At 72.1% G+C, this 230686-nt stretch carries 203 protein-coding genes, 1 pseudogene and 2 riboswitches (2 of these 206 running past the window's edge); of the genes and pseudogenes, 89 read left to right on the forward strand and 115 right to left on the reverse strand.

The window, feature by feature from the left end:
• On the forward strand, window positions 1-437 hold the 3' portion of the coding sequence (locus FEF34_RS13865) for an IS1182 family transposase (protein WP_138057288.1). Its footprint begins 1270 nt before the window's first position; only the last 437 of its 1707 coding nucleotides appear in the window; the start codon falls outside the window, past its left edge; its stop codon occupies window positions 435-437.
• Here FEF34_RS13865 and FEF34_RS13870 read toward each other — a convergent pair.
• Together FEF34_RS13870 and FEF34_RS13875 are read right to left on the reverse strand one after the other, a co-directional pair.
• Window positions 419-790: a hypothetical protein gene (locus FEF34_RS13870; protein WP_138053473.1), complete on the reverse strand. Its 372-nt coding sequence runs from the start codon at window positions 788-790 to the stop codon at window positions 419-421. The genes FEF34_RS13865 and FEF34_RS13870 overlap by 19 nt on opposite strands.
• A gap of 97 nt (window positions 791-887) precedes the next feature.
• Window positions 888-1703 (reverse strand): annotated as a pseudogene (locus FEF34_RS13875) (thioredoxin domain-containing protein); the annotation flags it as partial.
• Window positions 1704-1924: 221 nt separating this feature from the next.
• On the opposite strand from FEF34_RS13875, the gene FEF34_RS13880 reads away from it, so the two are divergent.
• Entirely contained in the window at window positions 1925-2491 is a 567-nt protein-coding gene (locus tag FEF34_RS13880; RefSeq protein ID WP_138053474.1) for a Uma2 family endonuclease, read from the forward strand.
• Between the two features lie 795 nt (window positions 2492-3286).
• Window positions 3287-6562 (forward strand): tetratricopeptide repeat protein, encoded by a 3276-nt coding sequence (locus FEF34_RS13885; protein WP_138053475.1) that lies wholly within the window; start codon window positions 3287-3289, stop codon window positions 6560-6562.
• Window positions 6563-6849: 287 nt separating this feature from the next.
• Here FEF34_RS13885 and FEF34_RS13890 read toward each other — a convergent pair whose 3' ends face one another.
• Together FEF34_RS13890 and mca are read right to left on the reverse strand one after the other, a co-directional pair.
• Entirely contained in the window at window positions 6850-7092 is a 243-nt protein-coding gene (locus FEF34_RS13890) for a hypothetical protein (RefSeq protein ID WP_138053476.1), read from the reverse strand.
• A gap of 108 nt (window positions 7093-7200) precedes the next feature.
• Entirely contained in the window at window positions 7201-8082 is an 882-nt protein-coding gene (gene mca / locus FEF34_RS13895; RefSeq protein WP_138053477.1) for a mycothiol conjugate amidase Mca, read from the reverse strand.
• Between the two features lie 98 nt (window positions 8083-8180).
• On the opposite strand from mca, the gene FEF34_RS13900 reads away from it, so the two are divergent.
• Window positions 8181-8597, forward strand: coding sequence for a DUF4307 domain-containing protein (locus FEF34_RS13900; protein WP_138053478.1), 417 nt, complete (start codon window positions 8181-8183; stop codon window positions 8595-8597).
• Window positions 8598-8766: 169 nt separating this feature from the next.
• Complete coding sequence (gene greA / locus FEF34_RS13905) at window positions 8767-9264, forward strand: transcription elongation factor GreA (protein ID WP_138053479.1); 498 nt, start codon at window positions 8767-8769, stop codon at window positions 9262-9264.
• Between the two features lie 129 nt (window positions 9265-9393).
• Here greA and FEF34_RS13910 read toward each other — a convergent pair whose 3' ends face one another.
• The 3 genes from FEF34_RS13910 to ilvA form a co-directional block, all read right to left on the reverse strand.
• The gene (locus FEF34_RS13910) at window positions 9394-10251 is read right to left on the reverse strand and encodes an ABC transporter permease (protein WP_138053480.1); all 858 of its coding nucleotides are present in this window, start codon (window positions 10249-10251) and stop codon (window positions 9394-9396) included.
• Complete coding sequence (locus FEF34_RS13915) at window positions 10248-11282, reverse strand: ATP-binding cassette domain-containing protein (RefSeq protein WP_138053481.1); 1035 nt, start codon at window positions 11280-11282, stop codon at window positions 10248-10250. Before FEF34_RS13915 ends, FEF34_RS13910 begins: the two co-directional genes overlap by 4 nt.
• Window positions 11283-11571: 289 nt before the next feature.
• Window positions 11572-12801: a threonine ammonia-lyase gene (gene ilvA / locus FEF34_RS13920; RefSeq protein WP_138053482.1), complete on the reverse strand. Its 1230-nt coding sequence runs from the start codon at window positions 12799-12801 to the stop codon at window positions 11572-11574.
• Window positions 12802-12949: 148 nt separating this feature from the next.
• Between ilvA and FEF34_RS13925 the strand changes: the two genes are divergently transcribed.
• From FEF34_RS13925 to FEF34_RS13935, 4 genes are all read left to right on the forward strand, one after another.
• Window positions 12950-13462, forward strand: a complete 513-nt coding sequence (locus FEF34_RS13925) for a MarR family winged helix-turn-helix transcriptional regulator (RefSeq protein WP_171052948.1) — start codon at window positions 12950-12952, stop codon at window positions 13460-13462.
• Between the two features lie 31 nt (window positions 13463-13493).
• The gene (locus FEF34_RS13930) at window positions 13494-14009 is read left to right on the forward strand and encodes a sigma factor-like helix-turn-helix DNA-binding protein (RefSeq protein WP_171052949.1); all 516 of its coding nucleotides are present in this window, start codon (window positions 13494-13496) and stop codon (window positions 14007-14009) included.
• Complete coding sequence (locus FEF34_RS41235) at window positions 14006-14254, forward strand: hypothetical protein (protein ID WP_171052950.1); 249 nt, start codon at window positions 14006-14008, stop codon at window positions 14252-14254. The genes FEF34_RS13930 and FEF34_RS41235 overlap by 4 nt, the downstream gene beginning before the upstream one ends.
• A gap of 64 nt (window positions 14255-14318) precedes the next feature.
• Complete coding sequence (locus FEF34_RS13935) at window positions 14319-14510, forward strand: DUF1059 domain-containing protein (protein ID WP_138053484.1); 192 nt, start codon at window positions 14319-14321, stop codon at window positions 14508-14510.
• Window positions 14511-14690: 180 nt separating this feature from the next.
• Here FEF34_RS13935 and FEF34_RS13940 read toward each other — a convergent pair whose 3' ends face one another.
• Window positions 14691-15839 carry a cystathionine gamma-synthase gene (locus FEF34_RS13940; RefSeq protein ID WP_138053485.1) on the reverse strand — a complete coding sequence of 383 codons (1149 nt, stop codon included), beginning with the start codon at window positions 15837-15839 and terminating at the stop codon, window positions 14691-14693.
• An 83-nt stretch (window positions 15840-15922) separates the two neighbouring features.
• On the opposite strand from FEF34_RS13940, the gene FEF34_RS13945 reads away from it, so the two are divergent.
• From FEF34_RS13945 to FEF34_RS13970, 6 genes are all read left to right on the forward strand, one after another.
• Complete coding sequence (locus FEF34_RS13945) at window positions 15923-17029, forward strand: hypothetical protein (RefSeq protein WP_138053486.1); 1107 nt, start codon at window positions 15923-15925, stop codon at window positions 17027-17029.
• A gap of 141 nt (window positions 17030-17170) precedes the next feature.
• Window positions 17171-17839 (forward strand): peptide-methionine (S)-S-oxide reductase MsrA, encoded by a 669-nt coding sequence (msrA, locus tag FEF34_RS13950; protein ID WP_138053487.1) that lies wholly within the window; start codon window positions 17171-17173, stop codon window positions 17837-17839.
• Window positions 17836-18357 carry a DUF3885 domain-containing protein gene (locus tag FEF34_RS44210; protein ID WP_407698279.1) on the forward strand — a complete coding sequence of 174 codons (522 nt, stop codon included), beginning with the start codon at window positions 17836-17838 and terminating at the stop codon, window positions 18355-18357. Before msrA ends, FEF34_RS44210 begins: the two co-directional genes overlap by 4 nt.
• Complete coding sequence (locus tag FEF34_RS13960; protein ID WP_138053488.1) at window positions 18354-18563, forward strand: hypothetical protein; 210 nt, start codon at window positions 18354-18356, stop codon at window positions 18561-18563. The genes FEF34_RS44210 and FEF34_RS13960 overlap by 4 nt, the downstream gene beginning before the upstream one ends.
• 39 nt (window positions 18564-18602) lie before the next feature.
• Complete coding sequence (locus FEF34_RS13965) at window positions 18603-19001, forward strand: DUF6247 family protein (protein ID WP_138053489.1); 399 nt, start codon at window positions 18603-18605, stop codon at window positions 18999-19001.
• Between the two features lie 32 nt (window positions 19002-19033).
• Complete coding sequence (locus FEF34_RS13970) at window positions 19034-19225, forward strand: hypothetical protein (protein WP_325063631.1); 192 nt, start codon at window positions 19034-19036, stop codon at window positions 19223-19225.
• A gap of 81 nt (window positions 19226-19306) precedes the next feature.
• On the opposite strand, the gene FEF34_RS13975 is transcribed toward FEF34_RS13970, so the two are convergent.
• The 4 genes from FEF34_RS13975 to FEF34_RS13990 all read right to left on the reverse strand — a co-directional run bounded on the left by FEF34_RS13975 (window position 19307) and on the right by FEF34_RS13990 (window position 23487).
• Window positions 19307-20428: a sensor histidine kinase gene (locus FEF34_RS13975; RefSeq protein ID WP_138053491.1), complete on the reverse strand. Its 1122-nt coding sequence runs from the start codon at window positions 20426-20428 to the stop codon at window positions 19307-19309.
• The gene (locus FEF34_RS13980) at window positions 20425-21090 is read right to left on the reverse strand and encodes a response regulator (protein ID WP_171052951.1); all 666 of its coding nucleotides are present in this window, start codon (window positions 21088-21090) and stop codon (window positions 20425-20427) included. Before FEF34_RS13980 ends, FEF34_RS13975 begins: the two co-directional genes overlap by 4 nt.
• Before the next feature lie 506 nt (window positions 21091-21596).
• A complete protein-coding gene (locus tag FEF34_RS13985; protein ID WP_138053492.1) occupies window positions 21597-22856 on the reverse strand; it encodes a L,D-transpeptidase in 1260 nt (419 codons plus the stop codon).
• A 265-nt stretch (window positions 22857-23121) separates the two neighbouring features.
• Window positions 23122-23487 (reverse strand): hypothetical protein, encoded by a 366-nt coding sequence (locus FEF34_RS13990; RefSeq protein WP_234042392.1) that lies wholly within the window; start codon window positions 23485-23487, stop codon window positions 23122-23124.
• A gap of 120 nt (window positions 23488-23607) precedes the next feature.
• Here FEF34_RS13990 and FEF34_RS13995 point away from each other — a divergent pair, with 120 nt between their 5' ends.
• Window positions 23608-24015: a hypothetical protein gene (locus FEF34_RS13995; RefSeq protein ID WP_138053493.1), complete on the forward strand. Its 408-nt coding sequence runs from the start codon at window positions 23608-23610 to the stop codon at window positions 24013-24015.
• 500 nt (window positions 24016-24515) lie between these two features.
• Here FEF34_RS13995 and hutH read toward each other — a convergent pair whose 3' ends face one another.
• The 6 genes from hutH to FEF34_RS14025 form a co-directional block, all read right to left on the reverse strand.
• Entirely contained in the window at window positions 24516-26072 is a 1557-nt protein-coding gene (gene hutH / locus FEF34_RS14000) for a histidine ammonia-lyase (RefSeq protein WP_138057473.1), read from the reverse strand.
• A 38-nt stretch (window positions 26073-26110) separates the two neighbouring features.
• Window positions 26111-26560, reverse strand: a complete 450-nt coding sequence (locus FEF34_RS42830; RefSeq protein ID WP_234043297.1) for a hypothetical protein — start codon at window positions 26558-26560, stop codon at window positions 26111-26113.
• Window positions 26561-26612: 52 nt separating this feature from the next.
• A complete protein-coding gene (locus tag FEF34_RS14010; RefSeq protein ID WP_138053494.1) occupies window positions 26613-27746 on the reverse strand; it encodes a GGDEF domain-containing protein in 1134 nt (377 codons plus the stop codon).
• Between the two features lie 30 nt (window positions 27747-27776).
• Window positions 27777-28607: an enoyl-CoA hydratase/isomerase family protein gene (locus FEF34_RS14015; protein ID WP_138053495.1), complete on the reverse strand. Its 831-nt coding sequence runs from the start codon at window positions 28605-28607 to the stop codon at window positions 27777-27779.
• Between the two features lie 44 nt (window positions 28608-28651).
• Complete coding sequence (locus FEF34_RS14020) at window positions 28652-29896, reverse strand: adenylate/guanylate cyclase domain-containing protein (RefSeq protein WP_138053496.1); 1245 nt, start codon at window positions 29894-29896, stop codon at window positions 28652-28654.
• Between the two features lie 183 nt (window positions 29897-30079).
• On the reverse strand, window positions 30080-30970 hold the full coding sequence (locus FEF34_RS14025) for a biotin--[acetyl-CoA-carboxylase] ligase (protein WP_138053497.1): 891 nt from the start codon (window positions 30968-30970) through the stop codon (window positions 30080-30082).
• 198 nt (window positions 30971-31168) lie between these two features.
• Here FEF34_RS14025 and FEF34_RS14030 point away from each other — a divergent pair, with 198 nt between their 5' ends.
• The 4 genes from FEF34_RS14030 to FEF34_RS14040 all read left to right on the forward strand — a co-directional run bounded on the left by FEF34_RS14030 (window position 31169) and on the right by FEF34_RS14040 (window position 34291).
• Entirely contained in the window at window positions 31169-32770 is a 1602-nt protein-coding gene (locus tag FEF34_RS14030; protein WP_138053498.1) for an acyl-CoA carboxylase subunit beta, read from the forward strand.
• A gap of 26 nt (window positions 32771-32796) precedes the next feature.
• Window positions 32797-33003 (forward strand): acyl-CoA carboxylase epsilon subunit, encoded by a 207-nt coding sequence (locus FEF34_RS14035; RefSeq protein WP_138053499.1) that lies wholly within the window; start codon window positions 32797-32799, stop codon window positions 33001-33003.
• Between the two features lie 116 nt (window positions 33004-33119).
• Window positions 33120-33248, forward strand: coding sequence for a morphogenic membrane protein MmpB (mmpB, locus tag FEF34_RS43660; protein ID WP_267905219.1), 129 nt, complete (start codon window positions 33120-33122; stop codon window positions 33246-33248).
• 428 nt (window positions 33249-33676) lie between these two features.
• Complete coding sequence (locus FEF34_RS14040; protein WP_171052952.1) at window positions 33677-34291, forward strand: nucleoside triphosphate pyrophosphatase; 615 nt, start codon at window positions 33677-33679, stop codon at window positions 34289-34291.
• 109 nt (window positions 34292-34400) lie between these two features.
• On the opposite strand, the gene FEF34_RS14045 is transcribed toward FEF34_RS14040, so the two are convergent.
• Entirely contained in the window at window positions 34401-34901 is a 501-nt protein-coding gene (locus tag FEF34_RS14045; RefSeq protein WP_138053501.1) for a hypothetical protein, read from the reverse strand.
• A 457-nt stretch (window positions 34902-35358) separates the two neighbouring features.
• Here FEF34_RS14045 and FEF34_RS14050 point away from each other — a divergent pair, with 457 nt between their 5' ends.
• On the forward strand, window positions 35359-37122 hold the full coding sequence (locus tag FEF34_RS14050; RefSeq protein ID WP_138053502.1) for an acetyl/propionyl/methylcrotonyl-CoA carboxylase subunit alpha: 1764 nt from the start codon (window positions 35359-35361) through the stop codon (window positions 37120-37122).
• A gap of 121 nt (window positions 37123-37243) precedes the next feature.
• Window positions 37244-37837, forward strand: a complete 594-nt coding sequence (locus FEF34_RS14055; RefSeq protein WP_407698280.1) for a TetR/AcrR family transcriptional regulator — start codon at window positions 37244-37246, stop codon at window positions 37835-37837.
• 239 nt (window positions 37838-38076) lie between these two features.
• Here FEF34_RS14055 and FEF34_RS14060 read toward each other — a convergent pair whose 3' ends face one another.
• A complete protein-coding gene (locus FEF34_RS14060) occupies window positions 38077-39000 on the reverse strand; it encodes a DeoR/GlpR family DNA-binding transcription regulator (protein WP_138053504.1) in 924 nt (307 codons plus the stop codon).
• Between the two features lie 145 nt (window positions 39001-39145).
• Entirely contained in the window at window positions 39146-40906 is a 1761-nt protein-coding gene (locus FEF34_RS14065) for an NAD(P)H-quinone dehydrogenase (RefSeq protein WP_267905220.1), read from the reverse strand.
• On the opposite strand from FEF34_RS14065, the gene FEF34_RS14070 reads away from it, so the two are divergent.
• The 4 genes from FEF34_RS14070 (at window position 40846) to FEF34_RS14085 (ending at window position 45543) form a co-directional block, all read left to right on the forward strand.
• Window positions 40846-41283 (forward strand): gamma-glutamylcyclotransferase, encoded by a 438-nt coding sequence (locus tag FEF34_RS14070; protein WP_018889198.1) that lies wholly within the window; start codon window positions 40846-40848, stop codon window positions 41281-41283. The two genes, FEF34_RS14065 and FEF34_RS14070, sit on opposite strands and share 61 nt — an antisense overlap.
• Before the next feature lie 169 nt (window positions 41284-41452).
• Window positions 41453-42262: a purine-nucleoside phosphorylase gene (locus FEF34_RS14075; RefSeq protein ID WP_138053506.1), complete on the forward strand. Its 810-nt coding sequence runs from the start codon at window positions 41453-41455 to the stop codon at window positions 42260-42262.
• 178 nt (window positions 42263-42440) lie between these two features.
• Window positions 42441-44102 carry a phospho-sugar mutase gene (locus FEF34_RS14080; protein WP_138053507.1) on the forward strand — a complete coding sequence of 554 codons (1662 nt, stop codon included), beginning with the start codon at window positions 42441-42443 and terminating at the stop codon, window positions 44100-44102.
• A 244-nt stretch (window positions 44103-44346) separates the two neighbouring features.
• On the forward strand, window positions 44347-45543 hold the full coding sequence (locus FEF34_RS14085; protein WP_138053508.1) for a hypothetical protein: 1197 nt from the start codon (window positions 44347-44349) through the stop codon (window positions 45541-45543).
• Between the two features lie 70 nt (window positions 45544-45613).
• Here FEF34_RS14085 and FEF34_RS14090 read toward each other — a convergent pair whose 3' ends face one another.
• A complete protein-coding gene (locus tag FEF34_RS14090) occupies window positions 45614-46255 on the reverse strand; it encodes a PH domain-containing protein (RefSeq protein WP_138053509.1) in 642 nt (213 codons plus the stop codon).
• Between the two features lie 99 nt (window positions 46256-46354).
• Here FEF34_RS14090 and deoC point away from each other — a divergent pair, with 99 nt between their 5' ends.
• Genes deoC through FEF34_RS14105 form a run of 3 tightly spaced genes read left to right on the forward strand, consistent with a single transcriptional unit; the run spans window position 46355 to window position 49664 of the window.
• Window positions 46355-47302 carry a deoxyribose-phosphate aldolase gene (gene deoC, locus FEF34_RS14095; protein ID WP_171053293.1) on the forward strand — a complete coding sequence of 316 codons (948 nt, stop codon included), beginning with the start codon at window positions 46355-46357 and terminating at the stop codon, window positions 47300-47302.
• Between the two features lie 12 nt (window positions 47303-47314).
• The gene (locus tag FEF34_RS14100; RefSeq protein WP_407698281.1) at window positions 47315-48757 is read left to right on the forward strand and encodes an aldehyde dehydrogenase family protein; all 1443 of its coding nucleotides are present in this window, start codon (window positions 47315-47317) and stop codon (window positions 48755-48757) included.
• Window positions 48750-49664, forward strand: a complete 915-nt coding sequence (locus tag FEF34_RS14105; RefSeq protein WP_138053512.1) for an aldehyde dehydrogenase family protein — start codon at window positions 48750-48752, stop codon at window positions 49662-49664. Before FEF34_RS14100 ends, FEF34_RS14105 begins: the two co-directional genes overlap by 8 nt.
• Window positions 49665-49758: 94 nt before the next feature.
• Here the strand turns inward: FEF34_RS14105 and FEF34_RS14110 are convergent, their stop codons facing one another.
• Window positions 49759-50100, reverse strand: a complete 342-nt coding sequence (locus tag FEF34_RS14110; RefSeq protein ID WP_138053513.1) for a hypothetical protein — start codon at window positions 50098-50100, stop codon at window positions 49759-49761.
• A 50-nt stretch (window positions 50101-50150) separates the two neighbouring features.
• Here FEF34_RS14110 and FEF34_RS14115 point away from each other — a divergent pair, with 50 nt between their 5' ends.
• Complete coding sequence (locus FEF34_RS14115; RefSeq protein ID WP_138053514.1) at window positions 50151-50858, forward strand: uridine kinase; 708 nt, start codon at window positions 50151-50153, stop codon at window positions 50856-50858.
• Between the two features lie 189 nt (window positions 50859-51047).
• On the opposite strand, the gene FEF34_RS14120 is transcribed toward FEF34_RS14115, so the two are convergent.
• Window positions 51048-51827: a SigE family RNA polymerase sigma factor gene (locus tag FEF34_RS14120; RefSeq protein ID WP_138053515.1), complete on the reverse strand. Its 780-nt coding sequence runs from the start codon at window positions 51825-51827 to the stop codon at window positions 51048-51050.
• 181 nt (window positions 51828-52008) lie between these two features.
• Here FEF34_RS14120 and afsQ1 point away from each other — a divergent pair, with 181 nt between their 5' ends.
• From afsQ1 to FEF34_RS14145, 5 genes are all read left to right on the forward strand, one after another.
• Window positions 52009-52686 carry a two-component system response regulator AfsQ1 gene (afsQ1, locus tag FEF34_RS14125; RefSeq protein ID WP_026165053.1) on the forward strand — a complete coding sequence of 226 codons (678 nt, stop codon included), beginning with the start codon at window positions 52009-52011 and terminating at the stop codon, window positions 52684-52686.
• Window positions 52683-54206 carry a sensor histidine kinase gene (locus FEF34_RS14130; protein ID WP_138053516.1) on the forward strand — a complete coding sequence of 508 codons (1524 nt, stop codon included), beginning with the start codon at window positions 52683-52685 and terminating at the stop codon, window positions 54204-54206. The genes afsQ1 and FEF34_RS14130 overlap by 4 nt, the downstream gene beginning before the upstream one ends.
• Entirely contained in the window at window positions 54203-54904 is a 702-nt protein-coding gene (locus FEF34_RS14135; RefSeq protein ID WP_138053517.1) for a hypothetical protein, read from the forward strand. Before FEF34_RS14130 ends, FEF34_RS14135 begins: the two co-directional genes overlap by 4 nt.
• A gap of 122 nt (window positions 54905-55026) precedes the next feature.
• Window positions 55027-55581, forward strand: a complete 555-nt coding sequence (locus FEF34_RS14140; RefSeq protein ID WP_234042394.1) for a VanZ family protein — start codon at window positions 55027-55029, stop codon at window positions 55579-55581.
• Window positions 55582-55643: 62 nt separating this feature from the next.
• The gene (locus FEF34_RS14145) at window positions 55644-55844 is read left to right on the forward strand and encodes a PspC domain-containing protein (RefSeq protein WP_138053519.1); all 201 of its coding nucleotides are present in this window, start codon (window positions 55644-55646) and stop codon (window positions 55842-55844) included.
• A gap of 117 nt (window positions 55845-55961) precedes the next feature.
• Here FEF34_RS14145 and FEF34_RS14150 read toward each other — a convergent pair whose 3' ends face one another.
• Together FEF34_RS14150 and FEF34_RS14155 are read right to left on the reverse strand one after the other, a co-directional pair.
• Entirely contained in the window at window positions 55962-56276 is a 315-nt protein-coding gene (locus tag FEF34_RS14150) for a hypothetical protein (protein ID WP_138053520.1), read from the reverse strand.
• 134 nt (window positions 56277-56410) lie between these two features.
• Window positions 56411-57598 carry an adenosine deaminase gene (locus FEF34_RS14155; RefSeq protein WP_138053521.1) on the reverse strand — a complete coding sequence of 396 codons (1188 nt, stop codon included), beginning with the start codon at window positions 57596-57598 and terminating at the stop codon, window positions 56411-56413.
• Between the two features lie 591 nt (window positions 57599-58189).
• On the opposite strand from FEF34_RS14155, the gene FEF34_RS14160 reads away from it, so the two are divergent.
• The gene (locus FEF34_RS14160; RefSeq protein ID WP_171053295.1) at window positions 58190-58870 is read left to right on the forward strand and encodes an alpha/beta hydrolase; all 681 of its coding nucleotides are present in this window, start codon (window positions 58190-58192) and stop codon (window positions 58868-58870) included.
• Window positions 58871-59096: 226 nt separating this feature from the next.
• Here the strand turns inward: FEF34_RS14160 and FEF34_RS14165 are convergent, their stop codons facing one another.
• Complete coding sequence (locus FEF34_RS14165) at window positions 59097-60050, reverse strand: LysR family transcriptional regulator (RefSeq protein ID WP_138053523.1); 954 nt, start codon at window positions 60048-60050, stop codon at window positions 59097-59099.
• 62 nt (window positions 60051-60112) lie between these two features.
• Between FEF34_RS14165 and FEF34_RS14170 the strand changes: the two genes are divergently transcribed.
• The 3 genes from FEF34_RS14170 to FEF34_RS14180 all read left to right on the forward strand — a co-directional run bounded on the left by FEF34_RS14170 (window position 60113) and on the right by FEF34_RS14180 (window position 63299).
• Window positions 60113-61408 carry an MFS transporter gene (locus FEF34_RS14170; protein WP_138053524.1) on the forward strand — a complete coding sequence of 432 codons (1296 nt, stop codon included), beginning with the start codon at window positions 60113-60115 and terminating at the stop codon, window positions 61406-61408.
• 193 nt (window positions 61409-61601) lie between these two features.
• On the forward strand, window positions 61602-62246 hold the full coding sequence (locus tag FEF34_RS14175) for a L,D-transpeptidase family protein (RefSeq protein WP_138057474.1): 645 nt from the start codon (window positions 61602-61604) through the stop codon (window positions 62244-62246).
• A gap of 66 nt (window positions 62247-62312) precedes the next feature.
• Window positions 62313-63299: a sigma-70 family RNA polymerase sigma factor gene (locus FEF34_RS14180; protein WP_138053525.1), complete on the forward strand. Its 987-nt coding sequence runs from the start codon at window positions 62313-62315 to the stop codon at window positions 63297-63299.
• On the opposite strand, the gene FEF34_RS14185 is transcribed toward FEF34_RS14180, so the two are convergent.
• The 12 genes from FEF34_RS14185 to FEF34_RS14250 all read right to left on the reverse strand — a co-directional run bounded on the left by FEF34_RS14185 (window position 63283) and on the right by FEF34_RS14250 (window position 77752).
• Entirely contained in the window at window positions 63283-63603 is a 321-nt protein-coding gene (locus FEF34_RS14185; RefSeq protein ID WP_138053526.1) for an STAS domain-containing protein, read from the reverse strand. The two genes, FEF34_RS14180 and FEF34_RS14185, sit on opposite strands and share 17 nt — an antisense overlap.
• Window positions 63604-63933: 330 nt before the next feature.
• Window positions 63934-65211 carry a thymidine phosphorylase gene (locus FEF34_RS14200; protein ID WP_138053528.1) on the reverse strand — a complete coding sequence of 426 codons (1278 nt, stop codon included), beginning with the start codon at window positions 65209-65211 and terminating at the stop codon, window positions 63934-63936.
• 394 nt (window positions 65212-65605) lie between these two features.
• Window positions 65606-66085 (reverse strand): cytidine deaminase, encoded by a 480-nt coding sequence (locus FEF34_RS14205; protein ID WP_138053529.1) that lies wholly within the window; start codon window positions 66083-66085, stop codon window positions 65606-65608.
• On the reverse strand, window positions 66082-67344 hold the full coding sequence (locus FEF34_RS14210; RefSeq protein WP_138053530.1) for an ABC transporter permease: 1263 nt from the start codon (window positions 67342-67344) through the stop codon (window positions 66082-66084). The genes FEF34_RS14205 and FEF34_RS14210 overlap by 4 nt, the downstream gene beginning before the upstream one ends.
• Complete coding sequence (locus FEF34_RS14215; RefSeq protein ID WP_138053531.1) at window positions 67341-68450, reverse strand: ABC transporter permease; 1110 nt, start codon at window positions 68448-68450, stop codon at window positions 67341-67343. Before FEF34_RS14215 ends, FEF34_RS14210 begins: the two co-directional genes overlap by 4 nt.
• On the reverse strand, window positions 68447-69988 hold the full coding sequence (locus tag FEF34_RS14220; RefSeq protein WP_138053532.1) for an ABC transporter ATP-binding protein: 1542 nt from the start codon (window positions 69986-69988) through the stop codon (window positions 68447-68449). The genes FEF34_RS14215 and FEF34_RS14220 overlap by 4 nt, the downstream gene beginning before the upstream one ends.
• 267 nt (window positions 69989-70255) lie before the next feature.
• Complete coding sequence (locus FEF34_RS14225; RefSeq protein ID WP_138053533.1) at window positions 70256-71302, reverse strand: BMP family lipoprotein; 1047 nt, start codon at window positions 71300-71302, stop codon at window positions 70256-70258.
• 146 nt (window positions 71303-71448) lie between these two features.
• Window positions 71449-72687: an amidohydrolase gene (locus FEF34_RS14230; RefSeq protein ID WP_138057475.1), complete on the reverse strand. Its 1239-nt coding sequence runs from the start codon at window positions 72685-72687 to the stop codon at window positions 71449-71451.
• Window positions 72688-73113: 426 nt separating this feature from the next.
• Complete coding sequence (locus FEF34_RS14235) at window positions 73114-74193, reverse strand: hypothetical protein (protein ID WP_138053534.1); 1080 nt, start codon at window positions 74191-74193, stop codon at window positions 73114-73116.
• Between the two features lie 5 nt (window positions 74194-74198).
• Window positions 74199-75128, reverse strand: coding sequence for an N-acetylneuraminate synthase family protein (locus tag FEF34_RS14240; protein WP_138053535.1), 930 nt, complete (start codon window positions 75126-75128; stop codon window positions 74199-74201).
• A 22-nt stretch (window positions 75129-75150) separates the two neighbouring features.
• The gene (locus tag FEF34_RS14245) at window positions 75151-76392 is read right to left on the reverse strand and encodes an acylneuraminate cytidylyltransferase (protein ID WP_138053536.1); all 1242 of its coding nucleotides are present in this window, start codon (window positions 76390-76392) and stop codon (window positions 75151-75153) included.
• 31 nt (window positions 76393-76423) lie between these two features.
• Entirely contained in the window at window positions 76424-77752 is a 1329-nt protein-coding gene (locus tag FEF34_RS14250) for a DUF6716 putative glycosyltransferase (protein ID WP_171052953.1), read from the reverse strand.
• Between the two features lie 188 nt (window positions 77753-77940).
• On the opposite strand from FEF34_RS14250, the gene FEF34_RS14255 reads away from it, so the two are divergent.
• Both FEF34_RS14255 and FEF34_RS14260 read left to right on the forward strand, forming a co-directional pair.
• On the forward strand, window positions 77941-78936 hold the full coding sequence (locus FEF34_RS14255) for a glycosyltransferase family 2 protein (RefSeq protein ID WP_138053537.1): 996 nt from the start codon (window positions 77941-77943) through the stop codon (window positions 78934-78936).
• Window positions 78936-80321, forward strand: a complete 1386-nt coding sequence (locus tag FEF34_RS14260) for an alpha-2,8-polysialyltransferase family protein (protein WP_138053538.1) — start codon at window positions 78936-78938, stop codon at window positions 80319-80321. Before FEF34_RS14255 ends, FEF34_RS14260 begins: the two co-directional genes overlap by 1 nt.
• A gap of 411 nt (window positions 80322-80732) precedes the next feature.
• On the opposite strand, the gene FEF34_RS14265 is transcribed toward FEF34_RS14260, so the two are convergent.
• Window positions 80733-81275 carry a hypothetical protein gene (locus FEF34_RS14265; RefSeq protein ID WP_234042395.1) on the reverse strand — a complete coding sequence of 181 codons (543 nt, stop codon included), beginning with the start codon at window positions 81273-81275 and terminating at the stop codon, window positions 80733-80735.
• Window positions 81276-82538: 1263 nt separating this feature from the next.
• On the opposite strand from FEF34_RS14265, the gene FEF34_RS14270 reads away from it, so the two are divergent.
• The 6 genes from FEF34_RS14270 to FEF34_RS14295 all read left to right on the forward strand — a co-directional run bounded on the left by FEF34_RS14270 (window position 82539) and on the right by FEF34_RS14295 (window position 94559).
• Window positions 82539-90134: a golvesin C-terminal-like domain-containing protein gene (locus FEF34_RS14270; protein WP_325063670.1), complete on the forward strand. Its 7596-nt coding sequence runs from the start codon at window positions 82539-82541 to the stop codon at window positions 90132-90134.
• A gap of 99 nt (window positions 90135-90233) precedes the next feature.
• Entirely contained in the window at window positions 90234-90500 is a 267-nt protein-coding gene (locus FEF34_RS14275; RefSeq protein WP_138053539.1) for a hypothetical protein, read from the forward strand.
• A gap of 442 nt (window positions 90501-90942) precedes the next feature.
• Complete coding sequence (locus tag FEF34_RS14280) at window positions 90943-91608, forward strand: hypothetical protein (protein ID WP_138053540.1); 666 nt, start codon at window positions 90943-90945, stop codon at window positions 91606-91608.
• A gap of 867 nt (window positions 91609-92475) precedes the next feature.
• Window positions 92476-92958: a hypothetical protein gene (locus FEF34_RS14285; RefSeq protein WP_138053541.1), complete on the forward strand. Its 483-nt coding sequence runs from the start codon at window positions 92476-92478 to the stop codon at window positions 92956-92958.
• 222 nt (window positions 92959-93180) lie between these two features.
• On the forward strand, window positions 93181-93759 hold the full coding sequence (locus tag FEF34_RS14290) for an RNA polymerase sigma factor (protein WP_138053542.1): 579 nt from the start codon (window positions 93181-93183) through the stop codon (window positions 93757-93759).
• Complete coding sequence (locus tag FEF34_RS14295; RefSeq protein WP_138053543.1) at window positions 93756-94559, forward strand: hypothetical protein; 804 nt, start codon at window positions 93756-93758, stop codon at window positions 94557-94559. The genes FEF34_RS14290 and FEF34_RS14295 overlap by 4 nt, the downstream gene beginning before the upstream one ends.
• Window positions 94560-94682: 123 nt before the next feature.
• Here the strand turns inward: FEF34_RS14295 and FEF34_RS14300 are convergent, their stop codons facing one another.
• On the reverse strand, window positions 94683-95207 hold the full coding sequence (locus FEF34_RS14300; RefSeq protein ID WP_138053544.1) for a hypothetical protein: 525 nt from the start codon (window positions 95205-95207) through the stop codon (window positions 94683-94685).
• Window positions 95208-95800: 593 nt separating this feature from the next.
• On the opposite strand from FEF34_RS14300, the gene FEF34_RS14305 reads away from it, so the two are divergent.
• Entirely contained in the window at window positions 95801-96496 is a 696-nt protein-coding gene (locus tag FEF34_RS14305) for an RNA polymerase sigma factor (RefSeq protein ID WP_138057478.1), read from the forward strand.
• A complete protein-coding gene (locus FEF34_RS14310) occupies window positions 96496-97569 on the forward strand; it encodes a hypothetical protein (protein WP_234042397.1) in 1074 nt (357 codons plus the stop codon). The genes FEF34_RS14305 and FEF34_RS14310 overlap by 1 nt, the downstream gene beginning before the upstream one ends.
• 247 nt (window positions 97570-97816) lie before the next feature.
• On the opposite strand, the gene FEF34_RS14315 is transcribed toward FEF34_RS14310, so the two are convergent.
• Window positions 97817-98656 carry a L,D-transpeptidase family protein gene (locus FEF34_RS14315; protein ID WP_138053545.1) on the reverse strand — a complete coding sequence of 280 codons (840 nt, stop codon included), beginning with the start codon at window positions 98654-98656 and terminating at the stop codon, window positions 97817-97819.
• A gap of 210 nt (window positions 98657-98866) precedes the next feature.
• Between FEF34_RS14315 and FEF34_RS14320 the strand changes: the two genes are divergently transcribed.
• Window positions 98867-100447: an acyl-CoA mutase large subunit family protein gene (locus tag FEF34_RS14320; protein WP_138053546.1), complete on the forward strand. Its 1581-nt coding sequence runs from the start codon at window positions 98867-98869 to the stop codon at window positions 100445-100447.
• 236 nt (window positions 100448-100683) lie between these two features.
• Here FEF34_RS14320 and FEF34_RS14325 read toward each other — a convergent pair whose 3' ends face one another.
• The 4 genes from FEF34_RS14325 to FEF34_RS14340 form a co-directional block, all read right to left on the reverse strand.
• Window positions 100684-101604: a DUF3152 domain-containing protein gene (locus FEF34_RS14325; RefSeq protein WP_234042398.1), complete on the reverse strand. Its 921-nt coding sequence runs from the start codon at window positions 101602-101604 to the stop codon at window positions 100684-100686.
• 96 nt (window positions 101605-101700) lie between these two features.
• Window positions 101701-102165: a hypothetical protein gene (locus FEF34_RS14330; RefSeq protein WP_138053547.1), complete on the reverse strand. Its 465-nt coding sequence runs from the start codon at window positions 102163-102165 to the stop codon at window positions 101701-101703.
• 122 nt (window positions 102166-102287) lie between these two features.
• The gene (locus FEF34_RS14335; RefSeq protein WP_407698350.1) at window positions 102288-103223 is read right to left on the reverse strand and encodes a L,D-transpeptidase family protein; all 936 of its coding nucleotides are present in this window, start codon (window positions 103221-103223) and stop codon (window positions 102288-102290) included.
• A 772-nt stretch (window positions 103224-103995) separates the two neighbouring features.
• Window positions 103996-104673 carry a maleylpyruvate isomerase N-terminal domain-containing protein gene (locus FEF34_RS14340; protein ID WP_138053548.1) on the reverse strand — a complete coding sequence of 226 codons (678 nt, stop codon included), beginning with the start codon at window positions 104671-104673 and terminating at the stop codon, window positions 103996-103998.
• 149 nt (window positions 104674-104822) lie between these two features.
• On the opposite strand from FEF34_RS14340, the gene FEF34_RS14345 reads away from it, so the two are divergent.
• Complete coding sequence (locus FEF34_RS14345; protein ID WP_234042400.1) at window positions 104823-106490, forward strand: FG-GAP-like repeat-containing protein; 1668 nt, start codon at window positions 104823-104825, stop codon at window positions 106488-106490.
• Window positions 106491-106505: 15 nt separating this feature from the next.
• Here FEF34_RS14345 and FEF34_RS14350 read toward each other — a convergent pair whose 3' ends face one another.
• The 3 genes from FEF34_RS14350 to FEF34_RS14360 form a co-directional block, all read right to left on the reverse strand.
• Window positions 106506-107021, reverse strand: a complete 516-nt coding sequence (locus FEF34_RS14350; RefSeq protein WP_138053549.1) for a hypothetical protein — start codon at window positions 107019-107021, stop codon at window positions 106506-106508.
• A 112-nt stretch (window positions 107022-107133) separates the two neighbouring features.
• On the reverse strand, window positions 107134-107859 hold the full coding sequence (locus tag FEF34_RS14355; protein ID WP_234042401.1) for a DUF4328 domain-containing protein: 726 nt from the start codon (window positions 107857-107859) through the stop codon (window positions 107134-107136).
• 102 nt (window positions 107860-107961) lie between these two features.
• Window positions 107962-109554 carry a beta-N-acetylhexosaminidase gene (locus tag FEF34_RS14360; RefSeq protein WP_138057483.1) on the reverse strand — a complete coding sequence of 531 codons (1593 nt, stop codon included), beginning with the start codon at window positions 109552-109554 and terminating at the stop codon, window positions 107962-107964.
• Window positions 109555-109809: 255 nt separating this feature from the next.
• On the opposite strand from FEF34_RS14360, the gene FEF34_RS14365 reads away from it, so the two are divergent.
• From FEF34_RS14365 to FEF34_RS14390, 6 genes are all read left to right on the forward strand, one after another.
• On the forward strand, window positions 109810-110406 hold the full coding sequence (locus FEF34_RS14365) for a 2-oxo-4-hydroxy-4-carboxy-5-ureidoimidazoline decarboxylase (protein ID WP_138053550.1): 597 nt from the start codon (window positions 109810-109812) through the stop codon (window positions 110404-110406).
• A 154-nt stretch (window positions 110407-110560) separates the two neighbouring features.
• On the forward strand, window positions 110561-110941 hold the full coding sequence (gene sdhC, locus FEF34_RS14370) for a succinate dehydrogenase, cytochrome b556 subunit (RefSeq protein WP_026165064.1): 381 nt from the start codon (window positions 110561-110563) through the stop codon (window positions 110939-110941).
• An 8-nt stretch (window positions 110942-110949) separates the two neighbouring features.
• The gene (locus FEF34_RS14375; protein WP_138053551.1) at window positions 110950-111423 is read left to right on the forward strand and encodes a succinate dehydrogenase hydrophobic membrane anchor subunit; all 474 of its coding nucleotides are present in this window, start codon (window positions 110950-110952) and stop codon (window positions 111421-111423) included.
• Between the two features lie 22 nt (window positions 111424-111445).
• Window positions 111446-113200, forward strand: coding sequence for a succinate dehydrogenase flavoprotein subunit (gene sdhA / locus FEF34_RS14380; protein WP_138053552.1), 1755 nt, complete (start codon window positions 111446-111448; stop codon window positions 113198-113200).
• The gene (locus FEF34_RS14385; protein WP_138053553.1) at window positions 113200-113961 is read left to right on the forward strand and encodes a succinate dehydrogenase iron-sulfur subunit; all 762 of its coding nucleotides are present in this window, start codon (window positions 113200-113202) and stop codon (window positions 113959-113961) included. The genes sdhA and FEF34_RS14385 overlap by 1 nt, the downstream gene beginning before the upstream one ends.
• Before the next feature lie 131 nt (window positions 113962-114092).
• On the forward strand, window positions 114093-114560 hold the full coding sequence (locus FEF34_RS14390; protein ID WP_138053554.1) for a hypothetical protein: 468 nt from the start codon (window positions 114093-114095) through the stop codon (window positions 114558-114560).
• Between the two features lie 61 nt (window positions 114561-114621).
• Here FEF34_RS14390 and FEF34_RS14395 read toward each other — a convergent pair whose 3' ends face one another.
• Complete coding sequence (locus tag FEF34_RS14395) at window positions 114622-115446, reverse strand: alpha/beta fold hydrolase (protein ID WP_138053555.1); 825 nt, start codon at window positions 115444-115446, stop codon at window positions 114622-114624.
• Window positions 115447-115579: 133 nt separating this feature from the next.
• On the opposite strand from FEF34_RS14395, the gene FEF34_RS14400 reads away from it, so the two are divergent.
• The 3 genes from FEF34_RS14400 to FEF34_RS14410 are packed head-to-tail and all read left to right on the forward strand — an operon-like array spanning window position 115580 to window position 117276.
• Entirely contained in the window at window positions 115580-116014 is a 435-nt protein-coding gene (locus FEF34_RS14400) for a hypothetical protein (RefSeq protein WP_138053556.1), read from the forward strand.
• A gap of 18 nt (window positions 116015-116032) precedes the next feature.
• Window positions 116033-116419 (forward strand): thiol-disulfide oxidoreductase DCC family protein, encoded by a 387-nt coding sequence (locus tag FEF34_RS14405; RefSeq protein WP_138053557.1) that lies wholly within the window; start codon window positions 116033-116035, stop codon window positions 116417-116419.
• A gap of 11 nt (window positions 116420-116430) precedes the next feature.
• Window positions 116431-117276, forward strand: a complete 846-nt coding sequence (locus FEF34_RS14410) for a TetR family transcriptional regulator (RefSeq protein WP_138053558.1) — start codon at window positions 116431-116433, stop codon at window positions 117274-117276.
• 85 nt (window positions 117277-117361) lie between these two features.
• Here the strand turns inward: FEF34_RS14410 and FEF34_RS14415 are convergent, their stop codons facing one another.
• Both FEF34_RS14415 and FEF34_RS14420 read right to left on the reverse strand, forming a co-directional pair.
• Entirely contained in the window at window positions 117362-118891 is a 1530-nt protein-coding gene (locus tag FEF34_RS14415) for a metallophosphoesterase (protein WP_138053559.1), read from the reverse strand.
• A gap of 12 nt (window positions 118892-118903) precedes the next feature.
• On the reverse strand, window positions 118904-119149 hold the full coding sequence (locus FEF34_RS14420; RefSeq protein WP_138053560.1) for an SCO4848 family membrane protein: 246 nt from the start codon (window positions 119147-119149) through the stop codon (window positions 118904-118906).
• Window positions 119150-119339: 190 nt separating this feature from the next.
• On the opposite strand from FEF34_RS14420, the gene FEF34_RS14425 reads away from it, so the two are divergent.
• Window positions 119340-120599, forward strand: coding sequence for a D-alanyl-D-alanine carboxypeptidase family protein (locus tag FEF34_RS14425; protein ID WP_325063632.1), 1260 nt, complete (start codon window positions 119340-119342; stop codon window positions 120597-120599).
• Here the strand turns inward: FEF34_RS14425 and FEF34_RS14430 are convergent.
• The 4 genes from FEF34_RS14430 to FEF34_RS14445 all read right to left on the reverse strand — a co-directional run bounded on the left by FEF34_RS14430 (window position 120547) and on the right by FEF34_RS14445 (window position 123572).
• Complete coding sequence (locus FEF34_RS14430; RefSeq protein WP_138053562.1) at window positions 120547-121467, reverse strand: YihY/virulence factor BrkB family protein; 921 nt, start codon at window positions 121465-121467, stop codon at window positions 120547-120549. The two genes, FEF34_RS14425 and FEF34_RS14430, sit on opposite strands and share 53 nt — an antisense overlap.
• Window positions 121455-121868: a GtrA family protein gene (locus FEF34_RS14435; protein ID WP_234043085.1), complete on the reverse strand. Its 414-nt coding sequence runs from the start codon at window positions 121866-121868 to the stop codon at window positions 121455-121457. The genes FEF34_RS14430 and FEF34_RS14435 overlap by 13 nt, the downstream gene beginning before the upstream one ends.
• Before the next feature lie 92 nt (window positions 121869-121960).
• The gene (locus FEF34_RS14440) at window positions 121961-122938 is read right to left on the reverse strand and encodes a decaprenyl-phosphate phosphoribosyltransferase (RefSeq protein ID WP_138053563.1); all 978 of its coding nucleotides are present in this window, start codon (window positions 122936-122938) and stop codon (window positions 121961-121963) included.
• Entirely contained in the window at window positions 122931-123572 is a 642-nt protein-coding gene (locus FEF34_RS14445; RefSeq protein ID WP_138053564.1) for a phosphatase PAP2 family protein, read from the reverse strand. Before FEF34_RS14445 ends, FEF34_RS14440 begins: the two co-directional genes overlap by 8 nt.
• Window positions 123573-123723: 151 nt before the next feature.
• Between FEF34_RS14445 and FEF34_RS14450 the strand changes: the two genes are divergently transcribed.
• Window positions 123724-125148, forward strand: a complete 1425-nt coding sequence (locus FEF34_RS14450) for an FAD-binding oxidoreductase (RefSeq protein WP_234042402.1) — start codon at window positions 123724-123726, stop codon at window positions 125146-125148.
• Between the two features lie 43 nt (window positions 125149-125191).
• Entirely contained in the window at window positions 125192-125947 is a 756-nt protein-coding gene (locus FEF34_RS14455; RefSeq protein WP_138053565.1) for a decaprenylphospho-beta-D-erythro-pentofuranosid-2-ulose 2-reductase, read from the forward strand.
• Window positions 125948-126103: 156 nt separating this feature from the next.
• Here the strand turns inward: FEF34_RS14455 and FEF34_RS14460 are convergent, their stop codons facing one another.
• From FEF34_RS14460 to FEF34_RS14470, 3 genes are all read right to left on the reverse strand, one after another.
• Window positions 126104-126691 carry a 2'-5' RNA ligase family protein gene (locus FEF34_RS14460; protein ID WP_138053566.1) on the reverse strand — a complete coding sequence of 196 codons (588 nt, stop codon included), beginning with the start codon at window positions 126689-126691 and terminating at the stop codon, window positions 126104-126106.
• A 108-nt stretch (window positions 126692-126799) separates the two neighbouring features.
• Complete coding sequence (trpS, locus tag FEF34_RS14465; protein ID WP_138053567.1) at window positions 126800-127813, reverse strand: tryptophan--tRNA ligase; 1014 nt, start codon at window positions 127811-127813, stop codon at window positions 126800-126802.
• A gap of 949 nt (window positions 127814-128762) precedes the next feature.
• A complete protein-coding gene (locus tag FEF34_RS14470; protein ID WP_138057486.1) occupies window positions 128763-130040 on the reverse strand; it encodes a serine hydroxymethyltransferase in 1278 nt (425 codons plus the stop codon).
• A gap of 29 nt (window positions 130041-130069) precedes the next feature.
• Window positions 130070-130160: riboswitch (ZMP/ZTP riboswitch) on the reverse strand.
• 210 nt (window positions 130161-130370) lie between these two features.
• On the opposite strand from FEF34_RS14470, the gene rocD reads away from it, so the two are divergent.
• Window positions 130371-131579, forward strand: coding sequence for an ornithine--oxo-acid transaminase (gene rocD / locus FEF34_RS14475; protein ID WP_138053568.1), 1209 nt, complete (start codon window positions 130371-130373; stop codon window positions 131577-131579).
• A 243-nt stretch (window positions 131580-131822) separates the two neighbouring features.
• Here the strand turns inward: rocD and FEF34_RS14480 are convergent, their stop codons facing one another.
• Together FEF34_RS14480 and FEF34_RS14485 are read right to left on the reverse strand one after the other, a co-directional pair.
• Window positions 131823-133031 carry a glutathionylspermidine synthase family protein gene (locus FEF34_RS14480; RefSeq protein WP_138053569.1) on the reverse strand — a complete coding sequence of 403 codons (1209 nt, stop codon included), beginning with the start codon at window positions 133029-133031 and terminating at the stop codon, window positions 131823-131825.
• Between the two features lie 13 nt (window positions 133032-133044).
• Complete coding sequence (locus FEF34_RS14485; RefSeq protein ID WP_138053570.1) at window positions 133045-133323, reverse strand: hypothetical protein; 279 nt, start codon at window positions 133321-133323, stop codon at window positions 133045-133047.
• Window positions 133324-133459: 136 nt separating this feature from the next.
• Here FEF34_RS14485 and FEF34_RS14490 point away from each other — a divergent pair, with 136 nt between their 5' ends.
• Window positions 133460-134332: a DMT family protein gene (locus FEF34_RS14490; RefSeq protein ID WP_138057487.1), complete on the forward strand. Its 873-nt coding sequence runs from the start codon at window positions 133460-133462 to the stop codon at window positions 134330-134332.
• A 271-nt stretch (window positions 134333-134603) separates the two neighbouring features.
• Here FEF34_RS14490 and pdxR read toward each other — a convergent pair whose 3' ends face one another.
• Window positions 134604-136040, reverse strand: a complete 1437-nt coding sequence (gene pdxR, locus FEF34_RS14495) for a MocR-like pyridoxine biosynthesis transcription factor PdxR (RefSeq protein ID WP_138053571.1) — start codon at window positions 136038-136040, stop codon at window positions 134604-134606.
• A 47-nt stretch (window positions 136041-136087) separates the two neighbouring features.
• Here pdxR and FEF34_RS14500 point away from each other — a divergent pair, with 47 nt between their 5' ends.
• Window positions 136088-136585 (forward strand): carboxymuconolactone decarboxylase family protein, encoded by a 498-nt coding sequence (locus FEF34_RS14500; protein ID WP_171052954.1) that lies wholly within the window; start codon window positions 136088-136090, stop codon window positions 136583-136585.
• 215 nt (window positions 136586-136800) lie between these two features.
• Here FEF34_RS14500 and FEF34_RS14505 read toward each other — a convergent pair whose 3' ends face one another.
• The 6 genes from FEF34_RS14505 to FEF34_RS14530 all read right to left on the reverse strand — a co-directional run bounded on the left by FEF34_RS14505 (window position 136801) and on the right by FEF34_RS14530 (window position 145632).
• Window positions 136801-137763 (reverse strand): ABC transporter substrate-binding protein, encoded by a 963-nt coding sequence (locus tag FEF34_RS14505; RefSeq protein WP_138053573.1) that lies wholly within the window; start codon window positions 137761-137763, stop codon window positions 136801-136803.
• Between the two features lie 34 nt (window positions 137764-137797).
• The gene (locus FEF34_RS14510) at window positions 137798-139765 is read right to left on the reverse strand and encodes an ABC transporter permease (RefSeq protein WP_138053574.1); all 1968 of its coding nucleotides are present in this window, start codon (window positions 139763-139765) and stop codon (window positions 137798-137800) included.
• A 67-nt stretch (window positions 139766-139832) separates the two neighbouring features.
• Window positions 139833-140957 carry a quaternary amine ABC transporter ATP-binding protein gene (locus tag FEF34_RS14515; RefSeq protein ID WP_234042403.1) on the reverse strand — a complete coding sequence of 375 codons (1125 nt, stop codon included), beginning with the start codon at window positions 140955-140957 and terminating at the stop codon, window positions 139833-139835.
• Window positions 140954-142495: a GMC family oxidoreductase gene (locus FEF34_RS14520; RefSeq protein WP_138053575.1), complete on the reverse strand. Its 1542-nt coding sequence runs from the start codon at window positions 142493-142495 to the stop codon at window positions 140954-140956. The genes FEF34_RS14515 and FEF34_RS14520 overlap by 4 nt, the downstream gene beginning before the upstream one ends.
• A gap of 27 nt (window positions 142496-142522) precedes the next feature.
• Window positions 142523-144004 (reverse strand): aldehyde dehydrogenase family protein, encoded by a 1482-nt coding sequence (locus FEF34_RS14525; RefSeq protein WP_138053576.1) that lies wholly within the window; start codon window positions 144002-144004, stop codon window positions 142523-142525.
• Between the two features lie 638 nt (window positions 144005-144642).
• A complete protein-coding gene (locus FEF34_RS14530; RefSeq protein ID WP_138053577.1) occupies window positions 144643-145632 on the reverse strand; it encodes a malate dehydrogenase in 990 nt (329 codons plus the stop codon).
• Between the two features lie 65 nt (window positions 145633-145697).
• Between FEF34_RS14530 and FEF34_RS14535 the strand changes: the two genes are divergently transcribed.
• Complete coding sequence (locus FEF34_RS14535; RefSeq protein ID WP_171052955.1) at window positions 145698-145889, forward strand: hypothetical protein; 192 nt, start codon at window positions 145698-145700, stop codon at window positions 145887-145889.
• Between the two features lie 97 nt (window positions 145890-145986).
• Here FEF34_RS14535 and FEF34_RS14540 read toward each other — a convergent pair whose 3' ends face one another.
• The 3 genes from FEF34_RS14540 to FEF34_RS14550 form a co-directional block, all read right to left on the reverse strand.
• The gene (locus tag FEF34_RS14540; protein WP_138053578.1) at window positions 145987-147018 is read right to left on the reverse strand and encodes an XRE family transcriptional regulator; all 1032 of its coding nucleotides are present in this window, start codon (window positions 147016-147018) and stop codon (window positions 145987-145989) included.
• A gap of 381 nt (window positions 147019-147399) precedes the next feature.
• Entirely contained in the window at window positions 147400-148233 is an 834-nt protein-coding gene (locus FEF34_RS14545) for a DUF3017 domain-containing protein (protein WP_138053579.1), read from the reverse strand.
• Window positions 148234-148238: 5 nt separating this feature from the next.
• A complete protein-coding gene (locus FEF34_RS14550; RefSeq protein WP_138053580.1) occupies window positions 148239-149096 on the reverse strand; it encodes a bifunctional methylenetetrahydrofolate dehydrogenase/methenyltetrahydrofolate cyclohydrolase in 858 nt (285 codons plus the stop codon).
• 353 nt (window positions 149097-149449) lie between these two features.
• On the opposite strand from FEF34_RS14550, the gene FEF34_RS14555 reads away from it, so the two are divergent.
• On the forward strand, window positions 149450-150031 hold the full coding sequence (locus FEF34_RS14555) for a hypothetical protein (RefSeq protein WP_138053581.1): 582 nt from the start codon (window positions 149450-149452) through the stop codon (window positions 150029-150031).
• A 147-nt stretch (window positions 150032-150178) separates the two neighbouring features.
• Here FEF34_RS14555 and purH read toward each other — a convergent pair whose 3' ends face one another.
• Both purH and purN read right to left on the reverse strand, forming a co-directional pair.
• Entirely contained in the window at window positions 150179-151759 is a 1581-nt protein-coding gene (purH, locus tag FEF34_RS14560; protein WP_138053582.1) for a bifunctional phosphoribosylaminoimidazolecarboxamide formyltransferase/IMP cyclohydrolase, read from the reverse strand.
• The gene (gene purN / locus FEF34_RS14565; protein WP_138053583.1) at window positions 151746-152363 is read right to left on the reverse strand and encodes a phosphoribosylglycinamide formyltransferase; all 618 of its coding nucleotides are present in this window, start codon (window positions 152361-152363) and stop codon (window positions 151746-151748) included. The genes purH and purN overlap by 14 nt, the downstream gene beginning before the upstream one ends.
• 226 nt (window positions 152364-152589) lie before the next feature.
• Between purN and FEF34_RS14570 the strand changes: the two genes are divergently transcribed.
• Window positions 152590-153438 (forward strand): hypothetical protein, encoded by an 849-nt coding sequence (locus FEF34_RS14570; RefSeq protein ID WP_138053584.1) that lies wholly within the window; start codon window positions 152590-152592, stop codon window positions 153436-153438.
• Between the two features lie 468 nt (window positions 153439-153906).
• On the opposite strand, the gene FEF34_RS14575 is transcribed toward FEF34_RS14570, so the two are convergent.
• Window positions 153907-155985, reverse strand: a complete 2079-nt coding sequence (locus FEF34_RS14575; protein WP_234042404.1) for a cell division protein PerM — start codon at window positions 155983-155985, stop codon at window positions 153907-153909.
• Between the two features lie 116 nt (window positions 155986-156101).
• Between FEF34_RS14575 and FEF34_RS14580 the strand changes: the two genes are divergently transcribed.
• Complete coding sequence (locus tag FEF34_RS14580) at window positions 156102-157688, forward strand: helix-turn-helix domain-containing protein (protein ID WP_138053585.1); 1587 nt, start codon at window positions 156102-156104, stop codon at window positions 157686-157688.
• Between the two features lie 113 nt (window positions 157689-157801).
• Here the strand turns inward: FEF34_RS14580 and sucD are convergent, their stop codons facing one another.
• From sucD to FEF34_RS14620, 8 genes are all read right to left on the reverse strand, one after another.
• The gene (gene sucD / locus FEF34_RS14585; protein WP_138053586.1) at window positions 157802-158686 is read right to left on the reverse strand and encodes a succinate--CoA ligase subunit alpha; all 885 of its coding nucleotides are present in this window, start codon (window positions 158684-158686) and stop codon (window positions 157802-157804) included.
• Window positions 158687-158706: 20 nt separating this feature from the next.
• Entirely contained in the window at window positions 158707-159882 is a 1176-nt protein-coding gene (gene sucC, locus FEF34_RS14590) for an ADP-forming succinate--CoA ligase subunit beta (protein ID WP_138053587.1), read from the reverse strand.
• 470 nt (window positions 159883-160352) lie between these two features.
• The gene (locus FEF34_RS14595; protein ID WP_138053588.1) at window positions 160353-161318 is read right to left on the reverse strand and encodes a hypothetical protein; all 966 of its coding nucleotides are present in this window, start codon (window positions 161316-161318) and stop codon (window positions 160353-160355) included.
• 88 nt (window positions 161319-161406) lie between these two features.
• A complete protein-coding gene (locus FEF34_RS14600; protein ID WP_138053589.1) occupies window positions 161407-162273 on the reverse strand; it encodes a hypothetical protein in 867 nt (288 codons plus the stop codon).
• Between the two features lie 212 nt (window positions 162274-162485).
• Complete coding sequence (locus tag FEF34_RS14605; RefSeq protein WP_138053590.1) at window positions 162486-163676, reverse strand: VWA domain-containing protein; 1191 nt, start codon at window positions 163674-163676, stop codon at window positions 162486-162488.
• Entirely contained in the window at window positions 163673-166060 is a 2388-nt protein-coding gene (locus FEF34_RS14610) for a DUF5682 family protein (protein ID WP_138053591.1), read from the reverse strand. The genes FEF34_RS14605 and FEF34_RS14610 overlap by 4 nt, the downstream gene beginning before the upstream one ends.
• Window positions 166057-167169 (reverse strand): ATP-binding protein, encoded by a 1113-nt coding sequence (locus tag FEF34_RS14615; protein ID WP_138053592.1) that lies wholly within the window; start codon window positions 167167-167169, stop codon window positions 166057-166059. Before FEF34_RS14615 ends, FEF34_RS14610 begins: the two co-directional genes overlap by 4 nt.
• A 110-nt stretch (window positions 167170-167279) precedes the next feature.
• Complete coding sequence (locus FEF34_RS14620) at window positions 167280-167702, reverse strand: MmpS family transport accessory protein (protein ID WP_138053593.1); 423 nt, start codon at window positions 167700-167702, stop codon at window positions 167280-167282.
• 130 nt (window positions 167703-167832) lie between these two features.
• Here FEF34_RS14620 and FEF34_RS14625 point away from each other — a divergent pair, with 130 nt between their 5' ends.
• Both FEF34_RS14625 and FEF34_RS14630 read left to right on the forward strand, forming a co-directional pair.
• The gene (locus FEF34_RS14625; protein WP_171052956.1) at window positions 167833-169182 is read left to right on the forward strand and encodes an SWIM zinc finger family protein; all 1350 of its coding nucleotides are present in this window, start codon (window positions 167833-167835) and stop codon (window positions 169180-169182) included.
• Window positions 169183-169201: 19 nt separating this feature from the next.
• Complete coding sequence (locus FEF34_RS14630; protein WP_138053594.1) at window positions 169202-170815, forward strand: DUF5691 domain-containing protein; 1614 nt, start codon at window positions 169202-169204, stop codon at window positions 170813-170815.
• A 381-nt stretch (window positions 170816-171196) separates the two neighbouring features.
• Here FEF34_RS14630 and FEF34_RS14635 read toward each other — a convergent pair whose 3' ends face one another.
• Entirely contained in the window at window positions 171197-171604 is a 408-nt protein-coding gene (locus FEF34_RS14635) for a cobalamin B12-binding domain-containing protein (RefSeq protein ID WP_138057490.1), read from the reverse strand.
• Between the two features lie 409 nt (window positions 171605-172013).
• Here FEF34_RS14635 and FEF34_RS14640 point away from each other — a divergent pair, with 409 nt between their 5' ends.
• Together FEF34_RS14640 and FEF34_RS14645 are read left to right on the forward strand one after the other, a co-directional pair.
• Entirely contained in the window at window positions 172014-172946 is a 933-nt protein-coding gene (locus tag FEF34_RS14640) for an esterase/lipase family protein (RefSeq protein WP_138053595.1), read from the forward strand.
• A 214-nt stretch (window positions 172947-173160) separates the two neighbouring features.
• Window positions 173161-174807 carry a M23 family metallopeptidase gene (locus tag FEF34_RS14645; protein ID WP_138053596.1) on the forward strand — a complete coding sequence of 549 codons (1647 nt, stop codon included), beginning with the start codon at window positions 173161-173163 and terminating at the stop codon, window positions 174805-174807.
• A 371-nt stretch (window positions 174808-175178) separates the two neighbouring features.
• Here the strand turns inward: FEF34_RS14645 and pcrA are convergent, their stop codons facing one another.
• Window positions 175179-177644 (reverse strand): DNA helicase PcrA, encoded by a 2466-nt coding sequence (gene pcrA / locus FEF34_RS14650; RefSeq protein ID WP_138053597.1) that lies wholly within the window; start codon window positions 177642-177644, stop codon window positions 175179-175181.
• A 210-nt stretch (window positions 177645-177854) separates the two neighbouring features.
• A riboswitch (cyclic di-AMP (ydaO/yuaA leader) is annotated at window positions 177855-178020 on the forward strand.
• On the opposite strand from pcrA, the gene FEF34_RS14655 reads away from it, so the two are divergent.
• Entirely contained in the window at window positions 178019-179191 is a 1173-nt protein-coding gene (locus FEF34_RS14655; RefSeq protein WP_171052957.1) for a C40 family peptidase, read from the forward strand. It overlaps the preceding riboswitch by 2 nt.
• A 229-nt stretch (window positions 179192-179420) precedes the next feature.
• On the opposite strand, the gene FEF34_RS14660 is transcribed toward FEF34_RS14655, so the two are convergent.
• Window positions 179421-179774 (reverse strand): hypothetical protein, encoded by a 354-nt coding sequence (locus tag FEF34_RS14660; RefSeq protein ID WP_138053599.1) that lies wholly within the window; start codon window positions 179772-179774, stop codon window positions 179421-179423.
• 250 nt (window positions 179775-180024) lie between these two features.
• Between FEF34_RS14660 and FEF34_RS14665 the strand changes: the two genes are divergently transcribed.
• Together FEF34_RS14665 and FEF34_RS14670 are read left to right on the forward strand one after the other, a co-directional pair.
• Window positions 180025-181074: a C40 family peptidase gene (locus tag FEF34_RS14665; RefSeq protein ID WP_138053600.1), complete on the forward strand. Its 1050-nt coding sequence runs from the start codon at window positions 180025-180027 to the stop codon at window positions 181072-181074.
• A gap of 397 nt (window positions 181075-181471) precedes the next feature.
• A complete protein-coding gene (locus FEF34_RS14670; RefSeq protein ID WP_138053601.1) occupies window positions 181472-182203 on the forward strand; it encodes a hypothetical protein in 732 nt (243 codons plus the stop codon).
• A gap of 243 nt (window positions 182204-182446) precedes the next feature.
• Here the strand turns inward: FEF34_RS14670 and FEF34_RS14675 are convergent, their stop codons facing one another.
• Together FEF34_RS14675 and FEF34_RS14680 are read right to left on the reverse strand one after the other, a co-directional pair.
• Window positions 182447-183142: a LuxR C-terminal-related transcriptional regulator gene (locus tag FEF34_RS14675; RefSeq protein WP_138053602.1), complete on the reverse strand. Its 696-nt coding sequence runs from the start codon at window positions 183140-183142 to the stop codon at window positions 182447-182449.
• Window positions 183139-184413, reverse strand: a complete 1275-nt coding sequence (locus tag FEF34_RS14680) for an ATP-binding protein (protein ID WP_138053603.1) — start codon at window positions 184411-184413, stop codon at window positions 183139-183141. Before FEF34_RS14680 ends, FEF34_RS14675 begins: the two co-directional genes overlap by 4 nt.
• 160 nt (window positions 184414-184573) lie before the next feature.
• On the opposite strand from FEF34_RS14680, the gene FEF34_RS14685 reads away from it, so the two are divergent.
• Window positions 184574-185869: a PspC domain-containing protein gene (locus FEF34_RS14685; protein WP_138053604.1), complete on the forward strand. Its 1296-nt coding sequence runs from the start codon at window positions 184574-184576 to the stop codon at window positions 185867-185869.
• A 156-nt stretch (window positions 185870-186025) separates the two neighbouring features.
• Here FEF34_RS14685 and FEF34_RS14695 read toward each other — a convergent pair whose 3' ends face one another.
• From FEF34_RS14695 to guaA, 4 genes are all read right to left on the reverse strand, one after another.
• Window positions 186026-186544, reverse strand: coding sequence for a DoxX family protein (locus FEF34_RS14695; protein WP_138053606.1), 519 nt, complete (start codon window positions 186542-186544; stop codon window positions 186026-186028).
• 90 nt (window positions 186545-186634) lie between these two features.
• Window positions 186635-187876 carry a hypothetical protein gene (locus tag FEF34_RS14700; protein ID WP_407698282.1) on the reverse strand — a complete coding sequence of 414 codons (1242 nt, stop codon included), beginning with the start codon at window positions 187874-187876 and terminating at the stop codon, window positions 186635-186637.
• Window positions 187877-188010: 134 nt separating this feature from the next.
• Window positions 188011-188799, reverse strand: a complete 789-nt coding sequence (locus FEF34_RS14705; protein WP_138053607.1) for a class II aldolase/adducin family protein — start codon at window positions 188797-188799, stop codon at window positions 188011-188013.
• 160 nt (window positions 188800-188959) lie between these two features.
• Entirely contained in the window at window positions 188960-190567 is a 1608-nt protein-coding gene (gene guaA, locus FEF34_RS14710; RefSeq protein ID WP_171052958.1) for a glutamine-hydrolyzing GMP synthase, read from the reverse strand.
• A 309-nt stretch (window positions 190568-190876) separates the two neighbouring features.
• On the opposite strand from guaA, the gene FEF34_RS14715 reads away from it, so the two are divergent.
• Window positions 190877-191173 carry a chorismate mutase gene (locus tag FEF34_RS14715; protein ID WP_138053608.1) on the forward strand — a complete coding sequence of 99 codons (297 nt, stop codon included), beginning with the start codon at window positions 190877-190879 and terminating at the stop codon, window positions 191171-191173.
• Between the two features lie 451 nt (window positions 191174-191624).
• Here FEF34_RS14715 and FEF34_RS14720 read toward each other — a convergent pair whose 3' ends face one another.
• Window positions 191625-191903, reverse strand: coding sequence for a hypothetical protein (locus FEF34_RS14720; protein WP_138053609.1), 279 nt, complete (start codon window positions 191901-191903; stop codon window positions 191625-191627).
• A gap of 231 nt (window positions 191904-192134) precedes the next feature.
• On the opposite strand from FEF34_RS14720, the gene FEF34_RS14725 reads away from it, so the two are divergent.
• Window positions 192135-193256, forward strand: a complete 1122-nt coding sequence (locus tag FEF34_RS14725; protein ID WP_171052959.1) for an LPXTG cell wall anchor domain-containing protein — start codon at window positions 192135-192137, stop codon at window positions 193254-193256.
• A gap of 71 nt (window positions 193257-193327) precedes the next feature.
• On the opposite strand, the gene FEF34_RS14730 is transcribed toward FEF34_RS14725, so the two are convergent.
• From FEF34_RS14730 to FEF34_RS14760, 7 genes are all read right to left on the reverse strand, one after another.
• Window positions 193328-195166: a GMC family oxidoreductase gene (locus tag FEF34_RS14730; protein WP_138053610.1), complete on the reverse strand. Its 1839-nt coding sequence runs from the start codon at window positions 195164-195166 to the stop codon at window positions 193328-193330.
• A gap of 99 nt (window positions 195167-195265) precedes the next feature.
• Entirely contained in the window at window positions 195266-196894 is a 1629-nt protein-coding gene (locus FEF34_RS14735) for a succinic semialdehyde dehydrogenase (RefSeq protein ID WP_138053611.1), read from the reverse strand.
• Window positions 196895-197161: 267 nt separating this feature from the next.
• Window positions 197162-198838 (reverse strand): serine/threonine-protein kinase, encoded by a 1677-nt coding sequence (locus FEF34_RS14740; RefSeq protein ID WP_138053612.1) that lies wholly within the window; start codon window positions 198836-198838, stop codon window positions 197162-197164.
• A 70-nt stretch (window positions 198839-198908) separates the two neighbouring features.
• Entirely contained in the window at window positions 198909-200492 is a 1584-nt protein-coding gene (locus FEF34_RS14745) for a serine/threonine-protein kinase (protein WP_138053613.1), read from the reverse strand.
• A gap of 145 nt (window positions 200493-200637) precedes the next feature.
• A complete protein-coding gene (locus tag FEF34_RS14750; RefSeq protein WP_138053614.1) occupies window positions 200638-203757 on the reverse strand; it encodes a protein kinase in 3120 nt (1039 codons plus the stop codon).
• Between the two features lie 252 nt (window positions 203758-204009).
• A complete protein-coding gene (locus FEF34_RS14755) occupies window positions 204010-206589 on the reverse strand; it encodes a protein kinase domain-containing protein (RefSeq protein WP_171052960.1) in 2580 nt (859 codons plus the stop codon).
• Between the two features lie 163 nt (window positions 206590-206752).
• Window positions 206753-208459 (reverse strand): glycerol-3-phosphate dehydrogenase/oxidase, encoded by a 1707-nt coding sequence (locus FEF34_RS14760; protein WP_138053615.1) that lies wholly within the window; start codon window positions 208457-208459, stop codon window positions 206753-206755.
• Between the two features lie 220 nt (window positions 208460-208679).
• On the opposite strand from FEF34_RS14760, the gene FEF34_RS14765 reads away from it, so the two are divergent.
• Both FEF34_RS14765 and FEF34_RS14770 read left to right on the forward strand, forming a co-directional pair.
• Window positions 208680-209921 carry a nucleotide sugar dehydrogenase gene (locus tag FEF34_RS14765; RefSeq protein ID WP_138053616.1) on the forward strand — a complete coding sequence of 414 codons (1242 nt, stop codon included), beginning with the start codon at window positions 208680-208682 and terminating at the stop codon, window positions 209919-209921.
• A gap of 112 nt (window positions 209922-210033) precedes the next feature.
• Window positions 210034-210558, forward strand: a complete 525-nt coding sequence (locus tag FEF34_RS14770; protein WP_234042405.1) for a hypothetical protein — start codon at window positions 210034-210036, stop codon at window positions 210556-210558.
• A 110-nt stretch (window positions 210559-210668) separates the two neighbouring features.
• Here the strand turns inward: FEF34_RS14770 and FEF34_RS14775 are convergent, their stop codons facing one another.
• From FEF34_RS14775 to FEF34_RS14790, 4 genes are all read right to left on the reverse strand, one after another.
• On the reverse strand, window positions 210669-211793 hold the full coding sequence (locus FEF34_RS14775) for a GuaB3 family IMP dehydrogenase-related protein (RefSeq protein ID WP_138053617.1): 1125 nt from the start codon (window positions 211791-211793) through the stop codon (window positions 210669-210671).
• 127 nt (window positions 211794-211920) lie between these two features.
• Window positions 211921-213423, reverse strand: a complete 1503-nt coding sequence (gene guaB / locus FEF34_RS14780) for an IMP dehydrogenase (RefSeq protein WP_138053618.1) — start codon at window positions 213421-213423, stop codon at window positions 211921-211923.
• 150 nt (window positions 213424-213573) lie between these two features.
• Window positions 213574-214161 (reverse strand): sigma-70 family RNA polymerase sigma factor, encoded by a 588-nt coding sequence (locus FEF34_RS14785; RefSeq protein WP_017949598.1) that lies wholly within the window; start codon window positions 214159-214161, stop codon window positions 213574-213576.
• Window positions 214162-214496: 335 nt separating this feature from the next.
• Window positions 214497-215108, reverse strand: a complete 612-nt coding sequence (locus FEF34_RS14790; RefSeq protein ID WP_003948568.1) for a response regulator transcription factor — start codon at window positions 215106-215108, stop codon at window positions 214497-214499.
• Window positions 215109-215488: 380 nt separating this feature from the next.
• On the opposite strand from FEF34_RS14790, the gene FEF34_RS14795 reads away from it, so the two are divergent.
• Complete coding sequence (locus FEF34_RS14795; protein WP_138053619.1) at window positions 215489-215812, forward strand: WhiB family transcriptional regulator; 324 nt, start codon at window positions 215489-215491, stop codon at window positions 215810-215812.
• Between the two features lie 101 nt (window positions 215813-215913).
• Here FEF34_RS14795 and FEF34_RS14800 read toward each other — a convergent pair whose 3' ends face one another.
• On the reverse strand, window positions 215914-216804 hold the full coding sequence (locus FEF34_RS14800; protein ID WP_138053620.1) for a LysR family transcriptional regulator: 891 nt from the start codon (window positions 216802-216804) through the stop codon (window positions 215914-215916).
• 79 nt (window positions 216805-216883) lie between these two features.
• Here FEF34_RS14800 and FEF34_RS14805 point away from each other — a divergent pair, with 79 nt between their 5' ends.
• The 4 genes from FEF34_RS14805 to FEF34_RS14830 all read left to right on the forward strand — a co-directional run bounded on the left by FEF34_RS14805 (window position 216884) and on the right by FEF34_RS14830 (window position 220701).
• Complete coding sequence (locus FEF34_RS14805) at window positions 216884-217552, forward strand: MOSC domain-containing protein (protein ID WP_138053621.1); 669 nt, start codon at window positions 216884-216886, stop codon at window positions 217550-217552.
• A 509-nt stretch (window positions 217553-218061) separates the two neighbouring features.
• Window positions 218062-218835 carry an SDR family NAD(P)-dependent oxidoreductase gene (locus tag FEF34_RS14815; RefSeq protein ID WP_138053622.1) on the forward strand — a complete coding sequence of 258 codons (774 nt, stop codon included), beginning with the start codon at window positions 218062-218064 and terminating at the stop codon, window positions 218833-218835.
• Window positions 218836-219395: 560 nt separating this feature from the next.
• Window positions 219396-219965, forward strand: a complete 570-nt coding sequence (locus FEF34_RS14825; RefSeq protein WP_171052961.1) for a Rossmann-fold NAD(P)-binding domain-containing protein — start codon at window positions 219396-219398, stop codon at window positions 219963-219965.
• Between the two features lie 43 nt (window positions 219966-220008).
• Entirely contained in the window at window positions 220009-220701 is a 693-nt protein-coding gene (locus FEF34_RS14830) for an ester cyclase (RefSeq protein WP_138053625.1), read from the forward strand.
• Between the two features lie 132 nt (window positions 220702-220833).
• On the opposite strand, the gene groL is transcribed toward FEF34_RS14830, so the two are convergent.
• From groL to FEF34_RS14845, 3 genes are all read right to left on the reverse strand, one after another.
• Window positions 220834-222456 (reverse strand): chaperonin GroEL, encoded by a 1623-nt coding sequence (groL, locus tag FEF34_RS14835; RefSeq protein ID WP_138053626.1) that lies wholly within the window; start codon window positions 222454-222456, stop codon window positions 220834-220836.
• 99 nt (window positions 222457-222555) lie between these two features.
• Entirely contained in the window at window positions 222556-222864 is a 309-nt protein-coding gene (gene groES / locus FEF34_RS14840) for a co-chaperone GroES (RefSeq protein WP_017949608.1), read from the reverse strand.
• Window positions 222865-223127: 263 nt separating this feature from the next.
• The gene (locus FEF34_RS14845) at window positions 223128-224207 is read right to left on the reverse strand and encodes a polysaccharide deacetylase family protein (RefSeq protein WP_138053627.1); all 1080 of its coding nucleotides are present in this window, start codon (window positions 224205-224207) and stop codon (window positions 223128-223130) included.
• Between the two features lie 55 nt (window positions 224208-224262).
• Between FEF34_RS14845 and FEF34_RS14850 the strand changes: the two genes are divergently transcribed.
• Window positions 224263-225573, forward strand: a complete 1311-nt coding sequence (locus FEF34_RS14850) for a THUMP-like domain-containing protein (protein ID WP_138053628.1) — start codon at window positions 224263-224265, stop codon at window positions 225571-225573.
• Between the two features lie 80 nt (window positions 225574-225653).
• Here the strand turns inward: FEF34_RS14850 and FEF34_RS41245 are convergent, their stop codons facing one another.
• The 5 genes from FEF34_RS41245 to tsaB all read right to left on the reverse strand — a co-directional run bounded on the left by FEF34_RS41245 (window position 225654) and on the right by tsaB (window position 228536).
• Window positions 225654-225809 (reverse strand): hypothetical protein, encoded by a 156-nt coding sequence (locus FEF34_RS41245; RefSeq protein WP_171052739.1) that lies wholly within the window; start codon window positions 225807-225809, stop codon window positions 225654-225656.
• Between the two features lie 193 nt (window positions 225810-226002).
• Window positions 226003-226287 (reverse strand): hypothetical protein, encoded by a 285-nt coding sequence (locus FEF34_RS14855; protein WP_138053629.1) that lies wholly within the window; start codon window positions 226285-226287, stop codon window positions 226003-226005.
• The gene (tsaD, locus tag FEF34_RS14860) at window positions 226284-227396 is read right to left on the reverse strand and encodes a tRNA (adenosine(37)-N6)-threonylcarbamoyltransferase complex transferase subunit TsaD (RefSeq protein WP_138053630.1); all 1113 of its coding nucleotides are present in this window, start codon (window positions 227394-227396) and stop codon (window positions 226284-226286) included. The genes FEF34_RS14855 and tsaD overlap by 4 nt, the downstream gene beginning before the upstream one ends.
• Window positions 227389-227886 (reverse strand): ribosomal protein S18-alanine N-acetyltransferase, encoded by a 498-nt coding sequence (gene rimI, locus FEF34_RS14865; RefSeq protein ID WP_138053631.1) that lies wholly within the window; start codon window positions 227884-227886, stop codon window positions 227389-227391. Before rimI ends, tsaD begins: the two co-directional genes overlap by 8 nt.
• Window positions 227883-228536 (reverse strand): tRNA (adenosine(37)-N6)-threonylcarbamoyltransferase complex dimerization subunit type 1 TsaB, encoded by a 654-nt coding sequence (gene tsaB / locus FEF34_RS14870; protein WP_138053632.1) that lies wholly within the window; start codon window positions 228534-228536, stop codon window positions 227883-227885. The genes rimI and tsaB overlap by 4 nt, the downstream gene beginning before the upstream one ends.
• 126 nt (window positions 228537-228662) lie before the next feature.
• Between tsaB and FEF34_RS14875 the strand changes: the two genes are divergently transcribed.
• Window positions 228663-229190 carry a L,D-transpeptidase gene (locus FEF34_RS14875; protein ID WP_138057496.1) on the forward strand — a complete coding sequence of 176 codons (528 nt, stop codon included), beginning with the start codon at window positions 228663-228665 and terminating at the stop codon, window positions 229188-229190.
• Between the two features lie 73 nt (window positions 229191-229263).
• Here the strand turns inward: FEF34_RS14875 and FEF34_RS14880 are convergent, their stop codons facing one another.
• The 3 genes from FEF34_RS14880 to FEF34_RS14890 form a co-directional block, all read right to left on the reverse strand.
• Window positions 229264-229461: a hypothetical protein gene (locus FEF34_RS14880; protein ID WP_138053633.1), complete on the reverse strand. Its 198-nt coding sequence runs from the start codon at window positions 229459-229461 to the stop codon at window positions 229264-229266.
• Window positions 229462-229641: 180 nt separating this feature from the next.
• Window positions 229642-230166 carry a tRNA (adenosine(37)-N6)-threonylcarbamoyltransferase complex ATPase subunit type 1 TsaE gene (gene tsaE / locus FEF34_RS14885; RefSeq protein WP_138053634.1) on the reverse strand — a complete coding sequence of 175 codons (525 nt, stop codon included), beginning with the start codon at window positions 230164-230166 and terminating at the stop codon, window positions 229642-229644.
• A protein-coding gene (locus FEF34_RS14890; protein ID WP_138053635.1) for an alpha/beta fold hydrolase crosses the window boundary here: on the reverse strand, window positions 230138-230686 show its 3' portion. Its footprint extends 681 nt past the window's final position; the window shows 549 of its 1230 coding nt (coding positions 682-1230); the start codon falls outside the window, past its right edge — the gene reads right to left on this strand; the stop codon is at window positions 230138-230140. The genes tsaE and FEF34_RS14890 overlap by 29 nt, the downstream gene beginning before the upstream one ends.

Below are 230686 nucleotides of genomic sequence, written 5' to 3' on the forward strand. Positions count from 1 at the left end.
GGAAGACCAGCTCCCACTGGAACCCCGTCAAACAGCACGGCAAGGACGCCATCGTCATCACCTTCAGCGTCCTGACCTGCCGCGACTGCCCCTTCCAACAGCAGTGCACCACCTCGAAACCCGGGCGCCGCATGCTCACCCTCAGACCCCAGGAACTTCACGAGAACCTCGCCCGGGCCCGCGCCGAGCAGCAGACCAACACCTGGAAGAACAAATACGCCCTGCGGGCAGGCGTCGAGGGCACCATCAACCAGGCCCTCGACATCACCGACATCCGCCAGGCCCGCTACCGCGGCCTGCCGAAAGTCCGCCTCCAGCACGCCTTCTCCGCCACCGCGATCAACGTGATCCGACTCGACGCGTACTGGACCGACAGCCCTCTCCGGCGCACCCGCTCCAGCCGACTCGAACGCCTCGCCTACCAGCTCACCGCATGACCCGCCACGAATTGCGCAACAGAGTCGCCCTGGTCTTCGAGCTTCTTCACACGCCGCTGGGCGGCCTCAAGGGCCTTCTGCGCCTCTTCCTTCTTCGCCTGAGTTTCGGGGTCCGCGAAGGCGAGCCACCGGCGGGCTATCTCGATGACCACCGGGTCACCCGGCTCAAGGGCGGTGATGTGGTGGATCCAAGCCTGTCCAACCGCATGGTCGATGCGGTCGGCGAGTGTCACCACTCCCTCGCAGATCGACTTGCCCCGCGTCTGCCGGACCTCGCACCGGTAGCGTCCGCCACGGTGGCTCATCGAGCCGCCACACCGTTCAAGCTCGCCCGTGTCCTTCTTGTCCCGCATCCGCCCGCATCGGTAGCTCCCCGTCCCCAGGTACTTCGCTTCCGACTTCCCCTTCGCCCACCGTTCATCGGTACGAAGGTGATGGACCCTAGTCCGGCACTTTCTCGAAGTGGGGTACCACCCACTCGCGGTCCACCGAGTACCGGGCGAAGCCCCCTCCGAGCCGGTCGTAGATCCCGCCGCGGGCCATCGCCTCGCAGGTGTCGGCGGCCATCTGCAGCGCGCCCTCTGCGCCCTCTGCGCCCGTGCGAGCGTAGTGCCGCAGCAGGAACTCCAGGACCATCGACGGCGGGAACTTGGGCGCCCCGCCGAAGCCGCCGTGCGCCGGGTCGTACTCCCGGGTGAGGCCGAGCAGCGCCTGGGCGAGCTCCTCCTCCCCCGGGGTTCCCTGGCCCCCGTACGCCAGGGTCCGTCCCGCCAGATCGCGGACGATCTTCCCAGCCACCTCGTCGACCTCACCGCGCCGGTCCGCCCAGGCGGCGATGACGCCCTCCAGGACCTGGCGGAACGACGGCATCCCGTGCCGCGGGGCGGGCGGGAAGTAGGTGCCGAAGCAGAAGGGCTGCGCCCCGGGCGTGAGGAACACCGTCATGGGCCAGCCGCCCTGGCCCGTGGCCGCCTGCACCGCCTCCATGTAGACGGCGTCGACGTCGGGACGCTCCTCGCGGTCGACCTTGACGGACACGAAGTGCTCGTTCAGATACGCCGCGGTGTCGTCGTCCTCGAAGGACTCGTGGGCCATGACGTGGCACCAATGACACGCAGAGTAACTCACCGATAGCAGAACGGGTACATCGCGTCGTTTCGCTTCCTCGAATGCCTCCGGTCCCCATGGCCACCAGTCGACCGGATTGCCGGCGTGCTGAAGCAGATAAGGCGAGGTCACACCAGCCAACCGGTTCGTGCGGTCCAGCCTCTCACAGTGTCCGGCCGGGTCGGCGAAGCCCTCGCGAGCCCGCCTCGCTTGGCCGAGTTGCACTTGCGAGCCATCACGTGGCGGGCGGCTCCCTCCCCCTCGGAGTCGGCGCCGAACGTCTGCCGGCGCCCCTCCGAGTCGGGCGGCCCGACACCTCGGAACAGTAGGCTGGGCGCGGCAGTGCCGGATCTGCCGAGGCTCCTCGAAGGAGGTACACCATGACCGCCGAGATGGTGGCACCGGCGTGGATGCATACGCAGATCAGCGCGGAGCAGTACGACTCCTGGTCCGAGGAGCAGTGCGCCGGCATCGAGATCGTGGACGGGATGGTCGTCGTGAGCCCGAGCGCCTCCAAGCGGCACAACCGGCTGGCTCGGGTCCTGGCCAATGCTCTGGACGCCGCCGCAGGCCCGGACTGGAACGCAGACACGGACTTCGACGTCCGCCTGCAGGACGTTCCGCTCACCAACCGCCATCCGGACGTCATCGTCTACCGGGCGGAGACCATCGACCTCACGCCCACCCGCCCCGAGCACGTACTCCTGGTCGTCGAGGTCGTGTCGCCCGGCTCGGAGACCACCGACCGGATCGTGAAGGTGGACCAGTACGCCAAGGCCGGCATCCCCTTCTACTGGCGGGTCGAGCAGGCCGCCACCGGTGTCCCGATCGTCTATACGTACGTCCTCGACCCCGCCACCAGGGCTTACAGGGACGGCGAGATGTTCACCGGCACGGTGAAGGCCACCGCGCCCTTCTCCATCGCGGTCGATCTTGGGGTCATGTAAGGGCGGAGAAGTCTCCCCGCTTTCGGCATCTGACCGATAGCGCTCGGATGGTCGTTGTTCGCGGACCGATCGGAGCATTCCCCACCTCCGGACCGGATGCTCCACCTGCGGATGCGCTGCCGGCTCGCAAGCGATCGTCATAGCGCCCATGCGCCACGGGGCGGCGCACAACGGAACGGAGGGGTGCCGGCTCAGTGCCCGCGCGGCCCGTACGGCACCTGATTCGCAACGGCCTGATTCGGGACTCGGAGCCGAAGGGTGAGGTTGTCCGCTCGTGGCCTCCGGGTTCGGGGCTCACGAATGCCGCGGGATCTTCCGGCTCTCGCATTCACGGCGGGAGCGGGGAGAGACCCGCATCTCTCCCCGCTCCCGCCGGGCCGGGCGCCGGCCCGGCGCGCCGGAGGATCGGCTGCCGTCCGGCGGCCGGCGGCGGCTCCCGGGTGGCGGTCGGCAGGAAGCAGCGCAGCGAGACTTCGTGATGACCACCCGGGGCCGCCACTCATCCGGCGGTCTTTCTCCTCGTGGTGTCCTCCTTCTCGCAGCCGGGGCCGGGGACTTGGATGTCTGCCAGAGGGACCTCCCTTCGTGGCCGATGGGTCCGGTACCGTCCGGCTGCCCTGGTCAATCAGGAACAAACGTCGTCTGATCGGGCGAATCGGTCTCGGCAGACGTCACCGGAGCGTGCGGTGGAACCCCGAGAAGGGGGCTTGATCACCGGACTCCCTCGCGTCGGCGTGCGTCTCGCAGGACACTTGGCACCGGAACGGAAGCGGAGGCTCTCGGAGGGGGACCCACATGCGGGACAGCCATCGGGCGGAAGCCGAGCGGCTGTTGGTACGGGCCGTCGAGGAGGAGGTGCGCCGCTCCGGCGGCAGAACGGACTCCGCGGCGCTGCTCTCACGCGGTCGCGAGGCACTGGAGACCATGGCGGCGAGCGCGGACGAGGAGTACGCCGCGTACCTCCGCGCCGTGGAGGAGGCCGAGGCGGGGCACTCGTCCCTGGCCGAGCGGTTCAGTCGGCAGGACATGTCGACTCCCGTACTCGTCACGGCGGTTGCCGCGGCCGCCGCGATCGGGGCGGACATGGCCCTCGGCACGGCGACGGGTACGGCGCTGGGCGCCGGTGCCGTCGTCATGGTGGCCGGGGCGGCGGCCACCGTCGCCAAGGTGACCGTCTCCCACTGGCCCGCGGCGCACCGCAGAGCCGGTGCGCTCGGACAGCCCGGCGGGCCCGAGCAGTTGCGTCTGCAGTGGCTGACCGCGCTGGAGGTCCGGGGCATCCGCCCGTTCCTGGACCAGCAGCGCTTGCTGACGGCCGCCGCCGCCCGCCCGGTGAAGAAGACGGCGGGCCCGCCGCTGCGCGGGGCGGACCGCAGCCAGGCCGCCCGCCGGCGCAATGTGCTGGAGCAGTCCTTCGCCCATCTCCCGGAGCCGGGCGAGCCGTTCACCGGACGCCGGGAGGCGATGGCGCAGATCGCGCAGTGGGTGCACGCGGCGCGCGCGTCGACGGACACGAAACCGACGGTCATGGTGCTGTACGGCGAGCCGGGGTCGGGCCGCACCACGCTCGCGGTGCGGGCCGCCCGCCGGCTGAAGGACCAGTTCCGGGGCGCGTGCCTGGTGGACCTGCGCGGTGGCTCCGCGGACAGGCAGCCGCTGTCGACCCGGGACGCGCTGCTTCACCTGCTGAACCGGCTCGGTGCCCCGCGCGAGCAGCTGCTGTTCCGGGAGCGGTCGTCGGCGGAACAGCAGGTGCGCCGCCTCGGCGAGCTCTACCACCAGTACCTGACCGGTCTGCCCGTCACCGTCGTCCTGGACGATGCGAGTGACCCCGAGCAGGTGCGGATGCTCGTCCCGGAGCGCTCGGACAGCCTGGTGCTGGTGACCGCGCGGGAGCCACTGGAGCTCCCGGAGGACGTACCGGCGTGGGTGCACCGGCTGCCGGTCGAGGCGCTGGACGCGGCGGAAGCCGAGGAACTGCTCGCGGCGTCCGCCGAGGAGCCGCTGGAAGGTCCGTACGACTCCCGCTCGATGGAAACGATCCGGGACCTGTCCGGCGGACTGCCCCTGGCGCTGCGGGTCGCGGGCTCGTCCCTCGGCTCCCGCACCCCGCACGCGCTGGCCGCCGACCTCGGCGCGTACGGGCCGGTGGGACCGGTCGAGCGGGCCCTCTGGCTGCGCTACACGGATCTCCCGGACCAGGGCCGCAGGCTGCTGCGCAGGCTGGCTCTCGTGGGCCGGGCGTCCCTGGGGGCGGCCGCGGCGACGGCCCTGCTGGGCACCGACGAGAACGAGGCACAGCGGCTGCTGTCGGAGCTGGCGCGCGCGGGGCTGCTGGACCGTGTGCGCGGGGGGCCCTTCGCACCGCCGGGGGCACCGCCGCGCCCGCAGGGCGCCGGGGGTGCGGGGGGAGAGCGCTACCGGCTGCACGACGCCGTGCGGGCCTTCGCCCAGGAGCGGCTGCTGGACGAGGAGGAGCAGGCGGAGCGCACGGCCGCGCAGGAGCGGTTGGTCATCGGGTACGCGGAACTCGCCGACACGGTGATCCGGCTCGTCGACGGGAAGACCTCGACCCGTGCCGACATGTTCGCCCGGACGTCGGCCGGTCACGGCTTCTCCTCGCTGGAGGCGGCGCTGCGCTGGCTGGACGACGAGTCGAGCTTCATCACCGCGGCGCTCCGGCACGCCGAGGGCGTGGACCAGCAGGCCGTGCTGAACCTCCTGGGCGCCCTGTGCGACTACTGCCTGCTGCGTGGCGACCTCTACCGGCTCGGGGAGATCAACGAGCTGACGCAGGCCGTCGACCAGGGCCTGCTGGTCCGCTCGGTGCAGTGGCGCACCGGTATCGCCGCCCGGCAGCTCGGTGAGCTGGACAAGGCGCGCACCACCCTGTCGTCGGTGGTGAACCTGTACCGCGAGGCGCAGCACGAGGCGGGTGCGGCCCGGGCGCTGTGCTCGCTCGGCATCACGCTCCACCACCAGGGCAATCTGACCGAGGCGTCGGCGAAGCTGCGCGAGGCGATCGAGCTGCAGTCGTCCGAGGAACTGGACGCGGACCGGGCGTGGACCCTGCACGCGCTGGCGGCGGTGGAGCGGGACCGGGCGAACCTCGCCGAGGCCCGGGAGCTGCTCACGACGGCCGTCCGGCTGCACCGCGAGAGCGAGTCGCTGCACGGCGAGGCCTGGTCCCACTTCCAGTTCGGCCAGGTGCATCTGCGCCTGGGCGACGTGCCGGACGCGGAGTCGTCGTTGAGGCTGGCGCTCGACCTCTACGGGCGGACCCAGGACGAGCGGGGCGCGGCGTGGGCGCTGACCCAGCTGGCCCGTGCCCGGCTGGTTGACGGCGATCCGTCACCGGCGGTCGAGCAGCTGAACCAGGCCCTCGCCCGGCACCGCGAGAACGAGGACGCGCGCGGTGAGGCGTGGACCCTCTACTACCTGGGCCAGGCACTGGAGGAGCGGGGCGAACGCGACCAGGCGGTGCGTGAACTGGAGCGCGCCCGGACGATGTTCTCCCGGATGCGGGACGTGTACGGTCTGGCCTGCGCCCGCCACCATTCGGGCCGCGCCACCCGAGACCAGCGCGCGGCGCAGACGGGCACTCTGCGCAACTCCGGTTTCGCCCGCCAACTCCTGGTCGACGCCCGAGCGGACTTCCAGCGCATCCGGGTGGCCCACGGGGAGGCGTGGACCTGTCTGGAACTGGCCGTGATCGACGCCGGCAACAGCCGCGCGGCCCAGGCGCTGGCGCTGTGCGACGAGGCGGTAGCGCTGTTCGCCTCGTACGGCGACCGCCGGGGCGCGGACTGGGCCGGTTTCCTGCGCTGCACGCTGCTCCCGTACGCCTCGGCGGGCGGAGTGGAGGTGGGCACGGTCGTCGCCCAGGAGGAGCTGGCCGCGCTCCGCGAGGCGTCCCACCCGGCCCGCGACGGGCGGCTGGAGGACTGCATGGGGGCGTTCGCCCTGGTCCTGGAGCGCGGGGTGCGGCTGGAGGACGACTGGCAGGCATGGGAGCTGGGCATGGTGCCGGGCCGGCACGCCCGGGAGGTGATGGGGGTGCCCGTGGACTGAGTCGGCGCACTCACGCCGGCCGGCCAGCACGACCGGAAGGCCGCGGGCGGACGCGTGAGCAGCGTCAGCGAGGACACCTCGCCGGTCCGGCACGACCGGAAGGCGGGTGACGGCCCCTCGACGCCGATGACGGCGGTGCGCCGACGGCGCCCGTACCGCGCGGTGCCCGCGGCCGTACGTCGTGGCACGGCGGGGCCGCGGTGGTCGCAGTACGGCCGGGCGCACATACGCCCGGCCGATGTCCACGGCCGGGCCGCACGGTCCGGGGCGGGCCCGGACGAGAGGTCCTACTCGCCCTTCGCCGGTTCGGCCGGGGCCCGGGACGCGGTGCCCGCCGTCGCGGCCGGCGCCGGGGCCTCCTCGAAGTCCACCCGGTTCATATGGCGGTTCATCGACTTCATCAGCAGCCAGACGCCGGCCGCCATCACCGCGAAGACGATGAATCCGAGGACGCCGGGCGTCACCTTGTTCTCGTCGAGCTCCTTGGCGAGGGGGACGAGGTGCGTCATCGCCAGGCCTGTGCTGCTCATCGGTCGCTCCTTGTGTGGATGTACCGACCATACCCGGGCGTCCGCGACGCCCTCTCCCGGCCCACCCGGGGCCGGGAGAGGGAGTGGTGGGGGCCGGGAACGGCCGGGTCAGGCCTGCTCGCGGACTCCGGCGAACAGGTCGTCCTCGGGCAGGGAGGTGTCGACGAGAGACTTGGCGAGCTCGTACTCCTCGGTCGGCCACACCTCCTTCTGGATCTCCATCGGAACGTGGAACCAGCCGCCGTCGGGGTCGATCTGGGTGGCGTGCGCGATCAGCGCCCGGTCGCGGGTCTCGAAGAAGTCGGCGCACGGCACGAACGTGGTGAGGGTCCGCTCGGCGCGCTGGAACGTCTTCCAGCGCTCCAGCCACTCGCCGTACGGGGACTCCAGGCCGCGCTCGAGCAGGGCCTCGTGGAGGGCGACGGTGCGAGGGCGGTTGAAGCCCTGGTTGTAGTACACCTTCCGCGCCTGCCAGGCCTGGCCGTACTCGGACTCGGGGTACTTCTCGGTGTCGGCCGCGCCCTCGAAGGCCACCATCGTGATCTTGTGGGTCATGATGTGGTCCGGGTGCGGGTAACCGCCGTTCTCGTCGTACGTGGTGATGACCTGCGGACGGAAGGAGCGGATCTTCCGCACCAGTTCGCCCGCCGCCTTGTCGACGTCCTCCAGCGCGAAGCAGCCCTCGGGCAGCGGGGGCAGCGGGTCGCCCTCCGGCAGGCCGGAGTCGACGAAGCCGAGCCACTCCTGCTTCACGCCCAGGATCCCGCGCGCTTCGTCCATTTCCTTGCGCCGTACCTCGTGGATGTTCTCCTCGATGTACCGGTTGCCCTGGAGCTTGGGGTTGAGGATGGAGCCGCGCTCGCCTCCCGTGCAGGTCACGACCAGCACGTCCACCCCCTCGGACACGTACTTGGCCATCGTGGCAGCGCCCTTGCTCGACTCGTCGTCGGGGTGGGCGTGGACGGCCATCAGTCGCAGCTGCTCAGTCAAGACTCGATCCTCGGTGATGTGTCGCATCGGACGGCTTCTATAGTGACGGAAACCGGGGGGCGAAAATTCCGGCGTCTTTCGGGAATGAGAGGACGATCATGGGCGCGGTGCGCGAAGGGCTTCCCGAGGGCCGTTACGGGCGCTCGGCTGACGAGCGCGCCGACCGCAAGCTCAAGATCATCGGCGCGGTGCTCGGCACCGGCTTCCTCGCCATGATCGCCTGGTTCGGCTACGACTACGTGAGCGGTCAGCGGATCAGCGCCGAGGTCATCAAGTTCGACGTCACCGCGGAGGACCGGGTCCAGGTTCATCTGGAGGTCCGCAAGGACGGCGACGCCCAGGGCTACTGCACCCTGCGCTCGCGGGCCGAGGACGGTTCCGAGGTCGGCCGTCGGGACGTCCGCTTCGACATGCGCGAGACGCGGGTGGACCGGGTCGTCACCGTGCGTACGACGGCGCGGGCGACGAGTGCCGAGCTCGCGGGCTGCACCGCGGACGACGGGCCGAAGGGCTGACGTTTTCCCGGTCGCCTCTGCACTGACCTGCGCGGACGCATTTTTGATGGCTTTCGGTCCTCCCCCTTTTCGTCGCCAATTGTTAGGCTCGTGGTTTCGCCCACTCGTGGAGGTACATCCTTCTGGGTAGGGCGATGCTTTGTATCCCCAGTACCTACGAGGAGCACCTGTGACCCAGACCAGCGAAGACGTCACCTGGCTCACCCAGGAGGCGTACAACCAGCTCAAGGCCGAGCTGGAGCACCTGTCTGGTCCCGCGCGCGTCGAGATCGCGAAGAAGATCGAAGCGGCCCGCGAGGAGGGCGACCTGCGGGAGAACGGCGGGTACCACGCGGCCAAGGAGGAGCAGGGCAAGCAGGAGCTCCGTGTGCGCCAGCTGACCCAGCTCCTGGAGAAGGCCAAGGTCGGCGAGGCCCCGGCGGACAACGGCACGGTGGCTCCCGGCATGGTCGTGACGGTCGCCTTCGACGGCGACGAGAGCGACACCGAGACCTTCCTGCTCGCCTCCCGCGAGTACGCGTCGGGCGACATCTCGACCTACTCGCCGCAGTCCCCGCTCGGCTCGGGCGTGAACGGCAAGAAGGTCGGCCAGGACGCGGAGTACGAGCTTCCCAACGGCAGGACGGCCATGGTGAGGATCCTCGAGGCCAAGCCGTACCAGGGCTGAGCCGCGCCGCGCCGGCAGGCCCCCGCGCGCCAGAAGGCCCCGGCAGCGATCCGACGCTGCCGGGGCCTTCCGCCGTCCGCAGGGACGGTACGGGGCGGGTTCGTGCGGTACGAGGCGGGGCCGCGGGGGTCAGACCGCCGAGCGGTACTTGCGCACCGCGAGGGTGCGGAAGACCGCCAGGATCAGCACCGACCAGATCACCGACGCCAGCACCGGGTGCTGCATGGGCCAGGCGTCCGGCGCCTCGAAGCCGGGCGGCAGATTGCCGAACAGCTCGCGGCACGCCTGCACCGTCGCGCTGAACGGGTTCCACTCGGCGATCGTCCGCAGGAAGCCCGGCATGTTGTTGGCGTCCACGAAGGCGTTCGAGATGAACGTCAGCGGGAACAGCCAGATCAGTCCGCCGGAAGTGGCGGCCTCGGGCGTGCGGACCGACAGGCCGATCAGCGCGCCGATCCACGAGAAGGCGTAGCCGAGCAGGAGCAGCAGCAGGAAGCCGAGCAGCACCTTGCCGAGGTTCTCGTGGGTCCGCCAGCCGACGAGCAGCGCCACGACGGCGAGGACGACGAGCGTCAGCGCCGTCTGAACCAGGTCGGCGAGGGTGCGACCGGTGAGGACCGCGCCCCGGGCCATCGGCAGCGAGCGGAAGCGGTCGATGAGGCCCTTGTGCATGTCGTCGGCGATGCCCGCACCGGCACCCGCGGTCGCGAACGTGACGGTCTGCGCGAAGATGCCCGCCATCAGGAACTCGCGGTAGGCCTGGGTCGAGGTGGACGCACCGACCTGGATGGAACCGCCGAACACGTACGTGAAGAGCACCACGAACATGATCGGCTGGACCATTCCGAAGATGATCATCTCCGGGATCCGGGTCATGCGGATGAGATTGCGCTTGGCGACGACGAGCGAGTCGTTCACCGACTGCACGATGCCGCCGCGCGGGCGGGGTGCCGCGACGCGGTCCGCCGCTTCCTGGACGGTGGTCACTTCACGGCCTCCTTCCCGGCCTTGCGGTCCTTGCCCTGCCGGGCGGCCGGCACCGCGCCGCCGTCCTCGGCGCCCTGCTCGGCGTGGCGGCCGGTCAGGGAGATGAAGACATCGTCGAGGGTCGGGCGGCGCAGACCGATGTCGTCGATCTCGATGCCGGCGGCGTCCAGTTCGCGGATCACCTCGGCGAGCAGCTTGGCCCCGCCGGTCACCGGGACCGTGAGCCTGCGGGTGTGCTCCTCGACCGCGATGTCGCCTGCGGCCGCTCCTTCCGCGCCGAAGCGGCGGAGGATGCCGCGGGCCGGGGCGATCTCGTCGGGCCGGTGGACGACGACCTCGACGCGCTCGCCACCGGTACGGGCCTTGAGCTGGTCCGCGGTGCCCCGGGCGATGACCTTGCCGTGGTCGACGACGCAGATGTCGTCGGCCAGATGGTCGGCCTCCTCCAGGTACTGCGTGGTCAGCAGCAGGGTCGTACCGCCGCCGACGAGCTCCTTGATGACCTCCCACAGGGCCTGCCGGTTGCGGGGGTCGAGACCGGTCGTGGGCTCGTCCATGAACATCACGGGCGGTGAGACGACGAGCGCGGCGGCGAGGTCGAGGCGCCGGCGCATGCCGCCGGAGTAGGTCTTGGCGGGGCGGTCGGCGGCGTCGGCGAGGTTGAAGCGCTCCAGCAGCTCGTCCGCCCTGGCCTTCGCGGCCCTGGCTTTCATCTGGTAGAGCCGGCCGACCATCTGCAGGTTCTCGCGGCCGGTCAGGTACTCGTCGACCGCGGCGAACTGCCCGGAGAGCCCGATCGACCGCCGGACTTCGTTGGGGTTCTGGAGGACGTCGACGCCCGCCACGACGGCCCTGCCGCTGTCGGGGCGGAGCAGGGTGGTCAGGACGCGCACGGCGGTGGTCTTGCCCGCGCCGTTCGGGCCGAGGAGCCCGAGGACGGTGCCCTCGGGAACATCGAGATCAACTCCGTCCAGAGCCCTTACCTCGCCGAAGGTCTTGACCAGACCCTCGGCGTAAATGGCGCCTGGCATGTAGGTACTCCCAGTCAGGTGGTGGCGGTGGTGCTTACCGTTCGCTCACTTCAGGCGATTGCTGCGCAAGCTTAGATTTCGCCAACCGCCGGCGCAGGCGAATTTACGGCCCGGGCCGAACCGTAACGCGATACATCGCGACCCACAACCCTCGCGGCACCCGGCCCCGTCGCGGGAACCCGTCGCGCCTGCGCCCGCGCGTCGCCGGACGGCCGCCGGGCGGGCGCGCAACGGCACGGCCGCGTACACGGCCGCCGGTCAGCCGGGCCGCGTGGTAGCCCGCCGCCGGTCAGCCGGCCGCGTGGTAGCCCGCATCCCGGAGTGCCGCAGCGACCTCCGCACAGTGCTCCGGCCCCTTCGTCTCCAGATGGAGCTCCACCTCGACCTCCGTCAGACCGAGCCGGGGATCCGTCCGCACGTGTCCCACGTCCAGAACGTTCGCATCCGCCACCGACAACACCCCCAGCAGCGTCGCCAGCGCCCCCGGCCGGTCCGGCAGGGGGAGCCGCAGCGACAGGTAGCGGCCCGCGGCGGCCATTCCGTGGCGCAGGACGCGCTGCATCAGCAGCGGGTCCACGTTGCCGCCCGACAGCACCGCCACCACCGGCCCCTCGAACACCTCCGGGTCGGTCAGCAGCGCGGCGACGGGACTCGCACCCGCCGGCTCGACCACCAGCTTCGCCCGCTCCAGACACAGCAGGAGCGCCGAGGCGAGCGCGTCCTCGGAGACCGTGCGCACGTCGTCGACCAGCTCCTCGACGAGCGCGAACGGGACGTCCCCCGGCCGCCCCACCTTGATGCCGTCCGCCATCGTCACCGGGGACTCGACCGACACCGGACGCCCCGCGGCGAGCGACGGCGGGTACGCCGCCGACCCCTCCGCCTGGACCCCGATCAGCTTCACATCGGGCCGCAGCGCCTTCACCGCCACCGCGATACCCGCGACGAGACCGCCGCCGCCGACCCCGACGACGATCGTCCGCACCTCCGGGCACTGCTCGAGGATCTCCAGCCCCACCGTGCCCTGCCCGGCGATGATGTCCGGGTGGTCGAAGGGATGGATGAAGACGGCACCGGTTTCGTGCGCGTACTCCTGCGCCGCGGCCAGTGTCTCGTCGACGACATGGCCATGCAGCCTCACATCGGCGCCGTAGTCACGGGTCGCGGCGACCTTCGGCAGCGGAGCCCCCTTCGGCATGAAGACCGTGGAGTGCACACCGAGCAGCGAGGAGGCGAGCGCGACGCCCTGCGCATGGTTGCCCGCCGACGCCGCGACGACGCCGGCCGCCCGCTCCTCGGGGCGCAGCCCCGAGATCCGCACATAAGCGCCGCGCAGCTTGAACGACCCCGTCCGCTGGAGGTTCTCGCACTTCAGGTGCACCGGAGCCCCGACCAGGCCCGACAGGTGGCGGCTGCCTTCCATCGGCGTCAGCCGCGCGACGCCGGAGAGCATCTTCTGGGCACCCCGCACGTCGTCGAGGATGACCGGGTGAAAGGGGCCAGTGGTACGGAAGCTCATGACAGCAAGTCTCGCAGCTCAGCGGCGCGACGGCCGCCCCGGGAATCCGGGCGTCCACAGGTTTCCCCAGGGCCGGTACGCACCCGCCCGGCTGCGCGTACTCTGTCCCCCACCAACCGACCACCGCACGAGAGAGCCCCCCGTAGCCATGCCCACATCTCAGGACATGACGACTGATCTTGACGCCGGTCTCCTCGACGCCCTCCAGCACCAGGTGGCCGTCTTCGCGCGCAGAGCCGAGCAGACGCGGCTGGGCGGCGTCGGCCAGGTCCGCAACTCGATGGACCGCGCCGCCTATCTCCTGCTCAACCGGCTCGACCAGGAAGGCCCGATGGGCGTCAAGGCCCTCGCGGCGGGCATGGGCATCGACTCCTCGACCGTCACCCGCCAGGTCGCGCCGCTCGTCGACACCGGCCTGGTGAAGCGCACGTCCCACCCGGAGGACGGCCGCGCCGTCGTGCTGCAGCTGTCTCCCCGCGGCCTGGCCCGCCTGGAGGAGGTCCGCTCCTCGCGCCGCGAACTCATGGCCAAGGTGACCGGCGGCTGGACTCCGGAGGAGCGGGAATCGTTCTGCACCCTGCTCACCCGTTTCAACTCGGCGCTCTCCGCCCGGCAGGCCGGGCTGCCCGCCGAGGCGACGGAGGCGTCCCCGACCTCTTGACCGGGACCGCCGCCTGCCCTGATATGAGGACGTGCGCGAGAGTCGGCAGTCCACACTCGCCGGCCGCGGCGCCCGCGAGTTCGAGGCATTCGTCGCGGGCGCCGGCGGCCGGCTGCTGCACGTCGCGGCCCTGCTGACCGCCGAGCCCTCCGGCCGGTGCCTCCGGGCACAGCGGCTGCTGCTCGACGCTCTGGCCCACATGTACGCGGAGTGGGACCGGCTGCGGGACGAGGATCCGTACGACCGCACCCGCCAGGAACTCGTCACCCGCTTCGCACGCAGCGCCTGGCGCCTGCACCGGCGCTCCCGCGTCCGGGACACCGGGGCGGAGCGCGGGGTGCTCGCCCGGCTCGGTCCGCAGGAGCGGCTCGTCGTGGTGCTGCGGCTGTACGAAGGCGTGCCCGAGGAACAGACGGCCGCGCTGCTGGGACTGCCGGTGGAGCGGGTCAGGACGATCGGCGCCCGCGCGGTGTCCCTGCTGCACAGCACCCGCCCGCCGCGGCTGCGCGCACCGAGCCGGACCGGCGACCGGGCGGACGCCCGATGAGCGGCCCGGAACGCAGGGAGGAGGAGGTGCGGCGGATGCTGGACGCGCCGCACCCGCTCGTACCGGCCGATCTGCACGTCCGGGCGGCGCACCGCGGCGCCCGGCTGCGCCGCCGACGCCGCACGCTCCACCACGTGGGGTGCGTACTGCTGCTGGTGGCGATCGCCTTCGCAATGTGGGCGGTGGCCGTCGAGCCGTGGGTTGTACCGCCCTCGGCGACGACCCCGGAGATCGAGGGGTGGTGAGGGCCTCGCCGTCCGGATCTATCCTGGAACCAGCGGCGCAACGCCTCAGCACCAGGAGGTCGCCATGACCAGGAAAGTTGCCGACTGCCGCAAGTTCCCCAGCGAGACGCAGTGCACCCTCACCATCTCGGGCGAGGAGGACGAGGTCCTGCGAGCCGCCACGGACCACGCCGTCTCCGTCCACGGTCACACCGAGTCGCCCGAACTCCGCGAGCAGATACGCGGAATGCTCGAGGACGAGAAGGTCAGCGCCTGACCCGTAGTCAGATCACTCGCGCAGCGGGACGGATCACGCGCACAAAAGGCCGACCGGGCACACGGGCCCCGGGCGCACGAGCCGGGACGTTCACCGCCGGCCGGGCAGGGGGCCGCGCGCCCGGCAGCGCGGGGGAGCACATGTCTCCAGGACTCCCCGGCCGGACCCGCGGCACGTCCGTCACCGGCCCAGTGCCTGCTGGAGGTCAGCCAGCAGATCGTCCGCCGACTCGATGCCCACCGACAGCCGCACCAGGTCCGCCGGGACCTCCAGCGCGGAGCCGGCGACGCTGGCGTGCGTCATCCTGCCCGGGTGCTCGATCAGCGACTCGACACCGCCCAGGGACTCACCGAGGGTGAACAGCCGGGCACGGTCGCAGACCTCGACGGCCGCCTCCTCGCCGCCCCGGACCTGGAACGAGACCATCCCGCCGAAGTTCTTCATCTGCTTCGCCGCGATCTCGTGCCCCGGGTGCTCCTCCAGACCCGGGTACAGCACCCGCGTCACCCTCGGGTGGCCGCTGAGCATCTCCGCGACCCGCGCCGCGTTCTCGCTGTGGCGGTCCATGCGCACCGCGAGCGTCTTGATGCCCCGCAGCACGATCCACGAGTCGAAGGGCCCGGCCACCGCGCCCATCGCGTTCTGGTGGTACGCCAGTTCCTCGGCGAGACCGGCGTCGGCCGTGACCAGCGCCCCGCCGACCACGTCCGAGTGACCGCCCATGTACTTGGTGAGCGAGTGCACGACCACGTCCGCACCGAGTGCGAGGGGCTGTTGCAGGTACGGGCTGGCGAAGGTGTTGTCCACGACGAGCTTCGCCCCGGCCGTGCGGGCGATGTCCGCGACGGCGGCGATGTCGGTGATGCCGAGCAGCGGGTTGGACGGGGTCTCGACCCAGATCACCTTCGTACGGTCGGTGAGGGCGGCCCGCACCGACGCGGGGTCGGAGGTGTCCGCCACCGAGTACTCCACGCCCCAGCGCTGCACCACCTTGGCGAACAGCCGGAACGTTCCGCCGTAGGCGTCGTTCGGGATCACCACGTGGTCGCCGGGCACCAGCAGCGCGCGCAGCAGGCAGTCCTCCGCGGCGAGCCCGGAGGCGAACGCCAGGCCACGGCTGCCGCCCTCCAGCGCCGCGAGGTTCTCCTCCAGCGCCGTACGGGTCGGGTTGGCGCTGCGGCTGTACTCGTAACCGCCCCGCAGCCCGCCCACACCGTCCTGCTTGTAGGTGGACACCTGGTAGATCGGCGGGACGACCGCCCCGGTCAGCGGGTCGGCGGTGTTGCCCGCGTGGATGGCGAGGGTCTCGAAACTGTGGTGGTCACTCATGCGACCCGAGGGTAGTCCCCCCGTCGGGCACCGGGGGCTCCCCGGCCGGTTCCCATCGCTCGGCCGTCCGGGACAATGGCCCCATGGAGATTCTCTGGTTCCTGATCGCGCTGGGTCTGCTGGCCGCCGCGATCGGCCCGTTCGTGATGCGCCGCCGCCACGCCGTACGACAGGTCGCCCCCGGTTCACCGGACGCCGCCGACCCCGCCACCTACGGATTCGTGCGCCAGGAGGAACTCGACCTGCGGCTGCCCGGGCCCGACCAGGACCTCCTCGACGTACTCGACCTGGTGCAGCGCACCCAGGACTGGCGGGCCGCGTCCCAGCTGCTCGCGGGCACCGATAAGGAGGGCGAGCAGCGCTGGCAGCGGGTGCAGGCGTTCGCGGGCGCCGCTTCGCTTGAGCTCCAGCACCAGCCCGGGACCGGCGGATCGTGGCTGCGCGCCTGGCGCGCGGAGTCGCCGAAGGACGCGGGCGGCGCCGCCGTCCACGCGGAGTTCCTGGTGCAGCAGGCCTGGCGGTCCTCCGGCGGAGCCGGCAGCGACGACTTCCGAATCATCCTGGAGGAGGCCCGCTCGGTGTGCGGGGAGGCCGCCCTGCTCGCGCCGGGCGACCCCGTCCCGTACATCACCGAGTTGGCCGTGGCCCGAGGGCTCGGCTACTCCCACGAGCAGTTCGACCAGGTGTGGGCCAAGGTGATCGACCGCGCGCCCGCGCACATGGGCGCCCACCTCGCGGCCCTGCACTACTGGTGCGAGAAGTGGCACGGCTCGCGGGAGGAGGCCGACCACTTCGCGACCACCTCGGCCGCCCGCGCGCCCCAGGGCTCGCTGCTGTCAGCCCTGCCGCTGTTCGCCGTGTACGAGCACCTGCCCGAGGTCAACCTGGTCTCCGGCTTCTACCAGAGCGCGGTCGTCACCAAGGCCGTGGAGGGTGCTCTGCACGCCGCGCACCACGCGCCGGCGAACGACCCGGTCCTCCCGCACGTCCGCCATCTGCTGATCTTCTTCCTGGTCAGGTCCGAGCGCTGGACCGAGGCCATGCACCAGCTGGTCTGCGTCGACGGCCACGTCGGCGCGCTGCCCTGGACCCACGGCAGCGACCCGGCCGGTGAGTACACGGTCTACCGGGCGCTCGCGGTCGCGGGCTACGAGGCGAACGGCGGCAGCCCCGCGACGCTGCCGCACTGACGGCACGGAACTGCCACTCGGCCGGCCGCTCCGGGCCCGGGGGCCAGGGGCCCCATTGCGGGGCCACGCAAAAGGCAACGGGGAATCCCGCGGGCCCGGAATGCGTTCTGGGGGGTGCAACCACTCCCGGAGGAGATGCGCATGTTCCTGAACCGCCGCGTCCCTGAGCTGCCCAACCCCGCCCAGGCCCTGCGCGGTCGCGAAACCCCCGAGTTCGACGTCCCCGCCCGCCACACCGTCCTCGGCAACCCGCTCCTCGGCCCCTACCCCGAGGGCCTGGCGGTCGCCGACTTCGGTCTGGGCTGCTTCTGGGGCGCCGAGCGCACGTTCTGGCGGATCGGGGGCGTGTGGACCACGCTCGTCGGCTACCAGGGCGGCTACACCCCGAACCCGACGTACGAAGAGGTCTGCTCGGGCCTCACCGGCCACACCGAGGCCGTCCGCGTCGTGTACGACCCGTCGGTCGTCTCCTACGAGCAGCTGCTGAAGGTCTTCTGGGAGGCCCACGACCCGACCCAGGGCTTCCGCCAGGGCAACGACGTGGGCACCCAGTACCGCTCGGCGATCCACACCCACACACCGGCCCAGGCCGAGACCGCGGAGGCATCCCGCGTCGCGTACCAGAAGGTGCTGACGGGCGCGGGCCACGGCACGATCACGACGGAGATCCTGCCCGCGGAGGGCCGGGCCTTCTACCCGGCCGAGGGATACCACCAGCAGTACCTCGACAAGAACCCGGCGGGCTACTGCGGTATCGGAGGGACGGGCGTGTCCTGCCCGATCGGTGTGGCTCCGGCACACGACAAGTGAGTCATGACCTCGCTCCCGAGCTGTGGCGGGACCGGCGGCCTTCGGGTCCGCCGGTCGCCGACACGTTCCGCAGCACATACCCGGACTGCCGGGTGCGTTTCCACAGCCTGCCCGGCTCGAAGCGCCACCCCGAGTCCGAGGACGAGTACGCGATCGCCCTGGACCGGTACAACACGATCCTCGACGAGTCGTTCACGGGCCTGGACGTGTTCGTGGTGACCATGGACTGGTCGACCACGCCGACCGGGCCCGCCGGCCTCCCCAGCCCTCGGGAGTCCTTGCACCGCGGCGGCGTTCACTGGTGGACCGAGGTGGACCGGGAGGACCCCGACCCGGACCGGCAGTACCTCGACAAGAACCCGGCGGGCTGCTGCGGTATCCGAGGGACGGGTGTCGAGTTGAGTGCCCCCTCTGCGACCGACTGGGGGCGGTCGTGCCCGACCGGCCTCGCCTCGGCGCCTCCAGCCGACGACCCTGACCAGCAAGGAGCCACGGCCACCGTACGATCACGGCCATGATCCGACCAATCTCCGGGCCACCCTCGGCACGGCACCTCATCTGCTCCCTGGCAGCCGTGGTCCTGATAACCGTCGGCTGGTACGCCGCACAGCCTGTATACACGGACTGCGTGTTCTTCGGAGGGCCGGACTACTCCTACGACGACGCGGTTGCCGACGGGCAGTGCCCGCCTTCCCAAATGCGTTGGGAGACCTGGATCAGCTAGGCGGTCTCCGGCATCAGAATCGCGCCCATGGGAGTAGCCATGACCACCTCCGCCGCTGGGCAACCGCTCATCCCCCGGCCGCCTGCCACGGTTGCCGCGCTGCGGCAGGCCGTGAGACAGATCGCGCCCGCCGCGCTCCCGGCCTTCACCCGCGAGCTGGACCAGGCCGCCGACCAGTCCAGGCAGGGTTCGGATCTGGCCCCGCTCCAGCGGTTCATCACCCAGTGGGCCGTCTACGTCCACATCCAACGTCAGCCCGGCCTCGCCGCCGACCTCCGGCGATGGGAGGACATGGCCGAGACGGGCGACGCGGCTCAGGCGCGACGGGCGGCATCCGAAATCGGCGTCATCCTGGACGAAGCACACGCGGTCATCGGTCTCCCGGCCCGGCGAGCGGGGGCCGGCGCTGGGAGTACGACCCCGATCACGACCATGTGACGGGCGGCATTCCTGATCATGTGGTGGCGGAAGTGGAACGTCTGGTCGGCCAGCTTGTCGAACTCGCCGATACGGGCATCGACGTCAGCGGCCTCGGCAATGGACCGAGGCCGGGCGGACTGCGCCGAATGGACGCGGCCGGCGGCTGGTTCTACTCCCTGGTGGCGCCGCGTGACCCGCTGATCATCGTGGTCCGTATCGTGCCGCCGTTCGCCGCGCTGTAGGCGGACGCGCGGCCGGGCACTCCACTCACCGGCAGATCCCGCTCGCCCTGCTCGTCCAGGATGCCGTATGCATCGTGACCGTCAGACGTGGCCCTGCACCGGTAGCTCCAGGCGGAGTTCGTAGCCGCCGTCCGCCGTCGAGCCGCAGTCGACCGTGCCGCCCAGGAGCTCGGCGCGCTGGCGCAGGCTGACGAGGCCGTAGTGGGCGCTGGGGAGGGGCAGGGCGGGACGGGTCGGGGCCGTGTTGGTGACCGTGACGCGGACCGCGCCGCCGTCGCTCCCCACCCGGACGGTTGCGGTGGCGCCGGGCGCGTGCTTGCGGACGTTGGTCAGGGCCTCCTGGACGGTGCGGTAGACGGCGCGCTGGACGGTCGGCGGCAGCCCGTCGGGTCCGCTCCCGGAGGCCCAGGGGCCGGTGTGCAGTTCGGCCCGGATGCCGCTGCCGTCCACGAGCCGCTGGAGGTCCGCCATGGACGGCTGGGGGGTGAGTTCGGCGGGTCGCCCGCCGGAGGCCCGCAGGACGCCGACCATGTGGCGCAGTTCGTCCAGGGTCTGCACGCTCAGCCGCCTGATCGTCGCCGCCGCGTCCCTGACCTCGGGGTCGCGGGTGCCGACCTGGAGTGCTCCGGCCCGTACGGCGATCAGGCTGACCTGGTGGGAGACCACGTCGTGCATCTCGCGGGCGAGCTGGGCGCGCTCCTTGGCCAGGACGGTCTGGGTGGTCAGCAGCCGCTCGTGGTCCCGCGCCTCGGAGATCTCCGCCAGCCGCAGCGAGAGATCGCGCCGGGTCTGGACGAGCTGGCCGAGGAAGACGGGCGCGGCAGCCGTGGCGGCGGTGTAGCCGAGGGTGATGAGGGTGGCGGCGTTTGTGGGATCGAAGTGGGGATACGGCCACGAGGTCATGTCGCTGACCGTGAAGGCCAGCGCACAGACGGCGAGCAGGATCCGGCGGCGGGACAGCGAGGCGAGGGTGTAGAGGGCGGCCAGCCCGGCGAAGATCGCGTCGTTCAGGGCGACGGCGGGCAGCGTGATCAGGAAGACGAGCAGCGGCACCCGGCGGCGCAGCGCGAGGGCGAACGCGGCGACCAGGGCGAAGCCCAGGCGCAGCGGCTCGGCGGCGGTGACGTTGACCCAGACGTCGAGCAGTGCCACTCCGACCAGCGCGGCGTCCATCACGGGGGGAGGCACGCGGCGGGAGGTCATGGCGCCTCCCGGTCCCGGGGCGGCCTGAGCAGGCCGGCCCGCTCCGCGAGCAGGGCGGCCTGGACCCGGCCGGCCACTTCGAGTTTGGTGAGGATGGCGCTGACGTGGTCCTTCACCGTGCCGGTGCCCAGGTGCATCCGGGCGGCGATGTCGGCGTTGGAGAGTCCCTCGGCGATCAGCACGAGTACGGCGCGCTCCCGGTCGCTCAGCCGGGCGATGCCGCGTGCGGCGGTCTCCTCGGGGCCCGCGTCGAGATAGCCGTCCACGACGGTCCTGGTGACCTTGGACGACAGGACGGTTCCGCCGTCTGCGAGGGTCCGCACCAGGAACGGCAGTCCCTCGGGGTCGGTGTCCTTGAGCAGGAAGCCGGCGGCACCCGCACGCAGTGCCGTCGCCACGTACTCGTCCATGTCGAACGTCGTGAGCATGGCGACGACCGGAGGGTGCGGCAGGCGGCGCAGGCCGCCGAGGACGGTGAGTCCGTCCACGTCCGGCATCCGGATGTCCAGCAGTACGACGTCGGGGCGGGACTCCTCGGCGGTCCGGACCGCCTCGGCACCGGGGACCGCGGCCACGACCTCGATGTCGTCGGCCGCGTCGAGGATGTGCTGGAAGCCCGTGCGGATCAGGGCTTCGTCGTCGACCACCATTACCCGGATCACGCGTGCTCCGCTCGCCGTGCCCCGTGGGACCACTGTCCGATTCGTACCATGGCGGGCGGTGAGCCGCGCGGGTGAGAGGGGTGGGACAGACCCGTCCGGGGCCGGTGGCGGGCCGCCGTTCTCCGGCCCCCGGCCCGCTGACGAGGGCGGCCTCCCGTGCCCCGCGACGGGAACTCGGGGCGGGCCGCCCGTGCCGACGCCCGGCTGAGCAGTTCCGTCACGCCGGACGGTGCTGTCCCGCCGCCTCCCGCGCTTGGCTGCGGTACGGCCGCCCGCAGTGGCGGGGCGCCGTCGGACGCGCGCCGGCCGGGACACGCTCATACGCGTAGGGGCGGTGAGGCGTCCGACGTCGTGACACGTACGACCGACAGGTAGCGCCCAACGCCTACGAGCACCAACGACGAAGACGGCGGCCCCGGTGCGACCCGGGTGCCACCGCCTTCGTGCGGCAGGTTCGGTGGACGAGCGGCTGGTCCTCCGGGCGGGCCGACGGGCCCGTCGCGGGATCAGACCGCCGAGCCGGCCTTCCAGTCCGCCCAGCTCATGTTCCAGCCGTTGAGGCCGTTGTCGGGCTGGATCGTCTTGTCCTTGGAGTTCTTGACGACCACGACGTCACCGACGATCGAGTTGTCGTAGAACCAGGCCGCGGGCTGCTTCGGGTCGCCGGCACCCTTGACGTCGTTCAGGCCCACGCAGCCGTGGCTGGTGTTGGCGCTGCCGAAGATCGAGTCGGCGCCCCAGTAGTTGCCGTGGATGAACGTGCCGGAGGTGGACAGCCGCATGGCGTGCGGGACGTCCTTGATGTCGTACTCGCCCTTGCCGTCGTCGTCCGTGAAGCCGACCGTGGCCCCGTTCATCCGGGTCTCCTTGAACTTCTCCGAGATGACCATCCGACCGTTGTAGGTCGGGTTCTCGGGCGAGCCGGCGGAGATCGGGATGGTCTTGATGGTCTTGCCGTCCTGGGTGACCGTCATGGTCTTGGCGGAAGCGTCCACGGTGGAGACCTGGTTGCGCCCGATGGTGAAGGTCACCGTCTTCTGCTGGACGCCGAAGACGCCGTCGGCGCCCTCCACACCGTCCAGGTTCAGCTTCAGCGTGACCGTGGAACCCTCCTGCCAGTAGTCGTCCGGGCGGAAGTCCAGCCGCTGGGAGTTGAACCAGTGGCCGACGACCTCCTGGCCGCTGCTGGAGGAGACGGTGATGCCGGACTGCACGGCCTTGCGGTCCGTGATCGCCTTGTTGAAGTTGATCGAGACCGGCATGCCGACGCCCACGGTGGAGCCGTCCTCGGGCGTGAAGTTGCCGATGAAGCTGTTGTCGGGCGAGACCGTGGTGAACGAGGAGTTCTCGTGCGCCTCGCGGCCCTTCCCGTCCTTGGCGGACGCCGTGATCTTGTAGACGGTGGCGCGCTCCAGCTGCCCGTTGGGCTTCCAGCTCTTGCCGTCGTCGCTGAGCGTGCCCTCAACGGCCTTGCCGTCGCCCGTGGTCATGGTGACCTCGGTGAGCGTGCCCTCGCTGACGCTGACCTTGGCGTCGTTGTTGATGCTCGCGTTGGTCGCGCCGTTCTTGGGCGAGATGACTATTCGGGCGTCCGAGGCGTCCTTGGCGGCCGCCTCGTCCACCTGCTCCTGCGACTTCTTCGCCTCGGCACCGGGGCCGTCGGCATCGGCGCTGCTGCAGCCCGTGAGTACCAGTACGCCGCCGAGCAGGGCGGACACGGTCAGACGTCCGCGCCGCTTGCTGTCCGTCATCACACGCTTCTCCATCGTCACCGATTTACCTGCGATCTCTATCAAGAAGACCCAAAACGTCCCGCCTGGTTCCAGTCCTGGCGGATTTTGTGGGCAACACCACTCATCGACGCACCCGAGGGCGCGCCGGTTGCGGTTGCGCGCCCTCCCGTTTCGGGTTCCGGCGATCCTTCACGACTTTCCTGTGGACCCGTTTCCTGTGGACCCGCAGGGCGGGGACGGGCCCCGAGCGCCGCCCGCGGCGCCCGGGGCCCGGTCGGTCCGCCCGGCTCCCGCCACGTCACGGGCGCCCAGCGCGGTCCGCCCCGTCGTCCTGCCCGTCCTCGTCCGTCTCCCCATCTTCCTCGTCGATATCCCAGTCGTCGGCGTCGGGGTCGTAGTCGATCTGCTCACAGCTCCACGACGCCTGGGCGAGTTCCACGCCGGGAACGTCGCCGATCAGGCCGAACGGGTCGACGAGGTAGGCCAGGGCCTCCGCGGAGTCGTCGCTCACGGACGAGGAGGCGTGCGCGCGCTCCTCGTCCGGCATGAGTTCGTCCGTCTCGATACGGTCGAGGGCCGCCCCGGCGAGCTCTTCCGGTTCGGCCACCTCCAGCACCAATTCGACGTGTAGCCGCACATAGCGTGATGTCTCAGAAGTGGTCATACGACGGAGACTAGAGCGCGGGGCCTCCCGACTTTCCTGCGACCCGCTGCTTTCATTAGCATCGCCGGAGCATCGCCTCACACGGTCAATTCGCCGCTGTCACAAGGGGGATCGTTTCCCGTGCCCGTCGCTCGTCGTCCGCTGCTGACCGCCGCCGCGGCCGGTTCCCTGCTCTGCGCGCTGTGGTTCGTGCCCTCGGCCAACGCCACGGCCAACGGTGAGCAGGGGCAGCCGGACCGGTCCCCGTCCGGGGATTCCGCTTCTGCCGTCGCCTACGGCAGCCGGGACACGGACCCGGCGGGCGGCGCGGCGGCCGTGCCCGACACCGGGGGCGCCGGGGACACCCGGGCCGCGGACGGCGTCACGGCGGGCGCCGAGGCCCCGCAGGGCGGCTCGCAGGGGCTGTCGCTGGCGGACACCGGAAGCGTGGACACGACGCCGTATCTCGTCGGGGGCACGCTCTTCCTCGGGGTCGGTGCAGGGTTCGTGAGCTATGCCGCACGCAGGAGCGGCGGCCGGCTGGTCTGACCCGCCAAGGCCGGGGCGGGGCCGTCCGCCCCGGCCGCCCGAAGCAACGTCGAAGGGCCTCCCCGGCTGAGGAGGCCCTTCGGTGCGGGGCACCTGGGACGGCGGGGCGACGGGCAGCGGGACGGCGCACGCCGCGACGGCCACGGGTCGCCGGGGAGGGCGACAAGCCTTCTAGTGCCGCGCAGGCGAGGTTTGCCCGTCAAGGAGCGGCGTCCGGTGCACGGGGCCTCCCCAGGCCCTCCGGCCGAGGGAGTGGGGCCTCCCCAGGCCCTCCGGCCGAGCGAGTGGGGCCTCCCCAGGCCCTCCGGCCGAGCGAGTGGGGCCTCCCCAGGCCCTCCGGCCGAGGGAGTGGGGCCTCCCCAGGCCCTCCCGGGCCGAGGGGAAGAACGCAAGGCGCCGGATCGACCCCGTAGGGGGCCTACTCGGTTGATCCGGCAACGCCGCGAGTCGCCGTGCCGGGCGCCGCGACGGGGCGAACGTCGCCTGACGCGGCACTACACCTAGGCCAGTGGACCGGTCACCGACTCCACGGCCCCGACCAGCCGCCCGTCCCGGACGAACGCCTCGGCGGCTGCCAGTTCCGGTGCGAGGAAACGATCCGGCCCGGGTCCGTCCACGCCCGCCGCACGCAGGGCCGCGATGGCAGCCTGGCTCGCGGGCGCGGGAGTGAGACCGCGGCGGAGTTCGATCGCGCGGGTCGCCGCGTACAGCTCGACGGCGATGATCCGGGCCAGGTTGTCGACGGCCGTGCGCAGCTTGCGCGCGGCCGACCAGCCCATGGAGACGTGGTCCTCCTGCATCGCTGAGGAGGGGATCGAGTCGGCGGAGGCCGGGACTGCGAGCCGCTTCATCTCGCTGACGAGCGCCGCCTGTGTGTACTGGGCGATCATCAGGCCCGAGTCCACGCCCGCGTCGTCGGCGAGGAAGGGCGGCAGGCCGTGCGAGCGGTTCTTGTCCAGCAGCCGGTCGGTGCGGCGCTCGGCGATGGAGCCGAGATCGGCGGCGGCGACGGCGAGGAAGTCGAGCACGTACGCGACGGGCGCGCCGTGGAAGTTGCCGTTGGACTCGACCCTGCCCGCCCCGGGGCCTCCACCGGGCAGCACCACCGGATTGTCGATGGCGGCGGCGAGTTCGCGGTCGGCGACCAGGGCGGCGTGGGCGATGGTGTCCCGCCCGGCACCGGCGACCTGAGGTGCGCAGCGCACCGAGTAGGCGTCCTGGACGCGAGGGGCCTCTTCCTCCTGGAAGTGGCCGGTCAGCTCGGAGCCCTTGAGCACGGCGCTCATGTTGGCGGCCGCGGCGGCCTGGCCCGGATGGGGGCGAATGGCGTGCAGTTCGGGCGCGAGGACCTTGTCCGTACCGAGCAGGCCCTCCAGCGTGAGAGCGGCGGTGATGTCGGCGGAGGTGTAGAGCCTGCGCAGATCGGCGAGAGCCATGATCAGCATGCCGAGCATGCCGTCGGTGCCGTTGAGGAGGGCGAGGCCCTCCTTCTCGTGCAGTTCGACGGGCTCGATGCCGTGGGCGGCGAGGAGTTCGCCGGCGGGGCGGACGGTGCCGTCGGGGCCTTCCGCGTCTCCCTCCCCCATCAGCGTCAGCGCACAGTGCGACAGCGGCGCGAGGTCTCCGGAGCAGCCGAGGGAGCCGTACTCGTGCACGACCGGCGTGATCCCCGCGTTCAGGACGTCCACCATGGTCTGTGCGACCTCGGGGCGTACGCCGGTGTGCCCGGAGGCCACGGTCTTCAGCCGCAGGAACATCAGGGCGCGGACGACCTCGCGCTCGACGCGCGGACCCATACCGGCGGCGTGCGAGCGGACGATGTTGCGCTGCAGCTGGGTGCGCAGGTCGTGACCGATGTGCCGGGTGGCCAGGGCGCCGAACCCGGTCGAGACCCCGTACACCGGCTCGGGCTTCGCGGCCAGGGCGTCCACGATCGCGCGCGCGGCGGAGAGCGCGGAGAGCGCGTCGTCGGAGAGCTCGATCCTGGCGTTGCCGCGGGCCACGGCGATGACGTCTTCGGCGGTGGTCCCGGACGTCCCCACCACGACAGTGTGCATATCCATATTCAGCACCCTACGGATTGAATCCCTCTCTGTCACGGGGTGGGCGGCCGGGACCGGTGACGGCCTGCGAACGACTGCCCGGACGCGGCCTCGCACATGCCCGGAGGAGCCGGCGGCCGACCCGGGACGCGGCGCGGACACGACAGCCCGGGGGCCTGCCGCTGCGGAAGCGCACCCGGAACGAGCCCCGGCAGCACCGCGAGCACCGCGAGCACCGCGAGCACCGCGAGCACCGCGAGCACCGCGAGCACCGCGAGCACCGCGAGCACCGCGAGCACCGCGAGCACCGCGAGCACCGCGAGCACCGCGAGCACCGCGAGCACCGCGACCACCGCGACCACCGCGACCACCGCGACCACCGCGACCACCGCGACCACCGCGACCACCGCGACCACCGCGACCACCGCGACCACCGCGACCACCGCGACCACCGGCGGGAACGACCGCCCCGGCAGGCGCGGCAGGCGCGGCAGGCGCGGCACGGACGGGCGCACCGCGGAAGCGCCCCGCGACGGCTCGCACCGCGGCCGCGACTCAGTGGCGGGCGTCCCGGAAACGGCGGCGGTCCTGCGGCGACGGCGGCGGGGTGTCCGCCAGCGGGAGCACCGAGTCGTCCCGGCCCGCGACCACCGGCCCCGTCGCCCGGGCGGCCTTCGCGCGGTACTGCGCGGCGTCCGCGAGGCGGAACAGCCGGCGGGCGGAGCGGACCGCGCCGATCGGGTCGCCGGTGGACGCGACGCCGCACGCGACCCCCTCCCCCAGTTTCAACTCACCGGCCCGCTCACAGAGTTCCTCGGCGACCTTCACGACGTCGTCGGCGGACGGGCCCGCCGTGAGCAGACAGAACTCGTCTCCGCCGAGCCGGGCGGCCAGCGCCCCCGGCAGCATCGCACCGCACAGCGACAGCACCGATCCGAAGCGTTCCAGCAGCCGGTCGCCCGCCGCGTGGCCGTGGGTGTCGTTGACCCGCTTGAGTCCGTTGAGGTCGCACACCACCAGCGAGACCACGGAGCCGTCCACCCGGTGCCGCTCCAGCACCTCGTCCAGCCGGACGTCGACGGCCCGCCGGTTCGCGAGCCCGGTCAGCGGATCGGTGAACGCGAGCCTGCGGACCTCCTCCAGCCGCTCCTGCTGCGCGATCCCGGCTGCCACGACCTGGGCGAGCACGGTCGCGAAGTCCGCGTCGTCCCGGTCGAACACGGCCTCCCCCGCGGGACGGGCTACGTACAGCTCGCCCCAGGCCCGGCCGTGCAGCACGATCGGCGCGACGACGCAGCAGCCGCGCCCGCGCTGCCGCAGCGCGTCGACCCGCTGGTGACTGTAGCCGTGTTCGCCCTCCGCCATGCCGTCCGCCGTCTCCACCCAGGCGCGCGGAGCACCGCCCCCCGCCCACTGCTCGTGCAGGAACTCGGTGATCTCGGGGAAGCGGTGCACCGGATAGGTCTCGCCGTCCGGGAACTCCTCCTCGTCCGGGGCTCGGGCCCCCGCGTTCACGAGCACCTTCAGACGCCCCCGATCCCGCTCCCAGACGGAGAGCGCGGCGAAACTCCCCCTCAGCGCGTCACACGCGGCCGCCGCCGCGCCACGCCACAGCTCCCGCGGTGTGCGTGCGGCCGCCATCGCCTGTGCCAACGCCACGACGGCTCGCAGCCGGACATCCTCACCCATTACCCCAGCTTAGGGATTTTCGTACGGGTTTCACTCGCCGGGCCACTCCGGCTTCCGCTTCTCGTTGAAGGCCGCGACACCCTCGGCGCGGTCGCCGGAGAACGCCACCGAACGCCATGCCGCGTCCTCGACGTCGAGCCCCGCCCGCAGGTCGAGCCCGTGGCCGAGCCGCAGCGCCCGCTTCGCGGCCCGCAGACCGACCGGGGAGTTGGCTGCCATGCGGACCGCCAGGGCGAGGGCGGCGGGGCGGGCGTCGTCGGCGAGCTCGTCGACCAGGCCCAACTCCCGGGCCTCGGCGGCCTCCACGCGCCGCGCCGTGAACACCAGCTCGGCCGCCCGCGCCGCGCCGACGCGCCGCGGCAGCAGCTGCGTACCGCCGCCGCCGGGGATCACACCGACGGACACCTCGGGCAGGCCGACGACGGCCGTCGCGTCGGCCACGATCACATCGCAGGAGAGTGCCAGCTCGAACCCGCCGCCCAGTGCGAAGCCGTGCACCGCCGCGATCGTGGGCATCGGCAGTTCCAGCACCCCGGCGTACGCGGCGCGGGCGGTCGGGCGCTGCCGGACCAACTCGGCGTCCGTGAAGGAGTTGCGCTCCTTGAGGTCGGCACCGACGCAGAAGGCCCGGTCGTTCGACGAGGTCACGACGGCCACCCGGACGGACCGGTCCGCCGCGAGCGCGTCACAGGCCGCGGCGATGGAACCGGCCATCCCAGTGGAGACCGCGTTCATGGCTTTGGGCCGGTCGAGCACCAGCTCTGCGACGTGCCCGCCCTCGTGGCGGCGTACGGCGACGAACTCCCCGAAGCGCTGCTCGGACACGCTTTCGGACCCGACCTCGGAGCTGATCTCGGACATAGTCGACGACCTCCCGGTTAACGATGGTTCACCGGGAGGTGATCCTAGGCCGGGCGCCGCGTCAACAGCCAGGGCTCCACCACGCCGAGCCCGCGCACCGGCCGCTGCCACATGGGCTGCAGTGCGAAGCGGTACGACGGGGGCTCCTCGCCCTCCTTCTCGGCGGCGGCCGCCGCCTCCGCGGCCTCCGCCTCCGACGTGGGCGCGTCGCCGGTGCGGGCCAGCTCCTCCGCGAACGCCCCGTCCACCAGGACGGCGTCCTTCGGCGCTATCGAGGTCAGCCGGCTCGCCAGGTTCACCGTCGTACCGAACACATCGCCCATCCGGGTCGTGACCGTCCCGAAGGAGATGCCGACCCGCAGGGCCGGCATGGTCTCGTCGTGCGACAGCGTCTCGATCAGCCGCATCGCGATCTCCGCGGCCGTCCCCGCGTCGTCCCCGGCGAAGAGCACCTCGTCCCCGAGGGTCTTGATCAGCCGACCGCCGTGCGCGGCGACCAGGTCGGCACAGGTCGTCTCGAAGGCCTCGACCAGCTCGCCCAGCTCCTCCTCCTCCAGGCGCCGGGTGAGCCGGGTGAAGCCGACGAGGTCTGCGAAGCCGACCGCGAGCCGCCGGTCGACCATCTCCTCGTCGTCCGCGGCCTGCACGACCCGGCCGGTGGCGGCGGCCAGCTGTCGGCGCCACACATAGACGAGGAACTCCTCCAGCTCCGGCAGCAGCAGTTCGACCAGGGGATAGGTGACCTCGGTGCGGGTCATCCCCGGCTCGGGCGGTTCGGTGAGGCCCTCGAGGAAGGAGTCGATCTGCCACTCCGCGAGCCGGGCCGTGGTCTGGCCGGTGGACCGCGCCACCTGGACCGCCATCGGCTCGCTCAGCAGCCCTGCCTCGACCAGGCCGGCCAGTCGGCGCAGCGCGAGCACATCGGCCTCGGTCAGGGCCTTGGCCTGGCCGATGTCCGCGAATCCCATGGCCCGCCAGAAGCGCGACGCCAGGTCCATGGAGACCCCGGCGGTCCTTGCGGCCTGAAAGGGGGTGTAGCGGCGGTCCGCGCCGAGGATCAGCTGTTCCAGCCGGATGGCCAGCGGGTCCTTGGTCGGCTCGGCCGTGTGGTCCACCTCGTGGTGCGGCGTCGGGTGGACGTCCGACGTCTGCCTCCGGCCGGAGCCGCCCCCGGAGGAGTCCGCCCCGGCGGACGCGCCCCCGCCGGAAGGCTCCATCCCTGGCCCGCTTCCGCCCGGGGAGTCCCCACCGGAAGCGTCCGCGCCGGAGGCGCTGTCGTCGACGGTCACCGGCCGCCTCCTGCCCGATCCCTGCGCACTGCCCTGCCGATCTGTCGTGCGTGCCGGTCCGCGTACGGCCGCGGGAAGCCCGGCGCGGCCTCAACGATACGGCAGGTGTGCCCTAGCTCACGTCCCGGTGGCGCGGCCCGTCCGGGGTGTCCGGCCGATCACGCCGGACGGCCGCACCCCCGGTCACCGGCCGTTCGGCCGCAGGTGGACGATGTCGCCGGCCCCGATGGGGTGGTCCTTGCCGTCGGGGGTGGTCACCACGAGCCGTCCGTCGCCGTCGATCGCGACCGCCTCGCCGATCAGGCTGCGGTCGCCGGGGAGCTCGGCGCGGACCGTGAGCCCCAGGGTCGAGCAGCCGGCCGCGTACGTCTCCTGCAGCCGCGAGGCGTGGGCGTCGCCGTTCGCCGCGCGCCAGATGCCGTACCAGTCCTCCAGCGAGCGCAGCAGCGCCCGAAGCAGGGGGTCGCGGTCGGTGGAGACGGCGTTCGCGAGGGCCAGGGAGCCCGCCCGCGGCACGGGGAGCTCGTCCGCGCGCAAGGTGACGTTGATCCCGATGCCGATGACGACGCCGTCGCCGCCCACGCGCTCGGCGAGGATGCCGCCGGCCTTCCGCTCCTCCCCGGCCACCTTCACCATCAGGTCGTTCGGCCACTTCAGCGCGAAGTCGGCCCCGGCCGCCCTGGCCAGGCCCGTCGCCGCGGCGACACCGGTCAGCAGCGGCAGCCACCCCCAGCGGTCCACGGGCACGTCGGGCTTCAGCAGTACGGAGAGGAAGAGTCCGGAGCGTGGGGGCGCGGTCCAGCTGCGGTCGAGACGGCCGCGGCCGGACGTCTGCTCCTCGGCGACGAGCACGGCCCCCTCGCCGAGCTCCGCGGCCCGGGCCGCGAGGTCGGAGTTGGTGGAGCCGGTCGCCTCGACGACGTCGAGCGAGGTCCACAGCCCGCCGGGGCGGATCAGTGCGCGGCGCAGGGCGGCGGCGTTGAGCGGTGGGCGGTCGAGATCGGACCAGCGGCCGCCTGCGGGGCCGCCGGTGAACTCGTCGGACGGACTGCCGGAGGTGTCGTGAGGCGTCATGCCGCACAGCTTGGCCCCATCCGTCCCCGTGACGCGAACCGCGGAGGCGGACCGTGTCGGGCCCTGCGCGCAAGCGCTACGGGGTGTGGCCAACGCCGCACTGCCGAACGGTATCCGCGCCGATACGCTACGAGTCAGTAGCCAGACCTCTCCTTACGTAGCCAACACCCCCGTGACCAGGCAGGGAGCCGCATCCCGATGTCCGAGCCGGCAGAGCACCAAGAGATCGACATCCACACCACCGCTGGCAAGCTCGCGGATTTCCAGCGCCGTGTCCACGAGGCGACGCACGCGGGCTCCGAACGCGCGGTCGAGAAGCAGCACGCCAAGGGCAAGCTGACTGCCCGTGAGCGGATCGAACTCCTCCTCGACGAGGGGTCGTTCGTCGAGCTGGACGAGCTCGCACGGCACCGCTCCACCAACTTCGGACTGGAGAAGACCCGCCCGTACGGCGACGGCGTCGTCACCGGCTACGGCACGGTCGACGGCCGGCCGGTGGCCGTGTTCTCGCAGGACTTCACGGTCTTCGGCGGGGCCCTGGGCGAGGTCTTCGGTCAGAAGATCATCAAGGTGATGGACTTCGCGTTGAAGACCGGCTGCCCGGTCGTCGGGATCAACGACTCCGGTGGCGCGCGCATCCAGGAGGGCGTCAGCGCGCTGGGCATGTACGGCGAGATCTTCCGCCGCAACACCCACGCGTCCGGGGTGATCCCGCAGATCTCCCTGGTCGTGGGCCCCTGTGCGGGCGGCGCCGTCTACTCGCCGGCGATCACCGACTTCACGGTGATGGTCGACCAGACCTCGCACATGTTCATCACCGGACCGGACGTCATCAAGACGGTCACCGGCGAGGACGTGGGCTTCGAGGAACTGGGCGGCGCCCGCACCCACAACACCACGTCCGGTGTCGCGCACCACATGGCCGGCGACGAGAAGGACGCGATCGAGTACGTCAAGTCGCTTCTGTCGTACCTGCCGTCGAACAACCTGTCCGAGCCGCCGTCCTTCCCGGAGGACGCCTCCCTGGAACTCACCTCGGAGGACCAGGAGCTGGACACGCTGATGCCGGACAGCGCCAACCAGCCGTACGACATGCACACGATCATCGAGCACGTGCTGGACGACGGTGAGTTCCTGGAGACGCAGGCGATGTTCGCCCCGAACATCCTCACCGGCTTCGGACGGGTCGAGGGCTTCCCCGTCGGCATCGTCGCCAACCAGCCGATGCAGTTCGCGGGCTGTCTGGACATCGACGCGAGCGAGAAGGCCGCCCGCTTCGTGCGCACCTGCGACGCGTTCAACATCCCCGTGGTCACGTTCGTCGACGTGCCCGGCTTCCTGCCGGGTGTGGACCAGGAGTACGGCGGCATCATCCGGCGCGGCGCGAAGCTGATCTACGCCTACGCCGAGGCGACCGTGCCGCTGATCACCGTGATCACGCGCAAGGCGTTCGGTGGCGCGTACGACGTGATGGGCTCCAAGCACCTGGGCGCAGACCTGAACCTGGCCTGGCCGACCGCCCAGATCGCGGTGATGGGTGCGCAGGGCGCGGTGAACATCCTGCACCGCCGCACGCTCGCCGCCGCCCCGGACGCCGAGGCCCAGGAGAAGCTGCGGGCCGAGCTGATCACGGCCTACGAGGACACGCTCCTCAACCCGTACGTCGCCGCCGAGCGCGGCTACATCGACGCCGTGATCATGCCCTCCGACACCCGCGCCCAGATCGTGAAGGGCCTGCGTCAGCTGCGGACGAAGCGGGAAAGCCTTCCCCCGAAGAAGCACGGCAACATCCCCCTGTAGATCCCCGAGGACCGCGAGGAGCAGTGATGATCAGGGTCGTACGGGGAAACCCGACCCCGGAGGAACTGGCCGCCGCCCTGGCGGTGGTCCAGGCACGCGCCGCCGCGACGGCCTCCGCGGTGTCCGGCGCGCCGCTGCCGCCCGAGGAGTGGTCGGACCCCGCCCGAATCGCCCGGGCCCGGGCGCTGCGAGTGGGACCGCGGGCGTGGACGCGGACGTACTGGCCGGGCTGAGCCACCGAGCGGGGGTTCACGACGGCTCCGCCGATCCGTGACCGGTCCCCTGCCACCGGGGCGCCTGAGTATCCGTACTCAGGCGCCCTTCGCGTCCCGCCGCCACCATCGGAACCATGCTGTGGTCCGACCCGGAGAACGAACCTCCGCAGGAGATGCGCGACATGCAGGCGATGCTGCGCCGCGCCGGCATCCTGCTCGCGCTTGCCATGATCGTCGCGATGTTCGTCGTCGGACTGCGCTGACGGACGGGTCCGGGTGCGGGTAGGGGACGGGCAAGGGGACACCGGCTCCATTGAAGGGACGGGTGCTGCTGCCACCGGTCCGCCACGGGCCGGCACGGGGGCATGCGCTCCGGACACCGGTACGCGACAAGCCGACACGGGGACATGCGCTCCTGCCACCGGTCCGCGACGGGCCGGCACGGGGGCATGCGCTCCGGACACCGGTACGCGACGGGCCGACACGGGGACACGCGCTCCGGACACCGGTACGCGACAAGCCGACACGGGGACATGCGCTCCGGACACCGGTCCGCGACAAGCCGGCACGGGCCGGGGACGGTCCTCTCCACCGACCGGGACGTCGGTGCCGTGCACACCGCCGGTCCCGGCGCCCCCACCGGGGGCGGGCTGCCGCATCGGCCTCCTGGCCGTCACCCGGGCCGCCTACGATGGCCCGCATGACCGTTCAGCGCCGCCGCGTCGTCCTCGCCTCCGCCTCACCCGCCCGCCTCCGACTGCTCCGGGACGCCGGGCTCGCCCCGGAGGTCGTCGTCAGCGGTGTCGACGAGGACGCGCTGACCGCGCCCGGGCCGGGCGCGCTCGCGCTCGCCCTCGCCGAGGCCAAGGCGGACGCGGTCGCCGCCCGCCCCGAGGCCGCCGGCGCCCTCGTCATCGGCTGCGACTCCGTGCTCGAACTCGACGGCGAGGCCCTCGGCAAGCCGGCCGACGAGGAAGAGGCCACCGCCCGGTGGAAGTCCATGCGCGGCCGTGCGGGCGTCCTGCAGACCGGTCACTGCGTCATCGACAGCGCCACCGGCCGCCGCGCCTCCGCGACCGCCTCCACCACGGTCCGCTTCGGCGAACCGACCGACGCCGAGATCGCCGCGTACGTCGCGAGCGGCGAACCGCTGCACGTGGCGGGCGCGTTCACGCTGGACGGCCGATCCGCCCCGTTCGTCGACTCGATCGAGGGCAGCCACGGCAACGTGATCGGACTGTCGCTGCCGCTGCTGCGCGGTCTGCTGGCGGACCTGGGGATCGGCATCACGGACCTCTGGACCTGACGCGGAGGGGCGGGCAGATCTGCGGGCGCGGGACGGACCGCGCGCTCCGGGGCGCGCACGGACGCGGCCGGGCGCCGACCGCACCGGGCCGGGCCCGCTCCCGAAAGCCTCAGGCCGTGGCCGGCCCGTCGCCGACGACGGGCCCCTTGTCCATGGAGACCGACGGGCCCGTGCCGCCGGGCGCGGCCCCTCCCCCGCTCCCCTCGGGCTCCGTTCCGCCGTACTGCAGCAGGGCGAGCACGATCAGGCCCAGCACCACCATCAGGAACGCGAACGCGTGCCAGCCGACCAGCCCCACGGTCAGCGCGCCCAGCACGCCGTGCACCACCGCACAGCTGACCAGGAGCACCCGGCTCCAGCGGCCGGGGCCGCGGTCGCGGAGGGCGGCGACCAGGAAGAGCGTGCCGCAGACGGCGAGGAAGAACCCGAAGACCCCTCCCATCACCCAGGTGCCGGCGGCCATGACATCGGGATCGAGGCCGTCCACGGACATGCTCTGGCCGTTCACGAAGGTGGCCATGATGCCGTTGATCACCACGATGCCGACGGCTTCCAGATAGAGCACGATGGCGGCCACCACGGCCACCGTTCTGCGTACCACGGCGCCCACCCCTTAGCTTCCCGGTCTCTGTTACCAGCAGTACGAACGACACGGCGAACGCTACTAACGGGTAAACCCGCGGACAAGGGCCCGGGCACGGGCAAAGAATCATTCGGCCATTCGTAGGGACTCCACAAAGAAACGCGCGTCGCCGCTGGCCGCCGAGGCAGAGACCTTGACCACACCTGACGGCTACTCTGCACAGGAGAAAACAGACGTACCGTGGTGCCACAAGGGCATTCACAGCACGGCCACACCCCGGATCACCCTCCGTGTGGGGAAGCTCACGACCGGGAACGGGTCGAAAGGCCGTGTCGGTAGTCCCTAAACTCAGCGTGTTTCAGCGAAGTCTTCGGCGCGGTGACAGGCCGAGTGCTCCGGCCGGCACGCCCGGACCGGGGCCCGGCCCGCGGCGTGGCCGCGAACCGGGGCGTCGCCCCGGGACAACAGCAAGGAGGGAGCCATCGTGCGCAAGGTGCTCATCGCCAACCGAGGCGAGATCGCTGTCCGCGTTGCCCGTGCATGCCGGGACGCCGGGATCGCGAGCGTAGCCGTCTACGCCGACCCGGACCGTGACGCTCTGCACGTCCGCGCGGCCGACGAAGCGTTCGCCCTGGGCGGTGACACCCCGGCCGCCAGCTACCTGGACATGGCCAAGGTCCTCCAGGCCGCCGCCGACTCCGGCGCGGACGCCATCCACCCCGGGTACGGCTTCCTCTCGGAGAACGCCGACTTCGCCCAGGCCGTCATCGACGCCGGGCTCACCTGGATCGGCCCCCCGCCCGCCGCGATCCGCGACCTCGGCGACAAGGTGGCGGCCCGTCACATCGCCCAGCGCGCCGGCGCCCCGCTGGTGGCGGGCACCTCCGACCCGGTCTCCGGCGCGGACGAAGTCGTCGCCTTCGCCCAGGAGAACGGCCTCCCCATCGCCATCAAGGCCGCCTTCGGCGGCGGCGGACGCGGCCTGAAGGTCGCCCGCACGCTGGAGGAGGTCCCCGAGCTCTACGACTCGGCGGTGCGCGAGGCCGTCGCGGCGTTCGGCCGCGGCGAGTGCTTCGTCGAGCGCTACCTGGACAAGCCGCGTCACGTCGAGACCCAGTGCCTGGCCGACCAGCACGGCAACGTGGTGATCGTGTCCACCCGTGACTGCTCGCTGCAGCGCCGGCACCAGAAGCTGGTGGAGGAGGCCCCCGCGCCGTTCCTCACCCAGGAGCAGAACGCCGAGCTGTACCGCGCGTCCAAGGCCATCCTCAAGGAGGCCGGCTATGTCGGCGCCGGCACCGTGGAGTTCCTCGTCGGCAACGACGGCACGATCTCCTTCCTCGAGGTCAACACCCGTCTGCAGGTCGAGCACCCGGTCACCGAGGAGGTCACCGGCATCGACCTGGTGCGGGAGATGTTCCGCATCGCCGACGGCGAGAAGCTGGGCTACGACGACCCGCCGCTGCGGGGCCACTCCTTCGAGTTCCGCATCAACGGCGAGGACCCCGGCCGGGGCTTCCTCCCGGCGCCCGGCACCGTCACCTCCTTCGTCGCGCCCTCCGGCCCGGGTGTCCGCCTGGACGCGGGCGTCGAGTCCGGCAGCGTCATCGGCCCCGCCTGGGACTCGCTGCTGGCGAAGCTGATCGTCACCGGCGCCACCCGTGAGCAGGCGCTGCAGCGTGCGGCGCGCGCCCTGGCCGAGTTCCAGGTCGAGGGCATGGCCACGGCCATCCCGTTCCACCGCGCGGTGGTCTCGGACCCTGCCTTCGCCCCGGCCGGCGGCACACCGTTCAAGGTCCACACCCGCTGGATCGAGACCGAGTTCGTCAACGAGATCAAGCCCTTCGCCGCTCCGGCCGACGCCGAGGCGGAGGAGGAGCCGGGCCGCGAGACGGTCGTCGTCGAGGTCGGCGGCAAGCGCCTGGAGGTCTCGCTGCCGTCCTCGCTGGGCATGACCCTGGCCCGGACCGCCGCGGCCGGCGGAGCGCGCCCCAAGCGCCGCGCCGCCAAGAAGTCAGGCCCCGCCGCCTCCGGTGACACGCTGGCGTCCCCGATGCAGGGCACCATCGTCAAGATCGCCGTTGAGGAGGGCCAGGAGGTCAAGGAGGGCGACCTCGTCGTCGTCCTGGAGGCCATGAAGATGGAGCAGCCGCTGAACGCGCACCGCTCCGGCACCGTGAAGGGCCTCAGCGCCGAAGTCGGCGCGTCGATCACGTCCGGCGCGGTGATCTGCGAGATCAAGGACTGACACCGGCCGTCCGGCCGTACGTGGGCGGGGCCCGCCGGGAGCATCCGGCGGGCCCCGCCCACGTTCCGCCTGAGGACCGGGCGGGCTTCGCAACCCCCGCACCGATGGCATGCTGGGTGCCATGACGACGAGTACGGCGGCCGGCGCCACAGCGGGCGCGGTACGGCCGATGCGGGCCGACGCGCGCCGCAACTACGAGCGGTTGCTCGTCGAGGCGCGCAAGGCGTTCGCCGAGCACGGCACGGACGCCTCCCTCGAGGACATCGCCAAGCGGGCGGGCGTGGGTATCGGCACGCTGTACCGCCATTTCCCGAACCGTCACGCACTGATGAACGCGGTCTTCCAGGACGCGCTGACATCTCTGCTCAGCCGGTCCGGGGAACTGGCCTCGGCGGACCAGCCGTGCGCCGCCCTGGTGGAATGGCTGCGCGCCATCATCACTCATGCGGGTGAATACCGCGGGGTGGCCCGGGCACTCATGTCCGCCTCGCACGACGCCAGTTCCGCCCTCTCCCAGTGCAGCGTCCCCCTGCGCGACGCAGGCACCCGACTCCTGTCCCGCGCCCAGGCGGCCGGCGCGGTCCGCTCCGACGTCTCCATCACCGACCTGCTTCAGCTCACCAACGCGATCGCCCTGGCGGCCGAGCAGGCCCCGTCCGACCCCGAACTCGCGGACCGGTTGCTGATGCTGACGTTGCGCGGCCTGAAGGCGTAGCCCATCTCCCCCTCGTCGTGAGGGGGTTCACGGTCCGCCACGGGCGGGGCTCCGCTCCCCGCGCGGCTTTGGCAGAACGCGTCCTGCCGGACGGGGCCCGGCCGGTGGGGTCGCCCCGAGGGGCCGCGGCAGCTGCGGCAGCCCGCGCCCTCGACACGCCCGGTGCCGGCGCGGTCGCGGCCACCGCCCCGCCCCCGCTACCTCGCACCCGGTCCCGACGGCGCGGTGGTCCGGCGCCCTCAGCGGCGGCGGAGGTCCGCCACGCGCCGCTCCGGGGGCTCGGCGGCGAGGGCCGCGGCCGGACGGAGCGGGGTGGTCGGGGGGGTCGTACGGCGCTGGCCCGGGAGGGGGACATCACGGCGCTGCTGGGTCGTGTCGGCCGCCGTGCCCGCCACGGCGACCTGCACCCCCTGGTCCGCGAGCGCCTGCAGCTCCGTGGCCGCCCGGTCGTCGTGCTGCGGCGGCTCGTCCGTCACCAGGCGGGTGATCACGTCCGTCGGCACGGTCTGGAACATCGTGTCCGTGCCCAGCTTGGTGTGGTCGGCCAGCACGACGACCTCCGAGGCAGCCTGCACCAGCGCCCGGTCCACACTCGCCGACAGCATGTTGGACGTGGACAGACCGCGCTCGGCCGTCAGGCCGCTGCCGGACAGGAAGGCACGGGAGACCCTCAGCCCCTGGAGGGACTGCTCCGCCCCGCTGCCGACCAGCGCGTAGTTCGAGCCACGCAGCGTGCCGCCGGTCATGACGACCTCGACGCGGTTGGCGTGCGCCAACGCCTGCGCGACCAGAAGGGAGTTGGTGACCACGGTGAGCCCCGGGATCCGCGCGAGCCGGCGGGCCAGCTCCTGCGTGGTCGTACCGGCGCCGACCACGACGGCCTCGCCCTCTTCGGCCAGGCCGGCGGCGAGATCGGCGATGGCCGTCTTCTCCGCGGTCGCGAGATGGGATTTCTGCGGGAAGCCGGATTCTCGCGTGAATCCGCCCGGCAACACCGCACCGCCGTGCCGGCGGTCGAGCAGTCCTTCTGCCTCCAAGGCCCGCACGTCCCGCCGTACGGTCACTTCGGAGGTCTGGACGACGCGGGCGAGCTCACGGAGCGAAACCGCCCCGTTGGCGCGCACCATTTCGAGGATCAATTGACGACGTTCTGCAGCGAACACGAAACTGACAGTAACCCCAGCGGTCGATGCTTTTCAGCACTTTGCGCCGAATACGGGAAGTTGCCCAAACAGGGGTACCGGAAGTGGTATGGGGCCGCTGCACTATCGTCCCGGCTTGCCGGGGTTGATCCCCGCGGCTCCCGCGCTACGCCCCGCCGGTCGCCTTCCGGCTCTGCAACTGGCGCGCGACCTCCGCGATCGAGCCCGACAACGACGGGTACACGGTGAAGGCGTTTGCGATCTGCTCCACCGTCAGGTTGTTGTCGACCGCGATCGAGATGGGGTGAATCAGTTCCGAAGCGCGCGGCGCCACGACCACTCCGCCGACCACGATGCCGGTGCCGGGTCGGCAGAAGATCTTCACGAAGCCGTCCCTGATGCCCTGCATCTTGGCGCGCGGGTTGCGCAGCAGCGGCAGTTTGACGACCCGGGCCTCGATGACGCCGCCGTCCACGTCCGCCTGGGTGTAGCCGACGGTCGCGATCTCCGGGTCGGTGAAGACGTTCGACGAGACCGTCTTCAGGTTGAGCGGGGTCACCGCGTCGCCCAGGAAGTGGTACATGGCGATGCGTCCCTGCATCGCCGCCACCGAGGCCAGCGCGAAGACGCCGGTGACGTCGCCGGCCGCGTACACGCCCGGAGCCGTGGTGCGCGAGACCTTGTCGGTCCAGATGTGCCCGGACTCGGTGAGCTTGATCCCGGCCTCCTCCAGGCCCATGCCCGCGGAGTTGGGGACGGCGCCGACGGCCATCAGACAGTGGGTGCCGGTGATGACCCGGCCGTCGGCCAGCGTCACCTCGACACGGTCTCCGACCCGCTTGGCGGACTGGGCGCGGGAGCGGGCCATGACGTTCATGCCGCGGCGCCGGAAGACGTCCTCGAGGACCGCGGCGGCGTCCGGGTCCTCCCCCGGCAGCACCCGGTCGCGGGAGGAGACGAGCGTGACCCGGGAGCCGAGCGCCTGGTAGGCGCCGGCGAACTCGGCGCCGGTCACGCCCGAGCCGACCACGATCAGCTCTGCGGGGAGCTCGTCCAGGTCGTACACCTGGGTCCAGTTGAGGATCCGCTCGCCGTCGGGCCGGGCGTCCGGGATCTCGCGCGGGTGACCGCCGGTGGCGATCAGCACGGCGTCGGCGGTGAGCGTCTCCTCGCTGCCGTCCGCCGCGGTGACGACGACCTTCCGGGAGCCGTCCAGGGCCTGACCGCCCTCCAGCCGGCCCCGGCCGCGCATGACGCGGGCGCCGGCACGGGTCACTGAGGCCGTGATGTCGTGGGACTGGGCGAGTGCGAGCCGCTTGACCCGCCGGTTGACCTTGCCGAGGTCGACGCCGACGATCCGGGCGGCCTGCTCGATGTGCGGGGTGTCGTCCGCGACGATGATGCCGAGCTCCTCGTGCGACGAGTCGAAGTTCGTCATCACCTCGGCGGTGGCGATCAGGGTCTTCGAGGGTACGCAGTCGGTGAGTACGGAGGCTCCGCCGAGGCCGTCGCAGTCGACGACGGTCACCTCCGCGCCGAGCTGGGCGGCCACCAGAGCCGCCTCGTATCCGCCGGGTCCGCCACCGATGATCACGATCCGGGTCACTGGGGTTACGCCTCGCGCTCTCGCTCTGCCGGGTGTCCGTCCACCCCATTCTCCCGCACCCGGGAACCTGCTTCGCGCCCGGGGCTCTCCCGGGCCCGGAACGGACCGGGAGGGAACCGGGGAGAAGACGGAGGGACCCGGCGCGGACGCGGGACCTGCACGTACGGGCCCGGGCCCGTACGGCGGCGGGCCTCCCCGCGGCTCCGTCCCGGGGGATCGGGGCGGGCGGCCACCGCTTCCCCTCCCGTACCCTCGACCCCATGTCGCTCTACGCCGCGTACGCCGGCAACCTCGACGCGCGGCTGATGACCCGCCGCGCACCGCACTCCCCGTTGCGCGGCACGGGCTGGCTCAACGGCTGGCGGCTGACGTTCGGCGGCGAGCAGATGGGCTGGGAGGGGGCGCTGGCCACGATCGTGGAGGCTCCCCGCTCGCAGGTCTTCGTCGCGCTGTACGACATCGCCCCGCTCGACGAGGACTCGATGGACCGCTGGGAGGGCGTCGGACTCGACATCTACCGCCGCATGCGGGTCCGGGTGCACACGCTGGACGGCGAGGAGCCGGCCTGGGTGTACGTGCTGAACGGGTACGAGGGCGGGCTGCCCTCCGCCCGCTACCTGGGTGAGATCGCCGACGCGGCCGAGTCCGCCGGCGCCCCCCACGACTACGTGATGGAGCTGCGCAAGCGCCCCTGCTGACCGGGGCGCCCGGAGGCCCTCCCCGGGGCGCGCACCGGTTCCCCGTACCCGTCGGGCCGTGCGCCCGGCGCGCTTCCCGGGGCCTTTGTGCATTTCCACGAGGAAACGGTTGCAGAGTCGTGAGCATCGTCATCTACGCGCGTAGGGATTCTCAGGCTAGGCTTTTCTCGTGAACGTTTCCCTTACCCCGGACCCCCACGCCGCCGCCGACGCCGCGGCCGCGCGCCTGCGAGAGCTGACCGGCGCCGAGACCCACGACGTCGCCCTGGTGATGGGCTCGGGCTGGGCGCCCGCGGTCGACGCCCTCGGCGCCCCCGACGCCGAGTTCCCGGTCACCGAACTGCCCGGCTTCCCGCCCCCGGCGGTCGAGGGCCACGGCGGCAAGATCCGCTCGTACCGGATCGGTGAGAAGCGGGCGCTCGTCTTCCTCGGCCGTACGCACTACTACGAGGGCCGCGGCGTCGCCGCCGTGGCGCACGGTGTGCGCACCGCCGTCGCCTCCGGCTGCAAGACCGTGGTCCTGACCAACGGCTGCGGCGGTCTGCGCGAGGGCATGCGGCCCGGCCAGCCGGTCCTCATCGGCGACCACATCAACCTCACCGCGGCCTCCCCGATCGTCGGCGCCAACTTCGTGGACCTGACCGACCTGTACTCGCCGCGGCTGCGGGCCCTGTGCAAGGAGGTGGACCCGACGCTGGAGGAGGGCGTCTACGTCCAGTTCCCCGGCCCGCACTACGAGACCCCTGCCGAGATCAACATGGTCCGTGTCATGGGCGGCGACCTGGTCGGCATGTCCACGGTTCTCGAGGCCATCGCGGCCCGCGAGGCCGGCGCCGAGGTCCTCGGCATCTCCCTCGTCACCAACCTCGCCGCCGGGCTGTCGGGTGAGCCGCTGAACCACGAAGAGGTCCTGCAGGCAGGCCGTGACTCCGCGGCGCGGATGGGCGAGCTGCTGACCCGGGTGCTGGACCGGATCTGACGGGTCGCCGCCCCGGCGCCGGCGCGGCGCCGGGCGCGGACCCCACCCGCCGGGCGCGCCGCCCGGAGCGCAGCGGGCCGACACCGCCGCCCGGAACGGGCAGACGCAGTCGTGGACGCTGTCGGGCACACAGCCGGCGGCGCTCACGCTCACGACGACACCAGAGAGGCACATCACCGTGGCGCAGGACCTGATCGCGCAGGCCCGGGCTTGGCTGGCCGAGGACCCCGACGCGGAGACCCGCGACGAGCTGGGCCGGATCATCGAGGCCGGGGACACGGCGGAGCTGGGCGCCCGGTTCGCCGGGACCCTTCAGTTCGGCACGGCCGGTCTGCGCGGGGAACTCGGGGCCGGGCCGATGCGGATGAACCGCGTCGTCGTCATCCGCGCCGCCGCCGGGCTGGCCGCGTACCTCAAGGCGCAGGGCCATGACGGCGGCCTGGTCGTGATCGGCTACGACGCCCGCCACAAGTCCGCGGACTTCGCCCGCGACACCGCCGCCGTCATGGCCGGTGCCGGACTGCGGGCCGCGCTGCTGCCGCGCCCGCTGCCCACGCCCGTACTCGCGTTCGCGATCCGGCACCTGGGGGCCGTCGCCGGCGTCGAGGTCACCGCGAGCCACAACCCGCCGCGCGACAACGGATACAAGGTCTACCTCGGGGACGGCGCCCAGATCGTGCCCCCGGCCGACGCCGGGATCGCCGCGGCGATCGAGGCGGTCGGCAGCATCCACGACCTGCCGCGCCCCGAGGGCGGCTGGGAGACGCTCGGGGACGAGGTCCTGGAGGCGTATCTGGAGCGCACGGACGCGGTCCTGAGCCCGCACTCGCCGCGTACGGCCCGCGTGGTCCACACGGCCCTGCACGGCGTCGGCAGCGACGTGGTGCTGGCGGCCTGGGAACGGGCCGGGTTCCCCGCCCCCGTGCTCGTCGGCGAGCAGGCCGAGCCGGACCCCGACTTCCCCACGGTCGCCTTCCCCAACCCGGAGGAGCCGGGCGCGATGGACCTCGCGTTCGCGAAGGCGCGCGAGGCCGGGCCGGACCTCGTCATCGCCAACGACCCCGACGCCGACCGCTGCGCGGTGGCGGTCCCCGACGAAAGCGCGGACGGCGGCTGGCGCATGCTCCGCGGCGACGAGGTCGGCGCGCTGCTCGGCGCCCATCTCGTCCGCAAGGGCGTGGCGAAGGACGCGAGCAACACCTTCGCCACGTCGATCGTGTCGTCGTCGCTGCTCGGCCGGATCGCCGCCGCGGCCGGGCTCGGCTACGAGGAGACGCTGACGGGCTTCAAGTGGATCTCCCGTGCGGAGGGTCTGCGGTACGGCTACGAAGAGGCGCTCGGCTACTGCGTCGACCCGGACGGCGTGCGCGACAAGGACGGCATCACCGCCGCCCTGCTGGTCGCCGAACTGGCCTCGGAGCTGAAGGCCGAGGGCCGTACGCTCACGGACCTGCTGGACGACCTCGCCGTCGCCCACGGCCTGCACGCGACCGACCAGCTCTCGGTGCGCGTGGAGGACCTGGACGTCATCGCGGAGGCCATGCGCCGACTGCGCGGGAAGCCGCCCGTGGCACTGGCCGGGCTGCGGGTGGTGTCGGCGGAGGACCTGTCGAAGGGCACCGAGGCACTGCCGCCCACTGACGGTCTGCGGTACTACCTGGAGGGCGAGTACGACGCCCGCGTCATCGTCCGCCCCAGCGGCACCGAGCCCAAGCTCAAGTGCTACCTGGAGGTCGTGGTCCCGGTCGGCGGTCGGGACGGGCTGGCCTCCGCGCGGACCCGTGCCTCCGAGGTCCTCGCGGCCGTCAAGCGGGACCTCGCGAAGGCCGCCGGGATCTGACGGTCCGCCGGGCCGGACTCCCCGCCCGCGTCCGGCCCCCGGACGGGCGCGGGCAGACACCGCCGGGCGCGGGCAGACGCAGGCAGACACCGCCGGGCGCAGGCAGACGCGGCAGGCGCGGGCAGGCGCGGGCCGTCTTCCTGCGGGTGATTTCCGTACGGCAACCGACCTACCGGCCCGTGCCCCTCCGTGCCCTTCGGGCGAGGGTGGCCCCGGTAGCGCCCGCCGAATCACCGGAGCCCCCGTGCCCCCGACCGCAACCCCTCACGCCACCGTCCCCGCCTCCCGCCGGGCACCCGGCTCGGGAGGCGGCGCCGTACCCGGTGGGGGGAGCCGGCTGCTCCACGCACTGCACCGGGCCGCCCCGGCGCTGCTCGGCTATCTGGCCGTACGGCTGACGGGGCTCCTGGTGCTCGCGCGGTGGGCCCACCTCAAGGGCGAGAGCCTCTGGCCGACGCTGGCCGCCTCCTGGGACTCCCACTGGTACCTGGGGATCGCCGACCACGGCTACCACCACGAGCTCGGACCCGCCCCGAACACCAACAACCTGGCGTTCTTCCCGCTCTATCCGGTACTGGTGAGAGCCGTCGCCGCGGTGACCCCGGGCAGCCGCGCCTCGGTGGCCCTGGCGGTCGCGGTGGTGGCGTCAGTCGCCGCGGCGTGGGGCATCTTCGCGGTCGGCGAGCGGCTGCACGGGTGGCGTGCCGGGACCGTGCTGGCGGTGCTCTGGGGCGCGATGCCCGTCGCGGTCGTCCAGTGGATGGCCTACACCGAATCGCTGTTCACGGCGCTCGTGGCCTGGTCGCTGTACGCGGCGCTCACCGGCCGCTGGCTGTGGGCCGGCTGGCTGGCGGCCCTGGCCGGGCTCACCCGGCCGACGGGCGTCGCGATCGCCGTGGCGGTGACGATGGCCGGGCTGGCCGCGTTCGTCCGCGGCCGCGGCCGGCGTGCGCTCGCGGGAGCGCTGCTCGCTCCGCTGGGCTGGTGCGGCTACGTGGCCTGGGTGGCGCTCCGCCTCGGGCGCTGGGACGGCTACTTCGCCGTGCAGCGGCGGTGGGCCAACGTGTGGGACGGCGGGAAGGTGACGCTGGAGGAGCTCACGCAGCAACTCGCCTACGACGCGGACCCGCAGTTGCTGATGCTGCTCGTGTCCGTCGTCCTGGTGCTGGCCGCCGGGCTGTTCCTGCTCTGCCTCGCCGACCGGCAGCCGATGGTGCTGGTGGTGTTCACGGGTGTGCTGCTGCTCATCGTCCTCGGCAGCGGCGGCGTCTACTTCCCGCGCGCGCGGTTCCTGCTGCCCGCGTTCCCGCTGCTGCTGCCCGTCGCGGTGGCGGTGGCGCGGGCGCGGAGGGCGGCGGCGCTGCTGGTCCTCGGCGGTGCGGTGCTGTCCTCGGCCTGGCTCGGCGGGCATCTGCTGCTGGTGTGGCAGGGCCCGCCGTGACGGGCAGGCGGCCGGCTCCGCGCCGCGGTCCGCGCCTGCCGCGCACCCGACCGGGGAGGCCAGTCCCGGCTCAGCCGACGGCGAGCAGGACGAGCAGGGCGACCGCTCCCACGAGGACCGGGCCGACGATCTCGTAGGCCCAGCGCACCTGCGGTTCTCCGGTGGCGGTCGGCCGGTGCGCGGCCCGCTCGGACAGCTCCCGCAGTTCGGCGATCGTCCGGCCGCCGGGCGCCATGTGCGACGCGCCGCCCGCGGCGGGGACGCCGCCCTGCCCGGTGCCGATCCCGGAGTCGGCCGCGGCGGCCCTCGACCGCCTGCGGGCGGCCGCCTTGCGCTGCCGCAGCGACACCGGCACGGCCCACAGCTGGTACTTCGTGCCGTCCTCGGTGAGGACCTCGCTCGAGTACACGGCGCGCACGTGCGCGACCGTCCGCCAGGGCAGCACGATGGTACGGAAGGGGTTCCTGATGCGGAGCCGGTCGTCGTTGGCGAAGACCGCGGGCCGCACGGTGAAGGCGACGATCAGCGGCACCAGCATCAGGAGTCCGGCGAGCGCGACCCAGGGCGTGAGCCCCTCGCCGCGGACGAGCGCGTCGCCGCCGATCAAGCCGGTGAGCGCGAGCAGCAGCACACCGGCCGCGATGCCGGAAAGCGAACGGTAGGCGCGGTCGGCGCAGGCCGGCTCGGCGGTCGGCTGCTCGGGGCTCTTCATGCTCACGATTCTGCCCCATGGGCCCGTGGCACCCCACGACGAGTCCCAGGTGCCCCCTGTACAGGTTGCTACGCGCGTAGATATGCTGGTCTGGTGACCATGCCCACCATTGCACCTGCATTCGCTGACGTGACCTCGTCCGACAGCGCACTGCGCCGCTTCCTGCACGGGCTGCCCGGTGTCGACGCCGTCGGCCTGGAAGCGCGCGCCGCGTCTCTCGGCACCCGCTCCATCAAGTCGACGGCCAAGGCGTACGCCATCGACCTGGCCATCTCGATGATCGACCTGACGACGCTGGAAGGCGCGGACACCCCGGGCAAGGTCCGGGCGCTCGCCGCCAAGGCCGTCAACCCCGACCCGACCGACCGCTCCGCACCGAGGACGGCCGCCGTCTGCGTCTACCCCGACATGGTGGCCACCGCCAAGGCCGGCCTGGGCGGGGCGGACGTGAAGGTCGCCTCCGTCGCCACCGCCTTCCCCGCCGGCCGCGCCGCCCTGGACGTCAAGCTCGCGGACACCCGTGACGCCGTCGAGGCCGGGGCCGACGAGATCGACATGGTGATCGACCGCGGCGCGTTCCTCGCGGGCGACTACATGAAGGTCTTCGAGGAGATCCGCGCCGTGAAGGAGGCCTCCGGCGCCGCCCGGCTGAAGGTCATCTTCGAGACCGGCGAGCTCTCCACGTACGACAACATCCGCCGCGCCTCCTGGCTCGGCATGATGGCCGGAGCCGACTTCATCAAGACGTCGACCGGGAAGGTCGCCGTCAACGCGACCCCGGCCAACACCCTCCTCATGCTGGAAGCCGTCCGCGACTTCCGCGCGCAGACCGGCGTACAGGTCGGCGTGAAGCCCGCCGGCGGCATCCGCACCAGCAAGGACGCCATCAAGTTCCTGGTACTCGTCAACGAGACCGCGGGCCAGGACTGGCTGGACAACCACTGGTTCCGGTTCGGCGCGTCCAGCCTGCTGAACGACCTGCTGATGCAGCGCCAGAAGCTGGCGACCGGCCGCTACTCCGGCCCCGACTACGTGACGGTGGACTGAGACCCCATGACCATGGACAAGCATTCTGTCTTCGAGTACGCGCCCGCACCCGAGTCGCGGTCGGTCGTCGACATCGCCCCGTCGTACGGACTCTTCATCGACGGCGAGTTCACCGACGCCGCCGACGGCAAGGTCTTCAAGACCGTCTCCCCCTCCACCGAGGAGGTCCTGTCCGAGGTCGCACGGGCGGGCGCCGAGGACGTCGACCGCGCGGTGAGGGCCGCGCGCAAGGCGTTCGAGAAGTGGTCCGCGCTGCCGGGCTCCGAGCGCGCCAAGTACCTCTTCCGCATCGCCCGCATCGTCCAGGAGCGCTCGCGCGAGCTCGCCGTCCTGGAGACCCTGGACAACGGAAAGCCGATCAAGGAGACCCGCGACTCCGACCTCCCGCTGGTCGCGGCGCACTTCTTCTACTACGCGGGCTGGGCCGACAAGCTCGGCCACGCGGGGTACGGACCCGACCCGCGGCCCCTCGGCGTCGCCGGCCAGGTCATCCCCTGGAACTTCCCGCTGCTGATGCTGGCGTGGAAGATCGCCCCGGCGCTCGCCACCGGCAACACGGTGGTGCTGAAGCCCGCGGAGACCACCCCCCTGTCCGCGCTGTTCTTCGCCGACGTCTGCCGCCAGGCCGGGCTGCCCAAGGGCGTCGTCAACATCGTCCCCGGCTACGGCGACGCGGGTGCCGCGCTCGTGGCCCACCCGGACGTGAACAAGGTGGCTTTCACCGGTTCCACCGCGGTCGGCAAGGCCATCGCCCGCGAGGTCGCGGGCACCGACAAGAAGCTCACGCTGGAGCTGGGCGGCAAGGGCGCCAACATCGTCTTCGACGACGCCCCGATCGACCAGGCCGTCGAGGGCATCGTCGGCGGCATCTTCTTCAACCAGGGCCAGGTCTGCTGCGCGGGCTCCCGCCTCCTCGTCCAGGAGTCGATCCAGGACGAGCTGCTGGACTCCCTCAAGCGGCGGCTGTCGACGCTGCGCCTCGGCGACCCGCTGGACAAGAACACCGACATCGGCGCCATCAACTCGGCCGAGCAGCTGTCCCGGATCACGGCCCTCGCCGAGACCGGTGAGGCCGAGGGCGCCGAGCGCTGGACGGCACCGTGCGAACTGCCGTCGTCCGGCTACTGGTTCGCCCCGACGCTGTTCACCAACGTCACCCAGGCCCACACCATCGCCCGTGACGAGATCTTCGGCCCGGTGCTGTCGGTGCTGACGTTCCGCACCCCGGACGAGGCCGTCGCCAAGGCCAACAACAGCCAGTACGGCCTGTCGGCGGGCATCTGGACGGAGAAGGGCTCCCGCATCCTCGCGGTGGCGAACAAGCTCCGCGCGGGTGTCGTCTGGGCGAACACCTTCAACAAGTTCGACCCGACCTCGCCCTTCGGCGGATACAAGGAGTCGGGCTTCGGCCGCGAGGGCGGCCGCCACGGTCTGGAGGCCTACCTCGATGTCTGAGTCGACGCGTCTGTCCGTCTTCAAGACCTACAAGCTGTACGTCGGGGGCAAGTTCCCCCGCAGCGAGAGCGGCCGGGTGTACGAGGTGACCACAGCGACATCAGCCGGCGGCGCGGCGGGCAAGGGCAGGTGGCTCGCCAACGCGCCGCTGTCCTCACGCAAGGACGCCCGTGACGCGGTCGTCGCCGCACGCAAGGCGTTCGGCGGCTGGTCGGGCGCCACGGCGTACAACCGCGGGCAGATCCTCTACCGCGTCGCCGAGATGCTCCAGGGCCGCAGGGAGCAGTTCGTCCGCGAGGTGGCCGACGCCGAGGGCCTGTCGAAGTCCAAGGCGGGCGCGGCCGTGGACGCCGCGATCGACCGCTGGGTGTGGTACGCGGGCTGGACGGACAAGATCGGCCAGGTCGTCGGCGGGGCGAACCCGGTCGCGGGCCCGTTCTTCAACCTGTCGACCCCCGAGCCGACCGGCGTCGTCGCCGTCCTCGCCCCGCAGGAGTCGTCCCTCCTCGGGCTGGTCTCGGTGATCGCCCCCGCGATCGCGACGGGCAACACGGTCGTGGTCGTCGCCTCGGAGCGCGCCCCGCTGCCGGCCCTCTCCCTCGGCGAGGTGCTGGCCACGTCCGACCTCCCCGGCGGCGTGGTCAACGTCCTTTCCGGCCGCACGGCCGAGATCGCCGCCCCGCTGGCCGCGCACCAGGACGTCAACGCGATCGACCTCACCGGGGCCGAGGCGCAGCTCGCCAAGGAGCTGGAGGTCGCCGCCGCGGACAATCTGAAGCGGGTGCTGCGCCCCCGCGCGGAGGACTGGACGGCCGACCCCGGCACGGACCGGATGACGGCCTTCCTGGAGACCAAGACGGTCTGGCACCCCACGGGTTCGCTGGGGGCCTCCGGCTCGGCGTACTGAGCCGCCCCGCGGTGGCGCCCCGGCGCACCGCGCCGCACGCTCGGCGGGCCCGCGGGGATCGCTCCCCGCGGGCCCGCCGTCGCGCACCCTCCGGTCAGCCCGGGATGAGCCCGCCGAGCAGCGGACCGGCGACCGGCACCTCCCGCGGGCTGCCGAGCGACCCGGTGACGTGCCGGGTCTCGAGCGCGTGGAAGTCGGCGACCTGCGTGCCGACTCCGTTGTCGAGCGGGTCCACACCGGTGTGCGCCAGCGGGTTCAGCGGAACGTTCTCGACGGGCGCCCCGACGTACCCGACGCTGTCCGCGAGGGCGTTCACGGTCGCCGAGCCGTGGCCGTCGGCGTGCGCCGCCTGGGCCGGTGCGGCCCCGGCGCCGAGCGCCGCGCCCAGCGCGGTGACGGTCAGCCCGGCCGCCCTGAGGAATTTCGTGCCTGCCATGGAATCCTGCCTCCAGAAGTAACCGGTCGACGACGCAGCGTAGTTGTGATGTGACGCTCGATACCAACCGGACCTCCGGGGGATCCCACGCACGGGTCAATGCCTCACACTGGTGTCCCGTGAGTTCCCAACCCCCGCCGACGCGCGTCGTCCTGCTGTCCGGGCCCTCGGGTTCCGGAAAATCGTCCCTCGCCGCCCGCTCCGGCCTCCCGGTGCTGCGCCTCGACGACTTCTACAAGGAGGGTGACGACCCCGGTCTCCCGCTGATGGCGGGCACCACGGCCGTCGACTGGGACTCCCCCGTCTCCTGGGACGCCGACGCCGCGGTACGGGCGGTCGCGGAACTGTGCCGTACGGGACGGACGACGGTCCCGGTGTACGACATCGCCACCAGTTCCCGGAGCGGCGCCGAGTTCGTCGACATCTCCCGTGCCCCGCTCTTCGTCGCGGAGGGCGTCTTCGCCGCGGACATCGTGGACCGCTGCCGGGAGCTCGGCATCCTCGCGGACGCCCTGTGCCTGCGCGGACGGCCCTCGACGACGTTCCGCCGCCGACTCGTGCGGGATCTGCGCGAAGGCCGCAAGTCCGTGCCCTTCCTGCTCCGGCGCGGCTGGCGGCTGATGCGGGCCGAACGCGGCATCGTCACCCGCCAGACGGCGCTGGGCGCCCACCCCTGCGGCGCGGACGAGGCGCTGGGCCGTCTCGCCACGGCCGCCGCGGGCCACTGCCGCCGCGCCCCGGCGAAGGAAGCCGTGTAGGGAGCCCCGAGCCCGGGGGAGCCGCCCCGCCGACGTGGCGGGGCGCGGGCGGGCGCCCGCGGGTCCGGCCCGCTCCCGCCCGCCCTCGGACGCGCGAAGCGGGGTCGTGCAGAACCCCCTGTCCTGTACGGCCCCGCTTCGCTTCCCCCCGTGGATCCCCCGTGATCCCCGTGACCCCCCGTACCGCCTTCAGGCCACCAGCTCGCCGAAGGACTCTTCCTCGTCACGGCCGAAGCTGAGGGCGTCGTCCTCGCGCATCCGGCGCAGGGAGCGCCAGATGCTCGACTTCACCGTGCCGACACTGATGTCGAGGATCTCCGCGATCTCCGGGTCCGTGCGTCCCTCGTAGTAGCGCAGCACCAGCATCGTGCGCTGCAGCTCGGGGAGCCGGGCCAGGGCCTGCCACAGGACCGCGCGCAGCTCGGTGCCGCGCATCGCGTCCGTGTCGCCCGCCGTCTCGGGAAGCTCCTCGGTCGGGTACTCGTCGATCTTGCGCCGGCGCCAGGCGCTGATGTGCAGGTTGGTCATCGTCCGGCGCAGGTAGCCGCCGACCGCCGCCTTGTCGCTGATCCGGTCCCACGCCCGGTAGGTGGAGAACAGCGCGCTCTGCAGCAGGTCCTCCGCCTCGTAGCGGTCACCGGTCAGGTGGTAGGCGGTCGCGTACAGGGAGGCGCGGCGCTCCCGGACGTAGGCGGTGAACGCCGCTTCGGCGTCCGCCCGCTCCCCCGGGACGCTCCGCTCCCCCGCGGACTCCCCGTACGCGCTTCCCCCGTGGCTCGCCTCGGCCCTGGCCTCGACGACCGTCATGCAGGACGTGCGTCCCTGCTCGGCGGTCGACGGCCGGTGCTGGCGCCCGGCGCCGCGAACGCACCCCCGCCCGTTCACGGCGCCGGACTTCTCGGTGTTCCGTACGACGTCGTGGAGACGCGTGACAACCGCGCTCGAAGACGTGCTGTGCAGTGCGTTCATCCCGCGCCCCCCGCCGGTAGGAGTCCGTTCGTGCCTTGTGGAGAAGACTCTGCCCGGGGGACTTCACACCGCTGTCTGCCGACTGTCACAGACCTGTCACAGGGCCCCGTGTCCCTGGCGGAACGGGCCGGAGCGGTCCGACGGTCGAACTGTCGGGGCCGCATGGGCCAGAATGACCTCCGTGCCTTTCCTGTTGCTGATCGAGGACGACGACGCCATCCGCACGGCCCTCGAACTCTCCCTGTCACGCCAGGGCCACCGTGTGGCCACCGCGGCGACGGGCGAGGACGGCCTGAAACTGCTGCGCGAGCAGCGGCCGGACCTGATCGTGCTGGACGTGATGCTGCCAGGCATCGACGGTTTCGAGGTGTGCCGGCGGATCAGGCGCACGGACCAGTTGCCGATCATCCTGCTGACCGCGCGGAGCGACGACATCGACGTCGTCGTCGGGCTGGAGTCGGGCGCCGACGACTACGTGGTCAAACCGGTGCAGGGGCGGGTGCTCGACGCCCGGATCCGCGCCGTGCTGCGGCGGGGTGAGCGCGAGTCGACGGACTCGGCGACCTTCGGCTCGCTGGTCATCGACCGCTCCGCCATGACGGTCACCAAGAACGGCGAGGACCTGCAGCTCACACCGACCGAGCTGCGCCTCCTGCTGGAGCTGAGCCGCCGGCCCGGCCAGGCTCTGTCCCGCCAGCAGCTGCTTCGCCTGGTGTGGGAGCACGACTACCTGGGCGACTCCCGGCTGGTGGACGCCTGCGTCCAGCGGCTGCGGGCGAAGGTGGAGGACGTGCCGTCCTCGCCGACGCTGATCCGCACGGTCAGAGGTGTCGGCTACCGGCTGGACACGCCTCAGTGAGCGGTGCCGCAAAGAGGGCCATACTCGCGGGACTCGGCTGGACCAGTCTCAGACTGCGCCTCGTCGTCGTGTTCGGCATGGTCGCGCTGACCGCCGCCGTGTCCGCGTCCGGGATCGCGTACTGGCTGAACCGGGAGGCGGTACTGACCCGTACGCAGGACGCGGCGCTGGGCGACTTCCGGCAGCAGATGCAGAACCGTGCCGCATCGCTGCCCGCTCGGCCCACGGAGGGCGAACTCCAGACGACGGCGGAACAGATGGCGGGGGGCACCACCGGCTACAGCGTGCTGCTCCTCGGGGAGCGGGCCGCGGGCAAGCCGATCGTCGGCGCCTCCGACCCCGACGTCTTCACCCTCGACGACGTGCCCGCGGAGCTGCGCAAGGCGGTGAACGACCAGTCGCATCTGTTCTGGGTGCGCATCCAGCGCGGCAGCACGCCCTACCTGGTGGCCGGCACGCGCGTCGTCGGCGGCGGGCCGACGGGCTATCTGTTCAAGTCCCTCGACCAGGAGCGCCAGGACCTGAACTCGCTGGCCTGGTCGCTGGGCATCGCCACGGCCCTGGCCCTGGCCGGCTCGGCGCTGCTGGCGCAGGCCGCCGCGACGACCGTGCTCAAGCCCGTCCAGCGGCTCGGGCAGGCGGCCCGGCAGCTCGGCGAGGGCAAGCTGGACACCCGGCTTCAGGTGTCCGGCACGGACGAACTGGCCGAGCTGTCCCGGACCTTCAACAAGGCGGCGGAGTCGCTGGAGAAGAAGATGGCGGACATGAGCGCGCGGGAGGAGTCCAGCCGCCGCTTCGTCGCCGACATGTCGCACGAGCTGCGTACGCCGCTGACCGCGCTGACCGCCGTGACGGAGATCCTGGAGGGCGAACAGGACGCCCTCGACCCGATGATCGCCCCGGCCGTGGAGCTGGTGGTGAGCGAGACGCGGCGGCTGAACGACCTGGTGGAGAATCTGATGGAGGTGACCCGCTTCGACGCGGGCACCGCGCGACTGGTCCTCGACGACGTCGACGTCGCCGACCAGGTCACCGCCTGCATCGACGCGCGGGCCTGGCTGGACGCCGTCGAACTGGACGCGGAGCGCGGCATCATGGCCCGCCTCGACCCGCGCCGCCTCGACGTCATACTCGCGAATCTGATCGGCAACGCGCTGAAGCACGGCGGCTCGCCGGTGCGGGTGGCGGTGCGTACGGAGGGCGAGGAGTTGCTCATCGAGGTACGGGACCACGGTCCGGGCATCCCGGAGGAGGTCCTGCCGCACGTCTTCGACCGGTTCTACAAGGCGAGCGCCTCGCGGCCGCGGTCCGAGGGCAGCGGCCTGGGGCTGTCCATCGCGATGGAGAACGCCCTGATCCACGGGGGCGGCATCACCGCGGCCAACTGCACGGACGGCGACGGCGGTGCGGTGTTCGTGCTGCGGCTGCCCCGTGACGCCTCCGGCATCACCCCGGAGGGCCACGGTCGGACGTCCGGGGAGCGCGACGGCGGGCGGGGAGCGGAGGGCGACGCACGGTGAGCCGAGTACATGGGTCATGCAAAGCCCCCGCGCCGGCCGGCCCGGCGGACGCGGCCGGGCCGGGCCGGGGCATCGCACTGCCCGGGTTGCGCCGAACGGCGGTGGCCGTGGCCGGTGCCGTCGCCCTCGCGGCCGCCGTGGGCGGCTGCGGCATCAGGACGACCACGGTCCCGGTCGACGCCGGACCGGCGCCCTCCCGGGTGCCGTGCACTCTCTCCGGCAAGGAGACCGCCACCCGATCGGAGCCGCAGATTCCGGTACGGGTGTACCTGGTGTGCGCGTCGGCGCTGGAGGCGGTGGACCGTACCGTCCCGATCGCCGAGGGACGGACCGGCAACCGGGTGCGGATGGCCCAGGCACTCCTCCAGGAGCTGCGGGAGGATCCGTCGGAGACCGAGCGGGAGGCCGGGTTCGCGAGCCTCGTACGGGGCCCGCTGACGGTCTCCCCGCCACGTGACGGCGACCCGGCGGGCACGCTGCGGCTGAGCCGGCAGCCCGAGGACCTGCCGCCGGCGGCGCTTGCACAGGTCGTGTGCACGCTGGCGGAGAGTGAGGCGGCGACCGCGGGCGGCACGGTGGTGCTCGCGGGACCGGGCGAGTACGCGCCGCGCGGCTACCGCTGCACCGACTCGGTGAAACAGCGTCCCGACACGGCCCTGCCGACCGCGGGGCCGCTGCCGTCGCCGGCCGCCTCCTGACGAGAATTCCGGCGGGTGACCTACTCCGGCACGACCGGCACGGAACCGATCCCACCGGTCGTCGCGTCTTGTGGTGCGTGCAGCGTCAAGGTTCGGGCGGCAGTGCCGCCATCCGCTTCCGCGTGGCAGGAGGCATCCTCCTGCTCGCACATCTCGCTCTCGTGGCGTGGCTGACACTCCGCCCGCTGGACGTGCCGTGGGTGACGGCGGCGAACCTGGAACCGCTGGCGGGCATCAAGGCCGACCTCGCGGCGGGCCCCCTCCACGCGGCCCGTCGGATCGGCGAGGGACTGCTGCTCCTGGCGCCCCTCGGGATACTCCTCCCGATGGCGGGCGGCAGACTCGCCGTCTCCCCCTGGGCGTCACTGGCACGCACGGTCGCGGCGGGGGCGCTGCTGTCCCTGGGCATCGAACTGCTCCAGACCGCGGTGCCGGGCCGGGTCGTCGACGTGGACTCGCTGCTGCTCAACACCGCCGGGGTGGCGCTGGCCCATCTCCTCGTCGTTCCCGCCGGGCGCGCCCGGCTGCGGCGCGGGGGCTCGGGACACCGGCCGGCAGGCCGTGGGAGGGACCGGGGGCCCCTGCTCCGGGAGGACGCTCCTCAGGGGCCCACCCCGACGATTCCCAGGGTCGGGATCGCCCCCTGGAGCGACGCTTGTTCCGCTCGTTCCCGGTGAACATGGAGTCATCGGGAGCCCGACGGAGCGGCTCCCACGAAGGACTCCTGAAGGAGCACACCATGGCCGCACTTGCCCGCCCCCGCGACGGACGGATGATCGGCGGAGTGTGCGCAGCGCTGGCACGGCGCTTCGGCACCTCCGCGACCACGATGCGCGTGATCTTCCTGGTTTCCTGTCTGCTGCCCGGCCCGCAGTTCCTGCTGTACCTGGCGCTGTGGCTGCTGCTGCCGGCGGAGAAGACCGCCTCCACCGCCTGGTGACGACCGCCGCGACCACGCGGGGGAGGCGCGCACCCGGACGTCCGGGTGCGCGCCTCCCGTCGTCGGCGGTCGCGCCGTAGGGCGCCCTCGTCGGTGACCGGACGCCGCACGCCCCGGTCACACGGGGAGCGGAAGACCGTTCAGCGGAAGGCCGTTCAGCGGCAGACCGCCTGCCGGCACACCGCTGACCGGCAGACCGCCGAGGAGGCCGCCGACCGGGGCGGGCGCGGGCGCGGGCAGGATCCTGGGACCGGACTGCTGGGCGAGCTCCTCGACGGCGGGCAGCACGGTCGGCTGGACGGCGGAGAGGGCGTCCACGGGCGTGCCGACGTCGGGGAGGGCCGTCGTGGCCGACGCGGAACCGGCGGCGGCAGCGGCGAAGGCGGCGCCGAGAGCGGCGACACCGAGGGTCTTGGCAGCAGCTTGCTTCATCAGGTGTGTTTCCTTGGGGAGGGGAATTGCACGGCTTTGCAAGCTAGCCAGCGCCGCCACGGCCCCGCAAACACCCGGAGGAAGGAAAAACGACCGGGGGTTGACACTCCCGGCCGTTTCCACATCACTTCGCTTCAGCCTTTTCTAGCGGCAGAACCGCTGGTCGTGGCCGTCTGCTGGAAAAGCCACTCCGACCTGAGTTCGGCGTATCCCGGCTTGATGACGTCATTGATCATCGCGAGCCGCTCATCAAAAGGAATGAACGCCGACTTCATCGCATTGACCGTGAACCACTGCATGTCGTCGAGCGTGTAGCCGAATGTCTCGGTCAGCAGCTCGAATTCGCGGCTCATGCTCGTGTTGCTCATCAGCCGGTTGTCCGTGTTGACGGTGGCCCGGAAGTGCAGCCGTCGCAGCAGCCCGATGGGGTGCTCCTCGTACGAGGACGCGGCACCCGTCTGCAGGTTGGACGTCGGGCACAGTTCGAGCGGGACCCGCTTGTCCCGGACGTACGCGGCGAGCCGCCCCATCTTCACGCCGCCGTCGGCGGCGACCTCGATGTCGTCGATGATGCGGACGCCGTGGCCGAGACGGTCCGCGCCGCACCACTGGAGGGCCTGCCAGATGGACGGCAGCCCGAATCCCTCGCCGGCGTGGATCGTGAAGTGGTTGTTCTCCCGCTTGAGGTACTCGAACGCGTCGAGGTGGCGGGTGGGCGGGTAGCCGGCCTCGGCGCCCGCGATGTCGAAGCCGACGACGCCCGCGTCGCGGTAGCGGTTGGCGAGTTCGGCGATCTCCAGGGCCCGAGCCGCGTGCCGCATCGCGGTCAGGAGGGCACCGACCCGGATGCGGTGGCCGTTGGCGCGGGCCCGGCGTTCGCCCTCCCGGAAACCGTCGTTGACGGCCTCGACGACCTCTTCGAGGGTCAGCCCCGCTTCGAGGTGCTGCTCCGGCGCGTACCGCACCTCGGCGTACACGACGCCGTCCTCGGCCAGGTCCTCGGCGCACTCGATCGCGACGCGCTTGAGGGCCTCCCGGGTCTGCATGACGGCACAGGTGTGCGCGAACGTCTCCAGGTAGCGCTCCAGCGAGCCGGAGTCGGCCGCTTCGTGGAACCAGACGCCGAGCTTGTCCGGCTCGGTCTCGGGCAGGGCGTCGTAGCCGACGGCGCGGGCGAGGTCGATGACGGTGCCGGGGCGCAGCCCGCCGTCGAGATGGTCGTGCAGAAGAACCTTCGGGGCGCGGCGGATCTGGTCCGTGGTGGGCCCCTGGTGCCCGGGGGCGCTTCCCCGGGAGGATGCGTGGGGTGTCTGGCTCGTCATCTCCGCACTCTAGTCCCTACGCGCGTAGAAGGCAGCTGCACGAATCACCTGTCGATACGTAACAGTGACCGTGCGGACGGGTGGAGTACACCTGCCCTTCTGAGACTGTTCTGCCGTGACTCCACCCACGCGCGAACGCGCGGGCTTCCCGTGCCGGTGGCCGCGCCGCCTCGCAGGGGGACGGCCCGGCCCTGCCGAGGACGTTCGACGCGCCGACGTGGTCCGCGTTCACGGTGAACCCGCACGCCGTGCGTGCGGACTTCGCCCGGGTGACGCGGTTTCCCTTCTCGGCTCGCCCGCAGGACGGGCGGGCGGGCGCGGGAGGTGCTGCGGGGTGGTCCACGGCTATGGCGGTCCGACCGGTGCTCCCCCATCGGCTGAAGCCGGTGGTCCCCTTGCTCAGGAGGATTGATGGCACACCACCCACTGCCCCGCTGGTGGGGGCGCACGGCCGGCGCGGCGGGAACGGCCCGTGCCCGGTTCGAGGGGAACGCGGCACGAGGGGAACGGCGGAGCGGCACGGCCGCGCGGGCCCGGCTGGGCCGCGCCGTCCGGCCGGGCGGAGAGGCGGCGGACGGCGTCGTCACCGCAGTGGTGCTGGTGCTGCCGGACGGTGAGCCCGAGTCGGCACGCCGCCCGTCCGCGCTCGCCCGCGCCTCCGCCCTGCCACTGGCGCGCTCCCTGGCCCGGGCGGGCCGCGGGGACGGCCTCGTCGCGCACGTCGTGCGCTACGGCGGGCGCGGCTGGAACGGCACGGACGCCCGGCTCGCGACGGACGCGTCCCGGGCGGCGGACGAGGCGGTGCGGCGCTACGGTGACGTACCCGTCTGCCTGGCCGGACAGGGCATGGGAGGGCGGGCCGCCCTCCACGCGGCGGGGCACGGCGCCGTCAACTCCGTGCTGGCTCTCGCCCCTTGGCTGCCGGAGGACGACGTCGCGGCGCAACCCGAACCGGTGAAGCAGCTCGTGGGCCGCCGGGTCCTGATCGTGCACGGCACGAACGACGCGAGGAGCGATCCGGAGCTGTCGTACCGGCTGGCGGAGCGGGCGAAGAAGGCGAACCGGGACACGTGCCGGTTCGAGGTCCATTCGGACGGGCACGCGCTGCGGCAGTACCAGGTCGAGGTCCAGGCGCTGGCCGCGGACTTCGTCATCGGCTCCCTCCTCTCGCGCGCCTACGCCCGCCCCGTCGCGGACGCGCTCGCCGCGCCCCCGCCGCTGGGGCTCCGGATGCCGCTCGCCGCGGGCTTCGGGAGGGCGCTGCGCCACTGACGGCACGGGCCCGCCGTGCAGTACGTGCACCCCCAGGTCATCCGTTCGACAGGGGGGAACGGTCATGCCGGGCCCGGAGGCCAGCGGTCCTCTTACCGGACCGCGAAGAAGATGACGGGGGCCGGCGGTACGGGAACGCCGCCCCGGCGTCCCTCGCGCGGAGGGGCGCCGCACTCCGGTGCGCGGGCGCGTTCACCGGCGCGGCACCGGGCCCCAGGCGAGCGGCTCAGTCCGGAAGCAGGTTGCCCCGGCGCGACAGCAGGAACTTCTTGAACGCCGCCACCGGCGGAGTGTCCGCGTGCCCGTCCAGCCACGCCACCCCCACCTCCCGGATCGCCCGCGGTGCCGTCACCGTCAGCTCGACCACGCCCGGGCGCGGCACCGCCGGCGGGGGCAGCAGGGCCACGCCGAGACCCGCGGCGACCAGACCGCGCAGCGTCTCGGCCTCCTCCCCCTCGAACGCGACGCGCGGCGAGAATCCCGCCTCGGCGCAGAGCGCGTCGGTGATGCGCCGCAGCCCGTAGCCCGGTTCGAGGGTCACGAAGGTCTCGTCCGCCGCCTCGGCCAGCCGGACCCGTTTCCGGGTGGCGAGCCGGTGGTCGTCGGGCACGACGAGCCGCAGCCGCTGTTCGTCCAGGCGCCGGGCGACGAGGTCGGGTGCGTCCGGGACCGGTGAGGTGAGGCAGAGGTCGAGCTCGCCGGCCCGGAGCCGCTCGATCATCGCCTCGCCGTAGTTCTGCACGAGCGTGAAGCGGATCCGGGGGTGGTCGACGCGGAACGCCCGGATCAGTTCGGGCACGGTCTCGGAACCCATGGTGTGCAGGAATCCGAAGGCGACCTTGCCCCCGGACGGGTCGGCGTCGGCGCGTACCGACTCCGCCGCACGTTCCACCTCGCCGAGCGCCCGCTCCACCGAGACGAGGAAGTCGCGGCCCGCTGGCGTCAGCGACACGGTGCGGCCCTTTCGGGTGAACAGCGTCACCCCCAGGTCCTGTTCGAGGCGGACCATGGCGCGCGACAGGGTCGACTGGGGCACGCCGAGTTCCTGCGCGGCCCTGGTCACATGCTCCTGCCGGGCGACCCCGGCGAAGTACGCCAGGCGCGGCGCGAGCAGCAGCCGCATGTCTTCTTCGTAACTGCTCGGTGACAGGTGAGCCTGTGAGCTGTATTCATGCGCCATGGGAACGATTAAAGCCGTTCCATGCATTGGACGCATCAAAACGATGCGCCTACCTTCGAAGTATGCCTTCCGCAAGTACCGGGGCGCCCACCACCGTGGGTGCCCTCTCCTCGCCGTCCCCCGAACCCACCTCGTCGCGCCTCGCTCCCGGAGCCCCCGGCTACCGGCGGATGAGCTTCGCGCTCTTCTCCGCGGGCGTGGCCACCTTCGCCCTCCTCTACTCCACCCAGGCCCTGCTGCCCGCCCTGTCCGACGACTTCGGCGTGACCGCGAGCGCGGCCAGCTGGACGGTCTCCGCGGCCACCGGGGCGCTCGCCCTGTGCGTGCTGCCGCTGAGTGCGCTGTCCGAGCGGTTCGGCCGGGTGCGGCTGATGACGGTGTCCCTGGTGGTGGCGACGGTCCTGGGGCTGCTGGTGCCGCTCGCGCCCGGCCCGGAGTGGCTGGTGGCCCTGCGTGCGGTCCAGGGCGCGGCACTGGCCGGCGTCCCCGCCTCGGCGATGGCGTACCTGGCGGAGGAGGTGCGCCCGCAGGCGCTGGTCGCCGCGATCGGGCTGTTCGTCGCCGGCAACAGCATCGGCGGGATGAGCGGCCGGATCGTGACCGGCTGGGTCTCGCAGGCCTGGGGCTGGCGGGCAGCGCTCGCCGCGGTCGGGCTGATGGCGGTGGTCTGCACCGTCGCGTTCCGGCTGCTGCTGCCGAAGGCGCGGAACTTCACGCCCGGTTCGCTGAACCCGAGCGCGTTGGCGCGCACCGTCCGCGGTCATCTGTCGGATCCTCTGCTGATGCGGCTGTACGGGATCGGCGCACTGTTCATGACGGTCTTCGGCGCGGTCTACACCGTGATCGGCTACCGCCTCGTCGGCGCCCCGTTCGGCCTCCCCCAGGGTGTCGTCGGCTCCGTCTTCCTGGTCTATCTGGTCGGCACGGTCGCGTCGGCCGCCGCGGGCCGTCTCGTGGGCAGGCTGGGCCGGCGCGGTGCGCTCTACCTCGCGGTCGGCACGACGGCGGCGGGTCTGCTGCTGTCGCTCGCCGACTCGCTGACCGCGGTGCTCCTGGGCCTGGTGCTGATCACGGCGGGCTTCTTCGCGGGGCACGCGGTGGCCTCCTCCTCGGTCAGCCGTACCGCGACGACGGGCCGCGCCCAGGCCTCGGCCCTGTACCAGTCCGCTTACTACCTGGGCAGCAGCGCGGGCGGCACGCTGGGCGCGGTCGCCTTCCACTCCGGCGGCTGGGCGGGCACGGTCCTGCTGGGGCTGCTCGCGGTGCTCGGCGTCGTGTCGATCACGCTGTACGGGTCGTACGCGGCACGTGCGCGGGAACGCCGGCCGATTCTCTCCGCGGCGGCAGTTCGCCACTGAGGCCCGTGTGACGACGGTCCCGGAAATCCGCCGAATCGGTCCTCTCCTCCCTACAACCGCGGCTCCCCCGTACGCGTCCAAAGGTCGAGGCAACCGCGCCGGGCGTACAGGGGAGTTGGTGACCGTGAGTCGTGCAGGACACCGGGGGACCATACGGAGACGGGGTGGTGTCGCCCTCGGCATCACCGGGCTGGTGGTGCCGTTGGGCTTCGCGCTCGGAGCCGCGCCGGCCCAGGCGGCGTCGTGCACGACGTCGACCGGGCCGTACCAGAGGCAGGTCGAGAAGTTCATGGGCCTGAAGGTCGACGGGCGGCAGTCGCCGTCCGACTGCAAGGCGATCCAGACCTTCCAGCGCTGGCACGGGATCACCCCGACCATCGGCTACGCGGGTCCGGTCACCTGGCGCACGATGAACACGATCCTCGCCCAACGGGCCGCGGGCACGACCCCGAACAAGGCCGGCACGTGCCCGACCGACAAGGGGCGCATCGCCTGTGTCGACCTGACCAGGCAGCTGAGCTGGATCCAGGACGGCTCGAAGCTGAAGTACGGGCCGGTGCCGGTGCGGACCGGGCGGGACGGCGCGGAGACCCGGACCGGCGCGAAGCGGGTCTACTACCGCAGCGCCAACCACTGGTCGACGATCTACAAGGTGTGGATGCCGTACTCGCAGTTCTTCGACGGAGGGCAGGCGTTCCACTCGGTCACCAAGAGCATGTACAACCCGCCGGGCTCCGGCGGCTGCGTCAATATGCGGCCGGCGGACGCCAAGGCGTACTGGAACCTGCTCAAGAACGGGGACGACGTGTACGTCTACGGCCGCAAGCCCGGAACCTGACGCTCGTTGTCAGTCCGCTCCGGTAGCGTCCGAAGGGCTGGTGCGGATGGCGACAGGGGTGGACCCATGGGTGATCTGGCAACGACGCAGGACCTCGAGTCCCGGCTGGAGGGCTACCGGACGGAGCTCACCGGTTACTGCTACCGCATGCTCGGATCGGCCTTCGAGGCGGAGGACGCGGTCCAGGACACCATGGTGCGGGCCTGGAAGAGCTTCGAGAAGTTCGAGGGGAGGTCCTCGCTGCGTTCCTGGCTGTACCGCATCGCCACGAACGTGTGCCTGGACATGCTGAACGCGGGCAACCGCCGGGCCCGCCCGATGGACCTGACCGACGCCACCCCGGTGGCCCAGGCGCAGCTCACCGCCCGTTCGGAGATCACCTGGCTGGAACCGGTGCCGGACGGGCGGGTGCTGCCTTCGGTGGCAGACCCGGCCGACACGGCGGTGGCGCGGGAGTCGATCAGACTGGCGTTCGTCGCGGCGCTGCAGCACCTGCCGCCGAAGCAGCGCGCGGTGCTGATCCTGCGGGAGGTGCTGGCCTGGAAGGCCGCCGAGGTGGCCGAGCTGCTGGGCACGTCCGTCGCCTCGGTCAACAGCGCGCTCCAGCGGGCCCGCGCCACCCTCGCCGAGTACGACCTCTCGGACTCCGATCCCGCGGACCCGCTCGACCGGGAGCAGCAGAAGCTGCTGGAGCGCTATGTCGCCGCCTTCGAGGGGTACGACATGCAGGCGCTCACGGCACTGCTGCGTGAGGACGCGACGATGTCCATGCCGCCGTACGACCTGTGGCTGCGCGGCCACGACGACATCGTGGGCTGGATGCTCAACGTCGGTGAGGTGTGCCGCGGCTCGAAGCTGGTGCCCACGGTGGCCAACGGCTCGCCGGCCTTCGCCCAGTACCACACGAGCCGGGACGGCGAGGGGTACGAGCCCTGGGCGCTGATCGTGCTGGAGATCGCCGGCAGCCGGATCGGCGCGATGGACTTCTACCTGGACACCAAGCGCTGGTTCCCGCTGTTCGGACTGCCGGAGCGGCTCAGCGCCGGGGGCTGACCGGCGAGGGCCGGTCCGGGTCGTCGTCGCCCAGTCCGGCGAGGGCGAGCAGCGTGAGCAGTTCGGGACCGGCGTTCGCCAGGTGCAGCTCCCGGCCGAGTCTGCGGGCGGTGAGCCTCAGCCGGGCGACGGCCTCGACGGCGGTCAGATCGGCGACGGTCAGCCGGGCCGCGTCGCACACGACCTCCCGGCCGGCGCAGTCCCCGGTGGCTCGTCTCCGCAGCCGGGCGCACAACAGCGGCACATCGGCCGGGGTGATCCGGCCGATGAGCTCCACGACGATCGGCTGCCGAGTGCTGTCCACACGAGAGGAGACCGCGCCCGCGACGGCGACTCATCGGTCGGCACGGCCACTTCCCGCTTGGGGCCGGTGCGCGTGGGAGACCGGGTGGGAAGTCAGCCGACGGGGAAGGCCCCGTGTCGATCCTCTGGTGCGTCCGTCTCCTCCCGGAGACGGACGAGGCCGTCCCACTCCTGGCCGTGAGGTGCCGGTGGGTCGACGCTGAGTGCGCCCATGGCGGTCTCCTCTGTCGGTGCGTCACCGGGTCCAGCATGCCGAACGGGACCGGCGGCCCACCACCGGTCCCGTTCGCCCGAAAGACGTCACCCGGGCCCGTGCCCGCGCTCGCCCGGGTCAGGCGATGCGCTCCAGCACCACCGGGGTCGCCTCGTACGAGGCGCCCGGTGCGGCGATGTCGAAGGAGCCCTCCAGGGACTGCAGGGCGTAGTCGAACTTCTCGGGGGTGTCCGTGTGCAGGGTCATCAGCGGGGCGCCCGCGGTGACCTCGTCGCCGGGCTTGGCGTGGAGTTCGACGCCCGCGCCCGCCTGCACCGGGTCCTCCTTGCGGGCCCGGCCGGCTCCCAGGCGCCAGGCCGCCACGCCGACCTCGTAGGCGTCGAGACGGGTCAGCACGCCCGAGGCCGGAGCCGTGATCACATGCTGCTCGCGGGCGACCGGCAGCGCGGCGTCCGGGTCGCCGCCCTGTGCGGCGATCATGCGGCGCCAGACGTCCATCGCCGAACCGTCGGCCAGGGCCTTCGCCGGGTCGGCGTCCTTGATCCCCGCCGCGTCGAGCATCTCACGGGCCAGTGCGATGGTCAGCTCCACGACGTCCGCCGGGCCGCCGCCCGCCAGCACCTCGACGGACTCGCGGACCTCCAGGGCGTTGCCCGCGGTGAGGCCGAGCGGCGTCGACATGTCGGTCAGCAGCGCGACGGTCTTCACCCCGTGGTCCGTACCGAGGCCGACCATGGTGGAGGCGAGCTCGCGGGCGTCCTCGATGTTCTTCATGAAGGCGCCGGTACCGACCTTCACGTCCAGCACGAGCGAGCCCGTGCCCTCGGCGATCTTCTTGGACATGATCGAGGAGGCGATCAGCGGGATGGCCTCGACCGTGCCGGTGACGTCGCGCAGGGCGTACAGCTTCTTGTCGGCGGGGGCGAGCCCGTCGCCCGCGGCGCAGATGACCGCGCCGGTGGTGTCGAGGACCCGCAGCATCTCCTCGTTGGACAGCAGCGCCCGCCAGCCGGGGATGGACTCCAGCTTGTCGAGCGTGCCGCCGGTGTGGCCGAGGCCACGGCCGGAGAGCTGGGGAACGGCTGCGCCGCAGGCGGCTACCAGCGGGGCCAGCGGGAGCGTGATCTTGTCACCCACGCCGCCCGTGGAGTGCTTGTCGGCGGTCGGGCGCGACAGTGACGAGAAGTCCATGCGCTCGCCGGACCCGATCATCGCGGCGGTCCAGCGGGCGATCTCCGTACGGTTCATGCCGTTCAGCAGGATCGCCATCGCCAGCGCCGACATCTGCTCGTCGGCGACCTCGCCGCGGGTGTACGCGTCGATGACCCAGTCGATCTGCTCGGGAGTGAGCTCGCCTCGGTCGCGCTTGGTGCGGATGACGGAGATGGCGTCCATGTGCTTTGGGTCCTTCCGGGTGCGAACCAGGTGGTGCGGGAATGTCGCGGCCCCTCCGCCGGAACAGCGGAGGGGCCGCCGGGTCATGGCCCTGCGGGGCCTAGTGCCGCCTCGGGCAAGGTGTGCCCGTCAAGGAGCGGCGTCCGGTGCACGGGGTCTCCCCCGGCCCTCCGGCCGAGGGAGTGGGGCCTCCCCAGGCCCTCCGGCCGAGGGAGTGGGGCCTCCCCAGGCCCTCCCGGGCCGAGGGGGTGGGGCCTCCCCAGGCCCTCCCGGGCCGAGGGGAAGAACGCAAGGTGCCGGATCGACCCCGTAGGGGGCCTACTCGGTTGATCCGGCAACGCCGCGAGCCGCCGTGCCGGGCGCCGCGACGGAGCGAACGCTGCCCGACGCGGCACTAGCCGAGCTCCTCCGGGCCGAGCTCCTCCGGGCCGAGCTTCTCCGGGCCGAGCTTCTGCGGGCCGAGCTTCTGCGGGCCGAAGGCCAGGGGCAGCATCTCGGCGAGGGGCAGGATGCCCGCCTCGGTCTCCAGCAGCAGGCCGGGGCCGCCGAACTCGTACAGCAGCTGGCGGCAGCGGCCGCACGGCATCAGTACGTCGCCGTTGCCGTCCACACAGGTGAAGTGCGTGAGCCGGCCACCGCCCGAGGCGTTCAGCTGCGAGACGAGCCCGCACTCGGCGCACAGCGACAGTCCGTACGAGGCGTTCTCGACGTTGCAGCCGCTGACCGTGCGACCGTCGTCGACGAGGGCGGCCGCGCCGACCGGGTAGCCCGAGTACGGGACGTACGCGTGGGACATCGCGTCCCGCGCCGCCTCCCGCAGGGCTCCCCAGTCGACGGCGCCGGCGTCGGCCGCCGGCGCGGGGCCGGGCGTCACTTGCCCTGGCCCTTCTTGTACGGCTGTCCGATGACCTTGGGTGGCCGCAGACGCTGCGCCGACAGCGCGAGCACCAGAAGGGTGGTCACATAGGGAGCGGCGTCCACGAACTGGCTGGGCAGCGCGTCGGTGAGCCCGTACCAGGCGAAGAGCAGACCGGAGACACCGAGGCAGATACCCGCCTGCCAGTGCTTCCTCTTGTAGAGCTGCCAGGCGAAGACCAGCACCAGCAGGATCGCCAGGAGCAGAAGCATGGCGTGGACGTTCTCGGCGCCGCCGCGCAGCTTCAGGCTGTCGGTGAAGCCGAACAGTCCGGCACCGAGCGCCAGTCCGCCCGGCATCCAGTTGCCGAAGATCATGGCGGCGAGACCGATGTAGCCTCGGCCGCCGGTCTGGCCCTCCTGGTAGATGCCCGTGGAAACGATGGCGAGGAACGCGCCTCCGAGTCCGGCCAGCGCACCGGAGACGATCACGGCGATGTACTTGTACTTGTAGACGTTCACGCCGAGGGACTCGGCGGCGACGGCGTTCTCACCGCAGGACCGCAGCCGCAGACCGAAGCCGGTGCGCCACAGGACCCACCAGGTGGCGGGCACGAGCAGCAGCGCGATGACGGTCAGCAGGGAGAGGTTGGTGACCAGTCCGCCGAGCACGCCCGCCAGGTCGGAGACGAAGAACCAGTGCTTGGCCTGAAGGTCCGCCAGGGCGTCCGAGAGCCCGGGAATCGTGATCTCGGTGATCGCGTCGATGCGCGGGGACTGCTTCGAGGAGCCGCCCGGCGCCTCGGCGAAGGTGAAGTCGGACAGGTAGCGGGTGGCACCGACGGCCAGGATGTTGATGGCGACACCGGAGACGATGTGGTTGACGTTGAACGTCACCGTCATGATCGCGTGCAGCAGGCCGCCGAGCGCGCCGCCGATGATGCCCACCGCGACGCCCGTCCACGGGCCCCACTGGTAACCCGCCCAGGCGCCGAACCAGGTACCGAGGATCATCATGCCCTCGAGGCCGATGTTGATCACGCCTGCCCGCTCGGCCCACAGGCCGCCGAGACCGGCGAGACCGATGGGCACGGCGAGCTGGAGGGCGCCGGACACCTGCCCGACCGAGGTGAGGTCGTTGGCGCCGCTGATGACGCGGACCAGCGAGAACAGTGCCAGACCGCCCGCGATGATGAGCAGGATCATGGGCACGGAAAGGGTGCGACGGGCGCGCTTGATGGGCGCCGCGCCGGCCGGGACGGCCGTGGTGGTCGTCACGCGGCCACCTCCTCACGGTTCTTGCGGGCCTGGGCGGCGAGTTCCTCGCCGACCTTCTGCTGCTGGCGGCGGAGCCCGTACTGGCGGACGAGTTCGTAGGACACGACGACCGCGATCACGATCAGGCCCTGCATGATGATGGAGATCTCCTTGGGGTACCCCGCGAGACCGAGCCCTTCCGCCGTCTTCTCCAGGAAGGAGATGAGCACGGCGGCGAAGAAGATGCCGATGGGGCTGTTGCGGCCCAGCAGCGCGATGGTGATGGCGGTGAAGCCGACGCCCACCGGGAAGCTGAGGCTGTAGGTGTGGGTCTGTCCCAGCAGCATCGGCATGCCGGCGAGGCCCGCGACCGCACCCGAGATCAGCATGGCGGTCATGACCATCTTCTTGGCGTCGACGCCGCTCGCCTGCGCCGCGGACTCGCTGGCGCCGGTGGCGCGCAGGTCGAAGCCGAAGCGGGTGCGGTTCAGTACGAACCAGTAGACGAGGCCGAGTGCGAAGGCGACGAAGGTGAAGCCGTAGATGGTGCCGCCTTCGAGCTCGAGACCGGGGACCCAGCCGGACTCGGCGATCTCTCCGGTCGTCAGGTCGTTGGAGCCCTTGGGCTGCACACCGAGGTTCGCGGGCAGGATCAGCCAGGCGATCAGGCTGGTCGCGATGGCGTTCAGCATGATCGTGGAGACGACCTCGCTGACCCCTCGGGTCGTCTTCAGGATGCCCGCGATACCGGCCCAGAGCGCGCCGACGAGCATGGCGACGAGCACGATCAGCGCGACGTGCAGCGGGCCGGGCAGCTCGACGGAGGCGCCGACGACGGCCGCCAGCATCACCGCGAGGCGGTACTGGCCGTCGACGCCGATGTTGAACAGGTTCATCCGGAAGCCGATGGCGACGGCGAGGGCGGCGAGGTAGTAGATGCCGCTCTGGTTGAGGATGTTCACCTGGACATCGGTGAACTCCACCTGCTCCGCCATCAGCTGGTAGGGCTCGATGGGGCTGAGGCCCGACACCAGCAGCACCACGGAGGTCAGCACGAAGGCGACGACCAGGGCGAGCGCCGGTCCGGCGAAGCCCAGGATCAGCCGGTCCTTGTCGAATTTCCTCATCGGCCCTCACCGGTTCCGTTCTCGTGGCGCTCAAGGTGGCCGGTGGCGGCGCCGGTCATGGCCGAGCCCAGCTCCTCGGGGGTGATCGTGGCGGGGTCGGCGTCCGCGACCAGCCGGCCGCGGTACATCACCCGCAGGGTGTCGGAGAGCCCGATGAGCTCGTCCAGGTCGGCCGAGATCAGCAGCACCGCGAGGCCCTCGCGGCGGGCCTCGCGGATCTGGTCCCAGATCTGCGCCTGCGCGCCGACGTCCACACCACGGGTGGGGTGGGCGGCGATCAGCAGCTTGGGCGCGTGGCTCATCTCGCGACCGACGATCAGCTTCTGCTGGTTGCCGCCGGAGAGGGAGGCCGCGGTGACCTCGATCCCGGGGGTGCGGACGTCGTACTCGCGCACGATCCGCTCGGTGTCCTTCCGGGCGGCCTTGAGGTCGAGCAGGCCGTTCTTGCTGTTGGGGCGCTCGGTGACATGGCCGAGGATACGGTTCTCCCACAGCGGGGACTCCAGCAGCAGACCGTGCCGATGGCGGTCCTCGGGGATGTACCCGATCCCGCCCTCGCGGCGCTTGCGGGTCGGCGCGTGGGAGATGTCGGCACCGTCGAGGGTGATCATGCCGCCGTCGGGGTCGCGCATGCCCATGAGCGCCTCGATGAGCTCGGTCTGGCCGTTGCCCTCGACCCCCGCGATGCCCATGACCTCACCCTTGTGGATGGTGAGGGTGATGCCCGCGAGGACCTCGCGGACGACGCCGTCGGGGTCGACCGCGGTCAACCGGAGGTTGCCGACGTCGAGCATCGGCACATCGGTGACCGTCGACTCGCGCGTCTCCGGCGAGGGGAGCTCGCTGCCGACCATCAGCTCGGCCAGCTGCTTCGGGGTGGTGGTGCGCGGGTCGGCGGTGCCCACGGTCGTACCGCGGCGGATGACGGTGATGTCGTCGGCGACCGACAGCACCTCGCCCAGCTTGTGCGAGATGAAGATGACCGTGAGGCCCTCGGCCTTGAGCTCCCGCAGGTTGTCGAAGAGCGCGTCGACCTCCTGCGGGACCAGCACGGCGGTCGGTTCGTCGAGAATCAGAGTGCGGGCACCGCGGTAGAGGACCTTGAGGATCTCCACGCGCTGGCGGTCGGCGACACCGAGCTCCTCCACGAGGACGTCCGGGCGGATGTTCAGCCCGTACGCGTCCGAGATGTCCTTGATCTTCTTCCGGGCCTGGGCGCCGATGCCGTACAGCTTCTCGCCGCCGAGGACGACGTTCTCCAGCACGGTGAGGTTGTCGGCCAGCATGAAGTGCTGGTGGACCATGCCGATGCCGGTGGCGATGGCATCGGCCGGGCTGTGGAAGCTGACCTGGTTGCCGTCGACGGTGATGGTGCCCTCGTCCGGCTTCTGCATGCCGTAGAGGATCTTCATGAGGGTCGACTTGCCGGCACCGTTCTCACCGACGAGAGCATGGACTGTGCCCTTGCGGATGGTGATGTCGATGTCGTGGTTGGCGACGACGCCGGGGAAGCGCTTGGTGATGCCGTGCAGTTCCACGGCGGCAGCAGCCGGCGGCGATGACGGACTGGACGCGTTGATGACGCACTCTCCTTGGAGGAAGGAGCGAGAAGCAGGGGCAGGGCAGGCGTGGGGGCGGGCAGTTCCGCGGTCAGGGGTGGTGGCGAAGCTATCGCGCCCGAATGAACTCTACGCGCGTAGCAGCAACAAAGAGCGAGAACCGGTGGACGGAACCCGGTCCGGGTCCGGAGGGGCTGCTGCGCGCCGCCCCTCCGGACCCGTGGGCCCGTGGTTCCCGTCGCCCGGTTACGGGGCGGTCTTGACCGTGACCTTGCCCGCGATGATGTCGGCCTTGGCCTTGTCGATCGCGGCGGTGACCTCGGTCATCTTGGTGAAGGCCGGGTTGGAGGTGGCCAGGCCCACGCCACCCTTGTCGAGGCCGTAGCGGACCTCACCGGACTGCGGCTTGCCGTCCTTGACCGACTTGATCAGGTTGTAGACGGCTCCGGACACGTCCTTGGTCACCGAGGTGAGGATGTAGTCCTGGTACTGGGCGAGACCCCGCTGCTTGTACTGGTCGGAGTCCACGCCGATGGCCCACTTCTTGGCCTTGGCGGCGGCCTCGATCGAGCCCGAGCCGGCGAGACCGGCGGCGGCGTAGATCACGTCGGCGCCCGCGTCGAGCTGGCCCTGCGCGGCGGCCTTGCCCAGGTCCGGCTTGGAGAAGCCACCGAAGTCCGGCGGCTGGGTCAGGTACTGGACCTTGACGTTGACGTTCTTGTTGGTGTCCTTGACGCCCTGGACGAAGCCGGCCTCGAACTTCTTGATCAGCGGCACCTCGACGCCGCCGATGAAGCCGACGGTGTTGCTCTTGGTGACCTTGGCGGCGGCGACGCCGGCCAGGTAGGAGCCCTGCTCCTCGTTGAAGACCAGGTTGGCGATGTTCTTGCCGGTCTTGGAGGTGTCGTCGATGAGGCCGAACGTGGTGTTCGGGAACTTCGGCGCGACCTCGGCGATGGCCGGGGCGTAGGCGAAGCCGACGCCGATCACCGGGTTGTTGCCGGCCCGGGCCAGCGAGGTGAGGCGCTGCACCTTGTCCGGGTCGCCCTCGCCTTCACTGGGCTCGGCCTCGGCGCCCGTGACGTCGAGTTCCTTCTCGGCCTTGGCGAGACCCGCGTAGGCGGCGTCGTTGAACGACTGGTCTCCGCGGCCGCCGATGTCGTAGGCGATGGCCGCCTTGGCGCCACTGCCCGATCCGGCCTCGGACGAGGACTTGCCGCCACATGCGGTGGCGGACAACGCGAGTGCCGTGGACGCGATGCCCACGGTGGCGATCCTGGTGATCCGGCGCACTAGAGGCTCCTTATAAACCTGACCGAAAGCGCCACTTCCGGCGCTGGTTTTGCGGCGATCGTAACGCGCGTAGATGTCAGGTAAAGACGTGTTCGACAGCCGTTATCGGATCGTCGCGTTGGACGAACGTAAGATGAACTGTCTGGTTACGATCGGTGGTCGTCCAGCAACGCCGCCGCCGTGAAGAGCTCGACGCCGACACGAATCGCCTCCTCGTCCACGTCGAAGTCGCCCCGATGCAGGTCGAGGCGCGAGCCCGAGCCGGGAGCGCGGACGCCGAGGCGGGCCATCGCACCCGGAACGTGCTCCAGGTACCAGGAGAAGTCCTCACCCCCGAGACTCTGCTCGGTGTCCTCGATCGCCTGCGATCCCCGCCGCGCGGCGTGGGCATCGCGCAGCAGTTCCGTGATCACCGGGTCGTTGACCACGGGCGGCACCCCGCGGATGTAGTTGATCTGGGACTTGGCGCGGTGCAGCGTGGCGATCTCGTCGACCGCCGCGTGCACCAGGTCCGGGGCCTCGCGCCAGGCGGGCAGATCCAGACAGCGGACGGTGCCCGCGAGCTCCGCGTGCTGCGGGATGACGTTGCAGGCGTGCCCGGACTCGATACGGCCCCAGGTCAGGGCCAGTCCGGAGCGGGTGTCCACCCGGCGGGACAGCAGCGCGGGGACCTCGGTGACGATCTTGGCGGCGGCGGTGACGAGGTCCGTCGTCAGATGCGGACGCGCGGTGTGGCCGCCGGGGCCGTCGAGGGTGATTTCCAGCCGGTCGCACGCCGAGGTGATGGGACCGACGCGCAGCCCGATCCGGCCGGCGTCGACACGGGGATCGCAGTGCACGGCGATGATCCGGCCCACGCCGTCCAGTACCCCCGACTCGATCGCGTCGGCCGCACCGCCCGGCAGCACCTCCTCGGCGGGCTGGAAGATCAGCCGCACCGGGTGGGGCAGCAGGCCCTGCCGGTCGAGGTCGGCGAGGACCAGTCCGGCCCCGAGGACCGCCGCGGTGTGGACGTCGTGGCCGCAGGCGTGGGCCCGGTCCGGCACGGTCGACCGGTACGGCACGCCGGCCTTGGTGTCCGGAATCGGGAGGGCGTCGATGTCGGCGCGCAGGGCGAGCACGGGCCGGACCCCGTCCGTACCCACGTCGCACACGAGTCCCGTGCCCGTCGACAGCACCTGCGGGCGCAGGCCGGCGGCCTCCAGCCGCGCCTTGATCGCCGCAGTCGTCCGGAACTCCTGGTTCCCGAGCTCCGGGTGCATGTGCAAGTCCCGGCGGAAGGCGATGAGTTCGGTGCGCAGGGCGTCGGACAGCGTGCCGGGCAGAACGTAGTCGCCGGGCAACTCGGCTTCGCCGGGAAGGCCGGCGTCGGGCTCGCGGGACATCAACTGGTTCACCCGTTGAAGAGTAGGCCCCTTCAAGGCCCAACTAACTCGAGATCAACAAAAGTTCAGCCCTATAGGGGGAAGAAAGTGCGTCTGACGACGCTTGGCCGTCGTTCGGTGTGGGTAAGCTCACCCGCTTTTGACCACGATATGGACACTCCGGCCTGTTGTCGCGTCCAGGTCGGCCGTTCGGGTACCCGGGCCGGGCGGCTCGGAGCGTCCGTACGCCGGTCCGGCCCGCCCCCGGGCTCTCCGCACCGGCCGGCCCGTCGCGCCCCCGGCCACGCGGCACCGGCCGCACCCGGGCGGGGCGGGACCGCCCCACTCCCCGGTCAGCTCCGAGCCACCCGGTCCACCCCGGCCGGGCTCCGGACCGCTCGTAGGCCCCGGGACCTGGTCCGTTCGCCTGGGCCGGGGCCCGGCGCGTCAGGCGGGCGCCGAGAGCCGCTGCACGTGGCGCGCCGTGCCCGTGACCCCCGCGAGGAAGCCCTGGGCCCGTGGTGACGCCGTGTCCCTGAGCCACTCCGGGGCGATGTCGCACACCGCAACCGTCACACCGGTGCCCGCCAGCGCGAGCGGCAGGGTGTGCACGACGGTGGAGGGGAAACTCAGCACCGTACGGCCGACCGGGCCGCGCCGGGCGATCAGCTCCAGCGGCAGATCGGGCCGGACGATCTCCAGACCGGTGTCGGCCGCGAGCCGGCGCAGCTTGTCCGCGCCCTCCCGGCGATGGGCGAAGTAGCGGGTGGCGTCGTGCGCACGGGCGAGCGAGGCGACGGCGTCCAGGTACCGCTGGAGATCGACCACCCCGGTCTCCACGAGCGAGGTGCCCACCAGGTCCACGCCCCGGGTGAGCAGCGGCGGGCCGAACCGCGTGCGCGTCCAGCGGAACCGGTGGGGGGTGACGGTGATGCCGTCCGGCGCCTCCTCCACGGGCATCGCGGTGAAGAGCTCGACCTCGCGGCAGCGCGACGGCGTGAGCCTCCGGCGTGCGGCCGCCGAGACCGGGGCGAGCAGCAACTCGCGCGGGCCGCGGCGGCCGCGGCGGTGCCAGCGCACCAGCCGTTCACCGCGCGTCAGCTGCGCCACGAACTCCATGGTGGCCGTGCCGTCGTCGACCACGGTCAGCCGTCGCGTGCCCACGAGGGTGAGCAGGAGCTGCACATAGCGGGAGAACGGGTCGCCGATGACGATCCGCTCGGCCCGGCGCAGCACGGGGCCCAGCGCCCGCACGGTCCGTACGACCGCGTCCGCGCCGCCGCGGGCCTCCTGCCAGCGCACCGTGATCCCCTCGTCGCGCGCCAGCTCCGCCATCCGGCGCAGCTGCCCTCGGGACATGGGATCGGTGGGCGAGAGCACGACGACCGTCAGGTCGCCGCCCCGGGCAGCCTCGCCGCGGGCGGCGCCCGGTCCCGGCTGCGCGGGTATCGCGGCCGGCGCGGGGGTGTGCGCCCACTCCAGGACGTTCAGCAGCTGGACCGGGCTCTCGACGAAGGCGAGGTCCATGGGAGTCAGACCGCGACCGGCTCGGCCCGCTCGCTCTGCTCGGCCTCGGCGACGACGCCGGGGACGCGGCGGAGCTTCTTCATCGGGGCGAGCTCGGACTCGTAGACCTTCTTCAATCCGTCGCCGAGGGCGGCCTCGATGGTGCGGATGTCGCGGACCATGCGCTGCAGACCGCCGGGCTCGACGGAGGCGGCCTGGTCCGAACCCCACATGGCGCGGTCGAGGGTGATGTGGCGCTCGACGAACGCGGCGCCGAGCGCGACGGCCGCGAGGGTGGTCTGCAGACCGGTCTCGTGGCCGGAGTAGCCGATCGGGACGTTCGGGTACTCCTGCATCAGGGTGTTGATGACGCGGAGGTTGAGCTCCTCGGCCTTGGCCGGGTAGGTCGAGGTGGCGTGGCAGAGCAGGATGTTCTCGCTGCCGAGGACCTCGACGGCGTGCCGGATCTGCTTCGGCGTCGACATACCGGTGGACAGGATGACCGTCCTGCCGGTGGCGCGCAGCTCGCGCAGCAGCTCGTCGTCCGTGAGGGAGGCGGAGGCCACCTTGTGGGCGGGGACGTCGAACTTCTCCAGGAAGGCGACGGCCTCGGTGTCCCACGGCGAGGCGAACCAGTCGATGCCGCGCTCGCGGCAGTGCTCGTCTATGGCGCGGTACTCGTCCTCGCCGAACTCCACGCGGTGGCGGTAGTCGATGTACGTCATCCGGCCCCAGGGGGTGTCGCGTTCGATGTCCCACTGGTCGCGGGGGGTGCAGATCTCCGGGGTGCGCTTCTGGAACTTGACCGCGTCGCAGCCCGCGTCGGCGGCGGCGTCGATCAGCGCGAAGGCGTTGTCCAGGTCGCCGTTGTGGTTGATGCCGATCTCGCCGGTGACGTAGACGGGCCGGCCGGGACCGGCGGTCTTGCCGCCGAGGGTGCGCAGACGGGAGTTCATGAGGGGTTCCTTACGGTTCGGCCTACTGGGCGGGGGTGCTGAGGGTGGGACCGAGAAGCCAGGTGGCGATCTCCCGGATCGCGCCGGCGCCACCCGGGGTGGTGGTCACGGCACGGGCGGCGGCACGCACGGAGTCGTGCGCGCTCGCCACGGCGACGGGCCAGCCGACGAGCCCGAAGCAGGGCAGGTCGTTGACGTCGTTGCCGGCGTAGAGGACCCGCTCGGGCGCGACCGCGTTCTCCGCGCACCACCGCTCCAGGGCGGCGTCCTTGCGGTCGATGCCGTGCAGGACGGGGAGGCCGAGCTTGCGGGCCCGGGCCGCGACGACGGGGTTCTGTTCGGTGGAGAGGACCAGCAGCTTCAGCCCGGCACGGCGCAGCGCGGCGATGCCGAGGCCGTCGCCGCGGTGCACGGCGACGAGTTCGCGTCCGTCGGAGTCGACCAGGACGCGGTCGTCGGTCTGGGTGCCGTCGAAGTCGAGGACGACGGCGTCGACGTCCGCGCGGGTGGGGACGGCCACCGGGTCGAGCAGCGGTGCGAGGACGCGGGCCCGGGCGAGGTCGTGCGGGTCGTCGATCTCCAGGACCCGTGCGGGGTCGGTCTCGACCAGCGCGGTGCGCCCGAAGAAGCGGTGTCCGTGGACCCGCAGGCCGCGGGCGTCCATCGCGTACGCGGCCCCGGTCTCCAGGAAGTCCTCGGGCCGGTCCTGCCGCCGGGGGCGGTGGCTCTTGTCGTGGTTGACGCCTCGGCCGTCGTCGTGGGCGGTACCGGCGGGGGCGGGCGTGCCCGTCGCCGCCGCTTCACGGCGCCAGACGAAGGCGTGGAAAGGGGCGACCGTGACCGCGGTGTCGGCGCCGTCCTTGGCCACCGCGGAGGCGACCCGTTCGATGTCGTCGACGGTCAGGAAGGGGCTGGTGCACTGGACGAGGAGGACCACATCGACCGTGCGGCCGTGGTCCGCCTCGTAGGCGTCCACGGCGTGGAGCACCGCGGACTCGCTGGTCGCGGTGTCGCCCGCGATGTCCGCCGGGCGCTCGACGCAGTGGACCCGGCCGGCGGCGCCGGCGGCCGCTCCGGCCGCCCGCGCGGCGTCCGCGATCGCCGGGTCGTCGGTGGACACCACGACATCGGTGACCAGGGGGGATCCGGTGCAGGCCCGTACGGCGCGCGCGACGAGCGGCACGCCGCCGACCGCGGCGAGGTTCTTGCCGGGCACGCCCTTGGAGCCGCCCCTGGCGGGGATCACGGCGAGGACGGTGGTCATGAGGTGGAGCTCCTTCTGGCCTTCGGAACGGTCACAGCTCGCCCATGCGGCGGATGACGGGCGCCACGCGCTGCACGCCGTGGCGGTAGGCGCCGCGTGCCGCCCCGCGCACCGCGTCGCGGACGAGTCGGCGCACCCCGGTGGGACCGGCGGCCGGCGCCGTTCCCGGGAGCGGGCTGCCGTCCGGGGCGAGACGGTGGCGGGCGAGGATCCCCGGCAGGTAACCGGGTGCCGTGGTGGCGGTGTAGTAGGGGGTGACGGGCGGGAGCTCCGGCCGGCGCAGAAGTGCGGCCACGCGCTCCCGCGCCTCGTCGAAGGCCGTCCCGTACCGCCCGTCGGCGGCGACGCCCTGCCGGGCCAGCCATTCCTCGTCGGGTACGGGCCGGTGGTCCCGGTCGAGCCGGTCCCAGGAGGTGAGCAGCCCGGAGCCGAGGAAGTGGTGGTTGCCGAGCGCCTCGCGTACGCCGAGATCGGTGAGGATCGCGGTGGGGATGCGCCGGTGGAGCGCTTCGAGGGCGGCGGTCGAGGAGACGGTGACCAGCAGGTCCGTCCGGTCCAGGACCTCGCCCATGTGCCCGTACACGAGGCCGAGGTTCGGCGGAAGCCCCCCGGGGAGCCGCTCGGCGAGCCTCTGGTACGGCACCTCCTCCAGGTGCGTGGTGTGCTCGCCGGGCCGGGAGCGCAGCTTGAGCAGCACCTCGCGGGAGGGGTGGAGCCTCGCGTGCCCGGCGAGCCGGCCGAGCAGGTACTCGCGGTCGGAGCGGCTGTCGGGGACGGACGGCTGGACGGCGAAGACCACCGTGTCCCGGCCGTCCCTCCGCTCGTACGGGGCGCCGCCGAGGAACGGCAGCGCCGCCTCGGTCACCGCCGAGGGATCGGCGCCGACCCCCTCGTACACCGCGCGAAACCGTTCCGCGTCGTGGCGGGAGTTGGCGAGGACGACGTCCGCGCCGTGCCGCAGCAGCAGTCCGTCGGCGAGCTTCTCGTAGACGACGCCGACGTAGCCGGTGACCAGTACGGGCCGGCGGGGCAGCCGGAGGGCCGCGATCCCGTGGAGCACGGCCTGCACGGCGCCGCCGACGAGGGCGAGGACGACGACGTCGTACCCCTCGTCGCGTATCGCGCTGAGGAACTCGGCGGCGGTGACCTCGCGCACGCCGTCCGCGGCGACCCCGACCTCGGCGAGCTGCCGGGCGGTGGGCGTCGCCCGCCCCCTCAGGAGGAATCCGGCCGGTTCGGCGGAGGCCGCCGGGTCGTCCCCGGCGGCTATCCGGCGCGCGGTGAGCGCGCCCCATTTCCACCGGGTGTCGGAGTCGGCGAGCACGGCGACGCGCGGCGCCTGGCTGGTACGTGATGGCACGCCGAGGACGTTAGAAAGGCATTCGGCTCGGCGGCCCAACTCGGCAGCAACAAAGGGTTAACAGCGCGTCGACGGACGGCGAAAGAGCCACGGAATCGTTCGGGTTAACAATTCCGCCGCACCTTGTTCACCCGCCGTCCCTCCCGCGGTCAGAGCGAATGACGGGGCCCGCGCCTAATCTCCGGCGCGTGGTCAAGCTCTCGGTCATCGTGCCCTTCTACAACGTCCAGGCCTATGCGCCCGACACCCTCGCAAGCCTCCGGGCGAACGCCCGGGAGGACTTCGAGTTCCTGCTCGTCGACGACTGCTCGACGGACGGAACGCCGGAGATCCTGGAGCGTGCCGAACGCGAGTTGCCGGGAGCGGTCCTGATCAGACACGAACGCAACGGCGGGCTCGCCACGGCCCGCAACACCGGTCTGGACGCCGCCAGCGGCGCGTACATCACCTTCCTGGACGGCGACGACTGGCTGGCCCCGGGCCACTACGAGCGGCTGCTCGCGGCCGCCGAGGAACTCGGCGTCGACTTCGTCCGCACCGACCACGTGCAGTGCACGGCCCGGGAGCGCAAGGTCTTCCGGGTGCCCGTCGGCCGTCGGAACGAGGTGCTCCGGCCGCGTGACGCGATCCTGCCCGCCGACCGGTCCACCTCCGTCGACTACCCCATGGCCTGGGCCGGCATCTACCGGCGCGAGCTGCTGGACCGGGGGCTGCTGCACTTCACGGACGGCCTGCGGACCGCCGAGGACCGGCCCTGGATCTGGCGGCTGCACCGCGGGGCGGAGTCCTTCGCCGCGGTGGGTCTGCTGGGAATCTTCTACCGCCGCGGGGTCGCCTCTTCACTGACCCAGATCGGTGACGTACGGCAGCTGGATTTCATCAGGGCTTTCGACCAGGTACTGGAAGAAACCGCGAATGATCCGGAATCCGGGCGGCTTCTGCCGAAAGCCGTCCGAACCTACTGCGCCGTCATTTCCCATCATCTGGGATCGATCGAGAGGTTCGAACCGTCCGTGGCCCGGAAACTGCGTTCGATGAGCGCGGACGCCCTGCACCGTATGCCGCAGGACATTCTCAAGGACGCACTCGACGGCATGGACGGCGAACGCTCCTCCCGACTGCGCAGGCTGCGCCGCCGAGCGACGGGAACACCGGCGGTCTCCGGCGCGGCGGGAGCGGCCTGATGGCTACGACGCCGAGCACCGGACCGGGCACCGCACGGACCACGCAGATCTTCTTCGTCTCCACCCTTTACGGCGCGGCGACGCTGGCGGCGGCGCTCGACACCGGCCGCTTCGCACCCGCGGACCGGCGGCTGCTGCTGGTGAGCAACAACGCGACGACCCCGGAGACGGCGCCCCCGGTCGACCGGATGCCGGGCTTCGAGCGGCTGCGCGGCCGATTCGACGGGGTGCTTTCGTGGAACGAGGCGATCACGCCCTTCCACCCGGGCGGCTGGTCGCCGCGCCCGGACGACGTCCCGATGTGGGAGCGGTATCTGCGGATGCTGTGGGACCTCGGGGACGACCGGATCGAGCTGGCACTGGAGTCCATCCAGGTCAACCCCGCCCTCGCGGTGGCCCAGTTGTTCCCGGACGCCCGCCTCGACGTGTACGCGGACGGGCTGATGAGCTACGGCCCGACGCGGAACAAGATCGATCCGCTGGTGGGCGAGCGGGTGCGCAGGCTGCTGCACCTCGATCTGGTGCCGGGGCTGACGCCGCTGCTGCTGGAGGAGTTCGGGGCCCGGCCGGAAGCGGTGCCGGCCGAGGCGTTCACCAAGGTGGTCGCCGAACTCGCCGCCGACGCGGAGGGCCTGGCAGCCACGGTGGACACCCGGGATGCGGCGGTTCCGGCAGACGGCGGCGAGGGGCCCGCGCTGCTGCTCGGGCAGTACCTGGCGGCCCTGGGCATCCTCACCGCGGAGGAGGAGGAAGCCCTGTACGTGGGGATGGTGCGGGGCGCGGTCGCCCACGGCCACCGCCGACTCGTCTTCAAGCCGCATCCGACGGCGCCGGCGGCGTGGTCGCGGGCCCTGGAGCGCGAGGCGGAGGGCCTGGGCGCCGAACTGACCGTGCTGGACCGGCCGGTGCTGGCGGAGGTGCTGTACCGGCAGCTGAGGCCGGCGCTGGTGGTGGGGTGCTTCTCCACGGCGCTGCTGACCGCGAGCACGTTCTACGGCATCCCGGTCGCGCGGTTCGGGACGGAGCCGCTGCTCGACCGGCTGAAGCCGTACCAGAACAGCAACCGGGTGCCGGTGACGCTGGCCGACGCGCTGGTCCCCGACCTGGAGGGCAGCCGCCCCGGTGCCCCGCGCCGGGTGGACGAGGAGGTGTCGGGGCTGGTCCGGGCGGTCGGGTTCGCCATGCAGCCGCAGATCCGGGCGGACCTGCGAGGGGCGGCGGAGACATATCTGACGGCCCGTCTCACGACGGGGAGCGCACGCTACTTCAAGCGCCGCCGTCTGACGGTCCTCGGCCTCCCCGGCGGTCTCCCGGTCCCCCGCCACGCCGCGATCCGCCGCATGGCCCGCCGGGTCCGCCGCATCAGGCGCGGCACGCTCGGCTGACGGACGGCTCCCCTCCCGGGGCGGGGGCGCGCCGGGGACGGGGCCGCCCGCGCCCCGGTGCGGTGCGGGGCGGGGCGGGGCGACCGTGATGCCCTCCCGCCGCGGCGAGTCTCGCGGTGAGGTCCGGGCGCAGACGCCCTGCGCTCCGCTACCGGTACGGGACCGTCGTCTGCGAACCGCCGGGGACGGAGTCGGCGAGGGCCGGGACACCAACCAGGAGCGATACACCCGCAACCCGAGTCGTCAGACGCCCTGCGCTCCGCTACCGGTACGGGACCGTCGTCTGCGAACCGCCGGGGACGGAGTCGGCGAGGGCCGGGACACCAACCAGGAGCGATGCACCCGCGAGAGGGCGGTGGCACCCCCGACGGCACCCTTCGACCCGGCCGCTGCGCTCGCGGCGGCCGGGCGTCACTCCGGCGCCGGGAGCTCTCCCGTGCAGGTGGCTCGGCCGAACTCACCGGAGGCCGTTGAGCTCTGGAGGTGCTTGCCACGGATGGCGAGGGCGCAGCGGGCCCGGCCGCCCCGCTCGTCGAGGACGATGCTGACCACCGGGTCCTTGCCGAGCGGCACGTCGACGGTCTTCTTCCACGGCAGCCGGACCCCCGATGCGGTGACGGCGGCGTCGGCCCCGGACGCGCCGAGGGCCCGGTAGGAGATGTCGACCGTGCCGGATCCCGTGACCTCGTACGTCACCTCGGCACGGGGAGTCGCCTTCGGCGCCGGCGCGCTCCCGGTCGTGGTGAAGACGCCGTACAGCACGAGCCCCGCGCAGGCAGCCGCCGTCGCGCCGGCGATGACGAGCCCGCTGCGGTCGAGGCGACGACGCTTCGGACCGGCGCCGGCGTCACCGGTCCCGGCCTCCTGGACGTCACTCACGTCACTCGCGCCGGTGGCCTCCGGCCCCTCGGAATTCTCCGTGGCCGTCGTGCATTTCCGGGCTTCTGTGCCCATGAACTCTTCCTCTCGGAAACGGAACCTCGCGGCGCGGAACCCGGCGTTTATACACGACGGTTGAAGTGCGTGGCCAGCGGCCGGAAATAACGGACATCGCACATCGGTGAATTGGCGTCAAGTCTGAAATCGCCCGTTTGTCGATTCGGTTGACTCGACGATCGCGGAGCGTCTAGAACCTCGGCGCCGCTGCGCATGGCCTCCCGTACCGGCAGGTGGGACGGGTGCCGGTGCGGCGCGCATGTCATGACGCACAAGGAAAGGCTTGGCGTGAAACCCAGATTGGGCAGGCTTGTCGCGTGCCTTGCGGTATCTGCGGTGACGAGTTCACTGCTGCCGCAGATCGCTTATGCCGCACCGGTTTCCGGTGATGACGGCGAGGGAATAGTCGACACCGTAACGGACTGGCTGACGGATGACAGCAAGGAGAGGGAGCTCCCGCCGTCGTACGGGGAGCTGGGGATTGCCGACCGGCAGAAGCTCGCGAAGGGGAAGAACGAGCCGGAGGCGAAGCGGGTCAAGGAGCTGACGTCCCGGCGGACGTCCGGTGCGCGGTTCTGGCAGCTGTCGGACGGCCGGATCGAGGCGGAGCTGTCGGCGGAGCCGACCTCCTACCGGGACGCGGCGTCCAAGTCCTGGAAGTCCATCGACACCTCCGTGCACGGCACGAAGGCGAAGGGCTTCGACTTCGCCAACACGGCGAACACCGGCCGCAGTTGGTTCGGTTCCGACACCGCGCGGCTGATGCGGTTCGAGGCCGACGGCGGTGGTGCGGTGACGTTCGGCCTGGAGGGCGCGGGCGAGAGCCTGAAGCCGGAGGCCAAGGGCTCCACGGTCACCTACCGGGACGCGGTGGACGGCGCGGACCTGTCGTACGAGGTCGGGCCCGGCCGGGTCAAGGAGAACATCGTCCTGGCCGAGCGCCCGGACGGGCCGGTGTCGTTCACGTTCACGCTGGATGCCGAGGGGCTGACGCCCAAGGCGCGCAAGGACGGTTCGGTCGCCTTCTACGGCGAACTGCCGCACACACCCGCGCTGGTGATCCCCGCGCCGTACATGACGGATGCCAAGAAGGCGGACGCGTCCGTCCACGGCAGGACGTACAGCACCAAGGTCACCCAGAAGCTCACACGCGACGGGAAGTCCTGGAAACTGACGGTCACCCCGGACGCGGCGTGGCTGGCGGCGAAGGACCGTCAGTACCCGGTGGTGATCGATCCGACGATCACCATCGCGCCGACTCCTTCGCAGTCGCAGGACACGATGGTGCTCTCCGACCAGCCGTCGGTGAACTTCGACACCACCTGGAAGCTGTCGGCGGGCAAGACGGACACGGGCACCTCCCGCTCGCTGATCAAGTTCCCGCTGAGCGAGGTCCCCGCCGGCACGAAGATCGACTCGGCGCGGCTGGAGATGTACTTCGACCAGGCGCACACCACCAACGGCAACGACGTCGCGATCGGCGCCTACCGGGCGACCGGTGCCTGGGACGAGTCGACGGCGAACTGGTCCAACACCAGCTCGCTGGTGGGTGAGCTGTCCGGCACCAGCGTGCAGGTCGACGACGGTGACGCGGGTACGACGGCCGCGGTCGGCACCTGGCCGGCCTCCGGCTCCTCGCTGACCCAGTACGCGATCGGCCAGGACTACCGCTACAACAAGGACTCGGTGGCCGGGGACGCCTACACCTGGCAGCCGAAGCTGCCGGAGACGGCCTCCTACCGGGTCGACGTGCACTACGTCGCGGCGGCCGACCGGGCCACCAACGCCCCGTACACGGTGACCGGCCAGGACGGTACCGCCACCTACACGGTCAACCAGCAGTCCGGCACCAACGGTGTGTGGGCCTCCCTCAACGGCGGTTCGCAGATCGACTTCGACAAGGGCACCGCCGGCAAGGTCGTCCTCGGCGACGGCCCGGCCTCGTCCACGACCGCCGTCATCGCCGACGCGGTGCGCTGGGTGAACCCCGCCTCGATCGTGAAGAACACCGGCGAGTACAACCAGTGGCACAAGTTCCCGGTCACCGACACGGTCCAGAAGTGGCTCGACGGCACCGCGAACCACGGCTTCGTGCTGAAGGCCACCGACGAGTCGGGCACCGCCCCGACCGGCGGCCCGCGCTACGAGGCCGGTGACGGCGACTACGGCGGCGAGACCGCGACCGTTCCGCGGCTGACCGTCACCTACGGCACGGTCGGCACCGCGCTGGACTCGCCGACCGTCGTGCACGGCACCGGCCCCGAGCTGACGTGGAAGGCCTACGACAACACCACCGGCGACAGCGGCCTGGACATCGTCGAGTACCAGCTGCACCGCTCCACGCAGCAGGCGTTCACCCCGTCCGCGGCCACGCTGATCGCGCCGATCGCCAAGACCGCGACCACGTACACGGACACCACCGCGGTCCCGACCCCGGACTCCTCACCGAACGAGATCGGGAAGTCGTACTACTACCAGATCGCGGTCAGGACCGAGGACGGCCAGGTTCTCGGTTCGCCGACCCGCGCGGTGGGCATCCCGAAGGCCGGCCGCACCATGAAGCTGGTCCAGGGCACCGCGGGAGTCACGGACACCACCCTGTCCTCGGCCCAGCCCACCACGAACCAGGACGCCATCCAGTCCTGGGGTGTGGGCCAGAAGTGGCTGAGCGTCGGCAACAACTCCGCCACCTACGGCAAGACGCGCGCGACGATGAAGTTCACCACGAGCGACATCCCGGCCACGGCCACCGTGCTGGAGTCCCGGCTCTTCATGTGGGGCGCGGAGACGACCACGGGCACCAACGGCGCCGTCTACGAACTCCACGGCATGACCAGGGACTTCAACGAGACCCAGGCGACCTGGAACAACGCCACCTCCACCACCGCGTGGACCGCCCCCGGCGGCGACCACAGCTCCGTCGTGTCCGACTACACCCCGCAGTGGAGCAACGACGTCGGCCGCCACTGGTGGGACGCCACCTCCCTCACCCAGGGCTGGGTCGACACCCCGTCCAGCAACAAGGGCGCGATGGTCAGGCTGAAGGACGAGTCGGCCACCGGCCCTCAGGAACGCACCCTGTTCCTGTCCTCGGAGGCCGCCGACTACCAGCTCGGCCCGCTGCTGCGGGTGATCTACGTCGACTCCACGACCCAGGACACCTACTACGCGCCGCAGACTCCGTCCCGGATGACCCCGAACTCCACGTACACCGTGGACTTCACGGTCACCAACACCACGTCCTCGGCGTGGGCGGCCGGTGAGCGGGAGCTGTCCTACACCTGGAAGCTGCCCGACGGCACGGATGTGACGACCGGCGGCAACCAGGTCGCCACGGCGATCCCGGCGCTGCTGCCGGGCAAGTCCGCCACGATCCAGGCCCAGGTCAAGACCCCGATCAACTCCGACTCGGGCAACAAGCGCACCGAGTACGTGCTGGGCTGGGACGTCCGCAGGATCTCGGACGGCTCCTGGCTGTCGGCCGGTACGGGCGGCATCCCCGCGCTGAAGCAGGACGTGGCGGTCGAGGACCCGACGTCCAACACGCTGGGTCTGGAGAAGTTCTACTCGTACACGGGCAAGAACACCGGTGCCGGCTCGACGGTCATGAACAACCTGGCGGCCGGCAACAGCGTCTGGTCCTACAACGCCTTCACCAACCCGGGCCGCGGGCTCAACACCTTCGCCCGCGTCGCGTACAACTCACTGGACACCTCCGACACGGTGACCGGCCACGGCTGGTCGGCCCAGCTCTCGGGACCGACGCGCCTCGGCGCACCGCTGGACTTCCACCCGAACCCGAACCCGACGGAGGTCCGCCTCCCGGACGGCGACGGCACCACGCACGTCTTCCGCTGGGACGCCACCGACAGCGTGTGGAAGGCACCGGCCGGCGTCCACTACAAGCTGGAGGCCAAGCCGGGCCTGGACTGCACCCCGTCCAAGGACCCGGTCCCCGACGCCTGGACTCTCACCCGCCCGGACGGCACGCGCTTCCTGTTCGGCTGCGACGGCTACATGACGTCGGCCGTGGACAAGAACGGCAACACGCAGACCTACACGTACGAGGAGCGCAAGTCCAACAACAAGCCGACCAAGTTCCTCAAGTACATCACCGACCCGGCCGGTCGTCAGTCGCTCACCATCGACTACTACAAGAAGGGTGACGCCACCTACGAGTACATCGACGACTCGGGCGTCAAGGTCAGCGGCACCAACCTGACCAACTCCAAGATCTACGACCACGTGCAGTCCATGACGGACATCTCGGGCCGCAAGATCTCCTTCTACTACACCGACAAGGGCCTGTTGGGTCAGTTCACCGACGGTGTCGGCTCCAGCCAGCCGAAGGTGTTCAAGTTCACCTACGACGCCACGCAGGGGAACAAGAACGTCAAGCTGGTCAAGGCGACCGACCCGCGCGGCAACGCTACGGACATGGCGTACTACGCGCCGCAGGCCGGTGACGACCCGAAGTACCACTGGTGGACCAAGACGATCACCGACCGGCTGAACGGCGCCACCGGCTTCACCTATGCGGCGAACGCGACGAACTCGGAGTTCACCGACACCAAGGTGACGGACGCCGAGTCGAACGCCACGGACTACGTGACGGACGACTTCTTCCGCCCGGTCCAGACGACCAACGCCAAGTCCCAGACCACGAAGATGAGCTGGGACGCGGACAACAACGTCACGTACCTGGAGGAAGCCAACGGCGCCAAGACCGCGTACTGCTACGACCAGAAGACGGGCTACCCGCTCTGGCAGCGCGACGCGGAGAACAACAAGTCCGGTGTCCCGGCCCCGTCGGAGTGCGCGCCCGGCACCTACCCTGCCGGCGCGCAGCAGTTCGAGTACCAGACCCGGGCCGACGGCTACGCCGCCGACCTGGTGCGCAAGACCTCTCCGGAGGGGCGCGCCTGGCAGTTCGGCTACGACACGTTCGGCAACCTGAAGACGGTCACCGACCCCAAGGGCGTCGCCACCGCGACGGCGGGTGACTACACGACGTCGTACGACTACGACTCCTACGGCCAGCTGACCAAGGCGACCGACCCGAACGGGAACCCGACGACGAACAGCGACTTCGGTCCGACCGGCTACCCGGCGACGATCACGGACGCGCTGAACAAGTCGACCACGTTCGTCTACGACGAGCGCGGCCGGGTCACCGAGGTCAACGACGCGCTGGGCAAGAAGACCACGCAGACGTACGACACGTTCGGACGTCCGCTGGTGAAGACGGTGCCGAAGGACCAGGCCTCGGGTGATCTCATCACCACCCCGGCTCCGGTCTATGACGCGAACGACAACGTCACCACGTCGACCGCGCCCAACGGCGCCGTATCCACGGCGGTCTACGACGCGGCGGACCAGGTCACCTCGGCGACCGCCCCGAAGGACACTGGCACGTCGAGCGAGCGCAGGTCGGCCTACACGTACGACAAGACGGGTCACCTGAAGACGACGACGGAGCCCAAGGGCACGCTGACCTCGGCGAACCCGGACGACTACCTCACCACCCAGCACTACGACGCGATCTACCAGCTCACCTCGGTCGTCAACGCGGCCGGTGACAAGGTCGCGTACGAGTACGACAACGTCGGCAACGTCACCACGGTCATCGATCCGAAGAAGAACGCGACCGCGGACACCACCGACTACACCACCAAGACCGCGTACGACCTGAACCACCGGGTCACACAGGTCACGGACGCCGCAGGCAAGACCACCGGGCGGGCCTACGACAAGGACTCGCTGGTCGTCTCGACGACGGACGCGGAGAACAACACCACGACCGTCACCTATGACGAGCGCGGCAAGAAGACCGAGGTCAAGGTTCCGCACGACGGCACCACGACCATCACGTACCGGTCGACGAAGTACGAGTACGACCAGGTCGGCAACACGACGCGGGTCATCACGCCGCGTGGTGTGGAAACGGTGAACACGGAGGACTTTGCGTCCCGTACCGAGTTCGACGCGCTGAACCGTCCGGTGAAGCAGTTCCAGCCGTACGACCCGGCCGACGCCCGTTACAACGACCCGAACGTCTACACCCAGACGTTCTACGACGCGGTGGGCCGGGTCTCGAAGACCTCGATGCCGCCGTCGGAGGGGCAGACGGTCCGCAACGACACCGCCTACTCCTACTTCGACAACGGGTGGGTGAAGTCCTCCACGGACCCGTGGGACATCGCCACCACGTACGACTACGACGAGCTGGGCAAGCAGACCGCCCGTACGCTCACGTCCGCCGGCGGTTCCTCGAACCGCACGATGACGTGGTCGTACTACCCGGACGGCAAGCTCAAGTCGCGTTCGGACGACGGCGTGCCGGTCGGCAAGTCGGTGGTCCTGGCCGACAACTCCGACACCCAGCACACCTCCGCCACCGGCACCTGGACGAAGGGAGACATCGCCGGCCAGCAGGGCTACGACCACCAGACGCACGCGGCGGGCACCGGCACCGACGCCTTCACGTGGACGCTCAACATCCCCGAGGACGGCACGTACACCGCGTACGTGAAGTACCCGCAGGTGACGGGCGCCGCGACGACGGCCAAGTACACGGTCACGCACTCCACCGGCACGACGGACAAGACCATCAGCCAGGCCACCGGGGCCGGCACATGGGTCTCGCTCGGCTCGTTCACCTTCACCCAGGGCAACGCGGCCAAGCTCCAGCTGTTCCAGAACAGCGCGGGCAAGGTCGTGGCCGACGGTGTGAAGCTGGTGCGCGACAACTCCGGTGACACGGACGCCGAGAAGCACACCTTCGACTACGCGTACGACGTCAACGGCAACCTGACGTCGATCGACGACACGTCTTCGGGCGCGACGGTCGACGCGTACGCGGTCACGTACACCGGCCTCAACCAGGTCCAGAAGGTCACCGAGTCGGCGGGCGGCCAGGAGCAGAAGGCCACGTCGTACTCGTACGACGCCAACGGCCAGCCGGAGACGGTCACACACCCCGACCAGTTCTCCGAGTACACCTACGACCTGCGCGATCTGGTGCAGACGGTCTCGGTCGGCAAGACGCCGACGGACGCCTCACCGAAGGTGACGTCGTACACGTACACGGACCGCGGCCAGAAGCTGAAGGAGACCAAGGCCAACGGCAACACGGTCGACTTCACCTACTTCCTCGACGGTTCGGTCAAGACCCAGAAGGAGAAGAAGGCCAACGGCACGCTGGTCTCGGAGCACACGCTGGCCTATGACGCCAACGGCAACAAGGCGCAGGACGTCGGCAGGAAGATGAACGCCGACGCCACGTCGACGTACGTCGACGTGACCGCCTCCTACACCTACGACCCGGTGAGCCGGGTCTCGCAGGTGACCAAGACGGGCACGGTCTCGGCGACCGAGACGTATGTCCACGACGACAACGCCAACGTCATCTCGCAGACCGTGAAGGGCGTGTCGTCCACCTTCGCCTACGACCGGAACCGGCTGCTGTCGGCCACCGTCAGCGGCGCGGTGGCGGCCTACAACTACGACCCCTTCGGCCGTCTCGAGACGGTCACGGGTGGTGGCAAGGTCGTGGAGCGCAACACCTACGACGGCTTCGACCACGTGGTGGAGACCTCCAGGCTGACCGGCGAGGGCGGGCAGTCGGTGACGCAGTACGCGTTCGACCCGTTCGACCGGACGGTGAGCAAGACCGCGGCGGGGAAGACCACCGAGTTCAACTACCTCGGCCTGTCGGGCGAGGTGCTGAGCGAAGAGGTCGCCGGCTCGGTCACCGCGTCCTACCAGTACTCGCCGTGGGGCCAGCGGCTCTCGCAGATCAAGGTCTCGGGAGGCGTCGACGAACTGGGCGTGTACGGCTACAACACCCGTGGTGACGTCGAGTCCGTGACCGCGGAGGCCGGGGACACCAGCGCCACCTACGGCTACACCGCCTACGGCAAGGACGAGGCCGGCGAGTTCACCGGCATCGACAAGCCCGACCCGGCCGACCCGGCCAAGGACGCGTACAACCCCTACCGCTTCAACGCGAAGCGCTGGGACGTCTCCTCGGGCACGTACGACATGGGCTTCCGCGACTACAACCCGGAGCTCAACCGCTTCACCACCCGGGACATGTACAACGGCGCCCTGCAGGACATGCGGCTCGGCACTGATCTCATGACGGCCAACCGGTACGCCTTCACCGGGGGCAACCCGGTCAACCGCATCGAGATCGACGGCCACGAGCCGGACTGCATGGGCTACAACAGCTTCACCTGTCCCCGGATGGACTACGGAAGCGAGACGCCGTCCGGTTCGGGTGAATGGGGTAACTCCTGGCAGCTGGATACCGACGACACACCGTCCACGGACACGTCCACCCCGGCAGCAGTGGCGCAGGTGGCGGAGCCTGCCCCGTGGGAGAACTTCGTCGGAATGCTGATCGACGGGGCGGCAAGTGGGCCGCTCGCCGACTGGGTTCTCGAGGGTACCGGCTATGACGCCACCCAGGGTCTGTGCCTGAGCGGGTCCGCATCCGCGTACATCGGTGCCGGTGTCCAAGGCTGCGTGATGGCTTCCAAGACAGCTGGCGGCGGTTACGACGTAGGTGGGACCCTCGCATTCGGCCCACAGTTCGGCTGGGGAGGTTCGGCGACTGTGGACGCCGTCTTCAGCAACGCCGATCACTACTCGGACCTGAGCGGCTATGGGGCTGACGCAGAAGTTGCGTTGGGTGCCGGGCCTGGTGCGCGTATTGCATACGGTGCGGCCATCAATACCGACGGCTACATTCCTGGAGATGTTGGCACTAACGATGCCGGCGATCCGATCAGGTTCGCGGAAGTCGGTGTCGGATTTGTGCCCGGGGTCGATTTCAGTGCCAACGTGGATTACACGTGGGTCTGGGACTGGTAATCTAGCGGCATGATGATGTGGGTGTGCGCCGAGAGTGCCTCTCGGCGCACACCCCAAATTCGACGGTCAACGGTCAAGCGATGGGCAAGGTGTGATTTCGTGGAGTGGGCCGCACAAGTGGGGGATCCGGGCAGATTTCCCAACGTGATTGCCGGCATAGGCTGTCTCATAACCCTTGCGCTGGGCTATGTGTTTCTACGCAATCCCGGCGGGTTGGGGGTGCGAATGATTCAACTCTGGGTCAATGGCTCTCCGTTTCGTGACCGGATGGTGATGTCGCCTGTCACTCTGGCCAAGATATTTGGTGCGGTCTTCTTGTTTCTGGGGTGTTTGATGATAATTCCTGCGGTGCAGGGGATTCTGTAATGAAATACCCGTAGCTCGCCTCGACTGTCCTGCGGTGTGAGCATGGGCAGACCGGCGTTCGTGATCAGGGTCGGCCGGCCGCTCTGGGTACTGTTTCTGGATCTCGAAGCAGGGCACAGCCTGAAGGTGATGTTCATGGCGATCGCGGTACCTTCGCCTCGGCACCGGTCCTCTTCGCCATTACTGAAACCGTCAGGCTTGCGGTGACGGAGCGTCAGGCGCGAGAAGACGCCGGGCGGGTGGACGACCTCGGTCTGACAGGCGCGCAACTCCCGAGGAAGGGCGACGACACATGCTGGGCATGCACCGGGCATGGCAAGCGCGAGCGGCAGGGATCTGTCTGCCCCTGATGATGATGCTGCTGGCGGGGTGCAGTGGAGGCGTGTCGCACGAGGAGCCTGCTGCGAAGGCAGGCGGGAGTCGGGATGCGTGGCCTCCCGAGGTGCGGCTGCAGGGGGAGCGGACGGCGGAGAAGGCGTTCGATCTGCTGCGGGAGTCGGACTCGATGCAGCTGTCGATCTCGATCCGGGGGCCTCGGGGCGGTGCCGTGATCTCGGTGCACACCGACCGGGACGGCAACTGCACGGGCACCTACGACATGGGGCGGATGCGGCGCGGGGACGTCATCAGGATTGCCGGGGAGTCCGCGTCGTACGTCCGCTACACCGACATCGCCCTCGCCGAGATGCGCGCGGAGGGCGCCCGGCGAGGACCCGCGGCCGAGGCGCAGGCCGACGAGCGAACAGCGCTGGCGCGCGGAAAGTACCTCAAGGTTCCGGCGACGTCGGCGGCCGTGAAGAACCAGTGCGACCTCGACAAGCTGTTGTCGTCCGTGCCCAGCAGCGGCAGGGGCGCACAGCAACTCCCCGCCGTCGAGCGCGACGGCGAGCGGGTGGTCCCGCTGCGTGGCCCCGAGGGAGAGGGCAACCTGACGATGTACGTGGCTGCGGAGGGCGAGCCGTACATCCGCTTCATGGAAGGCACCTTCCGGGGCGCCGAGATGAGGGTCGAGTTCTCCCGGTACGGCGACCCGGTGCACGCGACGGCGCCCCCGGCGGACAAGGTCCTCGAGATCGAGACGGGCAGCGGCGGTCTCCTCGACGCCTGACTTCAGCCAGGTCCGGCATGCAGCGATATGCGTCTTCGAGGACCTTCAGGGGTACGAATCGCTATTCGATGATGTGGAGTCCGGTGGTGACTCCGGCGTCGGCGAGCGGGCTCTGTACGACCGATTGCTTCATCTTGGCGATGTCATCGATTCCCGACCGGACGGTCGTACGCGGTCTCAGATTCTGTATGGCGAGCGATGGCAAGAGGTCCGGGACACTGCGCTGCTGCTGAAGCTCTCTGTCTGCTCGCGGTCCGTTCCCGAAATCTTGCGGGGCGTTGAGCGGTGACGCGCTACACGCGGGCGGGGACCGGTAGCCGGTCTGAACAACAGTGTGGGGTGAGGGAAGACTCTCGTCCTGCACCGCACGCGCATCAGCGATCGAGGGGTGTTCCGAGCGAGCACCGCAACGACCTGAGGCAGAGCTTCCTGTGGGTCGATGTCGACGTACAGAACACAGAGGTGGCACACCTCCATACCCACCGGGAGGTTCGGCCACGATCCGGCGGCACACTCTATGTGCGCATGCGTGTTCCGGATTCGTCTGCCCGGGAATGGCTGACGTCGCTGGGTGGCAGCATCTCGGATCTGACGCAGGGGTGGAATGCATTCAACTCCTACGAGGTTCGGGAATCGGGCTGGCGGATCCCGGATTCGGACTCGCTGTTCGGTACGTGGATTCCCGTCGCGGAGTCAGGGCCCGAACCAGCAAGAAGATCGTCATCGTAGAGAACGCGAGTAAGACCGCAGACGTCTACCTTGTGACGAACCTCTAGCGGGGTCTGTCTCTGCGTAAGTGAGGTGGGTGCCCCCGGGCACCCACCCCATGCGCTGAAGCCGCTCAACGCCGGAGCCATGCTCCACCCGGTGAAGAATCCCCAGCAGGACCTCGCTGGTGCCACAGCTTGGGCCGAGGAGATGGCCGAGGCTCAGGCCGAGGCCATCCGGTTGCTCCATGGTGCCGAGCTGCCTGGTGCCGAGCTGCCTGGGGCGGAGCAGCCGACCGAGCAGCTGGTGGCGGAGCTCGAGGCGGGAGTGCCGTTCTGGCGGCAGGCGGCCGAGGCGTCCGACGCGGAGACCTTCCTCGGACATCTGCGATCCGTGGACCAGCACAACGGCACGAGCATGCCGGCCGGATTCGCGGTCTGCTGGGTCTTCCCGTATCCATACCCGAGCCCGGCCGGACGTTCCAGGGCGCAACCGCCCCAGCTAAGGTCTGAGCCCGTCGAAGGCTGGGCCGAGGTCCTGGGGCGGTTCTGTCGCAAGGATGTTTCTCATCGAATGGCGAGTGGTTCTGCATTCCCGAGGGGAGAGGCAAGGCGCTGCGGAACCTTGACCACGTCGGCGTGATCTTCCCCTGCGGCTGACGGCCGAACGGTGTTCGGACGCCCGGCGACAGGGTGTCAGTTCTACTGGGTAAGGTGGGTGGCCTGTTCGAGGCATAAGCGGAAGGGTCCGTTCAGCAGCTGTGTCCGCTGCTGGGCGGCAGGCCGGGCAGGGGTGTCGTACCGACAGGTTCCGCGGCGCCTTTCTGCGGCTCGGCTGTGCCGGGCCACCGACGAAGAGGGATGTGTGGAGGCGTACGAGGGGGAGCTCGGCGTCGCCGTCGCGCGTGCCCAGCAAGGGGACGAGGACGCTTTCGCACGGGTGTACCAGTTGGTGCAGCCCGGGCTGCTCGGGTACCTCCGGGGGCTCGTGGGTGAGGACGCCGAGGACGTGGCTTCCGACGCCTGGCTGGAGATAGCCCGCGATCTGGGGCGTTTCCGCGGGGACGGGGCGGGCTTCCGGGGGTGGAGCGCGACGATCGCGAGGCATCGGGCGCTGGACCACCTGCGCAAGCAGAAGCGGCGTCCGCAGACGTCGCTCCTGGAGCAGGACGTGCTGGAACTCCCGGGCGGGAGGGACACGGCCGACGCGGTCCTGGAGACCGTCTCCACCGAGCAGGCACTGGCGCTGATCGGGAGCCTGCCGCGCGACCAGGCCGAAGCCGTACTGCTGCGGGTGGTCGTCGGCCTCGACGGGCCCGCGGCGGCGCGGGTGCTGGGGAAAAGACCCGGTGCCGTACGCTCCGCCGCGCACCGGGGGCTGAAGAGACTGGCCGAACGACTGGCCCACACGCGACCACGTTCCCTGAAGGACGAAACCACATGACACCGGAACGGGAAGAGCCCCGCAGCCCAGAGCTCGAAGCGCTGCTCGCCGCGGCCCGCCGCCCCGGTGCACCCGATCCGGCCGCCCGGGAACGTGCGCTCGCGGCGTTCCGTACGGCGCGGGACGCGGGGCTGCACACGGCGCCGTTGCCGTGGTGGCGCAGGCGCGGCCGGGACGACTGGCGGTCCACCGCCGAGCGGCGCCGTGGCCGACTGCTCGTCAGGGGGCTGATCGCGGCGCTCGTCGCGGCGTCGCTGGGCGGTGTGGCCGTCGCGGCGGGGACCGGCGCGATCCCTTCGCCGTTCGGCGGTGGCGAGGAGCCCGCTCCGGGCGGCGGCCCGGAGCCGACGCGGACCCGGCAGACGGAACGGACACCGGAGGCACCGGTCATGCCGGCCCGTACGCCGGAGGGCGCGACCGAGCCCGGGCAGACGCCGGGCGCGGCGGTGTCCGCCGACGACGTCGCGCACTGCCGCGCCTATCTGGCCGCGCTGGAGCGGAAGGGCGTGCCGCCCCGGGGAGAGGCGATGGCGCGGCTGGAAGTGCGAGCGGGCGGTCCGGAGGCCGTACGGGCCTGGTGCGAGGGACTGTTGGCAGTCGAGGACCAGCCGCCGGGGCAAGGCACGGGCCAGGGCGGTGGCCCGAAGGGCGGACCCGGAGCGGGGCAGCCGTCGACGGCACCGGGCGGCGTACCTGCGGGCGAGCAGGGCGAGCAGGGACGGCCGACCGCCCCGGGCGTCTCGGCCGGACGCGGCGGCATGGGCACACAGGGCCTGGGCACGGGCGGGTCCGAGGCGTAACCCTCGCGGCCCGTGCCGGCGTCGGGCTACGGGATCCGCTGAGCGGGGCCGACCGCGCCACGTTCTGCCTGACCGTCGCCCCTCGGCATGGGGACGGCACGGACCGCGACCGCCCGGTTCGGTTCACCCGGGCTTGACGGGCGTTCGAGGGGAGGAAGCCGACGCGGAGGCGAGGACGAGGAAGCTGCTCGCCGCGTAGAACAGGGCCGGTCCTGCACTGGAGAAGCGCAGATGGGCCTTCAGCGCCTCGTGGTACTCGGGCTCCGTGAGCGACACCCGCTCACTCTGCAACGTCGTGTTGTTCCAGTACGTGTAGTAGTAGCCCGACGCGTCCTCCTTCGCGTCCCTTCCGCCGCCGGTTGCAACACCCGCGACTGCCAGGCAGATGACGATCCCGTAGGCGAGCTTCAGGGACAGCGGCAGCAGCCACACGTACCTGGCCAACCGCCCCGCGTTCGCCGGCCCGAGCAGGGTGCCCGCGGCGCCGGAGGCGAGGCTGCGGACGAAGGCGGCGCCGAAGACCGGGAAGACCAGTACGAACAAGCCGATCACGACGCTCGTCGGCACGATGGACTCGCCGGGCAGCCAGTTCGAGGCCATCGCCAGCAACGCGATCCCGCAGAGGCTCAGTGCCAGAACGAAGTGCACCCGTAGCCGGTCCCCTCGGCCGAGGCCGGTGCCCGCCGACGGGCGCCCGCGGTGCCGGTCCTGCGAGCCTCGGACTGCCGGTGGGCTGCGGCGGACTTGCGCGACTGCCCGGACCACGAAGTGAAGCCGGCGCGCATTCGTGGACACGGCGACGGCGTTCGTTCGGTCTCGGGAGCCCAGGCAGGGGTCCCCGGTCGGTCGACTCGTCGTTCCCGGGCGGTGTGGCGGGTGCCCGGGCGCCGGACGCCCTGCCGGCGCCGGCAGGGTCGGGCGGGCCCCGGGCGCGTTGGCCACGGCTGGTGATGGAAGAGGCCCCGCACCCGGGCAGTGCCCGGTCGGAGCGGGCCGACGTGAGACGACCGGGGCCGCCACCCCCCACAGGAGAGGCCCCGGCCGTCGTCCGCCGGAGCCGCAGTGCGGCCCCGTACCTCTTTCAGCGCCGCAGGTGCGTTTTCTGTCACACCGCACGCCGCCGCAGAATGTTGCAGGTTGTACAAGACGTGGACGCGGCACCCGCGGAGGACGTAGCGTGGCGCTGCGCGCTGGGCTGTGCGGCGGTGGTGACCAGCCGCGATGACGAACGGGTAGTGGGAGTGCTGGGGGACGACGCGGAGCTGACCGCCGCGGTGAGCGCGGCGCAGGACGGGGACGAGGACGCCTTCCGGACTGTGTACCGCGCCGTTCACCCGCGGCTGCTCGGATACATCAGGACGCTGGTCGGCGAGCCGGAGGCCGAGGACGTGGCGTCCGAGGCCTGGCTGCAGATCGCCCGGGACCTCGACCGGTTCAGCGGTGACGCCGACCGTTTCCGCGGCTGGGCGGCGCGCATCGCCCGCAACCGTGCCCTCGACCACATCCGGATGCGCGGCAGGCGCCCCGCGGTCGGCGGGGACGAGACCGAGCTGACCGGGAAGCCCGCCGAGTCCGACACCGCCGGCGAGGCCATGGAGGCCATGTCGACCGGCCGGACCATGGCCCTGATCGCCCAGCTTCCCCAGGACCAGGCCGAGGCGGTCGTGCTGCGCGTGGTCGTCGGCCTCGACGCGAAGACCGCGGCGAAGACCCTGGGCAAGCGGCCCGGCGCGGTGCGCACCGCGGCCCACCGGGGGCTGAAGAGGCTCGCGGAGCTGCTGGGGGCCGAGTGCGGAGCGGAGCACGAAGGAGCGTCCGAGACTCCTGGGCGCGGTACCGGACTCGGCGCGGTACCGTCGCCGCGCACTGTTCGCCCCGGTGCGACGCGCTCCACCGGTGTGACGCATTCGCGTCTGCGGACGCAGAAGGACATGTGATGGCCGACGAGCGTTACGAATGGCTCGATCAGGAGGCGGCGGAGCGGTTGCTCCGCGGTGAACCGGTCGAGCCCGTCGGCGTTGACGCGCGTCACCAGGCCCTTCGGCTCGCCGAGCTGCTCGACGACGCGCGCGCCCAGGAGCCCGTGACCGAGCCCCTCAGGGGCGAGGACGCCGCGCTCGCCGCGTTCCGCAAGGCACGTGACGGAGGCGGGGCGGAGCTCCTGCCGGCGGTACGGCTGACGCCGGAGGCCCGGCCGGTCTCCTGGGGCCGGCCCCTGCGCTGGGGGCTGGCCGTCTCGCTGGCCGGGTTCGCGGTGGGCGGTGTGGCCGTCGCCGCCGGGGTCGGGGTGCTGCCGACGCCGTTCGGCAGTCCTCAGCCGGCACCCGCCTCCTCCGTCTCGGGTGCCGTCACCCCCGGGCCGGTCACTTCCGGGTCCCCGCCCGGCGAGCTGCGCAGTCCCGACCTGCCGTCGCCCGCGGACAGTCCCCCCACGCCGAGCGCCCCCGCGGCCTCGGGCGGCACCGACGCCCCGGACGGCCCCGGGGACGGGCCGGGCGCCGGTCCGGAGCGGGCCGAGTCCACCACGCCGCACGACGGCCGCACGGACTGGGGCACCGACAGCAGGGACTGGTACCGCAGGACGGTCGGCGCCTGCCGCGACTACCGCAACGGCACGCTGGACGAGGAGCGCAAGCGCACGCTGGAGGCCGCGGCGCAGGGCGCGGACCGGGTGAAGCGGTTCTGCGACCGGATGCTGGCCGCCGACGACGGCGGCGAGGGCGGCGGTGACAGCGGGGGCAACGGTGACGGCGGCCAGGACGACGACGGCGACGACGGCTCCGGTCCGGGTGGCTTCCCGCGCTCCCCGCTCCTGCCCCCCGCCTCCGTGCGCCCCGGTCCCGCCGGGCAGCCCTTCGTGCCGCCGACCGGCGTACGCCCCGCGTTCCGGCCCGCAGTGCCGGGTGCGCCCGTCTCCGGGCCGTCGCTGCCCGGAGACTCCGGCGCTCTCCTCGTCGGTGGCCCGCTGTCCGTGGACGCAGCGCCTACCCTCTCGATCGCAACGCTCTGAACTGCGCTTTTCCTTGCGCGGCAAAATTTTCCGGCCAGGTGTGACGTTTTTCGGCTGGGTGGCGCAGTACTAAGTGAGCCGACTGGTCATCGGCGATGCCTGAGCCGGGGTTCCCCCCGTACCCACGGCTCAGAGCACACAGGCGCGGGCGGGACACGTTCCCCCGGTCCCGCCCGCGCCTCCTCACTTCTTCCGTCCGGTCCGCACCGCGCCCACGGCGCAGGCCGTCCGTCCGGTCCGCACCGCCTCACCAGTGGACGACGACCTTGTCGCCGACCTTCACCTGGCCGAAGACCGACGCGATCTTCTTCTTGTCGCGGACGTTGACACAGCCGTGCGAGGCCCCGTTGTAGCCGCGGGCGGCGAAGTCCGAGGAGTAGTGCACCGCCTGGCCGCCGCTGAAGAACATCGCGTACGGCATGGGGGTGTGGTAGAGCGTCGACTCCCACTCCTCGGCCTTCCAGCCCACGCTGAACGTTCCTTCACGGGTGGGCGTGTTCTCCGAGCCGAAGCGCACGTCCATCGCCGCGACGACCGTGCCGTCGATCATCCAGGCGAGCGTCCTGCTCTCCTTGCTGATGCAGAGCACGCGTCCCGTCAGGCACCGGGGGTCGGGCTCGTCGAGCGCGTTGGTCGTCGCGGGCCGCAGTTCGTCGGCGGTGGGCGTGCGGGTCGCGCCGAGCAGCCGCCGCCAGGTGGTCTCGTCGACCGAACCGGTCGCGGCGAGCCCCCGCTTCCGCTGGAAGCCGCTGACGGCCTTCGCCGTCATCGAGCCGTAGAACGCGGTGGGGCTCCGGTGGAAATGGCCGATCTGGCGCAGTCGCGCCTGCAGTTCGCGGACCTGCTCGGTCTCGGTGCCCTCCGTCATCAGAACCCTCGGCTCCGCCGTCCGGGCGTCCGGTGTCGACGGGGACGGGGACGGGGCGGGGGGCTTGGCGTCGTCGGCCGCAGGAACGGCGGTGGCGGTGGCGGACGGAGCCTTCGGCGGGCCGGCCGGACCGGCAGGCGCGGCCGGCGGCTCGGCGCCGCCCCCGCCCGCCCCCTGGCTCGTGCACCCGGCGGCCAGGGCCACGGCCGCGACGGACATGAGCGATCTCTGCAGAACGGACGTACGGTGCATAGGTGCCCCCCTGAGGTTGTGTGAGTAGGGATGCTTCGCGGCCCTGCTTGGTTGCGGCCGAAGGAGCATGCTGTGAGCAAGGTCCCAGCAGGGGACGAGTCGTTGCCCGCAGACCCGCCGGTACGTTTCGTCGCGAGAGTTGCGTACCGGCGATAGCACTACCGGGAGGCACACCACATGGCGCGTGAGTCCGAGTCGGGTCTGCCCATCGAGCCGGTCTACGGACCGGACGACCTCGAAGGGTGGGATCCCGGCGAGAAGCTGGGTGAGCCGGGCTCGTACCCCTTCACACGCGGTGTCCACCCGTCCATGTACACCGGCCGCCCGTGGACCATGCGCCAGTACGCGGGATTCGGCACGGCCGCCGAGTCCAACGCCCGGTACAAGCAGCTCATCGCCAACGGCACGACCGGCCTGTCCGTGGCCTTCGACCTGCCGACGCAGATGGGGCACGACTCCGACGCGCCGATCGCGCACGGCGAGGTCGGCAAGGTCGGCGTGGCGATCGACTCGATCGACGACATGCGGGGGCTGCTGGACGGCATCCCGCTGGACCGGGTCTCCACGTCGATGACGATCAACGCGCCCGCCGCGCTGCTGCTGCTCCTCTACCAGCTGGTCGGCGAGGAGCAGGGCGTGTCGGCGGACAGGCTGACCGGCACCGTCCAGAACGACGTGCTGAAGGAGTACATCGCCCGGGGCACCTACATCTTCCCGCCCAAGCCGTCGCTGCGGCTGATCGCGGACATCTTCAAGTACTGCAGGGCCGAGATCCCGAAGTGGAACACGATCTCGATCTCCGGCTACCACATGGCCGAGGCCGGCGCTTCCCCCGCGCAGGAGATCGCCTTCACCCTCGCGGACGGCATCGAGTACGTCCGCACGGCCGTCGAGGCGGGGATGGACGTGGACGACTTCGCGCCGCGGCTGTCGTTCTTCTTCGTGGCACGGACGACGATCCTGGAGGAGGTCGCGAAGTTCCGCGCCGCGCGCCGTATCTGGGCCCGGGTGATGCGCGACGAGTTCGGCGCGAGGAACCCGAGGTCGCTGATGCTGCGCTTCCACACCCAGACCGCCGGGGTGCAGCTCACCGCACAGCAGCCCGAGGTGAACCTGGTGCGCGTAGCCGTCCAGGGGCTCGCGGCCGTCCTCGGCGGCACGCAGTCGCTGCACACCAACTCCTTCGACGAGGCGATCGCGCTGCCGACCGACAAGTCGGCCCGGCTCGCGCTGCGCACCCAGCAGGTCCTCGCGTACGAGACCGACGTCACCGCCACCGTCGACCCGTTCGCCGGGTCGTACGTGGTGGAGAGCATGACGGACGACGTGGAGGCCGCGGCGCTGGAGCTGATGCGGAAGGTGGAGGACCTCGGCGGCGCGGTGAGCGCCATCGAACGCGGCTTCCAGAAGGGCGAGATCGAGCGAAGCGCCTACCGCATCGCGCAGGAGACGGACACCGGCGAACGCGTCGTCGTCGGCGTCAACCGCTTCACCCTCGACGAGGAGGAGCCCTACGAGCCGCTGCGCGTCGACCCCGCGATCGAGGTCCGGCAGGCCGAGCGGCTGGCGGGACTGCGGGCCGGGCGTGACCGGGCCGCCGTGGACGCGGCCCTCGGAGAGCTGCGGGAGGCCGCCTCCGGCAGTGACAACGTCCTGTACCCGATGAAGGAGGCGCTGCGGGCCCGGGCGACGGTCGGCGAGGTGTGCGACACCCTCCGCGAGGTGTGGGGCACGTACGTCCCGAGTGATGTGTTCTGATCGGCTTTCCGCCATCCGGATCGCAGACCCCGTGTCCGGTCCGCCTCCGCCCTGCGCACCGCCTAGGTTCACGCTCGTCGGCACCTCCGGGCGGCCGACGGGCACAACGGACGGACTCGTCCGCCCGAAGCGGTCCGCTGTCCTGAAGTGAAAGCCGCCGCCCACCCGCACAGGGGGTGGACGGCGGTGGCGATCCAGGGGCGCGCCGACGGCACGGCAAGGGGGCCGGGGGCGGCTCAGCGGACGGCAGGCCCCCCGAGGTACCCGCCGTCCCGGTCGTACGGCCAGGCATTGGCGACGCAGCCCTGAAGTCCCTTGATCTGCTGCATCATCGCGGGGGCAGGCTTCCCCGGCCCGGGACAGCCCTCGTGGCCGCGGCCGAGGCGATGGCCGACCTCGTGATTGACGATCAGCGCCCGGTAGTCGCCGATCGGCCCGTCGAACTCGGGGGACCCCAGCACCCACCGCTTGAGGTTCACCACCACGTCCTCCCCGACCCGGCAGTTCACCTCCCCTCTCGTCAGCAGTCCCGCGGCGCCGCAGACGCGGTCGACGGTGCCCGGGGCGGCGATCTTCACCACGAAGTCGTACGGCCCCGAGCTCACCAGCCGGAAGGAGTGGCTGCCGCCCCGGGTCCATCCCCGGTCGTCGGCGAGTATCGCGGCGACCTCGGCCGCGGCCTGGTTCGCCCCGATGTCGATGCCGTCCTCGACGAGTACCTTGTAGCGCCACACCCGGCTGCCCTGCCCGGCGGCCGGGACGTCGGCCGACGCCGTCCTGAAGGTCCCCGGGCCGGTCGCGGGGATGGCGATGTCCCTGCTCGCGGACGGCCGGGGAGCCGAGGGGGAGGGGCGGGGCGACGCGGAGGCGCCGGTGCCGGGGGTACCGCTCGGTGATGCGTCGAGAGGGTTCCGTGCCGGGGTCTCCGACGGATCAGCGGCGGGCAGGGCCCGGTCGGCCACCGCCCCGTCCCGGGTCTCCTGCCAGTAGGCGAACGCGGCACCTCCACCGAACGACGCGCAGACCAGCATCACGACCGCGATCGCCCACGTCCCCGCGGGGTTGCGCCGGACGCGTCCGCGGTCGTGGTCGCGACGCCCGCGCGCCCGCCCGCCGGAAGCCGCTGACCGGTGCCGGCGGCCCATGTGCCGACCCACTGCAGATCTCCTCCTCGTGTTCCGCGCCCGTGCGGGGGCGCGTCGCCGTTACTCCACGGCGAGATTCACTACGCAGCCGTCAGGGCGCGAGCTGATTCAGCACGACACCGTCCTGGCGGACCGGCAGGCACCACCGGCACGGCCGGCGGACCTGCCGTGCAACTGCAGGTAGAGCCGTTGCACGGACTCCTCAGGGCCGCCCGCCTCGAAACGGTTGACCACCTTGCCCAGCGGATTCCAGGCCCGGCCGTCGGGCATCCGGACACCGACCGGCTGCTCGAAGAACTCCCGCTGCCCGGCATCGAAGTCGACCCACCGGCCGCCGGCGCGGCGCACCATGACCTCCCCGACGTACCCGCCGAGACCCCGCAGGACCCCCTCGACCTGCGCCCGCTCGGGACCACCCCGGCGGAGACCGTCGACGAGGAAGTCGACGATCCGCAGACTGGAGACAGAGTAGTCGAGCGGCAGCCGGTTCCGTTCGGTCAACTGTGCGACAAAGCGGGTGACGTAGGCGCGCATGTCCTGCGCGCCGGGAACTGTGCCGAAGTCGCTGTCCATGTCTGATCAAGCGTCAGCGATGTCACGACCGTCACGGGAAACGGAAGTGCCGGTTCTCACAGAGACGACGACATCGCCCGTACAACCTTCACCGGTGCTCGGGTGTCCGGGGCCGTCAGCCGTCAGCCGATCGCGATACGCGGATGCGCCGACGGCTTGATCCAGCCCATGATCCGGTCCATGGTCGCCCGCGGCACGGAGACGCACCCCGCAGTGGCGCCGCTGCCGTTGACGTGCAGGAAGATCCCCGCTCCCCGGCCCGGGACGGCGGGCCGGCGGTTGAAGTCGATGACGAGGGCCTTGGCGTACTGGATGGGGTAGTTGACCAGGTGTTCGCTACCGCGCTCACCGGACTCGGTGAGCGGGAAGTCCGCACCCTCCTCGGTGTGCATCGAGTTGTAGAACCTCGACTCCGGGTCCTGGACCCACCAGTGGCTGGAGTCGACCTTCGTGTACGGCATGGCGGTGCCGCCGGACTCGACGCCGAAGCCCTCCGTGATCGTGTACGTGCCGGAGGGGGTGGTGTACGTGCTCTGCTTGCGCGTGGCCCCGTCGACGACCCCGTTCGAGCCGACGCGGCCGCTGTCGGAGACGACGGCCTTCCAGCCGGACGCGCCCTTCGACCAGGCCGTGACGGTGGCGTACGAGCCGCTCGCCTTCACCGTGATCACCTGGGTGGCGTCGCCGACGCTCACCGGTACGGGGAAGGCCGGTGCGGCGGGTGCGGCGGCCTGCTGGTCGTTCTGCGTGCCGCCCTCCTGGGCGCGGGGCGCGGCGGTCGCCGACGCGCCGCCGGACGCCTCGGCGGACGCGGAGGCGTCCGCACCGGCCGAGGTCGAGGCCGATGCGGAAGCAGAGGCGGAAGCAGAGGCGAAGGCCGACGCGGACGGGCTCACCGACGCGGACACGTCGGTCTCGTCCTGCGTGGCACCGGGCGCGGCCGACACGGCGGACCCCGCGGAGTCGCCGTCCGGGGACCCCTGACCCCCGCAGGCCGACATCAGCACCATGGCTCCCGCCATGGCAACAGCAGTGGAAACGGGACGGGATGAGGGCAGCACGAAGTCGTCCTTGGTTCGTCGGAAGGGCGCGGCGGACACGGCCGCGCGACAAGGTTGGCCGGTTATACACGGCCGCCCTGACCGAGAACCAGGCGACGCACATTCATCGGATAAAGGATGAACCGGTCCGACTACGGGCAGTGCTGCGGACACCGGGCGCTGACATGAGCCCGCGCGGGCGCGTACTCGGAGTGCGCACTCCGTTCCCGCCTCCGGCAAGGACCGCCCTGCCACACCTGCCGACACGGGACCTCCTCTGGACTGCCGGGGTGCTGCAAGCTGTCCGCACTGGACAGAGGCTCACGAGAGGGAATCGCCATGCCGGAGCTGCGGGGCAGCTACCGCAGTGTCAGGAACCGCACCGCGCAGACCGCCGCCGTCAGCAGCATCCCGTCCGCGACGACGTCGGCGACCAGCCTGAACGCCGGCGGAGCACACGTCCACCCGTCACACGACCGTGTTTCATTCCCGTCCTTCCCGTCTGGCGTGAAGGCGCCACCCCCCTGAACGTACTTTTCGGGCGCCACCGCGGCGCCGACGGCCCGTTTCGTTCGCATGCGCCGCGCCTCGCAGGTCCGGGGCGGGCGACCGGGTGAAGCCGACCGCAGGGACATTCAGAGCAGCGCACATCTGCCCGTGCACTCCGGAGCCCGGCCGTGAGGGCCCCGGGTGCCGGTGCGCGACACCGCGGTCCCCATGCCACCGGGGCCCGGCGGGACCGGGCCGGGCAACCCGTTTCGGGCGCGCGCCCCGGCCGGGCCCGTGGACGTCACCCGGGAACCGCGCCGTACCACCGCCAGGACTCCAGGCGTTTGCGGCCCGGCAGTTCGCCGCGGCCCGTCGCCCAGAGGAGGGTGTCCCAGCGGTCCGTGTCCGTCGGGGCGTACGGGAAGAGGCGGGCGAGGACACGGGCGCAGAGGCCCGCCGGCGGGGACCAGCCGAGACCGAGGCCCTGGGCCACGTCATGGGTGTGGACGAGGGTCTCGACCACACCCATGGCGGCGAAGCCCTCGGCGTCGGCCGTCCCGAAGGTGTGGTACGCCCGGGCCTCCGCGGGGGCCGTGCGGACCATCGCCGTGAGCATCCCGCCACAGGCGTCGAGCATCCGGAGCAGGCCCCGGGGGCCGGCGGCCCGGTCGGCGAAGGTGACGTTCGCAGGTCCCCCGTCCCGGCGCGCCATCCAGTCGAAGGGGACGTCGTCGTCCAGCGGCGGGGACTCGGGGCCCAGTTGGGCGGCGTAGGCGAAGAGGTCGTCGGCGAGATGCTCGACGGTCTCCCAGCAGGTCCACTCCAGGGCACCGGCCCTGGCTTCCCAGTCTGCGCCGAGGCCGGCCCGCAGGGTGGCGAGCGCCAGTCTGACGGCGTGCTGCACGTCATCGGCGGTGACGGGCGTTCTCGTCGGTTCCTCTGATGCGTCTGACACACCTGACGCGCGATCAACGGCCATGACCGGACCGTACCAATGCCCGGAGAACGGGGGTTCGGGGGAATCATTTTCGGACAGCCCGTCAATCACCCGTTCATTCCGGGCGTCACCGTCACGGTCGTAGCGTCATTGCACACCATATGCCCGCCGCTTCCTTATGCTCCGGCCCCATGAGATGCCGCCCTGTGGCCTTCACCGCCGCGTGCGCCGCCGCCGTCTGCCTCACCGGGCTCACGGCCGCCGCGCCCCCCTCGGCTCCCCTCTCCCCGTCCGTCTCCCCCGGACCGTCCGCCGCTTCCCCGGCGCACGGTCCGGGCACGCCCGGCTCGGGCGATGTCCACAGCGTTCCCGTACCGGGCACGGACCCGGAGCGGCGTGAGCTCCCGGCGCGTGCCACCGAACCGTTCAGCCTGGTCGGCGTCACCTGGGACGACCCGGACGCGGAGCTCGGCGGCACCGTCGAGGTCCGCACCCGGGACAGCGGTACCGGTGTCTGGTCGTCCTGGCACGCGCTCGACATCGACCTGAGGACGCCCGAGCCCGGCTCGGGACAGGCCTCCGCGGGGCTGCGGGCGGGCAGCCGGCCGCTGTGGACCGGACCGTCGGACGGGGTGCAGCTGCGGGCCGAGGGGGCATCGCTGCCCCGTGGGCTGCGGGTGGAACTCGTGGACCCGCAGGGCGGCGCCCAGGCCACGTCGTCCGCCCGTGCGGAGGTGCCGGCGGGCGCTCCGGCGATGACCACGCGGGCCGGCTGGGGCGCGGACGAGTCCAAGGTCGGTGGACCGCCCACCTACAACTCCACCACCAAGGCGGTGTTCGTCCACCACACCGCCGGGTCCAACACGTACCAGTGCGCCGACTCGCCCTCGATCGTCCGGGCCATCTTCACCTACCACGTGGAGGGCCAGGGCTGGAACGACATCGGCTACCACTTCCTGGTCGACAGGTGCGGCAGGATCTTCGAGGGCCGGGCCGGCGGCATCGACCGGCCGGTCCAGGGCGCCCACACGTACGGCTTCAACATCGACACGAGCAGCGTGTCCGTGATCGGCGACTACAGCACGGCCACCACCACGCCCGCGGTCCGCGACGCCGTCATGAGGGTCGCCTCCTGGAAGCTCGGCCTCTACGGGCTGGCCCTCGACGGGACCACGACGCTCACGGCGTCCGTGGACAACGGCAAGTTCCGGCGGGGGCAGCGCGTCACGCTCCCGCGGCTGCCGGGGCACCGCGACGCGTACCCGACCGAGTGCCCCGGCGGTCATCTGTACGCCGATCTGCCCGCGATCCGCGCGGCCGGCGCGGCGCGGGGCGAGGGGCCGGGCGATCCGGACGCCTCAGGGGTGTCCTGGCCGCTGGACCCCGGGTCCGAGGCGGCGGCCGTCGTACCGGACGGCGCCGAGGAGCAGGACTCCGTCGGCGGCGACTTCGACGGGGACGGGGACCGGGATCTGGCCGTCGCCTATCGCACACCGGAGGGTGCCACCCCGCTCGTCGTGCTGAGCAGCCCCGAGCGCGGACGCCGTACCGCCTCGCCGACCGTCCTGATGGGCGCCGGCGGGACCGCCCTCGCCTCGGGCGACATGAACGGCGACGGATACGACGACCTGGCCGTGTCCACCGGGCGGGGGATCGTGACATACCACGGCTCGCCCACCGGTCTGAGCACCGCCGGCGCGCCCTCCCTCGCGGTGGGCGCGGACGCCGGGGCACTGACCGCGCAGGACCTGGACGACGACGGGTACGCGGATCTCCTCGCCGGTCCCGACGTGATCGCGAGCGGCGGGCCGCTGGGGCTCACCGTCCCCGGGACCGAGCCGGCCGCGCCCGCCGGGTGACGCGCGGCGGACGGATCACCCCTGGGCCCTCGCCCGCCGGGACAGGGCAGCGCGCAACACACGCCGGCCCTCCGTCGAGAGGTCCAGGGCGCGGCGGAGGGCGGCGCCGTCCGGACTGCCGGCTAGGATTTCGAGGATCTGGATCTGGCGGCGCTCCTCGCCGGCGACGAGCGGACCTCCGCCGCCGGACGGGTCGAGTTCCCGGTGCAGTTCGAGCGCGAGGGCGGAGCAGGCCGTCGCCCACTCGCCGAGCGGTCCGGTGGCCCACTCGGACGGGGCGGCGGCGATCATCCTCCGCACCGGTGCCCATGCCTCGCTCGACGCGTCGTCGACGGGCGTCTCGTCGAGTGCCGCCCTCGCCGCGGCCAGCTGCCCGGCCCAGCCGTCCTCGCCCTCGGAGATACCCGCCCACAGCGGCCGCAGCACGTCGGGCTCCTCGTCGAGCAGGGGCTGGCAGCGGTCCAGACACGCGAGACCGCTCGCGGCCAGGCTCCGCTCGTCCGCTTCCGCGATCAGTTGCACCAGGCCCATCGACGCCTCCCCGACTGTGCGTTCGCAGTACGTCACTAACAGCGCCGAGTGGCCGAAAATCGTCACTCGGGTGGCCGGAGAACCATCCGGATGTTTCCGTTTCGTCCGGGTTTCAGGCCGACGGCACGGTCCGTCCCGCGACGGCCTTCGCGTGCTGCATCGACGTGAGCCTGCGGACGAAGAGGATGGCGAGCACCGCGGCGACGATGTCGAACCCGGCGCCGGCCAGCACCAGCGCCGCCGCGTCGTGGATCGCTTCGGCGTCCTGGGCCCTGTCGTACGTCCTGCTCGCGTACCGGTCGAAGACCAGCGACCAGACCCAGGCGCCCCACCAGGCGTTGAGGAGACCTCGGCCCTTCGCCTCGCCGCCGTAGGGGTCGGTGCGGCTCGCGCGCAGTACGTCGGCGGCGACGCCCCGCGGGATCCACATGTTGGCGATGGGGATGAACCAGGCGCCGATCGCCCAGCCCGGGGTCCTGCGCTGGGTGTCGGGCGCGAAGACCTCCGCGTTCTGCCGGGCGCGGTGGAACCAGACGATGAAGAGCGCGGACGTCGCCACCAGGACGACGACGTACAACACGCTCGATCCGGCCATCGCGTAGTCGGCGCGGCTCGCCGCGTCCTCGTCGAAGTCGGCCGTACCGGAGGTGACGCCGCTCAGGAACGACCGCATGTTGAGCGAGGCCGCGATGATCAGGAGGTCGACGGCGATGACGACACCGAGCAGCGCGGTGACGGCGTACGAGAGCCCGACGGGCGAGCGGAGTGCACGGCCGGGCGCGGCCGCCGGCGGCACGGGCACGGGAGCGGGCGGCACAGGAGCGGGCGCATACGTCATGAAAAGGTTCCCCCCACGGGACACGGAGACTCCGGGCACGCCCCTCCCCAGGGCGGCGCGGTGAACAACCGTACGAGAACGGTCGGCCTCCGGACCCTAACCTCAGCCGAGCCTGTCCGCCAGCGCGTTGAACTGCGCCCATGTGAGCGCGGGCCGTCCCGGGGTCCACAGCTTCTGGGACACCGCGCGCAGCGGCATGCGGATGCCCGCCGCCACCTGGTCCTGGGTCTGTGCCTGGGCGCGGTCGCCCCAGATCGCGAGGCGCCCGCCGAGGATCTGGTCCGAGTAGCGCTCGGGGACGGGAGCCGTGCCCCGCAGCACGAGCGGCGTCCACTCCTCGTAGATGCGCCGGCCCGTCGGGTACGTGAACTCGTTGGGCTCGCCGAGCACGTAGTAGAGGTACTCGTCGTTGAGGTTGACGACCTTGCGGCCCTCGGCCAGGTACTCGGCCGGCGGCCTGGCCCCGATCTCCTTGCCCGTCCAGTACTCGACCTCGATGCCCTTGTCGGGCGAGACCGCACCGCCGCGGAAGAAGCCGTCGTTCCACGCCTTGGGCTGCTTCTGCGCGGAACGCACCACCGCGGCCCGGTCGTTGAGCCAGCCCGTCGCCAGGTCCTGCACCGTGGCGTTCGGCCCGTACCTCCGCTCGGCCGCCCGGGCCAACTGCGGGTAGGACGCCTGGGGGTCGCGCACGGTCAGCGCCTGGTACTCGTCGGCGCCGACGTGGAACCAGCGGCCGGGGAAGAGCCGGGAGTACTCGCGCAGCAGGTCGTCGACGATCCGCGCGGACTCCGGATCGGAGATGTCGATGGCGCCCTGCCGGGGCACGCCCTGGACGTTGCGCAGCTGGAGCCGGGGGTGCGCCCGCAGGACCGCGCCCAGGTGCCCGGGCGAGTCGATCTCCGGCACGACGGTGATGTGCAGACTCCGCGCGAGGGCGAGGATCCTGCGCACCTCGGCCTTGCTGAGGTGCTCCCGGGAGACGACCTCGGGGTGGGTGTCGGAGGCGATCCGGAAGCCCTGGTCGTCGGAGAAGTGCAGGCCGAGCATGTTGAGTTTGAGGTCGGCCATCTCCCGCAGCCGGGCCTCGATCCAGCCGGGGGTGAAGTGCTTGCGCGCGATGTCGAGGTTCAGACCGCGCTGCGGCCGGTCGGGCCGGTCGCGGACGACGCCCTCGGGCATCGCGCCACCGGAACGGACGGCCTGCTTCAGAGTGCGGGTGCCGTAGAAGACGCCGGCCTCGTCCGGCCCCGTGATGCGGACGCGGCCGTCGCGCGCGGTGAGCGTGTACGACTCGGGCGCACCCCCGCCGGCCGAGTCGAGCGACAGTTCGATGTCACCGGCCTTCACGGGCCCGCTGTTGCGGAAGCCGGTCTTCAGCTCCCCGGCCAGCAGCCGGCCCTCGTCCGCCAGCGCCTCGCTCCCCTTGGCGACCACGACGGCGCTGCCCGCCGCCGGGCGCCAGCCCGGTCCGCGGGCCGCCTCGTGGGCGCGCACGGCGGGAATCGTCCGGGGAGCCGTCGAGAGCGGGTACGTCTTCGTCGGGGAGGGGGTCGGAGCGGCCTCCGCCCGGGGCGTGCCCTGGGCCCGCTCGGCGCCTGCGGAGCCGCCGGCGCCGCAGGAGACGACCGCCGACAGCGCCGCGACGGCCGCGACGGCCGGGGCCGCGCACCGCGTTCTCCGGGAGTGCCACATCACGAAAAAAACCTCCTCCTCGTGAAGAAGTATGACGAACAAAGCCTAATAGGGTGATTCACCCCGACGTCGTCTACGGTGCGCACCGAAACTCTCCCGTCCGGGTGAAAATCACGCATCTATCGGACACCTTCTGGCGCGCCTCGATAGCGTTGCAGCTCAACCACCCCACGCTTCCCAGTCGCACCGGAGCCCACGCTGTCCAGCGAATCGCACACCGGCCTCCCGCAGCGACCGCCCACGCTTGACCCGGCGGTGCGGATCCCCGCCCCCGCCGGTCCCGCCTCCCCGGTGCCCGTCCCGGGGCCGCGCCCGGCCACCGGGGCGCACCTGCCCGGCCTGGAGCGCTTCAACACCGCCCCGGCGCCCGCCACCACCGCGACCCTCCTCAGCTGCTGCGGGAGCGACCGCTGGGCCCGGCGCGTCGCCGCCCACCGCCCCTACCCCGACCTCAGCGCCCTGCTCGCCGCCGCCGACGAGGCCAGCTACGACCTCGCCGCCGCCGACCTGGACGAGGCGCTTGCCGCGGAGTCGCCGTCCGGGCTGCACCCCGCCGCCCCGGCGGCCGCGCACACCGCCCTGCGCGCCGCGCACGCCGCGTACGAGGCGAGCTTCGGCCACGCCTTCGTGATCTGCCTGGACGGCTTCCGGGCCGACGAGCGGCCCGACCACGTACTGGCCGGCATCCGCTCACGACTCGCCAACGATCCGGACGAGGAGCGCGCGGTCGCCGCCGACGAGCTGCGCCGCCTCGCCCGGGCCCGGCTGGCACATGTGGTGGCCAATCATCCCGGACTCCCCGATTCCGCCCCCCGCGGCGGCCGCCCCGATAGCCCGTCCGTGCCTGTTTGATCACACCAGCGGACCCCGGGCGAGGGATCCGACAAGTCGTCGCTACGATGGCGAGGGCCGGTGGACCGTACCCGGCCGGGCCAGACCGACAGAGCTGTCACCTTGGTAGGACGCTGGCGGCCGGCTCCAATCCCCGCTCCCGGAGGGTTTTTCCGTGCCGGCTGGAACGCTGTACCGCGGCCGGGAAGGTATGTGGTCCTGGGTGGCTCATCGAGTCACCGGCGTCCTCATCTTCTTCTTCCTGTTCGTACACGTGCTGGACACCGCTCTCGTCCGTGTCTCCCCCGAGGCGTACGACGAGGTCGTCGCGACGTACAAGACGCCGATCGTCGCGCTGCTGGAGTACGGCCTGGTGGCCGCCATCCTCTTCCACGCGCTGAACGGCCTTCGCGTCATCGCCGTGGACTTCTGGTCCAAGGGCCCGCGCTACCAGAAGCAGATGCTCTGGACCGTGATGGGCATCTGGGTCGTCCTGATGGCCGGTGCCGTCTACCCGGTGCTCGGCCACGCCGCACGTGAACTGTTCGGGAGCTGACGCCAGACATGTCCGCTGAGACCTCTTCCGCGATCGGCGCCGTCGAAGGCGCCTCCTACGGCCCCGACAACCCCGCGCCGTACATCGAGCCCCCGCGCAAGCGGACGGGCCGCACCCCGCGGTCGACCCGCGGCAATTTCGAGATGGCCGCATGGCTCTTCATGCGCCTCTCCGGCGTGGTCCTCGTCGTCCTGGTCATCGGCCACCTGCTGATCCAGCTGGTCCTGGACGGCGGTGTCTCCAAGATCGGCTTCGCGTTCGTCGCGGGCCGCTGGGCGAACCCGTTCTGGCAGGTCTGGGACCTGCTGATGCTGTGGCTGGCGATGCTGCACGGCGCCAACGGCCTGCGTACCGTCATCAACGACTACGCCGAGCGGCCGAACACGCGTCTGTGGCTCAAGGGCCTGCTGTACACCGCCACGGTGTTCACCATCCTTCTGGGCACGCTGGTGATCTTCACCTTCGACCCGAACATCCGCTAGGACGGGGCTGAGGTTCCACACCATGAAGATTCACAAGTACGACACCGTCATCGTCGGCGCCGGCGGCGCCGGCATGCGCGCCGCCATCGAGTCGACGAAGCGCAGCCGTACCGCCGTGCTCACGAAGCTGTACCCGACCCGCTCCCACACGGGCGCCGCGCAGGGCGGCATGGCCGCCGCGCTGGCGAACGTCGAGGAGGACAACTGGGAGTGGCACACCTTCGACACGGTCAAGGGCGGTGACTACCTGGTCGACCAGGACGCCGCCGAGATCCTGGCGAAGGAGGCCATCGACGCCGTCCTCGACCTGGAGAAGATGGGCCTGCCGTTCAACCGGACGCCGCAGGGCACCATCGACCAGCGCCGCTTCGGCGGCCACTCCCGCAACCACGGCGAGGCCCCGGTCCGCCGGTCCTGCTACGCCGCGGACCGCACGGGCCACATGATCCTCCAGACGCTTTACCAGAACTGCGTCAAGGAGGGCGTGGAGTTCTTCAACGAGTTCTACGTCCTCGACCAGCTGATCACCGAGGTCGACGGCGTCAGGAAGTCGGCCGGTGTGGTCGCCTACGAGCTGGCCACCGGCGAGATCCACGTCTTCCAGGCGAAGGCCGTCATCTACGCCTCCGGCGGCACCGGCAAGTTCTTCAAGGTGACCTCCAACGCGCACACGCTCACCGGTGACGGCCAGGCGGCCTGCTACCGGCGCGGCCTGCCGCTGGAGGACATGGAGTTCTTCCAGTTCCACCCGACGGGTATCTGGCGCATGGGCATCCTCCTCACCGAGGGAGCCCGCGGCGAGGGAGGCATCCTCCGCAACAAGGACGGCGAGCGCTTCATGGAGAAGTACGCGCCCGTCATGAAGGACCTCGCCTCCCGCGACGTCGTCTCCCGCTCCATCTACACGGAGATCCGCGAAGGCCGCGGCTGCGGCCCCGAGGGCGACCACGTCTACCTGGACCTGACGCACCTCCCGCCGGAGCAGCTGGACGCCAAGCTCCCGGACATCACCGAGTTCGCGCGTACGTACCTCGGAATCGAGCCCTACACGGACCCGATCCCGATCCAGCCGACCGCGCACTACGCCATGGGCGGCATCCCGACCAACGTCGAGGGTGAGGTCCTGGCGGACAACACCACCGTCGTGCCGGGCCTGTACGCCGCGGGTGAGGTCGCCTGCGTGTCGGTGCACGGCGCCAACCGCCTCGGCACCAACTCGCTCCTCGACATCAACGTCTTCGGCAAGCGGGCCGGCATCGCCGCCGCCGACTACTCGGCGAAGGCCGAGTGGGTCGAGCTGCCGGAGAACCCGGCCTCCCTCGTGGAGGAGCAGGTCGAGCGCCTGCGCAACTCCACGGGCGGCGAGCGCGTCGCCGAACTCCGCCGTGAGCTGCAGGAGACGATGGACGCCAACGTGATGGTGTTCCGTACGGAGCAGACCATCAAGACGGCCGTCGAGAAGATCGCCGAACTGCGCGAGCGCTACAAGAACGTGTCCGTCCAGGACAAGGGCAAGCGGTACAACACGGACCTGCTGGAGGCCGTCGAGCTGGGCAACCTGCTCGACCTGGCCGAGGTCATGGCCGTCTCCGCCCTGGCCCGCAAGGAGTCCCGCGGCGGTCACCACCGCGAGGACTTCCCGAACCGCGACGACGTCAACTTCATGCGCCACACCATGGCGTACCGCGAGGTCGGCGCCGACGGCACCGAGACCGTGCGTCTCGACTACAAGCCCGTCGTCCAGACCCGCTACCAGCCGATGGAGCGTAAGTACTGATGGCTACCCCGACCATGGACAAGGTGGAGGCAGAGCCCGTCTCCTCCTCCCCGTACATCACGGTCACCTTCCGGATCCGCCGCTTCAACCCCGAGATCTCGGACGCGGCGGTCTGGGAGGACTTCCAGATCGAGATCGACCCGAAGGAGCGCGTGCTCGACGGTCTCCACAAGATCAAGTGGGACGTCGACGGCACGCTGACCTTCCGGCGCTCCTGCGCGCACGGCATCTGCGGCTCCGACGCGATGCGGATCAACGGCAAGAACAGGCTCGCCTGCAAGACGCTGATCAAGGACATCAACCCGGAGAAGCCCATCACGATCGAGGCCATCAAGGGCCTGACGGTCCTCAAGGACCTGGTCGTGGACATGGAGCCGTTCTTCCAGGCGTACCGGGACGTCATGCCGTTCCTGGTCACCGAGGGCAACGAGCCGACGCGCGAGCGGCTGCAGTCGGCGGAGGACCGCGAGCGCTTCGACGACACCACCAAGTGCATCCTGTGCGCCGCGTGCACGTCGTCCTGCCCGGTGTTCTGGAACGACGGGCAGTACTTCGGCCCGGCGGCGATCGTCAACGCGCACCGCTTCATCTTCGACTCGCGTGACGAGGCGGGCGAGCAGCGCCTGGAGATCCTCAACGACAAGGACGGCGTGTGGCGTTGCCGCACCACGTTCAACTGCACGGACGCCTGCCCGCGTGGCATCGAGGTCACCAAGGCGATCCAGGAAGTCAAGCGCGCGCTGATCACCCGCCGCTTCTGAGCGAAGGGTCAGATGCTCCGTCAAGGGCCCGTTTCTGTACGCTCGCCGTACGGGAACGGGCCCTTGCCCTGTGTGTTTCCGTCACGCGTGCTTGTGCCGTGCCAGCTTCTGTCATGCGAGAGCGGGGACCGATGAACCAGCCGAACCCCTACCAGGACGGCGGCGACTACCAGTGGGGCCCGGCGGAGCCGCCGGGCGCGCCCGAATACGGCCACGGCTTCGCCCCGGCACCGCTCGCACATCCGGGCGGCCACGGCGTCCCCTTGCTGGCGGTCGGTGACATCGTCGTCCTCCAGGACTCCATCGTGACGCCCAACGGAACGCTGCCGCTCAAGGGGGCGGTGTGGAACGTGACGGACATGTCCCGCACGGAGGAGCGGATCCCCACCGTCGGCGTCGTGCTCGCGGTCGTCTTCGCGGTCCTCTGCCTCCTCGGGCTGCTCTTCCTGCTCATGAAGGAGCGGCGGACGACGGGCTGCATCCAGGTCGGCGTCACCAGCGGCGGCCGCCATCACACGACGCTGATCCCGGCGACCGGCCCGGACACCCTGTACTGGGTCATGGACCGGATCAACCACGCCCGTGCGCTGAGCGCCTGACCCCCCTCCGCCCCCGTCAGCCCGGTCCGGGCACGGCCGGGCGGACCGGGCCGAAAGTGCGTCAGACGGTGGGTGGCACCGGCGTGGCGGCGCCGTCCCGGTGGAGGACGCCGCCACGCAGGAAGTCCCGGAGCAGATCCGCCACCTCGGCCGGACGCTCCAGTGCGGGGAGATGCCCGGCCCAGGGGAGCTCCACTGCGCGCGCTCCCGGGATCAGCTCGGCGAGGCGGGCGGACACGGCCCGGAAGTCGTCGAGGTCGTGACGGCCGGAGACCACGACGGCGGGGGCGGTGATCGCGGCCGGATCGACGGGGGGCTCGTCGTCGTCCACGGGCTCCGCACCGGCCTGTTCCGCCTCGGCGTCCGCCGCGAGCTGGACCTCGAAGGCGTGCCGCTGCATGGCCCGTACGCGGCCCCGTACGGCCTCGCCGGCCTCCGGGCCCAGCCAGGTGGCCACGTTCAGCTCCACGGCCGCGTCGAGGTCGCCCGCGCCCAGTAGTTCGTCCTCCTCCTCGTCGAAGGCCAGCAGGCCGGGCCCCGGCTCATGGCCGGGCAGCACGGCGCAGAGCAGGGCGAGCGCCGTCACCCGGTCCGGTCGGCTCGCGGCGATCTCGACGGCGACTCCGCCCCCGAACGAGGCCCCGACGAAGGCCGCGCGCGAGATCCCGAGCGCGTCCAGAAGAGCGAGGACGTCGTCCGCGTCGCGGTAGGGGCGCAGTGCCTCGGCCGGGGTGTCGCCGAAGCCCCGGAAGTCGGGGCACACGACCCGGTACCCGGCCCGTGCCAGCGCGTCCCGCTGCTCGTCCCACATCCGGCGGTCGCAGACCGAGGAATGCAGGAGTACCACCGCGGGGCCGTCCCCCGCCACATCGTGAGCAATGGTCATCCGGCCGACCCTAGGGCGCACGAGTGGGCGGCGCCCGTCGTTTTCCGGCACCCCGAACCGACTTGAACACGTTCAAGAAGAGGGCTACAGTCTTCGGCAAGACCTTTTGAACACGTTCAAAGGAGGGTGGGGAATGGACCTCACTGTCGTCGCGTACGTCGTCTACCTGCTGATCAGCGTCGCGCTCACCGTCTGGGTGGCCCGTACGCTCAGCCGGAACGGTCGGATCTTCCTCTCCGACGTCCTGCACGGGAACGAGAAGCTCGCGGACGCCGTGAACCATCTGCTGGTGGTGGGCTTCTACCTCGTCAACTTCGGCTTCGTCGCCCTCTACCTCAGCCAGGACGACGCCGTGGCCGACGCCCGCCGGCTGTTCGAGGCGCTCTCGGTGAAGCTCGGAGTGGTCCTGCTCGTCCTCGGGGTGATGCACCTCGCCAACGTCTACGTGCTCAACAGGATCCGCCGGCGCGGTGTGATGGAGCTCGAGCAGACCCCGCCGGTTCCGCCGCAGGGCTGGACCGGACCGGCCGACAAAGGTCCCTGGGCCGCGCCCGCGACGGGTGCGTGAGCGGCCGTGGGAGTCCCCGTGCAGCGGCTGACCGTGCTGTACGACGCGCAGTGCCCGCTCTGCGTCCATCTGCGCCACTGGCTGCTGCGGCAGCGGCAGCTCGTCCCGCTGGACCTCGTACCGGCGGCGTCCGCGGAGGCCAGGCGCCGCTTCCCGGCCCTCGACCACGGGAGCACCCTGAGGGAGATCACGGTGATCGGCGATCGGGGCCAGGTCTACCGGGCCGCCTCCGCCTGGATCGTCTGCCTCTGGGCGCTGGCCGAGCACCGGCCCAAGGCCCACTGGCTGAGCACCCCCGCCGGGCGGCCCTTCGCCAAGGTGACGGTCCTCGCCGCGGCCAAGTACCGCGAGATGACGGCCGCCTCCTGCGAAGGGCGGTGCGAGGTCCCGGTCCCGCCCGGCTAGGCTCACTCACCGTGAACGACGTGACGGACGAGAAGCAGGACCGGGCCGGAAAGCCCGCGAAGAGCGAGCAGACCCGCACCCTCATCCTCGAGACCGCTCTCCGGCTCTTCCAGGAGCGCGGCTACGACAAGACGACGATGCGGGCCATCGCCCAGGAGGCCGGGGTCTCCGTGGGAAACGCCTACTACTACTTCTCCTCCAAGGAACACCTCGTCCAGGGCTTCTACGACCGGATCGCCGAGCAGCACCGGGCGGCCGTCGCGGAGGTCCTGGACGGCGGCGAGAAGGACCTCGCGGCACGTGTCCGGGGGGTCCTTCTCGGCTGGCTGGACATCGCCGAGCCCTACCACGAGTTCGCGTCCCAGTTCTTCAAGAACGCGGCCGACCCGGACAGCCCGCTCAGCCCCTTCTCCCCGGAGTCGGAGGGCCCGCGGGAGGCGGCCATCGACGTCCACCGGCAGGTGCTGTCCGGGGCCTCCGTGAAGGTCGACCCCGAACTGGCCGACGCCCTCCCGCGGTTGCTCTGGCTCCAGCAGATGGGGCTCGTCCTGTTCTGGGTGTACGACCGCTCCGAGGGCTGCGCCAACAGCCGCCGCCTCGTCGAGCGGCTCGCGCCGGTCACCGCCCGGGCGGTCTCGCTCTCCCGGTTCCGCATCCTGCGCCCCCTCGTGCAGGAGACCCACGAGCTGCTGCGGGACTTCATGCCGACGGCCGCGGGCATGGCCGCCTCGGGCATGCCCGGGCGGAAGGCGGACCGGAAGGCCCCCGCCGCGGACGGCGGCGAGGACGGCGGCGGCAGGGACCCGAAGGAGAGCCGGGGCAGGGGGCGCCGTCGGGAGCGCGGGACGACGGCGTGACCCCGGCCTGCCGGCTCGCACGGTCCGTACGGGCCGGCGGGGCGCAGTCCTTCCGCTGCCGCAGCGGTACGAGTCCCGGTGACCGTCAGGTCTCGCGGGAGGCGAGCTCCACCACGGTGATGTCGGACGGGGCTCCGACCCTCACCGGCGGTCCCCAGGCCCCGGCCCCGCGCGTGACGTAGAGCTGGGTGTCGCCGTACCGCTCCAGACCCGCGAGGGTCGGATTGGCCAGGTCCGCGAGGTAGTTGGCGGGCCAGAGCTGGCCCCCGTGGGTGTGGCCGGAGAGCTGGAGGTCCACTGCGTGGCGCACGGCCTCGTGGATGACGACCGGCTGGTGGGCGAGGAGCACGGCGGCACGGCTGCGGTCGCGGTCACCGAGCGCCCGTGCGAAGTCCGGGCCCTGGCCCTCGCGTTCGCCCGCCACGTCGTCGATCCCGGCGAGGTCGAAGCCGGCGATCTCGACGCGGTCGTTGCGCAGCGGGGTCAGTCCGAGTTCGCGCACATGGTCGACCCAGGCGTCGGCGCCGGAGAAGTACTCGTGGTTGCCGGTGACGAAGAACGAGCCGTCCCGTGCGCGGAGCCCGGCGAGGGGTTCGGCGGCGCTGCCGAGGTCGGCGACGGTGCCGTCGACCAGGTCCCCGACGACGGCGACGAGATCGGGCTGGGTGGCGTTGATCGCGTCCACGATCCGCTGGGTGTGGGCGCGGCCCAGGACCGGCCCGAGGTGGATGTCGCTCACGACCGCGATCCGGTAGCCGTGCGTGGCCCGCGCAAGCTTCGCGAGCGGCACGGTGACGTGCTTCACACTCGGTCCGCGCAGGACGCCGTACGTCCCGTGGCCGACGGTGCCCGCGGCCGCGGCGACGGCCGCCCCACCGACGATCCGGGCCACGAACAGCCTGCGCGACATTCCGGCCGCCGGACGCCCGTCCTCCGGCGGGCCGGCCGGCGGGGCCTCGGGTGCGCCGGGGGCCTCGGGGGCACGGCCGTCGGTGCGGGCGGTTCCGCCCGGCGTCTCCTGGGCCGGTGCGGCGACCGCGGTCGTCGTTCCCGGGCCGGCGTCGGGCGAGGCCGGGTCCGGGGCCGTCGCAGAACCGGCCGTCGCGGAGCCGACCGTCGCAGAACCGACCGTCGCAGAACCGACCGTCGCAGAACCGACCGTCGCAGAACCGGCGGTCGCGGCGCCCCCGGACGGGCGGCTGTCCGGGCCCTGGGCTGCCGCGTTCGCGGACGCCCCGGCGGGCGGGGACGTGTCGGTCACCCCGGTCGGCGGTGCCCCGGGTGCACGGCCCGCCGCGCGGCGGGCCAGGGCACGGCGCAGAAGAGGGCGGACGGCCTCGCCCGCGACCAGGGCGAGCGTCAGGTACAGCAGCGCGGCGAGCCAGAGGTATCCCGGCCACGCGAAGGTCTGCTGGAGCCAGAAGGGCGCGTCCGCCCGGCTGGAGACGAACGCGCCGACGGTGAGCAGCGGCAGCACGATCACGGCCGCCGTGCCCGCGCGGCGGGCCGCCCCGGGCCCGGCCGTCGTGTCGCGGACCAGGCGCCGCCAGACGTACCAGTGCACCGTCACCAGCAGGGTGACGACGGCAGCGATCACAAGCAGGACGACCAGCACGGCACCGTTCCCCTATTCACGGTCGCGGCGCAATGCGCGTACGCCACGCAACCCGACGACACCGACGGCCGTCCCCAGGAGCAAGGACGTGACGGCGAGCAGCAGATGGACCCAGAAGTACGCAGTCGGGTCACCGGCGTCGTCGAAGGCGAGGCCGCTCGCGTCCTGCCACAGGTTCTTGACGAAAGTGACCCAGATGACCCAGCTCCACACCCCGAACGCGAGCAGGAACCAGGAGACGGGGCGACTGAGCTTCATGGACTCAGTATCGCCGCAGTCCCCTGCACCGGAGCGGCGGGGTCCGGTGCCGCCGGACGCCGGGTCCGCGCCCGCGGAAACCGGAGCCTCGGAGTCCGCCCCGGGACGGGCTGGGCTGTACCGGCGGAGCTCGCGGCGGGTCACCCGGCCGGTGTCGGAGCCGTCGTCGACTCCATGTACGTTCTCGTCCGTGTCTGCCTTGAGGAAAACCGCACTGACCGTCGCCGCCGCCGCGTTGCTGCCCGCGCTCACCGCCGTACCCGCGTCCGCCGCGGCCGAGGTCGGCCCCCGGGACGAGAAGGCACCCAACCCCCCGTCGGTGATGTCCACCGTCGGCGGCGCGCAGCTCGGCAGGCCCGGCACCCAGGTCAGGCTCGCGGCGGGCGCACCCGTCCTCCCCAAGGGGGTGACGGGCCGGTCCTGGATCGTCGCGGACGCCGAGAGCGGCGAGGTGCTGGCCGCGCACAACGCGCACTGGCGGCTGCCCCCCGCCTCCACGCTGAAGATGCTCTTCGCGGACACGGTGCTGCCCAAGCTGTCCAAGGACCAGAAGCACACGGTCACCCGGGGCGAGCTCGACGGCGTCGGCGTGGGCAGCAGCCTCGTGGGCATCAAGGAGAACCAGACCTACTCCGTCCACGACCTGTGGCTCGGGGTGTTCCTCCGCTCGGGGAACGACGCGGTCCATGTGCTGTCCGAGATGAACGGCGGCGTCCCGCGGACCGTGCAGGAGATGCGGGAGCACGCGGAGGAGCTGCAGGCCCTCGACACCCACGTCGTCACGCCGGACGGATACGACGAGAAGGGCCAGGTGTCGAGCGCGTACGACCTGACCCTGATCGCCCGGAGCGGTCTGCAGAAGAAGGACTTCCGGGAGTACTGCGCGACCCCCCGCGCCCAGTTCCCGGGCGAGCAGAAGCCGGGCAAGAAGCGCGAGTCGTTCCAGATCCAGAACACCAACCGGCTGCTGACCGGTGACTTCGGCGTCGCCCCGTACCAGGGCATCGCCGGGGTGAAGAACGGCAGCACCACGCTCGCCGGATCCACCTTCACCGGGGTGGCGGAACGCAACGGCAAGGTGCTGTTGGTCACGGTGATGAACCCGTCATCGAAGGAGGGCCACGCGGTCTACAAGGAGACCGCCCGGCTGCTCGACTGGGGCTTCGCCGCGGCCGGGAAGGTGGAGCCGGTCGGCGAGCTGGTGCCGCCGAAGTCGGCCGACACGGGCGCCTCGGGCGACTCCGACGGGCCGTCGCCGGCCGGCGAGGAGCGCGGGCAGAACCAGCACGGCCCGGGCGAGGCGGCCGCCGCCGGCCACGGTGAGTCCACCGGCGCGGGCATCGCCGTCTCGGTCGCCATCGTCGCGCTGGTGCTGCTCGCGATCGCCGGGTTCCTGGTCAACCGGCGCTGGCCGCTGCCCGATCTGGCCCGTCGTCTGCCTCGCCGCTGACGGGTTCCTCCGCACCTGGGCCACTGCCCGTGGCCGTCCAGGCGGCGCAGTACAGCAGCAGCTTCGCCGTGAAGTTGATCCACAGCAGCAGGGCGACGGGCACACCGAACGCGCCGTACATCGAGTTCGCCGCCACACCGGAGATGTAGCCGCTGAGCAGCAGCTTCAGCAGCTCGAAGCCGATGGCCCCGATCAGCGCCGCCACGATCAGCCGGCGGCGCGGGGGATGGACGCCGGGCAGCAACGTCAGGACGTACAGCAGCATCAGGAAGTCGGCGGCGACCGCGACCGCGAGGGCGGCGGTCTGCAGCAGCACACCGCCCGCCCCGTCGCGGTCGATGCCGATCTGGTCCGCGGTCCAGCCGACGGCGCTGGACCCGAGCGCCGACGCGGCGAACGAGGCCAGCACCACGGCGCCGAGGCCGAGCAGGACCACCGCGTCCTTGCCCTTGCGGACCAGCGGGTTGCCGTCCCCCTTGTCGTCGAGGCCCCAGACGACCCGCAGGCACTCCCGCATCGAGCCGATCCAGCCGATGCCGGTGAGCAGCAGCAGCGCACCGGCGATCAGCCCGACGGTGCCGGCGTTGTCCACCAGCGCGCCGAGGTCGAGCTGGTCGGAGATGCCCGGTACCTGCTCGGTCAGCCTGCCTTGCAGAGCCTTCAGCCGCTCCTTGCCCACCAGCGTGGCACCGATCGCGGCGGCGACGGTGATCAGCGGGAACAGCGCGAGGAAGCTGATGAAGGTGATCGCCGCGGCCAGCCGGGTCCAGCGCGCCTCGTCGAGCTTCTCGTACGAGCGCCATGTGTGCGTCCGCATCAGCCGCTGCGCGAGCGGTCCGATGACGGGAAGCCGGGTCAGCCAGTCCATGGCCTACGCCTTCCCCCGACCTGCTCCGTTGATCCGAAGACGAGCGTCCGCGTCCCCCAGAAGCGCAGACAGGTCGCGAGGAGCATGCCCACGCCCAGACCTGACACGGTGTCGGCGCGGGCCGAGGTGAAGCCGAGGACGTGGTGGGAGACGGCGAGGCAGAGCAGTTGGACGAGGGCGCCGGCCGCGTTGACCCCGAAGAAGGCGGCGCAGTCGCGCCAGGAGACACGCCGGGCCCGCCCGCGGCCGCCGTAGGTGCCGAGCGCGTTGCCCAGGTAGGCGACGGTGGAGCCGGCGAGGAAGGACAGCGTCTTGGCCGTCAGCGGCTCCCAGCCGAACCGGCCGCGGAGCAACAGGAAGAGCACGAGGTCGACGGCGTAGGCGCAGCACCCGACGAGCAGGAACGAGACGAGTTCCCGCCCGTCCGGCCCGGCGGTCCGGGCCCTGGGGCGGGGAAGCGGGCGGTAGAGGGGCGGCCGGTGCAGCGGCTCGGTCACAGGCCCGCGACCGCCATGCCGTAGATCGCCAGCCAGGCCAGTCCGATGACGGCGAGCGGCCGGTCGCGCAGGACGACGTCCTCGGGTGCGCCCGCGGCCCCCCGGTCGGCGAAGACCGCGTACCGCAGCACGGCCAGGATGAACGCGATCATCGAGAGCTGGCGCCACGGCAGCAGCGAGCCGTCGGCGCTCCCGCCGTCCTCCAGCGCCCAGAGGCAGTAGCCGAGGACCGCCACACCGGCCGCGAGCTGCCACACGAAGCGGAGGTAGCCGGTCGTGTACGAGGTGAGCAGGGCCCGGGTCGCGCCGGCGGAGCCCTCCATCTCGACGGCTTCCGAGTAGCGCTTGGCGGCCACCATGAAGAGCGCTCCGAAGCCGGTGGTGATCAGGAACCAGCGGGACAGCGGAATGGACAGCGCCACCCCGCCGACCATGGCGCGCATCAGGAACCCCGTGGTGACGATGGCGAGATCGACGACGAGGACGTGCTTGAGCCGGACGCAGTAGGCGATCTGCATCACCACGTACGCCGTCAGCAGCGCGGCCGTCATGGCGTTGCACAGGACGGCCGCGGCGGCGGTCGAGGCGACGGCGAGCAGCGCCCCGGCGCCGTAGGCGACGGGCACCGGCACGTCCCCGCGGGCCACCGGGCGCCGGCACTTCGCGGGGTGCGCGCGGTCGGCCTCCGCGTCCAGCGCGTCGTTGATCAGATAGACGGCGGAGGCGGCGGCCGTGAACAGCACGAAGACGAGGCCGAGTTGGCCGGCGGTCTGCCCGGACACCAGCTCCCCGGCCGCAGCCGGCGCCGCCCCGACGAGCACGTTCTTGATCCACTGGCGCGGTCTGGCGGTCCTGACCAGACCGATCGGCAGGCTCAGCGGACGCCGGCGTCCGCGGGCGGACCCGCCGGGCGGCAGCGGCGGCCGTCCGGGCTCTCCCGACTGCTCCAGCAGTGCGGTGCTGCGCTCAGACACGGCGACCCCCGCCGGGCCGGCACCCTCCCGCGGCCCGTAGCCAGGCGGTTCCGCCGTGTGCCAGCAGCCCTCCGAGCAGCGCCCCCGCGGCCACGTCGGTGGGGTAGTGGACCCCGGCGACCAGGCGGGACACACACATGGCGGCGGCGAGCGGCGGGACCAGCACCCGGCCGGCCGGACGCGGCACCCCGAAGGCCACGGCGGCGGCCGCCGCCGAGGCGGCGTGCGAACTGGGGAAGGAGTGCCGCCCCGCGGTGCGTACGAGGGGTTCGCCCGTGGGCAGCAGGGGCCGGGGGCGCCGCACCAGGCGCTTGACGCCCATGCTGGTCAGATGGGCGGCGGCGATCAGCGCGGTGCCCCGCAGCCAGCCGTCGCGCCGCTCGCGGTCGGCCGCCGCGCAGACCAGGCCGCCCGCCAGCCAGAGCGCGGCGTGCTCACCGCCGTGCGAGAGCGCGCGGGCCGCCGCCGCGACCCGGGGTTCGTCGCCGCAGCCGCGCAGCACGGCCAGCAACCGCCGCTCGGCGGCGGTCCAGCCCGCCTGCCCCTGCCTGCGCCCGGGCCGACGGACCTGCGGATCGTGCGGATCCCGCGGGCCGCTCCGTTCCGGCCGGGGTGTGCCTTCGGCGTCTCGCATCTGCCGCCCCTTTCGATACACCGGGAACGACTCTTCTCAATGTGGGGCCGAATCTTGCGGTCATATTTTGTGACACCCGTTTAATCACCCGTTTCGGCGAGTCAGGGACATTGAAGGCAAATCATCCGTAAGGGGCGATACCGTCGCGCGCATGTCTGCCGAGTGCGTCCCCGTCGCCCCTGCCGAGCACGCCGCCCCGACCTCGCCCGCGACCCCTTCAGGCCGGGACGGCGATCTGCCGGTGCCGGTGACCGGATGGGGGCGCACCGCGCCCTCCGCGGCACTGCTGGTCCGTCCCCGGACGCACGAGGAGGCCGTGGCGGCCGTACACCGATGCGGCAACCGCGGCACCATCGCCCGCGGGCTGGGCCGGGCCTACGGCGACGCGGCGCAGAACGCGGGCGGGGCCGTCCTCGACACGACCGGCCTGGACCGCATCCGCACGATCGACGCCGAGGGCGGGGTCGTCGTCTGCGACGCGGGGGTCAGCCTCCACCGGCTGATGGAGGTGCTGCTGCCGCTCGGCTGGTTCGTACCGGTCACGCCCGGGACCCGCTACGTCACGGTCGGCGGCGCCGTCGGCGCGGACATCCACGGCAAGAACCACCATGTGTCCGGGTCCTTCTCCCGCCACGTCCTCTCGCTGGAACTGCTGACCGCGGACGGCGAGGTGCGCACGGTGGTCCCCGGCACCGAGCTCTTCGACGCGACGACCGGCGGCATGGGCCTGACCGGCGTCGTCCTCTCCGCCACCGTCCGGCTGCACCCCGTCGAGACGTCGCTGATGTCGGTGGACACCGAGCGCGCCGGCGACCTCGACGATCTGATGGCCCGTCTGACCGCCCATGACGACCGCCACCGCTATTCGGTCGCATGGATCGACCTGGTCGCGCGCGGGGCGGCGACGGGCCGCGCGGTCCTCACCCGCGGGGAGCACGCGCCGCTGGACGCGCTCCCGGCGCGCGCTCGGCGCCGGCCGCTGGAGTTCCGCCCCCGGCAGTTCCCCCCCGCGCCCGCCTTCGTCCCCGAAGGACTGCTCGGCCGTGCCTCCGTGTCCCTCTTCAACGAGCTCTGGTACCGACGCGCACCCCGCGCACGTCGCGGGCAGCTGCAGAGCATCCCGGCCTTCTTCCATCCGCTCGACGGTGTTCCGCACTGGAACCGCGTCTACGGCCGGAGCGGCTTCGTCCAGTACCAGTTCGTGGTCGGCCACGGGCAGGAGGAGGCGTTGCGCACGATCGTGCGGCGCGTCGCCCGGCACGGATGCCCGTCGTTCCTCGCCGTGCTGAAGAGGTTCGGCGAGGGCGACCCGGGCTGGCTGTCGTTCCCGATGCCCGGCTGGACGCTCGCCCTGGACGTACCGGCCGGGCTGCCGGGCCTCGGCCCGTTCCTGGACGGGCTCGACCAGGTGGTGGCCGACTGCGGCGGACGCGTCTATCTGGCCAAGGACTCCCGGCTGCGGCCGGAGTTGCTGTCGGTGATGTACCCGGGCCTCGACCGCTTCCGGGCGCTGCGCGCACGGCTCGACCCGCGCGGGGTGTTCGTGTCCGACCTGTCCCGCCGGCTGTCCCTGTGACCTCGGCCGGCCCAGCACCCATGTGACGCAAGGAGCACGCACCATGAAGGACGCCTTCGGTACCCCCCAGACCCTGCTCGTCCTCGGCGGCACGTCGGAGATCGGCCTGGCCACCGCGCGAAGGCTGGTGGCCCGCCGGACCCGTACGGTCTGGCTGGCCGGCCGCCCCTCGCCCGCGCTGGACTCCGCCGCCGCCGGGCTGCGTGAACTCGGCGCCGACGTACGCACCGTGGTCTTCGACGCCCTGAACCCCAGCGGGCACGAGGAGGCCCTCGGCAAGGTGTTCGCCGAGGGCGACATCGACATGGTGCTGCTCGCGTTCGGTGTGCTGGGCGACCAGGCGCACGACGAGGCCCGGCCGCTCGACGCGGTCCGCGTCGCCCAGACCAACTACACCGGAGCAGTGTCCTCCGGGCTGATCTGCGCCGGTGCGCTCCAGGCACAGGGGCACGGCTCGCTCGTCGTGCTGTCGTCGGTGGCGGGCGAGCGGGCCCGGCGGGCCAATTTCATCTACGGCTCCAGCAAGGCGGGACTCGACACCTTCACCCAGGGGCTCGGCGACGCCCTGCACGGCACGGGCGTGCACGTGATGGTCGTCAGGCCCGGCTTCGTGCGGTCGAGGATGACGGCGGGGCTGGTGGAGGCGCCCCTGGCCACGACGCCCGACCAGGTGGCGCAGGCCATCGAGAAGGGACTGCGGCGGCGCTCCGAGACCGTGTGGGTCCCAGGGGTACTGCGGGTGGTGATGTCGGCGCTGCGGCACGTCCCCCGGCCGTTGTTCCGCCGCCTCCCGGTCTGAGGTCGGCGGTCCCACGCGGAGGCCCCGGCCCGCCGCAGCGCACCGTGGCCGGGTCCGTCCGCTGCGCTGGAGTTGCCGTGAGCCGGGGCGCACCGGCCCGGGCCTTCGCCCGCGCCGCCCCGCCCCACGGTCATCGGGAGCGCGGCGGCTCCGGGATCACTGGTGCGTCGGGGCCGGTGCGTCGACCGGGGCGCTCTGCGGCGGGACGCCCGGCGCAGAGCCACCCCCGAACGCGTACTCGCGCAACTTGCGCCACACCCCGTCCGCACCCTGCTCGTAGAGGGCGAAGGAGGTGCAGGTCCACGCGGCCTCGTAGCCGGCCAGCTCCTCGTACGCCCGGTCCATCGCCTCCTCGGCGATGCCGTGGGCGACGGTCACATGCGGATGGTAGGGCCACTGCAGCTCGCGCACGAGCGGTCCCGAATCGTCCCGCACCCGCTGCTGGAGCTGGGTGCAGTCCGCCGCGCCCTCGACCACCTTGACGAACACCACGGGCGACAGCGGGCGGAACGTGCCCGTGCCGGACAGTCGCATGGGGAACGCCCGGCCGACCGCCGCGACCTTCGTCAGATGTGCCTCGACCTCGGGCAGGACCGACGCGTCGGCCTCGGTGGGCGGAAGCAGGGTCACATGCGTGGGGATGCCGTGCGCGGCGGGATCCCCGAAGCCCGCGCGCCGCTCCTGGAGCAGGCTGCCGTAGGGCTCCGGGACCGCGATCGAAACGCCGAGCGTTACGGTCCCCACGTGTTCTCCTCATCCGGGTTCTGGGTCGTCTGCGTTGGCGCCAGTGTGACGCCTGCGGCCGTGGTCCCGCCAGGGCCCTTGGCCCGGTGCCCGGCGGAACCGCCGTCCTCAGTGCTTGGCGGGCAGGAATCCCACCCGGTCGTACGTCTGCGCGAGGGTCTCCGCGGCCACCGCACGGGCCTTCTCCGCGCCCTTGGCCAGCAGCGAGTCCAGCGTCTCCGGGTCGTCCAGGAACTCCTGGGTGCGCGCCCGGAACGGGGTGACGAAGTCGACCATGACCTCGGCGAGGTCGGTCTTGAGCGCGCCGTAGCCCTTGCCCTCGTACCGCTGCTCCAGCTCCGCGACACCGGTGCCGGTGAGGGTGGACAGGATCGTGAGCAGGTTGCTCACGCCTGGCTTCCCGGCCAGGTCGAAGCGGATCACCGTGTCGGTGTCGGTGACGGCGCTCTTGACCTTCTTCGCGGTCGCCTTCGGTTCGTCGAGCAGATTGATCAGGCCCTTGGGGGTGGACGCCGACTTGCTCATCTTGATCTGCGGGTCCTGCAGGTCGTAGATCTTCGCCGTCTCCTTCAGGATGTACGGCTCGGGGAGCGTGAAGGTCCGGCCGAACCGGCCGTTGAAGCGCTCGGCGAGATCGCGGGTGAGCTCGATGTGCTGCCGCTGGTCCTCACCGACCGGCACCTGGTCGGCCTGGTACAGCAGGATGTCGGCGACCTGGAGGATCGGGTACGTGAAGAGGCCGACGGTGGCCCGGTCGGCGCCCTGCTTGGCGGACTTGTCCTTGAACTGCGTCATGCGCGAGGCCTCGCCGAAGCCGGTGAGGCAGTTCATCACCCAGCCGAGCTGGGCGTGCTCGGGCACATGGCTCTGGACGAACAGGGTGCAGCGCTCCGGGTCGAGGCCCGCGGCGAGCAGCTGGGCGACGGCCAGGCGGGTGTTGGCGCGCAACTCGGCCGGGTCCTGCGGGACCGTGATCGCGTGCAGGTCGACCACCATGTAGAAGGCGTCGTGGGTCTCCTGCAGGGCGACCCACTGGCGGACCGCGCCGAGATAGTTGCCGAGGTGGAACGAGCCGGCGGTGGGCTGGATTCCCGAGAGCACACGAGGACGTTCAGAGGCCATGCTCAGCATTGTCTCAGGTGGCGCCGACAGCTCGGGAACCGATCGGCGGCGCGCGGTGCATCGAGGGTGCGGGCGTGCGGGAGGACGCCCGGAGGGCCGCACTCCGGCCCTCGTCGGGGGGCGGGGGCGATCGCTCGCGTACGTTCCGGAGCCCGGGGCCCATGCGGGGCCGGCGCGCGGACACCGGTGGCGCCGCGCGCGGCGGTGGCCTGCGGCGCCTGCTCCGACGCGGAGGACGCGGTGCCGTCCGCCTTCTTCGGGGCGTACCGGCCGCCGGGCCGGTTCCGGACTGCGCGGCCCGCCGACCGCGGCTGCCTCGGATCGGGGCCGGTGAGACGAGGAACGGTGAGACGAGGAACACAGTGCAGTCGGCCGTGCGGACGCGTGAGCTCGCCGGGCGGGAAGCGCGGCCGCCGGGCGGCCGGAGCCGCCGGTACCGGACGCGGCCGTCCCGGCTGCCGCGGCGGAGCCGGACCGCGTGCACCACCGCGCCGCCCGACCGGGGCGGGGACTGCCGCGCAGGGGCGTGGGGCGGGACGCCCGCACCGACCGCACCCACCCGACCGGCGCGAGGACGACCGCGCCACGCCCGACCGGCACGGAGACGACCGCACAGGGGTGTGAGGCGGGACGGTCCGGAGGCCGTGCCGGAGGGGACGCGGGGACTGCCGCGCCACGCCCGACCGGGGCGGGGACGACCGCACAGGGGCGTGGGGCGGGACGGTCCGGAGGCCGTGCCGGAGGGGACGCGGGGACGACCGCGCCACGCCCGACCGGGGCGGGGACGACCGCACAGGGGCGTAGGGCGGGACGGTCCGGAGGCCGCGCCCACCCGACCGGCGCCAGGACGACCGCGCCACGCCCGACCGGCACGGAGACGACCGTGCAGGGGCGTGGGGCGGGACGGTCCGGAGGCCGTGCCGGAGGGGACGCGGGGACGACCGTCGGGTCAGGCCGGCAGGCCGGGCGCCGGGAAGGCCGACATCAGGTCGCGGACCTCGGCCCGGATCGCGGCCAGGGCCTCCTCGTCTCCCTTGCGGGCGGCGGCCACCCCGCGGTCGATCCAGTCCGCGACGGCCGGCATGTGCTCCGTGGCGAGGCCGCGGGACGTCAGAGAAGGGGTGCCGATGCGGATGCCGGAGGGGTCGAAGGGCTTTCGCGGGTCGTAGGGGACCGTGTTGTAGTTGACCACGATCCCCGCCCGGTCCAGGGCCTGTGCCGCGACCTTCCCCGGAACGTCCCTGGACGTGAGGTCCATCAGCACCAGGTGGTTGTCGGTACCCCCGGAGACCAGCTCGAAGCCGCGGGCGACCAGGGCCTCGGCGAGGGCCTTGGCGTTGGCGACGACGGCGTGGGCGTAGTCGCGGAAGGAGGGCTGGGCCGCCTCGTGCAGGGCGACGGCGATGGCGGCGGTGGTCTGGTTGTGCGGACCGCCCTGGAGGCCGGGGAAGACGGCCTTGTCGATGGCCTTGGCGTGCTCCTCGCGGGACATCAGCATGGCGCCCCGCGGACCGCGCAGCGTCTTGTGCGTGGTCGTGGAGATCACGTCGGCGTGCGGGACCGGCGAGGGGTGGGCACCACCGGCGATCAGGCCGGCGATGTGCGCGACGTCGGCGACGAGGACGGCGCCCGCCTCGCGGGCGATCTCCCCGAACGCGGCGAAGTCGATGGTGCGCGGCAGGGCGGTGCCGCCGCAGAAGATGACCTTCGGCCGTTCCTCCAGGGCGAGTTCACGCACCTCGTCGAGGTCGATGCGGCCGTTGTCCCGCCGGACGCCGTACTGGACGCCCCGGAACCACGTGCCGGTGGCCGACACGCCCCAGCCGTGGGTGAGGTGACCGCCCATGGGGAGGGCCATGCCCATCACGGTGTCGCCGGGCTCGGCGAAGGCGAGGTACACGGCCAGATTGGCCGGGGAGCCGGAGTAGGGCTGGACGTTGGCGTGCTCGACGCCGAAGAGGGACCTCGCGCGGGCGACGGCGAGCCGCTCGACCCGGTCGATGTTCTGCTGGCCCTCGTAGTAGCGGCGCCCCGGGTAGCCCTCGCTGTACTTGTTCTGCAGGACGGTGCCGGAGGCCTCCAGCACCGCCTGGGAGACGTAGTTCTCGCTGGGGATGAGCCGCAGGGTGTCGGCCTGCAGACGCTCCTCGGCCCCCACGAGCGCGGCCAGTTCGGGATCGGCTGCGGTGAGCGCGGGATGGCGGGCGGGCGTGGCGGGAACGGGCATGGCGTCCTCCGGGCAGATGGCGGGTGCGTCCGGGGTGCCCAGGCGGGCGGCACCTCGCAGGTTCTGCCGCACACGGCTTCCCCGCGGTTCGTTCCGCGTACGCCAGTCGCCGTGCGTACCGTCCACCCTACTGGTGGTGGCCCCGGGGCACGGCCACGGGTTCACGAACGGCGGGGAAACGAGAAGGTCTCCGGCGGACCGCACCGGAAGCCCGATGTTTCCTCATACGGTGAGCGAGCGACGATAGAAAAGGGGCACGCAGCCCGGCCCCGGTCCGATCGGGCGACCCACGCCGCAGTGGACCCACGCCGCAGTACGAACGGAGACCCCGTGTCTGCAACGGAGAGAGCCATCGCCTCCGCGGAGGCGCACAGCGCCCACAACTACCATCCCCTGCCCGTCGTGGTCGCGACGGCGGACGGTGCGTGGATGACGGACGTCGAGGGGCGCCGCTTCCTCGACATGCTCGCCGGGTACTCGGCGCTCAACTTCGGCCATGGCAACCGGCGCCTGATCGACGCCGCGAAGGCCCAGCTGGAGCGGGTGACGCTGACCTCGCGGGCGTTCCACCACGACCGGTTCGCCGACTTCTGCACCCAGCTCGCAGAGCTGTGCGGCATGGAGATGGTGCTGCCCATGAACACCGGGGCGGAAGCGGTCGAGACCGCCGTGAAGACGGCCCGCAAGTGGGGCTACAGGGTCAAGGGCGTCCCGCCCGGCCAGGCGAAGATCGTCGTCGCGGCGAACAACTTCCACGGCCGCACGACGACGATCATCAGCTTCTCCACGGACGCGGAGGCCCGGGCCGACTTCGGTCCGTACACGCCGGGCTTCGAGATCGTGCCGTACGGCGACCTCACCGCCCTGCAGGCCGCGTGCAGCGCCAACACGGTGGCGGTGCTGCTGGAGCCGATCCAGGGCGAGGCCGGGGTGCTGGTGCCGCCGGCCGGCTATCTCGCCGGGGTACGGGAGCTGACCCGCGAGCGCAACGTCCTGTTCATCGCCGACGAGATCCAGTCCGGTCTGGGCCGCACCGGACGGACGTTCGCCTGCGAACACGAGGGTGTCGTCCCCGACATGTACGTCCTCGGCAAGGCCCTCGGGGGCGGTGTCGTCCCCGTGTCGGCGGTGGTGTCCTCCTCCGAGGTCCTCGGGGTCTACCGGCCCGGCGAGCACGGCTCGACCTTCGGCGGCAACCCGCTGGCCTGCGCGGTGGCACTGGAGGTGGTCACGATGCTGCGCACCGGCGAGTTCCAGCAGCGGGCGAGCGAACTGGGCGACCATCTGCACCATGAACTCGGGCTGCTGGTGGGCGGCGGCGCGGTGGCTGCGGTGCGCGGGCGCGGGCTGTGGGCCGGTGTCGACATCGCCCCCTCGCACGGCACTGGCCGGGAGATCTCCGAGAAGCTCATGGACCGCGGTGTCCTGGTCAAGGACACGCACGGCTCGACGATCCGGATCGCGCCGCCGCTCGTGATCAGCAAGGAGGACCTGGACTGGGGCCTCGACCAGCTGCGCGCGGTGCTGTCGGGCGAGTGAGCGGGACGCGGGAGCGAAGTCCGGGAGGCGGCGTGACCTGACCGGGACGTGAGCGACGGGCGGTGGCCCCGGGCCGACAGGGTCCGGGGCCACCGCCGCGCCCGGCGGTGGCTTCGCCCACGCCCGGACGGCTCCGCCCGGCGGTGGATTCCGCCCGACCAGCACCTTCGGCCCGTCGGAGGAACCCGCCCGGCCAAGCACGTCCGTACGTCGGAGGAACCCAGCCGACCAGCACTTCCCCCGTCAGAGGATCACATGCGGCAGGAAACGGGCGTACTCGTCCGTGACCAGCCCGGCGGACTCGCGGATGCCGAGTCCGGCCGCCTCGTTCTCGACGACCCAGGCACCGAGCACCACGCGGTTCCCCCCGCCGGAGCCGTCGCCCTCGGGTGCCGTCAGATCGGGGAGCGGCGCCAACTGCTGGTAGCAGCAGGGCTCGTCGCGCACCCCGGGCACCGTTCCCGGCTCGTGGACCGTGATGCCCGAGCCCTCGCGGCCCAGGAGCGGTTTGGCGACCCAGCCGGTGGAGGCTGCGAGTTCGCGCGGGCCGTCGAGATAGGCGGGCAGCAGGTTCGGATGCCCGGGGTAGAGCTCCCACAGCACCGCGAGCAGCGCCTTGTTGGAGAGCAGCATCTTCCAGGCGGGTTCGATCCAGCAGGTACTCCCGGTGCCGCCGCCGTTGTCCAGGGTGTCCATGACGTGCGGGCCGAAGCGGTCCGTCGTCAGCCACTCCCAGGGGTACAGCTTGAAGCAGCTGCGGATGAAGCGGAGCCGCTCGTCCACGAAACGGCCCGCCAGCCTGTCCCAGCCGATCTGCTCCACGGACAGCGCCTCGGTGGTCAGCCCCGCCTGCTGGGCGGTCTCGCGCAGATACGCGACCGTCATCAGGTCCTCGCCCAGTTCGTCGCCGTCGGAGTGCACGAAGTGCAGCGGGCCGGGCGGCAGCAGCGGGGCCTGCCGCTTCCAGGCGTCGACCAGGCGCTCGTGCAGCGAGTTCCACTGGTCGGCACCCGGGAAAAGGTCCTCCATCCAGAACCACTGGGGGCTGGCCGCCTCCACCAGCGACGTGGGGGTGTCGGCGTTGTACTCCAGCATCTTGGCCGGCCCGGAGCCGTCGTAACGCAGGTCGAACCGCCCGTACAGGGAGGGGAGTTCGGCGCGCCGCTGCCAGGACTCGGCGACGAGGCGCGCCAGTCGGGGGTCGGTGATGCCGAGGTCCGCGAAACGGTCGTGCGCCACGATGTGGGCCGCGGCGTCGAGACACATGGCGTGCAGTTCCTCGACGACCTCCTCCAGCGCCTCTACCTCCGCCAGCGAGAACGCGTAGTAGGCGCTCTCGTCCCAGTACGGCCGCAGTGAACCGTCCGGATAGCGGGTGAGGGGATAGACGAGACCCTGCTCCTCGACGATCCGCTGCCAGCCGCTGCGGGGTTCGACGGTGTGTCGCTCCATGCCGCCGGACCGCTCAGCCGCCGCCGGAGCCGGAGCAGCCGAAGCCGCCGCGCTCCACCGCGGCCCGGTCGAAGCTGCCGCCCGACACCCTGCCGTCGGACTTGCTGCCGCCGTAGTAGTAGGTGCCGCTTCCGCTGCTCCTGTCGTCGCACTCGTAGCTCGGCAGCACCTCGCGGGTGACGGGGTCGACGCAGCGCCTGTCGGGCTCCGCACCGCACGACGTGATCGCCGTCGCGAGCACTCCCATACCGCCGAGCACCACCGTGCTCGACCTCAGCCTGCGACGTGCCATCCTCCGGGCCTCCCCCTCGGCGTTCGGACGTTTCCTGCCGGACGACCGGCCGCCGGACAGACTAGAGGGCGCCTCCGGAAGTCCGTAACCGGGTCCGCGAACCCTCCACGTCTAGAGTCGTTTTGTGATCTTTGGAATGCTCTGCGCCCTGGGTTCGTCGGTCTGCTACGGCACGGCCACCGTCCTCCAGGCCGTGGCGGCCCGGGCGGCGGCCGGCCAGGACGAGGGGGCGTCCCGCGCGGGGGTGGACGCCGCACTGTTCGTGCGCGCGGTGCGCCAGTGGCGCTACCTCGTCGGACTCGCCCTCGACGGGGCGGGCTTCGCGCTTCAGATCGTGGCGCTGCTGCTGATCCCCATCTACGCGGTCGGCGCGGCGATGGCGGCGAGTCTGGCCGTGACCGCGGTACTGGCCACGCGCGTGCTGGCGGTGCGGCTGAGCCGGACGGAGTGGACGGCGGTCGTCGTGGTCTGCGCGGGGCTCGCGATGCTGGGGCTCGCCTCGGGGCCGGAGGGCAGGGCGCCCGCACCGCCATGGCTGGAATGGGCACTGCTCGGCACGGGAGCCGGTGTCCTGCTGTGCGGCGCCGCCGCCGGCCGGCTGCCCGGCCGTTCGCGCGCGCTGGCGCTGGGGGTGTGCGCGGGGCTCGGCTTCGGGGTACCGGAAGTGGCGGTCCGGCTGCTGGAGCGGCCCTCGCTCGCCGATCCGGCGCTGTACGCGCTGCTGCTCGGCGGCGCGGCGGCGTTCCTGCTGCTCACTTCGGCGTTCGCACACGGCTCCGTCACCACGGCCACGGCGGGGATGGTCCTCACGGAGACCATCGCCCCGGCAGCCGTGGGCGTGGTCTGGCTGGGTGACCGTACCCGCGAGGGCCTGGCCTGGCTCGCCGTCCTGGGCTTCGCCGTCTCCGTGGCCGGCGCGCTGGCGCTGGCCCGCTTCGGCGAGCTCCCGGCCGCGGCGTCGCCGTCCCGCTCCTCCGGGGCCCGGCCCGGCGACCGCGACCGCGGCTGAGCCGCCCCGAGCGATCCGTAGGCCCGGCACCCGGCCACGCGGCAGGGGCGTCAGGACGTCGGTCCGGCGTCAGGCGGTCAGGCTCTCCGCCGGGTCCGTCCGGCACTCCCGGCGCGCGGACCGGTGGACCGGACCGGCACACCCGGCGCGGGCCGGTGGACCGGACCGGCACACCCGGCGCGCGGGCCGGTGGACCGGACCCGGCACTCCCGGCCCGACCGGTCCGGCCCGGTCGCGCCCGGGCCATCCGCCTGAAAGCCCGTCAGCGGAGTCAGGGAAGCACTCGGCACAACGCGTCCAGTGCCCCCGACCACGCGCTGTCCGCCGGGGTGCCGTAGCCGACGACGAGGGCGTCCGGTCCCGGTGGGGCGGCCGGGTGCCGGAAGCGGCTGAGGCCCTCCACGGCGAGGCCCTGCCAGACGGCGGCCTGGACGATCGCGCGTTCGGTGCCCGGCGGGAGTTCCAGCACCGCGTGCATCCCGGCCGCGATGCCGCTCACCCGGATGCCCGGAGCGCGTTCCGCGAGCGCGTCGACGAGCTGGTCTCGGCGGCGGCGGTAGCGCAGCCGCATGGCCCGCACATGGCGGTCGTAGGCACCGGAGGAGATGAACTCGGCCAGGGTCAGCTGGTCGAGCGAGCCCGAGGACCAGTCGGACACCCCCTTCGCGGCGGCCACGTCGCCCACCAGTGCCTCGGGTAGGACCATCCACGCCAGCCGCAACCCCGGCGCCAGGGACTTGCTCGCCGTACCGAGGTACACGACCCGCTCGGGATCCAGTCCCTGGAGGGCGCCGATGGGCTGGCGGTCGTAGCGGAACTCCCCGTCGTAGTCGTCCTCCAGGATCAGTCCGCCCGTGCCGCACGCCCAGTCGACCACGGCGGTGCGCCGGTCCGGGGGCAGTGCGACCCCCATGGGGAACTGGTGGGCGGGCGTCAGCAGAACCGCTCCCGCGCGCTTGGAGGAGGCGAGATCGCCGGTGCGGGTGCCGCGTTCGTCGAAGCTCAGCGGGGACAGCCGCAGGCCGGCGTCGGTCAGCCGCTCCCAGTGGATGTCGAGCCCGTACGCCTCGACCGCCACCTCCGTCACCCGGCCCCTGAGGCCGGCCGACGGCGCGCCGGCCCGCAGCACCGAGCCGAGCAGCATCAGCCCGTGGACGTAACCCGAGCAGATCACGATGCGCTCCGGGTCGGCGTACACGCCACGGGCCCGGGCCAGGTAGTCGGCGAGGACGGTGCGCAGTTCCACGCGGCCACGTGGATCGCCGTAGCCGAAGGCCTCGTGCGGGGCGGCCGTGATCGCACGACGGGCCGCCCTGAGCCACTCGGCGCGCGGGAACGACGCCAGGTCCGGCGATCCGGGCATCAGGCTGTACGCGGGGCGGCCGCGCGCCGGTCCCGGGCGCGGCGGCGAAGGTGCCGGCCTGCTCGGGGCGGCGCGCCGGGCCACCCGCGTGCCCGAGCCCTGCCGGGCGGTGAGCCATCCCTCGGCGACGAGTTCCGCGTAGGCCTCGGCGACGGTGTTGCGGGCGATGCCGAGGTCGGCGGCGAGCGTCCGAGAGGACGGCAGCCGGGTGCCGGGGGCGAGCCTGCCGCTGCGGACCGCGTCCCGCAGGGCGTCCGTCAACCCGGTCCGCAGGCCGGTGCCGCGCAGCTCGACATGGAGGTCGGCGCCCGCGCCGGATCGAAAAGTGGCCCAGTCATTCGCCATAGAAATGGACCATAGCAATGTGCCATGTTTCGCGTACGGTCGACGGCATGACAGAGATCGACAACGACTTGAACCACGAGCACGGCCCGCGCATGAAGTGGGCCGAGCACGCGCCCGAGGTGTACAAGGCCATGGTCAGGCTGGACGCGGCCGCCCGGCAGGGTGTCGACCCCACGCTGCTGGAACTGGTGAAGATCCGCGCATCCCAGCTCAACCACTGCGCCTTCTGCCTCGACATGCACACCAAGGACGCCCTCGCGGCGGGCGAGTCGGTGGACCGGATCATCCAGCTGAGCGCCTGGGAGGAGTCGCGGCACTTCTACACGGCGCGGGAGATCGCGGCGATCGAGCTGACGGACGCCATGACGGTACTGACGGACGGGTTCGTCCCGGACGAGGTGTACGAGAGGGCCGCGAAGCACTTCGAAGAGGCGGAGCTGGCGCAGCTGATCGCGGCGATCGCCGTCATCAACACGTGGAACCGCTTCGCCGTGACGACGCGGATGGCGCCCGGCCACTACACCCCCGGCCAGTACAAGCGCTGAGGGCATCGATGTCCGTGGCGGACATCCGCACCTGTACCACGGACGGGCACCCGAGGACGCTCTGGTCCGCACGGTCCGCCCCGGGCCGGGCAGTCCCGCGCCTCACCGGGCGGAACCGGAGCGCGCCCGGGCGCGGTGCGCGGCCCTGACGTGCAGGGGCCGCGCACCGCGCCCGGGGCCCGCCGACGCGGCCCGGGGGCCCCGTCGGTTCCGCGTCACTTCTTGGGGAGCCACGCCTTCCAGGTGGCCTCGTTCTCCTTCACCCACTTCTCGGCCGCGGCCTCCGGCGACATCTTCTCGCCGGCGATCATCAGCGCGACCTCGTTCTGCTGCTCGGTCGTCCACTTGAAGTTCTTCAGGAACTCGGCGGCCTCGCCGCCCTCCTTCGCGAAGTCCGCGTTGAGGAACTTCTGCAGCGGTGTGTTCGGGTAGGCGCACGCGACCTTCTCCGGGTCGGCGTCGCAGCCCTCCTTGTACTCCGGCAGCTTGACCTCGACCATGTCGATCTGGGCGTTCAGCCACTGCGGGGTCCACCAGTACGTGATGAAGGGCTTCTTCGCCGCCGCGTACTTCTTGATGGCCGTGATCTGCGCGGCCTCGGAGCCCGCGTACTTGGTCTTCAGGTCCAGCTTCAGGTTCTTGATGATCGCGTCGTCGTTGGTGACGTAGTCCGGCGAGCCCTCGAGCAGTTCGCCCTTGTCGCCGCTCTCCGCGGTCTGGAAGTCCTTGGCGTACTTGTTGAGGTTCTTCCAGTCCGTCACATCGGGGTGCTCGTCCGCGAAGTACTTGGGGACGAACCAGCCGATGTGCCCGGTGACGCCGAGGTCGCCGCCCTTGACGACGGTCTTCTTCGTGTCGACGTACTGCTTCTCCTCCTTGGGGTGGCCCCAGTCCTCGAGGATCGCGTCGATGTCGCCCTTGGAGAGCGCGTCCCAGGCGAGGACCTCGCCCATCTGCTGGGTCTTGACCTTGTAGCCGAGCTCCTTCTCGAGGATCTGCTTGGCCACGGCGACGTTCGCCTGGGCACCGACCCAGGACGGCACGGTCAGCTTGACGGTCTTGTCGCCGCCGGCCGTGTTGCTCTTGCCGGTCTCGGCGGCTCCGCAGGCGGTGAGGGAGAGGACGCCGAAGGCTCCGGCAACGGCCACGGCGGTACGGAAGGTTCTTACGGTGCGCATGGTGCTCCTGTCGAGTGTTCTGAGAGGGGTGGGGTCAACGGGGGGTGCGGGAGGTCCGCTGGGTGACGCGGTCCAGGACGAGCCCGAGGCAGACGATCGCGATTCCGGCCGTCATGCCGAGGCCCATCTCGCCCCGGGACAGGCCCTTGATCACGTCGTAGCCGAGCGCGCCTCCGCCGACGAGCCCGCCGACCACGACCACGGCGAGCACCAGCACCACGCCCTGGTTGACGGCGAGCTGCAGTGCGGGACGGGCCAGCGGCAGCTGGACGCCGAGGAGCTGCTGGCGCGTGGACGCGCCGAGCGAGCGGGACGCCTCCACGGCGGCCGGGTCGACCTCGCGCAGGCCCTGGGTGGTGATGCGCACGACGGCGGGAAGTGCGTACACGACGGCCGCGACGATCGCCGAGGTGCGGGTGGCGCCGAAGAGCGCGACGACCGGGATGAGGTACACGAACTGCGGCATCGTCTGCATGGCGTCCAGCAGCGGCCGCACCCATCGTTCGAGGCGTTTGGCGCGGGCGCACAGCACGCCCGCGAGGAAGCCGAGCACCAGTGTGAGCACCAGCGCGGCCAGCACCTGCGAGAGCGTGTTCAGGGACTTGGCCCAGACGCCGAGCACGCCGATGGCCGCCATCGCCGCGGTCGCGGTGACCGCGGAGACCCAGTTCCCGACGAGCCAGGCCGCGGCGGCGACCAGCAGCAGGACGGACCACCAGGGCAGCCAGACCAGCCCGTCCCGCAGGGGGTTGAGGACCCACAGGGTGAACTCGCGCGCCCAGACCTCGGTGAAGGTCAGGTTCGCGGTGATCCACTCCTGTGCCTTGTTGACGGGCGTGGAGATGTCGTACGTCCAGGTGTCGGGCCAGGTCGTGGTGCGCACGGCCGCCGCGGCGGCCACCGCGGCCGCCACCAGCGCCCAGGCCCGGCCGCCGTGCAGCCAGCTCCCGGCGGCGCCCGGTGTACCGGTGCCGTCGCCCGCGGCCGCCGTCGTGCGGTCCAGCCAGACCGCGATCAGCACGATCGGCAGCCCCGCGGCGAACGCCTTGCCGACGTCCGTGGTCGCCAGTGCCGAGTACACCTCCTCGCCGAGACCGCCGGCGCCGACGAGCGCGGCGATGACCACCATGGACAGCGCCATCATGATCGTCTGGTTGAGGCCGAGGAGCATCTGCCTGCGGGCGAGCGGCAGTCGCGCGGTCCACAGGCGCTGCCGGCCGTTCGCGCCGAGCGACACGGACGCCTCCAGCGCCGCCGGGTCGGCCCCGCGCAGTCCGAGCGCGGTGAGCCGGGCCATCGGCGGGGCGGCGTAGATGACGGTGCAGAACAGCGCGGCGGGCGTCCCCGTACCGAAGACGAGCACGAACGGCAGGAGGTACGCGAAGGCCGGCATCACCTGCATGGTGTCCAGCACCGGGCGCAGGGCCCGGTCCACCCGGTCGGAGAGACCCGCGGCGAGACCGATCAGCGCGCCCAGCACGGCCGCGATCGCCACGGACACCACCATCAGCGCGATGGTGAGCAGTGTCGCGTCCCACATCCCGAGCAGTCCGCAGACGGCGAACGCGCCGAACGCGGTCAGCGCGACGCGCAGCCCCCGCCGGCCCAGTCCGGCGGACCGCCAGGCGACGAGTACGGCGGCGGCCATGACACCGAGCCAGCCGAGGGCGTCGAGCCCCTGGTAGACCCCGTTGACGGCGTCCGTGGCGGTGTTGGACAGGTGCAGCAGGAAGTACAGGAAGAGTGGGTGGGTGTCGCGGTTGTCGACGACCCACTCGTTGGCCGCGTCGAGCGGCCCGGATATGTCGGCGGTCAGCCCGGCGGGCCAGCCACCGCCGCCGAGCAGGACGGCGCCGAGCACGAGGAGCACGGCGAGCACGCCGCCGCCCGCGAGCAGCTTGCGACGGCGCCGTACGGCGTCGCGCAGGCCGCCGGACTCCTCGGTCCGGGCCTCGCCCGCGGTGGGGCCCGCCTTGGAGACGGTGGTGACGGTGGCGCTCACCGGCCCCACCTCCCGGCGCCGGCGGCGGGTTCGCGCGCGGGGCGGCACCCCGCGTGGACGGCCTTTCTCATGCGGCCACCTCCTGCGCGGGAACGCCCGCGACGACCGCGAGGAGCGCGGCGTGGTCCACCACGCCCAGGCAGCGTCCGCCCTCGACGACGCGGACGGGGCCACCGGAGCGGGCGACCGCCTCGATCGCCTCGGAGACCGTCGCGCCCGGAGCGACCGCGGGCAGGTGCTCGGCCCCGGCCGGGTCGTCTGCGGGGCGCATGGCCGTGCGGACGGTCATGACCTGCTCGCGCGGTACGTCGCGGACGAAGTCCCGTACGTAGTCGTCGGCGGGCGAACCGACGATCTCCTCGGGGGTGCCGAGCTGGACGATGCGCCCGTCCCGCATCAGGGCGATCCGGTCGCCGAGGCGCAGCGCCTCGTTCAGGTCGTGGGTGATGAAGACCATCGTGCGGCCCTCCTCGCGGTGCAGCCGGATCACCTCCTCCTGCATGTCGCGGCGGATCAGCGGGTCGAGCGCGCTGAACGGCTCGTCGAAGAGCAGCACCTCGGGGTCGACGGCGAGGGCGCGGGCGAGGCCGACGCGCTGCTGCTGACCGCCGGAGAGCTGTCCCGGACGGCGTTCCTCCAGCCCGCCGAGGCCGACCTTGGCGACGACCTCGGCGGCCTTGGCGCGCCGTTCGGCCTTGCCCATGCCCTGGATCTCCAGCCCGTAGGCGACGTTGTCGAGGACGGTGCGGTGCGGCAGCAGGCCGAAGTGCTGGAAAACCATGGCGGCGCGGTGCCGGCGCAGCTCGCGCAGGCGTGCCTTGTCCATCGAGAGCACGTCCTCGCCGTCGATGGAGATCGAACCGGAGGTGGGTTCGATCAGCCGGGTCAGCGTGCGCACGAGCGTGGACTTGCCGGAGCCGGAGAGGCCCATGACGACGAAGACCTCGCCCTTGCGCACGTCGAATCCGACGTCCCGGACGGCGGCCGTGCAGCCGGTGCGCTCGCGCAGCTCGGCGGGGCTCAGCCCGGAGAGTTCGGCCGAAGCGGGCACGCGGTCGGCCTTGGGGCCGAACACCTTCCACAGGCCGCGCACCGCGAACACGGGCGGTTCCGGGTGCACCGCGCCGCTGTCGCCGGCGGTGCCGCCGGCCTCGGTGCCGGTGTCGGTCGTTTCCTTGGTGTCGCCGTTCATCGCGCCTCACTTCCCGTCGGCGTCAGCAGATCCGCACATTTCTCGCCGACCATCAGCACCCCGATCATCGGGTTGACGGCCGGCATGGTCGGGAAGACGGACGCGTCGGCGATCCGGATTCCTTCGAGCCCTCTGACCTTCAGGTCCGGGGCGACCACGGCCAGTTCGTCGGCGTGGGAACCCATCCGGCAGGTGCCGGCCGGGTGGTAGACCGTGTGCGCGACCTTGCGGGCGTACTCACTCAGCTCCTCGTCGCCGGTGACCTCCGGCCCCGGGCAGACCTCCCGCTTCAGCCAGCCGGCCAGCGGCTCGGACTTCGCGATCTCCCGGGCGATCCGGATGCCGTCGACGAGCGTCCGCCCGTCGTAGTCGTCCTCGTCGGTGAAGTAGCGGAAGTCCAGCGCGGGCTTGACCTCGGGGTCAGCGCTGGTCAGGTAGAGGCGGCCGCGGCTGCGCGGCTTGGGGATGTTGGGCGTCATCGACACGCCGTGCGCGGGCCGTTCGTAGCCCAGCCGCTCCGGGTTGTCCGTGAACGGGATCTGGTAGAAGTGGAACATCAGGTCGGGGCCGCGCTCGTCGTCGTCGCGGCGCACGAACAGACCGGCGTCCGAGTCCATCGCGGAGTTCTCCGGGATCGGCCCGTGGGTCTCCCAGACGATCACCGACTCGGGGTGGTCGAGCAGGTTCTCACCGACACCCGGCAGATCGTGGACCACGGGGATGCCGAGGGCCTCCAGATCGCCCTTGGGCCCGATGCCGGAGTGCATCAGCAGCCGCGGGGTGTCCACGGCCCCGGCGCAGACGATCACCTCGTGCCGCGCCCGGACCAGCCGCTCCTCGCCGTCCACGGTGCGGACGTGCACACCGCGGGCCCGGGTGCCGTCCAGCTCCAGCCGGTACGCCCAGGTCTCCAGCAGCAGGGTGAGGTTGGACCGTTCGTCCATCACCGGGTGGAGGTAGGCCACCGACGCCGACGAACGCTTGTTGTTCTCGGGGTGGTACGCGAGGTCGAAGAATCCGACGCCCTCGTGGAACGGCTTCTTGTTGAAGCCCTCGACGCGCGGTACGCCGAGCGCCGACTGGGCCGCCTCCACGAAGTCCCGGGCGATGGCGTTGCGGTCGGCCTCGTCGACCGGGACGACGTTGTTGAGCAGCCTGCCGAAGTACGGGTCCATCGCGGCGGCGTCCCAGCCGTCCGCCCCTGCCTCGGCCCATTCGTCCCAGTCGGACGGCAGCGGCTTGAACGCGATCAGCGTGTTGTGCGAGGAGCAGCCGCCGAGCACCCGGGCGCGGCTGTGTCGGATGTGGGAGTTGCCGCGCGGCTGCTCGGTGGTGGGGTAGTCGTAGTCGAGTTCCCCGCCGAGGAGGCCCATCCAGCGGCGCAGGGTGAGGACGTCCTCGCGGTCCACGTCGCTCGGGCCGCCCTCGATGACGGCCACGGTGACATCCGGGTCCTCCGTCAGACGGGAGGCGATCACCGATCCTGCGGTGCCGCCCCCGACGACGACATAGTCGTACTCGTAGTCGTGCTCGGTCATGGTGGTGGTTGCTCCTGCTCGCCGTGGTCAGCCCGCGAACCAGCGCACGGGGCGCGGGGCGAGGTTCTGATAGATGTGCTTGGTCTCGCGGTACTCGGCGAGCCCGGCCGGGCCGAGCTCCCGGCCGATGCCGGACTTGCCGAATCCGCCCCACTCCGCCTGAGGCAGGTACGGGTGGAAGTCGTTGATCCAGACGGTGCCGTGGCGCAGCCGTGCGGCCACCCGCCGGGCCCGTCCGGCGTCGCCGCTCCAGACGCCGCCGGCGAGCCCGTACTCGGTGTCGTTGGCGAGCGCGACGGCCTCGTCCTCGGTACGGAAGGTCTCGACGGTGAGGACCGGGCCGAAGACCTCCTCGCGCACGACGCGCATGGTGCGGTCGCAGCGGTCGAGGACGGTCGGCCGGTAGAAGTACCCGGGCCCGTCGGGGCGCTTGCCGCCGGCGCGCAGCACCGCCCCCTCGGCGAGTGCGGAGGCCACGTACTCCTCGGTCTTCGCCAGCTGCTGCGCGGATACGAGCGGTCCGCACTCGACGCCGTCGTCCGTGCCGCGGCCGAGCCGGATCAGTTCGGCTCGGCGGGCGAGCTCGGCGACGAAACGGTCGCGGAGGGACTCCTCGACGATGAGGCGCGAGCCGGCGGAGCAGACCTGGCCACTGTGGATGAACGCGGCGTTCAGCGCCTGGTCGACGGCGGTGTCGAAGGCCTCGTCGTCCGTGCAGGCGTCGGCGAACACCACGTTGGGGTTCTTTCCGCCGAGCTCCAGGGCGACCTTCTTGACGCTGTCGGCGGCGGCCCGCATGACCTTGGTGCCGCTGGCGAGCCCGCCGGTGAAGGAGACGAGGTCGACGTCGGGGTGCTCCGCGAGGCGGGCGCCGACCGGGTCGCCGGGGCCGGTGACGAGGTTGGCGACGCCGTCCGGGAGCCCGGCCTCCGACAGCAGCCGGATCAGGGCGACGGTGCTCAGCGGGGTGATCTCGCTCGGCTTGACGACGAAGGTGTTGCCGGCCGCCAGGGCGGGCGCGATCTTCCAGCTCGCCTGCAGCAGCGGGTAGTTCCACGGCGTGATCAGACCGCACACGCCGACCGGCTCGTGCACGACCACGCTGTGGACGTCCGGCGAGCCGGCGTCCACGACCCGGCCGTTCTCGTTGACGACGAGATCGGCGAAGTAACGGAAGGCGTCGGCGACGCAGTCGACGTCGACGCGGCCTTCCTCCACGGTCTTTCCGGCGTCGCGGCTCTCCAGACGCCCGAGTTCCTCGCGGTCCCGCTCCAGCAGTCCGGCGACCCGGCGCAGCAGCGCCGCCCGCTCGGCCACCGGCGTACGGGGCCACTCCCCCTCGTCGAACGCCTGGCGCGCGGCGGCGATCGCGGCGTCGGTGTCCTCGGCCCCGCCTTCCGCCACGACCGCGAAGGGCGTGGCGTCAGCGGGGTCGAGGATCTCGCGCGTGGCGCCGGAGACGGCTTTGCGCCATTCCCCGGCCACGTGGATGGTCAGTTGTGCCGACACGTCGCGTTTGGCCTTCCATTCCCGTTATGTCTCTCACCAGCAAGGACTGGCGAGCGGATCGCCTGCCCCGGAGGGGGGAAAGCATGCGTGACGGGTGGCCGGAAGTAACGCGTGTCACTCTCCGGGGCAGATCTCCGTCCGGCTCGTCACGGACGGTGAGCCGGGGTACCGGGAGGGCATCGCCCGGTGGACGCACCCCCGCGCCCACGGACCGGGACCGCCTCCGACCACTCTTGACTTCCGTCAAATCGGGAGGAAACTGTTCTTTACACCAGACAACCGCAGAGAGCCGCACTCCCTCGGAAGAGACGTCTTGCCGAAGGGCGTGACCCCCTCGGCTCTGGCTAGGCCCCCGGCGAGAAGAGCGAGGACCAGCGGGACCAGCGACGACCGGTCCGCAGGAAATCGTCCGGATCACCGGGGACTGTTCTGTTCCGGGGCTTTCTCCCGGGCCGGCTCCCGGCCACGGCTGCCGTTTCCGGATGACCGCCGGCCGCCGGCCGCCGAGCACACACTGCCGCCGCCGGACACCGCGGCCCGCTTGCGGGGCCGGTCCGGCGCGGACGGTAACGGAAAACGCCTGTGGGGCGCCGCGCGATCGCGCGGCGCCCCACAGGCGCTCGAACGGGTACCGGACGTCAGATGAGACCGAGGCCGCGGACCGCCTCGCGCTCCTCCTCCAGCTCCTTCACCGACGCGTCGATGCGGGAGCGGGAGAACTCGTTGACGTCCAGGCCCTGGACGATCTCGTACGTGCCGCCCTTGCAGGTGACCGGGAAGGAGGAGATCAGGCCCTCCGGGACGCCGTAGGAACCGTCCGACGGGATGCCCATGGAGGTCCAGTCGCCCTCGGCCGTGCCGTTCACCCAGGTGTGGATGTGGTCGATCGCGGCGTTCGCGGCGGAGGCGGCCGAGGAGGCGCCGCGGGCCTCGATGATCGCGGCACCGCGCTTGGCGACGGTCGGGATGAAGGTGTCCGCCAGCCACGCCTGGTCGTCGATGACCTCCGCGGCGTTCTTGCCCGCGATCTCCGCGTGGAAGACGTCCGGGTACTGGGTCGCGGAGTGGTTGCCCCAGATGGTGAGGCGCTTGATCTCGGAGACCGGGGCGCCGGTCTTGGCGGCCAGCTGCGACAGCGCGCGGTTGTGGTCGAGGCGGGTCATCGCGGTGAAGCGCTCGGCCGGCACGTCCGGGGCGGCGGCCTGCGCGATGAGCGCGTTCGTGTTGGCCGGGTTGCCCACGACGAGGACCTTGATGTCGTCCGCGGCACGGTCGTTGATGGCCTTGCCCTGCGGCTTGAAGATGCCGCCGTTGGCCTCCAGCAGGTCACCGCGCTCCATGCCCTTGGTGCGCGGCCGGGCGCCGACGAGCAGCGCCACGTTGGCACCGTCGAAGGCGACGTTCGGGTCGTCGGTGATGTCGATGCCCTGCAGCAGCGGGAAGGCGCAGTCGTCGAGCTCCATCGCCGTGCCCTCGGCGGCCTTCAGTCCCTGCGGGATCTCGAGGAGGCGGAGCCTGACCGGCACGTCCGCGCCGAGCAGTTGGCCCGAGGCGATGCGGAAGAGCAGCGCGTAGCCGATCTGGCCGGCGGCGCCGGTGACGGTGACATTCACGGGAGTGCGGGTCATGGCGATCTCCGTAAGACAGCTGGCGGTGGGGCTCCCTGCCCCAGGTGCTGGATACCTCCACCGTAGTGATCGGCACCGCCGCGATCGGCGTGATCGGCGTGATCGGCGTGATCGGCGTGATCGGCGTGATCGGCGTGATCGACGTGATCGACGTGATCGACGTGATCGACGTGATCGACGTGATCGACGTGATCGACGTGATCGACGTGATCGACGTGTACGGTGCCGATCGGCACCGACGGCACCGATCGCGGTGATCGATCTCTCGACGTGAAGAGATATCCAGCGGTCAGGCTATCCGACCCGGGCCACCCGGAACCCCCGGACCCTTGTGGTGCGGCTCACTGGAGCGGGCTACTGCTCCGCCGTGCAGCCCTCCGTGCCGGTCGTCAGCGTGGCGCACGCGTTCGCCTCGGACTCCGCGGCCACGGCGACCATCGGGGTGTAGGCGTCCTTGTCCGCGTTGACGAGTCCGTCCTCGCTTTCCCCGCCGGCGCTTATCCGCACCTTGTCGCCCGGTGTGGCCTGGGTGATCCGCGCCCAGGCGGCACCGCAGGTCCTGCTGTAGCGCACCTCGACGACGGCGGTGCCGACGGTCGCCCGGGAAGCGGTCGTGGCGAACTGCCCGCCGCACCCCATGTTCTCGGGGTCCTGGCCCGTGCAGTCCGCGCCTGCGCACTTCACGCCCGCGGGCAGCTCCGGCGCCTGCGTCGTCGGGGCCGCGGAGGGCGGCTTGGCCACGTCGCCGCCCGACTCGTCGCCGCCACCGCCGAGGTCGGTCAGCAGCACCGCTGCCGCGATCACCAGCAGCGCACCGACGAGCCCGGCCACGAAAACCGTCGTACCGCGCCGTCCCTTCCTCCGGCCCGGACCGCCCGGCGAGGCGGGGGCACCGGAGTACGAGGGCCCCGACGGTTTCCCGGCCCGTCCCGGCCCGCTGCCGGGCCGGGCGGGCACGTGGGGCCGGTCGCGCGGGCCGTCGCCGTCGGGCGCTGCGGTGGTCAGTCCGCCGGCGCGGCCGTCCGGGGCCGCCGGCCCGTTCGGTCCGGACTCGCCCAGCGCGGCCCGCGCCTGGGATATCCGGATGGCCTCCATCGTCATGTCGTGGCGCATCTCGGCACGGCTCCAGGCGCGCTCGGCCAGCTCCCACATGGTCGTGAGGTGTACCGGATTGGTGCCGGTCACCTCCGCGAGCGCGACGATCGCGCGCTTGGGGGCGAGCAGCCGTCCGTTGAGAAAGCGCTCCCATGACGTCTTGCTGTAGCCGGTCCGGTCAGCGACCGCTGCGATGCTCAGCCCGCTGCGGTCGACGAGCCTGCGCAGTTGGCTCGCGAACTCCCGCACCTGCGGATCGAGTTCTTCCGGTAGCGCCTTCCAACGAGGCATTGCCTCCCCCTTGTCCCCCGAGTACGTGCCTGATGTGCCCCGCGCAGTGGTGCCCCCCGCCACACCTCCGGGTCCGCGTCGCGTGGACTACCCGGAGGGATGCGCGAAGCCAGGATGACAGTTCCTGGCGCCGGGGCGCACGGGGGCGTTCGGGACGATGCCGTACCCCGCGTGCGCCGCCGTTCCGAAAGCCGGCCTCAGTCTCGCATCCGTTGCTCGGCCATCACACCATGGCGGAACGGTCACTTCCGTGCCACAGGCTCCCGCGCTCCCTTGTGGCCGTTTGGCGCGTGCATGACCCTGGACCAGGCGACGGCGCCCGTCCTCCTCGGGGGAGGGGACGGCCGCCCTCGCCCACGGGGGCCGGGCCGACGGAGCCCGCTACCGCACGGTGAAGCGGACCGCTTCCTCCAGGAACGGGATCTCCAGCCACGGCTGCGGCTGGACCATCAGGGCGAGCAGCACGATGACGGTGCCGAGGAGCCCGTACGTGACCATGTCGGTGAAGCGCGAGCGCACCGCCAGCATGCCCACGGACGGCAGCACCCGCCGCAGTACCGTGCCGGTCAGCAGCGCGACTCCGACGAGCATCGTGCCGATCCTGAACGCCTGCTCGAACGGGTCCGTGCCGACGATCAGCAGACCGAGCGCCGCAAGCCCGAGGACCGTCAGCAGCGGCCACTGGCGCGCGGGCGCCGGAGCGTCACCGGGGGCGGCGCGTCCGCCGCCCTCCGGACGCGCGGTGTCCCGGGTGACGGCGGGCGGGCGACGCGACCTGCTCGTGGCCCGCCCGCCCGCGCCGGCCGGGTCCTCCGCCGGCTCCTGACGGGTGTCGTTCGACGGCCCTTCCCCGGTGGCAGCGGCCTCGCCTCCGGTCGCCGTCCGGTCCGCTCGGTCGGCGACGTCGGTCGAGCCGTTCGCAGAACCGTTCGGCGCGACCCGGTCCGCGGCAGGGGCGGAGCGGTCCGGTGCACCGCGGTCGCGCCGGACGGCGCCCTCGCCGTTCAGCGGTGCGGGCTCGCCCTCCGCTTCGGGCCGGGTGCCGTTCGAGCCGGGTGCCGACCGGTCCGTACGCTCGGCGCCGTTCGCCGGCGGGGCCGTACCGGGCGTGCCCGGGGCACCCGCCGGCTCGTCCTGCGGGCCGCGGGACGAGCCGTTCGCGCGGGCCGGCCGGCGGCCGGCCGCGGAGTCCGTCTGGTTGTCCGGGGTGTCCATGGATCTCAGATCGCGGCTGCGAGCTCGGCCGCCTCGACGACGTTGACGAGGAGCATGGCGCGGGTCATCGGGCCGACACCGCCCGGGTTCGGCGAGAGCCAGCCGGCGACCTGCGCCACGTCCGGGTGGACGTCTCCGACGATCTTCCCGTTGCCGTCGCGGCTGACGCCGACGTCCAGCACGGCGGCGCCCGGCTTGACGTCCTCGGGACGAACCAGGTGGGCCGAGCCCGCAGCGGCCACGATGATGTCGGCCTGCCGCAGATGCGAGGAGAGGTCCCGCGTACCGGTGTGGCACTGGGTGACCGTGGAGTTCTCGGAGCGGCGGGTCAGCATCAGCGGCAGGGAACGCCCGATGGTGGTGCCGCGGCCCACGACGACGACGTGCGCGCCCTTCAGCTCCACCCCGTACCGGCGCAGCAGCCGGATCACGCCGTTCGGCGTGCACGGCAGCGGGGCGGGCTCGTTCAGCACCAGACGGCCCAGGTTCATCGGGTGCAGGCCGTCCGCGTCCTTCGACGGGTCGATCAGCTCCAGCACCCGGTTCTCGTCGATGCCCTTCGGGAGGGGCAGCTGCACGATGTAACCGGTGCACTCCGGGTTCTCGTTCAGCTCGCGGACGACCGCCTCGATCTCCTCCTGCGTGGCGGTCTCCGGCAGTTCGCGCTGGATGGAGGCGATGCCCACCTCCGCACAGTCACGGTGCTTGCCGGCCACGTACTTCCGGCTGCCGACGTCGTCCCCGACCAGGACGGTCCCGAGGCCGGGCGTGGACCCCTTGGCCTTGAGCGCCGCCACGCGGGCGGCCAGTTCGGACTTGATCTCGGCCGCGGTGGCCTTGCCATCGAGAATCTGGGCGGTCATACCCCCATCCTCGCGGATGACCCCGCCCCGGTTCCAATCAGGTTCGGCTCGGGCCGCCGTGCTCCGCCGTCCCCCGCGCCGCCGCCCCCGCTGCGGAGGAGTTCGCACCGAGGAGTTCGCACCGGCCATCCCCGGAATCCTCCCGGCATGCCGCCGCACGGTTCGCCGAGCGGCACACGAGGTTGCACTTGCACAACACATCGGCATATCGACTGGACAAAAAGTCGACGGTAATACGACGATGAGCCGCGCAGTATCGCGGGCAGTGTCGGGGGGCAGCCGCTTAGTCACATATGACGTTCCTCCGTCAGGACCGCGTCGTCCCCGCAGAACCCCGACGGAGGAAACCCGCCATGAGCTTCGGCGACCCGAACAACCCGTACGGCCAGCAGCAGCAGGGCCAGCCGGGCTACGGCTACCCGCAGGGCCAGCAGCAGCCCCAGCCCGGTTACGGCTACCCCCAGGCCCCGCCCGTCCAGCCCTACGGTGGCGGTTATCCCGGCGCCCCCATGTCCATGCCCGGCCTGATGCAGACCGCCCGCGTCCTGCTCTTCATCGTCGCCGGTCTGCAGATCATCGTCGGCATCATCGCCGCCGTCGCGATCGCCGCGGCCCAGGACGTGGCCGACTCCGTGGGAGCGGGCGATCAGACCGGCCCGCTCGCCGGTCTCGGGTTCATCGTCGTCCTGATCCTCCTGGCCTTCGCGGCCTGGGCGATCGTCCTGGGTGTCAAGTTCGCCAAGGGCGGCAACGGTGTGCGGGTGACGACCATCGTCTACGCCGCGCTCTTCATCCTGGGCAGCCTCACCAACTTCGCGGGCGGCGAGACGAGCTCCGCGGTCGGCGGCGTCATCGGTCTGGCGATCGGCGGCATCATCCTCGCCGCGATGGTCAACGGCAGCGCCTCCGCGTGGTTCAACCGCCCGCGCTACTGATGCCCCTCCGGTCCGGAGGACCGAACCGGTCCGTCCCGGGCGCCCGGTCTGCACCCACGAAGGCCGTAACCCCCGCCGCTGAGCGGGCGTTACGGCCTTCGGCCTGTCATGTCTGCGGCAGGCGAGACGGTGGGTCGCCGGGACCCCTCAGTGGAAGAAGTGACGCGTGCCCGTGAAGTACATCGTCACGCCGGCCTTGCGCGCCGCCTCGACGACCTGCTCGTCACGGACCGAACCGCCCGGCTGGACGACGGCCTTGACACCGGCGCCGGTCAGGATCTCCAGTCCGTCGGGGAACGGGAAGAACGCGTCGGAGGCGGCGTAGGACCCGGCCGCCCGCTCCGCGCCCGCACGCTCGACGGCGAGCTTCGCGGAGTCGACCCGGTTGACCTGGCCCATGCCGACACCCACGCTCGCGCCGTCCTTGGCGAGGAGGATCGCGTTGGACTTCACCGCGCGGCAGGCCCGCCAGGCGAAGGCGAGTTCGGCGAGCTCGTCCGCGGACAGCGCCTCGCCCGTGGCCAGGGTCCAGCCGGCCGGGTCGTCGCCGTCGGCCTGGAGCCGGTCGGCGACCTGGAGCAGCGCGCCCCCGTCGATCGGCTTGACCTCCAGCGGCGCTGACGGGGCGTCGGGGCAGCGCAGCACGCGGATGTTCTTCTTGCGGGCCAGCACCTCGAGGGCGCCGTCCTCGTAGTCCGGGGCCACGATGACCTCGGTGAAGATGTCGGCGACCTGCTCGGCCATCGCCACCGGCACCGGGCGGTTGACCGCGATCACCCCGCCGAACGCGGACAGCGGGTCACAGGCGTGAGCCTTGCGGTGCGCCTCGGCGACGTCCGCGCCGATCGCGATGCCGCACGGGTTGGCGTGCTTGATGATGGCCACGCACGGCTCGGCGTGGTCGTACGCGGCACGGCGGGCGGCCTCCGTGTCCGTGTAGTTGTTGAACGACATCTCCTTGCCGTGCAGTTGTTCGGCCTGGGCGAGCCCGCCGCCCTCCTCGGTGACGTACAGCGCGGCGTTCTGGTGCGGGTTCTCGCCGTAGCGCAGGACGTTGGAGCGCCGGTACGCGGCGCCGAGGAAGTCGGGGAGAACGCCCGTGGCGGAACTGCCGTCGGACGCGGCGTCGGCCGGGGCGTACGACGAGGCGAACCAGGACGCGACGGCCACGTCGTAGGCGGCCGTGTGCTGGAACGCCTCGGCGGCCAGGCGCTTGCGCGCGGCGAGGTCGAAGCCGCCGGAGGCGGCCGCGGTGAGCACGTCGGCGTAGCGCGCCGGGCTGGTGACGATGGCGACCGAGGGGTGGTTCTTGGCTGCGGCGCGGACCATCGACGGGCCGCCGATGTCGATCTGTTCGACGCACTCGTCGGGGCTCGCTCCCGAGGCGACGGTCTCCCGGAACGGGTACAGGTTGACGACCACCAGGTCGAACGGCTCCACGCCGAGCTCCGCGAGCTGCTCGCGGTGTGCGTCGAGACGGAGGTCGGCGAGGATTCCGGCGTGCACGCGAGGGTGCAGCGTCTTGACGCGGCCGTCCAGACACTCGGGGAAGCCGGTCAGTTCCTCGACCTTGGTCACCGGGACCCCGGCCGCGGCGATCCTCCCCGCGGTGGAACCGGTGGAGACGAGCTCGACGCCGGCCTCGTGGAGCCCCCGGGCGAGCTCCTCCAGCCCCGTCTTGTCGTAGACACTGATCAACGCGCGACGGATGGGCTTATTCACCGACATGAACCTTTCGTCCCTCAATGCGGTAGCCGTTACGGGCCAGACGCCCCACGACCTCGGCGAGCAGCTGGCGCTCGACTTCCTTGATGCGCTCGTGCAGAGCGGCTTCGTCGTCCTCGTTGCGGACCTCGACCACGCCCTGGGCGATGATCGGCCCCGTGTCGACGCCGTCGTCGACGAAGTGGACGGTGCACCCGGTGACCTTCACCCCGTAGGCGAGCGCGTCGCGCACACCGTGGGCACCGGGAAAGCTGGGCAGCAGAGCGGGGTGCGTGTTCACGAACCGGCCGCCGAACCGGGCGAGGAAGTCCTTGCCGACGATCTTCATAAAGCCGGCCGAGACGACGAGATCGGGCTCGTACGCGGCCGTGGCCCCGGTCAGCGCGCGGTCCCACTCCTCACGGGTCGCATGGTCCTTGACCTTGCACACGAAGGTGGGAATCCCGGCCGCGCGGGCCCGCTCGAGGCCGGCGATGCCGTCCCGGTCCGCACCCACGGCGACGATCCGGGCACCGAAGCCCTCGGGATCGTCGCCGATGGCGTCGAGCAGCGCCTGGAAGTTGGTGCCGGATCCGGAGACCAGGACGACGAGGCGGGCGGCAGCCACAAGGGACTCTTTTCGCGTTGCGGTTCGTATTTGTATGGTCGTACGAATGAAACGAGTCCGGCGATAGGGGAACTCTACGAAGCCGTCGACCGTCAGCAACGATACCGGCACACCGAGCGGCCCCCGCGGGACGGGGGCTGGGCCGGGAGGTAGCGTCTGGGGGCAGGGCCCGTCCCAGACGGAGTGCCCGCCTACCCAGGTACAAGAGGGGAAGACGTTCACCACCATGCCGGACCGACGCCGCCGCACGGCACTCCGCCTCCCGCTCGCCGCCGAGCGGGGCTCCCTGCTGCTGCGGGATCGCCAGTCCACGGAGCCCACGGAGTCGCCCAAGGACGAGAGCAATCCGTTCGCACCTCCGCCGGAGGGCTCGCCGGACCGGCCGTGGCAGCCGCGGCACGGGGCGGGGGACGACTCCTCGGGCGGGGACGGGCACGGCCCCGATGACGAGGGCGAACGGGAGGACGGGCGTACGCCCTGGGGCAGCCAGTGGAGCAGCCGCCAGCCGGGCCGCTCCCAGGGCGGCTTCGGCGGCCGGCCGGGCAACCAGGGCGGAGGCGACGACCAGGGCGGAGGGGGCGGTCAGGGCGGCCAGGGCGGAGGGGGCGGCCCGGAAGGCGGCCCCGGCCAGGGCACCGGCCTGCGCTGGGACCCGACGGACCCGGTCCAGCGCCGCGCCCGGTACGCGCTGCTCGGCGGTATGTGGGCGTTCTTCTTCGCCCTGTTCGACTTCCCCGAGATCGCCCTCCTTCTCGGGGCCCTGGCGATCTACTGGGGCGGCAGCTCGCTGCGCTCCAAGTCCCGGCGCACGGCGCCGGGCGACGCGTCGGCCGCGACGGCCCCGTCCCCCCGGGCCCCCGGGCAGCCCGCGGGCCGGCCGCAGGTCACGGCCGCGGTGAGCGGGTTGGTGATGGCCGGGATCGCACTCACGATCGTGGCGATGACGTTCACGATGCAGCTGGTGTACCGCGACTTCTACACATGCGTTGCGGACTCTCTGACGAAGGCCGGCCAGATCTCCTGCAACGAGCGCCTTCCGGAACCGCTGCGCGGCGTCATCGGCGTCAGGGAGTAGCCGCCTCGGAGGCAGGGCGCGAGGGGCGCGAGCGGCGGCCCTCCCGGACGAGTGCGTACCCGCCGGCCAGGTCGTTCGTCGCCGCCCCGGCAACGGCCACGGGTCGCCGGACGGCGTCACACGGCCGCCCCGCACGGGGCGTGCGGGCGGCCTTCGCTCTGTACGGGACGTGCGGGCGGCCTTCGCTCTGTACGGGACGTGCGGGGCGGCCTTCACTCCGTACTGGCAGCCGCGGGGCGGCGGCACCCTCCGGCAACCCCGGCTCGGCAGACGGATCCGACGGCACCGAACCATCGCCCCCCGCCTCCCACCACCACCGGAAAGACCCAGCCAGCCGCCGGGAACCCGTCACGTGGCGGCGGCACCCTCCGGCAACCCCGGCTCGGCAGACGGATCCGACGGCACCGAACCATCGCCCCCCCGCCTCCCACCACCACCGGAAAGACCCAGCCGACCGCCGGGGACCCGTCACGTGGCGGCGGCACCCTCCGGCAACCCCGGCTCGGCAGACGGATCCGACGGCACCGAACCATCGCCCCCCCGCCTCCCACCACCACCGGAAAGACCCGGCCAGCTGCCGAGTCCGCTACCGCCGACGGGACCCTCGGGACCGGGTGCGGGCGGACCTCCGGCTCCGGGCCCGCCGTCGGGGGCGGGTACGGCTCCGACGGACCCGCCCGCACCGGGGCTCAGGGCGGGCGCGCCCGGCACCGGCCCGGGGTCAGGAGCCGGCGGCCCCGGTGTGGAACCGCGTGCGACCGGCGAGGATGCGCCGGTGGATGCGGCCGGCGAGGAACCGGGAGACGACGGCCCCGGCGCGCGGGCGGCGGGTGCGGGGCCTGGCATCGCGAGCACGGGCGGCAGTTCGTCCCAGACGCCGCCGTTGATCCCGGGGCCTCCGACGGACATCGCGGGCCAGGCAAGCGGGCCCGTCCGGGCACCCGGAGGCACCTTCGTCGGTGGTCCGGCCTCGTCCGCCGCGCCGCCCGCCGCGCCGGACGGGCCCGTCCCCCCGGTCGAGGCATCGGCTCCGGGCAGGGCGCCGCCCGCCCCGGCAGCTTCGGGCGCGGACGGCTCGTCGGACATCCGTGGCGCCGCGGACGTCGGCGAGGCCGGCCCGGCCGAGGACCCCGGCGCGCCGGGGGACGGGAACGGGAACGCCGCCATCAGACCGCCCGACGCCTGTTTGATGGCCTCCCAGCGAGGGACCCTCAGCCGGCGGTCGGCGTCGCGGAAGCGCCAGGCGCGGAGGGCCAGGGCGACGGGCACACCCACGGCGGCCGTCCAGAGGAACGCGGCCGGGCCCGCGAGCCACCAGACGGGGCCGAAGGAGGCCAGGGCACCCCTGCCGAGCGCCCCGCCGGCAGCCGCCGACAGGCCGGCCATGAGAGCCCCGCACACGGCCGCCGCCAGCACCGCGGTGAGCGCGGTCTCGCCGCGGCTCACCGGCGCCCGCCCGGCGGCTGCGCCGGTGCCGGCGTCTGGGCTGCTGCCGCCGGTGACGGGCGCGCCCGCGCCCCGGGCCTCCGCCTCCGGGGACTCGGCCGTCGGCACCGTGCACCAGGCCACCGTCAGCCCCGCCGCGACCGGCACCACCGTCGCGGCCAGGCCCAGCGGCATGCCCGCCCTGTCGAGCGGTACCGCGGCGAGCAGCGGAAAGGGCGGCAGCGCGGGCGTACCCGCGAGCCCCAGCGGCGTCGCCGCCGCGCCGGTACCGAGCACGAAACCCGGGCCCAGTCCGTAGGCAGCCGCCCAGACCGCGGCGTTCGGCATCAGCGCCAGCACGAGCAGCAGCAGCGCGAATCTGCCCTGCCAGTCGTGGGCGAGCCGCACGAACGCCTCCTGTGCCGCACCCGCGTGCACCACCAGCGAGGCGCCGACGACCAGCGCTCCGCCGCCGACCAGCACCACGACCGTGCGGCCCGCGGCCCGGAACGCCACGATCACCCACGAGCGGGCCAGCGCGATCCGCGCGGTTTCCGGGACCCAGCGGGGCAGCGGCCCGGGCGGACACCCGTACGCCGTCCACACGCCGGCCGCAGCCGTGAGCACGACCAGCGCGGGTACGTGCAGCAGCGCGCTGAGCGGTTCCGCGGCGAGTTCACCACCCCGGGAGTAGAGCACCGCGCCGACCGCCACCACCAGATATCCGCTGCTCACGCCGAGGACCGCCGTGGCCGCGGACGGCTGCCGCCCGCGCTCCGCCGCCTCGACGGCATCGCGGGCGGCCCGGTACACCAGGAACACCGGCAGTGCCGTGAGCAGCAGCGGGACGAGGCCCACCGGGGCCGGCACCTCGGAGAGCGTCTCGGATCTCATCAGCTCGGTCCCGTGGGCGAGGAGCCACATGCCGGCGGCGGCGTGGAGCGCTCCGCCTGGTCCGCTGTCCGGGTACGGGGAGCTGATCCACATCACCGTCACCAGCGCGGCGAGTGCGCCGAGCCCGAGTCCCGCTGCGATCGCCCCGCGCATCAGGGGCATCGCGTGCGCGGACCGGCCGCCCTGCACGGCCACGCGCGTGGGGCCGCGATCGGTCGTCTGGGTCACGCGGCCATGCTGCCAACGACACGCGCTTTATTCGCGTAACAGGAGATTGCTCGTTGTGTCGCTAAAAATACGCTTATGTACTTTTCGGCCCAGTACGCCCTCCCGGAGAGGTCCTCATGACGAAGAGCACCTCGGACAGCACCGAAGCGGCCGCACCTCCGTTGCCCCCGCCCAAGGAACGCCGCAGGCTGCGCGAGGGCAAGGCACTGTCCGAGGAGCAGCTCGCGGAGGCCCTGGGCGTCACCGGAGCGACGATCAGGTCCTGGGAGACGGGCCGCAGCGACCCTCGCGGCCGCAAGCGCGAGGCGTACGCCAGACTGCTCGCCGCCTACGAGGCCGAGCTCTCGGCACTCGGGTCCGCGCCCGGGGACGAGGGAGGGGCCCGGCCGGCCGACGGGGCGGATCGGAGAGACGAGGCGAACCGGAGAGACGAGGCGGACCGGAGGGACGGGCAGCGGTCCGGAAGCCCTTCGTCCGCACCGAATCACCGGCCCGGTGAAGGCCCGCCCACCGGACGGACGGAACCGTCCGGGAACGCCCCTGCCGGGCCGGACGCCCGCGGCACCACCTCCGGGGACGCCACCGCCGCAAGCCCCGCCACCCGCACCTCCGGCGATCCCGCCGCCGAGCACCTGGCCGGGGTCCCCGCCACCGGGCCCCGGAAGGCGCCCGCCGTCCGGCCCGGGGACACACCCCCTCCCCTCGAACCCCCGCGCCCCTATCCCGCGACGACCCCGCCCCGGGCCCCGGTCGAGCGCACCGAAGCCCCGGCGGCGGCCCGGCACGCGACCGCCGCCGGACCGGCGGGCGCGACGGAGGCCGCGGCCGGCGGCCATCCCGCAGAACCCTGCGAGCGGCCGCCCGCCCGGGACGGGGCCGCGCCGCTCACCGCTGAGCAGGCGTTCGACGAGCTGTACGCCCGCGCCGCCCCCGGTCTCGTCCGCCAGACGCTGCTGCTCACCGGTCGGCAGTCGCTCTCGCGGGAAGCCGTCGAACGTGCCTTCCACCTGGCGTGGCAGCGCTGGCCCGAGGTCGCCGTGGACCGGGACCCCGCGGGCTGGGTGCGGGCGGCGGCGTACGAGTACGCCATGTCGCCCTGGCACCGCCTACGCCGCGCCCACCGCCGCCACGACCCGGTCTCGTCGGCCCGCCCCGCCTCGGTCGCATACCCCGGCGGGCGCACGCTCCGCGAGGCGGTGCTCGGGCTGCCGCCGTCGTACCGCCGCGCGCTGCTCCTGTACGACGGTCTGGGCCTCGACCTCCCCGAGACGGCCGCCGAGACCGAGGCGAGCACGCCCGCCGCCGCGAACCGGCTGCTGCACGCCCGCGCGGCGGTCGCCGAGCAGATCCCCGAGCTGGCCGAACCCGAGGCGCTCCAGCACGAGCTGGGCGATCTCGTGGCGAACCTCTCCACGCCCCGGATCGCCTCGGCCCGCGACGTGCGCGGCGGCAGCGAGCGCCGTGCCGAACTCTGGACGCGCGCCGCGATCGGACTGACCGTCCTGATCCTCGGTGCCGCCGCCGTGACCACGGCCGTCACCGAGGACCACTACGAGCCGCCGCAGGCGCCCGGCGAGCGGGTCGGCGGGGTGCCTCCGCGGAGCGGTCCGGAGCCGTGGTCGAAGGAGGACTACCGCCTCCGCGTCCAGCTCCACTCCCACCCCGGCGCCGGGCCGGCGCGCCTCGTCCCCCTGGCCCGCTGATCCCCGCCGCACGTGCCCCGGAACGCCGACCGGGCCCGCACCCCGGAAGTCCGGGGTGCGGGCCCGATCGCATGCTCATCCGCAGCGGCGGCCGTCGTGGCCGCGACAGGGGATCAGCCGAGCAGGATCTCCCGCGCCAGCTCGGCGGTCTCGGTCGGCGTCTTGCCGACCTTCACGCCGGCGGCCTCCAGGGCCTCCTTCTTGGCCTGTGCGGTGCCGGAGGAGCCGGAGACGATCGCGCCGGCGTGGCCCATGGTCTTGCCCTCGGGCGCGGTGAAGCCGGCGACGTAACCGACCACCGGCTTGGTGACGTTGGCCTTGATGAAGTCGGCCGCACGCTCCTCGGCGTCCCCGCCGATCTCGCCGATCATCACGATCAGGTCGGTGTCCGGGTCCGCCTCGAAGGCGGCCAGGGCGTCGATGTGGGTGGTGCCGATGACCGGGTCGCCGCCGATGCCGACGCAGGAGCTGAAACCGATGTCGCGCAGCTCGTACATCATCTGGTAGGTCAGCGTGCCGGACTTGGACACGAGACCGATGCGGCCGGGCTTGGTGATGTCGGCCGGGATGATGCCGGCGTTCGACTGGCCGGGAGTGATCAGACCGGGGCAGTTCGGGCCGATGATCCGGGTCTTGTTGCCCTTGGCACCGGCGTACGCCCAGAACTGCGCGGTGTCGTGGACCGCGACGCCCTCGGTGATCACGACGGCGAGACCGATCTCGGCGTCGATCGCCTCGATGACCGCGTCCTTGGTGAACTTCTCCGGCACGAAGATGACGGTGACGTCGGCGCCGGTCTTCTCGACGGCCTCCTCGACCGATCCGAAGACCGGGATCTCGGAGCCGTCGAAGTCGACGGTCGTGCCCGCCTTGCGCGGGTTCACGCCACCGACGACGTTCGTGCCGGAGGCCAGCATGCGCCTGGTGTGCTTCTGGCCCTCGGAGCCGGTCATGCCCTGGACGATGACCTTGGATTCCTTGGTGAGGAAGATAGCCATGGTGTGGTGTCCCTCGTCCCTTACTTCGCAGCCAGCTCGGCGGCCTTGTCGGCCGCGCCGTCCATGGTGTCCACGCGCTCGACGAGCGGGTGGTTGCGGTCCGCGAGGATCTGGCGACCCAGCTCCGCGTTGTTGCCGTCGAGGCGCACGACCAGCGGCTTCGTCACGGCCTCGCCCTTGGCCTCGAGGAGCTCCAGGGCCTGCACGATGCCGTTGGCGACCGCGTCGCACGCGGTGATGCCGCCGAAGACGTTGACGAAGACGGACTTGACGTCCGGGTCGCCGAGGATGATCTCCAGGCCGTTCGCCATGACCTCGGCGGAGGCACCGCCGCCGATGTCGAGGAAGTTGGCGGGCTTGACGCCGTTGTGCTTCTCACCGGCGTACGCGACGACGTCCAGGGTCGACATGACCAGACCCGCGCCGTTGCCGATGATGCCGACCTCGCCGTCGAGCTTGACGTAGTTGAGGCCCTTGGCCTTGGCAGCGGCCTCGAGCGGGTTGGCCGATGCCTTGTCCTCGAGCTCGGCGTGCGAGGGCTGGCGGAACTCGGCGTTGGCGTCCAGCGACACCTTGCCGTCCAGGGCCAGGACCCGGCCGTCGGCGACCTTGGCGAGCGGGTTGACCTCGACGAGGAGCGCGTCCTCGGCGACGAAGGTCTTCCACAGGGTCACCAGGATCTCGGCGATCTGCTCGGCGACCTCGGCCGGGAACTTCGCGGCCTCGACGATCTCGCGGGCCTTCTCGGCGGTGACGCCCTCGTTGGCGTCGACCGGGACCTTGGCGAGCTTCTCGGGGGTCGTCGCGGCGACCTCCTCGATGTCCATGCCGCCCGCGACCGAGGCCATGGCGAGGAAGGTGCGGTTGGTGCGGTCGAGGAGGTAGGAGACGTAGTACTCCTCGGCGATCTCGGGAGCCGTCTCGGCGATCATCACCTTGTGGACCGTGTGGCCCTTGATGTCCATGCCGAGGATGTCCGTCGCACGGGCGACGGCCTCGTCCGGCGTGGCGGCCAGCTTGACGCCGCCGGCCTTGCCTCGACCGCCGACCTTCACCTGCGCCTTGACGACCGAACGGCCGCCCAGTCGCTCGGTCGCCTCGCGCGCCGCCTCAGGCGTGTCGATGACTTCACCGGCCAGCACCGGTACACCGTGCTTGGCGAAGAGGTCCCTCGCCTGGTACTCGAACAGGTCCACGCGCGTCCGTCCCTTTGCTTCTAATCGTCGCAGTAGTGATCCGCGGTTCGTTGTCTGCGTGGGCGTGCCGCGAAGGGCAACGTGACTGCGCAGTCACTAGGGAGGCGTACACGGTGTCCGGGCACGCGGCATGTCCGCCTCGCAGGTTATCCCCGTGGGCCGTGGGTCCCTAAATCGCAGATCACAACCGAGCGGTGATACCGGTCACAGATCGCGCGCACCGCGGAACCCCCGGTCACGGGACGGCCACGGGCCGGGCACGGTCCGGCACCGAGCGCTCACGACCCCCGCGGAGCGCACGGGCACGGTGCTCGAGGACGCCCACGGGCGCGGCAGGCCGGGCCCGTCCCGCACGCCCCGCCGCCCGTCCCCGCGTCCGCACCCGGACACGGGGACGGGCGGCCCCCACCCCAATGGAGACCGCCCGCCGAAGCACGTGACCCGCCGGTCACCGGTGTGCGTTTCGCCGTTCAGAAGCCCTGCGTCGCGTAGCGGCCGAGGGAGTCGGCGTAGCCCGGGGTGATCGTGTCCGCCGCGCCCTGCACACCGGCGGCGGCGTTGCCGACGGCCGGGGAAGCGGCGACCGTGCCGTACACGTCCTGCGTGAACGGCCGCACCCCGGACGCCACGCCGCCGGCGAACGGCGTCACGTCGCCCACGACACCGTGGGCGAGGTCGCCGGCGCTGCCGCCGACCCCGTGGGTGACCGGCTGGACGTGGTCCACGACGGTCTCGACGAGCGGCTGAACGGATCCGACGACGCCCCCGGCGAAGGGCTGGACCTCGCCGGCGACGTTGCCCGCGAAGGGCTGGACCCCGGAGAGCACGCCGCCGGCGAAGGGCTCGACATCGGCGACGACGCCGGCGGCCAGACCGCCGGCGTCTCCGACCGCCTGGCCGGCCACCGGGAGCACACCGTCGGCCGCGCGGCCGGCGATGGGGGGCAGGACGTCCTGCGCCGCCTCCTCGGCGACGGGGGTGGCGTGGGCGACCGCGCCTCGGGCGTGGCCCTGGACGGTGGCCGGGGCCCGGTCCACCAGTTCCGGCGCGAAGGAGGACAGCGGGCCGAAGAGGTAGTCGATCTCGTCGCCGGCTTCGGCCACCTCGCTCTCGGCGTACTGACGGGCCTGGTCCGCGGTGGTGCGGACCGAGGCCTGGGCGCCCTCCCGCACGGCGCCCTCCGCCTGTCCGGCGGTGGCGGTGGTGGTGGCGGCGGTGGCGGTGGCGGTGGCCGCCGCGGCCTTGCCCTTGCCTGCGGCTGCGGCTGGTGCCTCGGTGACCTCGGCGGCCGTGTCCTCGACGGAGTCTGCGGCCTTGTCGGCGGTGGAGAGGGAGAGCGAGGGGAGTTCGTCGGCGGACGCGGTGGCGGTGCCGACGGCCCACATGCCCGCGGCGCCGGCGGCGACGGCTATGGAGCGGCGGATGTTCTTGTTCATGATCGGGAGAGTCCTTCGAGTTCCGAGGGATAGGGCAGACCTGCTCCGCCCCCGCGCGGCAGGTCAAGGGCAGGGGGAACGGCCTGCCCTATCCGGGGAACTCGGGAATCCCGTGCCGGCGGTCGGGCACACCGGAAGCGGCCTCGGACTGCCCGGAACCGGGCAGGAGCGCGGACGCCGGTGCGTCCTGGAACCAGGCTGCGGGCTGGTCACCGGGGCGGGGCGGGTGGCTGTCGCCGGCGGTCTGCAGCACGGCGGCGCCGTGCGGTGCGGCCGGGGAACGGCCCGGGTACCGCGGGAACGGGCCATCGCCGGGGCCGCCGGCCAGGATCGGCGAGCGGTCGTCGCGGGTGGCGCCGGTGAGTGCACGGGCGTCGTGGAGGGGACCGAACTGCTGGAGGCCCTCGGGACCCGAGCAGCGCGCGGTGGCGGCGGACCGCTCGCTTCCGGGCGTTTCCACCAGGGCGGCGCCGGGCCGGGGACCGGCCGGGAATCCGGTCTGCGGGCCGTACTGCGCACCGCCTCCGGTCAGGTCGAGTCCGGGGAGGGGCCGGGAGCCCTCGCCGGGCAATCCGGGCGCCGGGGCGGACAACGGCCGTGCGGCCGCGCCTTCCACGACCTCGCCGACCACGTCGCCGACGGGCTCCGCCGCCTCGGTGACCGCATCGTCGACGGTCTCCGCGACGGGGCGGACGACCTGCTCCACCACGGGCTCGGCGACCGGCCGCACCACATCGCGCGCGGTGCGCTCGGTGACCGGACGCAGCGTCCCGTCCACCGCTTCCCCGGCAACCGACCGGGCGGCGTCGTTCAGTTGGCGCACCGGACCGCCGGAGCCTGCCGACGGCACCCCTGCGGGCACCCCGGGCCGCTCCGCCGAGTGAGCCTGGCCACCGAGGACGAACCCCAGCACCACGAGCCCGCCCAGAAAGAGCAACGCCTTTGCGGCGCGCACCGCATGACGCCCGGCCGCGCGGCGCGCAAGGCGCCCGGCGGCAGGGGTCTCAGCAGCGGTGGCAGTCGAAATGGGGCGAGCCCTCCCAGTCGCGGAACATGCCCCTCCGGGGCAACGGTGACGATGCTCGCACGAGGCTCCCGGGGTGACGCAAGTCCCTTGTTACCGATGAGTCGCCTTGTCCGGTATGCACGGTGACCTGGTGTCCGCTGTCATATGCCGGCCGGCACCGGCAGCGGCCGCTTCTCGATCGCGGCCGCCATGACCTCGGGGAAGAGGTCGGGCGTGCACGCGAACGCCGGGGCACCCAGGGCCGCCAGAGCCGCCGCGTGGTCATGGTCGTACGCGGGTGCTCCCTCGTCGGAGAGGGCGAGCAGGGCGACGAACTGCACCCCCGACGCCTTCATCGACGCCACTCGCTTCAGCATCTCGTCTCGGATACCGCCCTCGTAGAGATCGCTGATCAGCACGACGACGGTGTCGGCGGGGCGGGTTATCCGCGACTGGCAGTACGCCAGCGCGCGGTTGATGTCCGTACCGCCGCCGAGCCGGGTGCCGAACAGGACGTCCACCGGATCGTCCAGCTGGTCCGTCAGGTCGACGACCGCGGTGTCGAAGACGACGAGCCGGGTCGCGATCGACCGCATCGAGGCCAGCACCGCGCCGAAGACCGCGGCGTGGACGACGGACGCCGCCATCGACCCGGACTGGTCGATGCACAGGACGACGTCCTTCTTCAGCGACCTCGAGACACGGCCGTGACCGATGAGCCGCTCGGGCACCACCGTGCCGTGCTCTGGCAGATAGTTCGCGAGGTTCGCCCGGATCGTGCGGTCCCAGTCGATGTCCCGGTACCGCGGCCGGCTGGTGCGCGCACTGCGGTCGAGCGCGCCCGTGAGGGTCGCCCTGGTGCACGTCGCCAGCCGCTTCTCCAGGTCCTCGACTACCTTCCGGACGACCATGCGGGCGGTCTCCTTGGTCGTCTCCGGCATCGCCTTGTCGAGCGAGAGGAGCGTGCCGACGAGGTGGACGTCCGCCTCGACGGCCTCCAGCATCTCCGGCTCCAGCAGCAGCGTGGACAGTCCGAGCCGGTCGATGGCGTCCCGTTGCATGACCTGGACCACGGAGTTCGGAAAGTACGTACGGATGTCTCCGAGCCAGCGTGCGACGGAAGGCGCGGAGCCCTCCAGTCCGGCCGAACGCCTGTCGGCGCGCCGCTCCTTGCCGTCGCCGACTCCGTAGAGCGCGGACAGCGCACCGTCCATGGCAGCGTCCGTGCCCGTCAGGGCGCGGCCCGTGCCGTCCGCCGGTCCCCCGCCGAGCACCAGCCGCCAGCGCCGCAGCCTCTCGTCGGACGCCCTCCCCGCCACCGCGGAGTCCGCCGTCGCGTCCGTCGCGCTCATACCCGCTCCCCCTCCAGAATCAGCCGCAGCACGGGCAGCACCGCGTCGGCGCGCCGCTCGTCGGCACCGGCCCCGAACCCCGGCACCCCGGTTTCCGTGCGCACCGGACCCCCGGCGGTCCGCCCCCGCCGCGCCAGCTCGCCGAGAGTGCGGCGCACACCCGGCTCGTAGGCCGAGAACGTGCGGCGCAGCAGCGGGAGAACGTCCGTGAAGGCGTCGGCCGGGACCGACGTCAGCCAGGCGTCGACGAGACCGAGGAGGCGCTCGTCGTGGACGAGGAGCATCCCGCCCCCCGACGCACCACCGACGAAGCCCTCGATCCAGGCGGCCGCTTCGGTGGGCGCGGTACCCCGCGACAGGGCGAGACCCATCAGCCGTGCCGCCTCCCCTTCGGCGAGACGGCCGTCGTCCAGCAGCAGCCGGGCCGCACGCCCCCGTATCAGCCCGGGCACGGTGTCCCGCAGGACGAGCCCGCGCAGCACGTCCACCCACCGGCCGCCCAGCTCCCGGGACTGCGGAAGCAGTCCGATCGCGGAGTGCACCGCGTCGAGTCGGCCGCGCATCCCGGCTGCGGCGTCGGCGTCGAGTCCGGTGCACGCGGGCGGCAGCACGACGCAGATGCGCTCGGCGAGTCCGGCTGCCACCCCGCCGAGTGCGGCGGTGTCCGTCGCACGCACGTCCCCGTACCGCAGCGAGCGGGCGAGCGCCGGCAGGGCGTCCGCGAGACGGCCCACGTCCGCGTCGAGCGCGGCCCGGTCCGCGAGTGCCCTCATCACCACCGGCAGCGCGTCGGGGAGTTCGGCGAGAAGGCAGCGCTCGGCGAGGGACGTGACCTCGGCCAGTGCCGTCGTCGAGACCGCCTCCGACTCGGCCTTGGCGGTGGCCGCGGAGAGCACCGTGGTGCCCCAGACGCCCGCCTCCGCGACCCTGACATGCAGTTCGGGTTCCCAGCGCAGCCGCCAGGTCTCGCGAAAGGTGCCGGTCGAACCGCGGCCCGCCTCCGGGCGTCCCCAACCCACGCCGAGGAGCCGCAGCCGGTGCAGCAGCCGGCTGCGCGCCGCGTCGTTGTCCTTGCGGAGATCGAGCTCCAGCTCCCGCTCGGCCGGTTCCGGTCTGAGCCGCAGACCGCGCTGGAGGCGGGCCAGGTCGCGCTGCAGCGGCACCGCGGGCGCGGTGTCCGGGACCTCGCCGAGGACGTCCCCGACGACCAGCCTGTCCCGGACCAGCGCCAGGGGCACGTCCGAGCCGTCGCACATCACGGCCCGGACCGCGTCGGTCGTCTCGCCCAGTCCCGCCAGCGGACGGTCGCGCACGGCCGCGAGCGTCCCGGCGAGCCGGACCGCCTCGATGACATGGGCGGAGGACACCATCCGGCCCTCCTCCCTGAGCAGCCCGGCCACCTTGGTCATCCAGCGCTCGACAGGCCGGTCCGGGGCGCCGAAGAGATGGGCGTACCAGCCGGGCGATTCGACGCCCGCGCCGTACCCTCCCCCGGAGCCTCGCCCGGGGGGTGCCCCCAGGCGGGCGAGCCTGCGGTGGGTCCAGGGCACCCAGGTCGTCTCGGTCCTGACCTTCGGCAGGCCCTTCAGGAGGGCGCGGTCCGCGGTGGCGGTCGACCGGGCCGTCAGCGCCGGCACGTGCCAGGCACCGCAGACGACGGCCACCTCGTCCCCGAACTCCTTGCGCGCCGCCCGCAACCGGATCCGCATATGGGCCTCACGGAGGAGGTCGCGGGGGTGCCCCCCGTGTCCGTACCGCTCACGGAGGGCGGCCATGGCCTCGCCGATGGCGGCGAACGGCGCGAGAACGCCGTCCGGCGGACCCGCGCGGCCCCTCGGGTCCGGCTCACCGCGGTGCTCGACGACGTCCTCCCACCAGCGCTCCGGGTCGTCGTACCCGGCGGCTTCGGCGAGCGCTCCGATCGGGTCGACGCGGAGGGTCGGCTCCTCGCCGGCCACGACGTCCTCCTCGTCGCCCCACGAGGGGTCGGCGGCCGCGGCCAGGGAGTACGCGGCGGGCAGGTCGATGAACCGCACGGTCGCGTCGTGCGCCAGCGCCCAGCGGATAGCCACCCACTCCGGGGAGAACTCGGCGAACGGCCAGAACGCGGCGCGTCCCGGATCGTCCACGGCGTGGGCGAGGAGGGCCACGGGCGGCACCATGGCCTCGTCGGCGGCGAGCGGCAGCAACGCGTCTCCTTCCGGAGGTCCTTCGATCAGCACGGCTCGCGGCTCCGCCGCGTCCAGCGCGGCCAGCACCGCCCTGGCGGACCCCGGGCCGTGGTGCCGCACGCCGAGCACCATCGGCCCCGCGCCGGGCCGCACCCGGTCCGGTCGGCGGGAGTCCGCGGCCGCCCGGGGCGGGTGCGCCGTCGGCGTCGTCATGCGCTCACCTCTCGGCATGCCCGGTAGAAGTCCTTCCAGCCGTCCCGCTCGCGGACGACCGTCTCCAGGTACTCCTGCCAGACCGTCCGGTCCGCTGCCGGGTCGCGGACGACGGCCCCGAGTATCCCGGCGGCCACGTCACCGGGCCGCAGCACGCCGTCGCCGAAGTGTGCGGCCAGGGCCAGCCCGTTGGTGACGACGGAGATCGCCTCCGCGGTGGAGAGCGTCCCCGAGGGGGACTTGAGCTTGGTGCGCCCGTCCGCCGTGACGCCCTCCCGAAGTTCGCGGAAGACCGTGACGACCCGGCGGATCTCGTCGACTCCCTCGGGCGCCGCCGGCAGATCCAGCGAACGACCCATCTGGTCCACGCGCCGGGACACGATGTCGACCTCCGCCTCGGCGGTGGCGGGCAGCGGCAGGACCACGGTGTTGAACCGACGGCGCAGCGCGCTCGACAGGTCGTTGACGCCGCGGTCGCGGTCGTTGGCGGTGGCGACGAGGTTGAACCCGCGAACCGCCTGCACCTCCTCCCCCAGCTCCGGGATCGGAAGGGTCTTCTCCGACAGGATCGTGATGAGAGTGTCCTGCACGTCCGCGGGGATGCGGGTGAGCTCCTCGACCCGCGCGGTCATGCCGTCGGCCATCGCCCGCATCACCGGGCTGGGCACGAGGGCGTCGCGGCTCGGGCCGTGGGCGAGCAGCCGGGCGTAGTTCCACCCGTACCGGACCGCTTCCTCCGGCGTGCCGGCCGTGCCCTGCACCAGCAGCGTGGAGTCCCCGCTCACCGCCGCGGCCAGGTGCTCGGACACCCAGGTCTTGGCCGTGCCGGGCACACCGAGGAGGAGCAGCGCCCGGTCGGTGGCGAGCGTCGCGACGGCGACCTCGACGATCCGGCGCGGGCCCACGTACTTCGGGGTGATCACCGTGCCGTCGGACAGCGTGCCGCCGAGCAGATAGGTGGCCACGGCCCACGGCGAGAGCCGCCAGCGGGCCGGACGCGGCCGGTCGTCCGCCGCGGTCAGTGCCGCGAGCTCGTCGGCGAACGCGGCCTCGGCGTGCGGGCGCAGGGCCGAGGCGCCGGACGCCTCGGCGGTTTCGGGCACGGTCATGGATCCCCCTCCAGATCGTTCGACCGGGTGTGGGATCCACCGTGCACCACGCCACTGACATCGGCCCGTTTCCGCAGGCGGAGGCCGAAGTCAGCGGCTTGTGAGCGGTGTTACCGGGCGATCGGCGAGACCGCGACACAGCCGCCGGCGGTCGCGATCCCCTCGCCCTTCGACTCCTCGATGACCTCGCCCTTGTACGTGATGGAGCAGGTGACCTCCGCGCCCGCGGCGTCCACCGCGACCGGCATGACGGCGGGCGGCATGACGCCCTTCAGCGTCACGGTCTTCCTCCACGGAAGCTCGGGCTTCCGAACGGTCTCGATCTCGGGCTCCATCGCCGTGCCACCGTCGGCGTGGTAGTCGATCGAGTCGACGGCCTTGCCCGTGACCTCGTACGTGACCTCGTACGTCTCGCTCACCGCCTTGTCGACCTGGTCGACGGCCTTTTCCGCGGCCCCGGAACAGGCGGTGAGGCCGACGGCGAGGCCGGCTGCGGCGAGTGCGGACACGGCGGTACGGACGCTTCTGTTCATGCGGATCCCCCTGGATCGTCGGCTGGCGATTCGCAGCGAATCGCAAGGAGACGGCAAGGTCAAGTCGGCGTCGACGCCGTGAATCACCAGGTCAGGGCGACTGTCAGTGCCACCCCCTAGCGTCGTCCCCATGAATCAGCAGGGGGTGCGCTGGACGGCGGAACAGGTGCTGGCCCTGGCTCCTGACGCCGCATCACGCAAGGCCGGCGGCGAACTCGGCGCGGCCGCACCGTGGTCCGGCACGGGCAGCAGCGGCACCGGTGCCGTCTGGGGTCTGTGCAAGGGCAGCGGCGGCAAGCCGTACCAGACGGTCGTGGACACGACCGGCCCGGCGTACAAGTGCAGCTGCCCGAGCCGTAAGTTCCCGTGCAAGCACGCGCTGGGGCTGCTGCTGCTCTGGGCCGGCGGCGCGAAAGCCGTCGGGGACGTCGAGGTGCCGGGCTGGGCCGGTGAGTGGCTCACGGACCGCCGCAGGCGGGCGGCGGCGGAGGAGGAGCGCGGTGCCGCGGAGGACCGGCCCGCGAGGGCGGCCGACCCGGAGGCCGCCAGACGCAGGGCGGAGCGCAGGGCTGCCCGGATCACCGCCGGCGCGACGGAGCTGGAGCAGCGGCTCGCGGACCTGCTGCGGGGCGGGCTGGCCTCCGCGGAGCGGCCCGGGTACGGCCTGTGGGAGGAGACCGCCGCACGCATGGTCGACGCCCAGGCCCCCGGACTGGCCGCGCGAGTGAGGGAATTGGGTGCCATACCCGGATCCGGTCGGGGTTGGCCGGTGCGGTTGCTGGAGGAGGCCGCGCTGGTACACCTCCTCGACCGCGCATGGCTCGAGATGGACCGGCTTCCGGAGCCGCTCGCCGCCACCGTGCGCGCCCGGGTCGGCCTGACCGCGCCCGCGGAGGGCCCGGCGGTCCGGGACGGCTGGCTGGTCCTCGCGCAGTACGACTCCGCGGACGCCAGACTGACCACCCGCCGGGTCTGGCTGCACGGCCGGGAGACGGGACGCACGGCCCTGCTCCTCTCCTTCGGCGCGGCCGGGCGGGCACCGCAGCTCGCCCTGCCCCCGGGGCTCGTGATCGACGCCGAGATCGTGCCGCACGGAGGCGCGGGACAGCTGCGGGCCGAACTGCGCGAGCGGTTCGGTACCCCGGTGCCCCTCAAGGCACCACCACCGGGCGGCTCCGCGGCGGACGCACTCGCCGCGTACGGGCAGGCGCTGCGCGACGACCCCTGGCTGGACTCGTGGCCGGTCACTCTGGAGGACGTCGTGCCGGTGCCCTCGGACGACGGCTGGCAACTGGCCGACGCCGGAGGGCCGCAGGCACTGCCGCTCACACCGGCAGCACGTTCCCGGCCCGGGTTGTGGAGGCTCGTCGCGCTCTCCGGTGGCGGCCCGGTCACGGTCTTCGGCGAGTGCGGCCACCGCGGCTTCGCACCGCTGGCCGCCTGGTCCGGCGACAGCCCCGAGACGGTCACCCTCACCTGAAACGCCCCCGGAGGCCCCGATGTCCAGCATCCGCACGAACGCCTGGGACGAACTCGTCACCTCCGCGCTGCTCGGCACCGACCGGCGCAGCCCGCCGGCCGACGTCCTGGCGCCCGGCCGCGAGGCGCCCGTCGCGCTGCTCGACGCCGCCGCGGTGCACACGGTACGACGGCGAGCCGGACTGCGGCCCGCTGCGGCCCGGCCCCGGCCGGAGCCCGCGCCGCCGGACGACCGGCGGGAGCTGCCCGAACCGGCCCGCCGGCGGCTGGCCGTACTGCTCGCGGACCGGGCCGCCCCCGCGGGCTCCGGAGGGCGGCGGGGGGCCGCGCCGGATCTGACGGAGCTCCTGCCGCAGTGGCTCGCCGCCGCCAACGAGCGCGGCTACCGCGCCCCGGCGTCCGCGTTGCCCGCGCTGCTGGACGCCGCCCGCGCCCGCACCGATCTACGGGCCCCGGCGCTGCGCTTCGCCGGCCCGCGCGGTACCTGGCTCGCCGGCCTCAACCCCGAGTGGAAGTTCGCCCTCCGCGGCACGGCCGCCGGCACCGCCCCGCCGGCGCCGGGGGACGGCCGGGCCGTCCGCCGGCTGTGGGAGGAGGGCCTGTTCGCGGAACGGGTCTCGTTGCTCGGGTCGCTGCGCGCCCACGACCCGGCAGCCGCGGTGGCACTGCTGGCGGAGACCTGGCCCACCGAGCGCGCGGAGGACCGGCTGCTGTTCCTGGATTCGCTGCGCACCGGACTTTCCGGCGCGGACGAGCCCTTCCTGGACCTGGCCCTGTCCGACCGCAGCCGCAACGTCCGGGCGACGGCCGCCGAGCTGCTGTCCGCTCTGCCGGGTTCCGCGCTCGCCGGGCGGATGGCGGCGCGCGCGGCGTGCTGCGTCGGCCTGGACCGCACGGCGGCCGTCGCGGCGATCGCCGTCGAGGCCCCGCACGAGTGCGACGCCGGGATGGAGCGTGACGGGGTCGTCCCGACCGCCCCCTCCGGACGCGGCGAACGGTCCTGGTGGCTCGGGCAGCTGGTGGAGGGGGCCCCGCTCGCCACCTGGCCGGAGCGGCTGGGCGGGCGGACGCCGGAGGAGATCGTCGCGCTGCCGGTCGCCGACGGCTGGGGCGACGAGCTGCACGCCGCCTGGTGCCGGGCCGCTGTGCGGCAACATGACGCGCAGTGGGCCCGGGCACTGCTGGGAGCACCCTCCCAGCCGCCCGCGACCGGCCCCGGGACGTCCTCGCTCGGCGAGCGGGCCAAGCTTCTCGCGACGCTCCGGGCGGAGGAGCGAGCCGGGTGGGTCGCCGGGTTCATCTCCGCGCACGGACTGTCCGAGGCGTTCCAGCTGCTCGGTGTCTGCGCGGTGCCGTGGGCGGAGCCGCTCGGCCGCGCCGTCGTCGACGCGCTGGACATCGCACGGGACGCGGGGAGCTACCCGTGGAGCTTCAGCGGCGTCATGGGCCTCGCCGAGCGCTGCCTCGATCCGGTCGAGGCGGGCCGGCTGGAACTCCTCACCGCCATCCCCGACGAGCCCGAAGGTGCGTCACCGGGGGCCGGCAGCTACTGGTCCGAAGCCTTCCGGCGACTGGTCTCGACGCTCAGGCTCCGCGCGGAGATGCACGCCGAGCTCTCGGCGCAGCCGCGCTGATCGCGGGGGGCGCGGTCGCGCTTCGCCCGCGGCGCCCGGGCGCCGTCCTTCCGGGAAGGGGCGCCGCGACCGCCGCCTCCCCGTGGGCGGTACCCGGGGCCTCGTTCCACGCGCGGCGGCCACGCGCCGCGCTTCCGTGGGCGCACCTCCGTACCGGGCGAGGCACCCGGCCCCTCGCCGAAGTGGTCCAGCGCGGACGACGGCCGGCCCAGGGCGGCGGCGGGCTTCCGCTGCCCCACGGCCGGAACCGACCGACACTCGTCACGGCGGAAGGCCAAGGGCACGGCCACGTCGCCGCCCCCAGGTGCGGAGGAGCATCCGCCGGACCGAAGGGCAGCGGAAGGGCCGGCCCCGCGGAAGCCGCCGTCCCGCCGTGCGCGCCTACGCCGCCTGGCGGACGTTGGCGTTGACCCAGTCGACGATCGACGCCGTGGTCGCTCCCGGAGTGAAGATCTCCGCGACGCCCTTCTCCTTGAGCGGAGGGATGTCCGCCTCGGGGATGATCCCGCCGCCGAAGACCTTGATGTCCTCCGCGTCCCGTTCCCTGAGCAGTTCGAGCACCTTCGCGAAGAGCGTGTTGTGCGCGCCGGAGAGGATGGAGAGGCCGATCGCGTCGGCGTCCTCCTGGATCGCGGTGTCGACGATCTGCTCGGGGGTCTGGTGCAGCCCGGTGTAGATGACCTCCATACCGGCGTCCCGCAGGGCTCGTGCGATCACCTTCGCGCCGCGATCGTGGCCGTCGAGACCCGGCTTGGCCACCACCACGCGGATCGGACCGGTCACACCCATCACTGCCTCCACATACCGACTGTGCCGCCATGGGCACGGTGCCCTCATTGGCACCCAGCCGCGCCGATCGACGCGCTGTGTGCCGTCCTGACACGGATCCCGTGCCGCGCCCGTGCCGACGCGGGCCCGGGAGGTGAACGAACGTTATCTACAGATCTACAGCATCCCGCAAGCAGTCGTTTCGCGGTGGACGGCGAGGGGGAAATCACACATGGGACATATTCGCTACGCGCCGTACCCGCCGGAGGACCTCGGGCCGCGGTCGGGACGCCGCGAGGGAGCCGCTGTTCGGTGGCCGTGATCACCGTGCCGCCAGCCGCGCGGCCCGGCGGTCGGCGCCGTGGGCAGCCCCATGAGGGCACACGGGGGACGGAGCCGCGATCCCGTGCGCCAGTCGGGAGGTCGGGCCATGGGGTTCCTGCCGCTCTTGCCGATGAGGATGTCGGTCACCCTGCTGCGCGCCACGGCCCTGGAGCTGGCCATCCTCACCGCGCGCGTGATCGTTTACCCCTCGGGCCTGTTTCCGGAGCGTCGCTCCCCCGGACCCGCCGCGGGACCACCGCACCCCGACGGACCATCGCACCTCGGCACAACCCCGCACCCCGATGGGCCAACGCTCCCCGACTCCCCTGACGCCGGGACACCCGACGACCCATCGGACCTCCCGGGCTCCCCCGCACTTCCGGCGCTCCCCGCGCAGTCGTCCCCGTATCCGCCGGCCGTGCTGCTCCACGGCTTCGTGGACAACCGGTCCGTGTTCGTCCTGCTGCGGCGGTGCCTGGTACGCCAGGGCGGGCGCCATGTGGAGTCGCTCAACTACTCACCGCTGACATGCGACATCCGGACCGCCGCCGAGCTGCTGGGCCGCCATGTCGAGGAGATCTGCGCACGCACCGGCCGGCAACGGGTCGACATCGTCGGCCACAGCCTCGGCGGCCTCATCGCGCGGTACTACGTCCAGCGGCTCGGCGGCGACCGGCGGGTCCGGACGCTCGTCACCCTCGGCACGCCCCACGCGGGCACGCGCGTCGCCCCGCTCGCCAGCGCGCACCCCATCGTGCGCCAGATGCGCCCGGACTCCGCCGTGATCGAGGAACTGCAGGCGCCCGCGCCTGGCTGCCGGACCAGGTTCGTCAGCTTCTGGAGTGATCTGGACCAGATCATGGTGCCGCTGGAGACCGCACGGCTGGAGCATCCGGACCTGATCGTGCGGAATGTCCACGTGAGCGGCATCGGTCATCTGGCGCTCCCGGTCCATCCGGCGGTCGCGGCGGGCATCCGCGAGGCACTCGATGCGCCCGAAACGGAATCCGAGTCGCCCGGCGCCGTTTCCGTGGCGTGAAGTCGAACAACGATCGAACGTAAGGCCAAAGCTCTGCCCGCACTCCGCCGAAACACGGCCGAATGCCCGTTTCCCGCTTCCCCAAAACCTTCCGAAGATTGTCGACGTCGCATACCGCCGGGTACAGTCGCGCCACTGCGTTGCCTCTGGGACCCCCTTCCGTTCGGGGCGGCCCCCAGACCCTGGTCCTGCTGCCGAGGCGAGAGAGAAGTTGGTGAACGACCAGCACCCCCACGCCGGGTACGACGCGTACGCCACCGGCAGCTTCGACACCGACCCGCTCTTCGGCGCCATGCCGGGCGGTTACGAGGACGGTCACCTCACCCACGGCGGTCAGTACGACAGCGGTCAGTACGACGCGACGCAGTGGTCCTCCGGCTCCCCCGCGGGCCACGAGGTCTACGGCGACCCCCAGCATGCGTACGGGCAGCAGTACGACGCAACGCATTTCGACGGCGCGCAGTACGACGCCACCGGCCAGTGGGACGCCAACGCCTGGAACGAGGCGGGGCAGTTCACGGCGACGCAGTTCGAGAGCGCGACGCAGACCTACGACACGGGCGGCCAGTGGGCCACGGCCGGCTACGGCGCGGCGACGTCGTACGAGACCGGCGCCTACGATGCCACCGCGTGGAACTCGGCCGGCGCTGACGCCACCGCCGTTCACCCGCAGTACGGCGACCACACCGGGCAGCTGTCCGGAACCGGGCACTCCGAGTACCCGGCATACGGGGAGCAGCACGACCCAGCCGGGACCTTCGCCCACGAACAGCTCACCCCCGCAGCAGAGTTCGGCACCTCTCACGAGACGCAGCCCGGCACCGCGTCCGGCTACGAAACCGAAACCGGGCACGATACCGAGCCCGGCTTCGGCGGCGAGGCCGCGACCGACTCCGCGGCGGAGCACTCCGACCACTCCGATCACTCGGAACATTCTGGATACGAGCCGGAGCGGCCGACCGCATCGGACGCGTACGACGGGGAGCCGGAGTCCGGCCACGGCCACGGCCACGGCCACGAAGCCGAACTGATCGCCGACGCGGCCACCGTCGCGGCACCCGCCGTCACCCTCCCCTCCGCCGCCTCGGCCCGCCCGGTGCGCAGGGCCGGCGGCGCCCGCGGCCGCCGCCGCACCCCCGCCAAGCGTTCAGCACTCCTCACCGTGGCCGTTCCTTCCGTCTGCGTGATGGGGGTCGCCGGTGTCGCGGCGGCCTCGGTCGGCGGACTCACCGACGGCGAGCAGCAGAAGGACGACAACACCGCGGTCACGGCCGCCGATCCGTCGTCCGTGAAGCCGGTCGCCGCGAACAACGCCCTCGACACCCAGCTCGCCGCGCTCAACGCCGACGTCCGCGACTTCGGCGACCGCGCGAGCCGGACCCAGGAACGCATCGACCTCAAGGCGCGGCAGGAGGCGGAACGCAAGAAGCGCGAGGAGGAAGCCGCCCTCCGCGAGCGGCTGCGCCCCAAGTTCGCCCTCCCCGTCGCCCAGCACGGCCTCAGCGCCTACTACGGCCAGGCCGGTGTCAACTGGATGTCCATGCACACCGGAATCGACTTCCCCGTCTCGTACGGGACGCCGGTGATGGCCGCGACCGACGGCACCGTGCGGACGCAGTGGAACAGCGCGTACGGAAACATGGCCATCGTCACCGCCGCCGACGGCACGGAGACCTGGTACTGCCATCTGAGCAGCACCAAGATCCGCTCCGGCAAGGTCAAGGCCGGTGAAGTCATCGCCTATTCGGGTAACTCGGGCAACTCGACCGGTCCGCATCTGCACTTCGAGGTACGGCCCGGCGGAGGGTCCGCGATCGACCCGCTGTCGTGGCTGCGCAGCCACGGCCTCAGCCCGACCTGATCCGGCGGACGCCCGTGCGTACGACCCGGCCCGAACCACCCGGCCCGTGGTGCGCTTTCTGCGACCGCACCTGAGTCCTCGGCCCGCGCCCGCACCGGCACACCGCCGGCCCCGCGCGAGCCGTCGGCCACGCCCGCAGACCTCAGGGCCTGCCGAGCCCGCCGGTTCACTCCGTGCCCCGGGCCGCCCGCACCCGTCGGGTCGCCCCGACGCCGCCCATCCCACCTGCGCACGTTGCGGTGGGCCACGGTGCACCGGCCCCCTCAGGCGCTCCGCAGGCGAACGCCGCAGAGCCCCACGACACCCCGCGGCACCCCGCGGCACCCCGTGCTCTCCGCGGATCCTCCGGATTCCGACCGGTTCTCAGCCCGTCAGAGCTTCTCCACCGGCGCGTACCGCAGCAGCAGCCGCTTCGGCTTGGTGTCGCCGAAGTCGATCGTCGCCTGGGCGTCAGCGCCCGAGCCCGTCACCGCCATCACGGTCCCCAGTCCGAACTGGTCGTGGGTGACGCGGTCCCCGACGGCCAGGGCGATCACGGGCTTGTCCGTCGTCCGCCGCGTGGCGAAGCCCGAGGGGCCGGAGCGGGACCGGGACGACGAGAGCGCCGAGGCGATGCCGGACGTCGGCCCCGCAGGCGCCGCCATCGGGCCCGTCCGCTTCCACTGCAGATGCGCGTCCGGGATCTCCTCGAGGAAGCGCGAGGGCGGGTTGTAGGCGGGCTGGCCCCAGGCGCTGCGCATCGAGGAACGCGTCAGGTAGAGGCGCTCACGGGCACGGGTGATCCCCACATACGCCAGACGGCGTTCCTCCTCCAGCTCCTTGGTCTGGCCGAGTGCCCGCATGTGCGGGAAGACGCCGTCCTCCATGCCGGTGAGGAACACGACGGGGAACTCCAGGCCCTTCGCCGTGTGCAGCGTCATCAGCGTGATGACGCCGCTGCCCTCCTCGTCCTCGTCGGGGATCTGGTCGGAGTCGGCGACGAGCGCGACCTGCTCCAGGAACTCGGCGAGCGTACCCGCCCCCTCCTCGGCGCCGCGCTCCTGCTCGAACTCCAGGGCCACCGCCGCGAGTTCCTGGAGGTTCTCGATACGGGTCTCGTCCTGGGGGTCGGTGGAGGCCTGCAGCTCGGCGAGATAGCCGGTCCGCTCCAGCACGGCCTCCAGCACCACCGCGGGGCCCGCGCCCGAGTCGACGATCGTGCGCAGCTCCTCCATGAGCGTGTTGAAGCGCTTCACGGCGTTGGCGGAGCGGGCTGCCATGCCGTACGCCTCGTCGACGCGGCGCAGCGCCTGCGGGAACGTGATCCTCTCCCGCAGGGCGAGCGCGTCGATCATCGCCTCGGCGCGCTCGCCGATGCCGCGCTTCGGGACGTTCAGGATCCGCCGCAGTGGCACGTTGTCCTCGGGGTTGGCGAGGACGCGGAGGTATGCCAGGACGTCCCGGACCTCCTTGCGCTCGTAGAAACGCACACCGCCGACGACCTTGTACGGCAGGCCGACGCGGATGAAGATCTCCTCGAAGACACGGGACTGGGCGTTGGTCCGGTAGAAGACCGCCACGTCGCCGGCCTTGGCTCCGCCCGCGTCCGTCAGCCGGTCGATCTCGTCGGCGACGAACTGGGCCTCGTCGTGCTCGGTGTCCGCGACGTAGCCGGTGATCTGCGCTCCGGCGCCCGCGTTCGTCCACAGGTTCTTGGGACGGCGGCTCTCGTTGCGCTCGATCACGGCGTTGGCCGCGGAGAGGATCGTCTGGGACGAGCGGTAGTTCTGCTCGAGCAGGATCGTGGTCGCGTCCGGGTAGTCCTCCTCGAACTGGAGGATGTTGCGGATCGTGGCACCGCGGAACGCGTAGATCGACTGGTCGGCGTCGCCCACCACGCACAGTTCGGCGGGGCCGAGGTCGTCGTGGCCCGTGCCGACCAGTTCGCGCACGAGTGTGTACTGGGCGTGGTTGGTGTCCTGGTACTCGTCGACCAGGACGTGGCGGAACCGGCGCCGGTAGTGCTCGGCGACGTCCGGGAACGCCTGGAGCAGATGGACCGTCGTCATGATGATGTCGTCGAAGTCCAGCGCGTTGGCCTCGCGCAGGCGGGCCTGGTACATCCGGTACGCCTCGGCCAGCGTCTTCTCGAAGCCTCCGGCCTGGGCGTCACCCCCGCCTGCCTGGTCGGCGAAGGCCTCCTCGTCGATCAGCTCGTTCTTCAGGTTCGAGATCTTGGCGCTGAACGACTTCGGCGGGTACCGCTTCGGGTCGAGGTCCAGATCGCGGCAGACCAGTGCCATCAGCCGCTTGGAGTCGGCGGCGTCGTAGATCGAGAAGGACGACGTGAAGCCGAGCCTCTTGCTCTCGCGGCGCAGTATGCGGACACACGCGCTGTGGAAGGTGGAGACCCACATGGCGCGGGCGCGCGGGCCGACGAGCTGCTCGACGCGCTCCTTCATCTCGCCCGCGGCCTTGTTGGTGAACGTGATGGCCAGTATCTGGCCGGGGTGGACGTCGCGGGTCGCCAGCAGATGGGCGATCCGGTGGGTCAGCACCCGGGTCTTGCCGGAGCCGGCGCCGGCGACGATGAGCAGCGGCGATCCCGTGTGGACGACGGCGGCGCGCTGCTGTTCGTTCAGCCCGTCGAGCAGGGCCGCCGGGTCGATGACGGGCCGCGGGGCACCGTTGCGGTAGTGGACGTCCCCGGACGGGGGCAGGTCGAACCTGCCCTCGAAGAGGTCGTGCGGGACCTCGTCCGCGGGCGGGTGCTCGTCGTCCTCCGGTGGCGGGGGCTCCTCCGGGGCCGCGGTGCGCTGGAGGTCCGCCAGGAAACTGTCGTCAAAGAGGCTGCTCATCGCTCTCCGAGTCTAGGCGGCCCCGCCGACAGCCCGTTGCCGCCTTCGCGGGAATCACCATCGGACACCTCCAGTCATGACACGGACACATAGCGCCAAGGTAACGGAAATGTATCGGGCATATCGACCACTCTCCTTCACAGCAGCACCACACTTTGGCTAGCGTGCTCGCCCAGGCAGCCCGTACCCCCTTCGGCGAACCACGCCGGCCGGGCAGCCGCGCCGAATCCGTGCCCCTCGCAGAGGAGTTCGGAACCGGGGACCCACTCAAGCACAACCGGGGTGAATCGGGCCTGGTTTCACCTGGCCCGTAGGGCAACCTTCCGTTCCGTCCGAACCCGACAGCTAACCCGGTAGGCGTTCCACGGAAGGAGATGCCGGCCTTGGCGTCGCACCGCAAGCCGCGCAGCCGCACACGTACGAACACACCTGCCGTCGGGATCACGACGGCCGCCATAGCGGGGGTCTCGCTCCTCTCGGCACAGAATGCGACAGCCGACCCGAAGCCCAGCATCGAGGAAGTCCAGAAGAAGGTCGACGACCTCTACCGCCAGGCTGGTTCATCGACCCAGGAGTACAACAAGGCGAAGGAGTCCACCGAGCAGCAGCGCCGCAAGGTGGACCGTGCCCTCGACGAGGCCGCCGAGCGCACGGAGGCCCTCAACGAGTCCCGGCGTGCCCTCGGTTCGTACGCGGCCGCCCAGTACCGCACCGGCGCCGTCACCCCGACCGCCGCACTGCTCTTCGCCGACAACCCTCAGTCCTACGCCGACCAGACACAACTGATGGACCGGCTGACCGAGCAGCAGCGCGGAGCCGTCGCCGACCACGAGACCCAGCGGGCCGAGGCTGCGAAGCAACGCGCCCAGGCCACCAGGAGCCTGGAGACGCTCACGGACTCTCAGGATTCGCTGCGCGCCAGGAAGCAGGCCGTCCAGAAGAAGCTCGCCGAGGCGCGGGAGCTGCTGTCGCAGCTGACCGCCGAGGAGCGCGCGCGGCTCGCCGAACTCGAGCGCAAGAAGGAGGAGGAAGCCCGCCGGAAGGCCGAGGCGAGGGCCAAGGCCGAGGCGGAGGCCGAGGCCGAGGCCGAGCGGCAGCTCCAGGAGCGTGAGCAGCGGGAGCGGGAACAGGCGGGCACGGACACCGGCACCGGCACCGGCACCGGGGCGGCTTCCGGAACAACCGGCGGCACGTACGCGGCCAAGGCCGAGAAGGTGCTCTCCTTCGCGCGGGCTCAGATCGGCAAGCCGTACGTCTGGGGCGCGACGGGCCCTAGCTCGTACGACTGCTCCGGGCTCACCCAGGCCGCCTGGCGCGCGGCGGGCGTCGACCTGCCCCGGACCACCTGGGACCAGGTGAAGGCCGGACAGAGTGTGGCGACGGCCGACCTGCTCCCGGGTGACCTGGTCTTCTTCTACGACGACATCAGCCACGTCGGGATCTACATCGGCGACGGCAAGATGATCCACGCCCCCAAGCCGGGCGCGAACGTCCGCGAGGAGTCGATCTACTACATGCCGATCCACAGCAGCATCCGGCCCGCGTAGCGTTCACGCGGGCCGGAGGCCCGTGACCGCCGCACTCGCGGAGTCACGGACTCGCGCCGCAACGCCCTTCGGAAGAGGGGGTTGCGGCGCGAGCCGTATACGGGAGGGGCCGGCGGTGCGGCGGGAACCGGGCCCGGGGCCCGCTCCGCCGCGGAGGCTCCCGGGCGGCTCAGGGCCGCGCGGCCGTGATGCCGCCGCCGCGGGCGGACGCCCGGGGGCTTCGGACCACTCAGGTCCAGAGGGTCGCGATGAGGACGTTCGCCAGGGTCAGGCCGCCGACCGCCCCGAACACCCCCTTGTCCACGGTCTCCTCGTCCCGCTTGACGTAGACCAGTGCAATGATCACCACGAGCACGGCGAGCTTGATGCCGATCTTGAGGTTGTTCACGGGCTGGTCGTCCGCCTGGTTCAGTCCGACCAGCGCCACGCCCGTCACCAGCATGGTCAGCGCGCCGTGCAACATCCCGGGGGTGAAGCGCGCGGTCCCCGCCCCCATCGCCTTCATCTGGGTGAGGAAGCCGCCGAGCAGCGCCGCGATACCGATGATGTGCAGGGCGACGAAGACATTGATGAGTACGTCCATGGCACCGGAGCCTAGCCGGACGGTCCCAAAGCGAACCCGGACGGTCCTTCTCATGCCAATTCCGTTCATGGCGCCACTTCTTCGTGACCGACAGCTCTAGCGTCCTCACCCAGGTGGCCGGCTCCACCACCGTCCGTACCCGGACGGCTGCCGACCGCCCCCGCCGGAAGAGCCGGTGGCGGGCCGCTCCCCCTGTGCGGTCCGCCGCCGGTACCCGTACCGGCGGGCCCCTACGGAAGGACGGGCCCTCGTGGCAGCGCACCGCAAGCCCAGGCAGCGCACGCTTCCCGGCACCGCCGCACGCCTCTCCGCCACTCTCGCGCTCGCCGGTGCGGCCACCGCCACCGCCTTCGAGGGCGCCGGGCACGCCGAGCCGTTGCCCGGTCCGGACGAGGTCCGGGCCGGGGCGGACCGGCTCTACCAGGAGGCGGAGGCCGAGACCGAGAAGTACAACGGGGCGAAGGAGAAGGCCGATACGGCACGGAGGGAGGCCGGGGAACTCCGCGACGAGGCCGCCCGGCGCACGCAGCGCCTGAACGCCTCCCGCGACGCGCTGGGTTCCTTCGCGACGGCGCAGTACCGGGCGGGCGGCCTCGATCCCGCCCTGCGGCTCGTCCTCCACTCCGACCCGGCGCGATACCTCGCGGGCGCCGAGCTGACCGAGCGGGTCGGTGACCGCCAGGCCGCGGCCCTCGCCGCGGTGCGGCGGCAGATGAGGGAGCTCGAGCAGGTGCGCGCCGAGGCCGGTGAGCGGCTCGCCGAGCTCGAGGAGCAGCGGGCGCACGTGGCCCACCACCGCGCGGAGGTACGGAAGAAGCTGGCCGCGGCCGAGGCCCTGCTGGCACGCCTCACCCCCGAGCAGCGCGCCGCCTACGCCGGCCGGGACGGCGCCGCCACGGGCCGTGCGGACCGCGACACGGTCCGCACCGCTCCCGCCGCCGACGCGCCCAACCCCCGTGCCGCACAAGCCGTCGCCTATGCCTACGGGGCACTCGGCAAGCCCTACGTCTGGGGCGCGACGGGGCCGTCCGCCTTCGACTGCTCGGGGCTGACCCAGGCCGCCTGGCGCTCCGCCGGGGTCGCGCTGCCGCGTACCACGTACACCCAGATCAACGCGGGACAGCGGGTGCCGCGGTCCCGACTCGCGCCGGGAGACCTGGTGTTCTTCTACTCCGGCGTCTCGCACGTGGGGCTGTACATCGGCGGTGGCCGGATGATCCACGCCCCTCGCCCGGGAGCCCCCGTACGGATCGCGCCGATCGACCAGATGCCCTACGCGGGAGCGACGCGGATCGCCTGAGGGCTGTCCCGCAATCCCCGGCCAGCCCCCGACTCGCCCCGGTGTACGGCACGGCCGTGCGCGGCAGCTCGGTCGACCGGGAGCGCTGCGTGGGGACTTCGAGTACGGGTGGGAACGGCAGGACCAACCGCCCGACTACCCAGCGGTAACCTCAAATTTCACACAGCTTCTCGACGTCGCTGGACGCGGCAGAAGTGCCCCACCTACGCTTCTTGGTGTCCCAACGGGCTTTCCATATACCCGAGTTGAGATGTCCCTGGGGTCGGCCAGTCGTGAACATGCATATGCCTTGACCCTCGCGCACAGCAGACATCGTCGGGACTGAGAAACACCCCACAAGTGCCGTGCCTGCGACACGCGCACGCGCGGCTGCAAGGTGAGACGAAAGGAGACTCTCGTGCCGATCGTGGTCCAAGGAGTCGAACTGCAAGGCGGCAACATCAGCACGGCATCCCAGAATGTGTACGACGCCGTGATTGGCATGGAGGCGGAGAAAGGGTGGGACAAGAAGGAGGCTGTCAGCAAAGCTCAACTAGCGAAAGGAAAGGTGGGGAAGTTCTTCGGGCAGCACGGGCAGAAAGACTTAGAGTTCACCTCGTGGAAAACGTTCGCCGAAAGACTCTTGCAGGAGCTGCAAGTCGGCGCGAACGTCAAGGCCGGTGGCAGTGACATGGAGGATGCCGCCGCCGCCGCGATCAACGGACATCGAGCCGACTCCGGGTCGATGCCGGACTGGGTCGGGAAGAAGTTCAGCAAGACCTTCGCAGACCGCGATCCCGACATATACGCCAAGACCAGCGGCGGGGAGAAGGACGAATCAGCCACAGTCAAGGCCGACGTGTTGTCCGACAACGGCCTCGGAGTGGTTGGACCTCCAAGCAAGTTCGACAAAAAAGCGCACACCATCGGCATCTTCAAGCTGCTCGGCGTTGTAGCGAAGTCCCACGGAAAGACAGGTCACTCCTTCATCTACCGGGGAGCGAAGTACACCGAGTCCGACATCGAAAAGGTCGTGGCGCTGACAGGGTGGGCCTGTGATGCCGGCCTTACGGCGTGGGTCGAGGACGACAGCGGCAAATTCGTTGTGGCGGACAAAGACGAGAAACTGTTGAGGCAGCAACTGCAATAAGGGGTGCCGCATCGGCCGACCCTCGACTCCAGCGACATCTTCACGTGATCGCTGTCGCTGGAGTTGAGGTGGGGGCGCCCAGAGGGAGGCGCGGGCACGCGTCCCGCCGCCCGTACGGCTCGCCGACCGGTCGTCTCGTCCGGCGGACCGCGACGATCCCGTCCCGGCCCGGCGGTCCTCGCCCGCCCGTCGTACCCGGCCGGGTCCTCACCTGCCGCGTGGCGCCCGCCGGGGCTCGCGGGATCAGACCAGCCGGCGTGCCGTCGCCCAGCGCGTCAGCTCGTGCCGGTTCGACAGCTGCAGCTTCCTCAGCACCGCCGAGACATGCGACTCCACCGTCTTCACCGAGATGAAGAGCTGCTTGGCGATCTCCTTGTACGCGTAGCCCCGGGCGATCAGCCGCAGCACCTCGCGCTCGCGCTGGGTGAGCCGGTCCAGGTCCTCATCCACGGGAGGCGCGTCCGTCGAGGCGAAGGCGTCGAGGACGAATCCGGCCAGCCGCGGCGAGAACACCGCGTCGCCCTCCTGGACCCGGAAGATCGAGTCGACCAGATCGGCACCGGTGATCGTCTTGGTCACATAGCCGCGTGCGCCGCCGCGGATCACGCCGATGACGTCCTCGGCGGCGTCCGACACGGACAGCGCCAGGAAGCGGACGGGGCGCTCGGCCGCCGCTGCCAGTCCCGCGCAGCGGCGCAGCACCTCCACGCCGCCGCCACCGGGCAGATGAACGTCGAGGAGCACCACCTCGGGACGGGTGGCAGTGATCACGGTGACGGCCTGGTCGACGTCGGCGGCCTCGCCGACGACCTCGACGCCCGTCTCCTCCGTCCTGCCGATCTCGGCCTGCACACCCGCGCGGAACATCCGGTGGTCGTCGACGAGCACGACCCGTACCCGGCGCTCCGTCCCCTCGGCTGCGTCGGTCTGCTCGGTCATCCGTCCGCCCTCTCCATCTCCAGCTCCACTTCGGTGCCTCCACCGGGCACCGACCGCAGGCGCGCCGTCCCTCCGTTGCGCTGCATACGGCCGACGATCGATTCTCGTACGCCCATGCGGTCCTCCGGTACCGCGTCGGGGTCGAACCCCGGCCCCCGGTCACGCACCGAGACGAACACCGTACGGCCCTCCACCTCCGCGTACACCTGTACGGGTCCGCCCTCGCCACCGTACTTCGCCGCGTTGACCATCGCTTCGCGCGCGGCCTGCATCTGCGCCGTCAGCTTCTCGTCGAGCGGGCAGTCACCGACGACGACGACCTCCAGCGGAACGCCGTGCTTGTCCTCGACCTCCGCCGCGGCGCGCTTCACCGCGTCCGCGAGCATGGTGGGCTCCTCGTCCTCCTCCTTGCCGGTGCCCTCCGGCCGGTACAGCCAGTTGCGCAGCTCGCGCTCCTGGGCGCGGGCGAGCCGGCGCACCTCCCCCGCGTCGTCCGCGTTCCGCTGGATCAGGGTGAGGGTGTGCAGCACGGAGTCGTGGACATGGGCGGCGACCTCGGCGCGCTCCTGGGCGCGGATGCGCATGAGGCGCTCCTCGGAGAGGTCCTGGGTCATCCGCACCAGCCACGGGCCGGCCAGCAGGGCCACACCGGCGATCACGGCCAGGGCGGCGGTCAGGACGTTGCCGAGCTGCGCGGCGGAGCCCCGGACGACCACGAAGACGGTGAGCCCCATGCCGACCAGCGCGACGCCCGCCAGGCCACGCGCGAGCTGCAGCAGTCCGCGGCGCCGGCCGTCGCCGGTCCACTGCGCCCGACGGGCGTTGTCCGCCTGCCGCCACACCAGCACGACACCGGCGCCCGTCAGCAGCACCGGCCAGACGTAGCGGTTCGCGGGGCCGCCGAGGTCGATGTTGGCGACGAACACGACCGCGCCGATCAGCAGGGCGACCAGCGCGAACAGCTGCCCCTTGTCGGGCTTGCGCAGCCGTCGCCTGCCGTCGGGTGCCGTCTCGAAGACGGGCTTGGGCTCGGCCGACCTGCCGCCGACACCGAGCGGCACCGCGATCCAGAACACCGCGTAGAGCAGCGCGCCGAGGCCGTCCGCCATGAAGAGCCCGAGGAAGACGAGCCGGACCCAGATCACCGGCAGGCCGAGGTGCCCCGCCAGCCCGCGCGCCACACCGCCCAGCCAACGGCCCTCCGCGCTGCGGTACAGCCTGCGGGCGGCGGGCTCTTCGGCCTCGGGCGGACGGGCGGTGGCGACGGGCATGCCCCGATGGTCACACGGGCCCGGCGGTGGGGACATCAGGGCCGTCCCTGAGAGAGACCCTGAGCATCGGGACCCGCGCCGGGCCCCGGGGTGCGAAATCAGGGAAGGGCCAGGGTCGGGACGGCTGCCGCCCGCCGTGGCGGACCGTCACCATGGAGACATGACTCAGCCGACCGCCCCGCCCGCCGCGCCGCCGGAGCCGCGGCTCCCGCCCGTGCTGCTGCGCCGGACCGCGCGGCACAAGGCCGTCGGCGGGGTCTGCGGGGGGCTCGGCCGGTACTGCGACGTCGACCCGGTGGTCTTCCGTATCGCCACGGGTGTGCTTGCGGCGACCGGCGGCATCGGTCTGATCTTCTACGGCTTCGCCTGGCTGCTGATCCCGCTGGAGGGCGAGGAGGAGAACGAGGCGCGGCGCGCCCTGTCCGGCCGGGTCGACGGGGCCGCCCTGGTCGCCGTGCTGCTGGCGCTGCTCGGCTGCGGGCTGTTCCTGTCGATGCTGGGCAACGACGGGACGCTCGCGTTCTCCGCGCTGCTGTCGCTCGCCGTCGCGGGCGCCGCCGTGTGGTCGCGGCGGCGCACCACCGCCGCCCCGGAGGGGGGACCGCTGGACGCGACGACCGCGCACGCCGTGTCGGAGGCCCCGCCGGAGGCCAAGGCGCCCCCGACACCCGACAGCCCGTCCTGGTGGCGGGACCCGATCGTCAAGGACGGCACCACGGGGCCGGTGGCGACGGGCTACCTGTGGGGGCCGGCCGACTCCGCGCCGGGCGCCGCCGCGCTCCCCCGCGAGCGGCGCCGCGACACCCCGTCACCGCGCCCGCGCGGGCCCCGCGGCATCGCCGGAATCGTCTTCCTGCTCGCTCTGGTGGCGGGTGGTCTCGGTACGGGTCTGTCCTGGGAGTCGCAGCCGCTGGGCACCAGCCTGCAGACCGGGCTCGCCTGCGCGCTCGCCGTGTTCGGATTCGGCCTGGTCGTCGGCAGCCTCCTCGGCCGGATCGGCGGCGGCACGGTCCTGCTGACCGTGGTCACGGCCGTGCTCCTGACGGGTGCCTCCGTCCTGCCCGAGGAGATCAGCACCCAGTGGACGCGGACTGACTGGCGGCCCGCGACGGCCGCCGCCGTCGCTCCGCGGTACCAGCTGGGCTCGGGCACGGCCACGCTCGACCTGAGCCGGGTGGCGGTGCCGCCGGAGGGGACGGTGAGCACCGTCGCGGAGGTCGGCGCGGGCCGGCTGAGGGTCGTGCTGCCCCCGGACGCCACGGTGCGGATCCGGACCCGCGTCGGCGTCGGTGACGTCCGGCTGCCCGGGGATCCGGTGAACGACGTGGACGTCGCCCCGGACAGGGACCGCACGGACACGCTCGCTCCGCCCGCCGGTGCGGGGCCCGCGGGCACGCTCGACCTCGATCTGACGGTCGCGCTCGGACAGGTGGAGGTCATCCGTGCCGCTTCATGAGTTCCGTCCGGGCAGGCTGATCGCGGGCACCGCGGCCCTGGGGACCGCCGCGGCCTATCTCGGTGACGCGACCGGGGCGTGGCAGGCCCCGTGGTTCACGGCCCTTCCGGTGATGTCCGGCGGCCTCTTCCTCGCCGCCGTCGCCACCTTCGTCCACTACCGGCTGCGTCGGCGCCGTTCCGCGATCGCCGCGTCCAGGGAGAACACGGAGGCGCCGGCGAGCACCAGCGGCAGCCAGGCAACCAGGTAGGCCAGATCGTTCCCGTAGTAGTACGGCTCGGTCTGCCAGCTGACGGTCAGCCACAGGCTCAGCGAGATCAGCGCCCCGCCCAGGGCGGCCAGCCGCGCGAACAGCCCCAGCAGGGTGCCGATGCCGACGGCCAGTTCGCCGAAGGCCATCGCGTAGCCGAAGCCCTCGGGGCTCTTCAGGGCCATGTCCACGAGCGCGGGTACGGCGGAGCTGTTCCGCACGGTGGCCATCAGCTCGCCGATGGAGCCGGTGCCGCTCGCGGAGATGAACGCGCTGTCGAGGAGCTTGTCCAGTCCCGCGTAGACGAAGGTCACTCCGAGGAACAGCCGCAGCGGCAGCAGGGAGTAGCGCGCCGCGCGTCCCTTCCAGTCGGTGCCCACGTCGTCGGTCGCGTACGTCGCCGTCGTCCGGTACACATGCGTCATCGTCGCCTCCGTGTCTCACCCGGCTGGGACGATTGTCCCCACGGCCCGCCCCCGTGAATACGGGGGCGACGGCCGTACGGCTCAGCCCGGTCAGTCCACGACGTCGACGGCCATCCGGTTCGACTCGGCGCCCGCGGCCGTCACGACCTGCACCTCGACCCTTCCGGGCTCGACCTCGGCCGGCACCGGGACCGTGATGCTCGTATCACTGGGGCTGGTGAATCCGCCAAGGACCGGGACCAGCGGCACATGGACGTGGACCGCGCCGATCCGGACGGTCATCAGCGCGAGCCGGTCGGGGTTCCCGGCGCCCGGCGGCACGAACCCGGCACCCCGGATCTCGATGTCGTCACCGATGCGGACGGGGCCGTCGAGGCCGCCGGGCTCCCTGGCGCGGACGACGGACAGGACGACCGGGCGGCCGCCCTCCGCGTACTTCCCGGCGAGGTAGACCCCCGCCGAGACCAGGACCAGCACGGTCAGGCCCCACGGCAGCTCCGGCAGCCGGTCGGGCCGGCGTGCCAGCAGCACCGTCGCGCAGACGAGGGCGACCCCGCCGACGAGGACGTACTGGGCGTCCGGGAAGCTGCCGCGACCCGCGTCGTCGCAGACCAGGTCCGCGGGCCGGGGCCGGTCCGCCTCCACCTTCTGCAGCCGCTGCGTGATGATGCGCACGGTGACGACACGGCGCACGACGACGGCGATCAGGGAGACGGCGGCCGTGATCGTGAGCAGTCCGGCGCCCTGGGCGAGGCCGAGTCCGGCGGGGGCCGACGCGGCGAGCCGGAACGCCAGGAACAGCACGGTGTAGGCGGCGAACAGCATCCACGCGGCGGCCACCGCCCGCGAGGTCGACAGCCGGTTGTCCTCGCCGACGAGCGGTGCGAGGAGTCCACCGTGCGTCCGGTGGAGCCGGGCCGCCCCGGTGAGCAGCCCGGCCAGACCGACGGCGGCGGCGAGGCAGGCGGTGCGGGCCACGGTCCAGCCGGAGCCGATCGCGGTCACGGCCTGCACCAGGAGGAGCAGGACGACCCAGCCCCACAGCACCAGCAGGGTGCGCCGCCAGACGCGGGTGAGCCACGACTCCCCGGCGGCGCGGCTGCGCTCGGCGACCGCACGGGCGGACTCGGTCAGCTCGTCGGAGATCCACTGACGGGTGCCGCCCGCGGAGGAGGCGACCTGGGCGGGCAGCCCGCGTCCCCCGGCGAGTTCGTCGCGCCTGGCCAGGAACCGGGCGACGGCCCTCCGGTGTCCCTCACGTCTGCCGTGCGGGCAGTCGCCACAGGTACAGCCCCCGCCGTGCACGCTCTGTCCCGCTTCCTGCACCGCCACGGCGACGCACCCTTCCCCGGTAGGCAGCTTCGGCAACTACCCCGTGATTCCAAGGAATTGTGCCGTACGGACGAGGCCACGCGCGCCTCGGAAAGCCGGCGCGAGGGTGATTTCCGCACGATCGAATTGACGTACTACGACATGAGTTCGGGTTCTTCGGCGGCGATCCGACGCCACAGGGGCTGGTAGCTGATCCATGCGACGAGATCGCCGCCGAGCTGCTCACGGGTGGCGAGTGCGTCGCGGTGGTCGATGGGCACCGGCTTCCCGGCGGCCCGGGCGCTCAGCTGCACCTGCGCGCAGCGCTCCATGGAGACGAACCACCAGGCCGCCGCGTCGACGGAGTCCCCAACCGTGAGGAGCCCGTGGTTGCGCAGGATGACCGCCTTGTACGGGCCGAGGGCGGCCGCGACGCGCCTGCCCTCCGCCGCGTCGACGGTGACGCCCGTGTAGGCGTCGTACAGTGCGTGGTCCTGGTAGAAGGCGCACGCCTCCTGGGAGATCGGGTCCAGCAGTTCACCGAGCGCGGCCAGCGCCCGGCCGTGGACGGAGTGGCTGTGCACGACGGCGACGGTCTCGGGCCGGGCCCGGTGCACCGCGGAGTGCACGGCGAACGCGGCCTGGTTGACGTGCCGGGTGCCGAGGACGACCTGTCCGTCCCCGTTGACCAGGATCAGCCTGCCTGCCGTCATCGTGGCGAACGGCTCCCCGAACGGGTTGACCCAGAAGCAGTCCGGCGCCTCCGGGTCGCGCACGCTGATGTGCCCGGCGACGCCCTCCTCGTACCCGAACCGGGCGAACAGCCGCAGCGCGCCGGCCAGCCGCTGCTTCCGGTATGCACGTTCATCCGCCACGGACTCGTGCACGGGCGGCATGGCGAAGTGCAGCCGCTCGGCGGGTATCGGCTCCGGCATGTCGGTCATGGCGCGGAAGGTACCTCCGGGTGCGCCAACTGGCCATATGCGGCGCGCGCCTTGTGCGGGACCGGAGGTGCGCGGCCGCACGCGGGAGGTGGGGGGGGACGGGTCGCCGCCGCTCAGACGAATGAGCGACGGCGTCGGTGTCGACCTGGGGAGCGGGGGGTCACTCCCACTCGATGGTGCCCGGCGGCTTCGACGTCACGTCGAGAACGACGCGGTTCACGTCGGCGACCTCGTTGGTGATACGGGTCGAGATCTTCGCCAGGACGTCGTACGGCATCCGCGTCCAGTCCGCCGTCATCGCGTCCTCGGACGAGACCGGGCGGAGCACGATCGGGTGGCCGTAGGTGCGGCCGTCGCCCTGGACGCCGACGGAGCGGACGTCCGCGAGCAGGACCACCGGGCACTGCCAGATGTCGCGGTCGAGACCGGCGGCGGTCAGCTCCTCGCGGGCGATCGCGTCGGCCTCGCGCAGCAGGTCCAGGCGCTCCTTGGTGACCTCGCCGACGATACGGATGCCGAGACCGGGGCCCGGGAAGGGCTGGCGCTGGACGATCTCCTCCGGCAGGCCCAGCTCCTGGCCGACCATCCGGACCTCGTCCTTGAACAGCTTCCGCAGCGGCTCGATCAGCTCGAACTCGAGGTCCTCGGGGAGACCGCCGACGTTGTGGTGCGACTTGATGTTCGCCGTGCCCGTGCCTCCGCCGGACTCCACCACGTCCGGGTAGAGCGTGCCCTGGACCAGGAACTGCACCGGCTGCTCGCCGTGCTCACCGGCGGCCTCGGCGACGATCTCGGCCTGCGCCTGCTCGAAGACCCGGATGAACTCCCGGCCGATGATCTTCCGCTTCTCCTCGGGGTCGGAGACCCCGGCGAGCGCGTCGAGGAAGCGCTGCTCGGCGTCGACGACCTTCAGGGAGACGCCGGTCGCGGCGACGAAGTCCTTCTCCACCTGCTCGGTCTCGCCCTTGCGCATCAGGCCGTGGTCGACGTACACGCAGGTCAGCTGGGAGCCGATGGCCTTCTGCACGAGCGCGGCCGCGACGGCGGAGTCGACGCCGCCGGACAGTCCGCAGATGGCACGCTTGTCGCCGACCTGCGCACGGATCGCGGCGGACTGCTCCTCGATCACGTTGCCCGTCGTCCACGTCGGCTCGATGCCCGCGCCGCGGTAGAGGAAGTGTTCCAGGACCTGCTGGCCGTAGGTGGAGTGCATCACCTCGGGGTGGTGCTGGACGCCGTAGAGCTTCTTCTCGTCGTTCTCGAACGCGGCCACGGGCACGACGGCCGTGGAGGCGGTGACGGTGAAGCCCTCGGGAGCAGCGGAGCAGGCGTCGCCGTGCGACATCCAGACCTGCTGCTCGGCCGGGGTGCCCTCGAAGAGCGTCGAGCCGGCCTTGCTGACGTGCAGATCGGTACGGCCGTACTCACGGGCGCCGGAGTTGTCGACGGTGCCGCCGAGTGTCTGCGCCATCAACTGGAACCCGTAGCACATGCCGAAGACGGGGACGCCGGCCTCGAACAGCGCACGGTCGAGGCGCGGGGCACCCTCCGCGTACACGGAGGACGGGCCGCCGGAGAGGATGATCGCCGCAGGGTTCCTGGCCAGCATCTCCTGCACCGGCATGGTGGACGGGACGATCTCGCTGTACACGCGCGCCTCACGGACGCGGCGGGCGATGAGCTGGGCGTACTGGGCGCCGAAGTCGACAACGAGGACCACGTCCGGGTTGGTGACGTCGGGCGCGGCAGCGGGGGACGCAGGTGACACTACGGCGGCCTTCCGGCGGTGGATGGAGGGGGGCTCTGTCAGTCGATTCTACCGGCGCCGCCGTACCGCTCTTCGTCTCACCATCCGAACCCGCGTTGGCCCCGGCGGGGGCCGGGGGGTCATACTGACCCCCATGCGCAAGCACTCGACCTTCGTCTTTACCTATGGCACCCGGCCCGCCGGCTGCCATGGTCGTGCTGCTTGAGCAACTGACAAGCGACTTCCCAGGCGCCCCGGGCCGACAAGGCCCGGGGCGTCCTGTCGTTTCCGGGCCCGGTCGGTACGGGGCCCGCACCCAAGGAGCCCCCTGTGCCCGCCACCGACACCGCAGCCCGTCCCGACACCGGCGCCCGCACCGACGAGGCCGCGGACCTGATCAACGGCGCCCGCGACCGCATCGACTCCCTCGACGACCGGATCATCGGGCTGATCCAGGAACGGATGGCCGTCTCGGCCGTCATCCAGGAGGCCCGGATCACGTCCGGGGGCCGCCGGGTGAACCTCTCGCGCGAGATGGAGGTGCTCGGTCACTACAGGGAGGCGCTCGGCAGGCCGGGGACGGCGCTGGCGATGACGTTGCTGGAGCTGTGCCGCGGCCGCGTCTGAACGGTACGCCGTGCGCCGTGTCCGCAGGGTGCGCGCGGCTCCCGCCCGGAGGGTGCGCGTTGCCCGGTGGGGCGCGCCGGATGTGCGCGGCCGCCGCGTCGGCGCGGATTCCCGCCGCACGTTGTACGCACATCCGTACGGGCGCGCTCTCACTCGTACGGCCCGTGACCGGTCCCGGAGCGCTTCGTTGGTACCGATGTCCGTGCCAGCCAGGGGCGGGCCCCGAAGGAAAGATCCACGCGTGGCTCCGCCGGGGCGTGTGACGTACCGCAGGTACGTCGTGGGACCTCGACCCGGCGAGCGTGACCGGTCGGCAGGGGACAGCAGCCCGGTCACCCCACGGCGGCCGGTTCCGGGGACGCCCGGAACCGGCCGCATCCGGCCCATCCGGCCGAAGCGTTCGTACGGTCGCGCGAACCGCCCGCCACGAACCGGCCCCTGGCGGACCGCATCACAGCTGCGCGCGACGCCCCTCCGCAGGACCGAGCCCCGCACCGTCGGGCCGTTGCCGGACCGGGGGCGGCTCCGGGCCATCCGGTCCGGCGGCGCCCCACCCCGGCCGCGCGCCGCCTCTCGGTACCGACCCGGCCCTGACACCGGCACCGACAGCAAGGGCCCGACCTCGGTGGATGAAGTCCTCGATGTAGGCGTGCTCGGCGGCCTTGACCGTGAGCGGCCGGAACAGCTCGTACACCTCGCCGGGTTCGAAGGTGCCCTCGAAGGCGATCATGCACAGATCATGAATCGGGAACGCCGCGCGGAGCGGGCGCCTCGACCGACATATGCCCGCGGCACTGTGTCGGGCGTCACATAAATTCTGTGTGAGTTTCTGTGCAACCAATTGCACAGGTCACAGGTCATGCATGCGGAACCAACGGCCACACCCGTGCCCCGTTAGCCGGGAGGGCCCCACAAACTCCGTGCCGCGTGACGCGGCACGCCGGACTTCACTGAGGTCTTGATGAAGCTTCGCCGCGCTATGGCCGTCGCTGCCGCGACCGCCGTCATAGCCCCTGCCGCCTTCCTGGCGGCGCCGGCCGCCTATGCGACCGACGGCACCACCAGCACGACCTCCACCGCCGGCTCAACTGGTGACACGGAGACCCCGACAACGGAGGACGACGCGGCGAAGACCGAGACGCCCTCCGCTGAGGACGACGCGAACAACGCCGAGAACCCGGCCGCGGAAGAGGACACGGCCAAGGACGACGCCACCGAGGAGGACACCTCCGAGGACGACGCGGCCAAGGACGACGCGGCCAAGGACGACGCCTCCGAGGACGACGCGGCCAAGGACGACGCCGGCAAGGACGACGCGGCGAAGGACGAGAACGCCGACGAGCAGCCGGGCGACGACGAGGAGTTCCTGCCGTACTGCGAGGAGGTCGACGAGAACTTCGAGGAGAGGGCTCTCGACGTCCAGATCTCCGGCCTGCCCGGCAAGATCGTCGCGGGCAGCGCCCCCGAGGAGTTCAACCTCACCATCACGAACAGGTCGGAGACCGACCTCAAGCAGGTCGCTTTCTACGCCGAGGTTGAGAACTACGAGTACGAGGACGCGGACAAGTTCCTCAGCAAGTACGTCGACCTGGAGTTCAAGCTTCCCGGCACCAACGAATGGGTTGGCATCGGGAACGAGGAGCGGGCCGGCGACTACTTCTGGGGCGTCGAGACCATGAAGTCCCAGGACTTCGTGAAGATCGACCTGCGTCTCACCATCGACAAGAACGCTCCGGCAGGCGACAGCTACTCCTTCGGCTCGGGCGGCTACCTCGGTGACGTCAAGGGCCAGGAGTGCATCGCCGAGAACGCGGGCCAGGTCGTGGACTTCGTCGTCCTGAAGCCGGGCTCCTCGAACGAGAACCCGGGCGAGGCCAAGCCGGGCGACCAGAAGCCCGGGGACAAGGGTCCCGACACCAAGCCGCAGGGTGAGATCAAGGAGATCCCCGTCACCGGCAGCCTCGCCGAGACCGGTTCCTCCTCCGTGCTCCCGGCCATCGGCATCGCCGGCGGTATCGCCGTCGCCGCCGGCGCCGGTGTCGTCTTCGCGATGAAGCGCCGCAAGGGCGACGCCATCGCGTAACGCACCGCACCGAGCAGGAGAGGCGCTGCACTCGGAGGGGGGTGCAGCGCCTCTCGTCTGTTCGGGGGCGGTCAGGACGACTTCGGCGGGACCGCCGGCATGCCGAGGAACGGCAGGTTCAGGGCTCCGAAGGCGTCCGCCGGGACGGCGGGGGCCTTGGGCGCGACCGGAGCCAGGCGTTCGTAGGCGACGCCCTGTTCGGGGCGCGGGTCGGACTCGCCCTTGTTGGGCCAGAAGGACATCGCTCGCTCGGCCTGGGCCGTGATCGTCAGGGACGGGTTCACACCCAGGTTCGCGGACACCGAGGCGCCGTCGACGACCGAGATGCCGGGGTGGCCGTACAGGCGGTGGTACGGGTCGATGACGCCGGTCTCCGCACTGGCGCCGATGGGGCAGCCGCCGAGGAAGTGGGCGGTGAGCGGGGTGCCGATCAGTTCGCCGATGTTGGATCCGGCGAAGCCGTTGATCTCCTCGGCGAGGAGCGTCGCGGCGCGCGTGGCCTCGGGGATCTGGCCGGGGTTCGGGGCTCCGTGCCCCTGGCGGGCGGTGAGCAGGCCCTTGCCGACGCCCTTGGGCTTGCGGTACGTCGTCAGCGAGTTGTCCAGGGACTGCATCACGAGTCCGATGATGGACCGCTCCGCCCAGCGGCGGTTGGAGAGCGCCCGGACGGTGCGCCACGGGTGCCGGGCGCAGTTGGCGAGCCAGGCCAGGACGGGCCGGGAGCTGTACGGAACCTGGAGGACGGTCATGACGCCCATCGCGTTCGAGCCCTTGCCGTAGCGGACCGGCTCGATGTGGGTGCTGGCGTCCGGGTGGATCGAGGACGTGATCGCGACGCCCCGGGTGAAGTCCACCCTGTCCTTGCCGTGGCGCTTGCGGTAGCGCCGGTTGTCGGTCTGGGCCCCGACGATGGCCTCGGAGTTGGTGCGGGTCAGTTCGCCCAGCCGGGCGGAGAGGCGCGGCAGCAGCCCGTCGTCCTTCATCCGGTGCAGGAGGGTCTGGGTGCCGTACGTGCCGGCCGCGACGACGACCCGCCGGGCCGTGAACGTACGGCCGCCGCCCTTGCGCCGGCCGTCGCTGGGGACGGTGCCGACCTCGAAGCCGCCGCGGGAGTCCTCACGCACCGTGACCACCGACGTCATGGGGTGGATGACGGCTCCCGCCCTCTCGGCGAGGTGCAGGTAGTTCTCGTTCAGCGTGTTCTTGGCGCCGTGGCGGCAGCCCGTCATGCACTCGCCGCACTCCGTGCAGGCGCGGCGCGAGGGCCCGGCCCCGCCGAAGTACGGGTCCGGGACCTCGGCCCCGGGCTCGGCCTTCGGCGTGCCGGTGCCGTCCTCGCCGACCGCGTCCCTGCCGTCGCCGAAGAAGACGCCGACGGGGGCCATGTGGAAGGTGTCGCCGACGCCCATCGCCTGTGCGGTGGCCTTCAGATGGACGTCCGACGGGGTCATGGTCGGGTTGAGCCGTACCCCGAGCATGCGCTTGGCCTGGTCGTAGTAGGGCTTCAGCTCGTCCTGCCAGTCCGTGATGTCCTTCCACTGCGGATCGTCGAAGAACGGCGCGGGCGGCACGTAGAGCGTGTTGGCGTAGTTCAACGAGCCGCCACCGACTCCGGCGCCGGCCAGCACCATCACATTGCCCAGCAGATGGATGCGCTGGATGCCGAAGAGGCCGAGCGCCGGAGCCCAGAGGTAGTTGCGCAGGTCCCAGGAGTTCTTCGGCAGGGTCTCCCGGGTGAAGCGGCGGCCCGCCTCCAGGACGCCGACGCGGTAGCCCTTCTCGGTGAGACGCAGCGCGGAGACCGAGCCGCCGAAGCCCGAGCCGACGACGACGACGTCGTAGTCGTACGCGGAATCCGCGTCGCTCTCGCCCCGGTCACCCGGTTCGTGGGCAGGGAAGTCCTCGGACATGGCTCTCCTCGTGGAAAACGTGCGGGTGCCGGCGGCACCGGGGCGTGTGGCGAAAGTCCCTCCCAGCCTGGGCGGACGACGGGACTTTCGAAACACGCCCTAGCGCAGCCGCAGGGCCTTCATCACCTTCAGCGACGTGCTCATGAACGCCGCGTACTTCTCGTCGTCCATGCCGAAGGACGGGGCGAGCGGGATCAGCCGCTGCTGCGCCACGGTCTGGGCCTCGGTGTACTTGAGGATGCCCTCGGAGCCGTGACGCCGGCTCAGACCGGAGTCCTTCATGCCGCCCATCGGCGACTGCACGCTGCCGTAGGCGGGCGCATAACCCTCGTTGATGTTGACGGTGCCCGTGCGCAACCGGGCGGCGACCGCGTGGCCTCGCCTGCCGTCCCTGGTCCAGACGCTGGAGTTGAGGCCGTACGGGGTGGCGTTGGCCTGCTCGACGACGTCGTCCTCGTCCGTGAACCGGTAGACCGAGACGACGGGGCCGAAGGTCTCCTCGGTGCAGACGGACATCGGCGCCTCGACCCCGTCGAGGATGGTCGGCTCGTAGAACAGCGGGCCGATGTCGGTGCGGTGGACGCCGCCCGCGACGAGGGTGGCGCCCTTGGCGACGGCCTCCTCGACATGCCGCTTGACCGTCTCCAGCTGGCGCTCGCCGACCAGGGACCCCATGTCGGCGCCGTACGCGAGGGCACTGCCCAGCCGCATGGCCTTCGTTCGGGCCGCGAAGCGCTCCACGAACGCGTCGGCGACCGACTCGTGCACGTACAGCCGCTCGATGGAGATGCAGAGCTGCCCGGCGGAGGAGAAACAGGCCCGGACGGCGCCGGCCGCGGCCTTGTCGATGTCGGCGTCGTGCAGCACCAGCATGGCGTTCTTGCCGCCGAGTTCGAGGGAGACGCCGACGAGACGGGCTGCGGCGCCCTGGGCGACCTCCCGGCCGGTGCGGGTGGATCCCGTGAACGAGACGTAGTCGGCGTGCCTCACGACCTCGGGGCCGACGACCGGTCCCTCGCCGAGGACGACCTGGAAGACACCTGCCGGGAGCCCTGCCTCGATCAGCAGGTCACGGGCCCAGAGCGCGGTGAGCGCGGTCTCGGTGTCGGGCTTCATCACGACGGCGTTGCCGGAGACGAACGCGGGGAGCGCGTCGCCGACCGACAGCTCCAGGGGGTAGTTCCAGGGGGCGATCTGGCCGACCACCCCGCGCGGCTGGCGCAGTTCGGTGGTCTTGGTGAGGACGGGAACGACACCGGCGTGCCGCTTGGGCCTCAGATAGGAAGGCGCTTTCCGGCCGTAGTGGCGGGCGGCCACGGCGACGGCCAGGACCTCCTCGTGGGCGTGCAGACGGGCCTTGCCGGTCTCCAGCTGGATGAGGTCCAGCACCTCGGCCTGACGCTCCAGGACCAGGTCGTGGAAGCGCAGCAGCACGGCGGCGCGGGCGCGCGGGGAGGTCGCGGCCCAGGCGGACTGGGCGGCCCGGGCGCGGGCGAAGGCCTCGGCCACGTCCTCGGGCGTGGACTCGGGCAGATCTGCCAGCTTCTCCCCGGTGAACGGGGTGTGGTTGGCGGTGCGGCCGGAACCGACGACGCCCCGGGTGAGCTGGGCGACCACCTCGGGGGTGACCACGTCGGCGGCGGTGCGCGCGCCGGCCGGGGCGGCGGCGGTGGGGTTGGTGCCGAGGGCGCCGGTGTGCTGGGCGGCGGGGGCCTGCGAGTCCGTCATGGGGGCGAGAGTATGACGCAATCAAGACTTTGGGTACCCGTCGGTAACAGCTTTTCGCCAGGTCCACACATCGCGCCAGTGATCACTGGCAGATAAGCCCTGATCAGGGGCTTGTGACGTCCCGCACCGTCCCCGTCGCCACATTTCCGGGTTCGACTCGCTCCCCCGCGCCCGGGAGGAGGACCGACCGCGCCGGCCGCCTCCGGCCGTCGTCCGGCGGGGATCCGCTCCCCGCGGATCCCCGCCCCCTCGCTCGGGCCGGCCGGCTCACAGACCCTGGATCTGCAGGTGCTTCACGACATTCGTGAAGATCTGCTCCCCGTCCTGCCGGGCGGCTCCCTCCGAGGGCATCTGGACCCTCAGCCGCCAGTGCACCTCGTCCTTTCCGGGCACGACCAGTTCGTGCCAGCGGTAGCGGACGGCGTCCTCCTCGCTGTCCCCGTAGAACAGGAAGTCGACCGTGGTCTCGAAGGACTTCGCGCCCTGGTGTGTGACGTCCCTGGTGCCGACGTCGGCGTCCTTGATCTCCCTGCCGTTCTCGCCGCCCTTCGCGTACCAGTCCTTCCACACCTCCTTCCTGGGCTCGAGGACCTCCACGGTGGTGTCCTCGTCTCCGGCCCCGACGCGCTCCAGGTAGACCGAGAACACCCCGCTGGGGTCGCGGTAGTTGACGGCGAAGCCGCCGTCGAACTCGGTCCGTTCGTACTCCTCCGGCACGGCCACGTCCGCCGCGAGGATCTCGCTCTCCGGGCGCACCTTCCAGCCCTCCGGCAGTTCGTCGCCGCCGAAGGGGTCGACGACGACGGCGGTGGCGGCGAGCGCGACCGCGAGGAGGCCGCCGAGGAGTCCCCACTGCGCCGGGCGGTTGCGGTGCAGGACCGGCGGCACCCAGCGGGAGCCGCCGCTCCCGGCCGCGGTCCCGGTGCCGTACGCACGGGTCGCGTCGAGGGAGGGCTGGGGCGGGCGGGCCACGGCCTCCAGCGTGGAGCGGATCTCCGCAGCGGTCGGCCGGGCCGCCGGGTCCTTGCGCAGCAACTGCATCACCAGCGTGCCGAAGGCGCCGGAAGCACGCGCCGGGACCTGGGGTTCCGCGGAGAGTACGGCCTGAAGCGTGGCAGGGGTGTGCGAGCGCCGGTACGGGGACATGCCCTCGACGGCCGCGTACAGCACCACGCCGAGCGACCACAGGTCCGACTCCGGGCCCGGCCGCTGGCCCAGCACCCGCTCCGGGGCGATGTACTCGGGCGAGCCGACGAACGCGCCGGTCTCGGTGAGACCCTGCTCGCCCTCGACCTGGGCGATGCCGAAGTCGGTGAGCACGACCCGGTCACCGCGCCCCAGCAGGACGTTGTCGGGCTTCACGTCGCGGTGCAGCACGCCCGCCTCGTGCGCGGCGGACAGCGCGCCGAGGACGGCGAGGCCGATCCTCGCGGCCTCGCGCACGTCCAGCGTTCCCTCCTGCAGCCGGTCGCCGAGGGACTGACCGCGCACCAGCTCCATGACGATCCACGGCTTGCCGTCCTCCATGACGACGTCGTGCATGGTGACGACCGAGGGGTGGTCGATCCGGGCGGCGGCGCGGGCCTCGCGTTGCATGCGCAGATGGACGTTCTCGCGCTCCCGCTCGCCCAAGTGCTCGGGGAGACGCGGCTCCTTGACCGCGACGTCCCGGTCGACGACCTCATCGTGCGCGCGCCAGACGGTGCCCATGCCGCCGTGCCCGAGGCGGGAGACAAGCCGGTAGCGCCCGCCGATGACACGTCCGGTCTCCGGGTCGGCAGGCGCCGCCGGTGTGCCGGTCACCTGCTGGGTCGGCACCCGATACGGCGTACCGGGACCGGACTGCCGCGGTCCGGACTGCGGCGGCCCGGCAGGCTGCGGCGCCTGCGGCGGGCGGAGTGCGTAACTGGTGGGCTCGTTCGCCCGTCCCCCGTCGTTCGTCATGCTCATATCCTGGCGAAGAGCGTTTGCCATCGCCACTGCCGGGGTTGAGAGATGCAGAGCCGTGACAGAGTCAACCCGCCGAGGGCGCGAAGCTCTGCACCATTCTGTCGAAGTGCTGCCGGGTCGTGGCCCACTCCTCCGCCGGGCTGGACATGTAGAGCGCGTACTCGGTGCCGTCGTCGCCGTAGTAGACCTGGTCGATGGCGCGCCGCTCCCCCGCGTTGTTCTTGGTCTCGGTCCAGGTGAACTCCCACAGGGCGGAGTTCTCCTGGTCCCGGAAGGTGTTCTGGTCGAGCCGCACCCGCTCGTACTCCGGCAGTCGCTTCCTGACGGTCTTCTCGACGTCGAGCATGTGCATGTACGGGTTCTCGAAATCGGGCGTCGCGTCGATGCTGATGCGGATGAGCCGGCGGCCGTTGTCGGGCGTGTAGTCGATCTGGTCGCCGTTCCGCTGGCGCGCCCAGCCCTCTGGTACGAGCAGGCTGAAGCCCTCGGGGTCCCGTACCCGCCGCCACTTCTCCCCGTCCGCGGGCTTCGGAGTGGAGCCCGCGGACGGGGCGGAGAATCCGGCGTCGTCGGTGGTGGGGCTCCCGCCACCGGTTCCGTACCGCAGGGCGAGGAATCCGGCGCCGCCGCCCGCCACGGCGGCGAGGACCGCCACGAGCAGCGCCCGGCGCCAGACGCCGGAACGTTTCGGCGCGGAGGTCGCGGGGACGGGTGCGGGCGTCGGCCCGGTGAGCGGCGCGGTCGCCGCCCACCGGGCCTCCGGTTCCACCGCCCGTGTCGGCACATACGCCTGCGCCGCTCGGGGCCGGCGCCCCTCCACCGCCTCCAGCAGCATCCGCTCGGCCTCGTCGGCCGGCGGCCGGTGCTCGGGCTCCTTGCGCAGCAGCGCGGAGATGACGGGTTCCAGCGCTCCGGCGTGCGGGGCGGGCGGGTGTTCCTCGGTCACCACGGCCTGCATCGTGGACAGCGGCGACGTGCGCCGGAACGGCGAGTTCCCCTCCACCGCCGAGTAGAGGGTGGCGCCCAGGGACCACAGGTCGGAGGCCGGCCCGGGATCGCTGCCCCGGACCCGCTCGGGGGCCAGGTAGTCGATGGAGCCGACGAGTTCGCCCGTCCTGGTGATGGTCGAGTCGCCCTCGATCGCGGCGATGCCGAAGTCGGTGAGGAGGACCCGCCCGTCGGAGGCGAGCAGCACGTTGCCGGGCTTGACGTCGCGGTGCAGCACCCCGGCGGCGTGCGCGGCGCGCAGGGCCCCGAGGACGTGCAGCCCGATCCGGGCTGCCTCGGCCGGCTGGATACGGCCGGACTCCTTGGCCGCGTCGGCGAGTGACGGCCCGTCGACGTACTGCATCACGATCCACGGCCGGCCGTCGTACTCCAGTACGTCGTGGACGGTGACAACGTTGGGGTGGCTGATCCGGGCGGCGGCGCGGGCCTCCTTCTGCGTGCGCGCGTGCAGCACCGTGCGGTCCGCCTCGGACACGTACAGACCGGCGGTCAGTTCCTTGACGGCGACCGTCCGGTGGAGGACTTCATCCTGCGCGCGCCAGACCTTGCCCATGCCTCCGCGACCGATGCTCTCGGTCAGTCGGTACCGGCCTGCCAGCAGAAGTCCCGCTGCCGTACCCGCGCTCTGTGCGTGTTCCACGTGTTCCGCCCCGTTCCTTGGATTCCCAGGTTACGGAGGGGAGGTACGTGCACGGAACCTGGGGCGGCTCAGTAACTCGCACCGTGATGTGGCGGTTGCGGCGCGCGGTCGGGAGCGGAAATACGGCGGGACCGACCCTCCGGGGTCAACTCCGGGCGCGGTAGGCCGTCATGGCCTGCTGGTAGATCTCGGTGACCTTGTCCCGCTGGCCCTCGGGGCCGATCACCTGCAGCACGTGGTACCTGTCGCCGACGATCATGGCGAGATTGCGGACGTACACCTCGCGTCCGGTGCTATCCTGCCAGGTGAACTGGCCCTCCGCCATGGCCTGCTTGCCCACGTCGATCCGGCGCAGCCCGGAAGCCGTGGACCAGGACGAGTCGCGGAAGGGCTGGAGCTCCCGCTCCTTGTCGCGCTGGTACGCCATCGGGTCGGATCCGTTCGCCCCGACGGTGTCCCGGCCGGGGACGACGATGAGCGTGAAGTCCCCGCCGACGTAGCGGACCTGGCCGCTGTCGTTGACCGGGTTGCGCTGCCAGGTCTTGTCGACGCCGATCCGGAAGCCCTCGGGGTCCACGCGCACGACGTAGCCTTCGGCGAGGTCCACGGCGGGCGCGGAGGTCTGCGGCCCCTTCCCGTCCGGCGACGGGTCACCGCCGGCCTCGCCGTCCGGGCCCCCGGGCCGGTCCGGCCCCTGGGACGAGGACGAGGCCGGCTGGGATGACGGCGCGGCCCCGGGGCCGGTCCTGGGCATGAACAGCACGGCGTAGGCGATGGCGGCGGCGAGCGCGAGCAGGATCAGGAGGAGCAGCGTCCGGCCCAGCGCGCGCGGGCTGCGCGCCGGCCGCTCGCGGGGCTCCCTGGGCGGCCTGGGCTCCCTGGGCTTCTTGTGGCGGTGCCGGCCCCGGAGTTCGGCGGAGCCGCCGCGGCGCCTGCGGACCAGCTCGCCCCTGCGCCGCACGACGGGGAGGCGGGTGCCGTCGACGGAGGGCAGCGGGACCACCTCGGTGCCCGCGTCGGGTTCCGGGGCGGAGCGGACGAGCGAACGCAGCCAGCCGCGCAGCTCCTCGAAGTCCGGTCTCTCGGTGGCGTCCTGACGCAGCAGCGACTCCACCACCGGACGCAGCGGGCCGCACTCCTCGGCGAACGCCGGCGGTTCCGCGCAGACGAGCTGGACCAGCTCGGCCGGGTGCTCCTCCGGGTACGGGGCATGGCCCTGCACCGCGCGGTAGAGCAGAGCACCGAGCGCCCACAGGTCGGTGGCCGGGCCGATCGGCGGTGCCAACTGCCAGTTCTCGTGGACCGGGCCCGCCTGCTCCGGTGCCCAGCGCTCGGTGACGGCTCCGACGACCGCGATCCGGGTCTGGCGGGCGCGCTCGGCGGCGAGGGGCGTCGTGGGACCCCGGTAGGGCTCCGGGGTCGCTCCGGCGGCGACGACCTCGTCCCAGCGGCCTGCGGGGACGGGCCGCGCACCGGCGTCCGCGTCGGTCCCCCGCCGGGCGTCGGCGCGCAGGGCGTCGCGGGCGCTGCCGCCGTACGCGGCCGCGCTGCCACCGGCCGGGACCGGGGCGGCGCCGTCCGAGGTGGGGCCGTCGCGCCAGATGCCGGCGAGCCGGACCCGGCGGGGGCCGCCGTCCGGGTCCTCGTGCGGACCGTCGTGGGGGCCGCCGTCCGGGTCGTCGTGCTCGTCGGCGTCATCGGCCGCTTCGGCGTCCGCGGGCCGCGACCACCACTGCGGGGCGGGCGACCCGGCGCGGGGAGCGGGCAGGGCCGGACGGGGCCGGAGCGGAGGCACCGCGGTGCCGGGGGGCGTCCCGGATCCCTCGGGCGCGTCCCACTCGTCCCTCACGCCGGGGTGGTGCAGCCGCCCGATGCCGTCCGTCGCACGACCCGCGGGCGGCAGCGCGCCACCGCCGACGCGGTCGCCGTGGCCGTGCGCGCCGGTCGGGTCGTCGCCGCCGGGCGGGCGGCCGGTGCCGTCGGGCCCACCGGGGGAGGGGCCGGCCGCGGCGCGGCCGGGGAACCGGACGGCCTCGCCTGCGCCGTGGGCGCCCTCGTCGTCCGCGGCCTGCCACCGGCGGCCCTCGGGATCGGCCGTGGGTCCGTCGCCATCAGCGCCGAAGGGAGCACCGTACTCGGCGGCACTCCGCTCGCCGCCCCCGGTGCCGTCCCCGGAACGAGGGCTCCTGGAGCCGGGGTCACCGCCGCCGGGCAGGGCCCATCGGCTGTCGCCGGGCAGACAGGCGCCCGGACCGCCGTCGCCGACCCGGTCCTGGTCGCGGTCGTCGCGAGCCGGCCCCTGCCGGCTCTCCTCGCTGAGCCGGGAGGCGGCACGCGCCCCGGCCCGGTAGGCGGCGATCGCACCGGCCCGCGCGGCGCGTGCGTCGTCCGGGCCGCCGCCGATTCCGTGGCCGTACGCGGGAGGGGCGTACCGGTCCACCGCGCCGCCGGGGCCGGGCACCCGGTCCGGCAGGGCAGGAGGTGCGGGCAGCCGCTCGGGGGACGGTCGAACCCGGTAGGCCTCCGTCGCGTCCGTCCCCGGGCCCGGGGGCTCCTGACCGCCGGGCCCCAGCGGAGCCGGCCCCGTCGCGTAGGGCGGCGCGTAGGGCGGGCACGGCGCCCCGAACGGTGGCTCCGCCGGCTCGGCCTCCTCGACGCCGGCGGCCGGTTCCGGGACCGGCGCGTACCCGCACAGGGCCTCCTCCGCCGCGCCCGCCGCGAGTCCCGTCAGCACGACACGGCCGTCGTCGCACACGAGCACCGTGCGGACGGTGATGTTCCGGTGGGTCCAGCCGTGCGCGTGGAGGGCACGCAGGGCCGTCAGCACGTCCGAGCCGATCTCCGCCGCCCGGTACGGGTTCAGCGGCCTCTCGGCCAGCAGCGCGGCGAGCGGTCGTGCGGCGACCAGCTCACTGACGATCCACAGCGACCCGTCCTCGGCGAACACGTCGAAGACCTGGTCGAGCCGCGGATGGTCGGGGATCTGCGCGGCGGCCTGCGCCGCCTCGACGGCCCGCCGCACCGCCGGGTCGGTCGGCCGGCGGGTGGTGCGCCCCGCGGCCCGGCGCGGCGGGGGAACGCCGGCGCCACCCCGGTCGTCGAGCACCTCCGCCTCGACGACCTCGGGCAGCGGGACCTGCCGGACGAGGACTTCCTGGCCGCTGTAGGTGTCGAAGGCACGCGTCTCGACGAGTTCGTACTCGTCGGAAGGCGGCAGGGGGAGCCGATAGCGGTCGGCCAGCACCCTTCCCGCGTAGTCGTCCACGACGCCTCCCCACCAGCGTGCAGCTTTCCCGGCCCGGTTGTCCCCCAGCCCGTCGGTGGGGTTCCCCACCGGGCGTGCTCGAACCGGTGCCGCGGTCGGTCGTGTGCGCGGCCCTGGTCGTCAGAGCCCCGCCCCCGGTCCCGGGGACCGCACGGCACCATCAATTCCGGTCACTCACCGGGCTCTTGCGGCTGCGTACGGTCCACGACCTCTCACGATACGGGGCCTGCCCAGTCCTTGGGGGCGAACCTCTCAGTCCTTCGGGGCGAACGTGGCGAACGCCGTCTTGCGCAGCGTGCTGCACTCCGCGCCGTCCCATTCGCTCGCCTTGCAGCTGATCATGATCGAGTAGCCGCGGCGGGCGTCGACCTTGAAGCCGCGGTTGAGCACGCGCACCCGCTGGCCGCCCTGGTTCCGCTCGAAGCTCCAGTCGGCGACGGTCGGATAGCCCTTGTACTCGACGGGCTTGATCCCGAGGTGCTCGTAACCGCTGCTGCTGCCGCTCACCGCGGACCACGCGGCCTTCCAGGCGGCCGCGGCGTCGCCCTTGGGGCTGTCGGTGAAGTCGACCTGGACGCGCGGGAAACCGCCGTCCGCACTGAAGATCGCACCCGAGTTCTGGCCGGCGGTACCGGTGCGGCGGAACGACTTCGGCATCGCCATGGTGAAGTGGAACTGATCGTTCGACACCATCGCGTACCCGGCGGGGAGTGCGTTCCCCGCGGGGGCTCCGGGGTCCGTGCCGCCGGACGGCTGTGCCCCGCCCGTGTCCGTGCCCCCGTTGCCCTCGCCGGCGTCACCCGTGGGCCGGCCGTCGCCCTCGCCCTGCTCGTTCCGGCCGCTGTCGCCGGTGGCACCGCCGTCGTCCTCGGCGTCGCCGCCCGCGGTGCTCCCGGCGGAGGTGGTGTCGCTCTTCGGCTTGTTCTGCTCGCCCTTGTCCCCGTCCCCGCCCAGCAGGACGACGAGCACGGTGGACAGGATCGCGAGCGCGGCGACGACCGCGACGATCACCAGTGTGCGGCGGGGCACCACATCGGTGAGCGGCGCCCGCACGGGAGTCGTCCGGGTGGCCGCGGGCGCCGTCGGTGGCTTGGCGGCGCCGTCCTTGCCCTCGGTCTGCCCAACATCGCTCTTCGCCGCGTTCCGGACCGAGCGCAGCGCTCCGCGGACTCGCTCGGCCGCGTCCGCGGTGTCCCTGGCCCGGTCCCGGGTGGGGACGGCCGACTCGGGCGGGACGGGCAGGGCCACGACGCGGGTCGCCTCCGGCGAGGGCTCCGGCTCCGCCGGGCGCTCGGGGGTGTCGACCACGTTCCGCAGCAGCGCGCGGGCACCGGCGTCGTCGAGCCGCTGCGCCGGGTCCTTGGCCAGCAGGCCGTAGATGACCTCCTCCAGCGGCCCGGCGTTCTTCGGCGGATCGAGCGGCTCGGTCATCACGGCGGTCAGCGTCGCGATGGCCGAACCCTTGTCGTACGGGGGGCAGCCCTCCACGCTCGCGTACAGCAGTCCGCCCAGCGACCAGAGGTCGGCGGCCGGACCGGGCTTGTGGCCCCGGGCGCGCTCCGGGGAGATGTACGAGGGCGCGCCGACGAGCATGCCGGTGGAGGTGATCGAGGGATCGCCCTCGACCTGGGCGATGCCGAAGTCGGTGAGCACGACCCGGCCGTCCGACGAGATGAGGACGTTGGACGGTTTCACGTCGCGGTGCAGGATGCCCTCGCGGTGCGCGGAGCGCAGGACGTCGAGGACGGCGAGACCGACCTCGGCGGCCCGCCGGGGCGTCAGGAGGCCGTCCTCCCGGATGGCCTCGGCGAGAGACTTGCCCTCGACGAGCTCCATCACGATCCACGGGCGGTCGTCCTCGTCGACGACGTCGTAGACCGTGACGGCGCCGGTGTTGCGGATCCGGGCGATCGCCTTCGCCTCGCGCAGGGTCCGGGTGATGAGGCGGCGCTTCTCGTCCTCGTCGATGCTGTTCGGGAAGCGCAGTTCCTTCACGGCGACCGTGCGGCCGAGCGTCTCGTCGTCGGCCCGCCAGACGGTGCCCATGCCGCCGCGCCCGAGAACGCCTCCCAGCCGGTACCGGCCGGCCAACAGCCGTCCCTCCGTGGTCGGTCCGCGTCGCGACGAGGATCCCGCGGCCTTCGCGTCACCGGCCCGACCGGACGGGCCGGAGCCCGCCTCCGCGGCCTTCGCGTCACCGCGCCCGGGAGCCGTCCGGCCCGCCGGTTCCTTCGCCGGGCCGTGCGTGCCCCCGCCCTCGGCGTCCTCGGCACCGGAACGCCGCGGGTCGGCCTCGGCGTCCTCGGGAGCGCCCGCCCCGGGACCGCGGTCCGGGCCCCGTGATCCGCCGTCACCGGTCGCGTCCCGCGCCGCGCCACGCTTCGCCGGGTCCGGCCGCCGGTCCGTGCTCTGTGACCCACCGTCCTTCATCAGGTTCGCCTGCCCCGCAGCCGGTTTCGCACGCGTACCGGCCTCGGTTGCGGGCGCGTTCGCGCCATCGGAGCCGGGCCCGTCACCGGACTCGGGACCGGCCGCGGCCCGCCCGGTCTCCGGCCCCGCGTCCCCGGCCGCGTCCACCGAACCGGTGCCACCGTCCCGCCCGCCCCGGCCTGCGCCGTCGTCCGACGCACCGCGCGCGGAGTCCCGCGCCGTGCCCTTGTCCGCGGTCCCACCCGAACCGCCGTCACGGGAGCCGGAGCCCGCATCCGGATGCTCGGACCGCTCCGCGGCCGAACTCGCCGCGGGATCCGCGCCGGTGGCGTGTCCGCCCTCCGGCTGCGCGTCCCGAAGGGGTTCCCGTGTCGTGTCCCGCGACTGCTCCGCCTCCGACATGCGTCCCCTCTGCGATCCCTGATCCTCGCCCGCGCCCGCCGCTCCCGCGCGATGCGGTAACCCGCCCTGGAAGAGCCCCCATTCTCTCTCACTCCGGGACTGGTGAAGCTCCCGGGTCCACCGAGCGTCAGGAAGGCTCCGGAGAAGGGGATTCCGCAGGATCCTAGATCGGGACGATGTCCGGCGCTCCCAGCCGCGCCGCGTCGGCCGTCAGGTCGTCCGGCTGCCGCTGCGACTCCCGCTCGGCCTCCACCCGCTTCTCGTAGTGCTCGACTTCCTTCTCGATCTGCTCCTTGTCCCAGCCGAGCACCGGGGCCATCAGCTCGGCGCACTCCCGCGCGCAGCGCGTGCCCCGGTCGAAGGTCTCGATGGAGATGCGGGTCCGCCGGGTGAGCACGTCGTCGAGGTGCCGTGCCCCCTCGTGGGAGGCGGCGTAGACGACTTCGGCCCGCAGGTAGTCGTCCGCCCCGGACAGCGGCCGGCCGAGCCCAGGATCGGCCGTGACGAGCTCCAGCAGTTCCTCGGTCATGGACCCGTACCGGTTCAGCAGGTGCTCGACGCGGGCGACGTGGAGGCCCGTCCTCTCCGCGATCCTCGCCCGTGCGTTCCACAGGGCGCGGTAGCCCTCGGCTCCCAGCAGCGGCACATCCTCGGTGACGCATTCCGCCACCCGGCGGTCCAGCCCGTGCACCGCCTCGTCCACGGCGTCCTTCGCCATCACCCGGTACGTCGTGTACTTTCCGCCGGCGACGACGACCAGCCCTGGCACCGGGTGCGCCACCGTGTGCTCGCGGCTGAGCTTGCTCGTGGCGTCCGACTCCCCGGCGAGGAGTGGGCGCAGCCCCGCGAACACGCCCTCGACGTCGTCGCGGGTGAGCGGCACGGCGAGCACCGAATTCACGTGCGCCAGAAGGTAGTCGATGTCGGCGCTGGAGGCTGCCGGGTGCGCCTTGTCCAGGTCCCACTCGGTGTCCGTGGTGCCCAGGATCCAGTGGCGCCCCCAGGGGATGACGAAGAGGACGGACTTCTCGGTGCGCAGGATGAGGCCGGTGGTCGAGTGGATCCGGTCCTTGGGCACGACGAGGTGGATGCCCTTGGAGGCCCGGACGTGGAACTGGCCGCGCTCGCCGATCATGGCCTGGGTGTCGTCGGTCCAGACACCCGTGGCGTTGACGATCTGCTTCGCCCTGATCTCGTACTCCCCTCCCGTCTCGATGTCCTTCACCCGGGCGCCGACGACGCGCTCCCCCTCGCGGAGGAAGCCGATGACGGGTGCCCTGCTGGCGGCGTGCGCACCGTACGAGGCGGCCGTGCGCACCAGGGTCGCCACGTAACGGGCGTCGTCCATCTGGGCGTCGTAGTACTGCAGGGCACCGACCAGGGCGTCCCTCCGCAGACACGGGGCCACCCGGAGGGCGTGCCGGCGGCCGAGATGGCGGTGGACGGGCAGACCGCGGCCATGGCCCGAGGACACCGACATCGTGTCGTACAGCGCGACGCCCGCTCCGGCGTAGACCCGCTCCCAGCCCTTGTGCTGCAGCGGATAGAGGAAGGGCACGGGCTTCACGAGATGCGGGGCGATCCGCTCCAGCAGCAGTCCGCGCTCCTTGAGGGCTTCCCGCACCAGCGCGAAGTCCAGCATCTCCAGATAGCGCAGCCCGCCGTGGATCAGCTTGCTCGATCTGCTCGACGTACCCGACGCCCAGTCACGCGCCTCGACGATTCCGGTGGACAGCCCGCGCGTCACCGCGTCCAGCGCGGTCCCCGCGCCGACCACTCCGCCGCCGACCACCAGTACGTCCAACTCGCGCTCCGCCATCGCGGCCAGGGCCTCGGCGCGCTGCGCCGGTCCCAGTGTCGCTGTCCTCACGGTGCCTCCCGTCGCCCCCATTGGTCGGGCCCACACACTCGATTCTGTCCGCAGTCCCGGACTTCAGCCACCGCCTGTGGACAACACTCGGGCGACCTGACGCGCGCAATACCGCATAACGGTCATATTTACTCCTAGTGTGACATTGCCCTTGCTCGTTCTGTCCACAGGACTTGCGCGTCACGTGCCCTTCGGCTATTGGGAAGGACGGCTCACCGCCATGCCCGCAGATCTCGCCGTCATCGGACTCGGCCACCTCGGACTGCCCCTCGCCCAGGCCGCCGCGGCCGCGGGCATCGGGACCATCGGCTACGACCCCGATCCCCGCCCCGCCGCCGAACTCGCCGCGGGCCGTCCGCCCGTGGACGGCTCCCTCAGCGCGTCGGAGATCCGCCGGATGCTCTCGGGGGGCTTCCGGCCCACCACCGACGCCGCCGAGCTGGGCCGGGTGCGCACCGCCGTCATCTGTGCGCCGACCCCCCTCGGCCCGGACCGCAGGCTCGATCTCACGGCGGTCGGTGCGGCCGCACGGGCGCTGGCCGCACGGCTTCGGCCGCACACCACCGTGCTGCTCGGGTCCCCGGTCGAGCCCGGCACCACGGAGGGCTATCTGCGGACGATCCTCGAGGAGGGCTCGGGGCTGCGCGCGGGCGCCGACTTCCACCTGGCCTACTCCCCCGGCCGGCTCGACCCCGGCAACCGCGCCCACGGTCAGGCCAACACCCCTCAGGTGATCGGCGGCCTGACGCCGGCCTGCACCGAGTCGGCGGCGACCTTCTACAGCCGCGTCAGCGACAAGGTGGTCCGCGCCCGCGGGCTGCGCGAGGCGGAGGCCGTCAAACTTCTGGAAACCAACTTCCGGCACGTCAACATCGCCCTGGTCAACGAGATGGCGGTGCTCTGCCACGACCTCGGCGTCGACCTGTGGGACGTCATCCGCTGCGCCGAGACCAAGCCGTTCGGGTTCCAGGCGTTCCGCCCCGGCCCCGGGGTGGGCGGGCACGGTCTCCCCGTCGACACGGTCGGCCCCCACCGCTCGCTGCGGCTCGTGGAGCTCGCTGACCAGATCAACGAACGCATGCCGAGTTACGTCGTCCAGCGCTGCGCGACCCTGCTGAACGAACACGGCAAGTCGGCCCGCGCCGCCCGGATCCTCCTCCTCGGCGTCACCTACAAGCCGGATCTCGCCGACCGGCAGGGCTCCCCCGCCCCGGAGATCGCGCACCGGCTGATGGAACTGGGCGCCTCGGTCGGCTACCACGACCCCTATGTGACGGACTGGCGTGTGAACGGCCGTCCCGTGCCCCGCGCCGACTCCCTGTACGAGGCCGCGGCAACCGCCGACCTCACCGTGTTGCTGCAGCACCACCGCACGTACGACCTGCAGGGACTGGCCGTCAAGGCACAGATCTTCCTGGACACCAGGGGAGCCTCCCCGGCGGGCGCGGCGCATCGTCTGTGACCCGCGGGGCCAGGCGGAATTCGTGTGTGCGCTGTCGGACCCGGGTGCTAGCCTCCAGCGCCACGTGTCGCACATCCGTGCGCTTCAGCGTTTCCTTGGGGGGAACACCAGCATGTCCCAGTCCACTCCGCCGTCCGAGCAGTCCGCCTCGCCGTCCGGGACTCCGTTCGCCGACGGCACCGCACCGGCGCCCGCACCCGTCATCGGTGCGGACGTCCCGGCGCCCGCACCCGCCCGCGGCAACGTCGGTCTCGGCCTGGTCGCCGCCCTGGTCGCCGCCCTCGTCGCGGGCGGCGTCTACGGCGGTATCGCGGGGGCGATCGAGCGGGAGATCGGCTGGGCCGCCATCGGCGTCGGCTTCCTCATCGGCTTCGCGGCCGGCAAGCTCGGCGGCCGCAGCGCGGTGCTGCCCGTCGCCGGAGCCGTGCTCGCGCTCGGCGCCGTCTACCTCGGCCAGCTCCTCTCCATCGCGATCATCCTCGGCAAGGAGCTGAAGGTCTCCGCGTCCGAGATGTTCTTCGACAACTTCGAGCTGATGACGGACGCCTGGAGCGCGAGCAAAGACTTCATGACCTTCGTCTTCTTCGCACTGGCCGCCTTCGCCGCCTTCGCCGGGGCCAAGAAGGCGACGGAGTGAACGCCCGCCGCCACCGCCGGCGTCCGGCCTGACCGGCAGACGGCAACGGGAGGGGTCCGGCACCGCGACGGTGCCGGACCCCTCCCGTGCGTACGGCCCGGGCCGGACCGTCAGCGCTTGTGCTGGGAGTCCGCGACGGTCACCTCGACGCGCTGGAACTCCTTGAGCTCGCTGTAGCCCGTCGTCGCCATGGCGCGCCGCAGGGCGCCGAAGAGGTTCATCGAGCCGTCGGGGGTGTGCGACGGACCGGTGAGGATCTCCTCCGTCGTACCGACGATGCCCAGGTCGACGAGCTTGCCGCGCGGCACGTCCTCGTGGACTGCCTCCATGCCCCAGTGGTGGCCCCGACCCGGCGCGTCCGTCGCGCGGGCCAGCGGGGAGCCCATCATCACGGCGTCCGCACCGCAGGCGATGGCCTTCGGGAGGTCGCCGGACCAGCCGACACCGCCGTCGGCGATGACGTGGACGTACCGGCCGCCGGACTCGTCCATGTAGTCGCGGCGGGCCGCGGCGACGTCCGCGACGGCCGTCGCCATGGGCACCTGGATCCCCAGCACATTGCGGGTGGTGTGCGCGGCGCCGCCGCCGAAGCCGACGAGGACACCCGCCGCGCCGGTGCGCATCAGGTGCAGCGCCGCCGTGTACGTGGCGCAGCCGCCGACGATGACCGGGACGTCGAGCTCGTAGATGAACTGCTTCAGGTTCAGCGGCTCGGCCGCCCCCGAGACGTGCTCGGCCGAGACGGTCGTGCCGCGGATGACGAAGATGTCCACGCCCGCGTCGACGACGGTCTTGGAGAACTGCGCGGTGCGCTGCGGCGACAGGGCGGCGGCCGTGACGACGCCGGAGTCCCGCACCTCCTTCAGGCGCTGCCCGATCAGCTCCTCCTTGATCGGAGCGGCGTAGATCTCCTGCAGACGGCGAGTCGCGCTCTCCGCGGGCAGTTCGGCGATCTCGTCGAGCAGCGGCTGCGGGTCCTCGTACCGGGTCCACAGGCCCTCGAGGTTCAGCACGCCCAGTCCGCCCAGCTCACCGATGCGGATCGCGGTCTGCGGGGAGACGACGGAGTCCATGGGGGCGGCCAGGAACGGCAGCTCGAAGCGGTAGGCATCGATCTGCCACGCGATCGAGACCTCCTTCGGGTCCCGGGTGCGCCGGCTCGGTACGACGGCGATGTCGTCGAACGCGTACGCCCTGCGGCCGCGCTTGCCGCGCCCGATCTCGATCTCAGTCACGATATGTGGCCTTTCCCTCTACGTCTGCGCCTACCAGTATCCCCGACACATACGTCAGGGGCGGTCCCGGGAATCCCCGGAACCGCCCCTGCGGAAACGCTCCCGCCGCCACCTGCGGCGGTTCGCGCTACTTCCTGCTGTAGTTCGGCGCCTCGACCGTCATCTGGATGTCGTGCGGGTGGCTCTCCTTGAGACCCGCCGAGGTGATCCTGACGAACCGGCCGCGGTCCTGCAGCTCCGGCACCGTGCGGCCGCCGACGTAGAACATCGACTGGCGCAGACCGCCCACCAGCTGGTGGACGACCGCCGAGAGCGGGCCGCGGTAGGGCACCTGGCCCTCGATGCCCTCGGGGACGAGCTTCTCGTCGGAGGCGACGCCCTCCTGGAAGTAGCGGTCCTTGGAGAAGGAGCGCTGGTCGCCCCGGGACTGCATCGCGCCGAGCGAGCCCATGCCGCGGTAGGACTTGAACTGCTTGCCGTTGATGAAGAGCAGTTCGCCCGGGGACTCCTCGCAGCCGGCGAGCAGCGAGCCGAGCATCACCGTGTCGGCACCGGCGACCAGGGCCTTGGCGATGTCGCCGCTGTACTGGAGGCCGCCGTCGCCGATGACCGGGACGCCCGCCTCCTTGGCGGCCAGCGACGCCTCGTAGATCGCGGTGACCTGCGGGACGCCGATTCCTGCGACGACCCGGGTCGTGCAGATCGACCCGGGGCCGACACCGACCTTGATGCCGTCCACGCCGGCGTCGACGAGCGCCTGGGCGCCGTCGCGGGTCGCGACGTTGCCGCCGATGACGTCCACGGGGGAGTTCGACTTGATCTTGGCGACCATGTCGCCGACCAGCTTGGAGTGGCCGTGGGCGGTGTCGACGACGATGAAGTCGACACCGGCCTCGATGAGGGCCTGGGCCCGCTCGAAGGCGTCGCCGGCGACACCGACGGCGGCGCCGACGATGAGCCGGCCGTCCTTGTCCTTCGCGGCGTTGGGGTACTTCTCCGCCTTGACGAAGTCCTTGACCGTGATGAGGCCCTTGAGGATGCCCGCGTCGTCGACCAGCGGAAGCTTCTCGATCTTGTGGCGGCGCAGCAGCTCCATGGCGTCCACGCCGGAGATGCCGACCTTGCCGGTCACCAGCGGCATCGGGGTCATGACGTCGCGCACCTGCTGGGAGCGGTCCGTCTCGAAGGCCATGTCGCGGTTGGTGACGATGCCGAGCAGCTTGCCGGCCGCGTCGGTGACGGGAACGCCGCTGATGCGGAACTTGGCGCAGATCGCGTCTGCCTCGGCGAGCGTCGCGTCCGGGTGCACCGTGATCGGGTCGGTGACCATGCCGGACTCGGAGCGCTTCACCAGGTCGACCTGGTTGGCCTGGTCGGCGATGGAGAGGTTGCGGTGCAGCACGCCGACGCCGCCCTGGCGGGCCATGGCGATGGCCATCCGGGACTCGGTGACCTTGTCCATGGCCGCGGACAGCAGCGGGATGTTCACCCGGACGTTCTTCGAGACGAGCGAGGAGGCGTCGATCTGGTCGGGCGCCATGTCGGACGCGCCGGGCAGGAGCAGCACGTCGTCGTAGGTCAGCCCGAGTGTCGCGAATTTCTCGGGCACTCCGTCGACGTATGCAGTCATGACACCTTCCCCAAATGGCCTTGATCGGTGCGGATGTCCATGCTAACGGGATCCGAAGGCGTCTCATTCCACGATCAAGATCACCGAGCAGCTTTGTACGTTCGTACGTACGGACGTGGCGCTCGTGCGGTTCAGCCGCCGCCCTCCACGCTACTGCTCCGCGAGTGCTCGCAGTCTGCTGAGGGCCCGGTGCTGCGCGACGCGGACCGCGCCCGGCGACATGCCGAGCATCTGTCCGGTCTCCTCCGCGGTGAGCCCGACCGCGACCCTCAGCACCAGCAGCTCACGCTGGTTCTCCGGGAGACTGGCGAGGAGCCGCTTGGCCCACTCCGCGTCATCGCTGAGCAGCGCGCGCTCCTCGGGACCGAGCGAGTCGTCGGGCCGCTCCGGCATCTCGTCGGACGGCACCGCGGTGGACCCGGGGTGCCGCATGGCGGCCCGCTGTAGGTCGGCGACCTTGTGCGCGGCGATCGCGAAGACGAAGGCCTCGAAGGGACGACCGGTGTCCCTGTAGCGCGGCAGCGCCATGAGGACCGCGACGCAGACTTCCTGCGCGAGGTCCTCGACGAAGTGACGGGCGTCACCGGGCAGCCGGCTCAGCCGGGTGCGGCAGTACCGCAGCGCGAGCGGGTGGACCCGGGCCAGCAGATCGTGTGTGGCCTGGTCGTCGCCGTCGACGGCACGCTGAACGAGGGCACCGATGGCCCCCTGGGCAGCCGCCGCCTCGTCGTCGCGCATCGGTCCATGGTGCCTTGGCTGCCGCTGATCCGTGGCACCGCGTCCGTAGTTGTGCACCGAAGCGTTATGAGCAGGTGCGCCGGAACTCATCTCCTGCGCCCTCCCCTTGCGCTCGACCGACTCGTCCCCGAGGAACTCCACAACTCAAGGATGCGGCATCGCGCGGGAAACGTGCGCCCTCCGTCGTCCGCCGTCCCGCCCACCGTACGACGGGCGGGACTCACGATGCCCGTATGGCCCGTGCGACAAGGCCCCGGGCGCGCGTCGCGTGCACGACGGCCGCGCGCCCCTGCGGTTCGCCCGCCGGGACCGGTCCCGGCTCCACCCGGCACCGCTCAGCGGACCAGGCCCCAGCGGAATCCGAGCGCGACGGCGTGCGCCCGGTCCGAGGCGCCCAGCTTCTTGAACAGCCGCCTGGCGTGTGTCTTCACCGTGTCCTCGGAGAGGAACAGCTCACGCCCGATCTCGGCGTTGGACCTGCCGTGGCTCATACCCTCGAGCACCTGGATCTCCCGGGCCGTGAGGGTCGGCGCGGCACCCATCTCGGCCGAGCGCAGCCGGCGCGGGGCGAGCCGCCAGGTCGGGTCGGCGAGGGCCTGGGTGACCGTGGCCCGCAGTTCGGCGCGCGAGGCGTCCTTGTGCAGGTACCCACGGGCGCCGGCGGCGACGGCGAGCGCGACGCCGTCCAGGTCCTCGGCGACGGTGAGCATGATGATCCGGGCTCCGGGGTCGGCGGAGAGGAGCCGGCGGACCGTCTCGACGCCGCCCAGTCCGGGCATGCGTACGTCCATCAGAATCAGATCCGAGCGGTCGGCCCCCCAGCGGCGGAGGACTTCCTCGCCGTTGGCCGCGGTCGTCACGCGCTCGACGCCGGGCACGGTTGCCACCGCGCGGCGGAGCGCCTCTCGGGCGAGCGGGGAGTCGTCGCAGACGAGGACGGATGTCATGGCCGCCCTCCGCAGCTGATGCGCGTCACCTTGAGCCTCCAGGCTGGTTACGTATCGTCACCTGTGCGGTTGACGCCCCCGGACTTCTGCCCGAGCGCTTGTTCTCTCAACCGCCTCCGCCCTCTCAACGACGGTCACTCGAAAGAGTTACGGGTGGGCCGGGCACCTTCGGCACTCTACGTGAGGACCCGCGAACGGAGGAGAGCGACACAGCTCAACTGCATGTCAGATGGGCATCTATGCCCCATTTAGCTCCATTTGTTCACATTTACTGGTGTCTGCGGCTAGATTCGCAATGAGTCATATTTACATCTACTTACACCGTAGATGTACGGTCGGAGCTCAGAACCACTCAGCACGGCTACAAGGGGACATGCGCTATGGCAGATTTCTCCCGCCTTCCCGGACCGAACGCCGATCTGTGGGACTGGCAGCTGCTCGCAGCGTGCCGTGGGGTAGACAGCTCACTCTTCTTCCATCCCGAGGGGGAACGCGGCGCGGCAAGGAGTGCGCGCGAGAACTCGGCGAAAGAGGTCTGCATGAGGTGCCCGGTACGCGCGGAGTGCGCGGCGCACGCACTCGCGGTCCGGGAGCCCTACGGGGTCTGGGGCGGACTGACGGAGGACGAACGCGAGGAACTCATGGGGCGGGCCCGGCACCGGCTGATCCCGGCAGGGGGCGCGGGGGGCGCGCCGCAGGGCTGAACGAGCCTTCAACCACTTGAGAAGAAACGTTCCTGCATCGTCCGGGCCACATCCGGGACGGTCCAGCTGATGGCGCGCACCGGGGGTGGGTTCTCGTCGCGTCAGCGAGCGGCGGCCAGGGCCAGCCGGTCCAGCGTGGCCGCGACCGTGGGCACCTGAGCCAGATCGGGCAGGGTCAGGGCGACGATCTCGCGGTGGACGGAGGGTTCCACCGCCACCGTGCGAGCCCCCTTGGGCACCACGGATTCGAGTGCGAGTTCCGGCAGCACCGCGACGCCGAGACCGGCGCCGACGAGCCCGACCACGGCCGGGTAGTCGTCCGTGGCGAAGTCGATCCTGGGGGTGAACCCCGAATCCTCGCAGACCGCCACGAGCTGGCGGCGGCAGCGGGGACACCCGGCGATCCACGGCTCGTCCGCGAGGTCCGCGATGGAGACGGACCCCGCGTCGGCGAGGCGGTGCCCCTCGGGCACCAGCCCCACCAGCCGGTCGCTGAGCAACGGCCGTACGACGAGATCAGCCCACTCCGTGCCTCCGGCGCCGTACCGGAACGCGAGCGCCACGTCGCAGTCCCCCTCGCGCAGCATCTCCTCGGATCGGGGCGGCTCCGCCTCGACCAGTGAGACGCGCGTGCCCGGGTGCGCGGCACGCAGGGCGGCGAGGGCAGCGGGCACCAGCGTGGAGCTGCCGCTGGAGAACGACACCAGCCGGACCCGGCCGGCGCGGAGCCCGGCGATCGCGGCGACCTCCTCCTCGGCCGCGGTGAGCCCGGCCAGAATGCCCGCCGCGTGGCGCACCAGCGCCTCCCCGGCCTGAGTGAGGCGCATCTCCCGGCCGGTGCGGACCAGCAGCGGCGTCCCCGCGGACGCCTCCAGGGCCTTCATCTGCTGGCTGACGGCCGGCTGGGTGCAGCCCAGCTCGCGGGCCGCCGCGGAGAAGGAGCCGGTAGCGGCCACGGCACGCAGGACGCGGAGATGGCGGGCTTCGATCACTCCTTTAGCATAAGGGACACTTGGAGCGCTGGTGAAATATTCGATGGATACTTTGGGTGGGTCGGATTAGCGTCGGGGCATGGAACTTCTCTCGGTGAACGTGGGGCGGCTCAGGGCCGTCGAGCACACCTCGGCGGCCTCCGGCCTCAGCGGTGTGGACAAGCGGCCCGTCGCGGGCCCGGTGCGGGTCATCGCCCCCGGGCCGGGTGGTGCCGGCGCGAGCGGGGTGGAGGGGGACGAGATCGGCGACCCCCGCTTCCACGGGGGCGACGACCGGGCCGTCACCGCCTACGCCCGCGAGGACCTCGACCGCTGGGAGCGGGAGCTGGGCCGGCCGCTGGCGGACGGCGCGTTCGGGGAGAATCTGACGACCACCGGCCTCGACGTGAACGGAGCGCTGATCGGGGAGCGCTGGCGCATCGGATCGGGGGTGGTCCTCGAGGTCACGGGCGGCCGGGTGCCCTGCGGCACCTTCCAAGGGCACCTCGGGGAGAAGGGATGGGTCAGGCGCTTCACCCGGGCAGGGCAGCCGGGTGCGCTGCTGCGGGTGATCGAACCGGGGACGCTCCGGGCGGGCGATCCGGTGCGGGTCGAGCACCGTCCGGACCACGACATCACCGTCGCGCTGCTGTTCAGGGCGGCCACGCTGGAACGGGAGTTGCTGCCGCGCACGCTCGTCGCGGCGCCGTGGATGGAGTCCTCGTTGCTGGAGGTCGCCCGGGAGTACGCGGAGAAGCACGGCGGCTGACGGTGCTCCGGCGTGCCCGCGGGCCGGGGGCCGGGGGCCGGGGGCCGGGGGCCGGGGGCCGGGGGCCGGGGGCCGGGGGCCGGGGGCCGGGTGGGTCAGGGACAGAGGCCGGGGACCCGGGAGCGACGGGCACTTGCCGGCCGGGACGACGGCGGGCGCGGCCGCAGACCGGACGGAACGGACCGCGGCCGCGCACCGGACGGGACGGGGCGGGCGGCGGGGACACCGCCGGGCGGCCCTCCCCGACAGACCGAGTGACGGCCCGATACCCACCCCGGGCAGCCCGGCTCCCAGGCGGCCGAGCGTGCTCCGCAACCGCCGGGCGGCCCTCCCCGACAGACCGGGTGACGGCCCGTCACCCGCACCCCGCCGGAACGCTGACGCCGGACCCCGTACCCCGTCCGGCCGGGTGACACCCCGCTTCCCGTGCCCGCCGGGAGGGCTGACGGTCCGGCACCGCGGCCGGACTCGCACGGCGCCCGTGCACGCGGCGCACTAACGTGCCGCCTATGACGACAGCACTCATCACCGGCTCGACCGCGGGCATCGGGGCCGCGTTCGCGCGGCGGCTCGCGGCGGACGGACACGATCTGGTCCTGGTCGCCCGGGACACCAAGCGCCTCCAGGAGCAGGCCACCGAACTCCACGACCTGCACGGCATCGAGGCGGAGGTACTGACCGCCGACCTGGCCGAGGACGACGGCATCTCCTCCGTGGAGCAGCGGCTCGGCGAACGCAGGCGAACGGTGGACCTGCTCGTCAACAACGCCGGGTTCGGCAACAAGGGGCGCTTCCTCGAGGTCTCCATGGCCGACGAACTGCGGATGCTCAAGGTGCACTGCGAGGCCGTGCTGCGGCTGACGGCCGCGGCCACCGCGCCCATGCGCGACCGGGGCCGGGGCGGGGTGGTGAACGTGGCCTCGGTCGCCGCGTTCGTGCCGCGTGGCACGTACGGGGCGTCGAAGGCATGGGTCGTGCAGTTCACCCAGGGCGCGGCCCGGGACCTGGCGGGCACCGGGGTTCGGCTGATGGCGCTCTGCCCGGGGTTCGTGCGCACCGAGTTCCACGAACGGGCGGGGATGGGCACGGACAACATCCCGGGCTGGATGTGGCTGGACGCCGACAAGCTGGTGTCGTCGGCGCTCGCCGATCTGTCTCGCGGCAAGACGCTGTCGGTCCCCGATCCGCGCTACAAGGCGCTGATGGGCGTGGTGAAGCTGGCCCCGCGCGGTCTGCTGGGCGGGGTCAGCTCCAGGGCGGGCCGCAAGTACGGACCGCGGTAGTCCCGTCCTGCCGGGTCACCGTGAGGGTGCGGCCGCCGGTCCCGACCCCGGTGAGGGCCGCGACGGGGGCGGAACCGGGCTCGGCCGTGGGCGAGGCGGGTGCGGACGAGGAGCGTGTCCGATCCCTGGCGGGTCGTGCCGTGCAGGGCGGAGATGCGGGTGAGCGGGTGAGCCGGCCTGGAGGGCGGAGCCGGAGAACGGAGGCGGTCCGGACCGTGCAGCCGGGTACGGGCTGTGGTTGCACGGTCGGTCCGTCCGGGTCGGCCGCCCGGCCGTCTGCCGGACGGGGGTGCCCTCGGCACTCCCGTGACGAGGGGCCCGCCCGGACCTCGGCACGGCCGTGCACGAGCGTCGGGGAGTGCACGCGCACGACCGGGCGCGGGGTGTGCCCTGAGGCGGACCTGTGGGACCCGCTCTTGACTTCGCTCGCACCCGGCTCAAGCATCCGGCCGACGCCGGCACCCGTACCGCAGCCTCAGGAGCCCAGCCGTGAGCCGCAGTTGGAACGGCCCCACCCGAGTCATGGCCGGCGCGCACACCGCCCTCGCCGCCCTCACGGCGTGCGGTGCGGCGGTGACGAGTACTGCTGTACGGCCCGTACGCGGACGCCGACGAGGCCGCCCACCCGGGGCCGAGTCGGTGCGCTGGACGACCTCTGCCTGCGCAGCGGCATCGTCACCGTCCAGGCACCCGAGATCCCGGCCACCCGCCACTGGGTCGACGCCCGCAGGCTGTCCCTGATGCCCGACGGCGCGACCTGGTCAAACCGCGGGGGGACTCGCGCCGGTCGACACGGACGCGCTGCTCCCGGATCTGCTGTCCGGCCACCTCAGTGCCGTGCTGGACGTCACCGCACCCGAGGTGCCCCCGCCGACCCTCCGCTCTACGACCTCCCGAACGTCCTGCTGACTCCGCACGTCGCGGGCTCCCTCGGCCGGGAGCTGTACCGCATGGCGGATCTGGCGCTGGACGAGGTGGAGCGGTACGCGCTGGGCCGCCCCTTCGCCGAGCCGGTCGTCCCCGCGGTGCCGAACCGCTCGGCCCAGGGTGCTCCGTCCGGAAGGCCGCCCTATCCGCCCGGACCTCTCCCCGACAGGGCAAATCGAGGCAGAATGCGCGTATTTCACTAGACTGGAGTAATCCGACGCAGCGCCCGATCCGCCGGGAGACGCCATGACATTCGTACAGATGATCGACTGCAAGACGGAACGCGTCGACGAGCTCAACCAGCTCCTGGACACCTGGGTCGAACAGACCAAGGGCAGGCGCACCGCCACCCACAGCCTCCTCGCCCAGGACCGCTCCGACGGGACCCACGTGGTGGAGATCGTCGAGTTTCCCTCGTACGAGGACGCGATGCGGAACTCGAACCTCCCGGAGACCGACCGGATCTTCCAGGAGATGGTGGCGCTGTGCGACCGCATGCCGACCTTCACCGACCTGGAGGTCATCCGCGACGAGCAGCTGCACAAGGGTCTGTGCGCCCGGTTCTTCACCGAGGCCCTTCCCGGTGACCCCGGCCTCCTCGACGGACTGCTCACCCGGGATTACCACGATCACAACCCGGCCAACTCGCCGGACGTGATCGGGGTCGACGCCTTCCGCCGCGAGGTCGCGATGTGGCGGGACGCCTTCGACTTCACCTTCACCGTCGAGGACCAGGTCGCCGAGGCCGACCGGGTCTGCACCCGCTGGACGTGGGAGGGCACGCACACGGGCGAGTTCCTCGGCCTCGCGCCCACCGGCAGGCAGGCGTCGATGACCGGCACGACCGTCCACCGGCTCCACGAGGGCCTGATCTGCGAGGGCTGGTGGCAGTACGACCGGCTCGGGCTGATGGGGCAACTCGGGGCGCTGGAGATGTGACCACCTGGCCGTGACCCCGGCCGACGCTTCGGCCCGGCCGAAGCTGCCCGGCCCGGGCACGGGGAAGGTCCCCGCTCCCGGGAGGGAGCGGGGACCTTCGTACGTCCTGGACGGACGGGGGACCGCCGCGGGTCAGTGGGCGTGGCCGTGGCCGTGGCCCGCGTCCGCCGGCTCCTCTTCCTTCTTCTCCACCACGAGAGTCTCGGTGGTGAGAAGCAGGGAGGCGATCGAGGCGGCGTTCTCGAGGGCCGAGCGGGTGACCTTGACCGGGTCGATGACGCCGGCCTTCACGAGGTCGCCGTATTCGCCGGTGGCGGCGTTGAAGCCGTTGCCCTTGTCCAGCTCCGCCACCTTCGCGGTGATGACGTAGCCCTCGAGGCCGGCGTTCTCGGCGATCCAGCGCAGCGGCTCGACGGCGGCACGGCGCACGACGGCGACACCGGTGGCCTCGTCGCCGTTCTTGCCGAGGTTGCCGTCCAGCACCTTGACGGCGTGGACCAGAGCGGAGCCACCACCGGAGACGATGCCCTCCTCGACCGCGGCGCGGGTCGCGGAGATGGCGTCCTCCAGACGGTGCTTCTTCTCCTTCAGCTCCACCTCGGTGGCGGCGCCGACCTTGATCACGCACACGCCGCCGGCGAGCTTCGCGAGGCGCTCCTGGAGCTTCTCGCGGTCCCAGTCGGAGTCCGTGGCCTCGATCTCGGCCTTGATCTGCGCGACGCGGCCGGCCACGTCCTCGCTCTTGCCGCCGCCGTCGACGATCGTGGTGTCGTCCTTGGTGACGGTGATGCGACGGGCGGTGCCCAGCACGTCCAGACCGGCCTGGTCGAGCTTGAGGCCGACCTCCTCGGAGATGACGGTGGCACCGGTGAGGGTGGCCATGTCCTGCAGCATCGCCTTGCGGCGGTCGCCGAAGCCGGGGGCCTTGACCGCGACCGCGTTGAAGGTGCCGCGGATCTTGTTGACGACGAGGGTGGACAGGGCCTCGCCCTCGACGTCCTCGGCGATGATCAGCAGCGGCTTGGAGGCGCCGGCCTGGATGACCTTCTCCAGCAGCGGGAGCAGGTCCTGGATGGAGGAGATCTTGCCCTGGTTGATCAGGATGTACGGGTCGTCGAGGACGGCCTCCATACGCTCCTGGTCGGTCACCATGTACGGCGACAGGTAGCCCTTGTCGAAGGCCATGCCCTCGGTGAAGTCCAGCTCCAGACCGAAGGTGTTGGACTCCTCGACGGTGATGACGCCGTCCTTGCCGACCTTGTCCATCGCCTCGGCGATGAGCTCGCCGACCTGCTGGTCCTGGGCGGACAGCGCGGCGACGGCGGCGATGTCGGACTTCTCCTCGATCGGGCGCGCGGTGGCGATCAGCTCGTCGGAGACGGCCTTGACCGCGGCGTCGATGCCCTTCTTCAGGGCGGCCGGTGAGGCGCCGGCGGCGACGTTGCGCAGACCCTCGCGAACCAGGGCCTGGGCGAGCACGGTGGCGGTGGTGGTGCCGTCACCCGCGATGTCGTTGGTCTTGGTCGCCACCTCCTTCACCAGCTGGGCGCCGAGGTTCTCGTACGGGTCCTCGATCTCGACCTCACGGGCGATCGTGACACCGTCGTTGGTGATGGTGGGGGCACCGAACTTCTTGTCGATCACGACGTTGCGGCCCTTGGGGCCGATCGTCACCTTGACCGTGTCGGCGAGCTTGTTGACGCCGCGCTCAAGGGCGCGACGGGCGTCCTCGTCGAACTTCAGGATCTTCGCCATGGAGCTTCTCAAGTCCTCTCAAAGCGAACCGCGCCCCTGCCGCCCGGCTTCATCATCAGCGGGGGCCAGGGGCGCGGCTCTGGGTAAATCTGCGGTGAACTACTTCTCGACGATCGCGAGCACGTCGCGGGCCGAGAGGACGAGGTACTCCTCGCCGCTGTACTTCACCTCGGTGCCGCCGTACTTGCTGTAAAGCACGACATCGCCGGTCTTGACGTCGAGCGGAAGACGCTCGCCGTTCTCGAAGCGGCCCGGGCCGACGGCCAGGACGACGCCCTCCTGGGGCTTCTCCTTGGCGGTGTCCGGAATGACCAGGCCAGAGGCGGTGGTCTGCTCGGCGTCGAGCGGCTGGACCACAATGCGGTCCTCGAGCGGCTTGATGGCAACCTTGGAGCTGGTGGTCGTCACGATCCGACCTCCCCCTTCGGAGATCTCACGGGGTTCAACTGTCTGAGGTGGCGACCAGGTGGATCCGTCGTCGCGGGTGCCGGACCTGCCCGTCGCTGTGTTGGCACTCTCCGGTGGGGAGTGCCAGAGCCGAGACTATGACCGGGATTAGCACTCGGTCAAGCGGAGTGCCAATCCACTGCGTGTTCGGCCGGTTTCCGACGGCCGTCCGACGTGCGTCCCCTCGCGCGGGCCGTCCGGCGTCCCGACACCTCCTCAGCCCCTCAGACGTAGTCCTCCAGCCTCGCCACGGCATAGCCCTTCGCGGTCACGACCTTCATCACATGGCGGATCATGTCCGGCATGCCACCCTTCCACTCCGCCTTGCCGCGGAAGTGCGTGAGGATGATGTCGCCGGGGTGCAGGTCCCGGTCGAACTCGCGCCATTCCATGTGGTCGGGGAACGCCTCCGCCGCCCACAGCGGCACGGCCTTCACACCACAGGACTTGGCGGCGCGCAGGGTGTCCCGGTTGTAGCTGCCGTACGGCGGACGGAAGAGGCGCGGTCGCTTGCCGAACCGCTTCTCGATCCTGGCCTGCTGCCCGCAGATCTCTGTTTTCTGCTTCGCGTACGGCATCCCCGGCAGGTAGGGATGCGTGAGCGTGTGGTTGTGCAGGGAGACGCCGCGGTCCTGCATCTTCTCGAAGTAGCCGTAGTCGTCCCTGACGACGTAGTCACTGAGGAAGGCGCTGTACGGGATCCGCAGCTCACTCATCATCCGCAGCAGCTCCGGGTCCTTCTCCGCGCCGTCGTCGATCGTCAGGAAGACGACCTTCTGCTTGGTGGGCACGGTGGTGAAGACCGGCGGCAGGCCCTTGTGGCGGTCGACCTCGAAGCCCTTGCGCGTGGCGATCTTCGGCTTCTCGTCGGGCGGTGGGGGCGCGGGCAGTGGGGCCTGCCGGAGGCCCCAGCGCCGGGCGGCGGCAGCCCGGGCGGCCTGGATCTTCTTCGTGCGCTTGGCGTACGCGAGCGCCTCGGCCGGTCCGGCGGGCGCCTTCCCTCCCGCCCGCTCCCGGCCCTCGTCCTTCTTCCCCCGCTCCCCGCCCTCCTCGCCGAAGTCCTTCCGGGCGTCTCGCCGGCCCTCCTTCCCGCCCTCCCCGCGGCCCTCCGCCTTCCGGGACCCGGCGCCCTCGCGCGCGTCCTCGCCCTTCCGGTCCCCCCGCCCCGGCGACCCCGGCTCCTGACCGTGCGCGGGAGCGGCGACTGAAGCAGTGGCGCCCGCTTTCCCGGTGGCCCCGGCTCCGCCCCGTCCGGGCTCGGCGGCACAGCCCGAGCCGACGGCCATGACGAGCAGCACGCACATCCACATACGTCTGCGCCGAATTGCTGGCTTCTTTTCGTTTTGTCGTACTTGCTGCATGGCGTCGCATCCTGTCAGCGCCGCGCGCCCGCGAAGGCCCGACAGCGCCGCCCGGCCGCAGACCGTCCCCCGGCTGGCCGACAATGGCCGGGTGAACGACGCCGGCTCACCCTCCCCGCTCGCCCCCCTGCTCACCCACGAAGGGCAGGCCCTGCTCACCGCCCTGCGCGACTACGACCCGGGACAGGAGCTGGGCGTCGCCACCCGGCTGCGCCGCGACCACCCGGCCGAGCTGGTCTCGGCCGCGCTGACGCAGGCACGGCTGAGGCAGCGCGCGGTGGCCAAGTTCGGCGTGGAGGACGCCTACCGGATGTACTTCACGCCCAACGGTGTGGAGCAGTCGACGCGGGCGTCCGTCGCCGCCCACCGAGCCGCCCGGTTCGCGGAACTCGGGGTGCGGAGCGTCGCGGATCTGTGCTGCGGGATCGGCGGCGACGCGATCGCGCTCGCCCGCGCCGGGATCTCCGTACTCGCCGTGGACCGCGATCCGTTCACCGCCGACGTCGCCCGGGCCAATGCCGAGGCTCTGGGCCTGGCCCCGCTCATCGAGGTCCGCCGGGCCGATGTCACCGAGGTCGACACCTCCTCCCACGACGCCGTCTTCGTCGACCCCGCCCGCCGCGCCGGGCGGCCGGGAGGAGGGCGCGGACCGAAGGGCGGCAGCGGCCGGATCTTCGACCCGGAGGCGTACTCGCCACCGCTGTCCTGGGCCGTCGGGACGGCCCGCACGGCCCGTTTCGCGGCCCTCAAGATCGCCCCGGGCATCCCGCACGAGGCGATCCCCGAGGACGCCGAGGCCGAGTGGATCTCCGACCACGGGGACGTGAAGGAGGCCGTGCTCTGGTTCGGCACCGCGCCGGGCACCCGGCGCGCCACGCTGCTGCCGTCGGGTGCCCCACTCGTCGGACGCGGGCTGCCCGACCCCCGGGTACGGAGGACCGGCCGCTACCTCTACGAGCCCGACGGCGCCGTCATCCGCGCCCATCTGGTCGCGGAGGTCGCCGAGGAACTCGACGGCGGCCTGCTCGACGGGACGATCGCGTACATCACCGCCGACGAGCTGCGCCCGACGCCGTACGCGACCGCGTACGAGATCACCGACGAACTCCCCTTCAACCTGAAGAAGCTCAAGGCCCTGCTGCGTGAACGGGAAGTCGGCACGCTCACCGTCAAGAAGCGCGGGTCGGCGGTCGAACCCGAGGAGCTGCGCCGCAAGGTGAAGCCGAGCGGGCCGAACGCGGCCACGGTCTTCCTGACCCGCGTGGCCGGTGCGCCCACCGTGCTGATCGGGGCTCCGGCGGGTGCCTGACGCGGCGTCGGGTGCGGCGGGGGGCGCCCGCCGTCAGCCGTGCGCCGCCCCGGGCGCCGCGGCGGAGGGGACTGCCGAGGTCAGCCGCGCCGCCCAGCGGTAGTGCGAACCGCCTTGGCGGCACCGGCCACCTCCGCCACCCAGCGGTCGGAGCCGGCCAGACCCGCCCCCACCAGGCCCCAGCCGAGCAGTCGTCCCGTCAGCCCCTGGAGCACCGCGGCACGATCGGCGAGCATCGCCTCGCGATCGGGCCAGGTGCGGATCTCCGCGGGGGCGGCGGTGGCGGAAGGGGCGTGCGTCGGGACATGTGTACGAGGCTATCGCCCGCCCCGGCGGGCGCCTTCCGGCCCGACCCGGCGCACGCAGAGGGGAGTTGACGCCAGGCGGGCGCGGCCGTACCCCGCCCCGGGCGGCCGGCCCGACGAGGGATCAGCCGCCGGTGAAGTCCGCTCCGGAGAAGTCGAGCGACTGGAAGCGCCACCGGTGCACCGGCCGGCCGACCAGCTCGGCGTCCGGGTCCGGCAGTTCGGGCAGCTCGTCGTCCGGACCGTCCGTCTCCCACCAGGTCAGCACCAGCACCCGCTCGCCCGGCGCCCGGAAGGTCTCCCGGCGCAGCGGGGCCGTGCCGAGGGTCTGGGCGCGGGCCCACTCCAGCAGTTCCCCGCCCCGCCCGGAGGCCGCCCTGGCCTCCCACATCAGGGTGACGACGGTCATGAGTACAGGTTGTCCTTGCTGATCTCGTGCACATGGTCGTGGTCGTGCACACGGCCGTGGTGGTGCTCACCCGGCACGTGCGGATCGGTCACCGGCAGCGACGAGTCGGCGGACAGCTCCCAGTCCGAGGCGGGCCGGTTCCTGGCGACCATCTCCGCCCCGAGCGCGGCGACCATGGCCCCGTTGTCCGTGCACAGCTTCGGCCGGGGCACCCGCAACCGGATCCCGGCGCGCTCGCAGCGTTCCTCGGCCATCGCGCGCAGCCGGGAGTTCGCGGCGACCCCGCCGCCGATCATCAGGTGGTCGACCCCCTCGTCCTTGCAGGCGCGCACGGCCTTCCGGGTCAGCACGTCGACCACAGCCTCCTGGAAGGAGGCGGCGACGTCCCGCACGGGAACGTCCTCGCCCGCATTGCGCTTGGCCTCGATCCAGCGGGCCACGGCCGTCTTCAGCCCGGAGAAGGAGAAGTCGTACGCGGGGTCGCGGGGACCGGTCAGCCCGCGCGGGAAGGCGATCGCCTCCGGGTCGCCCTCCTTCGCGAGCCGGTCGATGACCGGGCCGCCGGGGAAGCCGAGGTCCAGCACCCTGGCGATCTTGTCGAACGCCTCGCCCGCGGCGTCGTCGATCGTCGCCCCCATGGGCCGCACGTCGGCGGTGATGTCGGGCGCGAGCAGCAGCGAGGAGTGCCCGCCGGAGACCAGCAGGGCCATCGTCGGCTCGGGCAGCGGGCCGTGCTCCAGCTGGTCGACGCAGATGTGCGAGGCGAGGTGGTTCACGCCGTAGAGCGGCTTGCCCAGGGCGTACGCGTACGCCTTGGCGGCGGAGACGCCCACGAGCAGCGCGCCGGCGAGTCCCGGGCCGGCGGTGACCGCGATGCCGTCGAGGTCACCGGCGGTGACCCCGGCCTCCTTCAGGGCTCGCTCGATCGTCGGGACCATCGCCTCCAGATGGGCGCGGGAGGCGACCTCGGGCACGACCCCGCCGAAGCGCGCGTGCTCGTCGACGCTGGAGGCGATGGCGTCGGCGAGGAGCGTCGTCCCGCGGACGATGCCGACGCCGGTCTCGTCGCAGGACGTCTCGATACCGAGTACGAGGGGTTCGTCAGCCATGGTTTCCGGTTCCTTGTGCGTCGTGTACGTGCAGCCGCATCACGAGGGCGTCGATGTTGCCGGGCTGGTAGTAGCCGCGGCGGAAGCCGATCGGCTCGAAGCCGAAGCGCTCGTACAGCTTCTGGGCCCGGGTGTTGTCCACCCGTACTTCGAGCAGGACCTCGTCGCACTCGAAGGCGGTCGCGTGCTGCAGCAGGTCGGTGAGGAGCCGGGCGCCGAGGCCCGTGCCCCACTGGTCGCGGGCGACGGCGATGGTCTGGACGTCACCGAGTCCGCCGGCAGCCGCGAGGCCCGCGTAGCCGACGATCCGCCCCTCCGCCGGGTCCTGGGCGACCACGTAGTGGCGCGTCGCCTGCGGGCCGCGCGCGTGCGCCAGCTCGGACCAGAACATCCCCGGGGACCAGGCGTCCTCCGGGAACAGCTCGTACTCGAGGTCCAGCACCGGCGCGATGTCCCACCAGCGCATCCCGCGCAGGACAGGGACGCTCACTGCGGCGTGACCACCTTGTAGTTCTTGGGCACCTGGGCGTCCGGCCGGCGCAGGTACAGCGGGCGCGGCGGCAGCAGTTCCTCGCCCGCGGCCAGCTTCCCGGCGGCCAGCGCGGCGAGGGCGGCCGCCGACTGGTACTCGGGGCCCCGGGCGTGCGGGAAGACCTCCGGGTACAACAGGGCGCCGGCGCCGACCGCGGGGAGCCCCGCGACCTCCTCGGCGATCTCGGCGGGCCGGTCGACCCCGGGCTCGCCGACCCTCGTGCGGAAGCCGTCGTACCGCGCCCAGTAGACCTCCTTGCGCCGCGCGTCCGTGGCGACCACGAACGGCTCCTCCAGCCCGGAGGCGTACGCCAGCCCGTCCAGCGTGCACAGTCCGTGGACCGGCACCCCGAGTGCCGAGCCGAAGGTGGCGGCGGTGACCAGGCCCACGCGCAGTCCGGTGTACGGGCCGGGCCCGACGCCGACGACGAGACCGGTGACCGCTTCGAGTTTCAGCCCGGCGGAGGCGAGGACCCGGTCGACGGAGGGCAGCAGCAGCTCCCCGTGCCGGCGGGCGTCGACCTGGGTGGACTCGGCGACGACGGAGTCGCCGTCGTGGAGGGCGACGGTGACGGCGGGCGTGGCGGTATCAAGGGCGAGCAAGAGCACGCAAACAGCCTACGGCCACCGCGGGGGAGGCACGGCGTCCCGTCCCGCCGCTCCCCTGCTGCTACCGTCACTCAGGCAGGTGTGCGAGCGAGGGGAGCAGGCGTGGCAAGGAGCAGCTCGGGAACGGTGGCCGGGCTCACCGCCGCGGCCCTCGCCGTCGTCGCGTTCCTCGCCTACCAGGCTTCCGCGAACGTGCCGGCGGACCTGGGGAAGCCCGCCGCGGCCGCCCCCAGCGCCCGTCCCTCGGCGGCCGCCGAGGGCCCGCGGAAGGACCCGCTGGCCGTCCCCACGGGGTCCGGCAAGGGCGTGCGCGTCGTCTACTCGCTCGCCGAGCGCAGGGTCTGGCTGGTCGGCGCGGGGCAGCTCACCCAGACGTTCCCGGTCGCACCCAGCACGGTCAGCCCGCGGCCCGGCACATACGAGGTGACGTCGCGCAGCGGCCGGATCGAGGGTTCGGACGGCGTGGAGATCGAGCACGTCGTGCGGTTCGCCAAGGTCGACGACGTGTCGATCGGCTTCAGTGCCGCCGTGGACGGGTCGATGGCGAGCCCGGACCCGCGGAGGAAGACCGGCGGCGTACGCATGAAGCGGGCCGACGGCGACGCCATGTGGACGTTCGCGACGATCGGGTCGAAGATCGTCGTCGTGCCGTAGCGGAGCAGGGGGACCCGCGCGCCGCGGCTTCCGGAAGGCCGCTCACGGCGCCCCGGAGTTTCGCTCGAACGGACTACGCCGCGTCGCGGTGGGGTTCCCGCTCCACGGGGGAGTCCCCGGCCGGTACGGACTCGCCGCGGTCGCGAGGCGGTGTGGAGACCGCGCTGGCCGCAGCGCACGACGCCAGCAGATCACGCATGGAGAACGCCGCCGGCGACGGCCGGGACGACGGCTTCGGCCGCGACTGCGTTCCGTGTTCGGACGGCGGCATGGATGCCTCCTGGTGCTCCGGGGGCAGGCGCGGTTAGGCAGACCTAACCACGTACTGTCCTCAATGTGACCATGTCCGGAGCGGCGGACGCAACACCTTGCCGACGTCTTGTCGGAACGTACACACGGCCGGGCGAGGAGTCCCGGCCGGACGCCGGACGTCCGGACCCGGCGGGGGCGCTCAGGCGCTGAGCCCGGTCAGTCCGGCGTCCGCCCAGCGCGGACCGACACCGGTGAGCGTGACCTGGCGGCGGTCGTCGTCCGTGCTGCCCACGACGCGGTGGACGACCACGTGCAGGCGGTCCTCCGACAGGTCCTCGACCTTGCCGTCGCCCCACTCCACGACGACGACCGACTCCGGCAGCGACACGTCGAGGTCGAGGTCCTCCATCTCGTCCAGCCCGCCGCCCAGCCGGTAGGCGTCCACGTGCACCAGCGCGGGTCCGCCGACCAGGGACGGGTGTACCCGGGCGATCACGAAGGTCGGGGAAGTGACGGCGCCGCGCACGCCCAGGCCCTCGCCGAGCCCCCGTGTCAGGGTCGTCTTGCCGGCGCCGAGCTCGCCGGTGAGCATCACGAGGTCACCGGGCCGCAGCAGCTTGGCGAGCCGGCGGCCCAGCTCCTGCGTCTGCTCCGGCGAGATGAGGGTCAGACGGACGGCGGACGGGTGAGCGGTCTCAGCCGCCGGGCTGTGCGGTGCTTCCATACGTGCCAACGTTAGCCGCTGCCGGGACCGCCCCGACCCGCACCAGCAGGTCCGCCAGCCGGTCGGTGACCACCTCGTGGTGCTCCAGCATCACCAGGTGCCCCGCGTCCGGGACGATGACCAGTTCCCCGTCCGGCAGCAGGTCCGCGATCGCCTCGCTGTGCGAGCTGGGAGTGACCAGGTCTCGGTCCCCGGCCAGCACCAGCACCGGGACCTCCTGGAAGACGTCCAGCGCCGCCGCCTTGTCGTGCTCCGCGAAGGCCGGGTAGAACTCGGCGACGACGTCGATCGGCGTTCCCTCGATCATCCGCTCGGCGAACCTGGCCACCGCCGGGTCCACGTCCCTGGAGCTGAACGAGTAGCGCTTGATCAGACCGGCGAAGAGGTCGGCCGTCGCCCTCCGGCCCCGCTCCACCAGCTCCGCCTGCGAGCCGAGCGCCCTCAGGACCCCCGGCAGCACCCGGCGCACCACGTTCACACCCGCCACCGGGAGGCCGTAGTTCACCTCGCCGAGCCGACC

This window comes from Streptomyces marianii, assembly GCF_005795905.1.
Taxonomy (GTDB): domain Bacteria; phylum Actinomycetota; class Actinomycetes; order Streptomycetales; family Streptomycetaceae; genus Streptomyces; species Streptomyces marianii.

Bases quoted from the DNA above. Each gene is read 5' to 3' on its own strand.
- FEF34_RS14265 (WP_234042395.1), bottom strand. From the start codon at position 81,275: ATGGGCACAGAAGCCCGGAAATGCACGACGGCCACGGAGAATTCCGAG.
- FEF34_RS14755 (WP_171052960.1), bottom strand. From the start codon at position 206,589: ATGTCGGAGGCGGAGCAGTCGCGGGACACGACACGGGAACCCCTTCGG.
- FEF34_RS14695 (WP_138053606.1), bottom strand. From the start codon at position 186,544: ATGACGCATGTGTACCGGACGACGGCGACGTACGCGACCGACGACGTG.
- FEF34_RS14260 (WP_138053538.1), top strand. From the start codon at position 78,936: ATGGCTACGACGCCGAGCACCGGACCGGGCACCGCACGGACCACGCAG.
- FEF34_RS14245 (WP_138053536.1), bottom strand. From the start codon at position 76,392: ATGACCACCGTCCTCGCCGTGATCCCCGCCAGGGGCGGCTCCAAGGGC.
- FEF34_RS14675 (WP_138053602.1), bottom strand. From the start codon at position 183,142: ATGACCGAGCAGACCGACGCAGCCGAGGGGACGGAGCGCCGGGTACGG.
- purH (WP_138053582.1), bottom strand. From the start codon at position 151,759: ATGTCGGTGAATAAGCCCATCCGTCGCGCGTTGATCAGTGTCTACGAC.
- mmpB (WP_267905219.1), top strand. From the start codon at position 33,120: ATGCTGTGGTCCGACCCGGAGAACGAACCTCCGCAGGAGATGCGCGAC.
- FEF34_RS13965 (WP_138053489.1), top strand. From the start codon at position 18,603: ATGACCACCTCCGCCGCTGGGCAACCGCTCATCCCCCGGCCGCCTGCC.
- FEF34_RS13915 (WP_138053481.1), bottom strand. From the start codon at position 11,282: ATGCCAGGCGCCATTTACGCCGAGGGTCTGGTCAAGACCTTCGGCGAG.
- FEF34_RS14605 (WP_138053590.1), bottom strand. From the start codon at position 163,676: ATGAGCGCGACGGACGCGACGGCGGACTCCGCGGTGGCGGGGAGGGCG.
- FEF34_RS14660 (WP_138053599.1), bottom strand. From the start codon at position 179,774: ATGGACGTACTCATCAATGTCTTCGTCGCCCTGCACATCATCGGTATC.
- FEF34_RS13925 (WP_171052948.1), top strand. From the start codon at position 12,950: ATGCCCACATCTCAGGACATGACGACTGATCTTGACGCCGGTCTCCTC.
- FEF34_RS14150 (WP_138053520.1), bottom strand. From the start codon at position 56,276: ATGAAGCAAGCTGCTGCCAAGACCCTCGGTGTCGCCGCTCTCGGCGCC.
- FEF34_RS14330 (WP_138053547.1), bottom strand. From the start codon at position 102,165: ATGGACAGCGACTTCGGCACAGTTCCCGGCGCGCAGGACATGCGCGCC.
- FEF34_RS14455 (WP_138053565.1), top strand. From the start codon at position 125,192: ATGAAGGACGCCTTCGGTACCCCCCAGACCCTGCTCGTCCTCGGCGGC.
- FEF34_RS14390 (WP_138053554.1), top strand. From the start codon at position 114,093: ATGAACCAGCCGAACCCCTACCAGGACGGCGGCGACTACCAGTGGGGC.
- FEF34_RS14450 (WP_234042402.1), top strand. From the start codon at position 123,724: ATGTCTGCCGAGTGCGTCCCCGTCGCCCCTGCCGAGCACGCCGCCCCG.
- FEF34_RS14165 (WP_138053523.1), bottom strand. From the start codon at position 60,050: ATGGCGCATGAATACAGCTCACAGGCTCACCTGTCACCGAGCAGTTAC.
- pcrA (WP_138053597.1), bottom strand. From the start codon at position 177,644: ATGAGCAGCCTCTTTGACGACAGTTTCCTGGCGGACCTCCAGCGCACC.
- FEF34_RS14545 (WP_138053579.1), bottom strand. From the start codon at position 148,233: ATGGACACCCCGGACAACCAGACGGACTCCGCGGCCGGCCGCCGGCCG.
- FEF34_RS14770 (WP_234042405.1), top strand. From the start codon at position 210,034: ATGTCCCAGTCCACTCCGCCGTCCGAGCAGTCCGCCTCGCCGTCCGGG.
- FEF34_RS14635 (WP_138057490.1), bottom strand. From the start codon at position 171,604: ATGGGTGTGACCGGTCCGATCCGCGTGGTGGTGGCCAAGCCGGGTCTC.
- FEF34_RS14720 (WP_138053609.1), bottom strand. From the start codon at position 191,903: ATGATCGCCTTCGAGGGCACCTTCGAACCCGGCGAGGTGTACGAGCTG.
- FEF34_RS14090 (WP_138053509.1), bottom strand. From the start codon at position 46,255: ATGAAGAGCCCCGAGCAGCCGACCGCCGAGCCGGCCTGCGCCGACCGC.
- FEF34_RS14785 (WP_017949598.1), bottom strand. From the start codon at position 214,161: ATGCGCGACGACGAGGCGGCGGCTGCCCAGGGGGCCATCGGTGCCCTC.
- FEF34_RS14110 (WP_138053513.1), bottom strand. From the start codon at position 50,100: ATGGCAGGCACGAAATTCCTCAGGGCGGCCGGGCTGACCGTCACCGCG.
- FEF34_RS14880 (WP_138053633.1), bottom strand. From the start codon at position 229,461: ATGCCGCCGTCCGAACACGGAACGCAGTCGCGGCCGAAGCCGTCGTCC.
- FEF34_RS14500 (WP_171052954.1), top strand. From the start codon at position 136,088: ATGACAGAGATCGACAACGACTTGAACCACGAGCACGGCCCGCGCATG.
- FEF34_RS14445 (WP_138053564.1), bottom strand. From the start codon at position 123,572: ATGCGAGACGCCGAAGGCACACCCCGGCCGGAACGGAGCGGCCCGCGG.
- FEF34_RS14620 (WP_138053593.1), bottom strand. From the start codon at position 167,702: ATGAACAGAAGCGTCCGTACCGCCGTGTCCGCACTCGCCGCAGCCGGC.
- trpS (WP_138053567.1), bottom strand. From the start codon at position 127,813: ATGGCCTCTGAACGTCCTCGTGTGCTCTCGGGAATCCAGCCCACCGCC.
- hutH (WP_138057473.1), bottom strand. From the start codon at position 26,072: ATGCACACTGTCGTGGTGGGGACGTCCGGGACCACCGCCGAAGACGTC.
- FEF34_RS14740 (WP_138053612.1), bottom strand. From the start codon at position 198,838: ATGACGAACGACGGGGGACGGGCGAACGAGCCCACCAGTTACGCACTC.
- FEF34_RS14215 (WP_138053531.1), bottom strand. From the start codon at position 68,450: ATGAGGAAATTCGACAAGGACCGGCTGATCCTGGGCTTCGCCGGACCG.
- FEF34_RS14230 (WP_138057475.1), bottom strand. From the start codon at position 72,687: ATGTCCCGCGAGCCCGACGCCGGCCTTCCCGGCGAAGCCGAGTTGCCC.
- FEF34_RS14680 (WP_138053603.1), bottom strand. From the start codon at position 184,413: ATGCCCGTCGCCACCGCCCGTCCGCCCGAGGCCGAAGAGCCCGCCGCC.
- FEF34_RS14530 (WP_138053577.1), bottom strand. From the start codon at position 145,632: ATGACCCGCACTCCCGTGAATGTCACCGTCACCGGCGCCGCCGGCCAG.
- FEF34_RS14730 (WP_138053610.1), bottom strand. From the start codon at position 195,166: ATGTCCGAGGACTTCCCTGCCCACGAACCGGGTGACCGGGGCGAGAGC.
- FEF34_RS13945 (WP_138053486.1), top strand. From the start codon at position 15,923: ATGGAGATTCTCTGGTTCCTGATCGCGCTGGGTCTGCTGGCCGCCGCG.
- FEF34_RS14340 (WP_138053548.1), bottom strand. From the start codon at position 104,673: ATGGCCGTTGATCGCGCGTCAGGTGTGTCAGACGCATCAGAGGAACCG.
- FEF34_RS13885 (WP_138053475.1), top strand. From the start codon at position 3,287: ATGCGGGACAGCCATCGGGCGGAAGCCGAGCGGCTGTTGGTACGGGCC.
- FEF34_RS14570 (WP_138053584.1), top strand. From the start codon at position 152,590: ATGCCGGACCGACGCCGCCGCACGGCACTCCGCCTCCCGCTCGCCGCC.
- FEF34_RS14030 (WP_138053498.1), top strand. From the start codon at position 31,169: ATGTCCGAGCCGGCAGAGCACCAAGAGATCGACATCCACACCACCGCT.
- FEF34_RS14180 (WP_138053525.1), top strand. From the start codon at position 62,313: ATGGGTGATCTGGCAACGACGCAGGACCTCGAGTCCCGGCTGGAGGGC.
- FEF34_RS13975 (WP_138053491.1), bottom strand. From the start codon at position 20,428: ATGACCTCCCGCCGCGTGCCTCCCCCCGTGATGGACGCCGCGCTGGTC.
- tsaE (WP_138053634.1), bottom strand. From the start codon at position 230,166: ATGGAAGCACCGCACAGCCCGGCGGCTGAGACCGCTCACCCGTCCGCC.
- FEF34_RS14355 (WP_234042401.1), bottom strand. From the start codon at position 107,859: ATGACGTATGCGCCCGCTCCTGTGCCGCCCGCTCCCGTGCCCGTGCCG.
- ilvA (WP_138053482.1), bottom strand. From the start codon at position 12,801: ATGAGCTTCCGTACCACTGGCCCCTTTCACCCGGTCATCCTCGACGAC.
- FEF34_RS13900 (WP_138053478.1), top strand. From the start codon at position 8,181: ATGGGCGCGGTGCGCGAAGGGCTTCCCGAGGGCCGTTACGGGCGCTCG.
- FEF34_RS14010 (WP_138053494.1), bottom strand. From the start codon at position 27,746: ATGGGTGAGGATGTCCGGCTGCGAGCCGTCGTGGCGTTGGCACAGGCG.
- FEF34_RS14235 (WP_138053534.1), bottom strand. From the start codon at position 74,193: ATGGACCTCGCCTTCGTCGAGAGCCCGGTCCAGCTGCTGAACGTCCTG.
- FEF34_RS14520 (WP_138053575.1), bottom strand. From the start codon at position 142,495: ATGACCGAGCACGACTACGAGTACGACTATGTCGTCGTCGGGGGCGGC.
- FEF34_RS14480 (WP_138053569.1), bottom strand. From the start codon at position 133,031: ATGGAGCGACACACCGTCGAACCCCGCAGCGGCTGGCAGCGGATCGTC.
- FEF34_RS13870 (WP_138053473.1), bottom strand. From the start codon at position 790: ATGCGGGACAAGAAGGACACGGGCGAGCTTGAACGGTGTGGCGGCTCG.
- FEF34_RS41245 (WP_171052739.1), bottom strand. From the start codon at position 225,809: ATGCTCGCCGATCGTGCCGCGGTGCTCCAGGGGCTGACGGGACGACTG.
- FEF34_RS14145 (WP_138053519.1), top strand. From the start codon at position 55,644: ATGGCCGCACTTGCCCGCCCCCGCGACGGACGGATGATCGGCGGAGTG.
- FEF34_RS14790 (WP_003948568.1), bottom strand. From the start codon at position 215,108: ATGACATCCGTCCTCGTCTGCGACGACTCCCCGCTCGCCCGAGAGGCG.
- FEF34_RS14805 (WP_138053621.1), top strand. From the start codon at position 216,884: ATGGAACTTCTCTCGGTGAACGTGGGGCGGCTCAGGGCCGTCGAGCAC.
- FEF34_RS14035 (WP_138053499.1), top strand. From the start codon at position 32,797: ATGATCAGGGTCGTACGGGGAAACCCGACCCCGGAGGAACTGGCCGCC.
- FEF34_RS14420 (WP_138053560.1), bottom strand. From the start codon at position 119,149: ATGAAGCTCAGTCGCCCCGTCTCCTGGTTCCTGCTCGCGTTCGGGGTG.
- FEF34_RS14040 (WP_171052952.1), top strand. From the start codon at position 33,677: ATGGCCCGCATGACCGTTCAGCGCCGCCGCGTCGTCCTCGCCTCCGCC.
- FEF34_RS14015 (WP_138053495.1), bottom strand. From the start codon at position 28,607: ATGTCCGAGATCAGCTCCGAGGTCGGGTCCGAAAGCGTGTCCGAGCAG.
- FEF34_RS14490 (WP_138057487.1), top strand. From the start codon at position 133,460: ATGCTCTGCGCCCTGGGTTCGTCGGTCTGCTACGGCACGGCCACCGTC.
- FEF34_RS14320 (WP_138053546.1), top strand. From the start codon at position 98,867: ATGGCGCGTGAGTCCGAGTCGGGTCTGCCCATCGAGCCGGTCTACGGA.
- FEF34_RS14485 (WP_138053570.1), bottom strand. From the start codon at position 133,323: ATGGCACGTCGCAGGCTGAGGTCGAGCACGGTGGTGCTCGGCGGTATG.
- FEF34_RS14070 (WP_018889198.1), top strand. From the start codon at position 40,846: ATGTCGCTCTACGCCGCGTACGCCGGCAACCTCGACGCGCGGCTGATG.
- groL (WP_138053626.1), bottom strand. From the start codon at position 222,456: ATGGCGAAGATCCTGAAGTTCGACGAGGACGCCCGTCGCGCCCTTGAG.
- FEF34_RS14850 (WP_138053628.1), top strand. From the start codon at position 224,263: ATGGCGTCGCATCCTGTCAGCGCCGCGCGCCCGCGAAGGCCCGACAGC.
- FEF34_RS14240 (WP_138053535.1), bottom strand. From the start codon at position 75,128: ATGAACTCCCGTCTGCGCACCCTCGGCGGCAAGACCGCCGGTCCCGGC.
- FEF34_RS14470 (WP_138057486.1), bottom strand. From the start codon at position 130,040: ATGCCCGTTCCCGCCACGCCCGCCCGCCATCCCGCGCTCACCGCAGCC.
- FEF34_RS13985 (WP_138053492.1), bottom strand. From the start codon at position 22,856: ATGGAGAAGCGTGTGATGACGGACAGCAAGCGGCGCGGACGTCTGACC.
- FEF34_RS14685 (WP_138053604.1), top strand. From the start codon at position 184,574: ATGACTCAGCCGACCGCCCCGCCCGCCGCGCCGCCGGAGCCGCGGCTC.
- FEF34_RS14795 (WP_138053619.1), top strand. From the start codon at position 215,489: ATGGCAGATTTCTCCCGCCTTCCCGGACCGAACGCCGATCTGTGGGAC.
- FEF34_RS14315 (WP_138053545.1), bottom strand. From the start codon at position 98,656: ATGTCCGTCGCGGCCGTGGCCCTGGCCGCCGGGTGCACGAGCCAGGGG.
- FEF34_RS13880 (WP_138053474.1), top strand. From the start codon at position 1,925: ATGACCGCCGAGATGGTGGCACCGGCGTGGATGCATACGCAGATCAGC.
- FEF34_RS14725 (WP_171052959.1), top strand. From the start codon at position 192,135: ATGAAGCTTCGCCGCGCTATGGCCGTCGCTGCCGCGACCGCCGTCATA.
- FEF34_RS14025 (WP_138053497.1), bottom strand. From the start codon at position 30,970: ATGACGCCTCACGACACCTCCGGCAGTCCGTCCGACGAGTTCACCGGC.
- sdhA (WP_138053552.1), top strand. From the start codon at position 111,446: ATGAAGATTCACAAGTACGACACCGTCATCGTCGGCGCCGGCGGCGCC.
- FEF34_RS14395 (WP_138053555.1), bottom strand. From the start codon at position 115,446: ATGACCATTGCTCACGATGTGGCGGGGGACGGCCCCGCGGTGGTACTC.
- FEF34_RS14105 (WP_138053512.1), top strand. From the start codon at position 48,750: ATGTCTGAGTCGACGCGTCTGTCCGTCTTCAAGACCTACAAGCTGTAC.
- FEF34_RS14505 (WP_138053573.1), bottom strand. From the start codon at position 137,763: ATGCGCACCGTAAGAACCTTCCGTACCGCCGTGGCCGTTGCCGGAGCC.
- FEF34_RS14270 (WP_325063670.1), top strand. From the start codon at position 82,539: ATGGTGCTCTCCGACCAGCCGTCGGTGAACTTCGACACCACCTGGAAG.
- FEF34_RS14855 (WP_138053629.1), bottom strand. From the start codon at position 226,287: ATGACCGTCGTCACCCTGATGTGGGAGGCCAGGGCGGCCTCCGGGCGG.
- FEF34_RS14120 (WP_138053515.1), bottom strand. From the start codon at position 51,827: ATGAACGCACTGCACAGCACGTCTTCGAGCGCGGTTGTCACGCGTCTC.
- FEF34_RS14625 (WP_171052956.1), top strand. From the start codon at position 167,833: ATGAATCAGCAGGGGGTGCGCTGGACGGCGGAACAGGTGCTGGCCCTG.
- FEF34_RS14055 (WP_407698280.1), top strand. From the start codon at position 37,244: ATGACGACGAGTACGGCGGCCGGCGCCACAGCGGGCGCGGTACGGCCG.
- FEF34_RS13990 (WP_234042392.1), bottom strand. From the start codon at position 23,487: ATGACCACTTCTGAGACATCACGCTATGTGCGGCTACACGTCGAATTG.
- FEF34_RS14200 (WP_138053528.1), bottom strand. From the start codon at position 65,211: ATGGACGCCATCTCCGTCATCCGCACCAAGCGCGACCGAGGCGAGCTC.
- FEF34_RS14400 (WP_138053556.1), top strand. From the start codon at position 115,580: ATGGACCTCACTGTCGTCGCGTACGTCGTCTACCTGCTGATCAGCGTC.
- FEF34_RS14100 (WP_407698281.1), top strand. From the start codon at position 47,315: ATGGACAAGCATTCTGTCTTCGAGTACGCGCCCGCACCCGAGTCGCGG.
- FEF34_RS14385 (WP_138053553.1), top strand. From the start codon at position 113,200: ATGGCTACCCCGACCATGGACAAGGTGGAGGCAGAGCCCGTCTCCTCC.
- FEF34_RS14610 (WP_138053591.1), bottom strand. From the start codon at position 166,060: ATGACGACGCCGACGGCGCACCCGCCCCGGGCGGCCGCGGACTCCCGC.
- tsaD (WP_138053630.1), bottom strand. From the start codon at position 227,396: ATGGCTGACGAACCCCTCGTACTCGGTATCGAGACGTCCTGCGACGAG.
- FEF34_RS14630 (WP_138053594.1), top strand. From the start codon at position 169,202: ATGTCCAGCATCCGCACGAACGCCTGGGACGAACTCGTCACCTCCGCG.
- FEF34_RS14515 (WP_234042403.1), bottom strand. From the start codon at position 140,957: ATGAACGGCGACACCAAGGAAACGACCGACACCGGCACCGAGGCCGGC.
- FEF34_RS13960 (WP_138053488.1), top strand. From the start codon at position 18,354: ATGATCCGACCAATCTCCGGGCCACCCTCGGCACGGCACCTCATCTGC.
- FEF34_RS14815 (WP_138053622.1), top strand. From the start codon at position 218,062: ATGACGACAGCACTCATCACCGGCTCGACCGCGGGCATCGGGGCCGCG.
- FEF34_RS14580 (WP_138053585.1), top strand. From the start codon at position 156,102: ATGACGAAGAGCACCTCGGACAGCACCGAAGCGGCCGCACCTCCGTTG.
- FEF34_RS14170 (WP_138053524.1), top strand. From the start codon at position 60,113: ATGCCTTCCGCAAGTACCGGGGCGCCCACCACCGTGGGTGCCCTCTCC.
- FEF34_RS41235 (WP_171052950.1), top strand. From the start codon at position 14,006: ATGAGCGGCCCGGAACGCAGGGAGGAGGAGGTGCGGCGGATGCTGGAC.
- FEF34_RS14595 (WP_138053588.1), bottom strand. From the start codon at position 161,318: ATGAACAAGAACATCCGCCGCTCCATAGCCGTCGCCGCCGGCGCCGCG.
- FEF34_RS14555 (WP_138053581.1), top strand. From the start codon at position 149,450: ATGAGCTTCGGCGACCCGAACAACCCGTACGGCCAGCAGCAGCAGGGC.
- FEF34_RS14640 (WP_138053595.1), top strand. From the start codon at position 172,014: ATGGGGTTCCTGCCGCTCTTGCCGATGAGGATGTCGGTCACCCTGCTG.
- FEF34_RS14360 (WP_138057483.1), bottom strand. From the start codon at position 109,554: ATGTGGCACTCCCGGAGAACGCGGTGCGCGGCCCCGGCCGTCGCGGCC.
- FEF34_RS14550 (WP_138053580.1), bottom strand. From the start codon at position 149,096: ATGACCGCCCAGATTCTCGATGGCAAGGCCACCGCGGCCGAGATCAAG.
- FEF34_RS14765 (WP_138053616.1), top strand. From the start codon at position 208,680: ATGCCCGCAGATCTCGCCGTCATCGGACTCGGCCACCTCGGACTGCCC.
- pdxR (WP_138053571.1), bottom strand. From the start codon at position 136,040: ATGGCGAATGACTGGGCCACTTTTCGATCCGGCGCGGGCGCCGACCTC.
- FEF34_RS13890 (WP_138053476.1), bottom strand. From the start codon at position 7,092: ATGAGCAGCACAGGCCTGGCGATGACGCACCTCGTCCCCCTCGCCAAG.
- FEF34_RS14540 (WP_138053578.1), bottom strand. From the start codon at position 147,018: ATGCCTCGTTGGAAGGCGCTACCGGAAGAACTCGATCCGCAGGTGCGG.
- FEF34_RS14655 (WP_171052957.1), top strand. From the start codon at position 178,019: ATGCCGGCCTTGGCGTCGCACCGCAAGCCGCGCAGCCGCACACGTACG.
- FEF34_RS14735 (WP_138053611.1), bottom strand. From the start codon at position 196,894: ATGACGGACTCGCAGGCCCCCGCCGCCCAGCACACCGGCGCCCTCGGC.
- FEF34_RS14310 (WP_234042397.1), top strand. From the start codon at position 96,496: ATGGCCGACGAGCGTTACGAATGGCTCGATCAGGAGGCGGCGGAGCGG.
- FEF34_RS14615 (WP_138053592.1), bottom strand. From the start codon at position 167,169: ATGACCGTGCCCGAAACCGCCGAGGCGTCCGGCGCCTCGGCCCTGCGC.
- FEF34_RS14375 (WP_138053551.1), top strand. From the start codon at position 110,950: ATGTCCGCTGAGACCTCTTCCGCGATCGGCGCCGTCGAAGGCGCCTCC.
- FEF34_RS14155 (WP_138053521.1), bottom strand. From the start codon at position 57,598: ATGACGAGCCAGACACCCCACGCATCCTCCCGGGGAAGCGCCCCCGGG.
- FEF34_RS13935 (WP_138053484.1), top strand. From the start codon at position 14,319: ATGACCAGGAAAGTTGCCGACTGCCGCAAGTTCCCCAGCGAGACGCAG.
- guaB (WP_138053618.1), bottom strand. From the start codon at position 213,423: ATGACTGCATACGTCGACGGAGTGCCCGAGAAATTCGCGACACTCGGG.
- deoC (WP_171053293.1), top strand. From the start codon at position 46,355: ATGCCCACCATTGCACCTGCATTCGCTGACGTGACCTCGTCCGACAGC.
- FEF34_RS13940 (WP_138053485.1), bottom strand. From the start codon at position 15,839: ATGAGTGACCACCACAGTTTCGAGACCCTCGCCATCCACGCGGGCAAC.
- sucD (WP_138053586.1), bottom strand. From the start codon at position 158,686: ATGGCTATCTTCCTCACCAAGGAATCCAAGGTCATCGTCCAGGGCATG.
- FEF34_RS14430 (WP_138053562.1), bottom strand. From the start codon at position 121,467: ATGGACTGGCTGACCCGGCTTCCCGTCATCGGACCGCTCGCGCAGCGG.
- FEF34_RS14295 (WP_138053543.1), top strand. From the start codon at position 93,756: ATGACACCGGAACGGGAAGAGCCCCGCAGCCCAGAGCTCGAAGCGCTG.
- FEF34_RS14705 (WP_138053607.1), bottom strand. From the start codon at position 188,799: ATGACCGACATGCCGGAGCCGATACCCGCCGAGCGGCTGCACTTCGCC.
- FEF34_RS14350 (WP_138053549.1), bottom strand. From the start codon at position 107,021: ATGGGCCTGGTGCAACTGATCGCGGAAGCGGACGAGCGGAGCCTGGCC.
- FEF34_RS14845 (WP_138053627.1), bottom strand. From the start codon at position 224,207: ATGTGCGTGCTGCTCGTCATGGCCGTCGGCTCGGGCTGTGCCGCCGAG.
- FEF34_RS14830 (WP_138053625.1), top strand. From the start codon at position 220,009: ATGACATTCGTACAGATGATCGACTGCAAGACGGAACGCGTCGACGAG.
- msrA (WP_138053487.1), top strand. From the start codon at position 17,171: ATGTTCCTGAACCGCCGCGTCCCTGAGCTGCCCAACCCCGCCCAGGCC.
- FEF34_RS14345 (WP_234042400.1), top strand. From the start codon at position 104,823: ATGAGATGCCGCCCTGTGGCCTTCACCGCCGCGTGCGCCGCCGCCGTC.